Annotated in this window: 170 protein-coding genes, 5 tRNA genes and 3 pseudogenes (1 of these 178 only partly in view); 93 read left to right on the top strand and 85 right to left on the bottom strand. The window is 66.3% G+C overall.

Going from position 1 to position 175,682, the window contains the following annotated elements:
• Nucleotides 1–509: 509 nt before the first annotated feature.
• The 8 genes from HNP46_RS06175 to HNP46_RS06140 form a co-directional block, all read right to left on the bottom strand.
• Nucleotides 510–2,327 carry a long-chain-acyl-CoA synthetase gene (locus HNP46_RS06175; RefSeq protein ID WP_184586840.1) on the bottom strand — a complete coding sequence of 606 codons (1,818 nt, stop codon included), beginning with the start codon at nt 2,325–2,327 and terminating at the stop codon, nt 510–512.
• A 345-nt stretch (nt 2,328–2,672) separates the two neighbouring features.
• Nucleotides 2,673–3,494, bottom strand: coding sequence for an SDR family oxidoreductase (locus HNP46_RS06170; RefSeq protein ID WP_184586838.1), 822 nt, complete (start codon nt 3,492–3,494; stop codon nt 2,673–2,675).
• Between the two features lie 225 nt (nt 3,495–3,719).
• Complete coding sequence (atuF, locus tag HNP46_RS06165) at nt 3,720–5,711, bottom strand: geranyl-CoA carboxylase subunit apha (RefSeq protein WP_184586836.1); 1,992 nt, start codon at nt 5,709–5,711, stop codon at nt 3,720–3,722.
• Nucleotides 5,712–5,779: 68 nt separating this feature from the next.
• Nucleotides 5,780–6,577, bottom strand: a complete 798-nt coding sequence (atuE, locus tag HNP46_RS06160; RefSeq protein WP_184586834.1) for an isohexenylglutaconyl-CoA hydratase — start codon at nt 6,575–6,577, stop codon at nt 5,780–5,782.
• Nucleotides 6,578–6,676: 99 nt separating this feature from the next.
• Nucleotides 6,677–7,837 carry a citronellyl-CoA dehydrogenase gene (gene atuD, locus HNP46_RS06155; RefSeq protein ID WP_184586833.1) on the bottom strand — a complete coding sequence of 387 codons (1,161 nt, stop codon included), beginning with the start codon at nt 7,835–7,837 and terminating at the stop codon, nt 6,677–6,679.
• 104 nt (nt 7,838–7,941) lie between these two features.
• Nucleotides 7,942–9,558 (bottom strand): geranyl-CoA carboxylase subunit beta, encoded by a 1,617-nt coding sequence (gene atuC / locus HNP46_RS06150; protein ID WP_184586831.1) that lies wholly within the window; start codon nt 9,556–9,558, stop codon nt 7,942–7,944.
• A gap of 3 nt (nt 9,559–9,561) precedes the next feature.
• Nucleotides 9,562–10,437, bottom strand: coding sequence for an SDR family oxidoreductase (locus tag HNP46_RS06145; protein WP_184586829.1), 876 nt, complete (start codon nt 10,435–10,437; stop codon nt 9,562–9,564).
• A gap of 185 nt (nt 10,438–10,622) precedes the next feature.
• Complete coding sequence (locus tag HNP46_RS06140; RefSeq protein ID WP_184586827.1) at nt 10,623–12,413, bottom strand: acyclic terpene utilization AtuA family protein; 1,791 nt, start codon at nt 12,411–12,413, stop codon at nt 10,623–10,625.
• Nucleotides 12,414–12,626: 213 nt separating this feature from the next.
• On the opposite strand from HNP46_RS06140, the gene HNP46_RS06135 reads away from it, so the two are divergent.
• Nucleotides 12,627–13,253 (top strand): TetR/AcrR family transcriptional regulator, encoded by a 627-nt coding sequence (locus tag HNP46_RS06135; RefSeq protein WP_184586825.1) that lies wholly within the window; start codon nt 12,627–12,629, stop codon nt 13,251–13,253.
• A gap of 108 nt (nt 13,254–13,361) precedes the next feature.
• Here HNP46_RS06135 and HNP46_RS06130 read toward each other — a convergent pair whose 3' ends face one another.
• Together HNP46_RS06130 and HNP46_RS06125 are read right to left on the bottom strand one after the other, a co-directional pair.
• Nucleotides 13,362–14,126, bottom strand: coding sequence for a CPBP family intramembrane glutamic endopeptidase (locus HNP46_RS06130; protein ID WP_184586823.1), 765 nt, complete (start codon nt 14,124–14,126; stop codon nt 13,362–13,364).
• Nucleotides 14,127–14,225: 99 nt separating this feature from the next.
• Nucleotides 14,226–14,396 carry a DUF2897 family protein gene (locus tag HNP46_RS06125; protein WP_184586821.1) on the bottom strand — a complete coding sequence of 57 codons (171 nt, stop codon included), beginning with the start codon at nt 14,394–14,396 and terminating at the stop codon, nt 14,226–14,228.
• A gap of 290 nt (nt 14,397–14,686) precedes the next feature.
• Between HNP46_RS06125 and HNP46_RS06120 the strand changes: the two genes are divergently transcribed.
• The 3 genes from HNP46_RS06120 to pyrF all read left to right on the top strand — a co-directional run bounded on the left by HNP46_RS06120 (nt 14,687) and on the right by pyrF (nt 17,713).
• Complete coding sequence (locus tag HNP46_RS06120) at nt 14,687–15,988, top strand: sensor histidine kinase (RefSeq protein WP_184586819.1); 1,302 nt, start codon at nt 14,687–14,689, stop codon at nt 15,986–15,988.
• Between the two features lie 2 nt (nt 15,989–15,990).
• Entirely contained in the window at nt 15,991–16,914 is a 924-nt protein-coding gene (locus tag HNP46_RS06115; protein WP_184586810.1) for a response regulator, read from the top strand.
• 100 nt (nt 16,915–17,014) lie between these two features.
• Nucleotides 17,015–17,713, top strand: coding sequence for an orotidine-5'-phosphate decarboxylase (gene pyrF, locus HNP46_RS06110; protein WP_184586808.1), 699 nt, complete (start codon nt 17,015–17,017; stop codon nt 17,711–17,713).
• Nucleotides 17,714–17,931: 218 nt separating this feature from the next.
• Here the strand turns inward: pyrF and HNP46_RS06105 are convergent, their stop codons facing one another.
• Nucleotides 17,932–18,375 (bottom strand): multidrug/biocide efflux PACE transporter, encoded by a 444-nt coding sequence (locus HNP46_RS06105; RefSeq protein ID WP_184586806.1) that lies wholly within the window; start codon nt 18,373–18,375, stop codon nt 17,932–17,934.
• A gap of 131 nt (nt 18,376–18,506) precedes the next feature.
• Between HNP46_RS06105 and HNP46_RS06100 the strand changes: the two genes are divergently transcribed.
• The 6 genes from HNP46_RS06100 (at nt 18,507) to HNP46_RS06075 (ending at nt 25,107) form a co-directional block, all read left to right on the top strand.
• Nucleotides 18,507–19,367 (top strand): LysR family transcriptional regulator, encoded by an 861-nt coding sequence (locus HNP46_RS06100; protein WP_184586804.1) that lies wholly within the window; start codon nt 18,507–18,509, stop codon nt 19,365–19,367.
• Between the two features lie 112 nt (nt 19,368–19,479).
• Nucleotides 19,480–20,397: an AAA family ATPase gene (locus HNP46_RS06095; protein WP_184586802.1), complete on the top strand. Its 918-nt coding sequence runs from the start codon at nt 19,480–19,482 to the stop codon at nt 20,395–20,397.
• On the top strand, nt 20,397–21,359 hold the full coding sequence (locus tag HNP46_RS06090) for a DUF58 domain-containing protein (protein WP_260403097.1): 963 nt from the start codon (nt 20,397–20,399) through the stop codon (nt 21,357–21,359). The genes HNP46_RS06095 and HNP46_RS06090 overlap by 1 nt, the downstream gene beginning before the upstream one ends.
• Nucleotides 21,356–23,359, top strand: a complete 2,004-nt coding sequence (locus HNP46_RS06085) for a transglutaminase TgpA family protein (protein WP_184586800.1) — start codon at nt 21,356–21,358, stop codon at nt 23,357–23,359. Before HNP46_RS06090 ends, HNP46_RS06085 begins: the two co-directional genes overlap by 4 nt.
• A 79-nt stretch (nt 23,360–23,438) precedes the next feature.
• On the top strand, nt 23,439–24,209 hold the full coding sequence (locus tag HNP46_RS06080; protein ID WP_184586798.1) for a CHAD domain-containing protein: 771 nt from the start codon (nt 23,439–23,441) through the stop codon (nt 24,207–24,209).
• 97 nt (nt 24,210–24,306) lie between these two features.
• Nucleotides 24,307–25,107, top strand: coding sequence for an acyl-CoA thioesterase (locus HNP46_RS06075; protein WP_184586796.1), 801 nt, complete (start codon nt 24,307–24,309; stop codon nt 25,105–25,107).
• A 6-nt stretch (nt 25,108–25,113) separates the two neighbouring features.
• Here the strand turns inward: HNP46_RS06075 and HNP46_RS06070 are convergent, their stop codons facing one another.
• On the bottom strand, nt 25,114–26,685 hold the full coding sequence (locus tag HNP46_RS06070) for a GGDEF domain-containing protein (protein ID WP_184586794.1): 1,572 nt from the start codon (nt 26,683–26,685) through the stop codon (nt 25,114–25,116).
• A gap of 5 nt (nt 26,686–26,690) precedes the next feature.
• Complete coding sequence (locus HNP46_RS06065; protein WP_260403096.1) at nt 26,691–26,981, bottom strand: hypothetical protein; 291 nt, start codon at nt 26,979–26,981, stop codon at nt 26,691–26,693.
• On the opposite strand from HNP46_RS06065, the gene HNP46_RS35775 reads away from it, so the two are divergent.
• Nucleotides 26,967–27,218 carry a hypothetical protein gene (locus HNP46_RS35775; RefSeq protein WP_260403095.1) on the top strand — a complete coding sequence of 84 codons (252 nt, stop codon included), beginning with the start codon at nt 26,967–26,969 and terminating at the stop codon, nt 27,216–27,218. The two genes, HNP46_RS06065 and HNP46_RS35775, sit on opposite strands and share 15 nt — an antisense overlap.
• A gap of 92 nt (nt 27,219–27,310) precedes the next feature.
• Here HNP46_RS35775 and HNP46_RS06060 read toward each other — a convergent pair whose 3' ends face one another.
• The 3 genes from HNP46_RS06060 to HNP46_RS06050 form a co-directional block, all read right to left on the bottom strand.
• A complete protein-coding gene (locus HNP46_RS06060; RefSeq protein WP_184586793.1) occupies nt 27,311–27,670 on the bottom strand; it encodes an Mpo1-like protein in 360 nt (119 codons plus the stop codon).
• A 141-nt stretch (nt 27,671–27,811) separates the two neighbouring features.
• Nucleotides 27,812–29,290 carry a methyl-accepting chemotaxis protein gene (locus HNP46_RS06055; RefSeq protein WP_184586791.1) on the bottom strand — a complete coding sequence of 493 codons (1,479 nt, stop codon included), beginning with the start codon at nt 29,288–29,290 and terminating at the stop codon, nt 27,812–27,814.
• Nucleotides 29,291–29,427: 137 nt separating this feature from the next.
• Entirely contained in the window at nt 29,428–30,228 is an 801-nt protein-coding gene (locus tag HNP46_RS06050; protein WP_184586789.1) for a TatD family hydrolase, read from the bottom strand.
• Nucleotides 30,229–30,453: 225 nt separating this feature from the next.
• On the opposite strand from HNP46_RS06050, the gene HNP46_RS06045 reads away from it, so the two are divergent.
• Together HNP46_RS06045 and HNP46_RS06040 are read left to right on the top strand one after the other, a co-directional pair.
• A complete protein-coding gene (locus HNP46_RS06045; RefSeq protein ID WP_184586787.1) occupies nt 30,454–31,878 on the top strand; it encodes a transglycosylase SLT domain-containing protein in 1,425 nt (474 codons plus the stop codon).
• A 130-nt stretch (nt 31,879–32,008) separates the two neighbouring features.
• Complete coding sequence (locus tag HNP46_RS06040) at nt 32,009–32,443, top strand: DoxX family protein (RefSeq protein WP_184586785.1); 435 nt, start codon at nt 32,009–32,011, stop codon at nt 32,441–32,443.
• A 153-nt stretch (nt 32,444–32,596) separates the two neighbouring features.
• On the opposite strand, the gene HNP46_RS06035 is transcribed toward HNP46_RS06040, so the two are convergent.
• A complete protein-coding gene (locus HNP46_RS06035; RefSeq protein WP_184586783.1) occupies nt 32,597–33,625 on the bottom strand; it encodes a YeiH family protein in 1,029 nt (342 codons plus the stop codon).
• Between the two features lie 93 nt (nt 33,626–33,718).
• On the opposite strand from HNP46_RS06035, the gene HNP46_RS06030 reads away from it, so the two are divergent.
• A complete protein-coding gene (locus HNP46_RS06030) occupies nt 33,719–34,618 on the top strand; it encodes a LysR family transcriptional regulator (protein ID WP_184586781.1) in 900 nt (299 codons plus the stop codon).
• On the opposite strand, the gene thpR is transcribed toward HNP46_RS06030, so the two are convergent.
• On the bottom strand, nt 34,604–35,122 hold the full coding sequence (gene thpR / locus HNP46_RS06025; RefSeq protein ID WP_184586779.1) for an RNA 2',3'-cyclic phosphodiesterase: 519 nt from the start codon (nt 35,120–35,122) through the stop codon (nt 34,604–34,606). The genes HNP46_RS06030 and thpR overlap by 15 nt on opposite strands.
• Before the next feature lie 181 nt (nt 35,123–35,303).
• On the opposite strand from thpR, the gene HNP46_RS06020 reads away from it, so the two are divergent.
• Nucleotides 35,304–35,624 (top strand): hypothetical protein, encoded by a 321-nt coding sequence (locus HNP46_RS06020; protein ID WP_184586777.1) that lies wholly within the window; start codon nt 35,304–35,306, stop codon nt 35,622–35,624.
• A 93-nt stretch (nt 35,625–35,717) separates the two neighbouring features.
• On the opposite strand, the gene greB is transcribed toward HNP46_RS06020, so the two are convergent.
• From greB to HNP46_RS06005, 3 genes are read right to left on the bottom strand one after another with little or no spacing between them, the layout of a single operon-like run.
• On the bottom strand, nt 35,718–36,215 hold the full coding sequence (gene greB, locus HNP46_RS06015) for a transcription elongation factor GreB (protein ID WP_017517009.1): 498 nt from the start codon (nt 36,213–36,215) through the stop codon (nt 35,718–35,720).
• A gap of 41 nt (nt 36,216–36,256) precedes the next feature.
• Nucleotides 36,257–38,758 (bottom strand): ABC transporter permease, encoded by a 2,502-nt coding sequence (locus HNP46_RS06010; RefSeq protein WP_184586776.1) that lies wholly within the window; start codon nt 38,756–38,758, stop codon nt 36,257–36,259.
• Between the two features lie 13 nt (nt 38,759–38,771).
• Nucleotides 38,772–39,455, bottom strand: coding sequence for an ABC transporter ATP-binding protein (locus HNP46_RS06005; protein ID WP_184586774.1), 684 nt, complete (start codon nt 39,453–39,455; stop codon nt 38,772–38,774).
• Nucleotides 39,456–39,465: 10 nt separating this feature from the next.
• On the opposite strand from HNP46_RS06005, the gene HNP46_RS06000 reads away from it, so the two are divergent.
• The 3 genes from HNP46_RS06000 (at nt 39,466) to HNP46_RS05990 (ending at nt 41,494) form a co-directional block, all read left to right on the top strand.
• A complete protein-coding gene (locus tag HNP46_RS06000) occupies nt 39,466–40,071 on the top strand; it encodes an arylesterase (RefSeq protein ID WP_184586772.1) in 606 nt (201 codons plus the stop codon).
• 87 nt (nt 40,072–40,158) lie between these two features.
• On the top strand, nt 40,159–40,437 hold the full coding sequence (locus tag HNP46_RS05995) for a hypothetical protein (RefSeq protein WP_184586771.1): 279 nt from the start codon (nt 40,159–40,161) through the stop codon (nt 40,435–40,437).
• 73 nt (nt 40,438–40,510) lie between these two features.
• Nucleotides 40,511–41,494: a L,D-transpeptidase family protein gene (locus HNP46_RS05990; protein WP_184586769.1), complete on the top strand. Its 984-nt coding sequence runs from the start codon at nt 40,511–40,513 to the stop codon at nt 41,492–41,494.
• 130 nt (nt 41,495–41,624) lie between these two features.
• On the opposite strand, the gene oprI is transcribed toward HNP46_RS05990, so the two are convergent.
• Complete coding sequence (gene oprI / locus HNP46_RS05985) at nt 41,625–41,876, bottom strand: outer membrane lipoprotei OprI (protein WP_017517003.1); 252 nt, start codon at nt 41,874–41,876, stop codon at nt 41,625–41,627.
• Nucleotides 41,877–42,289: 413 nt separating this feature from the next.
• Nucleotides 42,290–42,379: transfer RNA gene (locus tag HNP46_RS05980), tRNA-Ser, on the bottom strand.
• Between the two features lie 172 nt (nt 42,380–42,551).
• Here HNP46_RS05980 and earP point away from each other — a divergent pair.
• Together earP and efp are read left to right on the top strand one after the other, a co-directional pair.
• On the top strand, nt 42,552–43,679 hold the full coding sequence (gene earP / locus HNP46_RS05975) for an elongation factor P maturation arginine rhamnosyltransferase EarP (RefSeq protein WP_184586767.1): 1,128 nt from the start codon (nt 42,552–42,554) through the stop codon (nt 43,677–43,679).
• A 42-nt stretch (nt 43,680–43,721) separates the two neighbouring features.
• The gene (gene efp, locus HNP46_RS05970) at nt 43,722–44,288 is read left to right on the top strand and encodes an elongation factor P (RefSeq protein ID WP_138521874.1); all 567 of its coding nucleotides are present in this window, start codon (nt 43,722–43,724) and stop codon (nt 44,286–44,288) included.
• Nucleotides 44,289–44,361: 73 nt separating this feature from the next.
• Here the strand turns inward: efp and HNP46_RS05965 are convergent, their stop codons facing one another.
• The 3 genes from HNP46_RS05965 to HNP46_RS05955 all read right to left on the bottom strand — a co-directional run bounded on the left by HNP46_RS05965 (nt 44,362) and on the right by HNP46_RS05955 (nt 46,428).
• Nucleotides 44,362–44,790, bottom strand: a complete 429-nt coding sequence (locus HNP46_RS05965; RefSeq protein WP_184586766.1) for an organic hydroperoxide resistance protein — start codon at nt 44,788–44,790, stop codon at nt 44,362–44,364.
• A 172-nt stretch (nt 44,791–44,962) separates the two neighbouring features.
• Complete coding sequence (locus tag HNP46_RS05960) at nt 44,963–45,412, bottom strand: MarR family winged helix-turn-helix transcriptional regulator (protein ID WP_184586764.1); 450 nt, start codon at nt 45,410–45,412, stop codon at nt 44,963–44,965.
• 59 nt (nt 45,413–45,471) lie between these two features.
• Nucleotides 45,472–46,428, bottom strand: a complete 957-nt coding sequence (locus HNP46_RS05955; RefSeq protein WP_184586762.1) for a LysR family transcriptional regulator — start codon at nt 46,426–46,428, stop codon at nt 45,472–45,474.
• Between the two features lie 104 nt (nt 46,429–46,532).
• Between HNP46_RS05955 and HNP46_RS05950 the strand changes: the two genes are divergently transcribed.
• Nucleotides 46,533–47,279 (top strand): sulfite exporter TauE/SafE family protein, encoded by a 747-nt coding sequence (locus tag HNP46_RS05950; RefSeq protein WP_184586760.1) that lies wholly within the window; start codon nt 46,533–46,535, stop codon nt 47,277–47,279.
• Between the two features lie 6 nt (nt 47,280–47,285).
• Here HNP46_RS05950 and HNP46_RS05945 read toward each other — a convergent pair whose 3' ends face one another.
• On the bottom strand, nt 47,286–48,137 hold the full coding sequence (locus HNP46_RS05945; protein WP_184586758.1) for a LysR family transcriptional regulator: 852 nt from the start codon (nt 48,135–48,137) through the stop codon (nt 47,286–47,288).
• A 94-nt stretch (nt 48,138–48,231) separates the two neighbouring features.
• Here HNP46_RS05945 and HNP46_RS05940 point away from each other — a divergent pair, with 94 nt between their 5' ends.
• The 3 genes from HNP46_RS05940 (at nt 48,232) to HNP46_RS05930 (ending at nt 50,287) form a co-directional block, all read left to right on the top strand.
• On the top strand, nt 48,232–48,465 hold the full coding sequence (locus tag HNP46_RS05940; protein WP_409372404.1) for a DUF1127 domain-containing protein: 234 nt from the start codon (nt 48,232–48,234) through the stop codon (nt 48,463–48,465).
• A gap of 70 nt (nt 48,466–48,535) precedes the next feature.
• Nucleotides 48,536–49,006, top strand: coding sequence for a DUF3291 domain-containing protein (locus HNP46_RS05935; protein ID WP_184586756.1), 471 nt, complete (start codon nt 48,536–48,538; stop codon nt 49,004–49,006).
• Nucleotides 49,007–49,066: 60 nt separating this feature from the next.
• Nucleotides 49,067–50,287 (top strand): winged helix-turn-helix domain-containing protein, encoded by a 1,221-nt coding sequence (locus HNP46_RS05930; protein WP_184586754.1) that lies wholly within the window; start codon nt 49,067–49,069, stop codon nt 50,285–50,287.
• Nucleotides 50,288–50,322: 35 nt separating this feature from the next.
• Here the strand turns inward: HNP46_RS05930 and HNP46_RS05925 are convergent, their stop codons facing one another.
• Both HNP46_RS05925 and HNP46_RS05920 read right to left on the bottom strand, forming a co-directional pair.
• Entirely contained in the window at nt 50,323–51,084 is a 762-nt protein-coding gene (locus HNP46_RS05925) for a M48 family metalloprotease (RefSeq protein WP_184586752.1), read from the bottom strand.
• A 129-nt stretch (nt 51,085–51,213) separates the two neighbouring features.
• A complete protein-coding gene (locus HNP46_RS05920; RefSeq protein ID WP_184586750.1) occupies nt 51,214–52,560 on the bottom strand; it encodes a class II 3-deoxy-7-phosphoheptulonate synthase in 1,347 nt (448 codons plus the stop codon).
• 399 nt (nt 52,561–52,959) lie between these two features.
• On the opposite strand from HNP46_RS05920, the gene HNP46_RS05915 reads away from it, so the two are divergent.
• Nucleotides 52,960–53,736, top strand: coding sequence for a spermidine synthase (locus tag HNP46_RS05915; RefSeq protein WP_184586748.1), 777 nt, complete (start codon nt 52,960–52,962; stop codon nt 53,734–53,736).
• 6 nt (nt 53,737–53,742) lie between these two features.
• On the opposite strand, the gene HNP46_RS05910 is transcribed toward HNP46_RS05915, so the two are convergent.
• From HNP46_RS05910 to HNP46_RS05900, 3 genes are all read right to left on the bottom strand, one after another.
• Nucleotides 53,743–55,410 (bottom strand): ShlB/FhaC/HecB family hemolysin secretion/activation protein, encoded by a 1,668-nt coding sequence (locus tag HNP46_RS05910; RefSeq protein ID WP_184586746.1) that lies wholly within the window; start codon nt 55,408–55,410, stop codon nt 53,743–53,745.
• An 84-nt stretch (nt 55,411–55,494) separates the two neighbouring features.
• Nucleotides 55,495–57,039, bottom strand: coding sequence for a collagen-like triple helix repeat-containing protein (locus tag HNP46_RS05905; protein ID WP_184586744.1), 1,545 nt, complete (start codon nt 57,037–57,039; stop codon nt 55,495–55,497).
• 257 nt (nt 57,040–57,296) lie between these two features.
• A complete protein-coding gene (locus HNP46_RS05900) occupies nt 57,297–58,088 on the bottom strand; it encodes a crotonase/enoyl-CoA hydratase family protein (protein WP_184586742.1) in 792 nt (263 codons plus the stop codon).
• Nucleotides 58,089–58,389: 301 nt separating this feature from the next.
• Here HNP46_RS05900 and HNP46_RS05895 point away from each other — a divergent pair.
• Nucleotides 58,390–60,122 (top strand): annotated as a pseudogene (locus tag HNP46_RS05895) (DEAD/DEAH box helicase).
• 172 nt (nt 60,123–60,294) lie between these two features.
• Here HNP46_RS05895 and HNP46_RS05890 read toward each other — a convergent pair.
• Nucleotides 60,295–61,065, bottom strand: coding sequence for a DODA-type extradiol aromatic ring-opening family dioxygenase (locus tag HNP46_RS05890; protein ID WP_184586738.1), 771 nt, complete (start codon nt 61,063–61,065; stop codon nt 60,295–60,297).
• A gap of 319 nt (nt 61,066–61,384) precedes the next feature.
• Between HNP46_RS05890 and HNP46_RS05885 the strand changes: the two genes are divergently transcribed.
• Together HNP46_RS05885 and HNP46_RS05880 are read left to right on the top strand one after the other, a co-directional pair.
• Nucleotides 61,385–61,579 (top strand): hypothetical protein, encoded by a 195-nt coding sequence (locus HNP46_RS05885; RefSeq protein ID WP_184586736.1) that lies wholly within the window; start codon nt 61,385–61,387, stop codon nt 61,577–61,579.
• 11 nt (nt 61,580–61,590) lie between these two features.
• The gene (locus tag HNP46_RS05880; protein WP_184586734.1) at nt 61,591–62,247 is read left to right on the top strand and encodes a thiopurine S-methyltransferase; all 657 of its coding nucleotides are present in this window, start codon (nt 61,591–61,593) and stop codon (nt 62,245–62,247) included.
• Between the two features lie 67 nt (nt 62,248–62,314).
• Here the strand turns inward: HNP46_RS05880 and htpX are convergent, their stop codons facing one another.
• The 3 genes from htpX to HNP46_RS05865 form a co-directional block, all read right to left on the bottom strand.
• Entirely contained in the window at nt 62,315–63,190 is an 876-nt protein-coding gene (gene htpX, locus HNP46_RS05875) for a protease HtpX (protein ID WP_184586732.1), read from the bottom strand.
• 172 nt (nt 63,191–63,362) lie between these two features.
• Entirely contained in the window at nt 63,363–63,803 is a 441-nt protein-coding gene (locus HNP46_RS05870; protein ID WP_184586730.1) for a hypothetical protein, read from the bottom strand.
• A 3-nt stretch (nt 63,804–63,806) separates the two neighbouring features.
• Nucleotides 63,807–65,018, bottom strand: a complete 1,212-nt coding sequence (locus HNP46_RS05865) for a pyridoxal phosphate-dependent aminotransferase (protein ID WP_184586728.1) — start codon at nt 65,016–65,018, stop codon at nt 63,807–63,809.
• 291 nt (nt 65,019–65,309) lie between these two features.
• Here HNP46_RS05865 and msrB point away from each other — a divergent pair, with 291 nt between their 5' ends.
• From msrB to HNP46_RS05850, 3 genes are all read left to right on the top strand, one after another.
• Nucleotides 65,310–65,705, top strand: coding sequence for a peptide-methionine (R)-S-oxide reductase MsrB (gene msrB / locus HNP46_RS05860; RefSeq protein ID WP_045211413.1), 396 nt, complete (start codon nt 65,310–65,312; stop codon nt 65,703–65,705).
• 475 nt (nt 65,706–66,180) lie between these two features.
• Nucleotides 66,181–66,663, top strand: a complete 483-nt coding sequence (locus tag HNP46_RS05855) for a glutathione peroxidase (protein WP_184586726.1) — start codon at nt 66,181–66,183, stop codon at nt 66,661–66,663.
• Complete coding sequence (locus HNP46_RS05850; protein WP_184586724.1) at nt 66,663–67,133, top strand: MarR family winged helix-turn-helix transcriptional regulator; 471 nt, start codon at nt 66,663–66,665, stop codon at nt 67,131–67,133. Before HNP46_RS05855 ends, HNP46_RS05850 begins: the two co-directional genes overlap by 1 nt.
• Nucleotide 67,134: 1 nt before the next feature.
• On the opposite strand, the gene HNP46_RS05845 is transcribed toward HNP46_RS05850, so the two are convergent.
• Nucleotides 67,135–69,516 carry an ATP-binding protein gene (locus tag HNP46_RS05845; protein ID WP_409372403.1) on the bottom strand — a complete coding sequence of 794 codons (2,382 nt, stop codon included), beginning with the start codon at nt 69,514–69,516 and terminating at the stop codon, nt 67,135–67,137.
• A gap of 79 nt (nt 69,517–69,595) precedes the next feature.
• Here HNP46_RS05845 and HNP46_RS05840 point away from each other — a divergent pair, with 79 nt between their 5' ends.
• A complete protein-coding gene (locus HNP46_RS05840; RefSeq protein ID WP_184586720.1) occupies nt 69,596–70,492 on the top strand; it encodes an ATP-binding protein in 897 nt (298 codons plus the stop codon).
• Nucleotides 70,489–70,971, top strand: coding sequence for a GAF domain-containing protein (locus HNP46_RS05835; RefSeq protein ID WP_184586718.1), 483 nt, complete (start codon nt 70,489–70,491; stop codon nt 70,969–70,971). Before HNP46_RS05840 ends, HNP46_RS05835 begins: the two co-directional genes overlap by 4 nt.
• Nucleotides 70,972–71,123: 152 nt before the next feature.
• Here the strand turns inward: HNP46_RS05835 and HNP46_RS05830 are convergent, their stop codons facing one another.
• Both HNP46_RS05830 and HNP46_RS05825 read right to left on the bottom strand, forming a co-directional pair.
• Nucleotides 71,124–71,786 carry a glutathione S-transferase family protein gene (locus HNP46_RS05830; RefSeq protein ID WP_184586716.1) on the bottom strand — a complete coding sequence of 221 codons (663 nt, stop codon included), beginning with the start codon at nt 71,784–71,786 and terminating at the stop codon, nt 71,124–71,126.
• Nucleotides 71,787–71,837: 51 nt separating this feature from the next.
• Nucleotides 71,838–72,608, bottom strand: a complete 771-nt coding sequence (locus tag HNP46_RS05825) for a hypothetical protein (RefSeq protein WP_184586714.1) — start codon at nt 72,606–72,608, stop codon at nt 71,838–71,840.
• A gap of 216 nt (nt 72,609–72,824) precedes the next feature.
• Here HNP46_RS05825 and HNP46_RS05820 point away from each other — a divergent pair.
• The 6 genes from HNP46_RS05820 (at nt 72,825) to HNP46_RS05795 (ending at nt 75,421) form a co-directional block, all read left to right on the top strand.
• Nucleotides 72,825–72,900, top strand: a tRNA-Glu gene (locus tag HNP46_RS05820).
• A gap of 2 nt (nt 72,901–72,902) precedes the next feature.
• Nucleotides 72,903–72,978, top strand: a tRNA-Gly gene (locus tag HNP46_RS05815).
• 84 nt (nt 72,979–73,062) lie between these two features.
• Nucleotides 73,063–73,138 (top strand) — tRNA-Gly (locus HNP46_RS05810).
• 75 nt (nt 73,139–73,213) lie between these two features.
• Nucleotides 73,214–73,289: transfer RNA gene (locus tag HNP46_RS05805), tRNA-Gly, on the top strand.
• Between the two features lie 341 nt (nt 73,290–73,630).
• On the top strand, nt 73,631–74,326 hold the full coding sequence (locus HNP46_RS05800) for an HAD-IB family phosphatase (protein ID WP_184586712.1): 696 nt from the start codon (nt 73,631–73,633) through the stop codon (nt 74,324–74,326).
• Nucleotides 74,327–74,380: 54 nt separating this feature from the next.
• On the top strand, nt 74,381–75,421 hold the full coding sequence (locus HNP46_RS05795) for a TerC/Alx family metal homeostasis membrane protein (RefSeq protein ID WP_184586710.1): 1,041 nt from the start codon (nt 74,381–74,383) through the stop codon (nt 75,419–75,421).
• Between the two features lie 54 nt (nt 75,422–75,475).
• On the opposite strand, the gene HNP46_RS05790 is transcribed toward HNP46_RS05795, so the two are convergent.
• From HNP46_RS05790 to HNP46_RS05775, 4 genes and pseudogenes are all read right to left on the bottom strand, one after another.
• On the bottom strand, nt 75,476–75,997 hold the full coding sequence (locus HNP46_RS05790; RefSeq protein WP_184586701.1) for a DUF3592 domain-containing protein: 522 nt from the start codon (nt 75,995–75,997) through the stop codon (nt 75,476–75,478).
• Nucleotides 75,998–76,142: 145 nt separating this feature from the next.
• On the bottom strand, nt 76,143–76,553 hold the full coding sequence (locus HNP46_RS05785; protein WP_184586699.1) for a PA2817 family protein: 411 nt from the start codon (nt 76,551–76,553) through the stop codon (nt 76,143–76,145).
• Nucleotides 76,554–76,624: 71 nt separating this feature from the next.
• Nucleotides 76,625–77,041, bottom strand: a complete 417-nt coding sequence (locus HNP46_RS05780; protein WP_184586697.1) for a PA2816 family glutamine-rich protein — start codon at nt 77,039–77,041, stop codon at nt 76,625–76,627.
• Between the two features lie 243 nt (nt 77,042–77,284).
• Nucleotides 77,285–79,720: pseudogene (locus tag HNP46_RS05775) on the bottom strand (acyl-CoA dehydrogenase); the annotation flags it as partial.
• A 245-nt stretch (nt 79,721–79,965) separates the two neighbouring features.
• Between HNP46_RS05775 and HNP46_RS05770 the strand changes: the two are divergent.
• From HNP46_RS05770 to HNP46_RS05755, 4 genes are all read left to right on the top strand, one after another.
• On the top strand, nt 79,966–80,655 hold the full coding sequence (locus HNP46_RS05770; RefSeq protein ID WP_184586695.1) for a transglutaminase-like domain-containing protein: 690 nt from the start codon (nt 79,966–79,968) through the stop codon (nt 80,653–80,655).
• A 116-nt stretch (nt 80,656–80,771) separates the two neighbouring features.
• Nucleotides 80,772–81,389: a glutathione S-transferase gene (locus HNP46_RS05765; protein ID WP_184586693.1), complete on the top strand. Its 618-nt coding sequence runs from the start codon at nt 80,772–80,774 to the stop codon at nt 81,387–81,389.
• 106 nt (nt 81,390–81,495) lie between these two features.
• The gene (locus tag HNP46_RS05760; RefSeq protein ID WP_184586691.1) at nt 81,496–82,428 is read left to right on the top strand and encodes an ABC transporter ATP-binding protein; all 933 of its coding nucleotides are present in this window, start codon (nt 81,496–81,498) and stop codon (nt 82,426–82,428) included.
• Nucleotides 82,425–83,198: an ABC transporter permease gene (locus HNP46_RS05755; RefSeq protein ID WP_184586689.1), complete on the top strand. Its 774-nt coding sequence runs from the start codon at nt 82,425–82,427 to the stop codon at nt 83,196–83,198. Before HNP46_RS05760 ends, HNP46_RS05755 begins: the two co-directional genes overlap by 4 nt.
• A gap of 212 nt (nt 83,199–83,410) precedes the next feature.
• Here the strand turns inward: HNP46_RS05755 and HNP46_RS05750 are convergent, their stop codons facing one another.
• Nucleotides 83,411–84,727, bottom strand: coding sequence for a heavy metal sensor histidine kinase (locus tag HNP46_RS05750; RefSeq protein WP_184586687.1), 1,317 nt, complete (start codon nt 84,725–84,727; stop codon nt 83,411–83,413).
• A complete protein-coding gene (locus HNP46_RS05745) occupies nt 84,724–85,404 on the bottom strand; it encodes a heavy metal response regulator transcription factor (protein WP_184586685.1) in 681 nt (226 codons plus the stop codon). Before HNP46_RS05745 ends, HNP46_RS05750 begins: the two co-directional genes overlap by 4 nt.
• 170 nt (nt 85,405–85,574) lie before the next feature.
• Here HNP46_RS05745 and HNP46_RS05740 point away from each other — a divergent pair, with 170 nt between their 5' ends.
• On the top strand, nt 85,575–86,111 hold the full coding sequence (locus tag HNP46_RS05740; protein WP_184586683.1) for a cupredoxin domain-containing protein: 537 nt from the start codon (nt 85,575–85,577) through the stop codon (nt 86,109–86,111).
• 129 nt (nt 86,112–86,240) lie between these two features.
• Nucleotides 86,241–87,071 (top strand): NADPH-dependent 7-cyano-7-deazaguanine reductase QueF, encoded by an 831-nt coding sequence (gene queF / locus HNP46_RS05735; protein ID WP_184586681.1) that lies wholly within the window; start codon nt 86,241–86,243, stop codon nt 87,069–87,071.
• 63 nt (nt 87,072–87,134) lie between these two features.
• Here queF and HNP46_RS05730 read toward each other — a convergent pair whose 3' ends face one another.
• The 3 genes from HNP46_RS05730 to HNP46_RS05720 all read right to left on the bottom strand — a co-directional run bounded on the left by HNP46_RS05730 (nt 87,135) and on the right by HNP46_RS05720 (nt 88,798).
• Complete coding sequence (locus tag HNP46_RS05730; protein WP_184586679.1) at nt 87,135–87,398, bottom strand: DUF4404 family protein; 264 nt, start codon at nt 87,396–87,398, stop codon at nt 87,135–87,137.
• A 78-nt stretch (nt 87,399–87,476) separates the two neighbouring features.
• A complete protein-coding gene (locus tag HNP46_RS05725; RefSeq protein ID WP_184586677.1) occupies nt 87,477–88,058 on the bottom strand; it encodes a phosphonate degradation HD-domain oxygenase in 582 nt (193 codons plus the stop codon).
• Nucleotides 88,055–88,798, bottom strand: a complete 744-nt coding sequence (locus HNP46_RS05720) for an HAD family phosphatase (RefSeq protein WP_184586674.1) — start codon at nt 88,796–88,798, stop codon at nt 88,055–88,057. Before HNP46_RS05720 ends, HNP46_RS05725 begins: the two co-directional genes overlap by 4 nt.
• A gap of 112 nt (nt 88,799–88,910) precedes the next feature.
• Here HNP46_RS05720 and HNP46_RS05715 point away from each other — a divergent pair, with 112 nt between their 5' ends.
• The 4 genes from HNP46_RS05715 (at nt 88,911) to rssC (ending at nt 92,344) form a co-directional block, all read left to right on the top strand.
• Nucleotides 88,911–89,627 carry a UTRA domain-containing protein gene (locus tag HNP46_RS05715; protein ID WP_184586672.1) on the top strand — a complete coding sequence of 239 codons (717 nt, stop codon included), beginning with the start codon at nt 88,911–88,913 and terminating at the stop codon, nt 89,625–89,627.
• A gap of 169 nt (nt 89,628–89,796) precedes the next feature.
• A complete protein-coding gene (locus HNP46_RS05710) occupies nt 89,797–90,501 on the top strand; it encodes an MlaA family lipoprotein (RefSeq protein ID WP_184586671.1) in 705 nt (234 codons plus the stop codon).
• Nucleotides 90,502–90,680: 179 nt separating this feature from the next.
• Nucleotides 90,681–91,865 (top strand): two-component system response regulator RssB, encoded by a 1,185-nt coding sequence (gene rssB, locus HNP46_RS05705; protein ID WP_184586668.1) that lies wholly within the window; start codon nt 90,681–90,683, stop codon nt 91,863–91,865.
• Entirely contained in the window at nt 91,862–92,344 is a 483-nt protein-coding gene (rssC, locus tag HNP46_RS05700; protein WP_138521783.1) for an anti-sigma factor antagonist RssC, read from the top strand. The genes rssB and rssC overlap by 4 nt, the downstream gene beginning before the upstream one ends.
• A 65-nt stretch (nt 92,345–92,409) precedes the next feature.
• Here rssC and tal read toward each other — a convergent pair whose 3' ends face one another.
• Together tal and dusA are read right to left on the bottom strand one after the other, a co-directional pair.
• A complete protein-coding gene (gene tal, locus HNP46_RS05695) occupies nt 92,410–93,330 on the bottom strand; it encodes a transaldolase (protein WP_184586666.1) in 921 nt (306 codons plus the stop codon).
• Between the two features lie 62 nt (nt 93,331–93,392).
• A complete protein-coding gene (gene dusA, locus HNP46_RS05690) occupies nt 93,393–94,385 on the bottom strand; it encodes a tRNA dihydrouridine(20/20a) synthase DusA (protein WP_184586664.1) in 993 nt (330 codons plus the stop codon).
• Between the two features lie 258 nt (nt 94,386–94,643).
• On the opposite strand from dusA, the gene HNP46_RS05685 reads away from it, so the two are divergent.
• The 3 genes from HNP46_RS05685 (at nt 94,644) to HNP46_RS05675 (ending at nt 98,041) form a co-directional block, all read left to right on the top strand.
• Nucleotides 94,644–95,852, top strand: coding sequence for an O-antigen ligase family protein (locus tag HNP46_RS05685; protein ID WP_184586662.1), 1,209 nt, complete (start codon nt 94,644–94,646; stop codon nt 95,850–95,852).
• A gap of 142 nt (nt 95,853–95,994) precedes the next feature.
• Entirely contained in the window at nt 95,995–96,333 is a 339-nt protein-coding gene (locus HNP46_RS05680) for a hypothetical protein (protein ID WP_184586660.1), read from the top strand.
• A gap of 64 nt (nt 96,334–96,397) precedes the next feature.
• Nucleotides 96,398–98,041 (top strand): methyl-accepting chemotaxis protein, encoded by a 1,644-nt coding sequence (locus HNP46_RS05675; protein ID WP_409372401.1) that lies wholly within the window; start codon nt 96,398–96,400, stop codon nt 98,039–98,041.
• A gap of 206 nt (nt 98,042–98,247) precedes the next feature.
• Here the strand turns inward: HNP46_RS05675 and HNP46_RS05670 are convergent, their stop codons facing one another.
• Together HNP46_RS05670 and HNP46_RS05665 are read right to left on the bottom strand one after the other, a co-directional pair.
• Nucleotides 98,248–99,594, bottom strand: coding sequence for a nucleobase:cation symporter-2 family protein (locus HNP46_RS05670; RefSeq protein WP_184586656.1), 1,347 nt, complete (start codon nt 99,592–99,594; stop codon nt 98,248–98,250).
• Between the two features lie 402 nt (nt 99,595–99,996).
• Nucleotides 99,997–100,344: a GFA family protein gene (locus tag HNP46_RS05665; protein WP_184586654.1), complete on the bottom strand. Its 348-nt coding sequence runs from the start codon at nt 100,342–100,344 to the stop codon at nt 99,997–99,999.
• 152 nt (nt 100,345–100,496) lie between these two features.
• Here HNP46_RS05665 and HNP46_RS05660 point away from each other — a divergent pair, with 152 nt between their 5' ends.
• Nucleotides 100,497–100,775: a hypothetical protein gene (locus tag HNP46_RS05660; protein WP_184586652.1), complete on the top strand. Its 279-nt coding sequence runs from the start codon at nt 100,497–100,499 to the stop codon at nt 100,773–100,775.
• 65 nt (nt 100,776–100,840) lie between these two features.
• Entirely contained in the window at nt 100,841–101,449 is a 609-nt protein-coding gene (locus HNP46_RS05655; RefSeq protein ID WP_184586650.1) for a flavin reductase family protein, read from the top strand.
• A gap of 7 nt (nt 101,450–101,456) precedes the next feature.
• On the opposite strand, the gene HNP46_RS05650 is transcribed toward HNP46_RS05655, so the two are convergent.
• Nucleotides 101,457–101,831 carry a hypothetical protein gene (locus tag HNP46_RS05650; RefSeq protein ID WP_184586648.1) on the bottom strand — a complete coding sequence of 125 codons (375 nt, stop codon included), beginning with the start codon at nt 101,829–101,831 and terminating at the stop codon, nt 101,457–101,459.
• A gap of 191 nt (nt 101,832–102,022) precedes the next feature.
• On the opposite strand from HNP46_RS05650, the pseudogene HNP46_RS36150 reads away from it, so the two are divergent.
• Nucleotides 102,023–103,216: pseudogene (locus HNP46_RS36150) on the top strand (HAMP domain-containing protein); the annotation flags it as partial.
• Entirely contained in the window at nt 103,193–104,074 is an 882-nt protein-coding gene (locus tag HNP46_RS36145; RefSeq protein WP_409372406.1) for a methyl-accepting chemotaxis protein, read from the top strand. The pseudogene HNP46_RS36150 and the gene HNP46_RS36145, both read left to right, overlap by 24 nt.
• Here the strand turns inward: HNP46_RS36145 and HNP46_RS05640 are convergent.
• Together HNP46_RS05640 and HNP46_RS05635 are read right to left on the bottom strand one after the other, a co-directional pair.
• The gene (locus HNP46_RS05640; protein WP_184586644.1) at nt 104,042–105,781 is read right to left on the bottom strand and encodes a SulP family inorganic anion transporter; all 1,740 of its coding nucleotides are present in this window, start codon (nt 105,779–105,781) and stop codon (nt 104,042–104,044) included. The two genes, HNP46_RS36145 and HNP46_RS05640, sit on opposite strands and share 33 nt — an antisense overlap.
• A 229-nt stretch (nt 105,782–106,010) precedes the next feature.
• Complete coding sequence (locus tag HNP46_RS05635) at nt 106,011–107,015, bottom strand: NADP-dependent oxidoreductase (RefSeq protein WP_184586642.1); 1,005 nt, start codon at nt 107,013–107,015, stop codon at nt 106,011–106,013.
• 226 nt (nt 107,016–107,241) lie between these two features.
• Between HNP46_RS05635 and HNP46_RS05630 the strand changes: the two genes are divergently transcribed.
• The 6 genes from HNP46_RS05630 to HNP46_RS05605 all read left to right on the top strand — a co-directional run bounded on the left by HNP46_RS05630 (nt 107,242) and on the right by HNP46_RS05605 (nt 115,046).
• The gene (locus HNP46_RS05630; RefSeq protein WP_184586640.1) at nt 107,242–108,003 is read left to right on the top strand and encodes an SDR family oxidoreductase; all 762 of its coding nucleotides are present in this window, start codon (nt 107,242–107,244) and stop codon (nt 108,001–108,003) included.
• 554 nt (nt 108,004–108,557) lie between these two features.
• Nucleotides 108,558–109,445: a bile acid:sodium symporter family protein gene (locus HNP46_RS05625; RefSeq protein WP_184586638.1), complete on the top strand. Its 888-nt coding sequence runs from the start codon at nt 108,558–108,560 to the stop codon at nt 109,443–109,445.
• A 215-nt stretch (nt 109,446–109,660) separates the two neighbouring features.
• Nucleotides 109,661–110,200: a fimbrial protein gene (locus HNP46_RS05620; RefSeq protein ID WP_184586637.1), complete on the top strand. Its 540-nt coding sequence runs from the start codon at nt 109,661–109,663 to the stop codon at nt 110,198–110,200.
• An 85-nt stretch (nt 110,201–110,285) separates the two neighbouring features.
• Complete coding sequence (locus HNP46_RS05615) at nt 110,286–111,035, top strand: fimbrial biogenesis chaperone (RefSeq protein WP_184586635.1); 750 nt, start codon at nt 110,286–110,288, stop codon at nt 111,033–111,035.
• Nucleotides 111,036–111,526: 491 nt separating this feature from the next.
• On the top strand, nt 111,527–114,067 hold the full coding sequence (locus tag HNP46_RS05610) for a fimbria/pilus outer membrane usher protein (RefSeq protein ID WP_184586633.1): 2,541 nt from the start codon (nt 111,527–111,529) through the stop codon (nt 114,065–114,067).
• 19 nt (nt 114,068–114,086) lie between these two features.
• On the top strand, nt 114,087–115,046 hold the full coding sequence (locus HNP46_RS05605) for a fimbrial protein (protein WP_184586631.1): 960 nt from the start codon (nt 114,087–114,089) through the stop codon (nt 115,044–115,046).
• A 278-nt stretch (nt 115,047–115,324) separates the two neighbouring features.
• Here HNP46_RS05605 and HNP46_RS05600 read toward each other — a convergent pair whose 3' ends face one another.
• From HNP46_RS05600 to HNP46_RS05590, 3 genes are read right to left on the bottom strand one after another with little or no spacing between them, the layout of a single operon-like run.
• A complete protein-coding gene (locus HNP46_RS05600; protein ID WP_184586629.1) occupies nt 115,325–116,488 on the bottom strand; it encodes an AAA family ATPase in 1,164 nt (387 codons plus the stop codon).
• A 48-nt stretch (nt 116,489–116,536) separates the two neighbouring features.
• The gene (locus tag HNP46_RS05595; RefSeq protein WP_184586627.1) at nt 116,537–117,736 is read right to left on the bottom strand and encodes a benzoate/H(+) symporter BenE family transporter; all 1,200 of its coding nucleotides are present in this window, start codon (nt 117,734–117,736) and stop codon (nt 116,537–116,539) included.
• Between the two features lie 13 nt (nt 117,737–117,749).
• On the bottom strand, nt 117,750–118,352 hold the full coding sequence (locus HNP46_RS05590) for a LysE family translocator (protein WP_184586625.1): 603 nt from the start codon (nt 118,350–118,352) through the stop codon (nt 117,750–117,752).
• A gap of 414 nt (nt 118,353–118,766) precedes the next feature.
• On the opposite strand from HNP46_RS05590, the gene HNP46_RS05585 reads away from it, so the two are divergent.
• Nucleotides 118,767–119,408 (top strand): hypothetical protein, encoded by a 642-nt coding sequence (locus HNP46_RS05585; protein WP_184586623.1) that lies wholly within the window; start codon nt 118,767–118,769, stop codon nt 119,406–119,408.
• On the opposite strand, the gene HNP46_RS05580 is transcribed toward HNP46_RS05585, so the two are convergent.
• Nucleotides 119,405–119,848: a MarR family winged helix-turn-helix transcriptional regulator gene (locus HNP46_RS05580; protein ID WP_184586621.1), complete on the bottom strand. Its 444-nt coding sequence runs from the start codon at nt 119,846–119,848 to the stop codon at nt 119,405–119,407. The two genes, HNP46_RS05585 and HNP46_RS05580, sit on opposite strands and share 4 nt — an antisense overlap.
• An 82-nt stretch (nt 119,849–119,930) precedes the next feature.
• Here HNP46_RS05580 and HNP46_RS05575 point away from each other — a divergent pair, with 82 nt between their 5' ends.
• The 4 genes from HNP46_RS05575 (at nt 119,931) to HNP46_RS05560 (ending at nt 123,492) form a co-directional block, all read left to right on the top strand.
• Entirely contained in the window at nt 119,931–121,088 is a 1,158-nt protein-coding gene (locus HNP46_RS05575; protein ID WP_184586620.1) for a PLP-dependent aminotransferase family protein, read from the top strand.
• A gap of 10 nt (nt 121,089–121,098) precedes the next feature.
• Nucleotides 121,099–121,701: a glutathione S-transferase family protein gene (locus HNP46_RS05570; RefSeq protein ID WP_184586618.1), complete on the top strand. Its 603-nt coding sequence runs from the start codon at nt 121,099–121,101 to the stop codon at nt 121,699–121,701.
• A gap of 392 nt (nt 121,702–122,093) precedes the next feature.
• On the top strand, nt 122,094–122,555 hold the full coding sequence (locus HNP46_RS05565) for a bacteriohemerythrin (RefSeq protein ID WP_184586616.1): 462 nt from the start codon (nt 122,094–122,096) through the stop codon (nt 122,553–122,555).
• Nucleotides 122,556–122,652: 97 nt separating this feature from the next.
• A complete protein-coding gene (locus HNP46_RS05560; protein WP_184586614.1) occupies nt 122,653–123,492 on the top strand; it encodes a cache domain-containing protein in 840 nt (279 codons plus the stop codon).
• 65 nt (nt 123,493–123,557) lie between these two features.
• On the opposite strand, the gene folE is transcribed toward HNP46_RS05560, so the two are convergent.
• The 4 genes from folE to HNP46_RS05540 all read right to left on the bottom strand — a co-directional run bounded on the left by folE (nt 123,558) and on the right by HNP46_RS05540 (nt 125,938).
• Complete coding sequence (folE, locus tag HNP46_RS05555) at nt 123,558–124,103, bottom strand: GTP cyclohydrolase I FolE (protein WP_024765420.1); 546 nt, start codon at nt 124,101–124,103, stop codon at nt 123,558–123,560.
• Between the two features lie 122 nt (nt 124,104–124,225).
• Nucleotides 124,226–124,783, bottom strand: coding sequence for a Smr/MutS family protein (locus tag HNP46_RS05550; protein ID WP_184586612.1), 558 nt, complete (start codon nt 124,781–124,783; stop codon nt 124,226–124,228).
• 68 nt (nt 124,784–124,851) lie between these two features.
• Nucleotides 124,852–125,172: a hypothetical protein gene (locus HNP46_RS05545; protein WP_184586610.1), complete on the bottom strand. Its 321-nt coding sequence runs from the start codon at nt 125,170–125,172 to the stop codon at nt 124,852–124,854.
• Nucleotides 125,173–125,341: 169 nt separating this feature from the next.
• Nucleotides 125,342–125,938, bottom strand: a complete 597-nt coding sequence (locus HNP46_RS05540; protein WP_184586609.1) for a cysteine hydrolase family protein — start codon at nt 125,936–125,938, stop codon at nt 125,342–125,344.
• Between the two features lie 180 nt (nt 125,939–126,118).
• Between HNP46_RS05540 and prmB the strand changes: the two genes are divergently transcribed.
• The gene (prmB, locus tag HNP46_RS05535; protein WP_184586607.1) at nt 126,119–127,033 is read left to right on the top strand and encodes a 50S ribosomal protein L3 N(5)-glutamine methyltransferase; all 915 of its coding nucleotides are present in this window, start codon (nt 126,119–126,121) and stop codon (nt 127,031–127,033) included.
• Between the two features lie 243 nt (nt 127,034–127,276).
• On the opposite strand, the gene HNP46_RS05530 is transcribed toward prmB, so the two are convergent.
• Nucleotides 127,277–128,062 carry a hypothetical protein gene (locus tag HNP46_RS05530; protein ID WP_184586605.1) on the bottom strand — a complete coding sequence of 262 codons (786 nt, stop codon included), beginning with the start codon at nt 128,060–128,062 and terminating at the stop codon, nt 127,277–127,279.
• A gap of 51 nt (nt 128,063–128,113) precedes the next feature.
• Nucleotides 128,114–129,145, bottom strand: coding sequence for an alpha/beta hydrolase (locus tag HNP46_RS05525; protein ID WP_184586603.1), 1,032 nt, complete (start codon nt 129,143–129,145; stop codon nt 128,114–128,116).
• Nucleotides 129,146–129,268: 123 nt separating this feature from the next.
• Between HNP46_RS05525 and aroC the strand changes: the two genes are divergently transcribed.
• The 6 genes from aroC (at nt 129,269) to HNP46_RS05495 (ending at nt 133,868) form a co-directional block, all read left to right on the top strand.
• Nucleotides 129,269–130,360, top strand: coding sequence for a chorismate synthase (gene aroC / locus HNP46_RS05520; protein ID WP_184586601.1), 1,092 nt, complete (start codon nt 129,269–129,271; stop codon nt 130,358–130,360).
• Between the two features lie 74 nt (nt 130,361–130,434).
• Nucleotides 130,435–131,595: an MFS transporter gene (locus HNP46_RS05515; RefSeq protein WP_184586599.1), complete on the top strand. Its 1,161-nt coding sequence runs from the start codon at nt 130,435–130,437 to the stop codon at nt 131,593–131,595.
• Nucleotides 131,579–132,205, top strand: coding sequence for a methylthioribulose 1-phosphate dehydratase (locus HNP46_RS05510; protein ID WP_184586597.1), 627 nt, complete (start codon nt 131,579–131,581; stop codon nt 132,203–132,205). The genes HNP46_RS05515 and HNP46_RS05510 overlap by 17 nt, the downstream gene beginning before the upstream one ends.
• 35 nt (nt 132,206–132,240) lie before the next feature.
• Entirely contained in the window at nt 132,241–132,786 is a 546-nt protein-coding gene (locus HNP46_RS05505) for a 1,2-dihydroxy-3-keto-5-methylthiopentene dioxygenase (RefSeq protein WP_184586595.1), read from the top strand.
• 134 nt (nt 132,787–132,920) lie between these two features.
• Nucleotides 132,921–133,604 (top strand): acireductone synthase, encoded by a 684-nt coding sequence (gene mtnC, locus HNP46_RS05500; RefSeq protein ID WP_184586593.1) that lies wholly within the window; start codon nt 132,921–132,923, stop codon nt 133,602–133,604.
• A 72-nt stretch (nt 133,605–133,676) separates the two neighbouring features.
• A complete protein-coding gene (locus HNP46_RS05495; RefSeq protein ID WP_184586591.1) occupies nt 133,677–133,868 on the top strand; it encodes a PLDc N-terminal domain-containing protein in 192 nt (63 codons plus the stop codon).
• Between the two features lie 312 nt (nt 133,869–134,180).
• On the opposite strand, the gene HNP46_RS05490 is transcribed toward HNP46_RS05495, so the two are convergent.
• Nucleotides 134,181–134,708, bottom strand: a complete 528-nt coding sequence (locus HNP46_RS05490) for a dihydrofolate reductase family protein (protein WP_184586589.1) — start codon at nt 134,706–134,708, stop codon at nt 134,181–134,183.
• Nucleotides 134,709–134,775: 67 nt separating this feature from the next.
• On the opposite strand from HNP46_RS05490, the gene HNP46_RS05485 reads away from it, so the two are divergent.
• Nucleotides 134,776–135,354, top strand: coding sequence for a helix-turn-helix domain-containing protein (locus HNP46_RS05485; RefSeq protein WP_184586587.1), 579 nt, complete (start codon nt 134,776–134,778; stop codon nt 135,352–135,354).
• A 24-nt stretch (nt 135,355–135,378) separates the two neighbouring features.
• Nucleotides 135,379–135,912 (top strand): methylated-DNA--[protein]-cysteine S-methyltransferase, encoded by a 534-nt coding sequence (locus HNP46_RS05480; protein ID WP_260403094.1) that lies wholly within the window; start codon nt 135,379–135,381, stop codon nt 135,910–135,912.
• 12 nt (nt 135,913–135,924) lie between these two features.
• Here HNP46_RS05480 and HNP46_RS05475 read toward each other — a convergent pair whose 3' ends face one another.
• A complete protein-coding gene (locus HNP46_RS05475) occupies nt 135,925–136,401 on the bottom strand; it encodes a methylated-DNA--[protein]-cysteine S-methyltransferase (protein WP_184586583.1) in 477 nt (158 codons plus the stop codon).
• 2 nt (nt 136,402–136,403) lie between these two features.
• Nucleotides 136,404–137,309, bottom strand: coding sequence for a DNA-3-methyladenine glycosylase family protein (locus HNP46_RS05470; protein WP_184586582.1), 906 nt, complete (start codon nt 137,307–137,309; stop codon nt 136,404–136,406).
• 181 nt (nt 137,310–137,490) lie between these two features.
• Here HNP46_RS05470 and speE point away from each other — a divergent pair, with 181 nt between their 5' ends.
• The 3 genes from speE to HNP46_RS05455 all read left to right on the top strand — a co-directional run bounded on the left by speE (nt 137,491) and on the right by HNP46_RS05455 (nt 141,748).
• Nucleotides 137,491–138,351 (top strand): polyamine aminopropyltransferase, encoded by an 861-nt coding sequence (speE, locus tag HNP46_RS05465; RefSeq protein WP_184586580.1) that lies wholly within the window; start codon nt 137,491–137,493, stop codon nt 138,349–138,351.
• 305 nt (nt 138,352–138,656) lie between these two features.
• Nucleotides 138,657–140,732, top strand: a complete 2,076-nt coding sequence (locus HNP46_RS05460; RefSeq protein WP_184586579.1) for an LTA synthase family protein — start codon at nt 138,657–138,659, stop codon at nt 140,730–140,732.
• A 230-nt stretch (nt 140,733–140,962) separates the two neighbouring features.
• Nucleotides 140,963–141,748, top strand: a complete 786-nt coding sequence (locus HNP46_RS05455) for a sulfite exporter TauE/SafE family protein (RefSeq protein WP_184586577.1) — start codon at nt 140,963–140,965, stop codon at nt 141,746–141,748.
• 19 nt (nt 141,749–141,767) lie between these two features.
• On the opposite strand, the gene HNP46_RS05450 is transcribed toward HNP46_RS05455, so the two are convergent.
• On the bottom strand, nt 141,768–142,784 hold the full coding sequence (locus HNP46_RS05450; protein WP_184586574.1) for an AraC family transcriptional regulator: 1,017 nt from the start codon (nt 142,782–142,784) through the stop codon (nt 141,768–141,770).
• 130 nt (nt 142,785–142,914) lie between these two features.
• On the opposite strand from HNP46_RS05450, the gene HNP46_RS05445 reads away from it, so the two are divergent.
• The 6 genes from HNP46_RS05445 to HNP46_RS05420 all read left to right on the top strand — a co-directional run bounded on the left by HNP46_RS05445 (nt 142,915) and on the right by HNP46_RS05420 (nt 148,312).
• A complete protein-coding gene (locus HNP46_RS05445) occupies nt 142,915–144,390 on the top strand; it encodes a flavin-containing monooxygenase (RefSeq protein ID WP_184586572.1) in 1,476 nt (491 codons plus the stop codon).
• Nucleotides 144,374–145,336, top strand: coding sequence for an alpha/beta hydrolase (locus HNP46_RS05440; RefSeq protein ID WP_184586570.1), 963 nt, complete (start codon nt 144,374–144,376; stop codon nt 145,334–145,336). The genes HNP46_RS05445 and HNP46_RS05440 overlap by 17 nt, the downstream gene beginning before the upstream one ends.
• A complete protein-coding gene (locus HNP46_RS05435) occupies nt 145,333–146,094 on the top strand; it encodes an SDR family oxidoreductase (RefSeq protein WP_184586568.1) in 762 nt (253 codons plus the stop codon). The genes HNP46_RS05440 and HNP46_RS05435 overlap by 4 nt, the downstream gene beginning before the upstream one ends.
• A gap of 33 nt (nt 146,095–146,127) precedes the next feature.
• Nucleotides 146,128–146,811, top strand: a complete 684-nt coding sequence (locus HNP46_RS05430; protein ID WP_184586566.1) for a hypothetical protein — start codon at nt 146,128–146,130, stop codon at nt 146,809–146,811.
• Nucleotides 146,812–147,088: 277 nt separating this feature from the next.
• Nucleotides 147,089–147,427, top strand: a complete 339-nt coding sequence (locus HNP46_RS05425) for a ribonuclease E inhibitor RraB (protein ID WP_184586564.1) — start codon at nt 147,089–147,091, stop codon at nt 147,425–147,427.
• Nucleotides 147,428–147,607: 180 nt separating this feature from the next.
• Nucleotides 147,608–148,312, top strand: a complete 705-nt coding sequence (locus tag HNP46_RS05420; protein WP_184586562.1) for a type 1 glutamine amidotransferase — start codon at nt 147,608–147,610, stop codon at nt 148,310–148,312.
• Nucleotides 148,313–148,477: 165 nt separating this feature from the next.
• On the opposite strand, the gene HNP46_RS05415 is transcribed toward HNP46_RS05420, so the two are convergent.
• The 5 genes from HNP46_RS05415 to ydcS form a co-directional block, all read right to left on the bottom strand.
• On the bottom strand, nt 148,478–149,902 hold the full coding sequence (locus HNP46_RS05415) for a gamma-aminobutyraldehyde dehydrogenase (protein ID WP_184586560.1): 1,425 nt from the start codon (nt 149,900–149,902) through the stop codon (nt 148,478–148,480).
• A 156-nt stretch (nt 149,903–150,058) separates the two neighbouring features.
• Nucleotides 150,059–150,880, bottom strand: a complete 822-nt coding sequence (locus HNP46_RS05410; RefSeq protein WP_184586558.1) for an ABC transporter permease — start codon at nt 150,878–150,880, stop codon at nt 150,059–150,061.
• Nucleotides 150,870–151,772 carry an ABC transporter permease gene (locus HNP46_RS05405; protein WP_184586556.1) on the bottom strand — a complete coding sequence of 301 codons (903 nt, stop codon included), beginning with the start codon at nt 151,770–151,772 and terminating at the stop codon, nt 150,870–150,872. Before HNP46_RS05405 ends, HNP46_RS05410 begins: the two co-directional genes overlap by 11 nt.
• Nucleotides 151,769–152,788, bottom strand: a complete 1,020-nt coding sequence (locus HNP46_RS05400) for an ABC transporter ATP-binding protein (protein ID WP_184586554.1) — start codon at nt 152,786–152,788, stop codon at nt 151,769–151,771. The genes HNP46_RS05405 and HNP46_RS05400 overlap by 4 nt, the downstream gene beginning before the upstream one ends.
• 211 nt (nt 152,789–152,999) lie before the next feature.
• Complete coding sequence (ydcS, locus tag HNP46_RS05395) at nt 153,000–154,148, bottom strand: putative ABC transporter substrate-binding protein YdcS (protein ID WP_184586552.1); 1,149 nt, start codon at nt 154,146–154,148, stop codon at nt 153,000–153,002.
• Nucleotides 154,149–154,509: 361 nt separating this feature from the next.
• Between ydcS and HNP46_RS05390 the strand changes: the two genes are divergently transcribed.
• The 4 genes from HNP46_RS05390 (at nt 154,510) to HNP46_RS05375 (ending at nt 158,485) form a co-directional block, all read left to right on the top strand.
• Nucleotides 154,510–155,922 (top strand): circularly permuted type 2 ATP-grasp protein, encoded by a 1,413-nt coding sequence (locus tag HNP46_RS05390; RefSeq protein WP_184586550.1) that lies wholly within the window; start codon nt 154,510–154,512, stop codon nt 155,920–155,922.
• A gap of 4 nt (nt 155,923–155,926) precedes the next feature.
• A complete protein-coding gene (locus tag HNP46_RS05385) occupies nt 155,927–156,877 on the top strand; it encodes an alpha-E domain-containing protein (RefSeq protein WP_184586548.1) in 951 nt (316 codons plus the stop codon).
• A complete protein-coding gene (locus tag HNP46_RS05380; RefSeq protein WP_184586546.1) occupies nt 156,874–157,683 on the top strand; it encodes a transglutaminase family protein in 810 nt (269 codons plus the stop codon). The genes HNP46_RS05385 and HNP46_RS05380 overlap by 4 nt, the downstream gene beginning before the upstream one ends.
• 67 nt (nt 157,684–157,750) lie before the next feature.
• Nucleotides 157,751–158,485 (top strand): proteasome-type protease, encoded by a 735-nt coding sequence (locus HNP46_RS05375; protein WP_184586544.1) that lies wholly within the window; start codon nt 157,751–157,753, stop codon nt 158,483–158,485.
• A 385-nt stretch (nt 158,486–158,870) separates the two neighbouring features.
• On the opposite strand, the gene HNP46_RS05370 is transcribed toward HNP46_RS05375, so the two are convergent.
• Entirely contained in the window at nt 158,871–159,674 is an 804-nt protein-coding gene (locus HNP46_RS05370) for a cytochrome c (RefSeq protein WP_184586542.1), read from the bottom strand.
• A gap of 697 nt (nt 159,675–160,371) precedes the next feature.
• Here HNP46_RS05370 and HNP46_RS05365 point away from each other — a divergent pair.
• From HNP46_RS05365 to HNP46_RS05350, 4 genes are all read left to right on the top strand, one after another.
• Entirely contained in the window at nt 160,372–161,577 is a 1,206-nt protein-coding gene (locus HNP46_RS05365) for an acetyl-CoA C-acetyltransferase (protein ID WP_184586540.1), read from the top strand.
• Between the two features lie 17 nt (nt 161,578–161,594).
• A complete protein-coding gene (locus tag HNP46_RS05360) occupies nt 161,595–163,739 on the top strand; it encodes a 3-hydroxyacyl-CoA dehydrogenase NAD-binding domain-containing protein (protein ID WP_184586538.1) in 2,145 nt (714 codons plus the stop codon).
• A gap of 309 nt (nt 163,740–164,048) precedes the next feature.
• Nucleotides 164,049–164,603 (top strand): cysteine hydrolase family protein, encoded by a 555-nt coding sequence (locus HNP46_RS05355; RefSeq protein WP_184586536.1) that lies wholly within the window; start codon nt 164,049–164,051, stop codon nt 164,601–164,603.
• Nucleotides 164,604–164,797: 194 nt separating this feature from the next.
• Complete coding sequence (locus HNP46_RS05350; protein ID WP_184586534.1) at nt 164,798–165,550, top strand: amidotransferase; 753 nt, start codon at nt 164,798–164,800, stop codon at nt 165,548–165,550.
• 95 nt (nt 165,551–165,645) lie between these two features.
• On the opposite strand, the gene HNP46_RS05345 is transcribed toward HNP46_RS05350, so the two are convergent.
• The 10 genes from HNP46_RS05345 to ccoP all read right to left on the bottom strand — a co-directional run.
• Nucleotides 165,646–166,476, bottom strand: coding sequence for a metal-dependent hydrolase (locus tag HNP46_RS05345; protein WP_184586532.1), 831 nt, complete (start codon nt 166,474–166,476; stop codon nt 165,646–165,648).
• A gap of 290 nt (nt 166,477–166,766) precedes the next feature.
• Nucleotides 166,767–167,315: an adenine phosphoribosyltransferase gene (locus HNP46_RS05340; protein ID WP_184586530.1), complete on the bottom strand. Its 549-nt coding sequence runs from the start codon at nt 167,313–167,315 to the stop codon at nt 166,767–166,769.
• 116 nt (nt 167,316–167,431) lie between these two features.
• The gene (gene anr / locus HNP46_RS05335; RefSeq protein ID WP_184586528.1) at nt 167,432–168,166 is read right to left on the bottom strand and encodes a transcriptional regulator Anr; all 735 of its coding nucleotides are present in this window, start codon (nt 168,164–168,166) and stop codon (nt 167,432–167,434) included.
• 258 nt (nt 168,167–168,424) lie between these two features.
• Complete coding sequence (hemN, locus tag HNP46_RS05330; RefSeq protein WP_184586526.1) at nt 168,425–169,807, bottom strand: oxygen-independent coproporphyrinogen III oxidase; 1,383 nt, start codon at nt 169,805–169,807, stop codon at nt 168,425–168,427.
• 72 nt (nt 169,808–169,879) lie between these two features.
• Complete coding sequence (locus HNP46_RS05325) at nt 169,880–170,605, bottom strand: sulfite exporter TauE/SafE family protein (RefSeq protein ID WP_184586524.1); 726 nt, start codon at nt 170,603–170,605, stop codon at nt 169,880–169,882.
• Nucleotides 170,598–170,831: a cbb3-type cytochrome oxidase assembly protein CcoS gene (ccoS, locus tag HNP46_RS05320; RefSeq protein WP_184586522.1), complete on the bottom strand. Its 234-nt coding sequence runs from the start codon at nt 170,829–170,831 to the stop codon at nt 170,598–170,600. The genes HNP46_RS05325 and ccoS overlap by 8 nt, the downstream gene beginning before the upstream one ends.
• Nucleotide 170,832: 1 nt before the next feature.
• The gene (locus HNP46_RS05315) at nt 170,833–173,310 is read right to left on the bottom strand and encodes a heavy metal translocating P-type ATPase (RefSeq protein WP_184586520.1); all 2,478 of its coding nucleotides are present in this window, start codon (nt 173,308–173,310) and stop codon (nt 170,833–170,835) included.
• Nucleotides 173,307–173,852 carry a FixH family protein gene (locus HNP46_RS05310; RefSeq protein WP_184586518.1) on the bottom strand — a complete coding sequence of 182 codons (546 nt, stop codon included), beginning with the start codon at nt 173,850–173,852 and terminating at the stop codon, nt 173,307–173,309. Before HNP46_RS05310 ends, HNP46_RS05315 begins: the two co-directional genes overlap by 4 nt.
• 129 nt (nt 173,853–173,981) lie before the next feature.
• Nucleotides 173,982–175,397 (bottom strand): cytochrome c oxidase accessory protein CcoG, encoded by a 1,416-nt coding sequence (ccoG, locus tag HNP46_RS05305; protein WP_184586516.1) that lies wholly within the window; start codon nt 175,395–175,397, stop codon nt 173,982–173,984.
• 210 nt (nt 175,398–175,607) lie between these two features.
• A protein-coding gene (ccoP, locus tag HNP46_RS05300) for a cytochrome-c oxidase, cbb3-type subunit III (RefSeq protein ID WP_184586514.1) crosses the window boundary here: on the bottom strand, nt 175,608–175,682 show its final stretch. The gene runs 891 nt beyond the window's last position; the window shows 75 of its 966 coding nt (coding positions 892–966); the start codon falls outside the window, past its right edge — the gene reads right to left on this strand; its stop codon occupies nt 175,608–175,610.

Raw genomic sequence — 175,682 nt, 5'->3', positions numbered from 1 at the left:
AACCTTCTCCGATCCGGGCTGAATGTCGGCAGAGTGCGGTTCGCGAGCAAGCTCGCTCCTACAGTTGCGTAGGGCGAATAACCCGGGACGGGTTACCCGCCGATGCCGCGACAGCGGATAACGCTGGCGCGTTATGCGCCCTACGAACCTTCTCCGATCCGGGCTGAATGTCGGCAGAGTGCGGTTCGCGAGCAAGCTCGCTCCTACAGTTGCGTAGGGCGAATAACCCGGGACGGGTTATCCGCCGATGCCACGACGGCGGATAACGCTGGCGCGTTGTGCGCCCTACGAACCTTCTCCGATCCGGGCTGAATGTCGGCAGGGTACGGTTCGCGAGCAAGCTCGCTCTTACAGTTGCGTAGGGCGAATAACCAGGGACGGGTTATCCGCCGATGCCGCGACGGCGGATAACGCTGGCGCGTTATGCGCCCTACGAACCTTCTCAGATCCGGGCTGAATGTCGGCAGGGTGCGGTTCGCGAGCAAGCTCGCTCCTACAGTCTGTCGACCCTAGAAACGATGGGTGCCGCCGCGAATCGCTTCGAACAGTGCGCCATCCAGCGCCCGGTAAGCCGCTTCGCCGGGCAGGCGCACATACAGCGCTTCGGTCACCGCCGACGGGTCGTAGGCGTTGCGCTTGAGGTCGGTCTTCTTGTACTTGAAGGTCCCGGTGGTCTCCACCTGGGCCAGCAGGCGCAGGAACAGCGGCACGGCGTAGGCCGGCAGCTCGCGGTCCAGGTGCGCTGCCAGCAGTGCGGCGTCGAGGCTGGCGCCGTCGGCCAGGCGTAGCGCGGCCATGCCGCAGCGGCCGTTGGTGCCGGGAATCTCCACGCCGTAGACCACCGCATCCTCCACGCCGGGGAAGGCGCCCAGGGCGTTTTCCACCTCGGTGGTGGAGACGTTCTCGCCCTTCCAGCGGAAGGTGTCGCCCAGGCGGTCGACGAACTGGGTGTGCTTGAAGCCGATGTCGCGCATCAGGTCGCCGGTGTTGAACCAGGTATCGCCTTCCTTGAACACGTTGCGGTAGATCACTGCCTCGCTCTTGGCTGGGTCGGTGTAGCCGTCGAACGGCCACTTGGCGCTGATCTCGCTGATCAACAGGCCGGCTTCGCCCTTGTCGACCTTTTCCATGAAGCCCTTGGCACCGCGCACCGGCTGGTCGTTTTCCAGGTCGTAACGGACGATCGCGTAGGTTGCCGGCGAGAAGCCCACGGTATTGTCGAAGTTGAACACGTTGGTGAAGCCGATGTTGCCCTCGCTGGAGGCGTAGAACTCGGTGATGCGCTCGATGCCGAAGCGCTCCTTGAACTTGTTCCAGATCGACGGACGCAGACCGTTGCCGATCATGCAGGTCAGCGTGTTGCCGCGCTCCTCGGCGCACTCGGGCTGGTTGAGCAGGTAGCGGCAGAGTTCGCCGATGTAGCCGAAGCAGGTCGCCTGGTAGGTCTGCACGTCCTTCCAGAAGGCGCTGGCGGAGAACCGGCGGCGCAGGGCGATGGCCGCGCCACCGGCCAGCACGGCGCTCCAGCACACGGTCACGGCGTTGTTGTGGTAGCAGGGCAGGGTCAGGTAGAGCACGTCGCTGGTGGTCAGCCCGAGGCCGGAGTGGCCAAAGCCGCCGTAGGCCTTGATCCACTTGCCGTGGCTCATGATCGAAGCCTTGGGCAGGCCGGTGGTGCCGGAGGTGTAGATGTAGAAGCAGGCGTCCTTCAGGCGCACCTGCGCGGTTTCGGCGAGGTTGTTGGAATCCTGTTCCTGGGCCAGGCGCATCAGGCTGTGCCAGCCGGCGGGAGCCTGTGCCGACTCTTCGCCGTCGGCAATCCAGTAGCAACGCCCGCCGCTGTTCTCCAGGGCCGGGCGGACGTCCTCGAAGGCCTCGCGCAGTTCCTCGCCGACCACGAAGTGGCTGGGCTTGACCAGGTTCAGGCTGTGGCTGAGCACCTGGCCGCGCTGGGTGGTGTTGACCAGCGCGCCGATGGCGCCGAGCTTGGCCAGGGCGGCGAGCACCACCATTAGTTCGGCGCGGTTCTCCAGCATCACCGCGACCACGCTGGCGTGGCCCACGCCCTCGGCCTGGAAGGCCCGCGCCAGGCGGTTGGCCCAGCCGTTGAAGAGGGCGTAGGACAGGCGCCGGCGTTCATCGATCAGCGCCGGGCTGTCCGGGTACAAGCGCGCGGCGCGCTCGAGCGCCCAGCCCAGGGAGAGGTTCTTCTCGCGGTTGCGGATGCCGGTATAGTACAGCCCGCGCAGCATGCGCGGCACGCGGCCGAGGGTGGCCGGCAGGTGGGCGAGGAAGCGGGTCGGGGTGATGATATCGGCGTGGCTCATTGACGCGTGCCCTTATTGTCATTGTTGTCTGGCGTGCAGACGCTCAAGCGCGACTCTAGGTGGCCCCCTGGCGGGAGGCTATGGCCCAGGCGCGCGTGCGGCCGGGCAGATCGGCAAACCGGCCGGCGGAGCGCTCATCGCAGTCTAGGGGCGGATGGCCGGGCGGCCAGAAGGGGATTGTGTCGAATGGTAAACGGACTCCCGAGGGTGGGGGCCGTGAGGGGCCCAGCGGTCAGGGCGTAGGGCGAATAACCGCTTGCGGTTATCCGCCGTTGGCCTCGGGTGGTGGGGCCGGCGGATAACGCGTGCCGCGTTATGCGCCCTACGGATGAATCGACTCTGGATTCAATCGAGGAACAGGTCGGGCACCAGGCTGCCGCCGTTGGGATCGAAGCGGTACTGCTCGAAGTCGGATTCTCCCTGCTCGCGGAGGATGTCCTCGTCGATCAGCAGGCGCCCGCTGATGGCGCGCTCGCTGCTGGAGAGGATCGCGTAGGCGGCGTCGGCCATGATCGCCGGAGTACGCGCACGCTTGAAGGCATCGCGGCTGCCCAGCTCGAACTCGATGGCGGCGGTGGCGATCATGGTCTTCGGCCAGAGGGCGTTGACGCTGATGCCGTACTTCTTGAACTCCTCGTGCATCCCCAGGGTGAGCATGCTCATGCCGTACTTGGTGACGGTGTAGGGGCCGTGCTGGGCGAACCATTTGCCGGCCAGGTTGATCGGTGGCGACAGGCTGAGGATGTGGCCTTTGCTTTCCTTGAGGTAGGGCAGCGCGGCCTGGCTGCAGACCATCACGGCGCGGGTGTTGATCTGGTACATCAGGTCGAAGCGCTTGGGCTCCAGGCGCTCCACACCGACCAGCTTGATGGCGCCGGCGTTGTTCACCACCGCGTCGATGCCGCCGAAGTGCTCGGCAGCCTTGGCCATGGCCTCGCGCACGGCGTTCTCGTCGCGCACGTCCAGCTGCAGGGCCAGCGCCTTGCCGCCGGCGGTCTCGACTTCCGCGGCGACGCTGAAGATGGTGCCTTCGAGTTTCGGATGGGGTTCGGCGCTCTTGGCGGCGATGACGATGTTGGCGCCATCGCGCGCGGCGCGCAGGGCGATCTCGCGGCCGATGCCACGGCTGGCGCCGGTGATGAAGAGGGTTTTGCCGTTGAGGGACATGCTTGGGCTCCGTGTTCTTGTTGTCTTTGGCGGATGGCATCGCGGATGAATCCGCTCCTACGATATGTGCTTCCTGATGTCTTCTTGGCTCGGATCTGCCCTCACCCTAACCCTCTCCCAGGGGGAGAGGGGACTGTCTGCGGCAAGGATGAATGCCGTGCTACCCGTCAACGCCGAACGGCCCCCTCTCCTGGGGGAGAGGGCTGGGGTGAGGGGATGAGAGGTTCAGGCGGTCTCCAGCGCCTCGACCTCCACCAGCAACTGCCGGGATTTCACCTGCTCACCCTTGCTCACCTGCACACGGCGGATGATGCCGTCGACGCCGGCCTTGAGCGGGTGTTCCATCTTCATCGCTTCCAGCACCAGCAGCAGTTGACCCTTGCTGACCCGCGTGCCCTCGGCCACCAGCACGTCGACGATGGCGCCATCCATCGGCGCCTTCACCGTGCCGGAGCCTGCGCCAGCGGCGGCGCCAGCCGGTTCGTGAGTGACGTCCTGCAGCTCCAGGTTGCCGTCGGCGCCATACAGCCAGAGGCGCGCGCCATCGCGATGGAACGGCAGGCGGCGGCGGATGCCGTCGGCTTCGAGGATGGCCTCGCCGTTCTCTTCACCGAGCAGGCGCAGTTCGATCTGCGCGTCACCGATGCGCGCCAGCAGCGACGGCTGGGTGCCGTGCTCGCGCACCTGCAGTTCGATGACGAATTTCTCCTCGCCATGCTTGAGCGCGAATCGCCAAGGCGCGCTGCCGGCACTGCGCCAGCCGGACAGGCCGGGCTGGTGTGCGCGGTCGCTGGCCGAGGCCTGGTAGAGCAGGGCGGCGGCGCAGGCCAGTTCCAGCGGCTGCGGCTGGCGCGGGGCCAGGCTCGGGTCAGCGGCGAACTGCTCGCCGATGAACGCGGTGGTGGCCTTGCCGGCGGCGAATTCCGGGTGTTTGAGCAGGTTGGCGAGGAAGCGCTGGTTGCCGGTCACGCCCAGCAGCACGCAGCCCTCCACGGCGCGCACCAGCTTGCGCCGGGCCTCGTCGCGGGTGGCGCCGTAGGCGATGACCTTGGCCAGCATCGGGTCGTAGAACGGCGTCACCGGCTGGCCTTCGCGCAGGCCGTGGTCGATGCGGATGCCGTCCAGCTGCGGCGGCGTCCAGCGCAGCACTTGCCCGGTCTGCGGGAGGAAGCCGTGGCCGGCATCCTCGGCGTACAGGCGCACTTCGATGGCGTGGCCCTTGAGCTGGATCTGCTCCTGGGTCAGCGGTAGCGGATGGCCTTCGGCAACGCGGATCTGCCAGGCCACCAGGTCCTGGCCGGTGACCAGTTCGGTGACCGGGTGCTCCACCTGCAGGCGGGTGTTCATTTCCAGGAAGTAGAAGGCGCCGCTGGCGTCCAGCAGGAACTCCACGGTGCCCGCGCCCAGGTAGTTCACCGAGGCGGCGGCCTTCACCGCGGCGCTGCCCATGGCGGCGCGCAGTTCCTCGGTCAGCACCGGGCAGGGCGCTTCCTCGATGACCTTCTGGTGGCGGCGCTGTACCGAGCAGTCGCGCTCGCCGAGGTAGACGATCTGGCCATGGCTGTCGCCGAACACCTGGATTTCCACATGGCGCGGCTGCACCACGGCTTTCTCCAGGATCAGCTCGCCGCTGCCGAAGGCGTTCTGTGCCTCCGAGCGGGCGGTGCGCAGCTGTTCGGCGAGGTCTTCGCTGCGGGTCACCAGGCGCATGCCGCGCCCGCCGCCACCGGCGCTGGCCTTGATCATCAGCGGGTAGCCGATGCGCTGGGCTTCGCGGGTCAGCGTGGCGTCGTCCTGCTCCGCGCCTTCGTAGCCGGGAATGCAGGGCACACCAGCTTCGAGCATGGCGATCTTCGACAGGCGCTTGCTGCCCATCAGGTGGATGGCTTCCACGCCGGGGCCGATGAAGACGATGCCGGCGGCCTCGCAGGCGCGGGCGAAGTCGGCATTCTCCGAGAGGAAGCCGTAGCCGGGGTGGACCGCGCCGGCGCCGGTGCGCCTGGCGGCGTCCAGGATGGCTTCGGGTTTCAGGTAGGACTGGCCCACGGGCGCCGGGCCTATGCACACGGCTTCGTCGGCCAGCTGCACATGGCGGGCGTTGGCGTCGGCCTCGCTGTACACGGCCACGGTGCGGTAGCCCAGGTCGTGGGCGGTGCGGATCACCCGGCAGGCGATCTCGCCACGGTTGGCAATCAGGATCTTGTCGAAACTGGGCATGGTGGCTGTTTCCCTCTCCCCAGACCTCTCCCTGAAGGGAGAGGGGATTGTTCGGTGCGCGCGTTGGGTCACTGCGCCCAGTTCGGTTTGCGTTTCTGCACGAAGGCCATGGTGCCTTCGGCGCCTTCCGCGCCGGTCACCGCTTCGGCGAACTGGCGCGCGGCGGCGTCCAGCAGCGAGCCGAGGGACTCGGTCTCGTTGGCCAGCAGCAGTGCCTTGGTGGCGGCGTTGGCGCCGGGGGCGCAGCGGCGGACTTGGTCGAGGCTCTCGGCCAGTTGCGCGCCGAGGTATTCAGCGTTGTCCGCGCAGGCGTGCACCAGGCCCAGGCGCAGTGCCTCGCGGCCATCGAAACGGGCGGCGGTGAGGGCCAGCCGGCGCGCCTGGGTCAGGCCGATGCGCTTGACCACAAAGGGCGCGATCTGCGCCGGCAGGATGCCGAGGCTGGTTTCCGGCAGGCCGAACTGTGCGTCCGCCGCCGCCAGGGCAATGTCCGAGACGCAGGCAAGGCCGAAGCCGCCGCCGAGCACCGCGCCTTCCAGCACGGCGACCAGCACCTGCGGCTGCGCCTGGGCTTCCTCCAGCAGGCCACCGAAGGCGCGGTTCAGTGCGGCATAGGCATCGGGCCCGGCGGCGCGGGCGCCGGCCATGTCCTTGATATCGCCGCCGGCACAGAAGTGCCCGCCGGCGCCACGCAGGACGATGGCGCGCACGGCGCGGTCGTCGCGCACGGCGGCAAGCATCGCGCGCAGTTCGCCGACCATCGCCAGGCTCATGGCGTTGCGGCTGTCCGGGCGGTTGAGGGTGACGTGCAGCACGCCGCCGTCACGCTCCAGCAGCAGGGTTTCGCAGTTCGGCAGTTCGCTCATGCCGGGGTCCTCATAAAAGATGCTTCAGGCGGCAGGCTTCAGGCGGCAGGCAAAAGCGGCACTCTTCCTGCCGCCTGAAGCCTGTCGCCTGCAGCCGCTTCACCCCTTCTTCTTGCCCGGCAGGGTGCCCATCAGTTTGCAGATGATGCCCAGCATGATTTCGTCCGCGCCGCCGCCGATGGAGACCAGGCGGGTGTCGCGGTAGGCGCGGGAGATCGGGTTTTCCCACATGAAGCCCTGGCCGCCCCAGTACTGCAGGCAGGCGTCGGTGACCTCGCGTGCCAGGCGGCCGACCTTGAGCTTGGCCATGGACGCCAGGCGGGTGACGTCCTTGCCGCGGATGTACTGCTCGGTGGCCTGGTAGGTGAGGGCGCGCAGGCACTCGATCTCGGTCATCAGCTCGGCCATGCGGAAGTGGATGACCTGGTTGTCGATCAGCGCCTGGCCGAAGGTCTTGCGCTCCTTGCAGTAGTCGATGGTGGCGTTGACGCAGTACTCCAGGCCCTTGATCCCGCTGGCGGCGCCGAACAGGCGCTCTTCCTGGAACTGCAGCATCTGCATCATGAAGCCCGCGCCCTCGGCGCCGATGCGGTTGCGCTGCGGCACGCGCACGTCGTCGAAGAACACCTGGGCGGTCTCCGAACTGCGCATGCCGAGCTTGTCCAGGTGCGGGCTGACGCTGATGCCCTTGGTCTTCATCGGCACCATGATCAGCGACTTGTTGACGTGGGGCTTGTCGTCGGAGGTGTTGGCCAGCAGGCAGATGAAGTCGGCGGATGGCGAGTTGGTGATCCACATCTTGCTGCCGTTGATGACGTAGTCGTCGCCATCCTTGCGCGCGGTGGTCTTCAGGCCTGCCACGTCGGAACCGGCGCCGACTTCGGAGACGCCGATGCAGCCGACCATCTCGCCGGCGATCGCCGGGCGCAGGAACTCCTCGCGCAGCTCATCGGAGCCGAAGCGCGCCAGGGCCGGGGTGCACATGTCGGTCTGCACGCCCAGGGACATCGGCACGCCGCCGCAAAGGATGGTGCCGAACTCCTCGGCAGCCACCACCGAGTAGCTGTAGTCCAGGCCCATGCCGCCGAACTTCTCCGGCTTGGAGATGCCCAGCAGGCCGAGGTCGCCGGCCTTCTTGAAGACTTCATGGATCGGGAAGCGCCCGGCCTTTTCCCACTCGTCGACGTGGGGATTGATCTCGCGCTCGACGAAGTTGCGCACGGTGCGGCGGAGTTCTTCGTGTTCCTGGGTGAAGATCATTTCTTGTTCTCCGTGGGATCTTTCAATTCAGGTAGGGCGAATAAAGCGGAACGCTTTATCCGCCGATCTGGCGGATGACGCCTGAGGCGTCATGCGCCCTACGGTCAAAATCGTGCAACGCCGAAACGGTTGTTCTTCAGCGGCCGCACGGCCGCCTCCGCACAGATGTCCAGCAGGTAGCCGAGCAGCTGACGGGTGTCGCGCGGGTCGATCAGCCCGTCGTCCCACAGGCTCGCCGTGCCGTAGAGCGCGGTGGACTGGGCGTCGAGCTTCTGCGCGGTCATCTGTTCGAGCATGTCGAGCATCTTCGGGTCGGGCTCCTTGCCCTCCTTGGCGTGCTTCTCCTCGGTGACGATGCGCAGCACCTTGCCGGCCTGGGCGCCGCCCATCACCGCGGTGCGGCTGTTGGGCCAGGCGAAGATGAAGCGCGGGTCCAGTCCGCGGCCGCACATGGCGTAGTTGCCGGCACCATATGAGCCACCCACGACGAGAGTCAGCTTGGGCACCGTGGCATTGGCCACCGCCTGGATCATCTTCGAGCCGTGCTTGATCACGCCCAGGCGCTCGGACTCGGTGCCGACCATGAAGCCGGTGGTGTTGTGCAGGAACAGGATCGGCGTGTTGCTCTGCTCGCACAGCTGGATGAACTGCGCCGCCTTGGCCGCGCCCTGCGGGGTGATCGGGCCGTTGTTGCCGATCAGGCCGCAGGCGTGGCCCTCGATGTGCAGGTGGCCGCAGACGGTCTGGCTGTCGAACTCGTTCTTGAAGTCGAGGAAGCGCGAGCCGTCGGCGATGCGCGCGACGATCTCGCGCACGTCATAGGGTTTCTTGGCGTCCGCCGGAACCACGCCGAGCAGCTCCTCGGCCGGGTACAGCGGGGCGTCCCACGTCTGCTTCGGGCGTGCCGGCAGCTGCGCATTCCACGGCAGCGCGGCGAGGATTTCGCGAGCCAGGCGCACGCCGTCGGCGTCGTTCTCCGCCAGGTACTCGGCGGTGCCGGCAACCTGGGCGTGCAGCTCGGCGCCGCCCAGCTCCTCATCGGTGGCGATCTCGCCGGTGGCGGCCTTGAGCAGCGGCGGGCCGGCGAGGAACATCTTGGCCTTGCCGCGCACCACCACCACGTAGTCCGACAGCCCCGGCTGGTAGGCGCCGCCGGCAGTGGACGAGCCATGCACCACGGTGACCTGCGGAATGCCCGCCGCCGACATGCGCGCCTGGTTGGCGAAGCCGCGCGCACCCTCGACGAAGATGTCCGCGGCGTAGTTCAGGTTGGCGCCGCCGCTCTCGGTCAGCGCCACCACCGGCAGCTTGTTCTCGAAGGCGATCTGCTGCAGGCGCAGGGTCTTCTTCAGCCCGGTGGGGGAGATGGTGCCGCCCTTGATCGCGCTGTTGCTGGCGCTCACCAGGCAGCGCACCCCGGCGATGTAGCCGATGCCGGAAATGATGCCGCCGCCGGCCTGGGTGCCGTCCTTGTCGTCATGCAGCTTGTAGCCGGCCAGCGAGGATATTTCGAGGAACGGCGCGCCGGGGTCCAGCAGCAGGTTCAGGCGTTCACGCGGCAGCAACTGGCCGCGCTTGTCGAACTTCGGCTTGGCCTCGGCGGCCTTGTCGAGCACCTTCTGTTCGACCTCGCGGAAGCTCGCCACGGCAGCCAGCATGGCCTCGCGGTTGCGGGCGAAGTCTTCGCCCTGGGGATCGAGTTCGGATGGGATGACGGGCATCGCTTACTCCTGATCCTTCAGTACATCGGGCAGGTAGGCGCGGTGGAAGCCGTTATAGGAACGGCTTTGCCCCGGCTTCACCTTGGACAGCGGGAAGGCGCGGCTGCCCTGGCTGGCGGCGCCGTCGATGCGGATGGTGTTGCCGCTGATGAAGGCCGCGCCGGGGGAGAGCAGGAAGACGATGGCGGCGGCGACTTCCGACTCGGTGCCGATGCGCTTGAGCGGCACGTGCTCGCGCAGGGTCGGGATCACTGCCTTGAACGCGCCTTCGTAGGTGTCCATGCCGCTGGAGGCGACCCAGCCCGGCGCCACGGCGTTGACCCGCACCCCGGCGTGGCCCCACTCGATGGCGGCGGTCTTGGTGAAGTTCTCCATGCCGGCGCGGGCGGCGCCGGAGTGGCCCATGCCGGGCATGCCGCCCCACATGTCGGCAAGCATGTTGACGATGCTGCCGCCGGTCTTGTTGAGGCTCTGGTTGAACACTTCGCGGGCCATCAGGAAGCCGCCGACCAGGTTGGTGCGCACAACGGCCTCGAAGCCCTTCAGGTTGATCGAGGCCAGCGGCGCGGGGTACTGGCCGCCGGCGTTGTTGACCAGGTGATGGATCGGCCCGCGCTCGGCGATGACCTGCGCCACCAGCGCCTTCACCGCTTCCTCGTCACGGATGTCGCAGCTGTGCCAGCTGGCGCTGCCGCCGTCCTCGATGATTTCGCCGGCGGTCTTCTCCAGCTTCTCGGCCTTGCGCCCGACCAGCACCACGTGGGCGCCGAGGGCTGTCAGTTCGTGGGCGGTGCAACGGCCGATACCGCTGCCGCCGCCAGTGACGAGGATGGTCTGGCCGTTGAACAGGCCGGGTTTGAAGATCGAGTCGTAGCTCATTGTTGTTGTCGTCCTGCTCAATCGTTCGTCGTGCGTTTCTTGGAAGTCCTGCGCCCGTGTTTGCCCTCACCCCAGCCCTCTCCCGGAGGGAGAGGGAGCCGATTGTGCCGGCTGATGACACGGCGTCATCCTGCACCGGACAGTCCCCTCTCCCTTTGGGAAAGGGTTAGGGTGAGGGGTTGCTCTTACATCACTTCATCGGCGATGTGCTGCGGCACCGCCACCGGGAATTCCAGCAATTGCTGGGCGAAGGCCTTGCCCTGCGGGTCGATGCGCAGGCTGGCGACGCCGCCGCCGCCCAGGGCGTTTTCCAGCAGGAAGTTCAAACTGTGGCTGCCCGGCAGGTGCCAGCGGCTGACGCGGCCCAACTGCGGGTCGAGCACGTGCTGCATCCACTCGGCGACTGCGCCTTCGCTCAGCGCCTCGGCGATCCACGGCAGGTATTCCGGCTTGCGTGCCATGACGCCGATATTGCTGTGGTTGCCCTTGTCGCCGGAGCGCGCCACGGCCAGTTTCACCAGCGGCACGCTGGCCTGGGCCGGGCCGCTGGCGGCCGGCACCGGGATGTCGTCGGCCAGTGCGGCGGGGTCGAAGGCGTCGAGGACGGGCAGAGTGGCGCTGTGGCGCTCACCGTCGATTTCCACGGCCAGCTCGCAGGCGTCCTTGTCGATCAGGAAGGAGAACAGGCGGATCACCGGGTACACGGTGGGACGGCCGCCGACGATGCCGGTCAGGCCTGGCGCCATGCCGGTGGCGGCCTGGGCGATCTCGCGGGAGAACAGCACCAGGGCCTCCTTGCGGCTGTGGCGCACGGCAAGTTTCACCACGATCTCGCGGTTGTCGCCGCGGCGGCCGTGCGGGCCGTAGGTGGCCTCGCTGCCGAGCAGTTCGACGCTCACCTCACGGTACGGGCCCCAGCCGCGTTCCATGAGGATTTCCTCGGTCTTGGCGATGATCGCCTGGCTGACCCGCTCGGCCTTCTTCACCGCATCGATGCCGGCGATCAGGCAACTGGCGGTGCAGCGGAAACCGTCCGGGTAGGTGGCGCTGACCTTGTATTGCCCGGTCGGCGGCAGGCCTCGCGCGCCGCTGACGGCCACGCGGTTGTCGCCGACCTGGGCGAGCTTGACCTGGGTGAAGTCGCAGACCACATCGGGCAGCAGGTAGGCGCGCGGGTCGCCGATCTCGTAGAGCATCTGTTCGCCCACCGACAGCGGCGAAACCAGCCCGCCGGTGCCTTGCGGCTTGGTCACCACGAAGGCGCCGTCAGACTGCACTTCGACGATGGGGAAACCGATGTGCTCGTAGTCCGGCACGCTTTCCCAGTCGGTGAAGTTGCCGCCGGTGCACTGTGCGCCGCATTCGATGATGTGCCCGGCCAGGGCGGCCTGGGCCAGCTTGTCGTAGTCGTTCCAGGCCCAGCCGAATTCATGCACCAGGGCGGCGCTGACCACCGCGCTGTCCACCACGCGACCGGTGATGACGATATCGGCGCCGGCCTGCAGCGCTTCGACTATTCCGGGAGCGCCGAGGTAGGCGTTGACCGAGACGCACATCGGCGGCAGCGGCGCTTCGCTGAACATCTCACGGATACCGGCCTTGGCCAGTTCGCCCAGGCGCGGCTGCAGGTTGTCGCCGTGCACCACGGCGATCTTCAGCGCCACGCCGGCCTTCTCGCAGGCGGCGGCCAGGGCGTTGGCGCAGCCCGTGGGATTCACCCCGCCGGCGTTGCTGATCACGCGCACTTCTTTGGCGGCGATGTCGCCCAGCAGCGGTGTCATCACCTCGACGAAATCGGTGGCGTAGCCTGCCTCGGGATTCTTCAGCCGCGCGCCGGCCATGATCGACATGGTGATCTCGGCCAGGTAGTCGAACACCAGGTAATCCATTTCCGCGCCGCGCACCAGTTGCGCGGCGGCGGTGGAGGTGTCGCCCCAGAAGGCGGAGGCGCAGCCGATACGTACGGTTCTAGTCATTGTTCTGCCCGTGACGCTGAGTGATGGATCGACATTACCAAGCAAGCGCTTGGTTGAAAAGCCCCGAAAGAGCGACAACCCCAACCATTGGATGGCCAAGCGCTTGCTTGGTTGGCCTTCGCGGGCTTACATTTCGTCAGACAACACAAGCACTTGCGGGGCGTTTCGATGAATCGCCCTGAGCAGATCGGCCGATGATGGGGAGAGAACAGCGTGGATGACCGCAAAGCCCGCGAAGTAATGCTGGAGCTGGTCGGGACCGGGCAGATCACCGACCCGGAGAGCGCTCGCGGCAAGTTGCTGCACACGGCTGCGCACCTGTTCCGCGCCAAGGGCTACGAACGCACCACGGTGCGCGACCTGGCCGGCGCGGTGGGGATCCAGTCCGGCAGCATCTTCCATCACTTCAAGAGCAAGGATGAAATCCTCCGCTCGGTGATGGAGGAAACCATCCTCTACAACACCGCCCTGATGCGCGCCGCCCTGGCCGATGCGACGACCCTGCGCGAACGCCTGCTGGCGCTGATTCGCTGTGAGCTGCAGTCGATCACCGGCGGCACCGGCGAGGCGATGGCGGTGCTGGTCTATGAGTGGCGCTCGCTATCGGAGGAAGGCCAGGCCTATATCCTCAGCCTGCGCGACATCTACGAGCAGATGTGGCTGGAGGTGCTCGAAGAAGCCCGCGTGGCCGGCTTCAGCCAGGGCGACCCGTTCATCCTGCGGCGTTTCCTCACCGGGGCGCTGTCCTGGTCCATCACCTGGTTCCGCCCCGAGGGCAGCCTGACGCTGGACGAGCTGGCGGAGCAGGCGTTGTTGCTGGTGATTCGAGAGCAGCGATAAGCGGCAAGCCTCAAGTTACAAGTAAGAGCGATATCGACACATCCTGTTCGCTTGCAGCTTGCAGCTTGCAGCTTGCAGCTTGCAGCTTGCAGCTTGCAGCTGCTCTTCTCAGATAATCCGCAACGGATAGCTGAACAGCAGCAGATGCAGGCAATTCACCGCCGCATGCAGCAGCACCGCCACCGACAGCCGCCCGCTGAAGTGAAAGGCCAGGCCGTAGCCCAGGCCGGCGATGCCGGCGACCACGGCGAACAGCGGGTTGATCGGCCAGTGCACCAGGCCGAACAGCAGGCTGGCGGCCGTCACCCCGGCGATGGCGCCGAGGCGTCGCACCAGTTCGCTCTGCAGCAGGCCGCGGAAGAAGGCTTCTTCGGTCAGCGAAATCACGCAGACGTTGACCAGCATCCACAGCCAGAAGCCGGGCGGCCATTTCGGGTTCCACACCACCAGGCCGCCGGCCACGGCCACCAGCGGCACGGCGAAGAGGGTGGTGACGATGACGATGGCGGCGAAATCCGGCGAGCGCTTTTCTTCCGGTACCGGCTTGCGGCGCAGCCACCAGGCGAGCAGGGTGGCGCCGACCAGGGCCTTGTCCCAGGACAGGTGCAGGGCATAGACCGGGGCGTCGGGGCTGAGCTGGCGTACCGGCCAGAGCGTCCACGAGGTGGTGCCCGGCAGCAGGTGCGCGGCCAGGGCGATGCTGAGCACCAGGCACACCAGCCACCAGAGCAGGCGTGGCAGGCGATGCTCGCCGAAGAGGGTCCAGGCGACGTAGATCGCGCCGATCAGCAAGCCCACCGGCTGGACGAAACCCAGCGCGAATCCGCAGAGCAGCAGCACGATTGGCAGCAGCGGCAGGAGTTTCCTGAACATTCTTTCCTCCGACAAGGAGGCGCAGTCTAGGCAATTTGGCCTGCCGCTGGCCATCGCTGCGGCCAGTTTTTAACTGAAGAGTCAGTCAGTTAGACCCACTCAGCGTTTTTCTTCGGCTTCCTTGGCATCCATTTCGGCATTGCGCTCGTGGATGCGCTTGAGCTGTTCCTCGGTGAGCGGGAGCTTCTTCGCGGTGTCGCGCAGCATCATCAGCGCGCCGACGATGGAGCCCAGGGCAAGGGCAATGATCAACCAGGCATACCAGGGCATGGTCCCGTCTCCGACAGTGGCAGTTGAATATCACGATACGCTGTGATTGGGACCTTGTCAGGCACGTTGCGGTTCGCTTGGATTACCGACTGTTTTTCCGCACTGCCGCTGGATCGCCCCGTTGCAGACGCGGCCCAGGCCTGCACGGGAGGCGCGTGCCGGTGGCCGGCCTGGCAGATGTTGCAGGCCGATGACCGCGCCGTGAAGCTTCCCGGCGGCGCGACGGCTGTCACAGGATGGCAATCTGCCGCTGCTCTACTGGCGCCCATCCCAGCGACCGGAGATTCGCCATGACCACCCGCGCCCTGCACGAGCTGTTGCGCCAGGTAGCGCCCTTGGCCCCGGCATTGAGCATCAGCGATGTGGCTGAACGCTTCCTCGACGCCGAGCACCGTTCCTTTCTCTCGCTGCCGGTGGTGGATAGCGCTGGCATGCCCCTGGGGCTGGTCAGCCGCAACGGCCTGCAGGACATCTTCATGCAGCGTTTCGGCCGCGACCTCTGGGGCCGCCGCCCGGCCAGCGACGTGATGAACGCGCAGCCGCTGAAGGTGCGCGTCGACCTCAGCCTGGAGGAAGCCTCGCAGCAGGTCACTGCGCAACTCAGCTACCCGATCACCGAAGACTTCGTGCTGGTGGATGAGCAGGGCTGCTACCTCGGCCTGGGCACCGTGCTCGACCTGCTCAAGGCCATGGAACAGCGGGTCGCCCAGCGCAACCGCGTGCTCAACCAGACCCTGCAGGACCTGCGTGAATCCCAGGCGCAGCTGGTGCAGTCGGAGAAGATGGCCTCGCTGGGCCAGATGGTCGCCGGCGTCGCCCACGAGCTGAACACCCCGCTGGGCTACGTGAAGAACAACGTCGCGCTGCTGCGCGAACTGCTGGTGCCGCTGCTCGCCCTGACCGAAGCGCAGGCGCTGCTCACCGAGTGCCTGGACGATGCGGCTTGCGACCCCGAACACCTGGCCCGTGCCCGCGCCGCCTTCGAGCAGGCCCGCGATGACGCCGCGCTGGAACAGCTGGTGGGTGACCTTGACCAGCTGTTTGGCGACACCGATTTCGGCCTCGCGCAGATCGGCGAACTGGTCGGTGGTCTGAAGGACTTCGCCCGCCTGGACCGCGCCCGCAGCGAGGAGGTCGACCTCAACGACTGCGTTCGTAGCGCCCTGCTGATCGCTCGCAACAGCATCAAGGAAAAGGCCGAGGTGGCCACCCAGCTGGGCGCGCTGCCCAAGGTCGCCTGTGCCGCCAGCCAGATCAACCAGGTGCTGCTCAACCTGCTGACCAACGCCGCCCAGGCGATGGAGCGGTTCGGCCTGATCCAGGTGAAATCCTGGGCCGACGAAAGCCACGTGCACCTCTCGGTGCAGGACAACGGCAAGGGCATGACCGAGGAGGTGCGCGCGCGCATCTTCGACCCCTTCTTCACCACCAAGCCGGTGGGGCAGGGCACGGGCCTGGGCCTGTCGATCAGCTACAAGATCGTCCAGGACCACGGCGGCCGCATCCGCGTGGCCTCGGAGCCCGGACGCGGCACACGATTCCTCATCAGCCTGCCGCTCGCGCAGGCCAGCGAACTGAAACGGAGCGCCTGAACATGAGCCAGCAGCCTGTCCGCATCCTCTTCGTCGACGACGAGGAGCGCATCCTGCGCAGCCTCGCGATGCAGTTCCGCCGGCACTACGAAGTGCTGGTGGAGACCGATCCGCACCAGGCCCTGCAGCGCCTGCGCGATGAGCGTATCGACATCCTCGTCAGCGACCAGCGCATGCCGCAGATGACTGGCGCCGAGCTGCTCGCCCAGGCCCAGGAGATCGCCCCGGATACCCTGCGTATCCTCCTCACCGGTTACTCCGACCTTGACGCGGCAGTGGAAGCGCTCAACAGCGGCGGCATCTTCCGCTACCTGACCAAGCCCTGGGACCCGCAGGAAATGGCCTTCACCCTGCGCCAGGCAGCGGAGATCGCCCTGCGCCAGCTGCCGGTCGAGCCGATCGACACCAAGGCCATCAGTCGCGTCGTCGCGCCGCTCAACGTGCTGCTGCTGGACGAGGACGCCGAGACATTGGCCAGCGTCGGCGAGTTCTGCAGCGCCGGCACCCACCAGTTGCACCGTGCGCGCAACCTGGCCGAGGCCATCGTGCGGCTCAACAGCGAGCCCATCGACATCCTGGTCAGCGACCTGAAGCTTGCCGGCGAGGACACCGCGCCGCTGCTCAAGTCCCTGGCCCAGGCCCATCCGCGCCTGCTGAGCATCGTCGTCACGCCGTTCCGCGACACCCAGGACCTGCTGGCGCTGATCAACCAGGCGCAGATCTTCCGCTACCTGCCCAAGCCGATCCGTCGCGGGCTGTTCGAGAAGGGCCTGAAGGCCGCCGCCGAACAGGCGCTGCTGTGGCGCGCGCAGCCCGAGCAGAAGGTCGCACGCAGCGCCGAGGTGCCGCGCGAGGACCGCGAGCGGGAGAAGGTCGGCAGCCTGCTGGGCATGCTCGGCCGCCTGCGCGAACGGCTCAGTGCCTGAGCGCCGCCGCCGACGCAGCATTCCTGCCGGGCGGGCTACGGAAGTCGGCGCGTTTCTGCGACAATGCGCGCCGATTTTTTCGAACGCCGCGAGAGAGCCCATGTCCGCCTGCCAGACCCCGATCATCGTCGCCCTGGATTTCCCCACCCGCGAAGCCGCGCTGGCGCTGGCTGACCAGCTCGATCCGAAACTGTGCCGGGTGAAGGTGGGCAAGGAGTTGTTCACCAGCTGCGCCGCCGGTATCGTCGAGACCCTCAATGGCCGCGGCTTCGAAGTCTTCCTCGACCTGAAATTCCACGACATCCCCAACACCACCGCGATGGCCGTGCGCGCCGCCGCCGAGATGGGCGTGTGGATGGTCAACGTGCACTGCTCCGGCGGCCTGCGCATGATGAGCGCCTGCCGCGAGACCCTGGACGCCTTCAACGGCCCATCGCCGCTGCTGATCGGCGTGACCGTGCTGACCAGCATGGAGCGCGAGGACCTGGCCGGCATCGGCCTGGACGTCGAGCCGCAGGAGCAGGTACTGCGCCTGGCGGCGTTGGCGCAGAAGGCCGGCATGGACGGCCTGGTGTGCTCCGCCCAGGAAGCGCCGGCGCTGAAAGCCGCGCACCCGGCGCTGCAACTGGTCACCCCCGGCATCCGCCCAGCCGGCAGCGCCCAGGACGACCAGCGGCGCATCCTCACCCCGCGCCAGGCGCTGGACAACGGCTCCGACTACCTGGTGATCGGCCGCCCGATCAGCCAGGCCGCCGACCCGGCCAAGGCCCTGGCCGAGATCGCCGCCAGCCTGGCTTGAGCCCTTTCTCTGCATTGAGAAGCTGCCAGAAACGAAAAAGCCCGCATCGTTGCGGGCTTTTTCGTTTCTGGTTTGCTGCATTGCCGTAGGCCCAGTGCTTCATTAAATGCCGAATCTGCTGTAGGGCGCATAACCCGGAACGGGTTATCCGCCGCGATGGCGGATAACGCCGGAGGCGTTATGCGCCCTACATTGAGCATCGGTGCCCTGACGCGAAGTCAGTTTGCTTGCGCTACTGGTTCCCGACCCACCCAGCGCTCGCGCAGCACGTCGTAGACCCAGTTGAACACCAGCGCGTAGGGCAGGAAGAACAGCACCAGGCCGATGTCGAGGATGAACGCCTCCAGCAGGCTCACCGACAGCCACCAGGCGGCCAGCGGCACCAGCAGGATGATCAGGCCCAGCTCGAACAGCGAGGCGTGCAGTACACGCACCGAAAGGGTCCGGGAAAAGCCCATGCGGTTCTGCGCGCGGTCGAAGGCGGCGTTGAACAGCATGTTCCACACGGTGGCGATGGCCGAGAACATCAGGGTCATGGCGCCCATGTGGCCCAGCGGCTTGTCCATCAGCCAGGCCAGGGTCGGTGCGCAGATGACCACCGCCAGCAGTTCGAAAAGGCCGGCGTGGAACATCCGCTCTTTCAGGGTTTTGGTGGGAGTCATGGGGTATCTCCAGGCATGAAACTCTCAATCACGAGAAGGCCGACTCCGTCGGTCCGGCGCCATTATCATCGGTCGACCGGCTGGATCTAAGTTGGATACCATCGGCTTAACCGATGGAAGAGGGTGCCACCATGCAATACTCCCCCGAATCCCTGCAGGCTTTCGCCGAGGCCGCCTGCCTGGGCTCCTTCAGCGCCGCTGCACGCAAGCTGGGCAAGAGCCAGTCCACCGTCAGCGAGGCCATCGCCCGCCTGGAGATCGACCTCGGCCTGACCCTGTTCGACCGCAGCGCGCGCCAGCCGCAACTGACCGAAGCCGGCCATGCGCTGCTCGGGCGGGTGGAAGAGGTGCTGATGGCCAACGACCGTCTCGGCCAGCTCGCCCATCAGCTCGTCGGCGGATTGGAGTCGCGGGTGACCCTGGCGATGTCCGACACCTACCAGTCCGCCGAATTCGAGGCGCGGCTGGCGGAAATCGATGCCCGTTATCCGGACCTGGAGTTCGAATGGCTGATCGCCGAGGACAGCGATGTGCTCGACCTGGTGGTCCAGGGCCGCGCCAGCCTGGGGCTGCTGGCAGCGCAGAAGGATTACCCGCCGGACGTGAGCTCGGCGACGCTGAGCGAACAGGCCGAGTTCGGCCTGTTCGTCAGCCGCGACCATACACTCGCGGGCCGCGCGAGCGTGGAGCGCGAGGACCTGCTCGCCTACCGGGCGCTGCGCCTGAACACCTACCTGGACGATGCGGCGCCGATGCTCGGCGGGCGCTGCTGGAGCGCACCGAACTACCTGCTGTTGCTGGACATGGCGGTGCTGGGGTTCGGCTGGATCGAACTGCCCAGCTGGATGGTGGGACGCTTCGCCAGCGGGCGCATGCAGGAGCTCAAGGTCGCCGGCTGGCCGCGGCGGGTGGCGGTCGACGTGATCTGGTCGCGGCAGCGGCGGCTGGGGCCGGCGGCGAGTTGGTTGGCGGAACGCCTGCTGGGGCGTTGAGGCGCTCTGGATAACCGCTCTGCATCACAGATTGCGGACTAAATGTGTCGAAGCCTTTGATGGTCGGCGTGACACCAGTAGGATCGGAGTTTTCCTAGATTGAGAGGTCAGGATGCGCGCCAAGCTGGAAAATTGTCTGAAGGCAGTAGATGAAGTCCTACTCGGCAAGGACATCCAGGTGCGACTCGCCCTGACCTGCCTGCTCGCCCGTGGCCACCTGCTCATCGAGGACCTGCCCGGCATGGGCAAGACCACCCTCAGCCACGCCCTGGCGCGGGTGCTCGGCCTGAGCTTCCAGCGCATCCAGTTCACCTCCGACCTGTTGCCCGGCGACGTGCTGGGTACCTCGGTGTTCGACAAGGACACCGGGCAGTTCGTCTTCCATCCGGGGCCGATCTTCTCCGAGCTGGTGCTCGCCGACGAGATCAACCGCGCCACGCCCAAGAGCCAGAGCGCTTTGCTGGAAGCCATGGAAGAGGGCCAGGTGACCATCGAGGGCGCGACCCGCCCGCTGCCCGAGCCGTTCTTCGTCATCGCCACGCAGAACCCGGTGACCCAGGGTGGCACCTTCGCGCTGCCCGAGTCGCAGCTCGACCGCTTCCTCATGCGCCTGTCCCTGGGCTATCCCGGCCGTGCGGCGGAGAAGGCCCTGCTGCTGGGCGAGGCGCGCCGCGACCTGCTGCCGCGCCTGGAACCGATGCTCGAACCCAATGAGCTGATGGCATTGCAGGCCGAGGCGCTGCAGGTGCGCGCCAGCGACGCGCTGGTGGACTACGTGCTGCGCCTGGTGGAAGCCACCCGCAGCCAGCCGGCCTTCGCCCTCGGCCTGTCGCCGCGCGGCAGCCTGGCGCTGCTGGCGGCGGCGCGCGCCTGGGCGCTGCTGGCCGGGCGCGACTACGTGATTCCCGAGGACGTGCAGGTGGTGCTGCCATCGGTGGCCGGCCACCGCCTGCGCGACCAGGCCGACCCCGCCGGCCATGGCGGCGGCGCGCTGGTGCAGTGGCTGCTGCGCGAGGTCCCGGCGCTCTGATGGCGGCCCTGCCCGCCTGGGTGCGGCCGCGCTGGCAGGGCTGGATCGCCCGGCGCATCCCGCCTGCGTCCAGCCTGCAGCTCAACCAGCGACGCATCTTCATCATCCCCACGCGGCAGGGCATGGCCTTCGGCGTGGCGCTGCTGCTGATGCTGCTGACCGCAATCAATTACCAGAACAGCCTGGCCTACGGCCTGACCTTCCTGCTGCTGTCGCTGTTCATCGTTGCCATCCTGCACACCTACCGCAATCTCGGTGGCCTGCGCCTGACGGCGCTGGGTGCGCAGCCGGTGTTCGTCGGCGAGCAGGTCGCCTTCCGCGTGCGCCTGGAAGGTGAAGGCCGCCCGCGCCAGGCCATCGCCCTGGGCTGGAGCGCCGAGCGCCTGCAGTTCGCCGATGTCGCCGCCGACCAGGCCGAGGAACTGCTGCTCAGCCTGCCCGCCGAGCGCCGCGGCTGGCTGCGCCCTGGCCGGCTGCGGGTGGAGAGCCGCTTCCCGCTCGGCCTGCTGGTGGCCTGGAGCTGGGTCGACCTGGACCAGGCCGCACTGGTCTATCCCCATCCGCTGCCTGGCGATCTGCCGCTGCAGGCCGGGGTGGCGGACGACGACGAGGAGGGCGCCCGCGCCGTCGGCCGGGGCGTGGATGACTTCCAGGGACTGCGTCCCTACCAGAGCGGCGACTCGCGCCGGCGCCTGCACTGGAAGGCCTACTCCCGTGGCCAGGGTTTGCTGGTGAAGGACTTTTCCGCCCTGGCCGGACGCAACCTCTGGCTGGATTTCAACAGCCTGGGTGGCGATGCCGAAGGGCGCTTGTCGCGCCTGTGCCACTGGGTCCTGCAACTGTCGCTGCGGCAACAACCCTTCGGCCTGAACCTGCCGGATGCACAGGTGCCGGTGGGCCTGGGCGACGGACACCGCGAGGCCTGTCTGCGCGCCCTCGCGCTGCACGGAGTGCGCCCATGAGCGGCGCGACCGCCGTCGCTGCCCAGCCGATCCCGCGGGTCGCGCTGACCTGGCTGCTGGTTGCCCAGGCCGTGGTGATCATTCCCCACCTGGAGCACCTTCCGGTCTGGATCGTCGCCCTCTGGCTGGGCTGCGCGGCCTGGCGCGTGCAGGTGTTCCGCATGCGCGCCGCCTATCCCAGCGGCATCGCCAAGCTCGGGCTGGTGGTCCTGGCCGGCCTGGGCGTGTGGTTCTCCCGCGGCTCGCTGATCGGCCTGGATGCCGGCGTGGTGCTGCTGATCGCCGCCTTCGTGGTCAAGCTGGTGGAGCTGCGCACGCGTCGCGACGCCTGGGTGCTGATCCTGCTGGGCTTCTTCGCGGTGACCACCAGCTACCTGTTCCAGGACGACATCCTCGCCGCCGCTTTCAGCCTGCTGCCGGTGCTGGCGCTGCTGGCGGCGGCGATCGGCCTGCAGCAGAGCGGCTTCGCCGCGCGCCCCTTCACCACCCTGCGCCTGGCCGGCAGCCTGCTGCTGCAGGCGCTGCCGCTGATGCTCCTGCTGTTCGTGCTGTTCCCGCGCATGGGGCCGCTGTGGTCGCTGCCGATGCCGGGCAACCAGGCCGTCACCGGCCTGAGCGACAGCATGGCACCAGGGGACATGGTCTCGCTCAGCCAGTCGCCGGAGCTGGCGTTCCGCGTGAGTTTCGACGGTCAGCCGCCGCCCCACTCGCAGCTGTACTGGCGGGCGCTGACCCTGGAGCGCTTCGACGGCGTACGCTGGAGCGCCGCGTTCCAGCGTGGCGACGTCGCGCCGCAATGGCGCGAGCAGGGCGCTGCCTTGAACTACCAGGTGCTGATGGAGCCCAACGGCCGCCCCTGGCTGTTCGGCCTCGACGTGGCGCAGGCCACCCAGGGCCATGCGCGGCTGATGAGCGACTTCCACCTGGAGCGGCGGACGCCGGTGCGCCAGGCACTGATCTACAACGCCACTTCCTGGCCCGAAGCCCAGCTCGAACCCACTGATGGCGCCCGTGCCCAACGGGTCAACCTGGCGCTGCCCAAGGCCGGCAACCCCAGGGCCCGCGCCTGGGCGCAGGAGTTGCACGAACGCTATCGGCAACCCGCCGACCTGGTGCAGGCGATGCTGCGGCACTTCCGCGAGCAGCCCTTCAGCTACACCCTGCGGCCGCCGGACGCGGGGCAGGAGCGGATCGACGGTTTCCTCTTCGACACCCGTGCCGGTTTCTGCGAGCACTATGCCGGCGCCATGACCTTCGTGCTGCGCGCGGCGGGGATACCGGCGCGGGTCGTCACCGGCTACCAGGGCGGCGAGCTGAGTCCATCTGGCAACTACCTGAGCGTGCGTCAGTTCGACGCCCACGCCTGGGTCGAGTACTGGCAGGACGGCAGCGGCTGGACGCGGGTCGATCCCACCGGCGCGGTGTCGCCGGAGCGCATCGAACAAGGGCTGGAGGCGGCCATGAGCAGCGAGGGCAGTTTCCTCGAACAGGACCCGTTCTCGCCGCTGCGCTATCGCAACATCTCGCTGATCAACGACCTGCGCGCCGCCTGGGACAACCTCAACTATTCCTGGCAGGTTTCGGTGCTGGGCTACCAGGGCGAGCAGCAGGATGGCGTGCTGCGGCGCTGGTTCGGCGACCTCGACCGCAGCTGGATCGGTGCCCTGCTGGTGGGCGGCGGCGGGCTGCTGCTGGGACTGCTGGCGCTGCTGCTGTTCAAGCCCTGGCGGCGCGAGCGCGACCTGCAGTTGCGCAGCTTCCAGCGCTTCGAGCAGTTGCTGGCGCCGCTGGGCGTGCGCCGCGCGGCGGGGGAGGGGCCGCGGGCGTTTTCCCGCCGCGCGAGCCAGGCCCTGCCAGCCCACGCCGAGGCGATCCGCGTCTACGGCGAAGCCTTCGAGGCGCAGCGTTTCGGTGGCGCGCGGCAGGACCCCGGTGCCCTGCGCGCGCACCTCGCGCGGCTGCGCCGCGAACTGCCGTGGAAGCTCTATCGCCGCCAATGAGCGCAACCCTGACCCAGGCCGCTTGCCGGAGTGCCGGCGAGGGCTAACCTGAGATTTCCCCTGCCCAGTGGAGTACGCCGTGACTGCCTTCAGCGATTACCTGGTGAGCCATCTGATCGAACAGGAGGTGGCGCTGTTCTCCGCTTCCTCCCGCCTGCGGGCCGCGTCCGATCCCGAAGCGCTGCACGACCTGCGCATCGCCGTACGGCGCCTGCGCAGCCTGCTGCATCCGGTGCGTGGCATGCCCGGCATCGACGAACTGGAGCAGGCCCTGGGCGACATGGGCCGGCTCAGTGGCCCGCTGCGCGACCTGGAGGTGCTGCTGCCGGTGCTCGAAGCCCAGGGCTATGATCGCGCCGCCGCGCTGCGCCGGCCGGCACTGCTGTCCGGCTACGCCACGCTGCTCGCCAGCCCGCAGTGGGAGCGGCTGATGATGCGCCTGGACGGCTGGCCGCAGTTGTGGCGTACCGCCGAGCGTCACGATGTGCTCAAGGGGTTGCACGCCAGGGTCGAGAAGCGCTTGGCCAAGGAGTGGCAGAAGCTGCGCGCGGCGCTCAAGGACCCGGAGCACGACCGCCATCGCCTGCGCCTGCTGATCAAGCGCGTGCGCTATTCCCTGGAGGCGTACCCGAAGGAATCGGCGGTGCCGCAACGCCTGCTCGCGCCGCTCAAGGATGCGCAATCCGCCCTGGGCGAATGGCATGACTACGAGCAGTGGCTGATCCGCAGCGAGCGCGAGCTGGACCTGATGCCGCTGCAGCCGCACTGGAACGCCCGCCACGACCTGGCCGAGCAACTGGCCGACGAGAGCCTCGAAGCGCTGGAGAAGGCCCTGCATCGAAGCCATTGATGGCGTGGCATTTCCTGCCGGGGACAAGGCTTTGGATGGTTTGCCGCGGCCGCCGGGCGACCTAAGATCGTCGGCAGTCCCCTATGGAAGAGTGCACATGACCTTCACCGAAATGCTCCAGGCGGCCCGTACCGCGCCCTTGTCCCTCGTCATTCCCGCGGCGTGGGCCCAGGGCCGCGCCAGTTTCGGCGGGCTGGTGGCGGCGCTGGCGTACGAAGCGATGGCGGCGGTGGCCGAAGCCGGTCGCCCGGTGCGTTCCCTGGCGCTCACTTTTGTCGGTCCGATCGAGGTCGAGGTGCCGGTGAGCTTCGAGGCCGAGGTGCTGCGCGAGGGCAAGTCGGTCAGCCAGGTTTTCTGCCGCGCCGTACAGAACGGCCAGGTGGTGCTGCTGGCCCAGGGCAGCTTCGGCGTGGCGCGCGAATCCGGCGTGCAGGTCGAAGGCCTGCCGCCGCCGGTTTTCAAGGCCATCGAGGACTGCCAGGAGCTGCCCTACATCCGCAAGCTGATGCCGGCTTTCACACAGAACATCGCCATGCGCTGGGCCGTCGGGCACATGCCGTTTTCCTCCAGCCGCGAGCGCGAGATGGGCGGCTGGATGCGCTTTCGTGGTGACGGCGTGGGTGAGGAGCCGATGGAGATCAGCCACCTGCTGGCGTTGATCGACGCCTGGCCGCCTGCCAATCTGCCGCACCTGAAATCGCCGGCGCCGTCCAGTTCGCTGACCTGGACCGTGGAGTTCGTCCAGCCGCTGCCGGCGATGCCCGCCAACGGCTGGTGCCAGTACCTGGCGGCCATCGAGCATGCCCGTGACGGCTACGGCCACATCGCCGCGCAGACCTGGTCCGCCGACGGCCAGTTGCTGGCGATCGGTCGGCAGACGGTCACCATCTTCGGCTAGCCGCCCTCAGGGGCCGGGCGCCGTTTCCGTGCGGTTGCGCCCGCCCGCCTTGGCCCGGTACAGGGCACGGTCAGCACGGGCCAGCAGGTCTTCCAGGCGCAGTTCGCCGTCGCGCCGTGCGGCCACGCCGATGCTCAGGGTCAGACGCACGCGGCTGCCATCTTCGCTGGTGAAGGACAACGCCTGCACGCTGTTGCGCACCCGCTCGGCCACCTGCCGGGCCTGCTGCAGGTCGGTCTCGGGGAGGATCGCGGCGAACTCCTCGCCGCCCAGGCGGCCCAGCAGGTCGACTTCGCGCAGGCTGTGGCTCAGCTCCCGCGCCACCGCCTGCAGCACCGCATCGCCGAAGGCATGGCCGTGGGTGTCGTTGATCGGCTTGAAAAAATCGATGTCGAGCATCAGCGCCGAGCATTGGCGGTTGTAACGCTGCGCACTCTTGAGCAGGGCCACGCCACGTTTGACGAAGGCGTGGCGGTTCTGCAGGCCGGTCAGCGGGTCGGTGGTGGCCAGCAGGCGCAGCTCCTGCTCCATGGTCTTGCGCTGGTTGATGTCGAAACTCCACACCAGCGAGGCGGGGCGGCCGTCCACTTCCATGCGCCGCGCCCAGACGATCGCCCAGTAGGGCGGGTTGCCCGCCAGGCGGGTCTCCCAGCTGTCCAGCTGGCCGTGTTCGGCCAGGGACAGGCGGAAGCGGGCTTCCTCATCCGGGTCGTCGAACAGCCGGTGCAGGGTGAAGGGCTCGTGCGGGCGGATGCCGGTGCGCCGCAGCAGACGCGGGCTGACGTAGTGGGCGCGGGAGTCCTCGTCGCTGAGCAGGGCCACGTCGCTGGGACTGGTGTCGAGGATGTAGCGCAGCAGCGCCTTGCGTTCGCTCAGCTCATGGGTGCGCTGCTCGACGCGTTGCTCCAGCGAATGGTTGAGGTCGTTCAGGCGCTGGGTCAGCAGCAGCTTGCGCCGCGAGTTGGCGATCACCCGCAGGGCCAGCAGGACGCTGCACAGGCCCAGGCCGGAGAGGACCCAGGCGAGCAGGTTGAAGGCGTGCTGCAGGTCGAGGCGCTCGGCGTCGAGGTAGTTGGTCAGGGCGATGTTGGTGGCCACCACCAGCTCATGGGTGGGTTCGAGCAGCGGCGGCAGCTCGCGTTGCATCTGCTCGGCCAGCACCTTCGCCGCCTGCGGCTGGCCCCAGGGCGCGCGGGCCAGCCAGTCGTCGCTCAGGCGCTGAATCCGTTCCAGGGTGGCCTGGATCTCCGGGCGCGGCATGCCCAGGTAGGCGTAGATGGGCGTCTCGCGCAGCGGCGGCAGCAGGCTGGAGAGGACCTCGACGCGGGTTGCCAGGGCGTCGCTGTCGCTCCTGCCGGCGAGTACCTGGCGTGCGGTGTTCAGCGAACGGTCGAGCTCCGCGCGCAGTTGGTACGCCTGCCATAGCTCGCTGTGGGCATCGGGGTGGGCCAGGTGGCGGACGTGCTGGCGCACCATCAGCAGGGCGGCGCCGGCGCCGACGGTCAGCGCCACGATCAGGGCGCTGAGGACGGTGATGATCAGACGGCGATGGCGCCGGCCGGGACGATGCGGGGGCACGACGCTCACTCCACGGTAATGCGGCTGACCTGCCAGACGGTGCGGTTGAAGTACACCTGGGTGCGCAGCTCCGGGTGATCGACCATCGGGTAGATGATGAACAGCGGGCCGCGCTCGGCGATGCCGATGAGCTGGTCATCGCGGCGGTAGGCGAGGATCGGCTGGAAGCGCTCGAGGTCGCTCATCGGGATCAGCGCGGAGTAGTCGTTCAGCGCCTCGATGCGCAGATATTGCGCGTCATGGCGCGGGGTGCCCACCAGCAGGTCGCTCAGGCGTACGCCATGCCAGGCATGCACCTGCGATTCCTCCGGGAGCATGGAGCGCAGGCGGTGATCGGGCAGGGCCTGCAGCTGCGCCAGGTTGAAACGGCGCGTGAGCTGCGGCTGCCCGGCCACCGCCAGGGTCAGCACAGTGCGCTGGGCAGCCGGCTGCTGCGGGGCGGCAAGGGCGTTTGTGCCAGCAGTGATGCCAATAAACAGGCAGGCAAAAATGCCAATAAAATGACGAAAAGCCGACATCTCAACAGCTCGTGACGAAATCTCGTCAATTATATCGGCGAACCGGCCCTGGACTTGAATGGCCGAAATGCCGCGCTTTGCTGTTAAGCCCGGCTGGGTGCGAAGGACTACGGCCGAGGGTTGCGCCAGGCCCGCCACCAGGCGCCGCTGAGAACGAAGCGCGGGAAGGTGACGAATTGCTCGGCGAGCAAGCGGCCCACGGCGTCCTGGCGATCGCTGAAGGGCTCGGGCGCCTGCTGCTCCAGCTTGTGTCCGCGGCCCTGGATCGCCAGCGAGGCGACCATGCCGATCACGCCCAGCAGGATGGCCGCCAGGCTCAGGCTGAACAGCCCGCTGAGCAACGTCAGCGCGCCGAGGATGAACAGCGGCACGGCGATGATGTGCAGCGCCAGGTTGGTGGGGTGGCGGTGGTTGGCGGCGTAGCCCTGCCATTGCCAGGCGAACAGGTTGGGTTGGCGTTTGCCCATGGCGCGACTCCCTGGGTTTGCAGGCCCGAGACTGAAAAGCCCACCTGGGTGCCGGTGGGCGCAATGCCAGCAGTCTAGGTGCAGCCGCGTCACCCGCGCCAATGGGCGCAGGCTATGCGGGCGATAGGGGCTGTACGGGAGTCAGAGGCGCAGCTGGCGGATGGCGCGGCTGAGTTCGCCGGCAAGATCGGCCAACTGGTGGCTGGTGCCGGCCGAATCCACGGTCTGCTGCACGGTGTGCTCGGTGACGTCGCGGATGCCCACCACCGAACGGGTCATTTCCTCGGCCACCTGGCTCTGCTGCTCGGCGGCCACGGCGATCTGCGTGTTGCTTTCGCGCATCAGCGCCACGGCCGAGGCGATGGCGGCGAGGGCCTCGCCGGCCTCGCGGGCTTCCTCGACGCAGCCGTCGGCCTTGATCGAGCTTTCCTGCATGAACTCCACGGCGTCGCGGGTGCCGGACTGCAGCGCGCCGATCATCTGGGTGATCTCGTCGGTGGAGTCCTGCACGCGCTTGGCCAGGTTGCGCACCTCATCGGCCACCACGGCGAAGCCGCGGCCCATCTCGCCAGCACGGGCGGCCTCGATGGCGGCGTTGAGGGCGAGCAGGTTGGTCTGTTCGGCGATGCCGTGAATGACGCTGACCACGCTGCTGATCTTGTGACTGTCCTGGGCCAGCTGCTGGATCATTTCGGCAGTCTGCTGCACGCCCTGGGACAGCCCGGCGATGGACTGGCCGACGCGGCCGACCACCTGCTGGCCGTTGCCCGCCAGGCGGTCGGCTTCCTGCGACTGGTCGCGGGTGTCGGCGGCGTGCTGGGCGATGTGGTGGACGGTGGTGGACATCTCGTTGATCGCGGTGGCGGCCTGGTCGGTCTCGCTCTGCTGGCCGAGCATGCCCTGGCGTACCTGGCCCATGCTGCTGGCGAGGCTGCGGGCGCCTTCATCGAGGCGCCCGGCGGCCTGGGCGACAGTGCCGACCACGCGTTGATAGCCGGCCTGCATGGCGTTGAACGCAGTAGCCATCTGGCCGACTTCATCGCGGCTTTCCAGCGGCACGCGGGCGGCCAGGTCACCGCTCTTCTCCACGTGCAGCATCACGTCACGCAGGGTCAGCAGGTGGGTGAGGATGAAGCGGATGAGCAACTGCGAGGCGCCCAGCAGGGCCAGCATGAGCACCAGCACGGCGCCGGCGTAGGGCAGGGCGCGGTCCTCGAAGACCGTCCAGAAGTCGCCACCGGGAGCGAGCACGGCGACCCGCTGGCCGTTGCCGAGATCCTGCACGTAGGCACCGGCCAGGGCACCGTTGCGGCTCTGCGCCCCCTGCAGGTCGACCCAGCCGCTGGCGCGTGCCAGCGCGGCGGTGTCGATGCCGGCGATCTGCGGCGCGCTGCCGCTGGCGAAGCTGATGAGGTTCGCCGAAGTCGGCAGCGCCGAGCCGGCCGGCCAGTTCTTCAGCAACTGCGCCTGGGCCTCGGCACCCTGGCGTGCCTGCTGGTTGCGCCCGTCGAGCTCCTGGTGCATGGCGAACAGCACCAGCAGCAGCGTCGTGACGAAGGCGACCGCGTTAACGGCCCAGAATTTGTACTTGAGGGAAATATCGCGGATCCAGGCGGCCATAAATCTCTTCTTGTCGGTCAAATAGTGGCAAGGCGCCATTATTGTCGTGAAAAGGATGAAGGTTGGCCATTGATGCCGATCAAGCCACCTTCTGCCCCCGACTTATCGGCCGACGAGCCGCATTCTTGAGAGCTGGTTCAAATTTCCGGCAGGTCGAAAAACCGCCGCGCGCAGGCCGTGGTGTGGGCGGCGACCTGCTCGGCGCTTTCGCCCCGGTGCAGGGCAACGCAGGCCAGGACTTCCTGCAGGTAGGCCGGCTGGTTGCGCCCGCTCTTGGGCTTCGGACGCAGAGTGCGCGGCAGCAGGTAGGGCGCGTCGCTTTCCAGCATCAGCCGACCTTGGGGAATCTCCTGCACCAGTTCCTGCAGGTGGGTGCCACGGCGCTCGTCGCAGATCCAGCCGGTGATGCCGATGTGCAGGTCGAGGTCGAGGTAGGAATAGAGGGTGCGGCGCTCGCCGGTGAAACAGTGCACCACGGCGGCAGGCAACTGGTCGCGAAAGCCCTTGAGGATCGCCAGCAGGCGCTCGCCGGCATCGCGCTCGTGGATGAACACCGGCAATTGCAGCTCCACGGCCAGGCCCAGCTGTTCTTCGAAGGCCTTCTCCTGCTGCGGGCGCGGCGAGAAGTCGCGATTGAAGTCCAGGCCGCACTCGCCGACCGCCTTCACCCGCTCTTCCGCCAGCAGAGCGCGCAGCGCCCTGGCGCTCTCGCCGTTCCACTGACTTGCCTCATGGGGATGGACGCCAGCGGTGCTGTAGAGTCGCCGCTCGCGGTCGAGCTGGTGGCACAGCTGCAGGGCCTGTTCGCTGTCCTCCAGGCTGGTGCCGGTGAGCACCATCTGCACCACGCCGGCATCCAGTGCGCGGGCGAGCACTGCTTCACGTTCCGGCACGAAGCTCGGGTGGGTGAGGTTGACGCCGATGTCGATCAGTTGCATTTTTCTTCCTTTTGTCCGGAAGCGCAGCATAGCAAATGCCGACTTACGGGCGAAAAATCATATAAAACAGCAGGTTGCGGATTGTTCCGAAAATCTATCGGAAGTTTCGGGTTGGTAATGAGCCCCTCCTGTGAGAATCTTGCGCGCCCTTGGCGGCCGGGAACTTCCGGCTGAAACCGCACTCGAATCGGCCCCGTCGCCGAGTGCGAGACCCCGGAGAGCTGGATGACCCGACTGCTGCTGATACTGCTGTGCCTGGTGGCCCTGACGCCACTGCCGGCGGCCGCGCGTCTGACCACCCAGCCGGAAAGCTGGGAACAGGACAGCAGCGACAGCCACGATCTGGCCGCGATTCGCTCCGGCGGCACCCTGCGGGTGCTGGTCAACCAGAGCCGCAACAGCTCCGGCGAGATCAAGGGCGAACCCATCGGCGTCGAATACCGCCGCCTGCGCGCCTTCGAGCAGTACCTCAACGACAGCGCCGGCGGGCGCAAGCCGCTCACCATCAAGTTCATTCCCAAGGCCAAGGACCAGCTGCTCGGCGCCCTGCAGCGCGGCGAAGGCGATCTGGTCGCGCCCGGGGAAGTCCTGCTGGCCCGCGACGGGCAGAACGTCAGCCCCAGCCTGCCGTGGAAGGCCGACGTGCCGCTGGTGCTGGTAACCAAGCAGGGCAACCGCAAGTTCGTCCGCCTGGAACAGCTCGCCGGGCGCACCATCACCCTGCCGGCCGGCAGCGCCGCGGGCGAGGCGGTGCGCAAGGTCAACGAGCGCCTGGCGCAGAAGCGCATGGCGCCGCTGGTGCTGGAGTGGACCGATACCTCCCTGGCCGTGGAAGACGTGCTGGAGATGGTCCAGGCCGGCATCTTCAATTACACCGTGGTCGAGCAGCCGATTGCCGAGCGCTGGGCCAAGGTCTTCACCAAGCTGCGCGTGGACCGCCATCTGGTGCTGGATAACAGCGAGCCGATGAGCTGGTACGTGCGCCGCGACGCGCCGATGCTGCGCGCCAGCGTCAATCGTTTCCTCAAGGATTACCGCGCGCCGGCCGACCAGGATGCGGCATTCCAGCGTCTCTACCGGCGCGCCTACCAGGTGCGCAACCCGCTGGTGGTGCCTGACCGCAAGCGCCTGGAAGCGGTGCGGCCGACCCTGCAGCATTATGGCGAGCAGGCCAACGTCGACTGGCTGGCCCTGGCCGCCGTGGCGTTCAAGGAATCCAACCTCGATGCCGGCGCGCGCGGCGCCGGCGGTGCCACCGGGCTGATGCAGATCACCCCGGCAGCGGCCCGCGCCGTCGGCGTGGACACCGTGCATCACAAGGAAAGCAACGTGCAGGCCGCCAGCCGCTACATGGCCATGCTGCGCAAGCGTTTCTTCTCCAGCCCGCGCATCAACGAACGCGATCGCATGGCGTTCGTCCTCGCTGCCTACAACGCCGGTCCCGAGCGGGTGCAAAGCCTGCGTGCGGAGGCCAAGCGCCAGGGTCTGAACCCCAACCAGTGGTTCTTCCAGGTCGAACGGGTGGCGGCCGAGCAGTTGGGTATGGGCGTGGTGAACTACGTCAGCAGCGTCAACAAGTACTATCTTGCCTATCAGCGGGAACGTGATGGCCTGGAGCCACGTGAGCGCGTGGCGGTGATCAAGAAGTAATTCAATTATTCGATAGATATAAGCGCGATTTTGCGCTTTTGATATCGGAAAAACTGGATATATTGGTCGCCAAGCAACCGCGGTTGCCATCCACTTCCTACGCAACCCTGTCATCCAACAAGGACGCACCATGAACTCGCTGATCAAATCCATCCTGACCACCAACGCCGGCGCCGGTATCGCTGTCCTGCGCATCACCACCGGTCTGACCTTCATGGCCCACGGCTCGCAGAAACTCTTCGGCGCCTTCGGTGGCCCGGGTCTGCAGGGCATGGCCGGCTGGCTGGAATCCCTCGGCGTGACTCCCGGCTACCTGATGGCCACCCTCGCCGGCAGCGCCGAGTTCTTCGGCGGCCTGGCCCTGGTGCTCGGCCTGCTGGTACGCCTGGCGAGCATCCCGCTGATCGTCGCCATGCTGGTTGCGGTATTCAGCGTGCACCTGGCCAACGGCTTCTTCATCACCGAGAACGGCTTCGAATACGCCTTCACGCTGATCATGATCAGCGTGGCACTGCTGATCAGCGGCGCCGGCCCGTTCTCCCTGGACCGCAAGCTGTCCAGCTGATCGCCGATCTCCAGCCATGAAAAAGCCGGGCAATTGCCCGGCTTTTTTGGGTTTGGCTTTTCGTAGGAGCGAGCTTGCTCGCGAGCAGGGCTCGCCGGGAGCATCGAGGTGGGGAAGGTTCGCGAGCAAGTCCGCTCCTGCCTGCATTCCGCATCAATGGAACAGGTGCTGCACTCCCGCGTTGATCAAGCCGCCACCCACCAGCAGGAAGACGAACAGCCCGGCGCCCAGCAGCAGCGGCCTGGGGCCTTCCTTGCGCAGGTCACCCAGGCGGGTGGCCAGGCCCAGGGCGGCCATGGCCATGCCGAGCATCACGTCGTCCAGTTGCTGCAGCGGCGCCAGCCAGCTTTCCGGTACCCAGCCCAGCGAGCGCAGGCCGGTCACCAGCATGAAGAACACGGCAAAGCCGGGAATGTGCAGCTTGCGGCGGGCGCCTGGTTCGGCGGCTCCGGCACAGCCGACGCGACCGAGGATCAGCAGGGCCGGCGCCAGCAGCAGGACGCGCAGCATCTTGCTGATCAGCGCGGCGTCGGCGGCGGCCGGGTCCATGGCGCGGCCGGCGGCGACGACTTGGGCGACTTCGTGGATGGTCGAGCCGGTGAAAATGCCGAAGGCCTGTTCGCTGCCGAACAGGTTGGGCAGCGCGGCGTAGATCAGCGGGTGCAGCAGCATCGCCAGGGTGCCGAAGAGCACCACGGTAGCAACTGCGACGGCGGTGTGCTCGGCGCGTGCCTTGAGTACCGGGCTGCTCGCCATTACCGCCGCGGCGCCGCAGATGGCGCTGCCGGCGCCGATCAGCAAAGCGCTCTCGCGCGGCAACTTGAGCCAGCGCTCGCCGATCCACCAGGCCACGGTCAGGGTGCTGGCGACCATCAGCACGTCGATGATCAGTGCGGCCGGGCCGAGGGCGGCGATGTCCTGGAAGGTCAGGCGCAGGCCGTAGAGCACCACGCCCAGGCGCAGCAGTTGCTGGCGCGACAGGTCGATGCCGGGGCGGATGCTGCCGAAACGGGCCAGGCCGAGGTTGCCGGCCAGCAGGCCGATGAGGATCGCCAGGGTCAGGCTGCCCAGCCCCAGGTGCTGCAGGGCGGGAATCTCCATGAGCTGGCGGGAGCCGAAGGCGATGGCCAGGCAGAGCAGGGCGCCGGGGAGGTAGTAGGGCAGGCGGCGAAGGGCGTTCATGGAGGGCTCCTTGTGTAAGGTGCAACCATGGTGCCGCTCGCTCGCTTAGTGTAAAAACGGATTGTTCTTATTGGGTTGACCGGTTTTATCGATATGGCCCCGCGCATCACCCTTCGCCAACTGGCGACCTTCACCGCCATCGCCGAACTGGGCAACGTGACCCAGGCGGCGGCGCGTATCGCTCTCTCACAATCCGCCGCCAGCCAGGCGCTGCAGGAGCTGGAGCGTACCCTCGGCACGCGCCTGTTCGACCGCAGCGGCAAGCGTCTGGCGCTGAACGACAACGGCCGTGCTTTCTATCCCAAGGCCAGTGCGTTGCTGGCGCAGAGCGCCGAGCTGGAGAGCCTGTTCGAGTCGGCGCCAGTGCAACTGAGCCTCGGGGCCAGCCGCAGCATCGGCGGCTACCTGCTGCCGCAGGTGATGTCCGGCTTTCTCGCCGAATTGCCTGAGAGCCGCCTGGAACTTCATGTGGCCAATAGTGGCGGGGTGATCGAGGCGCTGGCGGAGTTTCGCCTGGACGTGGCCTTCATCGAGGCGCCGATCCAGCATCCGCAGATCCAGCTCACGCCCTGGATGGCCGATGAGCTGCTGCTGGTGGTGGCGCCGGACCATCCCCTGGCGCTGGCCGAGCGCGTCACCTTGCAAGACCTCGCCGCGGCGCGCTGGGTGCTGCGCGAGTCGGGGTCGGGAACGCGGGTGACGTTCGAGCAGCAGGTCCTGCCGCGCCTGGGCAGCGTCAACGCGCCGCTGGAAGTGAGCAACGCCGAGGCGATCAAGCATCTGGTGGGCAGCGGCTTCGGCATCGGCTGCCTGTCGCAGCGCGTGGTGCAGGCAGAGTTGGCGCGGGGTGAACTGGTGCGCCTGGACAACCCGCTGGGGCCGCTGCGGCGTACCTTCTTCCGCGCGCTGCACATCGACAAGTACCCCACGGCCGGCCTGCGCCGCTTCCTCGATTACGCCCAGGGCTGGGCGGAGCGTTCAGGCGTTCGCTAGCGGCCATTCGCCGATGGCGCGGTAGCGCACGCCGGTGGGGCTGTTCTCCGAGCTGAACAGGGTGACGGCCTGGGCCGGCAGCAGGAAGGAAGCGCTGGCGGTCGGTGTGTGGTGCGCGTGGCGGGCAAGGGTGATGTGCGGATGGAACGGGCGATGTTCCACTTCGAAACCACCCGCACGCAGTGCCTCGCGCAGGGCGTGGACAAGCTCGTGGAGGGCGGCCGGCACGCTGCTGGGCGCCAGGTGCAGGATGCCGTTGCTCCAGCGGGCGATGTGGTCCAGTTCCAGGTTGAAGCCCTGGCGCGGCAGGCTTTCGCCGATGGCGCGCAGTTCCGCCTTGCGCCCGCGCGGCACGGCGCCGAGGAAGGCCAGGGTCAGGTGCAGGTTGGCCTGGGCGACGGGCTGGCCGTCGAGGTGCAGGCCGTCGCGCCAGGTGCAGATTTGCGCCGCCAGTTGCGCCGGGCAGGGCAGGGCGAAGAACAGCCGCAGAGGTGGGGTGGTCATCGACTGAAGTCTCCTTGACAGCGTTGCCGGGGCTTCTCTAGGATGCCGCACAGCGCCGATTTAAGTAGCAACTTGCGGGGCGCGGATGCAGCGATGGCTGACATCGAAATACCGCTAAAGCGCTGGTTCGGTGTGCCTCTCGCCGCGTCCAGCAGGACCCCTGAGGCGGAGACGTGACACCATGACCTGTCCCAACCCGCATGTGCGCCTGGCCCCGATCACCACCGGCCTGGTGCGGCGCAATCCGAAGATTCTCCTGGGCGGCAATCACCAGCCCACCCTCGTCCGTTACCTCGATGGCTGGCCCAAGCGCTGGAACGGCTCGCGCACCTTCCTGATCCAGTTCGCCGAAACCTTCGCCGACCTTGCCCGCTTCCCGTCCGACAGCTTCGATTTCGCCGTGGTGCAGTCGCCGCTGGCCGAGCAGCTGGAGGCCGCCGTTCACGAGCTGACCCGTGTCGCTCGGCAGGGTTTGATCACCCGGCGTCCTCAGCCGCTCTGATCCTGTAGGAGCGAGCTTGCTCGCGAACGGATTCACCGGCAGCTCCGGCGCTGGGCGGGTTCGCGAGCAAGCTCGCTCCTACGCGCATATGCCTCAGGGATACTCGATCTCTACCACGAACCACATCTTCTCTCCCGATGGGCTGCGCACCATCACCTCGGCGTCCAGCTCCTTGCCCACCAGTGCGCGGGCCAGGGGCGAGTCGATGCTGATGTGGTTGTTGCGCAGGTCCAGCTCGTCCGGGCCGACGATGCGGTAGCGGGCCTGTTCGCCGTCCTCGTCCTCCAGGGTGACCCAGGCGCCGAAGTAGACCTTGTTCGGATCGGCCGGACGCTCGCTGACCACCTTGCAGTTCTCCAGGCGCTTGCGCAGGAAGCGCACGCGGCTGTCGATCTCACGCAGCATCTTCTTGCCGTAGGTGTACTCGGCGTTCTCCGAGCGGTCGCCCTGCGCCGCAGCCTCGCTGACCGACTGGGTCACCTGCGGTCGGCGCACGTTCCACAGTTCATGCAGTTCGGCGCGCAGGCGCGCTTCGCCTTCAGGGGTGATCAGTGGAGTTCCGGCGGGGCGGGGCGGGCGATAACGGCTCATGGCGTCCAGTGCGGCGAGAGTGATCGGCGCAGTCTACCCGATCAGCTCTCGCGCAGCAGGCGCAACGGGCTCACGCTGAGCGCGCGGCGCGTGCCCAGCAGGCCGGCGCCGCCCACCAGCAGCGCGCCCAGCAGCGGCAACACCAGCAGCCAGGGGTGCGGGCTCCACGGCAGGTCGAACACCAGCCGGTAGAGCAGGTAGCTGATCAGCTCGCAGCCCAGCGCCGCCAGCAGGCCGCTGACCGCGCCGAGCAGGGCGAACTCGCTGCGTCGTGTGCGCATCAGCAGGCTGCGTTCGGCGCCCAGCGCGCGCAGTAGCGCACCCTGGCGCAGGCGCTCATCAAGGGTTGCCTGCAGGCCGGCGAACAGCACCACGAAGCCGGCGGCGAGGACGAACACCAGCACGTACTCCACCGCCAGGGTCACCTGGTCGAGGATGCTGCGCAACTGCGCCAATAGCGCGTCCACCGGCAGCAACGTGACGGTGGGGTAGGCGCGCGCCAGTTCGATCAGCTGGCGTTCCTGGCTGGCCGGCAGGTAGAAGCTGGTCAGGTAGGTCACCGGCAGATCGGTGAGGGTGCCGGGTTCGAAGACCATGAAGAAGTTCGGCTGGAAGTTGTCCCACTTCACCGAGCGCAGGCTGCGGATCTGCGCCTCGCGGGTCTGCCCGGCGACGGTGAAGCTGAGGTGGTCGCCGACCTTCAGGCCGAGGTTGCCGGCGAGTTTTTCCTCCACCGAGACGCCCGGCAGCTCGCTGTTCTCCCCAGCTTTCCACCAGTCGCCGGCGACTATCTGGTTGCCCGCCGGCAGGCGCGCGGACCACGTCAGGCCGAGGTCGCGATGCAGGGCGCGCTCGCTGCGCACATCTTCCTTCAGTGTCTGCACGGGCTTGCCGTTCACCGCCACCAGGCGGCCAGGAACCATCGGGTAAAGATCTTCGGCGTTGGGCGACAGCGCCTTCACCTTCTGCTCGAAGCCGTCTTTTTCGGCGGGCAGGATATTCAGCGCGAAGTGGTTCGGTGCATTGGCTGGCAACTGCGAATGCCAGGTGTCGAGCAGTTCGCCGCGCAGCAGGGCGATCAGCGCCATGGCCAGCAGGATCAGGCCGAAGGCCAGGCTCTGCCCGGCGGCGGCCAGCGGGTAGCGCAGCAACTGCCCCAGGCCCAGGCGCCACGGCAGGCTGGCGCCCTGCAGCGCGCTGCGCAGGCCGCGCAGGGCGAGCAGCAGGATGAAACCGAGAATCACCGCGGCAATCGCGCCCCCGCCGAGCAGGGCGAGGGTGAGTTTCAGGTCGAGGCTGAGCCGCCACATGATCAGGCCGAGGGCGAGCAGGGCGCAGCCGTAAGCGGCCCAGGTGCGCATCGGCACCGGCAGCAGGTCGCTTCGCAGCACCCGCAGCGGCGGCACGCGACCGAGGGCGGCCAGTGGGGGCAGGGCGAGGCCGGCGAGGGCGACCAGTCCGGTGGCCATGCCGGCCAGCGCAGGGACTATGCCGGCTTCGGGAATCTCCGGTGGCAGCAGGTTGCCCAGCAGGTGCATCAGGCCCAGTTGTGCGAGCCAGCCGAGGAATGCGCCGCAGACGCTGGCGACCAGCCCCAGCACGAACAGTTGGCTGCCATACAGCAGCAGCGCTTCGCGGCGCGACAGACCCAGGCAGCGCAGCAGCGCGCTGGCGTCGAAGCGGCGAGTGGCGAAGCGGTTGGCCGACAGCGCCACCGCCACGCCGGCCAGCAGCACGGCGGCGAGGCTGGCAAGGTTCAGGTAGCGCTCGGCGCGGCCCAGGGCGTCGCCGATCTGCCGGTTGCCGTGGTGCGCATCCTGCAGCTCCTGGTTGGCAGCGAGGTTGCCCTGGGTTGCCTGCCGGTAGGTCTGCAGCGCGTCGTGGGCGCCGCCCCAGAGATCGCGATAACGCACCCGGCTGCCGGGCTGCACCACGCCGGTGGCGTCCAGGTCGTGCAGGCTCATCATCACCCGTGGGGTCAGGCTGTAGAAGTCGCCGGCGCGGTCCGGTTCATAGGTCAGCACGCGGGCGATGCGCAGCGACTTGCGGCCGATATCGACGCTGTCGCCGATCTTCAGGTCCAGGCTCGCCAGCAGCCGCGACTCGACCCAGATATCCCCCGGCGCCGGACGGCCGCCTTCGACTTCCGGCTGCAGGGGCGCGGGTGCGCTCTTGAGTTCGCCGCGCAGGGGATAGCTGTCGCCGACGGCCTTCACGCTGCTCAGCTGGATGCCATTGTCGGTGGCAACCACGCTGGAGAACTCGACACTCTGCGCGTGCTGCAGGCCGAGCTTGAGGCCGCGATCGATCTGTTCCGGCTGCGCCGGTTGGGTACCGGTGAGGACCAGGTCGGCACCGAGGAATTCGGCGGCGCGTACCAGCATGGCGCCGTTGAGTCGCGCGCTGAAATAGCCGATGGCGGAGCTAGCAGCCACCGCCACCAGCAGGGCGAAGAACAGCACCCGCAGTTCGCCGCTGCGACCTTCGCGCCACAGCTGGCGCAGGGACAGGCGGAACAGGTTGGGCAGCGACAGTGGCTTCATCGGCTCTCGTCCGTCAGGGTTCGACGTGGTCGATCAGGTGGCCGCTTTCCAGGCGGATGTGGCGCTGGCAGCGGTGCGCCAGGCGCTCGTCGTGGGTGACCAGGACGAGGGTGGTGCCGCGCTCGCGGTTCAGCTCGAAGAGCAGGTCGCTGATGCGTTCGCCGGTGTGGGTGTCGAGGTTGCCGGTGGGTTCGTCGGCGAACAGCACGTCCGGTTCGGCGGCAAACGCACGGGCGATGGCGACCCGCTGCTGTTCGCCGCCGGAGAGCTGGCGCGGGTAGTGGGTCAGGCGCTGGCCGAGGCCGACCCGCTCGAGCAGCTCGCGGGCGCGCTGCCCGGCGTCCTTGCGGCCATCCAGCTCCAGCGGCAGCATGACGTTCTCCAGCGCATTGAGGCTGTCGAGCAGTTGAAAGGACTGGAAGACGAAGCCGACGTGGGCGGCGCGCACGCGGGCGCGCTGGTCTTCATCGAGGCTGCCCAGGGTGTGGCCGAGCAGGACGATCTCGCCGTCGCTGGGCAGGTCCAGCCCGGCGAGCAGGCCCAGCAGGGTGGACTTGCCCGAGCCGGAACTGCCGACGATGGCGAGGCTGTCGCCGCGGGCGAGGTCCAGGGAGAGGTCGTGGAGGATGGTCAGCTTGCCTTCCGCGCTGGAAACAACCTTGCTAAGGTTCCGCGCGGTGAGAATGCTTTCGCTCATGGAGAATCCGATGCGTGCATGGCTAATGGGCGGCTGCCTGGCGTTGCTTCTGATCACGCAGCAGGCCGCGGCGCAGACGCTGTTGGTCGTCGGCGATAGTATCAGCGCCGGTTTGGGACTGGATACCAGCCAGGGTTGGGTCAGCCTGCTGGACAAGCGTCTGCAGGAGCAGGGTTTCGACTACCGGGTGGTGAATGCGTCGATCTCCGGCGACACCACGGCGGGAGGCCTGGCGCGGCTGCCGGCGCTGCTTTCGGAGCAGAAGCCGAAGCTGGTGGTGATCGAATTGGGCGGCAACGATGGCCTGCGCGGAATGGCGCCGGCGCAATTGCAACAGAATCTTAATGCGATGGCCCAGCAGTCGCAGCAGGCCGGGGCCAGGGTCATCCTGCTGGGCATGCGCCTGCCACCCAATTACGGTCAGCGCTACACCGATGCTTTCGCCAAGGTCTACGGCAGCGTGGCGAGCGAGCAGAAGATCCCGCTGGTACCGTTCTTCCTCGAAGGGGTAGGCGGTGTGCCGGGCATGATGCAGGCCGATGGCATCCATCCGGCGGTCGGGGCTCAGCCCAGGCTGCTCGACAACGTCTGGCCGACGCTCAAGCCGCTGCTTTGATCAGCAGCGACTACGATAATCCACAGAACTTGGGCTTCCCCGCGCACGGCCTTTCCGCTATGTTTGCGCACCCTTCTGGAACCCCCTATGCCGCGCCCCGCCTGGACCCTCTTCGCCTACCAGCTGATCGAGCCTGACGAGCAGCTGGATCTGTTCGCCTGCCGCGAGGTCCGGGTGCATCTGGTCGCGCGCCAGCTGGAGCTGGGTACCCCGGCCGATCGCACGCTGTGCGGCAGCCTGCTGCCGGCGCAGCCGCTGTGGCGCGGGGCGGAAAAGCCGCTGCTGCGCGACCGGCGCATCTGCGCCGCCTGCCTGAAACAACTGGATCAGGAAAAGCACGGCGCACGGAGCTCCTGGCTCGTCTGATATCTCCCAGTGACGGGATTGGCAATGGTAAACTGTTCACCCTTTGCCCATTGCCCTCGTCAAGGATCTCCGGATGTTGTCGCGCGTCATTGCCGCCTGCTCGCTGTCCCTCGCCGCGCTGCTCTCGGCCGGCCCCGTTTCCGCCATTGAATTGCCGCTGCCTGCGCCGGGCGACGATATCGTCGGCCAGGTCCAGGTGATCAAGGCCAAGTACGAAGACACCTTCGCCGACCTGGGCGAGAAGTACGGCCTGGGTTACTCCGAGATGATCGCTGCCAACCCGGGCGTCGATGCCTGGCTGCCGGGCGTGGGCACCGAAGTCATCATCCCGACCCGTTTCGTCCTGCCGGCCGGCCCCCGCGAAGGCGTGGTGATCAACCTCGCCGAGTACCGCCTGTACTACTTCCCCAAGGACAAGAACGTCGTCTACACCTACGCCCTGGGTATCGGTCGCGAAGGCTGGGGCTCGCCGGTGGGCAGCACCAGCGTGATCGCCAAGACCAAGGACCCGGCCTGGTACCCGCCGGCGTCGATCCGCGCCGAGCACGCCGCCGACGGCGACCCGCTGCCCTCCGTGGTGCCGCCGGGTCCGGACAACCCGCTGGGTCCGTACAAGATGAGCCTGGGCTTCCACGGCTACCTGATCCACGGTTCGAACAAGAAGTTCGGCATCGGCACCCGCACCAGCCACGGCTGCTTCCGCATGTACAACTGGGACGTGACCCAGCTGTTCTCGATGATTCCGGTGGGCACCAAGGTGCGCATCATCAACGAGCCCTACAAGTTTGGCCGCAGCGAGGGCAAGATCTACCTCGAGGCCCACGCGCCGATCGACGACAACGGCAACCCGTCGGTGGTCGACAAGCACACCGCCGTGATCAACGCCCTGCTCAAGCGCGAAGACATCGCCAACCAGATGCAGATGGACTGGAACGTGGTGCGTGAAGTGGTGGCTGCCGAAGACGGCCTGCCGGTCGCCATCGCCCAGCCCCAGCAAGTGCCCCAGGGCGGTTCGGTGGCGGCCACCGTCGACCAGGACGCCATGCCGCTGCAGTAAGCTGTAGCCGCAACGCGAAAGCCCGCCGACCGTCACCGGTCGAGCGGGCTTTTTCTTGCCCGCGGCTTTCCTGCGGGCATAAAAAAACCGACCCCGAAGGGTCGGCTTTTTGAACAGATCCGAAGATCTATTACTTGCGGCTGGCTTTGTCCAGCATACGCAGGGCGCGCTCGTTAGCCTCGTCAGCGGTCTGCTGGGCTTTCTGAGCGGCGGCCAGAGCTTCGTCAGCCTTGCGATAGGCTTCATCGGCACGGGCTTGAGCGCGGGCAGCGGCGTCTTCAGTAGCGGTCAGACGTGCTTCGGTTTCTTTCGAGTGGCTGCTGCAACCGGTGGCCAGAACAGCAGCCAGAGCCAGAGCAGAGAATTTCAGAACGTTGTTCATCGTGTTCCCCTTAAGGTGGACATTTCCATTAAAAGCAATCTCCCATCACTGGGAAATTAGCCGGACTACATAGTACCCATTACTTGTAGTAAGTAAACTGACCAAGCGCAAGTACGGCACTTTTTTTTCATGTTAGTGCCACTCTTAGCAGTTGTCCGAGGCCGATTTGGGCAAAAACTGTCCAATCTGGCAAAGCTGTGTGGCCTGCGGGTGTCAGACGGAACCTGCGGCGTATTACAGGCTTCGGAACCAAGCTGTCAGATGACTGTCGTCAATGATCGAACAACTGTTTAATCGCCATTGTGCATTTGTCCAACTGGCAACTTGCAAGAAGGTCGCAACAGGTGAAGAAAGTGTGAACGCAGAAAACGAAAAAGCCCGGCTAATTGCTTAGCCGGGCTTTTTCATGAATCTGGCGGTGAGGGAGGGATTCGAACCCTCGATACGATTTCTCGTATACACACTTTCCAGGCGTGCTCCTTCAACCGCTCGGACACCTCACCAGATTTCTCGACAGCGCTGTGTCTGTCGAGGCGCGCACTTTACTCAAAGGTTTCCTCCTTGGCAAATCTTTTTTGAAAATTTTTTCCAACGGATTCATCGGCTTAAGGATGATGCGTCGGTCGCAGGTAGACTGGCGCCTTCTGAGACACGCTCTGCTAGATAGGGAAGCGCATGGCCAGCTGGGACATCTTCTGCAGCGTAGTCGACAACTATGGGGATATCGGCGTCACCTGGCGGCTGGCTCGCCAGCTGGCGGGCGAGCATCGGCAACCGGTGCGCCTGTGGGTCGACGACCTTGCCGCGTTCGTGCGCATCTGCCCCTCGGCCAATGGCGCGGTGACGTCGCAGCAGCAAGCCGGCGTGGAAGTCCGCCTGTGGCCGAAGCCCTGGCAGCACACCGAGGCGGCGGATGTGGTGATCGAAGCCTTCGCCTGCGAGATGCCGCCTGTCTATATAGAGGCGATGAGTCAGAGGCCGAAGCCTTCCCTGTGGTTGAACCTGGAGTACCTCAGCGCCGAGAGCTGGGTGGAGTCCTGCCACGCCCTGCCGTCGCTGCAGGCCGGCGGTCTGCAGAAATACTTCTATTTCCCCGGCTTCACCGCCGCCACGGGCGGCCTGCTGCGCGAGGGCGATCTGCTGGCCCGGCGCGATGCCTTCCAGGCCGATCCGGCCGCCAGCCTTGGGTTCCTGGAAAGCCTGGGGGTATACCCGCAGCCTCATGAGCGCCGCATCTCCCTGTTCGCTTATGAGAATGCCGCGCTGGGCAACTGGCTGGATGCGCTCTGCGCAAGCAGCACCGCCACTCTGTTGCTGGTGCCGGAAGGCAGGGTGCTGGCCGATGTCGAGCATTGGGCGGGACAGGCGCTGGAGGCAGGGCAGCCCTACCAGAAGGATGCCCTGCGTTTGCAGGTGCTGCCGTTCGTGCGACAGGAGGACTACGACCTGCTGCTCTGGAGTTGCGACTTCAATGCGGTACGCGGCGAGGATTCCTTCGTGCGGGCGCAATGGGCGGGGCGGCCTTTCGTCTGGCACATCTATCAGCAGGACGAGGAGGTCCACCTGGAGAAGCTGGAGGCTTTCCTGGGTCTGTTCAGTGAGGGGATGAACGAATCGCTGCGGGGGGATCTGCTGGCATTCTGGATGGCCTGGAACGGCCGGGGGGACGCGGGCCAAGCCTGGCAGCGACTGGAAAGCCGGTTGCCGGAGTGGGCCGCGTGGATTGGCAATTGGCAGCGGCGCCTGAGCGAACAAACCGATCTTGCCGCGGGGCTGGTGCGTTTTTATACAAATTGGCTATGATATGGCCCCTGATTTTTGTCTCCAATCCAATCGGATAATCGTATGAAAACCGCACAAGAGTTCCGCGCTGGCCAGGTTGCCAACATCAACGGCACCCCCTGGGTAATCCAGAAAGCCGAGTTCAACAAATCCGGCCGTAACTCTGCGGTCGTCAAGATGAAGCTGAAGAACCTGCTGACCGGCGCCGGCACCGAGACCGTGTTCAAGGCCGACGACAAGCTGGAGCCGATCATCCTCGATCGCAAGGAAGTGACCTACTCCTACTTCGCGGACCCGCTGTATGTCTTCATGGACACCGAGTTCAACCAGTACGAGATCGAGAAGGGCGACCTGGAAGGCGTGCTGACCTTCATCGAAGACGGCATGACCGACGTCTGCGAAGCGGTCTTCTACAACGAGAAAGTCATCTCCGTTGAACTGCCGACCACCATCGTTCGCGAAATCGTCTACACCGAGCCGTCTGTCCGTGGCGACACCTCCGGTAAAGTGATGAAGACCGCTCGCCTGAAGAACGGTGCTGAAGTCCAGGTTTCCGCCTTCTGCGAAATCGGCGACTCGATCGAGATCGATACCCGCACCGGCGAGTACAAGTCCCGCGTCAAGGCCTGAGCCTGACCCGCGACAGAAAAAAGCCCGGCTGATGCCGGGCTTTTTCGTTTCTGCCGTTCGGGCACTCAGCGCCTCAGACGCTGACGTTCAGGCGCACCTCGATATTGCCGCGGGTGGCGTTGGAGTAGGGGCAGACCTGGTGGGCCTTGGCGACCAGCTCCTCGGCTTCGGCCTGGTCCAGGCCCGGCAGGTTGATGTTCAGTTCCACTTCCAGGCCGAAGCCGCCGGGGATCTGGCCGATGCCGACCTTGCCGGTGATCGAGGCGTCCGCCGGAATCTGCTTCTTGCTCTGGCTGGCGACGAACTTGATGGCACCGATGAAGCAGGCCGAGTAGCCGGCGGCGAACAGTTGTTCCGGGTTGGTGGCCTCGCCGCCCGCACCGCCCAGTTCGCGCGGGGTGCTCAGTTTCACATCGAGGATGCCGTCGGAGGAGATGGCGCGGCCATCACGGCCTCCGGTGGCGGTAGCGGTGGCGGTGTAGAGGGCTTTGATGGTTTGCATGGCGGTTCTCCAATATCGAGTGGCGGTGTCTGTCGGTAAGCGTTTGGCTGCTTAATATCTTGTGCGCTAAGCAGTTCGTGAGATGAAAGTTAGTTCGATTTAATTTAGTTCGCAAGATAATTATTGGAAGATTTCTGTCTAAAGAACCTGTCGTGTTGGCATAAGCCCCGGATTACGGGGCTTGCAGGTGCTCGCGCAGGTCCACCAGCTCCCCCTGGAGGCGCTGCAGACTGTCCAACGTTAGACCGCTGGTGGCCAGGATGCAGGCCGGAATGCTTTCCGCCTGTCGGCGCAGCTCGCGGCCCTTGTCTGTCAGGCGCAGCTGCACGACGCGCTCGTCGGCCTGGCTGCGGGTGCGGGTGATCAGGCCCTCGGCTTCCAGGCGCTTGAGCAGGGGAGTCAGCGAGCCGGGGTCGGTGAGCATGCGCGAGCTGATCTCGCCCACGGTGATGCCGTCTTCTTCCCACAGCACCAGCATGGCGATGTACTGCGGGTAGGTGAGCCCCAGCTCCTGCAGCAGCGGTTTGTAGACCTTGGTCATCTGCAGGGAGGTGGAGTAGAGGGCGAAGCACAGCTGGTTATCCAGCTTGAGGGCTTCGCAGGGCGCGTCTGGCTTGGCCATGGCGGTCTCCGGGAGTGAGGGCAGCGAAGAGCTGATTGCGCATTAATTTAGCGCGATGGTTAATTCCTGAACAGCGCTTGTTCCAGGGCGGCATCCCAGGGTGGCGGGAAGCCGAAGCGCTGTTGCAGGAAGGCCAGCAAACGTTCGCTGCGTGGATGCGTGCCGCGTTCCAGGCGCAGGGCGTGGATGACCCCGGGCTCCGGCTCCGGCAGGCCGCTCTCGCAGAACAGCGGCAGCAATTGGCCGCTGATCAGGTATTCGCTGCACAGCCAGGTGGGCAGGTGCGCCAGTCCGATGCCTTGCAATGCGCCTTCCACCAGGGTTTCCGCGTTGTTGGCGGTCATCCGCAACCGGCGTGGTCGCAGGTGCTGCAGCTTGCCGTCGATCAGGAAGCGCCACGCCAGCGGCGGCGCCAGGCCCTCCCAGTCGAGGCCGATGTGCTCGGGCAGCTCCAGCGGCGAGGCGGGTTTGCCGTGCTGCTGCAGGTAGGTCGGACTGGCGCAGACGACCCGCCGCATCGGCGCCAGGCGGGTGGCCACCAGGCGGCTATCGGGCAGGGTGCCGATGCGCAGCACCAGATCGACCTGGCCGAGGTTTTCCCCGCGGGTGTCGGTGAAGCTGTCGATCAGCCGCAGTTGCACGTCGAGACCCGGATTGGCGGTGAGGAAATCCGCCAGCGCCGGAGCGAGATGGCGACGGCCGAAGGGCACGGGGGCGTCGATGCGGATCAGGCCTTCCGGCGCCGTGCTCAGGGACACCGCTTCGGCCCGCGCCTGGCGCAGTTCACCAACGATCCGCCGGGCCCGCTCGGCAAAGGCCAGGCCCGCCGGGGTGGCGCGCACGTTGTGGGTACTGCGTACCAGCAGGGTCGAGCCCAGGCTCTGCTCCAATGCATCCATGCGCCGCGCCACGGCGGAGGGCGTGAGCTGACGCAGGCGGGCCGCAGCGGAGAAGCTGCCGTGGTCGAGGACGTCGAGGAACAGGTCGAGCGGGTCTTCGAGGCTGGAAGGGGTCATGATCTGCGTTGGCTTTGCGTAAATAGCATAGCCATTGTGCTGCGCTTTGCGTTTCCCATCCAGCCACGGTTTTCTAGCATGGGCGCTTCGTTGTGGAGGTGCGTATGTGGGATCTGCTCGTGGACTTTCTGCTCGGTGTCGTGCTTGGCAGCCTCGGTGGGCTGTTCGGCATCGGCGGCGGGCTGCTGGCGATTCCGGCGCTGGGCGTGCTGTTCGGCCTGGACCAGCAACTGGCCCAGGGCACCGCGCTGGTGATGGTGGTGCCCAACGTGCTGCTGGCGATCTGGCGTTACCACCAGCGCAACCGCATCGATTTCGCCCAGGCTGGCGTGCTCGCCTTCACCGGCCTGGTCTGCGCCTTCTTCGCTTCGAGCATCGCGGTGAATCTGGATGCGCGCAGCATGCGCACGGCTTTCGTGGTCTTCCTGGTGCTGCTGGCGCTCTACCTGCTGGTACGCCTGTTTCAGCGGATGCCTCAGGGCGGCAGCACGCCGCGTTACGGTCTGCCGTGGATGGGCGTGCTGGGGCTGGGAGCCGGTTCGCTGGGCGGGCTGTTCGGCGTGGGCGGCGGGGTTTTGGCGACGCCCGTGCTGACTTCGGTCTTCGGCCTGACCCAGGTGATCGCCCAGGGCCTCGCGCTGGCCCTGGCGGCGCCCAGCACGGGCGTGGCGCTGGCGACCTATGCGGTGCACGGCCATGTGGACTGGCGCATGGGCAGCGCCCTGGCGCTGGGCGGGCTGGTGAGCATTTCCTGGGGCGTGCGCCTGGCCCATGCGCTGCCCGAGCGCCAGCTGCGCATGGCTTTCAGCGCTTTCCTGATCGTCTGCGCGGCTCTGCTGGCGGTGCGCTGAGGCTGCCTAGGTGCGGAAGCCTTCGACGATGTATTCGGCCAGCTTGTCGGTCACCGGCGTCATCTTCTGCCCGCGCAGCAGCACGATGCTGGCGTTGGGCAGCAGCGGCAGGCCGTCTTCCTCGCCGAGGATGCGCAGGTTGCCGGTGAGCAGGCTGCGCAGTTGCGCGGTCACCGCCAGCCCGGCGTTGGCCACGGCGAACAGCGCCGACAGGCTCGGGCTGCTGTACGCGATGCGGTAGTCCACTTCCATTGCCTCCAGTGCATTGCAGGCCCAGGCGCGGCAGAAGCAGGCGGTGTTGAACATCGCCAGCGGCAACGGACGCTGGTCCTGCGGGCAGAAGCTCTCGGCGGCCATCCAGACGAAGTCTTCCTGGCGCAGCAACTGGCCGATCTCGGTGCCCGGCTCGCGGGTGACGATGGACAGGTCCAGGTCGTTGCGCATCAGCAGCTGCGCGGAGGAGTCGCAATGCACCTCCACCTGCACCAGCGGGTAGGCCTCGGCGAAGCGCGAGAGGATGCTGGGCAGGAAGCGCATCACGTAGTCGTCCGGCGTGCCGATCTTCACCGAGCCGACCATGTGCGGCTGGCGGAAGGTGTTGAACACCTCGCCCTGCAGCCGCAGGATGCGCCGCGCATAGCCCAGCAGGATCTGCCCTTCGGGCGTCAGGCGTACCTGGCGGCCGTCGCGCTCGAACAGGCTGCGCTCGAGCACGTCTTCTTCCAGGCGTTTCATCTGCATGCTCACCGCCGACTGGGTGCGGTTGACCATCTCGGCGGCGCGGGTGAAGCCGCCGTGGTCGGCGATGGCGACGAAGGTGCGCAGCAGTTCGCTGTCGATGCTGGGGAAGCTGCTCATTCATCAATCTCCGAGATGGGTCGCATAAGAATGATTCGTTGGATTGATCTTAGCGCTGGCGAGAGACTGGTTCCAACCCCACAGGGAGGGAAGCATGATGAAAGGTCAATTCGGTTTCGTAGCAGCGTCCTACCATGTCCACAAAGTCCACGGCGAACCGCTGTGGAAGCGTGCCCTGCAACATGTCATGCACTGGCACGAACTGGCCCGCCAGCGCCGTGAGCTGGCGACCATGAGCGACGAGGCGCTCAAGGATATCGGCCTGAGCCGCGCGGATATCCAGCAGGAAGTCGAGCGCCCGTTCTGGGCGGACCTTATCCGCCGTTGAGCCGCCGGGCGGCGCGGACCCTCGCCGTGCCGCCCGCTTTCATAAGAGAAGAAACATGACAAGGAAGCCCATGTCCGTGAATTACCACCTCGCCCAGGTCAATATCGCCAAGGCCCGTGCCCCGCTGGATCACCCGCTGATGAAGGGGTTCGTCGACCAGCTCGATCACATCAACGCCCTCGCCGAGCGCAGCCGCGGCTTCGTCTGGCGCCTGCAGACCGAGGAGGGCGACGCCACCTCCATCCGCGTCTTCGACGACCCGCTGATCATCGTCAACCTGTCGGTGTGGGAGTCGGTGGAGGCGCTCAAGGACTACGTCTACGCCGGCGAACACCTGCAGGTGCTGCGCAGCAAGCGCGACTGGATGGAGCGCCTGCCGTCGCCGAGCCTGGCGCTGTGGTGGCTGCCGGCGGGTGAACTGCCGGACGTGGCCATGGCCCGTGAACGCCTGGAGCGTCTGCGGCTGGACGGCCCGTCGCCGGAGGTCTTCACCTTCGCCCGACCCTTCCCGATGCCCGAACGGCTCGGCGAACCTGCCTGATGCAGTCAGGCGCGGCGATTGGCGTTAGGCTCTAGGGCTCGCCCAGCCCTGGAGGCCACGATGTCGACCGTCGAATCCCTGTCCCTCAAGCAGGCCCGCCGCCTCGCCCTGGCCGCCCAGGGCTTCACCCTGCGCAAGCCGGGTGGCGAGGTGCAGCGCCGGCATGTGCGCAGCCTGCTGGAGCGCCTGGGCGTGCTGCAGATCGACTCGGTGAATGCGCTGGTGCGCTCGCACTACCTGCCGCTGTTCTCGCGCCTGGGCAACTACTCGCCGACCCTGCTGGAGGAGGCTGCCTGGAGCGGCGGTCGGCATCGCCGGCTGTTCGAATACTGGGGCCACGAGGCGTCCCTGCTGCCGCTGCAGCTCTACCCACTGATGCGCTGGCGCATGCGCCGCGCTGCTGAGGGGCGCGGCATCTACCAGCAACTGGCGCGCTTCGGTCGCGAGCAGCAGGTGGTGATCCAGCGCGTGCTGAGTGCTGTGCGTGAACAAGGCGCGCTGGGTGCCGGCAGCCTGACCACCCGCGAAGAGCGCGCCGGCCCCTGGTGGGATTGGAGTGACGAGAAGCATGCGCTGGAATGGCTGTTCGCGGCGGGCGAGGTGACGGTCGCCGGGCGGCGCGGCTTCGAGCGCCTATACGATTTGCCGGAGCGGGTCCTGCCCGCCGACCTGCTGCAGCATCCCGAACTGGACGAAGCCGAGGCACAGCGCCAGTTGCTGCTGCATTCGGCGCAAGCGCTGGGCGTGGCCACCGAGAAGGACCTGCGTGATTACTTCCGCCTGGAGCCCGCTGACAGCAAGGCAAGGCTGGCCGAACTGGTGGAGGCGGGTGAGCTGTTGCCGGTGCAGGTCCAGGGCTGGCAGGCGCCGGCCTATTGCCTGGCGGAGCCGGTGATTCCGCGCAAGGTCCGCGCCAGCGCCTTGCTCTCGCCCTTCGATTCGCTGGTCTGGGAGCGCGCCCGCACCGAGCGGCTGTTCGACTTCCGCTATCGCCTGGAGATCTACACGCCGCAGCACAAGCGCATCTACGGCTACTACGTGCTGCCCTTCCTGTTCGACGAGCGCCTGGCGGCGCGGGTCGACCTGCGTTCGGATCGTGCCTCCGGCAGGCTGGTGGTGCACGCCGTCCACGAAGAGGAAAGGGGCTTGGGCGAGGAGGGACAAGCTGCGCTGGCTCGTCATCTGGGCGAGATGGCGCGCTGGCTGGGCCTGGAGCGGGTGGCGGTGAATTGCCGGCGGCCGTCCGGTGAGCGCTTGCAGGGGCTGTTGGCGCAGGCCTGAAAGAAAACGGGCCTCTGAAGAGGCCCGTTCCGTCGTCACTTGCCGCTGGCGATGCGCTGGCGGATATGCGCCGCGCGATCGGCGGAGCCCGGGTGCGAGTCGAACATGCTGCTCTCTTCGCCACCGCTGAGCTTGGCCAGCTTGTCGAAGGCGCTGGCCAGACCGTCGAGCTGGATACCGCGTTTCTTCAGCAGGTCGAAGGAGTAGTCGTCGGCTGCCGATTCCTGCGACTGGGAGAACTGCGCGTTGATCAGCGCCTCACCGATTTCGCCCAGCTGCGACTGCGACAGCGCGGCGACCGTGCTGTTGCCGGCGGCCGAGGCAGCGGTGCGCGCTGCGGCAGCGGCGTAGGCGGTCTGCGTGGCTTTCTTGATGTGGCCCAGGGCGACGTGGCCGATCTCGTGGCCGAGCACGCCTTCCACCTCGTTGTCGGTCATCAGGTCCATCAGGCCGGAATAAACGCGCACGCAACCGTTGGCCATGGCGAAGGCGTTGATGTCGTCGGTGACGTAGACCTTGTAGTTGACCGTGGTGCCGCTGAGCGGGTTGCCCAGGGCGGCGGCGATCTTGTCCAGGCGCTTGGTGTAGGGGCTGGAAGCCGGAGCGATCTGCGCGGCGGCGTCCTGCTTGGCGCACGCCTCGTCGGCGACCTGCTTGATCTCGGCGTCGCTCAGGGTGGCGGCCTTCATGGCCATCATGCCGGACTGCACGAGGCTGTCGGTGTTCATGTTCTGGCAGCCGGAGAGTGCGGCGCTGGCGCCGATGAGCAGGGCGAGGAGGGAGCGGTGCAGTGACATCGAGTCTTCCTTGGTTGACGGATTTCCATGGCGCGGCGGCTGCCGCGCGGGGCGCCACTCTAGGTAGACACCCCGGCACCGTCAATCAACGGAAGTGGTTTTAGGAATGGCCTGAGACTCGCGTCAGATTCAGCGACGCACCTGTTTCAGCGTTTCCGCAATGAGGAAGGCCAGCTCCAGCGACTGGTCGGCGTTCAGGCGCGGGTCGCAGTGGGTGTGGTAGCGATCGCTCAAGCCATCCTCGGTGATCGGTCGTGCGCCGCCGATGCACTCGGTGACGTTCTGCCCGGTCATCTCGATGTGGATGCCGCCGGCATGGCTGCCCTCGGCCTGGTGCACCTCGAAGAACTGCCGGACCTCGGCGAGGATGCGCGCGAAGTCGCGGGTCTTGTAGCCGCTGGAGGCCTTGATGGTGTTGCCGTGCATGGGGTCGGAACTCCACAGCACCTGCTTGCCTTCGCGCTGCACGGTCTGGATCAGCCGCGGCAGGCCGTCGCCGACCTTGTCCGCGCCCATGCGCACGATGAGGTTGAGGCGGCCGGGGTCGTTGTCCGGGTTGAGGATGTCGATCAGGCGGATCAGTTCCTCGCTGTCCATGCTCGGGCCGACCTTGACGCCGATGGGATTGCCGACGCCGCGCAGCATTTCCACGTGGGCGCCGTCGAGCTGGCGGGTGCGGTCGCCGATCCACAGCATGTGCGCCGAGCAGTCGTACCAGTCGCCGGTGAGGCTGTCGCGGCGGATGAAGGCCTCTTCATAGTTCAGCAGCAGCGCCTCGTGGGCGGTGAAGAAGCTGGTCTCGCGCAACTGCGGCGCCGTGTCCAGGCCGCAGGCACGCATGAAGGCGAGTGTCTCGTCGATACGGTCGGCCAGTTGCTGGTAACGCTCGGACAACGCCGAGTTGGCGATGAAGTCGAGGTTCCACTGGTGCACCTGGTGCAGGTCGGCAAAGCCGCCGCCGGCGAAGGCGCGCAGCAGGTTCAGCGAGGCGGTGGACTGGTGGTAGGCCTGCAGCAGGCGCTCCGGGTCCGGCACGCGGCTCTTCTCGTCGAAGCCGATGCCGTTGACGATGTCGCCGCGATACGCCGGCAGGGTCACGCCGGCGATGGTTTCCTCGCCGGAGGAGCGCGGCTTGGCGAACTGCCCGGCCATGCGTCCGACCTTCACCACCGGGCAGCCGGCGGCGAAGGTCATCACCACGGCCATCTGCAACAGCACCTTGAAGGTGTCGCGGATCTTCGCCGCGGAGAACTCGGCGAAGCTCTCGGCGCAGTCGCCGCCCTGCAGCAGGAAGGCGCGCCCGGCAGTGACCTCGGCGAACTGTCGGCGCAGCTCACGGGCCTCGCCGGCGAACACCAGCGGTGGGAAGCTCGCCAGGGTGCGCTCGACTTCGCTCACGCGGTGGGCGTCGGGGTAGGCGGGCTGTTGCTGGATCGGCTTGCTTCTCCAGCTGTCGGGACTCCAGGGCAGGCTCATCGGCGGCTCTTTGCGGCTAGGGGCGGTAATCGGCCCATGGTATCAGCTCGGCCTTTGCCCCGCGCGGCGCCGGGTGGGGAAGGGGCGGACATCCTTGTCCAGGGGGAACGCTGGGAAACGATCAGCCGCCTGCGCAGCACGCGCGAGCGAACTGATGGCGTAATTGCGCCGGGGTAGGGTGTCGATGGGCTGCATCGTGAGGAGCGTTGCGCTGGTGCATGCTCGGTTGTGCCTCTTGGGCTGTTATTCTTGCGCCTTTGCCGACCTGGCGGTCGTGGCTGGCCGTCTTGATGCGAAGGATTATTGCGTGCGCGAGCCCCTGTATTTCAATGGCAATCCGTGCCGTTCGCCGCTCCCGGCGGAGCGCACGGTCATGGTCGCTGCCGCCCGGAGCCGGTCATGAGCGAGGAACTGCTGAACGAAGAGCCGCTCCACGAAGAGCTGCTGATCGTCGAGGAGCGCGATGACTTCGGGGTGATCCGCGTTGTGGAAAGCGGCGCCTATCGCTACCTGGAATTTGGCGATGAGGTCGAGCAGAGCTGCGTGCTGATGGACGATCCGAGCTGGCTGGAATACGACTATTCCCGCGCCATGCTGGTCGGCGCGCTGTGTCACTCGCGTCCGCGCCGCGCGCTGTTCCTCGGCTTCGGCGCCGGTAGCCTGACCCAGGCCTGCCTGAAGTACCTGCCGCTGGACGAGGTGGAAGCCATCGAGCTGCGCCCGTCGATTCCGCGCCTGGCTCGCGAGCACCTCGGGCTGGTGGCGGATGAGCGCCTCAACCTGCGCATCGGCGACGCGGTGCAGGAGCTGGCCGAGTGCGAGCCGGCGGACCTGATCTTCCTCGACCTCTACACCGATACCGGGCCGGCGCCGGCGCACATCGCCTGGGACTTCCTCGGTACCTGCCGCGAGCGCCTGCGCCCCGGCGGCTGGCTGGTGATCAACCAGTGGAGCACCGACGATGGCCGTCCGCTGGGCGCGGCGCTGCTGCGCGGGCGCTTCCACCGGCACTACTGGGAATGCCCGGTGCCGGAGGGCAACGTGATCGTCTTCGTGCCCGCCAAGCTGGACCAGGAGCTGAACCTGCGCGGCCTGAAGAAGCGCGTCGGTGCGCTGGAGCCGCAGCTGGGCTACTCGCTGAAGACCTACATCGAGTCGCTGCGCCCGGCCCAGTGACCGGCCTCAGGGAAACTGGTAGCTGAACGTGAAGTTCAGCCGCGCGCTACGGTCGTTGTTGTCCAGCGCGCGGTCGCCGAAGGGTTTGGCCACTTCCGCCGACACCAGGTAGTGCTTGCGGTCGGAGAAGCGCACGCCCAGCGCCGCCGAGCCCATCTTCGCTTGCGTCTGGCCGCCCTGGTTGTAGTGGGTGCGGGCGGTGTCGGCGACCACGTAGGGCTGGATCTGGCTGAGCAGCGTGCTCTGCCGCAGGAACGAATAGTTGACCTCGTAGGAGGCGCCCCAACCCTTGTCGCCGGTGGCCTGGTCGTCGGGGTAGCCGCGGCCGAAGTTGGCGCCGCCATAGGTGACCTGTTCGGAGTCCGGCAGCACGTCGTCGCTCCACTGGAAGGCGGCGCTGACCACGCCCTGCCAGTTGGAGCCGAACTGGTCCTGCTGCGCGCCGTAGCCGAGCAGGCGGGTGAAGTCCTTCTTCACCGGCTCCGGAGTCTGCGCGCCCATGCCGTTGAGTCCCTGGTAGACCGCCAGGCTGCCGGCGCGCACGCGCTTCTCGGCGAACTGCTGGACCACGGTTTCCACGCCGACCACCCGCAGCTTGCTCTTCTGTTCGACGCGATAGGGAATGTCCGGGTAGACCAGGTCGTAGCGGCTGGCGTCGTTGACCGTGTAGCCGCGCAGGGTGACGTCCCAGGTCAGGTCGCGGCGCAGCATCAGCGGCAGGCCGAGGCCGGCGCTGACTCGTTCGTTCTGCCGGTGCCGTTCGAACTCCAGGCCGTTGGCCAGGTACAGGTTGTCGCCGGGGCGTGCGTTGTACTTGGAGTAGCCGACCTGCAGCTGCACGCCGTTGTCGCCCAGCAGTTGGCTGTAGTTCCAGGCGCGGTAGTACTCGTGGTCGTCGCCCGGCGGGTAGAGGTAGCTGTACTGCAGTTGCTCGCCCCAGCCGAGCAGCGACATCACCTCGGCGTTGAAGATGCCGCGCTGCTGGTTGCGCCGCGAGTCCAGGTTCATCCCGGTGTCGAAGCGCTTCTGTTTGCCGGCCAGCTCCAGCACCGCGCCGCCATCACTGGTGGTGGGTGGGTTGAGCGCCATCGCCAGCTGCAGGCCCGGCACACGGCTCATCAGCACGCTGAAGCGCTCGAAGCTCTCGCGGGTCAGCGGCTTCTCCGACTTGAGCTTGTCGATCCAGCGATCCACCCGCGCCTGGTGCACGCCCAGCTCGCCGTTGCTGCGCACCTGGGTGATGTGGCCTTCGACCAGGACGATGCGCGCGACGCCGCCGCTGAAGTCCTGGTTCGGTACGTAGGCGAAGGAGATGAAGTAGCCGTCTTCCTGGTAGCGCTGGGTGATGGCCTTGGCCGCTGCCACCAGTTCGCTGACCTGGATGGTGCGCCGGGTCAGCGGTTCCAGCAGGGGCTTCCAGGTGGCCACCGGGTAGTGCTTGCCGCCGGCCAGTTCGATGCGCTTGATGCGGATGTTCTGCTGGAGGATCTGCACCGGCTGGCTGGCCGCTGGCTCCGGGGTGGTGACCTTGGGAGCCTTGGGGCGCAGTTCGCCGTCGGGAAGGTTGGGGCGGGGCAGGGTCTGTTCGATATCGGAACCGGGGAGCTGGATCGGGCGCTCGGCCCAGGCCAGGGGTGCAGCCAACAACAGGGGCAGGACAGCGAGTTTGCGCATCTGGCTCCTCCGTGAGACCGACATCATGAAAAGACCAGGAGCCGTGGGCGGCTCCTGGTCACTACAGTATGGGCGTAATTCGGATTACTGCTTGGGCGTACCGATCGCCAATCCACCACCCAATCCGCCGGTAAGACCACCCAGCGTGCCGCCCACGGCGCCCAGCGTATTGCCCAGCAGGCCTCCCTGGCCGCTGGTGCTGCTGGTCGTGCCGGCTCCGGCGCCTACCGCCACGCCCGAGCCCTGGTTGTTGCTGCCGATTCCCAGCCCTGCGCCGGCGGTCAGACCGCCGCCGCCTGTCAGGCCGCTGGTTACATTGCCCAGGGTACCGGCCACGCCGTTGACCAGGCCGCCGACCGGATTGCTGCCCCCGGCGGCGCCGCCGAGGGAACCGGTCAGACCGCCGACCGCGCCGGTCACACCGCCGACCAGGCCGCCCACCGGATTGCCGCCGCCGGCTGCGCCACCCAGGGCACCGGTCACTCCGCCGACCAGCCCGCCGACCGGATTGCTGCCGCTGGTTGCACCACCCAGTGCACCGGTCACGCCACTGATCAGCCCACCCACCGGATTACTGCCGCCGACTGCACCGCCCAGCGATCCGGTCACGTTGCCGAGCAGCCCACCGCCCGGATTGCTGCCGTTGACCAGACCGCCTGCAGCGCTGACTGCCTGACCCGTATTGCTGACGATGCCGCCGACCGGGGCCAGCGCCGGATTCGGGCTGGCGACCTGGTTGCCTGTCTGGGTCACGACGCCGCCGACGGTGGTCAGCAGGTTGTTCACCGGCGCTGCCAGTCCAGTGGCAGCGCCGATACCGCGGGTGGTTCCTTCGACCTGGCCGACCAGACCGGCGGTGGTGCCGCTCAGCTGAGTGGTCAGCTGGCTCAGCGGGCCGCTGGTGACTGCGCCGCTGAGGGAGTCGCCGAGCATGGTGATCTTGCCGCCGACGCCGTCCACCAGACCGCCGACCTGGCCGGTCACGCCCTTGAGCGGGGTATTGGCCAGTACCGGGGCATCACCGATGGCCGCGACCGTATCGCCCAGGCTGCTGACCGCGCCGCCGGTGTGGCTGACCAGGCCGGTAACGCCGGCTACGGTGGTGCCCACGGCGTTGGGGTTGTTGCCGAGCTGGCCGAGGCCGTCGGTGACGCCGCTGCCGACACTGTCGACGCCTTCGCCGACCTGCTGGATCAGGTTGCCGGCGTTATCGGTCACGCCATCGCCGAGCACCGGTACTTTGACGGTCCGCACCACGGCGGCCAGGGTGTTGACGGTGGCGCCAGCGCTGGAGACGGCCTCGCCGGTTTCGGTCAGCACGTTGCCGGTGGTGCTGGCCGGTGGTGTGGTCGTACCGCCATTGCCATTCCCATCGCCACCACCATTACCGTTGCCGTTGCCACCACTGCCGGAGCCGTCGCCACCGCTCCCGCTGCCATCGCCGCCGGAGCCGGTACCGCCACTGCCACCGCTGCCATCGCCACCGGACCCCGACCCATCGCCCTGGGTACCGCTGGTGCCGCTGTCGCTGGAACGGTGATGACTGCTGCCGCCGTGGCTGCTGCAACCCTGCAGGGACAGAGCGACGACGAGAAGAGAAAGCGCGAACACACGAATAGGGCCTGACATACGAATTCCTCCATGACGAACGTCAGCCAGCTAAGGGGCGGTCGGTATTCCGGCGCGGTGCTGAGCTGCTCTGGAGTCAGTTCTAGAGGATTGTTTTCAGGGGCGAAATTGGAACTTGTATATAGTCGTTTTGTGGATTGCAGGTGTCTGATTCAAAAGGAAAAACTAAAGGATTAGGCGAGCTTTTCAGGGCTTTTTAATACCTTGGATATAGCGCTTTTCGCACGATGGTTCCGGATTGCCCGGCGCGAGGCGCTTCAGCGGCCCTGGAAACGGCCTTCGCGACGTTCCAGCATGGCATTCAGACCCTCCTGCGCATCCTCGGTCGACAGCAGTTCGCTGGCCATGGCTGGCAGCAGTCGCGCCGCCGCTTCCTCGCCCTCGTCAAGGCTGCGTCGAGCGGATGCCAGGGTGGCGCGGATGCCCAGCGGCGCCTGGGCCGCGACCCGTTGTGCCAGCCACAGGGCACGGGGCATCAGTTCTTCCGGTGCGGTGACTTCCTGCACCAGGCCGATGCGGTAGGCCTCGTGGGCATCGAAGGGATCGCCGGTGAGCAGCCAGCGCATGGCGTTGCCCCAGCCGGCCACCTGGTGCATGCGTAGCGTGGCGCCGCCGAAGGGGAAGATGCCGCGCTGCACTTCGAGCTGGGCGAAGCGCGCATTGCTGGCGCACAGGTTGATGTCGGCGGCGAGCATCAGCTCGATGCCCAGGGTGAAGCAGTAGCCCTTGGCGGCCACCAGCAGCGGCTTGGTCAGGCGCTTGCCGCCGAAGGTGCCCCACGGATCGGCCGAGCCTTCGGGCATGCTCCAGCCGGTGCGGAAGGTCTCGCCGATGTTGGCCAGGTCCAGGCCGGCAGTGAAGTGCTCGCCGTGGGCGAACACCAGGGCGCAGCGCAGGTCGTCGTCGCGCTCGTACTCGCCGAACGCCATGACCAGTTGGGTAAGCATGTCCAGGTCGAAGGCGTTGCGCTTGTCGACCCGATTCAGGCCGAGCAGCAGGACGTGGTCATGGCGTTCGACGGTGATGCGCGGCTGGCTGCTGGCGGTCATGGCGGGCTCCGGTCAGGTGGCTTGCAGGGTATAGCCGGCGTGGCAGGGGTTGTCCAAGCAACGACCGTTCGCCGGCCCTGTTCCGAAAAGAAACACATCGGTCAGGATTTTCCGGTATGATACGCGCCGGCCAAACGCTGGCCTCGTTTCGGATCCCGCATTCTCCCGCAGTTTCAGACTCGGGCCATGTGTCCGCAGTGCGGACTTCCTTGACGCATTCTTCCAATCTTCATTTCGCAAATCCCCGCTTCCAGCTGCCTGGGTGACTTCATTGTCGTACAGGGCATGCGCAGCTCGGCTATTGGGTCTTTGCGGATGTACTTAGAGGCAAAACCCATGACCCAGGAAACCGCCGGCTTCGCCGCGCTCGGTCTTCACCCCAATGTTCTCGCTGCCATTGCCGCTGTCGGTTATGAAGAGCCGTCGCCGATCCAGGCCCAGTCGATCCCGGTGATCCTCGAAGGCCACGACATGATCGGCCAGGCCCAGACCGGTACCGGCAAGACCGCTGCCTTCGCACTGCCGATGCTGTCGCAGATCGAGCCGAGCCGCCGCGTTCCGCAGGTGCTGGTACTGGTACCGACCCGCGAGCTGGCCCTGCAGGTTGCTACCGCTTTCGAAACCTATTCCAAGCAGATGCCGGGCGTCGGCGTCATCGCCGTCTACGGCGGCGCGCCCATGGGCCCGCAGCTCAAGGCCCTGCGCCAGGGCGCCCAGGTCGTGGTCGCCACTCCGGGCCGCCTGTGCGACCACCTGCGTCGCGACGAAAACCTGCTGTCCACCGTCAAGAGCCTGGTGCTCGACGAAGCGGACGAGATGCTCAAGCTCGGCTTCATGGATGACCTCGAAGTGATCTTCGAAGCCATGCCGTCCAGCCGCCAGAGCGTGCTGTTCTCCGCGACCCTGCCGGCCTCGATCCGCAGCATCGCCGAACGCCACCTGAAAGAACCCAAGCACGTCCGCATCGCGGCCAAGACCCAGACCGTCGCCCGCATCGAGCAGGTGCACCTGATGGTCCACGCCGACCAGAAGCCGGCCTCGATCCTGCGTCTGCTGGAAGTGGAACAGTTCGACGCGCTGATCGGCTTCGTACGCACCAAGCAGGCCACCCTGGACATCGCCGAGCTGCTCGAGCGCCAGGGCTACCGCGCCGCCGCGCTGAACGGCGACATGCCGCAGGCCCAGCGTGAGCGCGTGATCGAGTCGCTCAAGGACGGCTCGCTGGACATCGTCATCGCCACCGACGTCGCTGCCCGCGGCCTCGACGTGGCGCGCATCACCCACGTGCTGAACGTGGACATGCCCTACGATCCGGAATCCTACGTGCACCGTATCGGCCGTACCGGCCGTGCCGGCCGCGAAGGCCGTGCCCTGCTGCTGGTGACTCCGCGTGAGCGCCGTATGCTGCAGGTGATCGAGCGGGTGACCGGGCAGAAGGTCGGCGAAGTTCGCCTGCCGGACGCCGAAACCGTTCTCGAAGCGCGCCTGAACCGCCTCGCTACCGGCCTGCAACCGCTGCTGGCCAACGCCGTTGCCAGCCGTGGCGCGGTGCGTGACGAGCTGTGCCGCCGCCTGGGTACCGACATGGACACCCTGGCCGCCGTGCTGCTGGCCAAGCTGACCGAAGGCAAGGCGCTGGACCTGGAATCGGTCCGCCGCGAACAGCCGCTGACCCCGGCCGCCCCGCGTGAGCGCAGCGATCGCTATGAGCGTAGTGAGCGTGGTGATCGTCCCGAGCGCGGTGACCGCCCGGAGCGCAGTGGCGCGCCGCGCACCATGGCTCCGCCGTCGGAAGGCAAGGCCCGCTGCCGTACCGCCCTGGGCGCCCGTGACGGCGTACAGGCGAAGAACCTGCTGGGCGCCATCCTCAACGAGGGCGGCCTGTCCCGCGAGGCCATCGGCCGCATCCAGATCCGCGAGACCTTCAGCCTGATCGAGCTGCCGGAGGAGAACCTCGAGCGCCTGCTGACCAAGCTCAAGGACACCCGTGTCGCCGGCAAGGCCCTGCGGCTGCGCCGTTACCGCGAAGACTGATCCGTCAGTCTCCCGCGCATGAAAAAGCCCCGCCTTGGCGGGGCTTTTTCGTTTCCGGGGTTTGCTGCCGGCATCCGACTGCCCTTGTAGGAGCGAGCCTGCTCGCGAACACTTTCCCGGCGACGCCGGAGTCAGGTGGTTCGCGAGCAAGCTCGCTCCTATAGGTTGTGCCTCAACCGAAGCGGTAGATATCCATTCCCAGTGCGCCGAGGGTGAAGCCGGCGTGCTCGACGGTCATCGCCGAGCCACCCGCGCCACGGGCGAAGTACAGCGGCAGCAGGTGCTCGTCGCGCGGGTGGTTGCGCACCGCCTGGGGTGCCTGCCGGCGATAGTCGAGCAGGGCGGCTTCGTCGTCTGCTTCCAGGCGCTCCACCATCCAGTCGCGGAAGGCCTTGGCCCAGGGCGTGATCACTTCGGGGCCGGCCTGCCAGTCCAGCTCACCCAGGTTATGGGTGATGCTGCCGGAGCCGATCAGCAGCACGCCTTCTTCGCGCAGCTTGCGCAGGGCATGGCCGACGCGTTGCTGCATGGGCGCGCCGAGGCGGCTGGGCAGGGACAGCTGCACCACGGGAATGTCGGCCTCCGGGTACATCAGGCTCAGCGGCACCCAGGCGCCGTGGTCCAGTGGGCGCTCGGCGTCCAGGGTCGCCGGCAGGCCGTCGGCCGCCAGCAGTTCGACGACGCGGCGGGCCAGCTCCGGCGAGCCGATGGCCGGGTACTGCACGGCATACAGTTCCGGCGGGAAACCGTAGAAATCGTGCCAGGTGTCCGGATTGGGCGAAGCGGTGACGCGCAGGTCGGGGGTTTCCCAGTGGGCGGAGACCAACAGGATGGCGGTCGGGCGCGGCAGCTCGCGGGCCAGGCGCTTGAGCGGCGCGTCGCTGGCGCCGGGCTCCAGGGCCAGCATGGGGGAGCCGTGGGAGATGAACAGGGCAGGAAGCATGGTGAACCTCGCTACTTGAATGGCTCCATGTTCACCTGACTAATCATCGAAATCCAGTATAGGTTTTTGAATTTAACAATCGATTTTCACGATTACTGGTGGGGTGCCTGGTAGGAGCGAGCTTGCTCGCGAACCGCACAGCTGCACTGCCCAGTCGGAAAACTGTTCGCGAGCAAGCTCGCTCCTACTAGGTGCTCGGAAATTGCCAACTCAGTTGCAGACTGTTGGAGTCTTGGGCCAATCAGCGCTTTCGGCAGCAGGCGTCCGGTCGATACGTTAGAGTTTGCGGAAAATTCCCATGCTGATATCGGATTGAGTCATGCAGCAAAGCGATCAGGTTCTTGTTCTCGACATCGGTGAATGCCTTCGCCTGGAGGATGGCACCGAAATCTGTGTGCAGCGGGTCCGCGGTGAGCAGGTGCGGCTGAAGATACTCGAGGCCGGAGAGCGGCAACGCGAGCGGCGTGGCGCCTGGTGGCGCTGGCTGCTGCCGCGGGTGATACGCCATGTCTGAGTGGGTGACCTATGCAGCATGAGTTCTGGCAGTCGCGCTGGGCGCGCAATGAAATCGGCTTCCATCAGCCTGCAGTGAATCCCGGTCTGCAGCGGCACTGGCCGAGCCTGGAGCTGCCCGAGGAGTCCCAGGTACTGGTGCCCTTGTGCGGCAAGAGTCTGGACATGCTCTGGCTGGCACAGTGGGGTTATCGCGTGCTGGGCGTGGAGCTGGCCGAGCGCGCAGCCATCGACTTCTTCCGTGAACTGGGCGTGGAGCCGCGGATCACCCAGGAAGGCGCGCTGCGCCGCTACAGTTACGAACGCCTGGAAATCCTCCAGGGCGACTTCTTCGCCGTCGGCGCCGAACAGGTGGCCGATTGCGCGGCGCTGTATGACCGGGCGGCCTTGATCGCCCTGCCAGCGGACCTGCGCGCCGACTACGTGGCGCACCTGCAGGGCATCCTGCCGCAGCGGATGCGCGGCTTGCTGGTGACCCTGGAGTACCCCCAGGCGCAGATGGATGGCCCGCCGTTCGCCGTGATGGCCGATGAGGTTCGGCGCCATTTCGCTCGCCAGTGGACGGTGGAGGAGTGCGAGCGTCTGGATGTCCTGGCGGACAACCCGAAATTCCTCAAGCGCGGCGTCAGCCATCTGCAAGAAGTGGTGTTCGCGTTGCGTCGTGGCTGAATCGGCGGCATGAAAAAGGCGACCCGAGGGTCGCCTTTCTTATTGCCTGGAACTATCCCCTGAAAACTCAGCGGCCGGCGGCGCGCAGGGCTTCGATGCGGTCTTCCAGCGGCGGGTGGCTCATGAACAGGCCGGCGAGGCCATGCTTGAGGTTGCCGTTGATGCCGAAGGCCTGCAGTGAGCTCGGCATCTGTACCGGTACGCCCTGTTCGGCGCGCAGGCGTTGCAGGGCGGCGATCATCGCCCCGGTGCTGGCCAGGCGGGCGCCGGCTTCGTCGGCGCGGTATTCGCGTTTGCGCGAGAACCACATGACGATGATGCTGGCGAGGATGCCCAGGACCAGCTCGGCGAAGATGGTCGCGACGAAGTAGCCGATGCCCGGGCCGTCTTCGTTCTTCAGGATGGCCTTGTCGACGAAGTTGCCGAAGATGCGTGCGAAGAACATCACGAAGGTGTTCACCACGCCCTGGATCAGCGCCAGGGTGACCATGTCGCCGTTGGCCACGTGGCCGATCTCGTGGGCCAGCACGGCTTTCACTTCTTCGGGGGAGAAGCGCTCCAGCAGGCCCTGGCTGACGGCGACCAGCGCGTCGTTGCGGTTCCAGCCGGTGGCGAAGGCGTTGGCCTCGTAGGCGGGGAAGATACCCACTTCCGGCATCTTGATACCGGCCTCGCGGGACAGTTCTTCCACGGTCTGCAGCAGCCACTGTTCGTGGCGGGTGCGTGGCTGGCTGATGATCTCGGTGCCGGTGCTCATCTTCGCCATCCACTTGGAGATGAACAGCGAAACCAGGGAGCCGGCGAAGCCGAAGACGGCACAGAAGATCAGAAGGCTACCGTAATTCTGGCCGGTGAAACGGTCCACGCCGAGCAGTTTCAGGGTGATGCTGGCGATCACCAGAACTGCCAGGTTGGTGGCCAGGAACAACAGGATGCGCATCATGGCGTAAAGCTTCTCCTCACGGTGACAGGGGTGAAAACCGCATGGGAACGCGGCTTTCCGGATCGCCGGGCACGGTCATGCACGGGATCGCTGAACAGTATGCGGGGTATATACGGTTGGCCCCGAGGTGATTCAACTCGGGGACTATTTCAACTTGTGTCGCCTGCCCGGATTACGGGCGCCCCAGCTCGCTCTCGAAGAGTAGACGGGTCAGTCGCGCGATGCGTTCCCCGTGGCGGCTGGCCAGTGCTTCGCGCAGCTGGTTGGCCAGCGTGGCCTGGTCGCGGCGCACGCTGGGCGGCAGTTCCTCGCCGTCGCGCACGGCGTGGGGAACGATGCGGGTCAGGCGCAGGAAGGCCTTTTCGCTGAGCACGGCCTGGTCCAGCGCTTCGTAACGAATGGTTGCCTCGAAGCGCAGGTAGCCTTCCTCGGCCAGCCACAACAGCGCGCCCAGGCAACTCTGGTGGCGGGTGCTGGGTAGGCCGAACTCGTCGGGCTCTTCCCGGCCGATCAGGTCCTCGACATAGAGGGCGATCTTGCGCGGGAAGGCCTGGTAGAGCGTCAGCAGGCCGGAAGCGGCGTCCTTGTAGAAGTCGTCGATCTGCAGGTCCATGGATTACTGGCGATAGGTTTTCAGGAAGTTGCCGATACGCCCGATGGCCTGTTCCAGGTCATCGAGTCGGGGCAGGGTAACGACCCGGAAGTGATCCGGCCAGGGCCAGTTGAAAGCGGTGCCCTGAACGATGAGCAACTTCTCGGACAGCAGCAGATCGAGGACGAATTTCTCGTCGTTGTGAATCGGGCAGACCTTCGGGTCGATACGCGGGAAGGCGTAGAGCGCGCCCATGGGTTTGACGCAGCTGACGCCGGGAATGTCATTGAGCAGTTCCCAGGCGCGGTTGCGCTGCTCCAGCAGGCGGCCGCCCGGCAGCACCAGGTCGTTGATGCTCTGGTAGCCGCCCAGGGCGGTCTGGATCGCGTGCTGGCTCGGCACGTTGGCGCACAGGCGCATGTTGGCGAGGATATCCAGGCCCTCGATGTAGCTCTGCGCCTTGTGCTTGGGACCGGAAATGGCGATCCAGCCGGAGCGGAAGCCGGCCACGCGGTAGGACTTGGACAGGCCGTTGAAGGTCAGGCAGAGCACGTCCGGCGCCAGCGACGCGGTGGAGATGTGCTGGGCTTCGTCGTAGAGGATCTTGTCGTAGATCTCGTCGGAGAAGATCACCAGGTTGTGCTGGCGCGCCAGTTCGACGATGTCCATCAGCACTTCGCGCGAGTACACCGCGCCGGTGGGGTTGTTCGGGTTGATCAGCACCAGCGCCTTGGTGTTGCTGGTGATCTTCGCCTTCATGTCGGCGACGTCGGGGAACCAGCCGGCCTGCTCGTCGCACAGGTAGTGCACCGGCTTGCCGCCGGAGAGGGCGACCGAGGCGGTCCACAGCGGATAGTCGGGCGCCGGGATCAGCACCTCGTCACCGTTGTTGAGCAGCGCCTGCAGGGCCATGACGATCAGCTCGGAGACGCCGTTGCCCAGGTAGATGTCCTCGATGCCGACGCCTTCCACCTGCTTCTGCTGGTAGTACTGCATCACCGCCTTGCGCGCGCTGAACAGGCCCTTGGAGTCGCTGTAGCCCTGGGCGGTGGGCAGGTTGCGGATGACGTCCTGGAGGATTTCGTCCGGCGCCTCGAAACCGAACGGCGCCGGGTTGCCGATGTTCAGCTTGAGGATGCGGTGGCCTTCCTCTTCCAGGCGCTTGGCGTGCTTGAGCACGGGCCCGCGAATGTCGTAGCAGACGTTGGCGAGCTTGTTCGATTTGGTGACCTGCATGATCTTGGGATTCCGAAATAGTCCGCGGCCGGCGACTTGGCAGGCTGTAACGCGGGTGACAGACTGGCGTCAAATGATCGGTTCGGAAGTGCTTTTCCCTGCTATCGACCCTGAAAATCGGCAGGAAAACAGTGGATTTCTCGAAAAAGTAGAGTTTTTAAGGCTTTTCTATCGCGAGAATGTCTCTGTGCGGCAGATTCTGAACCTGACGTTAACCCGCGCATCATACGTGCGGCCCGATTCCCGGAAAAGGAGGCATCGGGCATTTTTTCCATTAATGGAGGCAGATCGATGGAAAAGTTGGAAAAGCCCCTGGACTCCTGGCGTGACGAACTCACCGATGAGCAGTTCCACGTCTGCCGCCTGGGCGGCACCGAGCGCGCCTTCACCGGCGAGTACCACGACACCAAGACCCCTGGCATCTATCACTGCGTGTGCTGCGGCACGGCGCTGTTCGACTCCGACGCCAAGTACGACTCGGGCAGTGGCTGGCCGAGCTACTTCCAGCCGGTGAACGGCGAGGTGGTCAAGGAACTGGAGGACTTCAGCCACGGCATGCATCGCATCGAGGTGCGCTGCGGCAAGTGTGACGCGCACCTGGGCCACGTCTTCCCCGACGGCCCGCGACCGACCGGGCTGCGTTACTGCATCAATTCGGCGTCGTTGAAGCTGGTGCCGAAAGCGTGACTCCAAGGCCCGCCATCCGGCGGGCCTTTTCTTTCAAGGCTGTACGGTCTCTACCTGTAGGAGCGGACCTTGTCCGCGATAAGCCGGCTAGGCTGGCGCTGACCAGCGTGCCGCGCCTTGGTGTGCACCTGCAATTCGGGATACGCGCATTGGGGATTTCGCGGACAAGGTCCGCTTCTACGTAAAGTTCTTCGCGGGGACTGCCCTCTCCCTAACCCTCTCCCTGAAGGGAGAGGGGACTGGTTCGGTGCCGGCTGAATCCACGGTGTCAGCCGGCACGGATAGCTCCCTCTCCCTTCAGGGAGAGGGCGGGGGAGAGGGGAAATCCGAGGCACGAACGATCAGAAGAAGACAGTTGCTCCTACGTTCAGGATGATGCTCCGGCATTTTGCGGGCTGATTAGTGATCAATTAAATTGCATGCAATTTAATTGATCACTATTCTTCCGGTTCCCACTTCTCTGGAGCCATGTCCGATGAGCGACGCACTGCTGAATATTCCCGTGACCACCATCAAGGGCGAACAGAAGACCCTCGCCGACTTCGGCGGCAAGGCCCTGCTGGTGGTGAACACTGCCAGCCAGTGCGGCTTCACCCCGCAGTACAAGGGGCTGGAGAAGCTCTGGCGGCAGTACAAGGACCAGGGCCTGGTGGTGCTGGGCTTCCCCTGCAACCAGTTCGGCAAGCAGGAGCCGGGCGGGGAAGGGGAGATCAGCCAGTTCTGCGAGCTGAACTTCGGCGTGAGTTTCCCGCTGTTCAAGAAGATCGACGTCAATGGCGCCGAAGCCCACCCGCTCTACGTGCAGCTGAAGAAGCGCGCTCCGGGCCTGCTGGGCAGCCAGGGCATCAAGTGGAACTTCACCAAGTTCCTCATCGGCCAGGACGGCAAGCTGGTCAAGCGCTTCGCTCCGACCACCAAGCCCGAGCAGCTCTCCGCCGAGATCGAAGCGCTGCTGTGATGACGGACGCTGCATCCCTGCCGGTAGAACTGCAACTGGACAACCAGCTGTGTTTTCGCCTGTACGCCGTGTCGCGGGCGGTGATCCGTGGCTACCGGCCGATGCTCGACGCGCTCGGCCTGACCTACCCGCAGTACCTGGCGATGCTGGTGCTCTGGGAGTGGCAGGCGGAGCCGCCGGAGCAGCCGTCGGTGAAGGCCCTGGGCGAGCGCCTGATGCTCGACTCCGGCACCCTGACGCCATTGCTCAAACGCCTGGAACAGCTCGGCCTGGTGCAGCGCCGTCGTGCGCAGCATGACGAGCGTGAAGTGCACCTGGGCCTGACGGCAGAGGGAATGGCGTTGCGCGAGAAGGTGCTGCCGCTACGCGAGGAGCTGCTCTGCCGCAGCGGCATCGACCTGAGCGTCACCGACGGTCTGCGCGAGCAGCTGGACGGTCTGCTGCGGCAACTGGCGAAGCTGGACGCCTGAATCAGCTGCGCGGCCGCTGCCCGGCCCAGCGTTCGAGGATGGCCGCCAGTTCGTCGCGGTGGAACGGCTTGGCCAGATAGTCGTCCATGCCGGCGGCGCGGCAGCGCTCGCGCTCGTCCGGCAGGGCGTTGGCGGTCAGGGCGATTACCGGCAGGTCCGGCCAGCGGCCGCTGCCGCGGATTTCCCGGGTCGCCTGGTAGCCATCCATCACCGGCATGTTGCAGTCCATCAGTACCAGGTCGAATGCCTCTCCATCGAGCTGGTGCAGTGCTTCCTCGCCATTGTTGGCGATGCTCACCTGGCAGCCCAGCTTCTGCAGCAGCCCGCGGGCTACCAACTGGTTGACCGGGTTGTCCTCCACCAGCAGCACGCGGGCGGAGAACTGCTCCAGCGGGGCGCTGCCGGAAGCTTGCGCCGCCGGCAGCGGCTGATGCTCGAAGGCCTGCTTCAGCGCCTGGTAGAGCACCGCCCGGGACAGCGGCCGGGCCAGCTGGCGCAATGGTGCCAAGCGCTGGGCGAGCTCGGGTTCGAGGAAATTGCCGTAGGCGGTGACCAGCAGCACCGGCCGTGTCACGTTCTGGCGCAGGCCGGTCAGGCAGTCCGGGCAGTCCGAGAGCAGTGCGTCCAGCTCCACGCCGGCCAGGCTCGCGTCGATGTCCAGGCGCTGGTAGTCCACGCCCCATTCCGCCAGCCAGTTCTGCAGCAGGGCCGCCAATCCGCTGCTGGCAGCGCACTGCACGACCAGTCGCCCCTCCAGCCTGGCCAGTGGTTGCGCCGGCTCCAGCGCCGGCAGGGGCAGGGTGACGGCGAATTCGCTGCCCAGGCCCGGCTGGGAGGTGACGCTCAGTTCGCCCTGCATCGCCTCGCAGAGCTTGCGCGTCAGTGCCAGGCCCAGCCCGGTGCCGCCGTATTGGCGGGCGATGCCGGCGTCGGCCTGGGTGAAGGGCTGGAAGATCTTCTGCAGCGCCTCGGGCGCCACGCCGATGCCGGTGTCGCGCACGCTGATCCGCACACCCTGATCGTGGTGGCCGATACCCAGCGGCTCCACGCGCACGTCCACGCGGCCCAGGCGGGTGAACTTGAGGGCGTTGGACAGCAGGTTGCTCACCACCTGGCGCACCCGCGTCGGATCTCCGCAGAACTGCGCCGGCAACTGCGGGCTGATCAGGCAGGTCAGTTCCACGGCCGGTCCGGCGTTCTGCGAGAGCAGGCTGGCGGTGTCTTCCACCAGGGTGCCGAGGTCGAAGGGAATCTGCTCCAGTTCCAGTTGGCCAGCCTCGAACTTGGACAGGTCGAGCACGTCGTTGAGCAGCTCCACCAGCACCTTGCCCGAGTCGTGGGCGATGGACAGCTGCTGGCGCTGCTCGGCGGTCAGCGGACCGTCCAGGGCCAGGCCGAGCATGCCCAGCAGGCCGTTGAGCGGGGTGCGGATCTCGTGGCTCATGTTGGCCAGGAAGCTGCCGCGCGCCTGGGCCATGGCCAGGGCGGTCTGCCGCGCCTGTTCCAGTTCCTGGTTGGACAGGGTCAGGCGCGCGTTGGCCGCCTTCAGTTCGGCGGTGCGCGCGGCGACGATGCTTTCCAGCTCCTCCAGGTACTGGGTCAGGCGGTCCTCGGCCTCGCGGCGCTGCTCCATCTCCACCGAGATACGGTTGAGCTGGCGGTTGGTGACCTCCACCAGCACGCCGATCTCGTCGCGCTCGTGCCCGCGCGGGCAGGGCAGGCGCAGGCGCGACGGCGAGCGCGGGTCGTGACGGGCGAGGGCTTCGATCAGGCTCACCAGCGGCTTGGTCAGCAGCGCATAGAAGAGCACCAGCAGGATCAGCGAGAGCATCAGGCTGCGCACGAAACCGGAGAGGAAGGTCATGCCGGCGCGGCGCAGGAAGTCGTTGCCGAAGACGAAGGTGTCGATCTCCAGGCGCAGTACGCCGAGGGATTCGGCGGGCGCATGGTCGACGAACAGTGGCTCCTCGTAGGTGCGTTGCTGGCCGAAGAGGAAGTCGCTCAGCCCGCGCAGGTGGCTCTCCGCTGGCGGCCGGTCGGCGCTCGCCAGGGGAACGCCGGCGTTGTCGATGATCTCGGCGCGGATCACCGCGGGCGAACGCAGCAGTCCTACGACCAGTTCCTGGGCCAGTTCGGCGTCGATGTTGTAGGCGATGCGCGCGGCGGGATTGTGGCTGACATCCAGCAGGGCGCGTACTTCGCGGTTGATGGAGGCGTCCTGGCTGGCATAATCGACGCCTACCTGGATGAGGCTCAGCAGCGTGCCGAGGATGAACGCCACCAGCACCGTCAGGCTGGCCTGCTTGAACGAGAGGCGATGGGTGAGCGCAATATCCATGGTTGCGGAGTGTCGCCTCGCAGAAGCTGTCCTGCGGCGTAGCATAGCCCATCAGAACCGTCTGTCGGGATAGCCCGCAGGCGAAGAAATTTCCAGGATGTTCCTGGAAAACCTGGAGACTCGAGTGGATTCCCGCCTGAACGATTTTCTCGCCCGCGCCGAGGTGCTGATGGCGCGCCTGGAACCGCTGTTGCCGGCTGTCCGCGAAACCCTGGACTGGCAGCAAAGCCTGGCGGCGCGCTGGCACCGTGATGGCCGCAGCGGCTACCTGCAGCCCTTGCAGGTCAGCCTCGACCTGCGCCTGGACGACCTGCTGGGCGTCGACAAGCAGCGCGAGCAACTGACCCGCAACACCCGCCAGTTCGTCGCCGGCAAGCCCGCCAACCATGCGCTGCTGTGGGGGGCCCGGGGCACCGGCAAATCCTCCCTGGTGCGCGCGCTGCTGGCCGAAATGGCCGGCGAGGGCCTGCGCCTGATCGAGATCGAGCGCGACCATCTGGCTGACCTGCCCCGTGTGGTCGAGCAGATCCAGGGCCTGCCGCAGCGCTTCGTGCTGTTCTGCGACGACCTCTCGTTCGATGCCGGCGAGGGTGATTTCCGCGTCCTCAAGAGCGTGCTCGATGGTTCGCTGGAGCAGGCCCCGGACAACGTGCTGCTCTACGCCACGTCCAACCGCCGCCACCTGGTGTCGGAAAAGCAGAGCGACAACGAGAACTGGAAGATGGTCGACGGCGAGTTGCATCCCAACGAGGCCGTCGAAGACAAGATCGCCCTGTCCGATCGCTTCGGCCTGTGGCTGTCCTTCTATCCCTTCACCCAGGAGCACTTCCTCAGCGTGGTGCGCCACTGGGTCGAAGTGCTCGCGCAGAAGTCCGGGCTCGCCGCCTGGACCTGGGACGAAGCATTGGAGAAGGAAGCCATCCGCTGGGCGCTCGGACGCGGCAACCGTAATGGCCGCTGTGCCTATCAATTCGCCCGCTACTGGGTGGGCCGACAATTGCTGGAAGGAGAAACCCCATGATCGATCTGCAACAGGCCGGCGCCGGCCTGGGTGGCTACGCGCTGCTGGCCGCCCAGGCGGAGTCGCTGTTCGCCGACGAGCGCGATTTCATCGCCAATGCCGCGCAGTTTTCCGCGTTCCTGTTCAACGAGCTGGCGGACCTGAACTGGGCCGGCTTCTACCTGAACCGCAACGAGGAGCTGGTGCTCGGCCCGTTCCAGGGCAAGGTCGCCTGCGTGCGCATTCCCTTCAGCAAAGGTGTTTGCGGCGCCGCGGCGCGTACCCGCGAGACGCAGCGCGTCGAGGACGTGCATGCGTTCCCCGGCCACATCGCCTGCGACAGCGCGTCCAACAGCGAGCTGGTGGTGCCGCTGGTGAAGGAAGGCCGCCTTATTGGTGTGCTGGACCTGGATAGCCCGAAGGTGGGCCGCTTCAGCGCGGAGGATCAGGTGGGTATCGAGCGTCTGGTGGAGATTTTCCTGCGACTGTCCGACTGCTGATCCGAGCCCATGAAAAAGCCCCGCCTAGGCGGGGCTTTTTCCATTCGTAGGAGCGGTCTTTGTCCGCTATGGCTTGCGGTGCGAGGCGAATCTATCGCGGACAAAGTCCGCTCCTACGGAGTCCAAGAGTCATGTGACGGGTTTTACGTCGATCAGCGCTTGGCCATGATCTTGGCGATGATCTGCAGCTCGCCCTGGACGATCTCGGCCAGGGCCGGACGTGCCAGGCAGCGCTCGAAGTGGGCGGCCAGCTTCGGCCAGTGCTGGGCATCGAGTTCCTCGCCGCCGTGGCGCAGGTTGACCAGCTGGCAGGCGATGGCGATGTCGGCGAGGCTGAAACGGTCATCGACGAACCACTGCTGCTCGCCCAGGCATTTCTCCAGGTAGTCGAAGTGCTCCGGCAGCTTCTCCTGCATGGCGCCCTTCACTGCGACTTCATCGCAGACCTTGCCCATCAGCGGCTTGAGCAGGCGGTTGCGGAACACGGTGAAGGTGGTCAGCGGCGCCAGCTCGTAGTCGGCGTACTTCTCCAGCCAGTGGATCCGTGCGCGGGCCTGGGCGCCTTCGCCGCACAGGGCGGCACGCTGCGGGTCGCGGTCTTCCAGGTAGTGGCAGATGACGCTGGAGTCGGCCAGGGTGAAGTCGCCGTCGCGGATCGCCGGCACGCGGCGCAGCGGGTTCAGTTCGCGGTACCAGTCCGGCTGGTTGAACGGATTGACGTTCTCCAGCTGGTAGTCGAGGCCTTTCTCGGCAGCGAACAGGCGGACTTTGCGGACGAAGGGGGACAGCGGGGCGCCGAAGACGACGAGGCTCATGCAGGGCTCCTGGGGCGAAGGTGGCCGATGGGGAGAGATTTCGACGACGGATCAGTCGTAAAGGTTCTTCTTCTTCCAGATATCGTCGTCGTCCAGCGCCTTGAGGCCGTCGCCCAGCTCGCTGGGTTCCTCGGCGGCCGGCTGGGCGGTTTCCAGCACCATGGCGTTGGCGCGTGCCAACTGGTTTTCCAGCTGCTTGAGCTGCGCCTGGTAGCGACCGATCTCCGGTTGCTTCTGCAGGTACTGTACGCCGCGCTCGAAGGCCAGCCGTGCCTGGCGCGGCTGACCCTGCTGCAGCGCCTGCTGGCCGAGGTTGCCGAAGAACTCTATATGGAGGAGGGCGAGCAGGTGGCGGATTTCCTTCACCCACTTCTGCGCCTCGGCGCGCGGCAGCATGTTGTCCTGGGCGCAGCGGGTGAGCTGGGCGTGCAGCGCTTCGAAGAGGAAGCGCACGTCCTTGGCCTTGGCTTCGGTCTGGATCGGCTGCGGCGGGTTCTTCACCGGGATGGCTTCGTCCTTGGCGACCTGGCCGCGCAGTTCCTCGATACGTTCCTTGAGCGAAGTGTTGTGCTTGTCCAGTGCCAGCAGGCGTTGGCTGAGGTTCAGCTCGAAGCCGCTGAGCAGAAGCTTCAGTGCCGGCGACATGAACTGTCCGGGCATCGACTCGGAAACATCGCCGCAGCGCCGGCAGCGGTCGGACAGATCGGCCTTCAGACGGGCCTGCTCCAGCTTGCGGTTTTCCACCAGGTGGTTGATATAGCCGATAGCCACCAGCAGGGCGATACCGACAAGAACCAGGACCGTAATGACGAGTGGCGACACCGTGGAGTGCTCCGGAGGTTTTTCCGCGAGTGTAATGTCTTAGTGATACTGCTGATAGCGGCAGCTCAGTTTTTACTCAGAAGTCTTTGATTTAAAAAATATTTCTACTAAGGGTTGACGGCCTTACAAAGCCTCCCTAGAATGCGCGCCACTTCGACGCGAAACGCAGAAATTGCCGAAACGGCGAAGTCGGAAAGATGTTAAGTTCCGGGCCGCGTCCCCTTCGTCTAGTGGCCTAGGACACCGCCCTTTCACGGCGGTAACAGGGGTTCGAGTCCCCTAGGGGACGCCATTGCGGGAATAGCTCAGTTGGTAGAGCACGACCTTGCCAAGGTCGGGGTCGCGAGTTCGAGTCTCGTTTCCCGCTCCAGATTCTCGATCATCGCCCAGGCGGTGACCGAAAGATGAAATGGCGTTACCCTTCGGCGAAAGCTGAAGGTTGCAACAGGTTGCTGCGGGAATAGCTCAGTTGGTAGAGCACGACCTTGCCAAGGTCGGGGTCGCGAGTTCGAGTCTCGTTTCCCGCTCCAAAAATCGAAACGCCGCCCAGTAGGGCGGCGTTTTCGTTAACCTCCGGCGAAAGCCGCGGGTTACAGCAGGTTGATGCGGGAATAGCTCAGTTGGTAGAGCACGACCTTGCCAAGGTCGGGGTCGCGAGTTCGAGTCTCGTTTCCCGCTCCAGAATCGAAACGCCGTCCGTCAGGACGGCGTTTTCGTTTGTGCGGCGAAAAATCCTGCCTGCCGGGTCTCTCCAGCCCGGTTTCCCCAAGCCGTTCCGCCACGCTCCAAGCCGCAAAGCGTTGTACGAACACCGAGGAATCTTCGTCAGCTACGTGCGAAGTCATTCGCGTACCGGCATTGAAGAGGATTCTGACCCCGCCCTGGGGATATTCCCGTTTGTCGGCCTGCCCTGGCGCACCAGAATGCCTGCGCTCGATCGCCTTGCGGTGGAGCGGGGTCCTTCAGGCCGCCCGCTGGCGACCTGAAGAGACATTCGTGGAGCCAGTGCTGAGGTTGTGCAGATGGCGGAGTTGCCCACTCGCCTTGATTTCGATCGTCTCAAACTCCCATCGAATGGGGAGAAGACCGATGTTCTATCGGTGTTCGACTTCGATGGCACCCTGACCCGCCACGACAGCTTCCTGCCATTCCTCTGGTTCGCCTTCGGCACCTGCGGATTCCTGCGCCGCCTGCCAGCCCTCGCTTTGCCGAGCCTCGCCTTCCTGCTGCACCGGCTGGGACGTGACGAGCTCAAGGCACGGCTGATCGCCGTATTCCTGGCCGGCGTGGATTCGCAATGGCTGTCGAGCAGGGCCGAGGCCTACTGCCAGTTCATCTGGCGTTACCTGATGCGACCCGCCGGGCTGCGGGGCGTGGCCGCCGAGCGCTGGGCCGGAGCGGAGGTCACCCTGTGCTCCGCTTCTCCGGCCCTGGTCCTGCGACCCTTTGCCGAGCGCCTCGGTGTCGGCCTGATCGGCACCGAGCTGGAAGTCCGCGACGGCCGGCTGACCGGGCGCCTGCTGGGCGGCAACTGCCGCGCCGAGAACAAGGTGCTGCGCCTGGAGGCCCGCTATGGCCTTCTCGCCCGCTACCGGCTGCGCGCCTGGGGCGACACCCAGGGCGACCACGCGTTACTGCGTGCCGCCCAGGACCCGCACTGGCGGGTCTTCCATCCCACCTGGCGACGTACACCCGGACCGATCCGACCGGCCGCCTGACCCGACTCATGGCCGGGCAGCCCGGCTGAACCCTACTGACCGAGACTCTTAATCGTGGAATTGACACACCTGGGATTTCCCCCGCTGACCATTGCGGTCTTCGTCGGGCTGGCACTGGCGGCGCTGCTGCTGGACCTGTTCAGCCATCGTGACAACAAACCCATTTCCCTGGGCGGCGCGGTCGCCTGGTCGATCTTCTGGGTCGCCATTTCCCTGGCTTTCGCCGGCTTCCTTTATGTCCAGCACGGTTCCCAGGTCGCCAGCCTGTTCCTCACCGGCTATGCGCTGGAGAAGGTGCTGAGCGTCGACAACCTGTTCGTTTTCATCGCCATCTTCGCCTGGTTCAAGATGCCGGACGGCCTGCGCCACCGCGTGCTGTACTGGGGCATCATCGGTGCCATCGTGTTCCGTGCGATCTTCGTGGCCCTCGGCACCGGCCTGCTGGTGTTCGGCCCCTGGGTGGAGATTCTCTTCGCGGCGATCGTTGCCTGGACCGGCGTGATGATGCTCAAGGGCGGCGGTGACGATGATGAGGAAGAGGACTACTCCCAGCACCTGGCCTATCGCTTCGCCAGCAAGCTGTTCCCGGTCTGGCCGAAGCTCATGGGCGGGCGCTTCTTCGTGGCGCGCCGGCAGCTGGAAACCGAGGTGCGCAAGCCGGAGCACCAGGGCATCAGCCTGGCCGCCAAGGGCGCGCTGTTCGCCACGCCGCTGTTCCTCTGCCTGGTGGTGGTGGAAGTGTCGGACGTGCTGTTCGCCTTCGACTCGGTGCCGGCGGTGATCGCCGTCAGCCGCGAGCCGCTGATCGTCTACTCGGCCATGCTGTTCGCCATCCTCGGCCTGCGCACCCTGTACTTCGTGCTCGAAGCGCTCAAGCGCTACCTGGTCCACCTGGAGAAGGCGGTGGTCGTGCTGCTGTTCTTCATCGCCGCCAAGCTGGGCCTGAACGCCACCAATCACCTGTTCCACCACGGCTACAGCATCGATGCCAATACCAGCCTGATCGTGGTGCTGGTGGTGCTGGCGCTGGGCATCCTGGCCAGCGTGCTGTTCCCGGCGAGGGAAGAGGGCGAGGCGGAAACGCCCCAGCGCTGACCGCCGCGCTCATGAAAAAAGCCCGCGCATGCGGGCTTTTTGCGTGCTGGCGGATCAGGCCGCCACCGGCTCCTCGCGGGGCACGAACAGGCGGCGGGTCGCCAGCAGGTGGATGATGAAGGAGATCAGTGCGGCGCCCAGTACGCCCACGCCCAGGCGGGTGAACACGCCGCCGGTGTCGGCAAAGTTCTGCAGGCGGTCAAGTCGGTCGAAGTGCGCCGGGTCGGCGTTGGAGTAGGCGATCTGCAGCGTACTGCCTTCGGAGTACTGGTCGACGTTGCTGGCAGCCACGTCGAAGCGGCCGATGTAGGGCTGGCCCTTCACTTCGAACTGGTAGGTGAAGTGGTACATCTCCCTGGTGCGTCCGCGCCGGCCGCGCTCCTCGGTGACGTTGTCCAGGGCCAGCGGCGCGCTGACCACCGAGTGGTCGGCGAGGATGCGCTTGGCGTGCAGGTGGTCGCCGATGGCGGTGAGGCACATCACCACCACGAAGCCGATGGCGAAGAGCGTGCAGAGGATGCTGGAGACGCGGCTGACTTTCTGGTGGGCCTGTGGCGAAATCTTGAAGCTGAGCATGACGTTCCCTGCCTTTGTGTTGGAAAAGTAACAAAAGGCTACGGGCGCGGCGGCGGGGTGTCCTTGTCAGTTTGTCAACCGGGCGGGGCAGTGCGCTGGACAGAACGTCCGTGGCGCGGCGGCAGGCGCCGCGCCGGCTGGAGCGTCAGTGCTTGGGGGTGTCGTCCGGCAGGGCCAGCAGGCGCTTCTCGGCGTTCCAGTCGAAGGCTTCGCCGTTTTCCTCGGCCTCGAAGCGGCGCTCGTCGAGCTGCTGGTACATCTGCAGCTCTTCGTCGGGCATGTAGTGCAGGCAGTCGCCGCCGAAGAACCACAGCAGGTCGCGGGGGATCAGGTGGGCGATCTGCGGGTAGCGGTGGAAGATCTGGCTGATCAGGTCCTGGCCCAGGTACTGGGCGCCTTCCGGGTCGCGCGGCAGTTCCACCAGCAGCTCGTCGAAGCGCTCCAGGAACAGGCCGTGGTTGTCCTCGGGAACCTGCTCGGCTTCGCCCAGGGCGCCGAGGATCATGCGCAGGTGGTTGAGCAGGGCAATGTGGTGGTCGAGATAGGCGCTGGCCATGGGGGTTCCTCTGGAGCTGTATGCAAACGGCCGGGGAGTATATCGGGTTGCCGGCCGTGCCGCCGCTGCGATCAGCGCAGCGGTTGCGACAGGGTCTGGCGGCGCTGGTTGTTGATCTGCTGGCGTTGCTGGTCGAGCAGGCGTTGCTGCTGTTGCAACTGCTGTTGCTGCAGGTCGTTCCTCTGCCGCTGGATCAACTGGTCGCTCTGCCGGCGCTGCTCGTTCCAGCGGCGCTGGTTGTCCTGCTCGCGCTGCAGGTTCTGCTGCTGCAGTTGCAGACGCTGGTCCTCGTAATCCAGACGCTGGCGGTCCAGCTCGTTCTGCCGCAGTTGCTGCTGGCGGCGCAGGCCGTCCTGCTGTTGCTGGATCGGGTCGATGATCGGGCTGGGCGCTGGCGCCGGGCGTGGCTGGCTGGGATAGAGCCAGGGATCGGCGTGGGCGCTGCCGGCCAGCAGGGCAAGCAGCATCGGGATCAGGTATCGGCGCATGGTACGGCTCTCCATGACGGTGATGTGCCCAGTGTGCACCCGTTGATCCGTCGCGGCATTGCTGTGCGTCGGAGAAAAAAGGGCGCCCGAAGGCGCCCCGTGCGTGCGAGATGAGGTTCACTCGGACGTGGTGGTGGGTTTGCCGGCTGGCGGTTCATCAGCCTTTGGCTCCTGAGGCGATGGCTTCTGGGGCTGCGGCTTCTGGTCCGATTGCCCTTGAATCGGGTGCTCCCCGGCAGTTCGCTTGCCGGCCGCGGCGGACAGTTCCTCCTTGGAGAAATCGTCCACGTCGATCACCGCGCGGCGCGCGCGTTCGGCGGCGTGCAGAGTTTCCGCCTCGGCGGCCTCCAGCACTCCGGCATCGCGCGCGGCATCGATGGGCGACTGCCCCGGCTTGGGATCGACGCCGTGCTCCTTGAGCGCCTTGTGCAGCTTCTTCTGCAGGGGCGCGGCGGCAGCGAGCTGGTCATAGGCGAAGGTGAGCTTGGCGACCGGATCATCGGGGCCACTGGGTAGATGTGCGCCGGCGAGGATCGCCTGCAGCGCCGGGTCGCTCAGCGGGAGGCCGAGGATGTTGGCGATCTCGGCATCCAGCGCGTCGCTCGGGCCTCGGTGACGACGGCCCAGCGGCAGCACCAGCACGCGCAGCAGGCAGGCGAAGGCACGGTTGGGGAAGTTGTCGATCAGGTCGGCCAGTGCGGCCTCGGCCTTCTCCAGGTTTTCCTCCATCGCCCAATGCAGCAGCGGGTGCAGGTAGTCCGGGTTGTCCAGGTCGTGGTAGCGCTTGAGGGCGGCGGAGCCCAGGTAGAGGTGGCTCAGCGCATCGCCCAGACGGGCGGACAGGCGTTCGCGGCGCTTCAGTTCGCCGCCGAGCATCATCATGCTGAAGTCGGCGAGCAGGGCGAAGGCGGCGGCGAGACGGTTCAGCGCGCGGTAGTAAGGGCGGCTGATGCGGTCGCCCGGCACCTGGTCGAAGCTGCCCAAACCCAGGCCCAGCAGCAGGCTGCTGGCAGCGTTGCTGACGGCGAAACCGATGTGGTTGAGCAGCAGTTCGTCGAACTCGCGCTCGGCCTGGTCCTGATCCTCGCGGCGGGCCAGTTCCATCTCCTTGAGCACGTACGGATGGCAGCGGATAGCGCCCTGGCCGAAGATCATCAGGTTGCGCGAGAGGATGTTGGCGCCCTCGACGGTGATGAAGATCGGCGCAGCCTGCCAGGAGCGGCCCAGGTAGTTGTTCGGGCCCATGATGATGCCCTTGCCGCCGTGGATATCCATGGCGTGGGCGATGCACTCGCGGCCGCGTTCGGTGAGGTGGTACTTGAGGATGGCCGAGAGCACCGAGGGCTTCTCGCCCAGGTCCACCGCGTTGGCAGTGAGGATGCGCGCGCTGTCCATCATCCAGGCGTTGCCGCCGATACGGGCGAGGGCTTCCTGGATGCCTTCGAAGGCCGACAGCGGCACGTTGAACTGCTCGCGCACCTGGGCGTAGCGGCCGCTGACGTAGCTGCCGGCCTTGGCGGCGCTGGTGCCCACCGCCGGCAGGGAGATCGAGCGGCCCACCGACAGGCAGTTCATCAGCATCATCCAGCCTTTGCCGATCATCTCCTGGCCGCCGATGATGTAGTCCAGCGGTACGAAGACATCCTTGCCGGAGTTGGGGCCGTTCATGAAGGCGGCGCCCAGCGGCACGTGGCGGCGACCGATCTGCACGCCGTCGGTGTCGGTGGGGATCAGCGCCAGGGTGATGCCCAGGTCTTCCTGCTCGCCCAGCAGATGGTCCGGGTCATGGCACTTGAAGGCCAGGCCGAGGAGGGTGGCCACCGGGCCGAGGGTGATGTAGCGCTTTTCCCAGGTCAGGCGCAGGCCGATGACTTCCTCACCTTCCCACTGTCCCTTGCAGACCACGCCGACGTCGGTCATGCCGCCGGCATCGGAGCCGGCCCGCGGGCTGGTCAGGGCGAAGCAGGGGATTTCCTGCCCGGTGGCCAGGCGCGGCAGGTAGCGCTGGCGCTGGGCATCGGTGCCGTAGTGCAGCAGCAGTTCGGCCGGGCCGAGGGAGTTGGGCACCATCACGGTGGAGGCGAGGTCGCCGCTGCGGGTGGCGAGCTTCATCACCACCTGGGAATGGGCGAAGGCGGAGAAGCCCTTGCCGCCGAACTCCTTGGGAATGATCAGGCCGAAGAAGCCCTGGTCCTTGATGTAGGCCCAGGCTTCGGGCGGCAGGTCCATGTGCTTGCCGACCTCGTAGTCGTTGATCATCGCGCAGAGCTGCTCGGTGGGGCCGTCGACGAAGGCCTGCTCCTCTTCGGTCAGCTGCGCGCGGGGATAGGCCAACAGGGTGTGCCAGTCCGGGCGGCCGCTGAACAGCTGGCCGTCCCACCAGACAGTACCGGCCTCGATGGCCTCGCGTTCGGTCTCGGACATCGGCGGCAGGGTCTTCTTGAACCAGGCGAACAGCCGCGAGGTGAACAGGCTGCGGCGCAGATCGGTGGCCAGGATGGTCACCGCGACCACGGCCCAGATCAGCCAGAACAGCACCATCCAGCCGTGGGCGTGGCTGAACAGGCTCATGAGCGCGAGGTACACGGCGACTATGCCGAGCGCCTTGAGGGGCGCGGCGCGGCGGTGGGCGAGCCAGGCAACGCCAAGGATCAGGACGAGCAACCAGACGAGCAGCATGCGGATTCCTCCATGACAGCCCGCCCCGGCGACGGCGTGTCGTGGCGGGCCTGGTAACGAAAGTGCGTGAGCACGGCGGCGGGTATTCCCGGTGGGAACCCCGCCACGATGCACCGGAAGCTTAGCTGGGCGAATCGGACCGATGGCCGCATGGCCGGACAGCTTGGCCGGATCGCCGTGTCGGGTCGGCGCCGGCGCTGGTTAGACTGGCTGCCATCAAGGACGAACAGCCCGGAGACAACACCATGCAGCCCTACCTCAAGCCCAGCCGCTTCGTGGATAGTGACCACCCCCAGGTAATCGAGTTCGCTCTAAATCACCGGGGCGAGGGCGGCACGCCGCTGGAGCAGGCGGTGGCGCTGTATTACGCGGTGCGCGACAAGGTGCGCTACAACCCCTACGTGTTCAGCCGCGACCCGCAGACCCTCAAGGCCAGCCACGCGCTGCTGGCCGGGCAGTCCTACTGCGTACCCAAGGCCACGCTGCTCGCAGCCTGCGCCCGGCATTGCGGCATCCCGGCGCGGATCGGCCTGGCCGACGTGAAGAACCACCTGGCCACGCCGCGCCTGCTGGAACTGCTGCGCAGCGAGGTGTTCGCCATGCACGGCTACACCGAGCTGTTCCTCGAAGGCCGCTGGGTCAAGGCCACGCCGGCCTTCGATATCCGCCTGTGCCAGGCCTTCGGCGTGCTGCCGCTGGAGTTCGACGGGCGCAACGACAGCGTCTTCCACCCGTTCAACCGCGACGGCGAGCGGCACATGGAGTACCTGCGCGACCATGGCCAGTTCCCCGACGTGCCCGAGGAATTCTTCTTCGGCTACCTCAAGCAGTGCTATCCGCACCTGTTCACCGGCGAGGATGCGCCGCTGGAAGGGGACCTGCGCAGCGAGGCGGCCCGGCGCGCAGGCAAGCCGCGGCATGAAGGAAATCGATAGTCACCATCAGCACGGGCATCTTTTTTCCGCGCGCCGTTGCCGGTAGGGTGCCGTCATCCGAAATCGTGTCCGTGGGATGCGATGCCATCGAATGACGACAACAAGAGAGGCGCAGCATGCTCAAGATCTGGGGCCGGAAGAATTCCTCCAACGTGCGCAAGGCACTCTGGTGCGCGGAGGAGGCGGGCCTGGCCTATGAGCGGATCGACGCCGGCGGCGCCTTCGGCGTGGTCAACGATGCGCCGTACCGCGAGCTGAACCCCAACGGCGTGGTGCCGACCCTGGACGACGACGGCTTCATCCTCTGGGAATCCAACACCATCGTCCGCTACCTCGCCGCTCGCTATGCCCCGGCCCTGCATCCGCAGGACCTGCAGCGGCGCGCCAGCGCCGAGAAGTGGATGGACTGGACCACCTCGTCCCTCGCCGCGCCGTTCCGCAGCGTGTTCTGGGGTACCCTGCGCACCCCGCCGGAGCAGCGCGACGTGGCTGCGATCCAGGCCGCCATCGATACCTGCGTGGGCCTGCTGGCCATCCCCGAAGCGACTTTGGCGAAGCAGCCGTACCTGAGCGGCGAAGAATTCGGCATCGGCGACATTCCGCTGGGCTGCTTCATCTATGCTTGGTTCGAAATGCCCATCGAGCGCCCGCCGCAGCCGCATCTGCAGGCCTGGTACGAACGCCTGAAGGCGCGCCCGGCCTACCGCGAGGCGGTGATGACCGAGCTGACCTGAATGCCTGTGCGGGCCGCGAAGGTTGCAATCGCCGCGGCATAGCCTTATCAAGCAGGCCCTTTTTCGAAGACATGCGTCTTTCCACCGACTTGCAACGGGAATACCCATGAGTTCCGCGCTGTCCATCCGTCAACTGACGAAGACCTACGGCAACGGCTTCCAGGCCCTCAAGGGCATCGATCTGGACGTCGCCGAAGGTGATTTCTTTGCCTTGCTCGGCCCCAACGGCGCCGGCAAATCCACCACCATCGGCATCCTCTCCACCCTGGTGAACAAAACCGGCGGCACGGTCAACGTGTTCGGCCATGACCTGGACAAGGACCCGTATGGCCTGAAGCGCTGCCTGGGCGTGGTGCCCCAGGAGTTCAACTTCAACCAGTTCGAGAAGGTGTTCGACATCGTCGTCACCCAGGCCGGCTACTACGGCATCCCGATGAGCGTGGCCAAGGGGCGCGCCGAGAAGTACCTGACCCAGCTGGGCCTGTGGGACAAGCGCAACTCCGCCTCCCGCGAACTCTCCGGCGGCATGAAGCGCCGCCTGATGATCGCCCGCGCGCTGGTCCACGAGCCACGCCTGCTGATCCTCGACGAACCCACCGCAGGTGTGGACATCGAACTGCGCCGCTCGATGTGGAACTTCCTCACCGAGCTCAACAACGAAGGCATCAGCATCATCCTCACCACGCACTACCTGGAGGAGGCCGAGCAGCTGTGCCGCAACATCGCGATCATCGACCACGGCACCATCGTGGAGAACACCAGCATGCGCAAGCTGCTGAACAAGCTCCACGTGGAGACCTTCTACCTCGACCTGCAGGGCAACCTGGGCGAGGCGCCGAAGCTCGACGGCTACCCGGCGCGGCTGGTGGATGACCACACCCTGGAAGTGCAGGTGGACAAGTCGCTGGGCATCAACGGCCTGTTCGTCCAGCTCAACGCCCAGGGCGTGCAGGTGCTGAGCCTGCGCAACAAGAGCAACCGGCTGGAGGAGCTGTTCGTGTCGCTGGTGGAGAAGAATCTGTCGAAGGTGGCGGTATGAGTCACGAACTGCGCGCCAACTGGGTCGCCCTCAACACCATCGTCTACCGCGAAGTCCGCCGCTTCCTGCGCATCTGGCCGCAGACCCTGCTGCCGCCGGCGATCACCATGGTTCTGTACTTCGTCATCTTCGGCAACCTGATCGGCCGGCAGATCGGCGACATGGGCGGCTTCACCTACATGCAGTACATCGTGCCGGGGCTGATCATGATGTCGGTGATCACCAACTCCTACGGCAACGTGGTGTCGAGCTTCTTCGGCAGCAAGTTCCAGCGCAACATCGAGGAGCTGCTGGTCTCGCCGGTGTCGCCGCACACCATCCTCCTGGGCTTCGTCTGCGGCGGCGTGCTGCGCGGGCTGGCGGTGGGCGTGATCGTCACCCTGCTGTCGCTGTTCTTCACCGACCTGCAGATCCACCACCTGGGCATCACCGTGCTGGTGGTGGTGCTGACCGCCGGGATCTTCTCCATGGGCGGTTTCGTCAATGCCGTGTTCGCGCGCAACTTCGACGACATCTCCATCGTCCCGACCTTCGTGCTGACGCCGCTGACCTACCTGGGCGGGGTGTTCTACTCGATCACCCTGCTGCCGCCGTTCTGGCAGACGGTGTCGCTGGCCAACCCGATCCTGCACATGGTCAACGCCTTCCGCTACGGCATCCTCGGCGTGTCGGACATCCGCATCGGTGTCGCGGTGGTCTTCATGCTGGTGGCGACTGTGCTGCTCTACCTCTTCTGCGTACGCCTGCTGGTGAGCGGCGCGTTGCGCTGATTCAGAAGAAAAGGCCCCGGTTGGGGCCTTTTCTTTTTTGTGGCATTGGCGACACACCGCTGGAGGGCTCTTGATCTTGTAGGAGCGAGCATCCCGGCCGGCGTAGGAGCGGACTCTGTCCGCGATCGATTCAACGCCACTCCGACCGACCAGATGGCATCAGGCCGACCAGATCGCGGACGGAGTCCGCTCCTACGGGGTGTGAGCGGTCGTTATTGCGGAAATTCGATGACGAACCGCGTCCAGCCCTGCGCCGACTCGCAGCGAATCTCCCCGCCGTGGGCGCGGACGATGGAGCGGCAGATCGCCAACCCCAGCCCGGCATGTTCGCCCTGGCCCTCGCGGCGGGCCGGGTCGGCGCGGTAGAAGCGGTCGAACAGGCGTGGCAGACGTTCGGCGGGAATCTCCCGACCGGGGTTTTCCACGCTCAGCCGGCCCGGCTCCAGGCGTACGCGAACCTGTCCGCCGTTCGGGGTGAAGCGCAGGGCGTTGTCCAGCAGGTTGGCCAGCACCCGGCGCAGCAGGGCGCGGTCGCCCCGGACCGACAGTTCGCCGTCGCGCTCCAGGCGAATCGACTTTTCTTCGGCCAGTGGCCCGTAGAACTCCAGCAGTTCATCCACCTCGCCGGCCAGTGCCAGCGGCTGGCTGTTGGGCGTGAGCAGGCCGTGGTCGGCCTTGGCCAGGAACAGCATGTCGTTGACCATCGCGGTGAGCCGCTCCAGCTCCTCCAGGTTGCCGTGCAGCGCCTCGCGGTAATCCTCCAGGCCGCGCGGGCGCGACAGCACCACCTGGGTCTGGGTCAGCAGTCCGGTCAGCGGCGTGCGCAGTTCGTGGGCGATATCGGCGGAGAACGCCGAGAGACGCTGGAAGGCCTCTTCCAGCCGCGCCAGCATGGCGTTCAGCTCGCCGGCCAGGCCGCGCAGTTCCTGCGGCATCTGCCCGGCGTCGAGGCGGGTGGTCAGCGAGTGCGCGCTGACCTGCGCCGCTACCTCGCCCATGCGCCGCAACGGACGCAGGCTGACGCGAGCGGCCCATGCGCCGAGCAGCGCGGTGGCCAGGGCGGAAAGGCCCATGGTCAGCCAGATCAGTCGTTGCATGCGCTGCAGGAAATGCTGGTGATGGGTGATGTCGAGGATCAGCACGAGCTGTGCGCCCTGCGGCTGGGCGGCATCCAGCGGGGCCTGCAGCTCGCGGTAGGCCGGCGTTTCGCCGCTGCCTGCGGGCATTGTCGGCAGTTGCCAGAACCAGCGCTGGCCATCGGCTCCCTGCAGGCGCAGGCCGAGGTCGGCTTGGCGCCCCAGCTCGCGGCGCAGGTCGGCAAGGCGTGGCGCGAGCTGCTCCGCGCTGCCCACGCCGGCCAGCACGTCGCGGAAGATCGCCAGCCGGCCGGTCAGCAACTGCTGGTCCAGTTCGAGGAAGTGCGCCTGGCTGGCGCGGCTGAAGATGACCCCGGCCAGCAACGACACGGCGGCGGTGCAGGCGGCGAACAGCAGGCTCAGGCGCAGGCCGAGGGACAGGCGCGCAGTCATGCTTCGCGCTCCTCCAGCACGTAGCCCATGCCGCGCACGGTGTGGATCAGGCGTTGCGCAAAGTCGTCGTCGACCTTGGCGCGCAGGCGGCGGATGGCGACCTCGATGACATTGGTGTCGCTGTCGAAATTCATGTCCCACACCTGGGAGGCGATCAGCGACTTGGGCAGCACCTCGCCACGGCGGCGCAGCAGCAGCTCCAGCAGGGCGAACTCCTTGGCGGTCAGGTCGATGCGCTGGCCAGCGCGATGCACGCGGCGGCGCAGCAGGTCCAGTTCCAGGTCGGCCAGTTGCAGGGTGGTTTCCTGCAGTTGCTGGCTGCCGCGGCGCAGCAGCGTGCGCACGCGGGCCAGCAGTTCGACGAAGGCGAAGGGCTTCACCAGGTAGTCGTCGGCGCCCAGTTCCAGGCCGCGTACGCGGTCTTCCACGGCATCGCGGGCGGTGAGGAACAGGACGGGTACGGCGCTGCCGGCCTGGCGCAGCGCCTGGAGGATCTGCCAGCCGTCGCGGCCGGGCAGCATCACGTCGAGGATCAGCAGGTCATACGCCCCGGCCAGGGCCAGCTGCAGGCCCTCGTCGCCGTCGGCGCTCAGGTCGACGGCGAAGCCGGCCTCGCTCAGGCCCTGCTGCAGGTACTGGCCGATGCGCGGTTCGTCTTCGACGATGAGGAGTTTCATGGGGGTGTCCGTTCGGGGCGCGAGGCGCGGCTGGGGATCAGTGTGGCTGGCGGTTTTATACCGCGTCAGCCCGGCGGCGGCTGCAAGCTTACGCATTTGTAATCTTCCCGACAGGCAGGCCTCAGGTGCCGCAGGTCAGCATGGGCGGCATCCATTCGAGGAGATTCGCCATGTTCCTGCGCCACCTGCTGCCAGCCGCCATCCTCTGCTTCGGCGCTGCCAGCAGCCTGCCGGCCCTGGCCGATGCCGGCCACGGCTACGATTTCGGCCAGCCGGCCAAGGCCGCCCAGGCCACTCGCACCGTCGAGATCAGGCTGGGCGAGATGTACTTCGAACCGCGCAGCATCGAAGTGAAACCGGGTGAGACCGTGCGCTTCGTCATCCACAACGACGGCAGCCTGCTGCACGAGTTCAACCTCGGCAGCGCCGCCCTGCACGCAGAGCACCAGAAGGAGATGCAGCAGATGCTGGAAGCCGGGATGCTCACCCCCACCGGTGTGCAGCACGACAGCGGGCAGATGGATCACAGCCAGATGGGGCATGGCGGGACGATGCAGCACGACGATCCCAACAGCGTGCTGGTGGAGCCGGGCCAGAGCGCCGAGCTGACCTGGACCTTCAGCAAGCCCACCCGCCTGGAATTCGCCTGCAATATTCCGGGGCATTACCAGGCGGGCATGGTCGGCCAGTTGACCGTCGCGCCCTGAGAGAGAGGGGCGTGGGGCAGCACGCGTGGAGATGCCGCGTCGTCCGCCGGCTGCTGAAAGGGCCGGCGGATTTGTATACACTCGCCGCCTCGCGCCACCTCCCGCATCGCCGATCCAGCAGGTCTTCCCATGCAGCATCCCGCCGAACACTCGCCCCTGGGCAAATCCAGCGAATACGTCTCCAGCTACGCGCCGCAGCTGCTGTTCCCGATCTCCCGCAGCACCAAGTGGGCGGAGCTGGGCCTGACTGCAGAGACCCTGCCGTACCAGGGCGTGGACCTGTGGAACTGCTACGAGCTGTCCTGGCTGACCGCTTCGGGCAAGCCGGTGGTGGCCATCGGCGAGTTCGCGATCCCGGCGCAGTCGCCGAACATCATCGAGTCCAAATCCTTCAAGCTCTACCTCAACTCGCTGAACCAGACCGCCTTCGATAGCGCCGAAGCGGTGCGTGCAGTCATGGAGCGCGACCTGTCCGCCGCCGCTGGCGCGCCGGTCGGCGTGCGCGTGCGCAGCCTGGACGAAGTGGCGCGCGAGGGTGTGGCGGTGATCGGGGGCACCTGCGTCGACGACCTGGACATCGCCGTGGAAAGCTACGATCACCCACGCCCGGAGCTGCTGCGCTGCGACGATACCCGCCGCGTGGACGAAGTGCTCTACAGCCACCTGCTCAAATCCAACTGCCCGGTCACCGGCCAGCCGGACTGGGGCACGCTGGTGGTGGAATACAGCGGCCCGGCGCTGGATGCCGCGAGCCTGCTGGCCTATGTCGTGTCCTTCCGTCAGCACCAGGACTTCCACGAGCAGTGCGTCGAGCGCATCTACCTCGACCTGCAGCGCCTGCTGCAGCCGACCCGCCTGAGCGTCTACGCCCGCTACGTGCGTCGTGGCGGCCTGGACATCAACCCCTACCGCAGCAGCGAGGCGCTGCAGCCGGACAATCGTCGGCTGGTGCGTCAGTGAGGCGCTGGTAAAACGCCGATACGAAAAACCCGGCCGAGGCCGGGTTTTTTATGCTCAGCGGGCTCAGATGCCCATGTTCGCCAGGCTCTGGACGATGGAGCGCAATGTGCCGGCCAGGGTCGGATGGCTCGCCTCGAAGCGCTCCACGGCCAGGTTGACGTTGTCCATCAGGGTCTCGTCGGCCAGCGCCTCTTCGTTGGCCAGCTGCAGCTCGATGTCCTGGATCAGCGCTTGCAGCGATTCGCGCTCTTCCGCGTTCAGCGGCGGCTGGCGTTCCAGCTGGTCGCGCAGGGCCTGGAGTTCTTCCTGGAGGCGTTGTGTCGGCATGGTGGTGTCCTTCTGCGGTACGTACCCAAAGATGGACCTCGTCCGTTGGGGAAAAGGTCCATCGCCATGCCCTTGAGCTTAACCCGCCGCGCGCACCCTTGCCTGATGCCGGTCAACCCGCAGCAGGCGTTCGAGCAGCGGGAAGAAGTGCTCAAGCTCAGGGGTACGCATGGCCGGGTCCTTGCCCAGGTCGTCCAGCCGGCGCAGGGTCAGCGCGTCCTGGGAGAACGGTGCATTGAGGAAGGCGCTGGCGCCGCGCTGGTCGAACGGCCCGCCCTGCAGCGCCAGGCTCTGCCGCGAGGCCCAGGACAGGCCGGCGTGGTAGGCCGGGTCGATGGCGCAGAGGTAGCGCTTGGCGGCCACGTGCAGGCGGATCGGCTGCCAGACCGATTCGGGCAGCAGCTCGCGCAGCAGGCTGGCGCCGAACTCCTCGTGGCGCAGGTCCTGTTCCTCGATCAGCTGCGGGTCCTCGTAGAGGTGACCGATGTCGTGGAGCAGGGCGGCGATCACCAGGCTGTCGGAGCAACCGGCGCGCTCGGCCAGGGTGGCACACTGCAAGGCATGCTCGGCCTGGCTCACGGCTTCGCCGTAAGGCTCGGCGCCGTGGCTGGCGAAGCGTTCGGCCAGTTCGTCGAGGAAGCGGTGGCGCTCGTGCTTCATGGCTTTTCTCCTTTCAGGCGGCGGCCGGCGATGTCCTGCAGGCAGGAATCCAGCTCGCCCAGGTGATCGATGACCGAGTGCACGCCCAGGCGATACAGGCCCAGCGTCGCCTGCGCGCGCAGGCGATCGCGGTCGAGGTTGCCCAGGGCGTCCCAGTCGCCCGGCGCATGGCCGCACAAAGGGCCGCTGGCGGCCAGTCCGATGGTCCACAGGCCGGCGTTGAGGCCCGCCTGGAGCAGGCGCGGCTGGCCGCTGACCAGCACGCAGCCGTCCAGGTGCGGGCTGTCCAGGTGCATCAGCGCCTGCCAGCAGGAGTCCGGCGCGGGCAGTGGGCGACCGGCGACTTCCAGGCCAGTAGCCAGACGATCGACGAGTCCGGTGGACAGGTGCTGGGCCGTGGCAGTGGGCAGCTCATCGAGCCAGGCGCAGGGCACGCCATGCCCCTGCAGCGCCTGGAGCGCTTGCAGGGCGCCGGGGGTGGCCTCGGCGTGGGCCTGGGCGGCGGCTTCCAGGGCGCCCTGAAAGCGCTCGCGCTCCGGGCCGTCGGCGCTGCGGCCCAGCACGTGGTCCAGGGCCTCCTGCGGGGGCAGGGCGGCGGCTTCGAGCAGGCGCTCGGGTGGACAGTCGGGGCAAGTGCGTTGCAGGGCTACCGGCAGCGTCCTTGCGCCGAAGTCCACCAGATCGCCGGAAAGTCCGAACAGCAGGGTCGTGAAGCGCGGAAGGTCGGCGGTCGCAGGCATGGTGGGCTTTTCTGATGATTGGTCTAGGCCAGATTAGCGGGGCAATGTGACGGTCCGATGAAGTCTGCGGCGCTGCCGTTATAATCGCCGCGCCTTTCCCTGGAAGATGCCCATGCCGGTCGATCCCGTGCCCCACTACCTGCGCATCCGTGACCAGCTGGCGCGGGACATCGCCAGCGCCGCGCTGAGCCAGCGCCTGCCTGCCGAGCGCGAGCTGGCCGAACGCTTCGGCTGCACCCGAGTGACCCTGCGCGAAGCCCTGCAACAACTGGAAACAGAAGGCGTGCTGTACCGCGAGAATCGCCGCGGCTGGTTCGTCTCGCCGCCGCGCATCCGCTACAACCCCACTCGCTCCACCGGCTTCATGGACTATGTGCATGCCCAGGGCCGGCTGCCGCGCACCGAAGTGCTGTCGGCCGAACGGCGTGCCGCTGGGCCTTTGCTGGCGCGGCGCATGGGGTTGACCGAGGAGGCCGAGGTCTTCCATATCCTGCGCCGCCGCTGGGTCGACGAGCGCCCGGTGATGCTGGAACAGCTGACTCTGGACGCCAGCTGGTGCCCGGACCTGCTCGCGCATGGCCTGGATACTTCGCTTACCCGCGTGCTGCGCGAGGAACTGGGTTTGAGCCTGTCTCGTTCCGAACTGGCCATGCACTCCACGGCGCTGGTGGAGGCGCAAGCCGCACCGCTGCAGCTGACGCCTGGCTCACCTGGCCTGTACGTGGAGCGCGCCAGCTATATCGAGGATGGCCGGCTGGTGGAGTGGGACCAGGAGTTCTGGCGCTCCGATGCGCTGGAAATCGTCATCGACGCACGGTATCCGGACTGAACTGGCACTATGCTTTCAATCGACAGCAAGCGAAACGGCAGCCCCTGAGCCCGAATCGAAATCCTGCGAGAGCGGTCCGGGTCTGCAAAACCGTTGCGCCTCTATATAATCTGCCCGCCTAGCGGGGCCGCCATGGCTGGCCCGAAAGACATTCACTGGAGAACTCCCGATGCGCCAACCAGGCGTCCACTGGACGAAACGCTGCTTCAGCCTGATCGCCGCCACCGGCCTCGCCACGCTCCCGTTCCTGGCCCAGGCTGCCAGCGAGGACGACCCGTGGGAGAGCGTCAACCGTCCGATCTTCACCTTCAACGACACCCTGGACACCTACGCGCTCAAGCCGCTGGCCCAGGGTTACCAGTACGTCACCCCGAACCTCGTGCAGGATGGCGTGAGCAACTTCTTCGACAACATCGGTGACGTGAAGAACCTGGTCAACGACCTGCTGCAGCTGAAGTTGCACAATGCCGGCGTCGACACCAGCCGCCTGCTGTTCAACACCACCTTCGGCCTCGCCGGCTTCATCGACGTGGCCAGCCACATGGGCCTGCAACGCAACGACGAAGACTTCGGCCAGACCCTCGGCCACTGGGGCGTGGGCAGCGGCCCCTACGTGATGCTGCCGCTACTGGGCCCGAGCACCCTGCGGGACGCCCCCGCGCTGATCCCGGACGCCTACACCGGCATGTACCCGTACATCGACAATGTGCCCGTGCGCAACAGCCTGCGCGCCGTCGACGTGGTGGACACGCGCGCCAACCTGCTGCAGTCCGAGAAGCTGATCAGCGGCGACAAGTACACCTTCATCCGCAACGCCTACCTGCAGAACCGCGAGTTCAAGGTCAAGGACGGCGAGGTCGAAGACGACTTCTGATCGACCTTGCGCAGGCCTTTCCTGTCCCCCGGCCCGCGCCATTCGTGGCGCGGGCGGCGCCTGCTTGAACCCTTGAGCGGATGGGAGTAGTGTCTGCGCCTTGTCGCGACCGACCCGCGCCGCTGTTCCCTAGAATGAGCGCCAAACCACAACCCCGGCGCCGTTTGCCTGGATGACCCATGCACAAAGCCAGTGCCTCGCTGCTGATTATCGATGACGACGACGTCGTCCGCGAAAGCCTCGCCGCCTACCTGGAAGACAGCGGATTCAAGGTCACACAGGCCACCAACGGCCTGGAAGGCCTGAAAGTCTTCGAGCACGAACTCCCCGACCTGGTGATCTGCGATCTGCGCATGCCGCAGATGGACGGCCTCGAGCTGATCCGTCGCGTCAGCGAGATGGCGGTGGAAACCCCGGTGATCGTGCTGTCCGGCGCCGGCGTCATGAGTGACGCCGTCGAAGCCCTGCGCCTGGGCGCCGCCGACTACCTGATCAAGCCGCTGGAAGACCTCGCCGTTCTCGAACACTCGGTACGCCGTGCCCTGGATCGCGCCTTCCTGCGCTCGGAAAACCGCCGCTACCGCGAGAAGCTGGAAACCGCCAACCGCGAGCTGCAGGCCAGCCTGAACCTGCTTCAGGAAGACCAGAACGCCGGTCGCCAGGTGCAGATGAACATGCTTCCGGAGACTCCCTGGGAGTCCGAAGGCCTGGCGTTTTCCCACCAGATCATCCCGTCGCTGTACCTGTCGGGTGACTTCGTCGACTACTTCCGCGTAGACGCCCGCCGCATCGGCTTCTACCTGGCCGACGTTTCCGGCCACGGCGCCTCGTCCGCCTTCGTCACCGTGCTGCTGAAGTTCATGACCACGCGGCTGCTGTACGAATCCAAGCGCAACGACCTGTTGCCGGAGTTCAAGCCGTCGGACGTGCTCGGCCACATCAACCGCGGGCTGATCAACTGCAACCTGGGCAAGCACGTGACCATGCTCGGCGGCGTGATTGACCTGGAAACCGATCGCCTGACTTACAGCATCGGCGGTCACCTGCCGTTGCCGGTGCTCTACGTCGACGGCGAAGCCCGCTACCTGGAAGGCCGTGGCCTGCCGGTGGGGCTGTTCGACGAAGCGACTTACGAGGATCATGTCCTCGATCTACCCAAGTCCTTCAGTCTTTCCCTGTTCTCGGACGGCATTCTCGATGTGCTTCCGGGAGCTACGCTGAAGGAAAAGGAGACGGCCCTGCCCGAGCAGGTCGTCGCCGCCGGCGGAACCCTGGATGGCCTGCGCCAAGTCTTCGGACTGGCCAAGTTGTCCGAGATGCCGGATGATATTGCCTTGCTGGTGTTGAGCAGGAACCTTGCATGAGTACCGGTAAAATCCAGTTCGCCGAGCAGGATGGCTCATTCGTCCTGAAGTTCGTGGGCGAAGTCCGTCTGACCCTGTGTTCGGCGCTGGATGCCACCATTGAAAAAATCTTCGCCGCGTTGAATTTCTCGGCGATCATCATCGATCTCACGGAAACCCAGAGCATCGACAGCACCACGCTGGGCCTCCTGGCGAAGCTGTCGATTCTCTCGCGGCAGAAGGTCGGGCTGTTGCCCACGCTGGTCACCACCAACGCGGACATCACCCGGCTGCTGCAGTCGATGGGCTTCGATCAGGTGTTCAACATCGTCGATCGCCCGGTTCCGTGTTCGGATTGCCTGACCGATCTGCCTCCTCAGGACCAGTCCGAGGAGGTGGTGCGCGGCAAGGTGCTCGAAGCCCACCGTATCCTGATGGGCCTGAACGAGACCAACCGCGAGGCGTTCCACGACCTGGTGAGCGCTCTAGAGCGTCACTGATTCGATGAGCCCAAATGCAAACCGGCGCCCTGGGGCGCCGGTTTGCGTTGGCTCGTCCGCCGTTTTCAGCGACCGGCGAGCAGAGCCTCGAGCTTCTCCTGGTCGCGGGCGAACAGGCGGATGCCTTCGGCCAGCTTCTCGGTGCCCATGGCGTCTTCGTTCATCTGCCAGCGGAAGGCGCTTTCGTCCAGAACCTGGCGCGCCTCGCCGCCGCCGGGTTGCAGCGCGCGTGGCAGTTCGCCCTGGGCGTCGGCCAGCTGTTGCAGCAGGTCCGGGCTGATGGTCAGGCGGTCGCAGCCGGCGAGTTGTTCGATCTGGCCCAGGTTGCGGAAGCTGGCGCCCATCACCACCGTCTCGTAGCCGTTAGCCTTGTAGTAGCGGTAGATGCGCGCGACGGACTGCACGCCCGGATCTTCCGCGCCCACGTAATCGCGGTTGTTGGCCTTCTTGTACCAGTCGTAGATGCGCCCGACGAAGGGCGAGATCAGGAACACGCCGGCGTCGGCGCAGGCGGCGGCCTGGGCGAAGGAGAACAGCAGGGTCAGGTTGGTCTGGATGCCCTCGCGCTCCAGTTGCTCGGCGGCGCGGATGCCTTCCCAGGTGGAGGCAATCTTGATCAGCACGCGGTCGCGGCCGATGCCGTGCTGGTCGTACAGCTCGATCAGGCGCTGGGCGCGTTGCAGCGTGGCCTCGGTGTCGAAGGACAGGCGGGCGTCCACCTCGGTGGAGATGCGCCCCGGAATCACGCCGAGGATGTCCTTGCCGACGGCCACGGCAAAGCGGTCGCAGGCCAGGCCAGCATCCCCCTGGGCGCCTTCGGTGGCGCGGGCCAGGTGCTCGGTGTAGCGGGGCAGGGCGGCGGCCTTGAGCAGCAGCGACGGGTTGGTGGTGGCATCCACCGGCTTCAGGCGGGCAATGGCGTCGAAGTCGCCGGTATCGGCGACGACCGTGGTGTACTGTTTGAGTTGTTCCAGCTTGGAGGTCATGGCGCGTCTTCCATAGAGAGTGCATCGACCTTACCCGAGGCCGATGCGCCACTCAACGGGACTCAATGACCAGCGAGAAGTTCTCCGGCCTGATCCAGCAGGCCGAGGGAATCCTGGGTCTTGTGCACGTCCACCGAAAGCAGCTGGCGGAAGCGTCGCGCCCCTGGGAAGCCCTGGGCCAGACCGAGTACGTGGCGGGTCACGTGGTGCATGGCACCGCCCTCGGCGATGTGCCGTTCGATATACGGGCGCATGCGGGCCAGGGCCTCGGCGCGGGTGATGGCCGGCTTGTCCGAGTCATACAGCGCGGCGTCCACCTGGGCCAGCAGGTAGGGGTTGTGGTACGCCTCGCGGCCGAGCATCACGCCGTCGAACACCTGCAGGTGCTCGCGGCATTCCTCCAGGGTCTTGATGCCGCCGTTGAGGACGATCTCCAGCTCGGCGAAGTCGCGCTTGAGCTGCGCGGCGATGTCGTAGCGCAGCGGTGGGATCTCGCGGTTCTCCTTGGGCGACAGGCCTTCGAGGATGGCGATGCGCGCATGTACGGTGAAGCTGCGGCAGCCGGCGTCGCGCACCTGGCCGACGAAGTCGCAGAGCTCCTCATAGCTGTCGCGGCCGTTGATGCCGATGCGGTGCTTGACCGTTACGGGGATCGACACCGCATCGCGCATGGCCTTGACGCAGTCCGCCACCAGCGCCGGATGGCCCATCAGGCAGGCGCCGATCATGTTGTTCTGCACGCGGTCGCTGGGGCAGCCGACGTTCAGGTTCACCTCGTCGTAGCCAGCCGCTTCGGCCAGCTTCGCCGCCGCAGCCAGGTCAGTCGGGTTGCTGCCGCCCAGTTGCAGTGCCAGCGGGTGTTCGCACTCGTCGTGGCGCAGGAAGCGCGCGGTGTCGCCGTGCAGAACGGCGCCGGTGGTGACCATTTCCGTATAGAGGAGGGCGTGACTGGATAACTGGCGCAGGAAAAATCGGCAGTGTCTGTCAGTCCAATCCATCATCGGCGCCACGGAGAAGCGGCGGGAGGGCTCGGGGCGCTGGAGCGGAATAGTCATGTCTTCATCAATGTGGCGGCGGACGCCCAGGGTTTTCGGGGCGCCGGAGAGGATTCGAGAGTCAAGGGCAGCATTTTACCCATCGTCGGCGCACATTGCATGTTGCGCATTGCAAGCACATTGCTTGCCAGCCCGCTGGGCAGAAGCGCTGGGCAGTTGTTTCAGCTCATTACAGCTCCCGTGTATAGTGCCGCGTCAGTCTGATCGAGCGTTGTAAGAGTGATGCAGATTCAACGAATTGCGCGGGTCCTGACGGTCATGAGTATCGCCCTCGCGGGCATTACCCTGGTCAGCCTGCTGGTGGGACGTTTCTGGTGGCCGACGGATTCGGGGAACTGGGAAAAGACGCTGCGTCTGCTGACCTGCCTGTCCGTGCTTTGCGCAGTGCCCCAGCTGGTTCGGGAACGGGCGCGCTGGATGTCGGCGACGTTCATCCTGTTCGCCCTGTTCTGGGCGGGGCTGCTGGCCAACGCGCTGGTTGCCGAGTCTTCCAGTTCGGTGCGGCAGTTGCTGATGATCCTGTTCTTCAGCCTGGTGATAATCGCCGTGGGCGTCTCGGACGGCCGCTTCTGGCGCCTTGTGCTGGGCATCGGCGCCCTGGCGGGCGCAGGTTTCGCGGCATTCTCACTGCTGCACAAGGTTCAGCTGGGCGAGTTCACCTTCGCCTACCGCACGTTGAATATCCATGACTCCGGGGTGCCGGGCGTTGCGGAGTTCGGTATCACCATCGAAGCGGGCATGAACTACGCGTTCAGCTTCATCGTCGCGCTCTGGCTGGCTTTGCGCAGCCGGCGCTGGACGGGGCTCGCGATCTGGTCGCTGTGCGCTCTGACCCAGGGGGTCTACGTCTACTTCACCTTCTCCCGGGCGGCCTGGATGGCCGCCCTGATCGGCGCCGTCGTGCTGGTGCTGGTCGGCTCGCAAGGGCGCATGCGCCAGGCTGCCCTGGGGCTGCTGGGCCTGGGTGGCGCTGCCGTGGCCATTGGCGGCTACCGGCAACTGGCCTACGAATTCGGTTCGCGTGGCCTGACCCACCGGGATGAAGTCTGGCGGACGGTGATCGAGCGAGTGGGCGAGCGTTGGTGGTTCGGCCACGGCGCCCACACCGACCTGGGGGACGTGGTGCTGAGCACCGGGCAGGTGGTGCACAACCCCCACAGTCTCTACCTGGAAGTGCTCTACCAGTTCGGCGGGGTGGGGCTGGCGTCCCTGCTGGTCATGCTGGCGGTCTGCCTGTGGACGCTGTGGCACAGCCGCTCGCCTCTGGCGCCGCTGTGGTTCGCCGTGCTGGCGGCATCGTCCGTGGTGTTCATGGTGGAAATGCACTTCTTCGTCGCGGCGCCGAATGTGGTCTGGATGTGGCTCTGGCTGCCGATGGCCGGGGCGCTGGCGTCCGCTTCCAGCCAGTACCGGGCCTCTTCGCAGCGGCCCGTATCACCACCCTTCAGTTCTCCCCACCCGGCCTGAGCAGGCGCGCGGCGAAGGCTGCGCCGGTTGCCAGCCCGAGCCTGGCAGACCGCCTGCCCACCCAGGCTTCGCTCCCTGGGGGAGCCCTGCGCTGGCAGCGCCGAGTGCTAACCTCAGGGACTCATTCCACGGGGATTGGTCGATGAAGCTGCTGGTGATGATGCTCCTTGTATTGATGGCGGGCTGCTCCTCGCCGGGTCGCCTGAAGGAAGAGGCGCCCGTGCTGCGCCTGGAGAGCGGCAAGTCGCCTTCGGTCTATATGACCTGCTTGCTGCCGCAATGGCAGGGGCTGCGTCCCGCGGCAACGGTGCGTGAGATCCGTTTCGGCTACCGGCTGCTGCTGCCGGCCGCCTCGGCTGACTACACCGAGGCATTGCTGGAAACCACGGCGGCGGACAAGGGCAGTGACGTGGTGCTCTACCGCCGCAATGCGCCGAGTCCGGACGATGCAATCACCCTGGCCGCGCGTAGCTGCCTGTAGCGACTCAAGCAGCGCTGCGTCTACCACTAAGGAACGATAGCCGCCGCGCCAGGCAGGCGGCCTAATGGCTCTGACAAGAATAATCGGGCTCCCCGGCAGCGTTCGTGCGCTGTGCAGCGGTCGGGCCCGCCAGAAGAGAGCTGCCGCCATGGATATCGCGCGTCCGCGTATCGTCCTCATCCTTACCCTGCAGACTTGTGGCCTGGTGCTGCTGTTCATCGCCCAGGCGCTGGGCGACTGGCCGCTGTCGCTGTGCCTGCTGCTGGCCGCCGTGCTGCTGTGGGGGCCGTGGTTCATCCCCGAGCGTGCCGCGCCGGCCAGCGCGCTGGCCGTGCTGCCGGACGTCGCCGAGCTGACCCGTGAGCTGTCCCAGGGCACCAGCCGCAATGCGCTGTCCGCCGCCGGGGTGTCGTTCTCGGTGCAGCGCCTGGTGGAGAAGCTGGAGTCCCAGGTGGTGGCCGCCGAGCAGATCGTCGGCAGCGCCGAGGTGATGATCCACACCGAGCGCGCCACCTCGAACCTGGCCCGCCAGGCCAAGGAGGCCGCGACCCTGGCGCGCGCCGGCAGCGATAGCGGCCGCAGCGAGCTGCAGGCCGCCATCGACTGCATGCGCCAACTGAGCCAGCGCGCCAGCGCCAGCCGCGCGCTGATCGAGTCGCTGAGTGCGCGTAGCGAGGACATCCAGCGCGTCACCCAGGTGATCCAGTCCATCGCCAGCCAGACCAACCTGCTAGCCCTCAATGCGGCCATCGAAGCGGCGCGGGCGGGCGAGCACGGTCGTGGTTTCGCCGTGGTCGCCGAGGAAGTGCGCGGCCTTGCCGGACGCACCGCCGAGGCCACCGACGAAGTCGGGCAGATGATTGAGGATATCCAGCGCCAGACCGGCGAAGTGGTGGAGCAGATCCGCCAGCTCACTGACGACCTGGGCCTGGGCGTCAGTCAGGTGGAAAGCACCGGGCGGCAATTGCAGGACATCGCTGGCCTGGCCGCCAGCGTGGAAACCCAGATCAGCGAGATCGCCGAGGGCGCCGAGATCAACCGCAACCAGCTGGACAGCCTGTTCAGCGCGGTAGAGCAGGTACGCGGCGACCTGCGTGCCAGCGACGAGCAGACCCATCGCCTGGCCGACGCGGCCATCCAGCTGGAAACCCAGGCGGAGATGATCAGCGAGCGTCTTGCCGAAGTGGCGCTGGACGATTATCACCAGCGCATCTACGACCTGGCCCGCGCGGGCGCCCAGGCCATCGGCGCGAAGTTCGAGACGGACGTGGAGAATGGCCGGGTCGACTTCGACGCCCTGTTCGACCGCGACTACCAGCCGATGCCGGGCACCCATCCGCAGAAGTTCCGCACGCGCTTCGACCGCTACACCGACGAGGTACTGCCGCGCATCCAGGAAGACCTGCTGCAGCGCCACGAAGGGCTGGTGTTCGCCATCGCCTGCACCGCCGAGGGCTACGTGCCGACGCACAACCAGGCGTTCAGCCATCCGCCGTCCGGCGATGCCCAGGTGGACATGCTCAAGAGCCGCAGCAAGCGCCTGTTCAACGACCGCACCGGCGTGCGCTGCGGCAGCCATAACCAGCCGATGCTGCTGCAGACCTACTGCCGCGATACCGGCGAGCTGATGCACGACCTTTCGGTGCCGATCTACGTACGCGGCCGCCAGTGGGGTGGCCTGCGCCTGGGCTACCGGCCGGAGACCTGATAGCCCAGAGGCAGGCAAAAACAGGTCCGCACCAACGATACCCTGTAGGAGCGAGCTTGCTCGCGAACAGGGCGCGCACCCACTCTGGCACCAGTATCAGAGACCTCATCGCGAGCAGGCTCGCTCTGAATCACAGGCGAAAAAAAGCCGCGAAGGAGTAGGACGCGGCTGGGTGCGGGCGTCCGGGAGACGCCCGCGAAAGGGACTCAGTGATGCCCGCAGAGGGCGTCGCGGCCCTGCTCACCGAGGATGTTGAAGAGGATATTCAGCACCACGGCCCAGATTGCGGTCATGGCGATGCCGCTGTGGGTGATCGGCTCCATCCACTGGGGCAGGGCAGCGAAGAAGTCCGGGCGCACCACCGGCACCATCCCCATACCGATGCTCACCGCCACCAGCAGCTGGTTGCGGCGGTCGACGATGTCCGCCTCGTGGAGGATGCGGATACCGCTGGCGGCGACCATGCCGAACATGGCTATGCCGGCGCCGCCGAGCACGGCTGGCGGAATCGAGGCGACCAGGAAGGCGGCCTTGGGCAGCAGCGACAGGGCGATCAGGAACAGCGCGGCGGCGGCGGTGACGTAGCGGCTGCGCACACCGGTCATCTGCACCAGGCCGATGTTCTGGGCGAACGAGGAATGGGTGAAGGTGTTCATGAAGCCGGCGACGAACGAGGCGCTGGCGTCGCACAGCAGGCCACGGCGCAGGCGGTTGGGGCAGATCTCGGTCTCGGTGATCTTGCCCAGGGCGAGGAACATGCCGGTGGATTCGACGAAGATGATCACCACCACCAGGCACATGGACAGTACCGGCGCGAGGTGGAATTCCGGCGCGCCGAAGTGCAGCGGGGTGACCACGTCGAACCACGGGCGCTGCTCGATGCCGTCCAGGCTGACCATGCCCATGCTGGCGCCGATGATATAGCCCAGCAGCATGCCGATCAGTACCGAGACGTTGACCCAGAAGCCTTTCATGAAGCGGTTGATCAGCAGGATCACCGCCAGCACGAAGGACGACAGGGCGAGGTATTCGATGGCGCCGAAGTTGGCCGCGGCCTTGCCGCCACCGGCCCAGTTGATCGCCACCGGGAACAGGCACATGCCGATGGAGGTGATCACGGTACCGGTCACCAGCGGCGGGAAGAAGCGCACGATGCGGCTCATGAAGGGCGCAATGAGCATGCCGAAGAAGCCGGCGGCGATGGTCGCGCCGAAGATGCCAGTCATTCCCACGCCGGGCATCCCGGCCATGGCGACCATGCTGCCGACGGCGGCGAAGCTGGCTCCCATCATCACCGGCATGCGGATGCCCACCGGGCCGATACCCAGCGATTGCACGAGCGTGGCGATGCCGGCAACCAGCAGGTCGGCGTTGATCAGGAAGGCGATTTCTTCGCGGGAGAGGCCAGCGGCCTGGCCGACGATCAGCGGCACGGCGACGGCGCCGCCATACATCAGGAGAACGTGCTGGAAGCCGACCAGCAGCAGCTGCAGCAAGGGCAAACGCTGGTCGACGGGCGAGCCGGTAGTGGAGCGCTCAGTTACCACGGACATGCAACACCTCGGTTTTTATTGTTGTCAGTCGCTGGTTGCCGGACGGGCACGACAACCGGGAAGTACTGGCCGATCTCACCCCCGGGGCCGAGCGGGTGAAGCGGTGCGGGACTTTATAAACGCGATGTGTATTACGTTCAATCGATTTTTGTATACAACTCTCTGGTCACGATTTGTCTTCGTGGTTCTGCGAGGCTCTAGGCCGCGTGTTCCGTGGTTTCGGTGTTTTTGTAGCCATTGGTCGAGTGAACTACATTTTTAGCGGCGCTCATGCACTGGACTCTCTGCCCCGACCTGCGCCGGGGTGTCGAAAAAGCCCTTTCATGGCGGCGGAAGAGCAGCCTGGGCTGGCGCCGCGCCGATGCGCAGAGCATCGGCAATGCATTGCGCTGAGGGTGGCTTTCAGCGGCTCTTGCCGTCGTATTCCTTCACCGTCAGATCGCCCAGCTCCACGGCCGGCAGGCAGCGCACATTGATCGCCGCCATCGGCGTGCCGTCCGGCGCTGTGGCGAAGGCCAGCGGTGCGCAGCCGCAGGTGGGGCAGAAGCGGTGCTCGATGCGGTGGGTATTGAACGTATAGGTGCTCATCGCACTCTCAGCAGTGGTCAGCTTCAGCTTGCCGCGCGGCACGAACCACAGCAGCGAGCCCTTGCGCCGGCAGATCGAGCAGTTGCATGACACGACTTCACCGACATCCCCTTCCACTTCGAACGCGATCTGCCCGCAATGGCAGCTGCCCTGGTGCACCATGGTCTTTCTCCTTCTCGGGATATCCCGTGGCAAAACAGTGTAGTAGTCGCTTGAATGCCGTCGGTCCGATGGCATACTTCGGCGCCGTCCGGCAGGCCTCTGCGCCGCGTTCTAAGCTGGATTCACCCGCGAACACATCCAGGAGTTCCGTCATGCCGCGCATCCCCCTGATCATCGCCGTGCTGCTGGCTGTCGCCGGCTGCTCGGGCAAGACCGTCAACCGCGACAGCTGCGCCAACGAGCTGAATGCCGCGTGGCACGAGCTGGACCTGGCCAAGGCCGAGGGCTTCGCCGGTACCGTCAGCTACTCCAAGGCCGTTGGCCTGCTGACCGCCGCCAAGACCCAGCAGCAGGTCGAGGCCTATGACGGCTGCGCCGACAAGGCCAGCCGTGCGCGCTTCTATATCAAGGAATCCCGCGCCGGCCGCTGAGCTGCGCATTTGCGGGCCGCCTGCCGCGGCCCGTGTCTTCCCACCGCATTGCCCCGGATGTCCCCATGCAACTCGACTTCACCCAGCTGCCCAAGGCCGATGCCTACCGCTGGCTGGCCTCCACCGTCACGCCGCGCCCCATCGCCTGGGTCTCGACGTTGTCGGCGGAGGGCCAGAGCAATCTCGCGCCGTTCAGTTTCTTCCAGGTCATCAGTGACTCGCCGCCGACCCTGCTGGTGAACACCAGCGTGCGCGAGGACGGCAGCGTCAAGGACACTCTGCGCAACGTGCGCGAGACCGGCGAGCTGGTGATCCACCTGGTCAGCGCTGCCCAGGCCGAGACCATGAACGCCACTGCTGCCTGGCTGCCCCACGGCGTCAGCGAGATCGAGCACACCGGCATCGCTACCGTGCCCAGCGAACGTGTGGCGCCGCCGCGCATAGTCGGCGCGCCGGTGGCCTTCGAATGCCAGCTGGAACAGATCATGCCGTACCCGGCGGAGAATCCTTCCAGCCTGCTGATCTTCGCCCGTGTGCTGCTGGCACACATCGACGACGCAGTGATGCTGGACGAGCGCCACGTCGACCCGGCGAAGCTCGATCTGGTGGGGCGCCTGGGCGGCACCCAGTACAGCTACACCCGCGACACCTTCGGCATGATCCGTCCTAAGTAAACGCTCCTCAGGCGAACTCCAGCTCCAGGCCCAGTTGCCAGTGGATGCCGCCCAGGCGCGCGTCGTCCAGCCGTTCACCGAGGGCGAAGAGTTCCGACAGCAGCTCGTCGCGCTGCTCCAGTTCCAGCCCGCTGTCGTGGACCAGCTCGACGATGCCATGGACCAGGCGCAAGCCGGTCCGGGCATCGAACCAGCAATCCAGCCATTCGCCCTTGACCTCGTCGCAGGCCAGCGGGCAGACGAAGCGGCGGATCGGCAGCAGCCCACGCGCCAGCAGCAGGGGATCGAGGCGCTGCTGCTGGCGGTACAGCTGCGGCAGCTGCAGTTCGTGGGGATAACCGGCGAGGCGACGCTGCAGGACCAGTTGGTAGAAGGCGTTCATCCGACAACCCGAGAGCAAGGGACAGGTGTCGGAATCTGAAGGCTCGGGCCTGTGTATAGCTGTCGGTGATTTCCCTGTTCGCGTCAGGAAAGTCCTGTTCAGTATTCTGGATACGACCTCCGCATGCCTCTGCGCACCATCAATGTGCCATCAACGCCGCCACCTCTATCCCGCGCCCGACGTCGCTCCTAATGTTCCGCCCACTAGCACCGATAACGATCAGGAGACCTTCAAGGATTTCCTGCACGCCATTGCGCAAGGGGGGAGATGCCATGGTTGCATTCGTGCAGCGTCGTCTGGCCGATATGGGTACGGCGAAAAAGCTGGCCATCGGCTTCGGCCTGGTGCTGTTGCTCACCGCGCTGGTGGCGGTGATCGGTGTCACCTCGCTACGGGCGATTGCCCAGCGCTTCGACCTGCTGGGCGACATGTCGACCATCAACCGCGAACTGCTGGAGATGCGCCAGAGCGAGAAGGACTTCGTCATCGACGCCAGCGACGCTTCCGCCAAGCGCCTGCGCGAGCACGCCGGCAACCTGAATGAGGCGGTGGCGCGGCTCAAGGCCCAACCCGACCAGGCCGCTGCCATGGCCCAGGTGGAGCAGGGCGTCGCCGACTACCTGTCTGCGTTCGATAAATTCGAGAAATCCAGCAAGAGCCGGCGCCTGTCGCTGGATGCCGCCACCTGGTCGGTGAACGGCGCTTCCAACAGCCTGGACATCCTGCAATCGAGTCTCGCCGACGACGGTGCCTACGAACTCAAGGAGTCCCAGGGCCAGAAAGGCGAGGAACTGCTGCAGCAGGCTGCCCAGGTCAGCCAGCTCTATCGCCTGGTGCTGCAGGGCCTGAACGAGGCGCGCTCGCAGATGGAGGCCGCCGGTGAGGGGGCTGACAGTGCCGAGAAAGCCGCGGGCGGTCGCATCAAGTCCGCCGCCGAGGCGCTGGAGCTGTCCGCCAAGATGCAGGAGGCCATCACCGACCCGACCTATGTCTCGGTGCTCAAGGACGTCATCACCAACATCAACGCCTTCGTCGAGAAGCTCGACGAGTACACCGCCAGCCTCGATCAGGAAAAACAGGTCCACGCGCAGATGAACCAGCGCGCGGCCCAGGTCATGCAGCAGGTCGACGATGCCTACGCCGCCCAGCGCGCGGCCATGCAATCGCAACTGCGCACCAACAGCGTGATGATCATCGCTTCGGCGGTGCTGGCACTGCTGGTGGGCGCACTGGCTTCGCTGCTGATCACCTGGATGATCGTGCGCCCGCTGCGCCAGGTGATCGGCATGGCCCGGCGCATCGCCGAGGGCGACCTGAGCGTCAGCATCGAGGCGCGGCGCAAGGATGAAGTCGGCCAGTTGATGGGCGCGGTGGGCAGCATGGCCGACAGCCTGCGCGGCATCGTCAGCCGGCTCAGCGAGGGCGTAGGGCAGATCACCGCTTCGGCGCAGGCGTTGTCCAGCGTCACCGAACGCACCCAGCACGGGGTGAACAGCCAGAAGGCCGAAACCGACCAGGTAGCCACGGCAATGAACCAGATGGCTGCCACCGTCCACGACGTGGCACGCAACGCCGAGGAGGCCGCCAGTTCCGCCGAGCAGGCCGACGGCAAGGTTGCCAGCGGCCAGGACGTGGTGCGCCAGACCCTGGGCCGTATCGAGCAACTGGCCGAGGCCGTGCGTGCGGCCACCCAGAGCATCGAGCAGCTCGGCCGTGAGAGCCAGAGCATCGGCAGCGTGCTGGACGTGATCAAGAACGTCGCCGAGCAGACCAACCTGCTGGCGCTCAATGCTGCCATCGAAGCGGCGAGGGCCGGCGAACAGGGCAGGGGCTTTGCCGTGGTGGCGGACGAAGTGCGGGCGCTGGCCAAGCGCACCCAGCAGTCCACGGCCGAGATCGAAACGCTGATCGCCGCCCTGCAAAGCGGCGCCAGTACCTCGGTACAGCGCATGCAGCGCAGTCACGCGCTGGTGGAGATGACCGTGGGCGACGCGGTGCAGACCGAGGCCGCACTGGGCACCATCGCCTCGGCGGTGGCGGTGATCCACCAGATGAACCAGCAGATCGCCGCTGCTTCCGAACAGCAGAGCGCGGTGGCCGAGGAGATCAGCCGCAGCGTCAGCAGCATCCGTGGCATTGCCGACGAATCGGCCCAGGCCATGGAGTCCACCGCGTCTTCCAGCGTCGAGCTGGCGCAGCTCAGCCGCGAGCTACAGGGGCTGGTCGGGCAGTTCCGCCTGTAGTGCCTGGGCGCTGGTCGCCAGCTCGCGCTTGCGCTGCTGGTGCCAGCGGCGGTAGGCGTTGACGCCTGCGCGCACCGAGCTGAACACCAGCGGCGGCTTCACCTCGCCCAGGGCGCCGGAGCGCTTGAGCATCGCCAGGGCCTCGCCGGTCACCCGCGCCAGCGACAGGTGCACGCCCTGGGCGTCGAGCGTCTGCTGCACTTCGCGCAAGGTGGTCAGGCCGCTGATATCCAGGTTGAGAATGCCCTCGGCATTGAGCAGCACTGCGCGCGCGTTCGGCGCCGCGGCCACCACTTCCAGCAGGCGCTGTTTGAAGTAGTCGGCGTTGAAGAACAGGATCGGCGCATCGAAGCGGTAGATCACCAGCCCCGGCAGGGTGTGGGCGTTGGGGTACTGCTCCAGCTCCACCTGGCCGTCGATGCCGTGCACCCAGCCCATCACCGCGTCGTGGGGGCGATAGGTGAGGTAGAGCAGACGCAGCAGGGCGAGCATGATCGCGACGAAGATGCCCGGCAGCACACCGACGCTGAGCACACCCACCGTGGTCAGCACGCACAGACCGAACTCGAACCGGCTCAGCGCCCAGAAGCCGCGCAGCGCGCGAAAATCGATCAGCCCCCAGCCGGCCATCAGCAGCACCGCGCCCAGCGCCGGCATCGGCACCCAGCCCAGCGGCTTGCTGAACAGCAGCAGAACCAGCCCGATCACCAGCGCGGCGACCACGCCGACCAGCTGGCTCTTGCCGCCGACCATGTCGTTCACCGCGGTGCGCGAGTCGGCGCCGCTGATGACGAAGCCCTGGGAAATCCCCGCACCGATATTGGCCATGCCCAGCGCCATGAATTCGTGGTTGGCGTCGACCGCATAGCCGTGGCGGGCGGCGAAGCTGCGCGCGGTGAGCATGGCGCTGCAGAAACTGACGATGGTGATGCCCATGGCGTCGCGGAACAGGCTGCCCAGTTCCTCGACGCTGGTCTTCGGCCAACTCAGGTGCGGCAGGCCCTGCGGCACCTCGCCGAGCAGCTTGATGCCGTACTGGTCCAGGCCGAACAGGGCGGCGAGCAGCGAGGCGAACAGCACGCCCACCAGCGCGCCGGGAATCTTCGGGTAGCGGCGCGGCAGCAGGATCATCAGCGCCAGGGTGCCGATGCCCAGCGCCAGGGTTGGGAAATGGGTGTCGGCGAGGTTGCGCACCAGGGCGATCAGCCCGCGGACGAAGCCGCTGGTTTCGCTGTGGTAGCCGAGGATCTTGCCCAATTGCCCGGCGATCAGGCTCAGGCCGATGCCGTTCAGGTAGCCCACCAGCGTCGGCCGCGACAGGAAGCTGGCGACGAAGCCGGCGCGAGCGGCCCCGGCGGCGATGGACAGCACACCCACCAGCACCGCGACGATCATCGACAGCTGCAGCAGGCGTTCCGGATTGCCCGCCGCCAGCGGCGTGATGGCCGCCGCGACCATGGCGGCGGTGGCGGCGTCCGGGCCGACCATCAGTTGCCGCGAACTACCGACGATGGCGTAGATCAGCATCGGCAGGATGCAGGCGTAGAGCCCGACCTGGGGCGGAAAGCCGATGATCTGCGAATAGGCGATGGCGGTGGGAATCTGCACCGCGGCCACCGACAGGCCGGCCTGGATATCGCGCGGCAGCCAGTCGACACGGTAGTGCAGCAGGCTGTCCAGACCGGGCAGCCAACGGGCGAGGGACATCGAGGGGATCTTCCTTGGAATCGACCAAGGGGAAATCCTAGCTGGAAAGCCTCAGCAGAGCTTGTCGGAAATCATCGAGATAGAGCGCGAAATGCAGAACCTCGGCAAGATCGTGCCGGTGTGGGGAGACTCGTAGGAGCGGACTTCGTCCGCGATGGCTTGCGGCGCGATGCGGGCCTATCGCGGACGGAGTCCGCTCCTACGAATTACGCCAGCAATGGCAGCGGCGTCAGACCTTCAGCACCAGCTTGCCGAAGTTCTCCCCGCTGAACAGCTTGGCCTGGGTTTCGGGGAAGGTTTCCAGGCCTTCGACGATGTCTTCCTTCGACTTCAGCTTGCCCTCGGCGATCCAGCTCGCCATGTCCTTGAAGCCTTCCTGGAAGCGGTGGGCGTAGTCCATCACCACCATGCCTTCCATGCGCGCGCGGTTGACCAGCAGCGAGAGATAATTGGCCGGGCCGCGCACGGCTTCCTTGTTGTTGTACTGGCTGATCGCGCCGCAGATCACTACCCGCGCCTTGGGCGCCAGGCGGGCCAGCACGGCGTCGAGGATGTCGCCGCCGACGTTGTCGAAGAACACGTTCACGCCCTTGGGGCATTCGCGCTTGAGGCCGGCATTGACGTCCTCGGCCTTGTAGTCGATGGCGCCGTCGAAGCCCAGTTCATCGATCAGGTAGCGGCACTTGTCGGCGCCACCGGCGATGCCCACCACGCGGCAGCCTTTGATTTTCGCGATCTGCCCGACCACGCTGCCCACCGCGCCGGCGGCGCCGGAAACGACCACGGTGTCACCGGCCTGGGGCAGGCCGACGTCGAGGAAGCCGAAGTAGGCGGTCATGCCGGTCATGCCCAGTGCCGACAGGTACAGCGGCAGCGGCGCGCGCTGGCTGTCGACCTTGTAGAAGCCCTTGGGCTCGCCGAGGAAATAGTCCTGCACGCCGAGGGCGCCGTTCACTTCGTCGCCGACCTTGAAGTCCGGGTGCTGCGAGGCGACCACCTTGCCCACGCCGAGGGCGCGCATGACGTCGCCGATGGCCACCGGGGCGATGTAGGACTTGGCATCGTTCATCCAGCCGCGCATGGCCGGGTCCAGCGACAGGTACTGGTTCTTCACCAGGATCTGCCCGGGGCCGGGCTCGCCGACCGGGGTTTCCACGTAGGCGAAGGTGTCGCGGGTGGCGGCGCCGACCGGGCGCTGGGCGAGCTGGAACTGGCGGTTGATCTGGGCGGACATGGCAGTGGACTCGGTCAGGGGAAAGCCTAGGTGATAGTCCGCGCGGCGCTCGACGGCAAGTTCCGTCCGCCGGGGGAATGTCCACCCATCGGTTCCAGTGATCCGGCTTTGCGGGAATCATCATTGCCATGGATGCAGCGACGTCGCTCCGCCTGATAGTGCTTCGCGCCCGCGACACGCTGGCTAGACTGCGACGGTTATTTCCACTCCGCTTCGAGGATCACCCATGAGTCAGCTGCTTTCCGGCCAGGTCGCCCTGGTCACCGGCGCCGGTAATGGCATCGGTCGCGCCACCGCCCAGGCCTTCGCCCAGCAGGGCGTGAAGGTCGTGGTTTCCGATGTCGACGCCAAGGGCGGCGAAGCCACCGTCGAGCTGATCCGCGCGGCCGGCGGCGAAGCCACCTTCATCCGCTGCGACGTGACCCGCGACGCCGAGGTCAAGGCGCTGGTGGACGGCACCGTGGCTGCCTACGGCCGCCTGGACTACGCCTTCAACAACGCCGGCATCGAGATCGAGAAGGGCAAGCTGGCCGACGGCGAGGAGAGCGAGTTCGACGCCATCATGGGCGTCAACGTCAAGGGCGTGTGGCTGTGCATGAAGCACCAGATTCCAGTGATGCTGGAGCAGGGCGGCGGCGCCATCGTCAACACCGCCTCCGTCGCAGGCCTGGGCGCCGCGCCGAAAATGAGCATCTACGCGGCCTCCAAGCACGCGGTGCTGGGCCTGACCAAATCCGCTGCCATCGAGTACGCGAAAAAGAAAATCCGCGTCAACGCCGTGTGCCCGGCGGTGATCGACACCGATATGTTCCGCCGCGCCTACGAGGCTGACCCGAAGAAGGCCGAGTTTGCCGCCGCCATGCACCCGGTGGGCCGCGTCGGCCGCGTCGAGGAAATCGCCGCCGCGGTGCTCTACCTGTGCAGCGACAACGCCGGCTTCACCACCGGTATCGCGCTGCCGGTGGATGGCGGCGCGACGGCGATCTGATCCTGCGCCATCGCTTGATGTTCCTGTAGGGCGGATAACGCGCCAGCGTTATCCGCCGCTGATCCGGTGGCGGATAACCTGTTCCAGGTTATGCGCCCTACGCGGCTGAGCGTGTCGGGCAGATCGGCGTGAGTTGAGCCGTCCGGTTTTCCCGGCGAGCGCAGAACTTGCTGCCACAGCGGACGGCCCCCTCTCCTTGGGGAGAGGGCTGGGGTGAGGGGACAAGCCCAACACCAACCGCTATACGGAGCACCTGTAGGAGCGAGCTTGCTCGCGAACGGGTTCCCATGCCGCAGCGGCGCTGGGCGGTTCGCGAGCAAGCTCGCTCCTACAGTTCTGCTAGTACTTCGATGCAGGACGGGTGGGGCACCCAGCCCATCTCCGCGATCGCTCGTAAAGCGCGGTCCTACCCAGTGGCCGCCACAAGATCCCACCCCATTCGCTACAAACTTTCGCACTCTGTTACACGATGAAGTGGTTTTGGCCTGCAAGGCCAGTTACAAGCCCCTCAGAGGCCGAAACAATCGGCCCACCCCAGTTGGAGAATAATGACAATGACCAACGATCCCTTGCTGACGCTCTTCATGCCCATCGCCCTGGGCATCATCATGCTGGGCCTCGGCCTGTCCCTGACCGTTGCCGACTTTGCCCGTGTCGTCCGTTATCCCAAACCCGTACTGATCGGTCTGGTCTGTCAGATCATCCTGTTGCCCCTGGCGTGCTTCCTCATCACCGTCGGCTTCGCTCTCGAAGCGGCGCTGGCGGTGGGCATGATGCTGCTGGCCGCCTCCCCCGGTGGCACCACGGCGAACCTCTACAGCCACCTGGCCCACGGTGACGTGGCGCTGAACATCACGTTGACCGCGGTGAACTCGGTGATCGCCATCCTCACCATGCCGCTGATCGTCAATATGTCGCTGCTGTACTTCATGAACGACGGCCAGACCATCCCGTTGCAGTTCGGCAAGGTGCTGCAGGTGTTCGTCATCGTGCTCGGGCCGGTGGCCATCGGCATGCTCGTGCGGCGCCTGCTGCCAAGCGTGGCGGCGGCGCTGCAGAAACCGGTGAAGATTCTCTCCGCGCTGCTGCTGGCGGTGATCATCGGCGTGGCCGTGACCAAGGACTGGCAGACCTTCCTGACCTATGCGCCCATCGTCGGCGCCGCGGCCCTGAGCTTCAACCTGCTCAGCCTTGCCGTAGGCTATTGCGTGCCGCGCCTGCTGAAACTGTCGAAGCCGCAATCCATTGCCATCGGCATGGAGATCGGCATCCACAACGGCACCCTGGCCATCGCCCTGGCGCTCAGCCCCATGCTGCTGAACAACAGCACCATGGCCATTCCGGCGGCCATCTACGGCGTGCTGATGTTCTTCACTGCTGGCCTGTTCGGCTGGTGGGTCAGCCGTGGCGCGAAGACCGAGGTCAGGGAAGCGACCGTCTGATAGCGGCACTGGAGGGTGGGTGCCGGCCCGTTTGTCAGGTGGCCTGGTCGGAATTTATCGAAAGATAAATCTCTGATTTGGAATTTTTAGAGATTATTCCTACGAGTCGATAGGGGTTATACGGCAGGGCGGTCCGGCGAGTGATTCCAGAATCTGTGTGTCTCCTCCATTGAAGCTGATGGAGGAGCACTCACTCACAGACTAGGAATGCCGAAATGAAAAAAGCCCTGATCTCCTTCACCACCCTGGCCGCCCTGATTGCCGCTGCGCATCAGGCCGAGGCCGCCGACGGTACCCTCACCTTCAATGGCAAGGTTCAGGACGTCACCTGCACCATCAAGATCAACGGCGCTGGCACCGGTGACGGCACCGTTACCCTGCCCACCGTTTCCAAGACTTCCCTGGCAGGCGTTGGCACCACCGGCGGCGACACCAATTTCACCATCGACCTTTCCGGTTGCACCGGCAGCGAAGCTAGCGGCAACCCAGGCGTGGCCGTCTTCTTCGAACCAGGCGCCAACGTGACGTCCCAGGGCCGCCTGAAGAACACCGGCAGTGGCGCTCAAGAAGTCGATCTGGCCATCTTCCGCGATGGCACTTCCCTGCAGCTTGGGACTGCGCCGGCCTCGGCGTTCACCAATCTCTCGGGGACCGGCGCCAGCATGCCCTTCACCGTGAAGTACTACTCGAACTCGGCTACCCCGAGTGCAGGCGAAGTGAATTCCAGCGTGACCTACTCGATTGTGTATCCGTAAATCGAGCGCAATACCTCGCACGGGCCATCGACAATGATCGGCTCATGCGAGGCCTGGATCGTTCGCTTTCAACCCGAGGTTTACCATGAAACGTACGTTGCTCTGTGGTCGAGCATGGGGCTTGCTGGTAGCTGCCTGCTTGATGATCGCTCAGGCGCAAGCCTCCATTGTGATTACCGGAACTCGCGTGGTGTATGACGCGTCCCAGCGCGAAGTGACGGTTAAACTGAGCAATGACGGCCAGTCGCCGATGTTGGTGCAATCCTGGATAGACGAAGGCAATGTCCAGGCGACGCCGGATACGTCCGCCGCACCCTTCGTCCTCACTCCTCCCATCGCTCGAATCGATCCGAGCAAGGGGCAGGCGTTGCGCATCCGCTACACCGGGCAAAAGGTCCTGCCGCAAGATAGTGAGTCGCTGTTCTGGCTCAACGTGCTTGAAGTGCCACCCTCTTCGGCAGAAGGTCAGAACAGACTGAAGATCGCCTTCCGCAGCCGCGTCAAACTCTTCTACCGTCCGGCGGGCTTGCCGGGCAACGTCACAGCCGCTGCCGAGCAACTGCAGTGGCGTCTGCGGCGCAATGGCCCCGACTGGGCCCTGGAGTGCCGCAACGACAGCCCGTACTACGTCACTCTCGGTAAGGTAAGCGTCAGCAGCAACGGGCAGACCGCCAGCCCGACCCTGGACATCAACTCCAGCATGCTTGCCCCTGGCGAACAGAAGATGATGCCGCTGAAAAACTCTGCCGTTCTCGGCTCGGGCGGCAAGGTGGACTACACGAGCATCAGTGACCTGGGCGCAACGATCGAGCATTCCCAATCCTTGAAGCCCTGATCTTCAATCCAGCCCTCCGTGGCGCCTGCCTTAGTGCCAGCGAGTTCGGCTCCGCGCCGCCTCATCCCACTGCCTGCCAATGAGCTCGCCCTTGTCGGGGCGGGGCGAAGCTTCGCTCAAATAGATAGCCAGCTACTCATTAGGAAAAACCCTACAGGGGTGCAGGGAAATTACGGTAGGGCGAGTTCCATGCGAGGCGGAGACTTGTCCCATCGCTCCCGCACTTGCTGAAAAGGCGGAGATCACTCGAACAGAAGGACTCATGCCATGACCCCGTTGCTGAATACCACCCCTGAGGAGACTTCCCGCCCCGGCACGGTCCATCGCGGCAACACCGTGTGCATCTGGCTTCCTCCGACCTGAACCGAGCGGGGCGACCCGCTTAAACCACCTCCGATAACGCTCCTTCTGGACACCCGCCACTGCGCCGGGAGGGAGTTTGGCATGCCCAAAACACGGGGCCGTCTACAGGACACTGGCGAGGCTTGATCATGAACAGCACAGGTCACTTTCTGTTTTCCAAACGCTTGGCGTTCCAGCTCAAACCCCTGGTGCTGGCTGTCGGCATGCTGAGTGGTCTTTGCTGTGGCCCGGTGCTGGCGGGGCCTCACGAGGAAGACGCGACCAGCTTCGAAAGTGACATGCTCTGGGGGCAGGGGGCACGCTCCATGAGCCTGGCGCGCTTCAGTCAAAGCAACCTGGTCGAGCCGGGCGTCTACAACCTCGAAGTGCTGCTCAATGGCACCCCGATGGGACAGCAGGACATTCGCTTCATCGCCGGCGCGCAGCCCGGCCATGCCGAGGCGTGCTTCTCGCGCGCTCAACTGGAGCAGTTTGGCGCCAGGCTCGATCAATTGCCGCAAGACAAACTGACCGGTGATTGCCTTGAGCTGTCGACCCTCATCGAAAGCGCCGGCGCCAGTGTCGATGTCGGCGAACAACGCCTGGATGTAAGCATTCCGCAGGCCATGTTGCGCCGCAATCCGCGCGGCTATGTCAGCCCGGATCGCTGGAACCGTGGTGTCAACGCGGCTTTCCTCGACTACAACGTCAACGGCTATCGCAGCCAGAATCAGGGGCTGGACAGCCAGAACGCCTACGCCAGCCTGAACACTGGGCTCAACCTGGGCGACTGGCACCTGCGCCAGCGTTCCGCATTGAATTGGGACAACGAGCAGGGCAATGACTATCAGGCGCTGGACACCTACGCCCAGCGCGATATCGACAGCCTGCGCTCACAACTGACACTGGGCGATGCCTTCAGTGATGGCGACCTGTTCGACTCGGTCTCCTTGCGTGGTGTACGCCTGCTCAGCGATGACCGCATGCTGCCGGACTCCCAGCGCGGTTTCGCGCCGGTGGTGCGTGGTGTGGCCGCCACCAACGCGCGGGTGACGATCCGCCAGAACGGCTACATCATCCTGGAAACCACCGTCGCCCCCGGCGCTTTTGAAATCGACGACCTCAATCCCACCAGTGACAACGGCGACCTCGAAGTCATCGTCACCGAGGCCGACGGCAAGGAAAGCCACTTCACCGTGCCATTCTCCTCGTTGGCGCGCTCGCTGCGCCCCGGCGTATCGCGCTATGCCACCAGCGTCGGTCAGGTACGCAACCTGACCTATGGCTTCAAACCCATGCTTGGCCAGATCACCTTTCAGCGCGGCCTGACCAACAGCATCACCGGCTATACCGGTGCAACCGTCTTCGATGGCTACGGCGCTGCCCTGCTCGGCGGCGTGCTCAACACCGGATATGGTGCGTTCGGTCTCGACGTAACCAGATCTCGCACCGATCTGGATGACCGGAGCTTCAGTGGCCAATCGGCGCGCATCAGCTACAACAAGGTGCTGCAATCCACTGGCACGCAATTCACCGGCGCCGCCTATCGTTACTCCACCGACGGTTATTTCGGTATCAATGACGCCCTCAACGCACGTGATCAACTGGATGAGTTCGGCGACAGCGAAGGCGGCGTCGATGCCATCCGCCGCGCTCGCAGCCGTGCGGAAGTCAATGTCAGCCAGACCCTTGGCCGTGGCTACCTGTACCTCAATGGCTCGCGTCAGAACTACTGGAATGATACCGGCTACGACACCCAGTTCCAGGCCGGCTACACCCACAGCTGGAGTTGGGGCAGCACCTCCGTCAGCGCCGCCCGTACCCAGGATGCCTTCGGCGAGGCGGACAACCAACTCACTCTCAGCCTGTCCTTGCCCATCGGCGGCGTGGGCAGCAACCGGCCTTACCTGAGCAGCAGCTACAGCCGCTCAGGCGACGGCACCAGCAGCCTGCAGAACACCCTCAGCGGCACCACCGGCAAGGATGGCCAGATCATCTATGGCCTTTCCGCCACCCAGGATCGCCCAGGCAAGGAGGGTGTCAGCAACAGCGTAGGTGGCAACGGTCAGTACCGAGCGTCCTATGGCACTCTCAACGCCTCGCTCAGTCAGGGCAGCGATTATCAGCAGGCCTCCGCCGGCATCAGTGGCTCCATCGTCGCCCACCCGGCCGGCGTCACCTTCGGCCAGACCCTGGGTGACAGCATCGCCATCATCGACGCGCCCGGCGCGGCCGGCGCCCAGGTTGGCAATGCAAGCAATGTCAAGCTGGACGGCAAGGGCCAGGCGGTCGTGCCGTACCTCTCGCCGTACCGGATCAACACCCTGGAACTGGACCCCAAGGGTCTCTCCGACGACATCGAGCTCAAGAGCACCATCCAGGACGTGGTCCCGCGCAGCGGCGCCGTCGTGCTGGTCAATTTCGACACCGTAAGCGGCCACGCCGTGCTGATCCAGAGTCGACAGGCCGATGGCAGTCCGTTGCCGTTCGGCGCCAGCGTCCTCAACGAGAAAGGCGAGGAAGTCGGCGTGGTGGGGCAGGGTGGCAGGATATTCGCGCGGGTCGAGGGGGATCACGGCCAACTGAGCGTGGCGTTGAGCGATGAGCAAAGCTGCCGCATCACGTATAGCACCCAGTTCGCTCAAATGGCCGCCGGGCTTGAAACCTTGGAAGCGCCTTGCGCGCTGTGAATGTAGCGAGGAATTACCCATGAAAACCGCCAACCGGCACTGCAACTCAGTAATCCTGTTCGCTCTGGTGCTTTTGCTGTCCTCGTTACTGTTCGCTTCGCAATCCCAAGCCGATTGCCGTCGCGCAAACACGGGCAGCAGCACTCACCCGACGGTCGACTTCGGCAATATGAGCGAGCCTCGCGATACATCGGTCGGTACCGTGCTGTCCACGCAAATGGTAGACATCGACGATGCCAACTGCGATGTCCTGGCAGGGCAGTCTTTCAACTATGTGATGCTCGGAACCGCCACGGGGCAAGCCAATGTCTATGCCACTAATGTTGGGGGGGTGGGGGTTCGGGTGACGCCGGCAGCCGACAACGGCAACTCGTCCTATGCCCCCTTCGTCACGAAGACGCTCGCCAAGGGCAATCTATTCCTTCAGCGAAAGCTCAAGGTCGAGCTGATTAAGACTGGCACTATCGAAGCGGGCAAGGCCCTTTCCGGGCTGTTCTATACTGGTCGCGCTTCGGCTAAAGGTTTCGGCTCCGATGCTGGATTCAGCGGCGGCGTTTTCCAGAATGTCTCGTGCTCCACAGCCGATGTGCCTGTCACCCTGCCAACCATTTCGGTGGGGGCATTCCGGACTGGCTCCATAGCGGGGTCGACCAACTTTGCTATTTCCATCGACTGTTCCGGCGCGAGCATGGCGACCCTCAACAGTCTCGACTACACACTGAGCAATCGAACGAGCATTGTTGACGTGGCCAACGGCGCTGTTGCTCTTTTGCCAAGCTCTACCAGCAAGGGCATCGCGATTCGAGTCAGTGACGTGAACGATGTACCAGTCCGCTATAACGTCGCCACTGACCTGAGCAGCTTCAATCGTTCGCAGACCCGCTTCAGCATTCCCTTGAAGGCTGCCTACCTGAAAACTGGCACCCCGGTACCTGGAACCGTTGAAACCATTGTAGATTTCACCATTTCCTACCGCTGATCCAGAGCAGTCCTGGGGCCGGTGTTGTACCGGGCTGTCCGATGAGGGTGTCATCAATTCGCCTGAACGAGACCGCCTGGATGAACTCTGCAGAGGATGGGTATCACAAGTCTCGCCCAGCCGACGCGGACCGGTCGGAGCAGCGTTTCCATGTCGGAGCCGGCCCGCCCGCGATTCGCTGGCAGCTTGGCGTTGGGTGGGTTGCGAGCACGCTCCTTCCTGCGCAAGGAGCCAATTCGCCCTGGATGGGTGACCGCTGGGGATACGGAGTCGAGCGATCAGTCGGCCCAATGCCACGCTGGCGCGTCGAACATGCCCTGGTCGCGAATGCGCGTCTGGCCCAGCTCCTTGTCCAGGTGCAGGCAGTTGCACTCGGGGTGTTCTTCCAGCGTGGCGATCAGCCGGCTGGCGTGGGACACGACCCAGACCTGGGTGTGCTTTGACGCCGCGATGATCAGGCGGCCCAGCGCCGGCAGCAGGTCCGGGTGCAGGCTGGTTTCCGGTTCGTTGAGCACCATCAGCGACGGCGGGCGCGGGGTGAGCAGGGCGGCGACCAGCAGCAGGTAGCGCAGGGTGCCGTCGGACAGCTCCGCCGCACTCAGCGGACGCAGCAGGCCGTACTGTTTCAGCGCCACGGCGAAGCGCCCGCCGGGCTGGCAGTCGATCTGCAGTTCGGCGCCGGGGAAGGCGTCGCCGATGGCAGTTTCCAGCGCGGCTGCGTCGCCGATTTCACGGATGGTTTGCAATGCAGCGGCCAGGTCGCGACCGTCGTGGTGCAGCACCGGCGTGCGGGTGCCCAGCTGCGGCTGCCGCGCGGGAGCGTCGGCGTCGGTGCGGAAGTGGTCGTAGAAGCGCCAGCCGCGGATCTGCTCGCGCAGCAGCAGGGCTTCGGGGCAATCCGAGCCGCTGCCGATCTGGGTGAACAGGCTGTCGAAAGTCGGGATGTGCTGCTCCAGCACCTGCCAGCTGCGGCCTTCGCGGGCGCGCAGCAGGGGGCCGTTGCGCTCTACCAGCAGCGAGGCGGGGCGGTACCAGGGGCCGGCCCAGATGCTTTCGTGCTTGATCTCCGGGTCCAGGCCGAAGGCGCTGACCACCGGCGGTGGCGGCAGGCCGAGGGCAATGGCGTAGCCGAAATCTTCACCGGCAAAACCCAGGCGCAGGCGCTTCACTTCGTTGCGCGGGCCGCCCTGGACTTCGACCTCTCCCGAGCGCATGCGCCGCGAATGGGTTTCCGGCCCGGCCCAGAAGGTGGATTCCAGTCCGCCCTCGCGCGCCAGTGCGTTCACCACGCCGCCTTGTGCGGTTTCGGCAAGCAGGCGCAGGGCGCGATAGAGGTTGGACTTGCCGCTGCCGTTGGCGCCGGTGATCAGGTTCAGCCGGCCCAGGGGCAGCACCAGCGAGTTGATCGAGCGGTAGTTGGCGACGGCCAGGGTGTGCAGCATGCGGGGCGATCCGGTTCGGGCAATCGCCCGCATGCTAGCAGAAGGGCTTCAACCGGCGCGGCGCCAGTTCAGCACCAGTTGGGTCAGCAGGCCGGCCACCAGGCCCCAGAAGGCCGAGCCGACGGAGAACAGAGTGAAGCCCGAGGCGGTGACCAGGAAGGTGACCATCGCCGCTTCGCGCTGGCGCGCGTCGGCCATGGCGTTGGTCAGGCCGTTGGTGATCGAGCCGAGCAGGGCCAGGGCGGCGATGGACAGCACCAGCGCCTTGGGCAACGCGGCGAACAGCGCGGCGAGGGTGGCGCCGAAGATGCCGGCGATGCCGTAGAACAGCCCGCACCAGAGTGCGGCGGTGTAGCGCTTGTGCGGGTTCTCGTGGGCTTCCGGGCCGGTGCAGATGGCCGCGCTGATGGCCGCCAGGTTGATGCCGTGGGAGCCGAACGGCGCCAGCAGCAGCGAGGCGATGCCGGTGGTGGAGATCAGCGGCGAGGCGGGCACCTGGTAGCCGTCGGCGCGCAGCACGGCGAGGCCGGGCATGTTCTGCGAGGCCATGGCGACGATGAACAGCGGAATGGCGATGCTGATGGTGGCGGCCAGGGAGAAGCTCGGCGTGGTCCATACCGGCCTGGCGATTTCCAACTGGAAGTGGCTGAAGTTGAGCAGGCCGAGGAAGCCAGCGAGGGCGACGCCCACCAGCAGCGCAGCAAACACCGCGTAGCGCGGCGACAGGCGCTTGGCGACCAGATAGCTGACGAACATCGTCACCACCAGCGCCGTCTGCTGCTGCGCGGCGTTGCAGATTTCGATGCAGATGCGGAACAGCACGCCGGCCAGCAGCGCCGAGGCCAGCGAGCCGGGTACCTGGCGCATCAGGCGCTCGAAGCTGCCGGTGACGCCGCAGAGGGTGATCAGCGCGGCGCAGACGATGAACGCGCCGATGGCCTCGCCATAGGGCACGCCGGGCAGGCTGCTGATCAGCAGCGCGGCGCCGGGGGTGGACCAGGCGATGACGATGGGCGTGCGGTAGCGCAGGGTCAGGCCGATGGTGGTCAGGGCCATGCCGATGGACAGCGCCCAGATCCACGAGGAAATCTGCGCGGTGCTCAGCCCCGCCGCCTGGCCGGCCTGGAACATCAGCACCAGCGAGCTGGTATAGCCGGTGAGCATGGCGACGAACCCGGCGACGATGGCGGCGGGGGAGGAGTCGGCCAGCGGGCGCAGCGGCGCGGAGGCGGGGGTGGTGTCAGTCATGCACGAACTTCCATCAGGTGCGGGTGAACAGAGGGTAGAGCGAAGCGACCAGCAGCGCCGCCATGCCGAAGTTGAACAGGCGCAGCCGCAGCGGGTCTTCCAGCCAGCGCCGCAGCAGGCTGCCGAGCACCGTCCAGACGCCGACGCTGGGCAGGTTGACCACGGCGAACAGGGTGGCGATCAGCACCACGTTGCCGATCCAGCTGTTGGCCGGCAGGTAGGTGGCGATGGCGCCCACGGCCATCACCCAGGCCTTGGGGTTGACCCACTGGAAGGCAGCGGCCTGGAGAAAGGTCATGGGTTTGGCGCTGTGCTCGCCTTTTGCCTCGGGAGCGCCGGAGCGGGCGATCTTCCACGCCAGGTACAGCAGGTAGGCTCCGCCGGCGTAGCGCAGTGTTGTGTAGCTGGCCGGGAAGCGCTCGAACAGCTGGTGCAGGCCCAGGCCCACGGCGACCACCAGCAGCAGGAAGCCGATGCTGATGCCAAGCATGTGCGGGATGGTGCGGCGCACGCCGAAGTTCACGCCCGAGGCCAGCAGCATCATGTTGTTGGGGCCGGGGGTGATGGAGGTGACGAAGGCGAACAGCACGAAGGCGCCGAGGAGTTCGAGGGGCATGGCGGCATACCGGTATTGTTGTAGGTCCAGCGGGCTTCTTTGGAAGCGCTGTGCCGGGGTTCCCTCTCCCTAACCCTCTCCCTTAAGGGAGAGGGGACTGTACGGCGCGGGCTTGAACCATAGCGTCAGCCGGTGCGGACAGTCCTCTCTCCTTGTCAGGAGAGGGGCCGTTTGTGCAGGTTGAATCCGAAGTATCAGTCGGCACTAACAGCTCCCTCTCCCTTCAGGGAGAGGGCGGGGGAGAGGGCAGCCCCGCAGAGGATTTCAATGGGAACCAGCCTAATCCCGCCAACGCGGAACTGTCCCATAACAGCCAGCCGCCGAGTGGCCCGTACAGTGCGAGCGGCAGTGGCGCGTGCGCAGATGCGCCGGTAGGGTGCGGGAAAGCCGTACAACCGTTGGAGGATTGCCACCATGGAAGAGAATCCCTACGCCGCCCCCAAGGTCGAACTGGTGGATCAGAGCGCTCCGGGGGCATTTCTCGGCGGGCGCTGGAGTCCCGGTCACCTGCGCCTGCTCGCGGGCCTGAGCCTGGCCCTGCTGCTGTGCAACGTCGTGCTCTTCGTCCTGTCCTTCGCTGCGGCGCTGCACGAGTCGACTACCTGGCAACGCTACGAACTCTGGGTCGGCGTGCTCAGCACCGTGCTCGGCTGCTTCCTGCTCTGGCGCGCCCGCCGCTTCCTCGAGGATCGTTTCAATGCCCGTGGGCTGGCCTGGCCCGTCGGGCTGTCGATTGCCATCGCGCTGGTCATGCAGGTCTACAGCCTGATTTTCGACGAGCAGCTCAGCGGTGAATTCAACGGCGCGCTGATGGGCTTCATGGCGCTGTTCGTGCCGACCGGCATCGTCACCCTGTGGTACGGCGTCCGCCTGCTGAAGATCGAGCTGCCGTATCCGTCGGTGAAGATCATGGGCTGGCTGGAAGTCAGCTCCGGCGTGTGCCTGCTCAGCGTGCTGCTGTTCCTGCCCGGCACCGCGCTGGCGATGGCCAGCCTGCTGCCGCTGGCGCTGATGTTCCTGCGCGCGGCCCGCGAGCTGGAAAGCGCTGTGCGCTAGTCCTCGTCCTGCGACCAGGCGATGGCCTGGTTCACCGCCAGCCAGCCGCGTACCGCGTCCTCCCCGGCCTCGTCGAAGGCCAGTTGCAGCAGCCGGCCCTGCTCCAGGCGCAGGGCCTTTTCCAGCTTGCCGCCTTCGGCGGTCAGTGCCAGCAGGCGCTTGCGCTTGTCGTTGTCGCAGGCTTCGCTGCTGATCAGTTCGCGCTCCAGCAGCTGGCGCAGCGGTACGTTCAGCGCCTGCTTGGTCACCCCCAGGGCGCCCAGCAACTGGCTGACGCTCAACCCGGGATTGCGTGCGATGAAGAACAGGATGCGGTGGTGCACCCTGCCCAGGCCGCGTTGTTCGAGCATCTCGTCGGGTTTCGCGGTGAAGGCCCGGTAGCTGTAGAAGAAGGCTTCCATGGCCTGCAGCTGCAGGGCGTTTTTTATTAGGTCAGGCATATTGACGTTTCCAGCGCCGGCGTCGTAGCTTCGGTCAAGCAGTTTGACTCATTCTTCCGTGCTCCCGCTACCGGTGACCCCCATGGCCTTCTCCGAACGCATCGCCCGACTGAAAAGCTCCCTGATCCGTGAAATCCTCGCCGCGGCGCAGCGCCCGGAGGTGATGTCCTTCGCTGGCGGCCTGCCTGCCGAGCCGATGTTGCCGAAGGTGAACTGGGACGCGATGCCGGCGAGCATGGGCCAGTACGGCATGAGCGAAGGCGAGCCGGCTCTGCGCGAAGCCATCGCCGCCGAGGCGCGCGCCCTGGGCGTGCCCTGCGAGGCGAGCCAGGTGCTGATCGTCAGCGGCTCGCAGCAGACGCTGGACCTGGCCAGCAAGCTGTTCATCGATCCGGGCACCGAGGTGCTGCTCGAAGCGCCGACCTACCTTGCCGCGCTGCAGGCCTTCCAGCTGTTCGGCGCGAACTGCCTGACCGTGCCGCTGGGCGCCGAAGGCCCCGACGTTGCCGCGCTGCGCCAGCGCCTGCAGACCAGCAAGCCGGCCTTCGCCTACCTGATTCCAACCTTCCAGAATCCGTCCGGCGTGCGCTACAGCGAGCAGCGTCGCGATGAAGTGGCCGCGGTGCTCGACGAGTTCGGCGTGACGCTGATCGAGGACGAACCCTACCGCGAACTGGTGTTCGACGCGGGCGCCGCGACCCCGCTGGTCAGCCGCCTGAAGAAATCCAGCTGGATCTACACCGGCACCGTCTCCAAGACGCTGCTGCCGGGCCTGCGCGTGGGCTTTTTGATCGCCACCCCCGACCTGTTCCCGCACCTGCTGCGTCTGAAGCAGTCCGCCGACCTGCACACCAACCGCGTCGGCCAGTGGCAGGCGCTGCAATGGTTCGGCAGCGAGGCTTATCGCGGCCACCTGGCCGAGCTGCGCGACTTCTACCGCATCCGCCGCGATGCGATGCAGGCGCAGCTCGAAGAGCACTTCGCCGAGCTGGCGCAGTGGAACGTGCCCCAGGGTGGGCTGTTCTTCTGGCTCAAGCTCCGGCAACCGCTGGATACCCGCACGCTGCTGGATGCGGCGCTGGCGCAGAACGTGGCCTTCATGCCGGGCGAGCCTTTCTTCACCGACCCGGATGCCAATCCCGGCTATTTGCGGCTTAACTTCAGCCACGTGGCGCCGGAACGTGCCGGCGAAGGCTTGCGTCGCCTGGCCGCGGTGATCCGCGACGCCCAGGCCCAGTGAGGAGATGAGCATGTACACCGTCTACGGCGATCAACTGTCCGGCAACTGCTACAAGGTCAAGCTGGCCCTGCACCTGCTCGACCTGCCCTACCAGTGGCGCGACATCGACATTCTCAAGGGCGAGACGCAGACCCCGGAATTCCTGGCCATGAACCCCAATGGCAAGGTGCCGGTGCTGAAGCTGGAGGACGGCACCTGCCTGTGGGAGTCCAACGCCATCCTCAACTTCCTTGCCGATGGCAGCGACCTGCTGCCCAGCGAGCCGCGCCTGCGCACCCAGGTGCTGCAGTGGCAGTTCTTCGAGCAGTACAGCCATGAGCCCTATGTGGCGGTGGCGCGTTTCATCGAGTTCTACCTCGGCCTGCCCGAAGAGCGTCGCGAGGAATACGCCCGTTGCCAGAAGGGCGGCTACAAGGCCTTCCGGGTGATGGAGAAGCAGCTGGAGCAGACGCCCTACCTGGTGGGTGACCGCTACTCCATTGCCGATATCACGCTCTACGCCTACACCCATGTGGCTCACCAGGGTGGCTTCGACCTGTCGACCTTCCCGGCGATCAACGCCTGGCTGGCGAGGGTGGCCGATCATCCGCGGCATGTGGGGATGCAGGACTGATCCTGGCGACCTGCCGCTGAAGACGCCGCTCCCTGGGAGCGGCGTTTTTCGTTGTGGGCGTCAGGGGCGGCCCATGGCTTTCCTCGGGCGTAGGAGCGGACTCTGTCCGCGATGCTTTCCGGCGCGATGCGGACCTATCGCGGACGGAGTCCGCTCCTACGAAACGTCTGGCTCTGTGCTTCGAGAAAAGCTGCAATCCGATATCAGACACTTCCGAAAAGACAGCTCTAAATCGCGGATTCAGACCAGTCCGGCTTGACCGGCATCATGGCGGCGATTTGTCGCCCTCCCTAATCTGGACGCGCTGCCATGCGGGATTTCCCGATGTGTGTACCGATGTGGCCGGGCGCGAGCGGCAGGCAGTGTCGTTGCCCGGCATGGGGAGGGAAAAGATGGCCTATCTGGTCTGGCAGGCAGATCTCGATACCGGGATCGGAGTGATCGACGCACAGCACAAGCGCATCGTCGAAATGATCAACCAGCTGCACGAGGCCCAGTCCCATCATGACCGGGCCCTGCTGGGCAACGTGATCGAGGAACTGGTGGACTACACCATCTCGCACTTCGCCTTCGAGGAAACCCTGCTGGAAGACTCCGGCTACCAGTTCACCCGCGCGCACAAGAAGGTGCACGAGCTGTTCATCAAGCGCGTTTCCGACTACCGCGCGCGCTTCGACGCCGGCGAGGACGTCGCCGAGGAACTCAAGGGCCTGCTCGGCCGCTGGCTGTTCAACCACATCCGCAATGACGACGCCAACTACGTGGACGCGGTGAAGGCCACCATGCACGAGCTGACCCGCGACCAGGGGCACGGCGGCTGGCTGTCGCGCTCGATGAAACGATTCTTCGGCTGAATTGCGCGCCAGATCCCTGGTGAATGCCGACGCGAATCCCTTCTGGCTGGCTATGCTCTGTGCACAACTAAAAGCACCGCCACGGGGGTATTCGCGCATGAAGATGCTGTTGAAGTCATTGCTGCTGCTTTCATTCCTGTCGTCCCTGCCACTGTTCGCCGCCACCGGGCACAGCGAAGACCAGCGCGCCAAGGCACTGCTGACCAAGGCGGTCACGGCCTACCAGCAGGACGGCGACCAGGCCTTCGCCGCGTTCAGCCGCCAGGGCGAGTTCGTCGATGGCGATCTCTACGTCTTCGTGGTCGACAGCAAGGGCACCATGCTCGCCAGCGGCGGGCCGTCGGTGGTACTGATCGGCCGCGATGTGTCCTCCACGCTCGATCCATCGCTGCAGAAGCAGTTTTCCATGGCGCTGAACTCGCCCGAGACCGGCAAGGTGCAGCAGGCCGATTACCGCTGGAAGAACTGGGCGGACGGCAAGGTCGAGCGCAAGCACGTCTACTACCAGCGCGTGGGCGACCGCTTCCTTGCCGTGGGCTACTACATCCCGCGCGCCTCCGCCGAGCAGGCACAAGCCATGCTGGACAAGGCGGTGAAGGCCGTCGAGGCAGAGCCCGAGGGCACCTTCAAACAGATCACGGCGCGTGATCCGGCCTATATCCAGGACGACCTGTATGTCTTCGTGGTGGACCTGGACACGGCGAAGTTCGTCGCCCATGGCTTCAACACGCGGATGGTCGGCACCGACTTCGAATCGCTCAAGGACCCGGGCGGCAACCCCATCGGCCACGCCATGCTGGAGCTGGTCAAATCCAAGGGCGACGCAGAGTTCGAATACCAGTGGCGCAACCCGGTGACCAGCAAGGTGGAGAACAAGCACGCCTTCCTGCGCAAGGCCGGGCACTACCTGGTGGCGGTGGGGTACTACACCCGCTGAGACCTTTTCCGCAGATACAAAAAAACCGGCCCGAGGGCCGGTTTTTTCATGGCGGCGGTTCGCAATCAGCGGATCAGGCTGAGGAACTCGCTGCGGGTGGCGGCGTTCTCGCGGAACTCACCGAGCATCACCGAGGTGACCATGGAGGAATTCTGCTTCTCCACGCCGCGCATCATCATGCACATGTGCTTGGCTTCGATCACCACGGCTACGCCCAGCGCGCCGGTGACCTGCTGCACGGCCTCGGCGATCTGCCGCGACATGTTTTCCTGGATCTGCAGGCGGCGGGCGTACATGTCGACGATGCGCGCGACCTTGGACAGGCCCAGCACTTTGCCGTTGGGAATGTAGGCGACGTGGGCCTTGCCGATGAAGGGCAGCAGGTGGTGCTCGCACAGCGAGTAGAGCTCGATGTCCTTGACCAGCACCATCTCGCTGTTGTCGGAGCTGAACAGGGCGCCGTTGACGATCTCCTCCAGCGTCTGCTGGTAGCCGCGGCAGAGGTACTGCATGGCTTTGGCGGCACGCTTGGGCGTGTCGACCAGGCCTTCGCGGGTGACGTCCTCACCGAGCTGGCTGAGGATCGCGGAGTAGTTTTGTTCCAGGGACATGATCTACCTGTGGCAATGACAAAAATAAAAACCGTGGCGCAGGGTAGGGCGCGCAGCCTTGGCTGGCAAGGCCCGCGCGCCGGTTGGCGCGTTATGGCTGGCAGATTGTCGTGGCGTGGAATCTACTCGTCGCGGCCTTCGAGCATGTTGCGCCGCAGCATCACGTAGATGGCGCCCGTGCCGCCGTGGCGCGGCAGACAGGAGGCGAAGCCGAGCACCTGCGGGTGCTGGCGCAACCAGGTGTTCACGTGGCTTTTCACCATCGGGCTGCGGCCGTCGATGCGCGCGGCCTTGCCGTGGGTGACGCGGATGCAGCGGACCTCGAAACGGGTGGCTTCGGCGATGAAATCCCAGAGGGTTTCGCGGGCGGTTTCGATCTTCATGCCGTGCAGGTCGAGGCTGCCGTCGAAGCCGATCTGCCCGGCCTTGAGCTTGCGCATCTGGCCTTCCTGGACGCCGTCGCGGGCCCAGTAGAGTTCGTCCTCCGGGCCGACGTCGATGACGAACTGGTCGGAGAGTCCGTCCACGCGGATGTTCTCGGTGCGCACGGTCGCGTTCTGCCGCAGCTCCTTGAGCTGTTTGCGGTCGGCCTTGGGCTTGCCGGTATCGGCCTGGTCCACGGTGATGCGCTTGACGCCGCGCATCTCGCGGGCAAATTGGGAAAAGTCGTCGTCTTGCATGCGCACCTCCTCGAAGAGCCGCGCAGTCTAACGGATCGTGCCGGCCCTGCGGAAACTCGCCGAGGAATTCAGCTACGCCGTTTCAGCAGGCGCGGCGACAGGCTCAGGCCATCGCGGCCACGGGCACGGCGGCGGGCGGCGCGCCAGAAGGTGACGCCCAGCCACAGGCAGAGCAGGCCGATCACCAGCAATACGGCGCCGGCGCCCGGTTCGATGTGCAGCACTCCCACCGCCGGTTGGCGGCGCAGCAGGGCGGCCACGCCGGCCATGCTGGAGAGGATGCCGAAGGTGGCGATCACTGCGGCGATCGCGGCGGCGAAGCGCCAGCGCCAACGCCCCGGACGTTTCGGGCGCAGGCTGGGTGGATCGAATTTCTCGGTCATCTTCATCCCGACTTCCTCATCTGTTGAACGAGGCTATGACCGGTGGGGAGGGGTGGGGTTCCCCAGGGTCGGGAAGCGCGGCGAACCCGCTGGGTGAGCGGGTTCGCGGGCTATCGCGCCTAAGCTGAGCCTAACCCCGGGCGCTTGTCGTTGCCGCCCGTCGGGACGAGTGGCTTCAGACCAGCGCCTGGGCCTGGGCCACCACGGCGGCGAAGTTGTCGCCCAGGGCGGCGATTTCCGCGCGATGCAGGTCACGGGCGGCGAGCACGCCACCTTCGGGGGTGGGTATGTCGCGGGTGGCGCAGGCGGCGTCCACCAGGGTGCAGCGGTAGCCGTAGTCCTTGGCGGCGCGGACGGTGGTGCTGATGCTGGAGTGGGTCATGAACCCGCAGACGATCAGGTCCAGGCGGCCGCTGGCCTGCAGGCGGTCATGCAGGTCGGTGCCGGCGAAGGCGTTGGGCAGGCGCTTGTCCACGACTACCTCGCCCGGCAGCGGCGCCAGTTCGGGCAGGAAGCGGCCGCGCGGGCCCTGGGGGTCGAGCAGGCCGCCGACCACGCCCAGGTGGTGCACGTGGACAATCGGGGTGCCCATGTTGCGTGCCGTCTCCAGCAGCAGGCGAATCTGCGCCACCGCGGCGTCCAGGTCGGGCAAGGCCAGCACGCCGCTGCGGTACTCCTCCTGGGCATCGATGATCAACAGAGTGCTCTGGCGCAGGGCGGCCGGCGGATATCCGCGTCCACTGATCTGCAGCATACTGAGCGGCTGGGACATGTCACGACTCCTGTAAATGCATGTTCACTCATTGTGGGCCGTAACGCGTCTGCTGTGAATCTTTGCGAACTCGCGCCAAAGTGGTATTGGCATTCTTCAGCGGAAGTGGCTGACCGGCCCCAAGATCGCCCGGGTTCCGCTAGAATGCGCCCCTTTTTGCGAGCTGCGAGGACTGCTGCCGTGACCCAATCCCGTTTGCTGACCCTGCGTGACCACATCCGCTGGGCCGTCAGCCGCTTCCACGCCGAGGAACTGTTCTTCGGCCACGGCACCGACAACGCCTGGGACGAGGCCCGCCAGCTGGTGCTCGGCGCGCTGCACCTGCCCTGGGAAATGGCTGATGCCTACCTGGATTGCCGCCTCGAAGACGAGGAGCGCGACTACCTGATGCACCTGCTGCGCCGGCGTATCGAGGAGCGCGTGCCGACCGCCTACCTGCTGGGCGAGGCCTGGTTCTGCGGCATGCCCTTCGTGGTCGACGAGCGCGTGCTGGTGCCACGCTCGCCCATCGCCGAGCTGATCGAGCGCCGCTTCGAGCCCTGGCTGGCGGCGGACCCGGCACGCATCCTCGACCTGTGCACCGGCTCGGGCTGCATAGGCATCGCCTGTGCCAGCGCCTTCCCGGAGTCCGAGGTGGTACTGGGTGACCTGTCCTTCGATGCCCTGGAAGTGGCCAATATCAATATCGAGCGCCATGAGCTGGGCGAACGCGTCTACACCGTGCAGGGCGATGGCTTCGAAGGCCTGCCGGGTCAGCGCTTCGACCTGATCGTGTCGAACCCGCCCTATGTCGACGCCGAGGATTTCGCCGACATGCCCGCCGAGTATCACCACGAGTCGGAACTGGGCCTGGCCTGCGGCAACGATGGCCTGGACCTGGTGCGGCGCATGCTGGCCGAGGCCGGGGATCATCTGACCGAGCGCGGCACGTTGGTGGTGGAAGTGGGCAACAGCCAGGTGCACGTGGCGGCGCTCTACCCGGAAGTGGACTTCACCTGGCTCGACTTCGAGTACGGCGGCCACGGTGTGTTCCTGCTCTCGGCGCAGCAGTGCCGCGAGCATCAGGAGCTGTTCCGCTCCCGCGTCAAAGCCTGAGGGTACCTGCAGGAGCGAGCTTGCTCGCGAAGGGGGGCGCTGGCGGATCCACAGCTGGGCGGTTCGTGAGCAAGCTCGCTCCTACATGAAACGTTCTGGCGGGGCTTTAGCGCGTGGCTCAGCCAATCGCGGACGAAGTCCGCTCCTACGCGGCCGGTTGGTTTGGCGTAGGAGCGGACTCTGTCCGCGATCGCTCGACGCCGCTTCCGATGCAGGCAGGGGCGTCATTGCCATCCACACGCCTCAGTGCGTGGCAATCCAGATCAGCAACCCGGCCTGGAACACCGCGAACACCGTCAGGCAGGCGATGGTGAAGCGCAGGCTGGAGTCGTCGCGACGGAAGGTCTCGATGCGCTGCTCCAGGCGGCGGATCTCGTTGGACTGGCTGGCGAGGTTGTGGTCGGCCTGCTCCAGCATGGAACCGGCTTCCAGCAGCGGGACTATCTGCACCTTGTCCTTGTGCCAGTCGTCATACAGCTCGCTGACCCGGCCGACGCGGTAGCGCGCCTTGAGCAGCCGGGTGTCCTCGTAGACCACGTCGAAGCCCTGGGCGCGCAGGAAGTGGTCGCGGCGCTGGCGCGATTCCTCGTTGGGCGTGTCCTTGAACGCCAGCGCGCCGCCTTCGACGCGATAGTGCGAGAACTTCTTCTTTGCCCAGGCCACTCCCTGGGCCAGCAGGAACCGGCCGAGGCCGCGGTTCAGCGGTTCAGTGGCGAAGCCCGAGTCGGCGCCGAAACGTACTTCCTTGCTGCGGTGGTCCGCCCAGACCTCCAGCAGGTTCACTTCCTTGCGCAGCACCTGGCCGGGCACCTGCACGGTCAGGCGCAGCACGCTCTGCTCGGCGTTGTGGCGCTCCACGCGGCCCAGTTGCACGAAGCGCAGCGGCCGTGCGCCCGTGGTGCGGTCGGTGGGCAGTGGCGCCAGGCGCAGCAGGCGATAGTGTTCCGGCGCCAGTTCCGACCAGGGATGCACGCGCGGGGCGGCGTTCTCCTCGGGAGCGGCGGCTGCGGACTGTTCGGCTTCGGTCATGGGGAAATCCACCTCGGGGCCTGGCGGGCGTGGCCAGGGCTCTCCCGTGGTTTATCGACGCACCGGCGGATTTCTTGAGACGTTCGCTCCAGAAGCGCCGTCGGTCCCGGCCAGGGTACTGCCGGGCAGGCTTTGCGCGTGCCGGATGAAAGTCGTGAGGCGCTGCACCAGCTCGCGGGCCAGCGGCAGGTTGGGGTTGTTGTAGGAGGCCAACTGCTGCGGCCCGCTGGTCGGGACGATGCGCAGGATGTGGTTCATCCCGGAAATCACGAACAGCTCGCTGTCGGGCTTGGCGCGCTTGAGCGCCTCGGCGTCCTCGACGCCGACCTGGATGTCATTGCTGCCCTGCAGGATCAGGGTCGGCAGCTTGAGGTCGGCGAAGGCGCGGGCCGGGTCCTGGCGGAACAGCGAGATCAGGTAAGGCTGCACGCTGGGACGGAACAGCACCTTGAGCGGCTCCGGCACGCGGGGTTGCAGTTGCCCGGCCTGCAGACCTTCGATCAGTTGGTCGGCCTGCGCCAGCAGGGGCGGCGGCAGGCGGCCCTGCAGCTGTTCGCGCAGCACCTCGCCGATCGGCCGGGCGCTGCCGGCCAGGGCCACCAGCGCCTCGGCGTGGGTTCGCGGGGCGGCGAGGCTGGCGATCAGCGCGCCTTCGCTGTGGCCGATGAGGATCTGCCGGCCGAAGCGCGGGTCCTGGGCCAGCTTGTCGCTCCAGGCCACCACGTCGTTGACGTAGGCGTCGACGCTGAGCTCTTCCTCGTGCGGCGCCGCCGGCAGGCTGCGGGCCACGCCGCGCTTGTCGTAGCGCACGCTGGCGATGCCGTTTTCCGCCAGGGTCTCGGCCAGCTTGCGCAGGTAGGCGTTCTGCCCGCCCTCGGGGTTGTTGCCGTCGCGGTCGGTGGGGCCGGAACCGGCGATCAGCAGGGCCACCGGCGGTGGGCTCTGCGTCTGCGGCAGCAGCATCGTGCCGCGCAGCACGCCGTGACCGGTGTCCAGATCATAGGGGCGCTGCAGGATGCTGGTGGGGGCGGCCTGGGCGAGAGAGGTGAGGAATACGAGGCAGAGCAGGGCAAGACGGCGCATCGATGACTTCACGATGGGGCTGATGGCGCTTTGATCCTCGCGGGCGGCGAAGGTTCGCAGGGCGGATTGACGCAGGTATACTGCTCGGCCTTTTCGAATCCCAGTCTTTTCGCGGAGCCTCGCATGTCCGGCAACACCTACGGCAAGCTGTTCACCGTCACCACCGCTGGCGAAAGCCACGGCCCGGCGCTGGTCGCCATCGTCGACGGCTGCCCGCCCGGCCTTGCGATTTCCCTGGAAGACCTGCAGCGCGACCTGGACCGCCGCAAGCCCGGCACCAGCCGCCATACCACCCAGCGCCAGGAAGCCGACGAGGTGGAAATCCTCTCCGGCGTGTTCGAGGGCAAGACCACCGGCACCCCGATCGGCCTGCTGATCCGCAACACCGACCAGAAGTCCAAGGACTACTCGGCGATCAAGGACCTGTTCCGCCCGGCCCACGCCGATTACACCTACCACCACAAGTACGGTGTTCGCGACTACCGCGGCGGCGGCCGTTCCTCGGCGCGCGAGACCGCCATGCGCGTGGCCGCCGGCGCCATCGCCAAGAAGGTCCTGGCGGGCATGGGCATCACCGTGCGCGGCTACATGAGCCAGCTCGGCCCGATCGAAATCCCCTTCAAGACCTGGGAGAGCGTCGAAGACAACGCCTTCTTCAGCCCCGACCCGGACAAGGTGCCGGAGCTGGAGGCCTACATGGACCAGCTGCGCCGTGACCAGGACTCGGTCGGCGCGAAGATCACCGTGGTCGCCGAAGGCGTGCCGCCAGGCCTGGGTGAGCCGATCTTCGACCGCCTGGACGCCGAACTGGCCCACGCGCTGATGAGCATCAACGCGGTGAAGGGTGTGGAAATCGGCGCCGGCTTCGCCAGCGTCGCCCAGCACGGCACCGAGCATCGTGACGAGCTGACTCCGGAAGGCTTCCTGTCGAACAACGCTGGCGGCATCCTCGGTGGCATCTCCTCCGGCCAGCCGATCATCGCCCACCTGGCGCTCAAACCGACCTCCAGCATCACCACCCCCGGCCGCTCCATCGACGTCGACGGCAACCCGGTGGACGTGATCACCAAGGGCCGCCACGACCCGTGCGTGGGCATTCGCGCCACGCCCATCGCCGAGGCGATGATGGCCATCGTGCTGCTCGACCACCTGCTGCGTAATCGCGCGCAGAATGCCGATGTGAAAGTCGGCACCCCGGTGCTCGGCCAGCTGTGAATGGCGGCTGCAGGCCACAGGCGGCAAGCTGCAGGTTAAAGCGGCTCTCGCCTGAAGCCTGCCGCCTGTAGCCTGTGGCTGCTGTCCCTTACTGGCGCCTGTCCAGTTTCTACTTCTTCTACTTCTGCCTGCTGGGCGGGACGGCGCCGTTCCTCGCGCTGTATTTCCATCACCTGGGATTCCCGGCGGCGCGCATCGGCGAGCTGGTCGCCATCCCCATGCTGATGCGCTGTGTGGCGCCGAACCTGTGGGGGTGGCTGGGCGACCGCAGCGGCCAGCGCCTGGCCATCGTGCGTTTCGGCGCGGTGTGCACGGCGGTGTGCTTCGCCGGCATCTTCCTCGGCCACAGCTATGCCTGGCTGGCGCTGATCATGGCCGGGCATGCGTTCTTCTGGCATGCCGTGCTGCCGCAGTTCGAGGTGATCACCCTGGCCCACCTGAGCGGGCGTACCGAGAGCTACAGCCGCATCCGGCTGTGGGGCTCCATCGGCTTCATCTGCACCGTGGTCGGCCTGGGCTGGTTGTTCGAGTTTGCCAGCCTGGATGCCTACCCGCTGGCGCTGCTGGCGATCATGCTCGGCATCGTCGGCGCCAGCTGGTGGGTGCCCAACGCCCAGCCGCCGGCGCGGCAGGATGAAGCCGATGCCGGTGGCTTCCTCAAGCAGCTGCGCAGCCCAGGCGTGCTCGCCTTCTATTTGTGCGTGTGCCTGATGCAGCTGTCCCACGGCCCGTACTACACCTTCCTGACCCTGCACCTGGAATCCCTCGGCTACGCCCGTGGGCTGATCGGCCAGCTCTGGGCGCTGGGCGTGGTCGCCGAGGTGCTGCTGTTCCTGATCATGCCGCGCCTGCTCAAGCGCTTCTCCCTGCGCCAGGTACTGGCGGCGAGCTTCCTGCTGGCGGCGTTGCGCTGGCTGCTGCTGGGGACGCTGGCCGGGCACCTGGCGGTGCTACTTTGCGCCCAGCTGTTGCACGCGGCGACCTTCGGCAGCTTCCACGCCGCGGCCATCCATTTCGTCCAGCGCAGCTTCCAGGCGCGCCAGCAGGGGCAGGGCCAGGCGCTCTACGCCGCGCTTGCCGGTACCGGTGGCGCGCTCGGCGCGCTTTACTCCGGCTACAGCTGGGGTAGTCTTGGCCCGGCCTGGACTTTCGCCATCGCCAGCGTGGCCGCGCTGGCGGCCGCCCTGATCATCTGGACCCGTCTGAACGAGGACCCGCATGCACGCCACCCGTGAACACCTGACCCAGCAGATCATCGAGGCCGGGCGCTTCCTCTATGGCCGCGGCTGGTCGCCGGCCACCAGCAGCAACTACTCGGCGCGCCTGGCCGCTGACCGCGCGCTGCTCACCGTGTCCGGCAAGCACAAGGGCCAGTTGGGCGTGGACGACGTGCTGGAAACCGACCTCTCCGGCAACAGCCTGGAGCCGGGCAAGAAGCCCTCGGCAGAAACCCTGCTGCACACCCAGCTCTACGCCTGGCGCCCGGAGATCGGCGCGGTGCTGCACACCCACTCGGTGAACGCCACCGTGCTGTCGCGCCTCACCGCTGGCGACCGCCTGGAGCTGCAGGACTACGAGCTGCAGAAGGCTTTTGCCGGCGTCACCACCCACGAAGGTCACATCACCGTGCCGATCTTCGACAACGACCAGGACATCGCCCGCCTGGCCGCCCAGGTGCAGCCCTGGCTGGAGGCGCACCCGGACTGCCCCGGTTACCTGATCCGCGGCCACGGCCTGTACACTTGGGGCCCACGCATGGCCGATGCCCTGCGCCAGATCGAAGCCTTCGAATTCCTCTTCGAATGTGAACTGAAAGTATTGAGCCTTCGCGGCGGCACACGCTGAGCGAATCCGGCGATAGCTGAAGAAGGATAACGCCCATGAGCAGCCTGACCGTCTACCACGAATCCAATCCCGAGCAGCCGCTGAAGCTGCTGACCCACGCCGAGGACATCGCCGCCACCCTGGCCGAGCTGGGCATCCGCTTCCAGCGCTGGGCGGCCAACGCACCCATCGTCCCCGGCGCCAGCCAGGAAGCGGTGATCGCCGCCTACCAGCACGAGATTCGCCGCCTGCAGGACGAGGAGGGCTACGTCACCGTCGACGTGGTCAGCCTGAGCGCCGACCATCCGCAGAAGGATGAGCTGCGCGCCAAGTTCCTCGACGAGCATCGCCACGGCGAGGACGAGGTGCGCTTCTTCGTTGCCGGCCGCGGTTTGTTCACTCTGCACATCGAGGATCACGTCTACGCCGTGCTGTGCGAGAAGAACGACCTGATCTCGGTGCCCGCCGGGACCCGCCACTGGTTCGACATGGGCGAGCGGCCGCACTTCGTCGCCATTCGCCTGTTCAACAATGCCGAAGGCTGGGTCGCGAAGTTCACCGGCGACGGGATCGCCAAGCGCTTTCCGTTGCTGGAAGACTGACAGCATTGAGCGACCGCGCTCGTGTTCAGCGACGGTCTTTAACCTGAACCACCCTCTCCCTAGCCCTCTCCCTGAAGGGAGAGGGCGGGGGAGAGGGGCTCCTGCACGAGCCGGTCAGTTCTCCTGGAGTTCCCATGCCCATCAAAGCCATCCTCACCGACATCGAAGGCACCACCAGCGCGGTCAGCTTCGTCTTCGACGTGCTCTTTCCCTATGCCGCCGCGCACCTGCCGGACTACGTGCGCGAGCATGCCGCCGAACCGGCGGTGGCCGAACAACTGGCAGCCGTGCGTGCTGAAAGCGGCGAGGCGAGCGCCGATACCGAACGCTGCATCGACATCCTCCTCGGCTGGATTGCCGAAGACCGCAAGGCCACGCCGCTCAAGGCGCTGCAGGGCATGGTCTGGGAGCAGGGCTACCGCGCCGGCCAGCTCAAGGGCCACGTCTACCCGGACGCCGTCGACGCGTTGCGCCACTGGCACGCCGAAGGCTATCGGCTGTACGTCTATTCCTCCGGCTCGATCCAGGCGCAGAAGCTGATCTTCGGCTGCTCCGAGGCAGGCGACCTGTCGCCGCTGTTCTCCGGCTACTTCGACACCACCAGCGGGCCCAAGCGCGAGGCCGAGTCCTACCGTCGCATCGCCGCCGCCATCGGCCTGCCCGGCGAGGACATCCTCTTCCTCTCCGACGTGGTGCAGGAGCTGGACGCCGCGCAGCAGGCCGGGATGCAGACCGTCGGCCTGGCCCGCGAAGGCGGCGCACTGGAAGGCCACGAGACGGTGGCGAGCTTCGCGCTGATCGATCCGGCGCGGGTCTGAGCCGCGTCCATCGCCTTGCCGCGCGGGCGGCTATGCTGAACGGTACAACCGACTCCCATAAGGACCTTCAGCATGGGCTCTACCCTGAGTGGCTTGATCAGCCTGATCATCTTCGCCCTGGATATCTGGGCCATCATCAGCGTATTGAAAAGCGGTGCGGAGATGCCGATCAAGATCATCTGGATCCTGGTGATCGTCATCCTGCCGTTGCTGGGCCTGTTGATCTGGGCGATTGCCGGGCCCAAGGGGAATGTGAAGATCTGAGTGGCGAGCCCGGCTCCGCTCTCCGGTTCCCCGGTGGGAGCGGAGCTTGTCCGCGAATCGCCAATCGGCGATCGTCGACTGCATATGCCTATGGCTACCGCTTCCGCCGCGATGGATTTCGCGGACAAGGTCCGCTCCTACGGGAGTGATTCTGCGGGACTCTCGTAGGGCGAATAACACGCCAGCGTTATCCGCCGTCATGGTATCGGCAGATAACCCGTGCCGGGTTATGCGCCCTACGAAGGGGTACCGGTGTAGGGCTGGGCTGTAGGAGCGAGCTTGCTCGCGAACCGCCCCGCGCCGGGGCTCCCGTCAATCGAACCGATAATGCATCCGCACACAGCCCGGCTCGATGACCCTGGCCGATAGCAACGTCGGCGATGCCCGCAAACCAGTCGCGGGAAACAGCGGAAAGCCGCCGCCGATGATTTCCGGCATCACGTAGATTTCCAGCTCATCCAGCGCCCCGCGCTGCAGGAAGGCCATCTGCAGCTGGCCGCCGCCGAGCATCCAGACATCACCGTCGTCCAGCGCACGCAGCTCCGCGATCAGCGCGTCGATATCGCTGCGGGTCTGCAGCGGGCCCTTCGGGGTGTCGATAGGGCGCGAGGTCACCACCAGCACCCGTTGTTCCGCATAGGGCCACGGGCCGGGATCGGCGGCGAGGAAGTCGTAGGTCGCGCGGCCCATGACCACGGTGCGAATACGCCGGAGAAACAGGTTGTAGTCATGTTCGCCCAGTTGCAGCTGGTCATGCTTGAACAGCCAGTCCAGCCCGTGCTGCGGGGTGGCGATGAAGCCGTCGAGGCTGCTGGCGATGTAGCCGAGAATCCTGGCCATGCGGGGTCTCCTTGGGTAAGCTCTGCACCAATATATAAATGAATGTTCATTTATAAAAGAGGGTGGCATGGCTCGAACCAAATCGGTCAGCGACGAAGCGATACTCGATGCCGCCATGGCGCTGATGGTGCGCCAAGGGCCGGAGGCGGTGACCTTCGCTGCCGTGGGGCGCGAGGTGGGTTTGTCCGCCGCGACGCTGGTGCAGCGGCATGCGACCAAGGCGGAATTCCTCCGCGCCGTGCTGCTGCGCGCCTGGGACCGGCTGGACGAGCAGACCGCGCAGCTCGACGCGAGCGCCGAGCTGAGTCCGGAGGGCGCGGTGCAGATGCTGGTGGCGATGTTCCCGGTGGGCGAGGGCGAGACGGATTACGCCGAGGGCCTGCTGATCCTGCGCGAGGACATGCGCGATGCGCAGCTGCGCGAGCGTGGTGCGCAATGGGGCGCGGCCTTGGCCGGAGCCCTGGGCAGGCGACTGAGCGATGACCCGCAACGGCAACCCATACTCGGTCGGCTGATGGCCAGCCAGTGGCAGGGTGCGCAACTGTGGTGGGCCTTCGAGCGCCAGGGCGATCCGGCCAGTGCCATCGGCGCCGAGTTGCGGCGCTGGTGCGACGTCGTGCTGAAGGCGGAGAGGCTTGCGGGATAAGGCTCAGGCATGGAAACTCTTTCGATGCATTACTGCCTGATCGAAACAGACCTCGGCTGGTTCGGGCTCGCCTGGAGCCCGCAGGGGATCACGCGCGCCTACCTGCCGGGGGATTCGGTGCACAGCGTGCGCGAGCGCTTCGACAAGCTGGGCAGCGAGACCGCCCAGTGGCCGGCCTTCATCGACGAAGCGCGCCAGCTGATCCTGGGCTATGCGCGGGGCGAGGCGGTGTCCTTCGACAACCTGCCGCTGGACCTGTCGGCGGTCAGCGATTTCCACCGACGTGTCTACGACGACATTCTCCAGCTCGGCCGCGGCGAAACCACGACCTACGGCGAGATCGCCCGGCGCCTGGGCGATGTCGGCCTGTCCCGCGCGGTGGGCCAGGCGATGGGCTCCAATCCGGTCCCGCTGATCATTCCCTGCCACCGCGTGCTCGCCAGTGGCGGCAGGACCGGTGGCTTCTCCGCGCCGGGCGGCAGCACTTCGAAGATGCGCATGCTGGCCTTGGAGGGCTATGTGGACCCGCAGGCGGCGCAGGGCGCTTTCGACTTCTAGGCCGGATTTCCCCTAACTCGACTCCAGCGCACCCTCCAGGCGCAAGAGCAGCTCCTTGCGCGGCAGACCGCCGGCGTAGCCGGTGAGGCTGCCGTTGCTGCCGATCACCCGGTGGCACGGCACGATGATGCTGATCGGGTTGGCGCCGTTGGCCGTGCCCACCGCGCGGATCGCCCTGGGCCGGCCGATGCGCCGCGCCAGTTCGGCATAGACGGTGGTGTAGCCGTAGGGAATCTCCAGCAGCGCCTGCCAGACCTGGCGCTGGAACTCGGTGCCGCCGGTATTCAGCTTCACGTCGAAGCGCTGGCGCTTGCCGGCGAAGTACTCGTCCAGCTGCCGCGCCACGTCGTCCAGCAACGGGCTGCCCTGTTGCCAGTCCGGCTCGGGGTAGTGGCGGGTTTCCAGGTCCATGTAGAGCATGCGCAGGCCGGCTTCGTCGCCGGCCAGCAGCAGGCGGCCGGTGGGGCTGTCGTGGTAGCGGTAGTGCATGGTCATCCTCCGGTGCGGCCGGCCTGGGAATAGGCGTGCCACAGGTAGACGGCGGCGTACGCGCGCCAGGGCCGCCAGGCTTCGGCGCGGCGTTGCAGTTCGCGGGCAGTGATGCCTTCGCTGCCCCAGACCGGCGACTTGAGCAGGCCCAGGTCGGCGGCGGGGAAGGCGTCCGGATCGCCGAAGGCGCGCAGGGCGACGTATTCGGCCGTCCACGGGCCGATGCCGGGGAGGGCGCAGAGGCGCTGCACCAGGTCCTCGGCGCCGTCGTCCACGTGTAGCGCCAGTGCGCCGCTGGCGCAGGCGGCGGAGAAGCGCTGCAGCGTCTCCACACGCTTGCCGGGCATGCCGATGCCGGCCAGGTCCGCTTCGGCCAGGGCTTGTGGAGTGGGAAACAGTCGCGTCGGTTGACCTTCAGCCTCATCGGATAAGGAAGGGCCAGGCAAGGCTTCACCCAGGCGCTGCACCAGCCGTCCGACGATGGTCACGGCGGCTTTCACCGTGACCTGCTGGCCGACGATGGCGCGCACCGCCTGCTCGAACGGATCGAACGCGGTGGGCAGGCGCAGGCCGGGGGCTTGCCGCAGCAGCGGGCCGAGCACGGGGTCGTCGCCCAGGTGTGCGGCGATGTGCGCGGGGTTGCTGTCCAGGTCGAACATCTTGCGCACCCGCGCGGTGAGTGTCTCGGTATGGGCGGCGGGGAGGTGCAGCTGCAGTTCCAGTTCGGCGGATTCCTCCAGCGGCGTCACGCTGAACCAGCCGCTGTCCGCGCCCAGCCGCACGCTGCGGGCGTAGCGTCGCGGCGACAGGCATTCGACGCCGGCCAGGCTGCGCAGGGCGAAGTGCTCGTGGAACTGCTGCCAGTTCCAGGGGGCGTGGTAGGGCAGGTGGATGAGTGTGCTGTTCATGGCGGCGACATTACCTGTTGCGCGGCGGGCTGTCGTCCCGTGGCTGACTTTCAAATTGCCCTGCATCGCGCCGCCGACAGCAGGGTTCGACCTGTCATCCCCGGCCACGTAGAATGCGCGCCTCTTTCGGGGCGGCGCGTCCGCTCCCTCCTATTGTCTTGTCCCGACGGGAGCCCACTGCATGCACGATTACCAGGAAACCCTCTACGACGGCTATGGCCAGCGTTTCAGCGTCGACAGGATGCTCCACGAGGTGCGCACCGAGCACCAGCACCTGGTGATCTTCGAGAACGCCCGCATGGGCCGGGTGATGGCGCTGGACGGCGTGATCCAGACCACCGAGGCCGACGAGTTCATCTACCACGAGATGCTCACCCATGTGCCGATCCTCGCCCATGGTGCGGCCAAGCGCGTGCTGATCATCGGCGGCGGCGACGGCGGCATGCTGCGCGAGGTGTCCAAGCACGCCAGCGTTGAGCACATCACCATGGTCGAGATCGATGGCACCGTGGTCGACATGTGCAAGGAATTCCTGCCCAACCACTCCCAGGGCGCCTTCGACGATGCACGGCTGAACCTGGTGATCGACGACGGTATGCGCTTCGTTGCCACCACCACCGAGAAGTTCGACGTGATCATCTCCGACTCCACCGACCCGATCGGTCCGGGCGAGGTGCTGTTCTCGGAGAACTTCTACCAGGCCTGCCACCGCTGCCTGAACGACGGCGGCGTGCTGGTGACGCAGAACGGCACGCCGTTCATGCAGCTGGACACCGTACGCAACACCGCCGGCCGGATGAACGGCCTGTTCGCCGACTGGCACTTCTACCAGGCGGCGGTGCCGACCTACATCGGCGGCTCGATGACCTTCGCCTGGGGCTCGACCAACCCGGCGCTGCGCCAGGTCGACGTGGCCACCCTGGCCCAGCGCTTCGCCGCCAGCGGCATCCAGACCCGCTACTACAACCCGGCCATCCACCAGGGTGCTTTCGCCCTGCCGCAGTACGTGCTGCAGGCCATCGGCAAGCCGGCCAACGACTGATCACCCGGCAAGGCGCTGCAGCCTGCCTGCAGCGCGGCCGAGTCCCTCGCCGCGACATTTTCTTCACAGCCCGTCCGGCAGCCTGTCCGCCTTCTGGCGGCTGCGCTCGGCGACGGTCTTCGTTCGTATCATCGCGAAACGATTCCCCGGCCAGGCTTAAGGTCCGCTTAAGCGGCACACAATAGAATGCGTCGCCGCTGCTTTTGCGGTGTAATGCCGCAGCCTTTCGCGCTCGCGCGGGCACTCCTTGCTGCCCGCCATGGCGATGCGCCCTCGAACCCGAACGTTCACAACGGAACCAAGAAATGGGCCAATCAGAAGTCCTGAACAACCGCCAGACCGGTGCGAGCCTCACGCGGCCCACCGTGTCCAGCCACCTGGCGTTCACCGCGCTCAGCGTCGTCGCGCTGATGGTGATGTATTCCCTGCTGCGCCTGGCGCTGTTCATCTATAACCGCGAGCTGATCGGCACCACGCCGGCCTCCACCTTCGTCGAAGCCTTCCTTACCGGCATGCGCTTCGACATCCGCGCCGTGGTCTACATCGTCGCGCCGCTGGTGTTCGCCATTGCCAGCGTGCGTGCCATGGGCTGGCGCTGGCTGTGGAAGGCCTGGCTGACCCTCGCGGCCAGTCTGACGCTGTTCCTCGGCGTGCTGGAGATGGACTTCTACCGGGAATTCCACCAGCGCCTGAACAGCCTGGTGTTCCAGTACATGTCCGAAGACCCGAAGACGGTCATGAGCATGATCTGGTACGGCTACCCGGTGGTTCGCTACCTGCTGGCGTGGGCATTCGCCACCTGGCTGCTGTACCTGGTGTTCCGCGGCATCGACCGCGCCACCCGCCCGGCCGCCAGCGGCCAGGCGGCGGCCGCCTGGTATGTGCGTGTGGCCGTGCTGCTGGTGATGATCGTGCTGTGCGTCGTCGCTGCCCGCGGCACCCTGCGCCAGGGCCCGCCGCTGCGCTGGGGCGATGCCTTCACCACGGATTCGCAGTTCGCCAACCAGCTGGGTCTGAACGGCACCCTGAGCCTGATCAAGGCCGCCGAGAGCCGCTTCTCCGAAGACCGCGACAATATCTGGAAGTCGACCCTGCCCAAGGACCAGGCCCTGGCCACCGTGCGCAAGATGCTGGTGATGCCCGACGACAAGCTGGTCGACGCCGACGACGCGCCGATCCGCCGCGACTACACGCCGCCGGCCGATGGCACCCTGCCGGTGAAGAACGTCGTGGTGATCCTGATGGAAAGCTTCGCCGGCCACTATGTCGGCGCCCTGGGCGCTCCGGGCAACATCACGCCGAACTTCGACAAACTGTCCAAGGAAGGGCTGCTGTTCACCCAGTACTTCTCCAACGGCACCCACACCCACCAGGGCATGTTCGCCACCATGGCGTGCTTCCCCAACCTGCCGGGCTTCGAATACCTGATGCAGACGCCCGAGGGTGGCCACAAGTTCTCCGGCCTGCCGCAGCTGCTGTCGGCGCGCCAGTTCGAGGACGTCTACGTCTACAACGGCGACTTCGCCTGGGATAACCAGTCCGGCTTCTTCGCCAACCAGAGCATGACCACCTTCATCGGCCGCAACGACTTCGTCAATCCGGTGTTCTCCGACCCGACCTGGGGCGTGTCCGACCAGGACATGTTCGCCCGCGGCAACGAAGAACTGGACAAGCTCGAAGCCACCGGCAAGCCGTTCTATGCCCTGCTGCAGACCCTGTCCAACCACGTGCCCTACGCACTGCCCAAGGATCTGCCGGTCGACAAGGTCACCGGTTACGGCAGCCTGGACGAGCACCTGACCGCGATGCGCTACTCCGACTGGTCGCTGGGGCAGTTCTTCGAGAAGGCCAAGAAATCGCCGTACTACAAGGACACCATCTTCGTGGTCGTCGGCGATCATGGCTTCGGTACCCCCGAGCAGCTGACCGAGATGGACCTGTTCCGCTTCAACGTGCCGCTGCTGGTCATCGCGCCCGGCATCCAGGAGAAGTTCGGTGCAACCCGCGATACCGTCGGCACCCAGATCGACATCGTGCCGACCATCATGGGTCGCCTGGGCGGCGAAGCGCGCCACCAGTGCTGGGGTCGCGACCTGCTGAACCTGCCCGAAGGCGACAAGGGCTTCGGCATGATCAAGCCCTCGGGCAGCGGCCAGGACGTGGCGCTGGTCTACGGCAATCGCATCCTGATCAAGCCCAAGGAAGGCGATATCCGTGTCTACGACTACAAGCTGGGCAAGGACTTCGGCGTGACCCGCATCGACAACACGCCTGAGCAGGCGGAGATGAAGGGCCGTCTGGAATCCTTCATCCAGACCGCAACCCAGGCGCTGCTGGACAACAAGACCGGTGTGGTCGACGGCAAGCCTGATGTGAAGTGATCGCGTGATCAGCGAAAAGGGGCCTTCGGGCCCCTTTTTCGTTATGCCGGAAGGACTTGAGACCTGTACCGACCTGCGCCAAGGGAGGATTCGGATCAATATTCCGCGGGCGGCGAGCTGTAGAATGCAGTTATAAATTAAGACCATATCGGTCTAATGGATTATAAGAAAACTGGTTATCCTCGCCGCCACACCACGAGGTGATCAGTTTCGCCAGTCAGGACGCGTAGATGGATGTTGGCAATATCGGTTTCGTAATCGCGGGTCTTGTCGTTGGCTTTATCGTGGGAATGACCGGTGTCGGCGGCGGTTCGCTGATGACGCCGATCCTGCTCTGGTTCGGCATCAACCCCGCTGCCGCGGTGGGGACCGACCTGCTCTATGCCGCCATCACCAAGTCCGGCGGCGTCCTGGTTCACCGCAAGAACGACAACATCGACTGGCGCATCACCGGCTGGCTGGCCCTGGGCAGTGTCCCGGCCGCAGCGCTGACGCTGCTGTTCCTGCACAGCCTGCACACCGACACCGCGGCCATGAATGCCGTGATCAAGAATGCCCTGGGCGTCGTCCTGCTGCTCACCGCGCTGGCCGTGCTGTTCAAGAAGCAGGTGCTGGCCTTCGCCCAGCGCCATGCCGGCGACAGCTTCCACTTCAGCGGCTCGAAGCTGAACACCCTGACCGTCATCACCGGCGCCATCCTCGGCGGCATGGTCGCGCTGACCTCCATCGGCGCCGGCGCGCTGGGTACCGTGGCGCTGTTCATCCTCTATCCGTTCCTCGCCACCCGCCGTCTGGTGGGCACCGAGATCGCCCACGCCGTGCCCCTGACCCTGGTCGCCGGTCTCGGCCACGCCAGCATGGGTAACATGGACTGGGGCCTGCTGGGCTACCTGCTGATCGGCTCGCTGCCGGGCATCTACGTCGGCAGCCACCTGGCCGGGCGCATCCCGGATGGCATCCTGCGGCCGTGTCTGGCGGTGATGCTGGCGATGATCGGCTACAAGCTGGTGTTCTGAACGCTCACTTCCAGAACGCTCAACCGCGGCGGAAACGCCCCGGCGAGACGCCTTTCCAGCGGCGGAAGGCGTGGATGAAGTTCGACACCTCGCCATAACCGAGCCGCTCGGCAATCTCCTCCAGACGGATCGCCCCGGTGGCCAGCAGTTCCTCGGCCAGCGCCTGGCGTACCTCGTCCAGCAAGGTGCGATAGCTGCTGCCTTCGCTCTCCAGCCGGCGCCGTAGTGTGCGCGAAGTCATGTGCAGTTCGTCCGCCAGTTGCTCCATGTCCGGCAGGCGTCCCGGCGTGCCCAGCAGGCGGTCGCGAATCTGCCCGGACAGCCCGGTGCGCACCTGTCGCCGGGCGAGCAGGGCGCGGCATTGTTCCTCGCAACGCCTCGCCACCTCCGGGTTGGCGCCCGGCAGCGGCAGTTCGAGGATACGGCTGTCGAAAATGATGCGGTTCTCCACCTGGCCGTACAGCGGCTTCACCCCCAGTTCATCGATGTAGGGCTGCAGGTCGGCGGGCGCTTCGCGGCGGAACAGCGCCTGGCGGATCGGCGGTGGCTGGTTGGTGAGATCGCGCTGGATGCGCAGCACGCCGCCACCGTCACGGTCGATGAGCAAGTCACGCAGGTCTTCGGGCACCGCCGAGTCGTCCAGCAGCAGGTGCGCCTCGCCGTCGTGCTCCTCCAGCGTCATGCGGTGGAAGGCGTAGGTCAGGTCCAGATAGCGCAGGCCCAGGTGTGCGGCGCTGAGGAAGGTCGAGCTGCTGAGCAGGGCGAAACCCCAGATGCCATAGGTGTTGAGGTGGTAGCGCAGCCCGGCCTTGAGGCCGATGCCGGGACGCTGGCCGATGTGCCGGTTGATGTTGCGCAGCAGCTCCAGCTCCTGGGCGGCCTCGACCTCCGCGCCAGGGTCGGCGAGTACGCCGATGTCCAGCCCGGTGCCGTCCAGGCACTGCTCCAGGGTCATGCCGTGGTCGAGGGCGAACTGGGTCATGAGCTGCACGCTGATGGCGCTGCGCCGGGATGACCAGGGCGGGGTGGCGGGCATCGGAATCTCGCAAGGCAGGGTGACCGAAAGTCACAATTTTATGTCCGACTATGCCATAACCCGCAGGAGAAAGTCGCACTAGGATGGTGTCATCCGCCGCTGTGCGGACTACGAAACCGGGAGCACAACAATGACAACACCTTCCCGTCGACCGGCCGCCCCGCGCGTGCTGATCATCGGTGCCGGCTTTGCCGGCCTGGGTCTGGCGATCCGCCTGCAGCAGGTCGGCATCCACGATTTCCTGATCCTCGAAAAGGCCGCCGAGGTCGGCGGCTGCTGGCGCGAGAACGTCTATCCGGGCGCCGCCTGCGACGTGCCTTCGCACCTGTATTCCTTCTCCTTCGAACCCAAGGCCGACTGGTCGCGCAAGTTCGCGCCGCAGACGGAAATCCTCGACTACGCCCGCCATTGCGCAGACAAGTACCGCCTGCGCGAACGCATCCGCTTCAACTGCGAAGTGCGTGAGGCGAATTTCGACGAAGCGGTCGGTGAGTGGCGGGTGACCTGCGCCGACGGCGAGGAGCTGCGCGCCCAGTCGCTGGTCTGCGCGCTGGGACAACTCAGCCGCCCGCTGATCCCCAAGCTGCCGGGCATCGAACGCTTCCAGGGCAAGGCCTTCCACTCCGCGCAGTGGGACCACGCCACGCCGCTGGACGGCAAGCGCGTGGCGGTGGTCGGCACGGGCGCCAGCGCCATCCAGTTCGTCCCGCAGATTGCCCCGAAAGTGGCCGAGCTGCTGCTGTTCCAGCGCAGCGCCGCCTACGTGATTCCCAAGCCGGATCGCCCCTACGCCGACTGGGAGCGTCGTATCAAGGCCAGCCTGCCCTGGTTGCAGCGCCTGGACCGTGGGTTGAAGTACATCCAGCACGAGGCCCGCGCACTGGCCTTCACCGTGTTCCCGCCGATGATGAAATTCATGCGGATCAGCTTCCACCTGCACATGCGCAAAAGCATCAGCGACCCGCAGCTGCGTGCTCGCTTGCAGCCGGACTATCCCATGGGCTGCAAGCGCATCCTCATCAGCAACGACTACTACCCGGCGCTGGCGCGCAGCAACGTGAAGCTGGTGGACAGCGGTATAAGCGAGGTGACCGAGGACGCCATCGTCACCCGCGACGGCGTGCGTCATCCGGTAGACGCCATCATCTATGGCACCGGTTTCGCCGCCACCGAATTCCTCGCGCCGATGCGCATCACCGGCCTCGCCGGGCGCGAGCTGAACCAGGCCTGGAGCGACGGCGCCGAGGCCTACAAGGGCATCAGCGTCAGCGGCTTCCCCAACTTCTTCATCCTCTACGGGCCGAACACCAACCTGGGGCACAACTCCATCATCTACATGCTGGAGAGCCAGTTCCCCTACGTGCTCGGCTGCCTGCAGCGGATCCAGCGCGAAGGTCTTAAATACCTGGACCTCAAGCCGCAGGTGCAGCAGGGCTTCAACCGCCAGCTGCAGCACGACTTGCAGCACACTATCTGGGAGCGCGGCTGCAGCAGCTGGTACAAGACCGCCAGTGGCCGCAACACCGTGAACTGGCCGGGCTTCACCTTCCGTTACCGCCAACAGACCCGTCAGCCGGAGTTCGCCGACTATGACTGCATCCGTTGAACCCGTGGTACCGCTGTCGACCCAGCAAAAAGTGCTCACCGCCACCCTGCGCGGCGTGCTCAACCTGCTGTTCCGTGGGCTGATGGGCCCGCAGTTGCCGGTGAAGGCCCAGCGCGCGCTGCTGCGCGGCCTGACCGCCGCCACGCTGACGCCCCGTGGCGTGCACCGCGAGCAGACGACCCTGGGAGGCGTGCCTGCCGAAGTCTGGCGACCGCAAGGCGGGGGCGAGGGCAGGGTGATCCTCTACCTGCACGGCGGCGCCTACCTGATCGGCTCGCCGGCCACGCACCGGGCGATCACCGCCAACCTGGCGCGGCTCTGCCAGGCCGAGGTCTGGGTGATCGACTATCGATTGGCGCCCGAGCATCGCTTTCCAGCCCAGCGTGAGGACGCCGTGGCGGCTTACCGTGCTCTGCTGGACAAGGGCATCCCCGCACACGCCATCGCCGTGGCCGGGGATTCCGCCGGTGGCCACCTGACCCTGCAGCTGGCGCTGGAGGCCAGGGCGCAAGGCCTGCCCGCGCCGGGCGCGCTAGTGACCTTCTCACCGGTGACCGATCTATCCGCTGAGTATCTGCACGCACCGGCAGCCGGCGATCCACTGATCACCCGCGCCTGGATGGACAGCGCCATGCAGATGTTCTGCCCGCCCGACCTGCCGCGTGCGGACGCCCGGCTGTCGCCGCTCTACGCCGATCTGGACGAACTGCCGCCGCTGCTGATCCAGGTCGGCGAAGACGAGGTGCTACGCAACGACAGCCTGCGCTTCGCCGATGCGGCGCGGCGTTCTGGCAACGTCGTCCAGTTGCAGCGTTTCCCGGGTTGCTGGCATGTGTTCCAGGCCCATGCCGGGCTGCTGGACGTGGCCGACCGCGCGCTGCAGGACGTCGCCGATTTCCTCGCCAAGCACCTGCAATCCGCTTCGACGCAAGGAGCGCATCGATGAACACCATCCTGATCAGCGGGGCGGCCTCCGGCATCGGCGCCGCCACCGCGAAACTGTTCCACCGCAACGGCTGGCGCGTCGGTCTGATCGACCTCAATCCCGAGCCGCTGGCGGCGCTCTCCACCGAACTGGATGGCGCCTGGCAGCGCGCGCTGGACGTCACCGACGGCGAGGCGGTGGCCGCGGCGGTGAGCGAGTTCGCCCAGGCCCACGATGGCCACCTGCGCCTGCTGTTCAATTGCGCCGGCATCCTGCGCTTCGGTCACTTCGAGGACATCAGCCTGGCCGAGCACAACCGCATCATCGCCATCAACGTGCAGGGCGTGCTCAATTGCTGCTATGCCGCGTTGCCCTACCTCAAGCGCACGCCCGGCGCGCAGGTGCTGAACATGGGCTCGGCTTCCGGCCTCTATGGCGTGCCGCAGATGGCCAGCTACTCGGCGTCGAAGTTCGCCGTGCGCGGGCTGACCGAGGCGCTGGAACTGGAATGGCGCGCCCACGGCATCCGTGTGGCCGACCTGATGCCGCCCTTCGTGCGCACGCCGATGGTCGCCAGCCAGACCTTCGAGCCGCCGGTGCTGCGCCGCCTGGGCGTCACCCTGGTCGCCGAGGACATCGCCCGCGCGGCCTGGCGCCAGGCCCGCAGCGGCGGTGTGCACCGGCCGATCGGCGCGCTGTTCCGCGCCATGTACTGGTCCGGCCAGCTGTCGCCGCCGGCGATCAACCGCTGGGTGATGGCCTGGCTCAGCCGCGCCTGAGTAGACTGCAGGGGCGGCAGAGGAGGCCGTCCCATGCAGCCAATCCCGGAACCCCAGCCATCGTCCTGGCAGCGCATGCTGCAGGACATCACTTCGCCCTTCGATCGCATCAGCGAGATGACCTACGGGGTGATCATGACCCTGACCATCATCTCGGTGATCTCCGCTGCCAGCACCGGGGCGACCCGGCAGGACCTGATCGTCGCCGCGCTGGGCTGCAACCTGGCGTGGGGCCTGGTGGACGCGTTGATGCTGCTGGTGCGCCTGCGGGTCGAGCGGGTGCACCAGCACGGTCGCCTGCGTGCCCTGCGGCGGACTTCCAGCGACACGGATTTCCGCGACGGCCTGGAGGAATTCCTGCCGCCGCGCCTGGTGGCCGTGCTGGAGCCGGAGGAGGTCTGGCGGCTGCGTCAGCGCCTGATGGGTTCCGAGCTGGGCTGCGGAGAACTGCGCCATGGCGGCGCGGAAATCTGGCTGGCGGCGCTGTTGATCGTGCTGCTGGTCACCGGTATCACCCTGCCGCTGATCCTGCCGCTGTGGCTGGTGCCCGACGACCTGCTGGCGCTGCGCCTGGCCCAGGGCATCGGCGTGACCATGCTGTTCGGCCTGGGCTGGCTGCTCAGCCGCTGGGCCGGCGATTCGCCCTGGCCGGGTGCGCTGGGTTTCATGGCGCTGGGCGTGGCCATGACCGGCCTGTGCATCGCGCTGGGCGGCTAGCGGCGCGGGGTTGCGCGTCTCTGCCGCCTGTCGCCGCCGAGCGGCACATGGCATCAAAGGAGCGGCAAGGCGCTTGCGCAGACGCTACGCTGGAAGATGTGGCCGGGGAATTCCGCTGCGCCGCTCGGCGCGTTCGGCGGAGTTGGCCACCATTTCGGGGGACGTTGCGGCATTTGACGTTTCCCGGCGGCACACTGAAGTGCCCGGAACGCGCCCGCCCAGGGTGCGTTCGTTGGCGGGGAATACACTCTGAACGTCTCGACAGGAGGTGCGTACCATGGAAAAGCCCCTCTCGGAGGATATCAGCGTCAACGTGTTGCGCCGGATGAAGGAAGGTGGCTTCGATTTCGCTCGCATTCATCCCATCGATTTTTTCGCCATCTTTTCCGATGAACAGAACGCCCGCAAAGCTGCCCGGCAGTTTCGCGGCGAATCGCTGAGAACCCAGGTCGAAGCCCGCGATGACGGCGGCTGGAGCCTGCAGATCAGCAAGGTGATGTTCGCCACCCACGCCGCCATCGGCGATTTCGAGCACGATCTTGAGGAAGTCGTGCTGCCACTGGGCGGTATTCTCGATGGCTGGGGCGTGACCCAGGAGGTCACTTCCCTGCGTTGATCGCAGCACGTCGTTGAGCCGCTCGACGGGCGGCCGATCTTCTACCCGCAAAATCCATTGCGCGCCGTTGCCTCGGGTGACGGCGCGCTTTGTCGTGGGCGGGTCTGCAAGCACACCCTTGCGGGTACGCCAGGTTCCCCCGCCGGCTGCGATGGGGCAGACTGCCGCGCGGAGGTGACCATGACCGATATCCTGATCCTGACCCACGTCGATTTCTGCCCGCCCGGCCATCTGGGGGCGCTGCTCGACCGTCTGCAACTGCCGTTCGAGGTGCGCCGCGCCGACCTGGGCGAGCTGCAAGGCTACGACCTGGAGCGGCCCAAGGCCGTCGCCATCATGGGCGGGCCGATGAGCGTGAACGACGACCTGCCGTGGCTGCGTGACGAAATCGCCGCGATCCGCCGCTTCATCGCGCGCGACGTGCCGATGATCGGCCACTGCCTGGGCGGCCAGCTGCTGGCCAAGGCGCTGGGCGCCGATATCCATCGTCTGCCGTACACCGAGCTGGGCTGGCAGCCGATGCGCCGCGAGGAAGGGCAGAGCCCATGGCTGGCGCACCTGCCGGAAGAATTCCCGATCTACCAGTGGCATGGCGATACCTTCGACATCCCCGCAGGTGCCACCCGCCTGTTGTCCAGCCCCTGGTGCGAGAACCAGGCATTCAGCTTCGGTGAGCGCATCCTCGGCCTGCAGGGGCACCCGGAAATGACCGAAGAGCTGGTCAGCGACTGGGTCAACGGCTTCCCGGAATACCTCGACCCCAGCCAGCCGAGCCAGGAAAGCGCCGAAGTTATGCTGGCCGACCTGCCGCAGCGCGTGGCAGCGATGAACCGAGTGGCGGAGGGGTTCTACCAGCACTGGCTGAAGCTGGCCGGGTTGGTCTGATCGGCGCCTCGCTTCGCACTCATGGTGCACTTCGTAGGATGGCGTGGAGCGTAGCGATACCCATCGATTCCCGGGCGTCGACAGCATGGGTATCGCTTAGGCTCCACCCATCCTACGGGATCTGCTCCTGGGCTGGGCATGGTGCTCTCCTGTAGGAGCGCCCGCTCAATGCTTGAACATGATATGCCGCGCCACGGTGTAGTCCTCCAGGCCGTACATGGACAGGTCCTTGCCGTAGCCGGACTGCTTGAAGCCGCCGTGGGGCATCTCGCTGCACAGCATGAAGTGGGTGTTCACCCAGGTGCAGCCGTACTGCAGGCGCGCGGCCACCCGTGAGGCGCGGCCGACGTCCCTGGTCCACACCGACGAGGCCAGCCCGTAGTCGGAGTCGTTGGCCCAACGCACTGCCTCGTCCGCATCGCTGAACGGCGTCACCGACACCACCGGGCCGAACACTTCGCGGCGGACGATCTCGTCGTCCTGCTGGGCGTTGGCCACCACCGTCGGTTCGTAGAAGAAGCCGTTGCCGCTGACCATTCTGCCGCCCGTGGCGATCTGGATGTGCGGGCTGGCCTTGGCGCGCTCGACGAAGCCGGACACGCGGTCGCGCTGGGCGGCGGTGATCAGCGGGCCGAGCTCGGTATCCGGGTCGTTCTGCAGCCCGGTCTTGAGGCTCGATACCGCGCTGGCCAGGTCGGCGACGAAGTTGTCGTAGACCTTCTTGCCGGCGTAGATGCGGCAGGCGGCGGTACAGTCCTGGCCGGCGTTGTAGAAGCCGAAGGTGCGGATGCCGGCGATCACATCTTCCAGGTCGGCATCGTCGAAGACGATCACCGGGGCCTTGCCGCCAAGCTCCATGTGCAGGCGTTTCACGCTGTCGGCGGCGCTCTTGATGATGGCCTTGCCGGTGCCCACCGAGCCGGTCAGCGAGACCATGCGCACCAGGTCGTGGCTGACCAGCGGCGCGCCCACGCTGGGGCCGCGGCCGAACACCAGGTTGACCACGCCGGCGGGGAACAGCTCGGCGATGAATTCGGCTACCCGCAGGGCGGTCAGCGGCGTCTGCTCGGAGGGCTTGAGCACCACGCAGTTGCCGGCGGCCAGGGCCGGGCCGAGCTTCCACGCGGCCATCATCAGTGGGTAGTTCCACGGCGCAATGGAGGCGACCACGCCCACCGGGTCGCGGCGGATCATCGAGGTGAAGCCGGGCAGGTATTCCCCGGCGGCGGAGCCGGGCAGCACGCGGCAGGCGCCAGCGAAGAAGCGGAACACGTCGGCGATGGCCGGGATCTCGTCGTTCAACGCGGCGGCATAGGGCTTGCCGCAATTGTCCGATTCCAGCCTGGCCAGTTCCTCGGCGTGTTCCTCGATGCGGTCGGCCAGGCGCAGCAGGAGCATGGCGCGGTCTTTCGGCGCGGTCTGCGACCAGCCGTCGAAAGCGGCGTTGGCGGCGCGCACGGCGGCGTCCACCTGGGCTTCGCTGGCTTCGGCGATCTGGCCGATCACGCCGCCGGTGGCCGGGTTGAGGATATCCAGCGGCGCGCCTTCGCCGGCGACGAACTGGCCGTTGATCAGGAGTTTGGTTTGCATGGGGGCTCCTCCGTCAGTGGGTTTCCCTCTCCCCAACCCTCTCCCTGAAGGGAGAGGGAGCTGTTCGTGCCGGCTGAAACCTGGGTTTCCTCCTGCGCCGATCCAGTCCCCTCTCCCTTCAGGGGGAGGGCTAGGGAGGGGGCGCTTGGCACAGAGTCATTTGCCACTCCCCGCCACATCGCTGGTGCCACGCGTCAGGTAGTACGCGCCGAGGATCGGCAGCATGGTGGCGAGCATCACCAGCATGGCCACCACGTTGGTGATCGGCACGTCGCGCGGGCGGGTCAGCTGGTTGAGCAACCACAGCGGCAGGGTGCGCTCGTGGCCGGCGGTGAAGGTGGTGACGATGATCTCGTCGAACGACAGGGCGAAGGCCAGCATGCCGCCGGCCAGCAGCGCCGTGGCGATGTTCGGCAGGATGATGTAGCGGAAGGTCTGCCAGCCGTCGGCGCCCAGGTCCATGCTCGCCTCGATCAGGCTGAAGGAGGTGCGGCGGAAGCGGGCGATCACGTTGTTGTAGACGATCACCACGCAGAAGGTCGCGTGGCCGATGACGATGGTCAGGAAGCCTGGTTCGATGCCCAGTGTCTTGAACGCCGAAAGCAGGGCGATACCGGTGATGATGCCGGGCAGGGCGATGGGCAGGATCAGCATCAGCGAGATGCTCTCCTTGCCGAAGAAGTCGCGGCGGTACAGCGCGCCGGCGGCCAGGGTGCCGAGGAGCATGGCGATCAGCGTGGCGACGCAGGCGATCTTCACCGACAGCCAGATCGAATCGAGCACGTCGCCGCGCTGGAAGGCGATGCTGAACCACTTCAGGGTGAAGCCCTGCAACGGGAAGCTGTAGGCCGACTCCTCGGTGTTGAAGGCGTAGAGCAGGATCACCAGGATCGGGAAGTGCAGGAACACCAGCCCGCCCCAGGCCGCCAGGCGCAGAAACCAGGAGGGACGGTCGGTGGAATGGGCATCAGAGCGCATCGAAAGCCCCCAGCCGCTTGGCGATGGACAGGTAGACGGCGATCAGCACGATGGGCACCAGGGTGAAGGCCGCCGCCAGCGGCATGTTGCCCACCGCGCCCTGCTGCACGTAGACCATGGTGCCGATGAACAGCCCGCTGGGGCCCACCAGTTGCGGGATGATGAAGTCGCCCAGGGTCAGGCTGAAGGTGAAGATCGAGCCGGCCACCACGCCGGGGAAGGCCAGCGGCAGGATCACCTGGAAGAAGGTCTGCCGCGGATGCGCGCCGAGGTCCGCCGAGGCTTGCAGCAGCGTCGGCGGCAGGCGTTCGAGGGCGGCCTGGATCGGCAGGATCATGAACGGCAGCCAGATGTAGGTGAACACCCAGAAGCGCCCGATATGCGAGGTGGACAGGGTGTTGCCGCCCACGCCGGGCACTTCCAGCAGCAGGTCGAGCACACCGAGCAGGTGCAGGTGCTCGATGACCCAGTAGAGGATGCCGCCCTTGGCCAGGATCACCGTCCAGGCGTAGGCCTTGACGATGTAGCTGGCCCACATCGGCAGCATCACCGCGATGTAGAAGAAGGCCTTCTCCTTCGGCCCGGCGTAGCGCGCCATGTAGTAGGCGACGGGGAAGGCGAGGACGGCGCTGGCTACCGACACGGCAATCGCCATGCTGAAGGTGCGCAGGACGATGTCATAGTTGGCCGGGTTGAACAGGGCCTGGTAGTTGGCCAGGGTCAGGTCCGGGGTCACCGCCATGGTGAAGTCGTCGAAGGTGTAGAAGCTCTGCCAGAGCAGGGCGAACAGCGAGCCGATGTAGATCACCCCGAACCACAGCAGCGGCGGGATCAGCAGCATCAGCAGGTAGAGCGTGCTGCGCCGGTAGAGGAAACTGGAGATCGCCCTCATGACGGCGGCTCTTCCAGCAGTGGCACCAGCGCGCTGCGTGCCCAGAAGGCAGTCACCGAATCGCCTGGTTTGGGCCGCTGCTCCTCGCGCTCGCCGTTGGGCAGGGCGGCCACCAGGCGCACGCCGTTTTCCAGTTCGATCTCGTAGCGGCTGCTGGCGCCCATGTACTGCACGTCGAACAGGGTGCCGCTGACTTCCAGCTCGCCTTCGCCGGCGCGGCCGAAGCGCACGTGCTCGGGGCGCAGCGAGTGTGGGCGCGCTTCGCCCAGCAGGCGCTGGGCGAGGTCGCCGCGCAGCACGTTGGCGGTGCCGACGAACTCGGCGACGAAGCGCGTGGCGGGGCGGCGGTACAGATTGGCCGGGGTATCGACCTGCTCGATGCGGCCCTTGTTGAACACCGCCACGCGGTCGGACATGGACAGCGCTTCGCCCTGGTCATGGGTGACGAAGATGAAGGTGATGCCCAATTGGCGTTGCAGCTTCTTCAACTCCACCTGCATCTGCTCGCGCAGCTTCAGGTCCAGCGCGCCGAGGGGTTCGTCCAGCAGCAGCACGCGCGGACGATTGACCAGCGCGCGAGCCAGGGCCACGCGCTGGCGCTGGCCGCCGGAGAGCTGTGCCGGCTTGCGCTTGCCGTAGCCGGCCAGGGCGACCATCCCCAGGGCTTCTTCGGCGCGGTGGTAGCGCTCGGCCTTGGCCACGCCTTTGACCTTCAGGCCGTAGGCGACGTTATCCAGTACGTTCATGTGTGGGAACAGCGCGTAGTCCTGGAACACCGTGTTGACGTCGCGCTCGTAGGGCGGCAAACCGGCCGCTTCCGCGCCATGGATGCGGATGGAACCGGAGGTGGGTTGCTCGAAGCCGGCGATCAGCCGCAGGCAGGTGGTCTTGCCCGAGCCGGAAGGGCCGAGCATGGAGAAGAACTCGCCGTCGCGGATCTCGATGGACACCGCATCGACGGCGCGCACCTCGCCGTAGTGACGGCTGACGTCGGTGAACTGGACGGCTGTGGTCATGCTGCGGGCTACCTGAATGGCGGGGGTGCATCAGAAAAGGTAGCGCATGGCGGGAAGGGCGCTTGGGAAGGGCGCTTCTCTGCCGGGTACGGAAAGGTGCTCAATGTAGGAGCGGACCTTGTCCGCGAAACCTGAACCAACGCAACGCGGTTCGAGGATTTCGCGGACAAGGTCCGCTCCTACGGGATCAACGGGGCCTCATCGTGGGGATCTATCTGCCTCCCATGATCGCAATGTAATCCTGCGTCCACCGGCTGTACGGCACACACTGCCCCTGGGAGCACTTGGCCTGCGGGGTCTTCCAGAAGGCGATGCGCTCGAACTGGTCGTAGCCGTTGGTGGCGCAACCCTGGGCGCCGAGCAGCTGGCTGCCGGTGCAGCCGCCGGGGGAGGCGGGCACCGAGCCGAACCAGGCGGCGACGTCGCCCTGCACCTTGGGCTCCAGCGACCAGTTCAGCCACTTGTAGGCGCACACCGGGTGCTTGGCGTCCACGTGCAGCATGGTGGTGTCGGCCCAGCCGGTGACGCCCTCGGTGGGGATGGTCGAGCCGATGGGCTGTTTCTCGCCTTCCAGCGCGTTCACCTGGTAGGGCCAGGAGCCGGAGGCGGCCACGCCTTCGTTCTTGAAGTCGCTCATCTGCACCGTCGCGTCGTGCCAGTAGCGGTGGATCAGCTTCTGCTGCCCGCGCAGCAGCTTGAGGGCGGCGGCGTACTGTTCCTCGTTGAGTTCGTACGGGTCCTGGATGCCCAGCTTGGGCTCGGCGGTCTTCAGGTAGAGCGCCGCGTCGGCGATGTAGATCGGCCCGTCATAGGCCTGCACGCGACCCTTGTTGCTCTTGCCGTCGGGCAGCTTCTGCTCGGTGAACACCACGCTCCAGCTGTCCGGCGCCTTGGGGAAGACCTTGGTGTTGTACATCAGCACGTTCGGCCCCCACTGGTAGGGCGTGCCGTAGTGCTTGCCGTCCACCGTGTGCCAGGGCGCGTCCTGCAGGCGCTTGTCGACGTTCTTCCAGTTGGGCACCAGGGCGATGTTGATTGGCTGCACGCGCTTGCCGTAGACCAGCCGCAGCGAGGCGTCGCCGGAGGCGGTGACCAGGTCGTAGCCGCCCTTGGCCATCAGGCTGACCATCTCGTCGGAGGTGGCGGCGGTCTTCACGTTGACCTTGCAGCCGGTGTCCTTCTCGAACTGGCTGACCCAGTCGTAGTTCTTGTCGCTCTCGCCGCGCTCGATGTAGCCGGGCCAGGCAATGATATCGAGTGCGCCCTCGGGCTGGCCGAGCTGCTTGAGCTCCTCGGCGGCCTGCAGGCTGGCGCTGGAAAGCAGGCTGACGCCGGCGAAGGCCAGCGTCGCGACTTTCATTAAAGACACAGATGACATGGACGGACTCCTGTTGTTCTTCGTTGTGGGAGCCACTGCGGAACCAGCGCGCAGAAAATTGGCACCTCCGTTGACCGCTGCGGGTCCATAGCGGAATGGACGCGCTCTTGCAGCGTAGTTCTGGCCCCATGGGCTGACAAGCGAGTGCCGGCGCGGCCCGTGGCCCCAAACGGGGCGTACTGCGCGCGGCCCGTGGCGGATTCGCACCATGGCAGTGCGAGCCCCGTGAGCAGCCTCTGCAAGCCATTGAATGGACAGGCAATCGACCTCTGGCACGGGCCTTGCGATGGCCCTCCTGCCAAGTAAGAGCATGCCGAGGAAGCGCGGCAACAAGGAGTGGAAGATGGCTCGGGTGTTCTATGACGAAATGCATGACGCCGCTGGCGCCTGCCGACCGCACTACACGGAATTCGCCCGCTGGCTGGCGGACATGCCCGGCGAACAGCTGCAGCAGCGCCGCCGCGAGGCCGACCTGCTGTTCTATCGCGCGGGGATCACCTTCACCCTCTATGGCGACGACCAGGGCACCGAACGCCTGATTCCCTTCGACACCATCCCGCGCAGCATCCCCGCCAGCGAATGGAAGATCATCGAGGCCGGCTGCATCCAGCGCGTGCAGGCGCTCAACCTGTTCCTCGCCGACCTCTACCACGACCAGCGCATCCTCAAGGAAGGCCTGATCCCGCCCGAGCAGGTCCTGGCCAACGACCAGTACCAACTGGCCATGCAGGGCCTGGACGTGCCCGGCAACGTCTATGCGCACATCGCCGGCATCGACCTGGTGCGCGACGGCAACGGCGCCTACTACGTGCTCGAGGACAACCTGCGTACCCCCAGCGGCGTCTCCTACATGCTGGAGAACCGCAAGATGATGATGCGCCTGTTCCCCGAGCTGTTCGCCGCCCAGCGCATCGCCCCCATCGACCATTACCCGAACCTGCTGCTGGACACCCTGCGCAACTCCAGCCCGCTGGATAACCCCAGCGTGGTGGTGCTGACCCCCGGCCGCTTCAACAGCGCCTACTTCGAGCACGCCTTCCTCGCCCGCGAGATGGGCGTGGAGCTGGTGGAAGGCGCCGACCTGTTCGTCCGCGACGAGCGCGTCTACATGCGCACCACCGCCGGCCCGCAGCCGGTGGACGTGATCTACCGACGCATCGACGACGACTTCCTCGACCCGCTGGCCTTCAACCCCGACTCGGTGCTCGGCGTGCCCGGCCTGCTGGCCGCCTATCGCGCGGGCAACGTGGTACTGGCCAACGCCATCGGCACCGGCGTCGCCGACGACAAGTCGGTCTACCCCTACGTGCCGGAGATGATCCGCTTCTACCTGGACCAGGAGCCGATCCTGCACAACGTGCCGACCTGGCAGTGCCGCCGCCCGCAGGACCTGTCCCACGTGCTGGCGCACCTGCCCGAGCTGGTGGTGAAGGAAGCCCAGGGCTCCGGTGGCTACGGCATGCTGGTCGGCCCGGCGGCGACCACGGCCGAGATCGAAGCCTTCCGCGCCCGCCTCATGGCGCGCCCGGAGGCCTACATCGCACAGCCGACCCTGAGCCTGTCGACCTGCCCGACCTTCGTCGAGAACGGCATCGCGCCGCGCCACATCGACCTGCGGCCCTTCGTGCTGTCCGCCCCGGACAACGTGCGCCTGGTGCCCGGCGGGCTGACCCGCGTGGCGCTGCGCGAAGGCTCGCTGGTCGTCAATTCGTCACAGGGTGGCGGTACCAAGGACACCTGGGTCGTAGAGGACTGAAACCATGCTCAGCAGAACCGCTTCCGACCTGTACTGGATGTCCCGCTACCTGGAGCGCGCCGAGAACCTCGCGCGCATGCTCGACGTGTCCTACTCGCTGTCGCTGATGCCCCAGGACGGCCGGGGCGATGGCCTGCAGGAGCTGGCCATGCCGCTGCTGATCACCAGCACCCTGGACGCCTACCTGGCGCGCCACGGCGAGCTGCACGCCGAGCGCCTGCTGAACTTCTTCGCCCTGGATGCGCAGAACCCCGCCAGCATCTACTGCTGCCTGGGCGCCGCCCGCGCCAGCGCCCATGCGGTGCGTGGACGAATCACCACCGACATGTGGGAGAACATCAACGCCACCTGGCTGGAGATGCGCGACATCGCCCACCAGGGCCTGCTGCGCTACGGCATCAGCCATTTCTGCGAATGGGTGAAGGACCGCTCGCACCTGTTCCGCGGCGCCACCTTCGGCACCAGCATGCGCAACGACGCCTTCCACTTCATCCGCCTGGGCACCTACATCGAGCGCGCCGACAACACCCTGCGCCTGCTCGATGCGCGCCACCAGGTGCTGGGCGAGCACAACGCCGGCCCGGCCGAAGGCACCGCGCGTGGCTACTACCAGTGGACTGCCCTGCTGCGCGCGCTGTCGGCCTTCGAGGGCTACACCGAGCTGTACCGCGACGCCCTCAACGCGCGGAACATCGCCGAACTCCTGCTGCTGCGCGAAGACGTGCCGCGCTCGCTGCTGGCCTGCGCCGAGGAGCTGCGCCAGATCCTCGCCAGCCTGCCCGGCATCAATGGCCGCCCGGCCCAGCGCCTGGCCGCCGAGCTGGAAGCGCGGGTGCGCTACACCGGTATCGACGAAGTGCTGGGCAACGGCCTGCACCCCTGGATCACCGATCACATCGGGCTGGTACGCCAGCTCGCCAACGCCATTCACAGCTCGTACCTGGAGGCCGCATGAAACTCTCCATCCGCCATGACACCACCTACCGCTACGAAGACCAGGTGCGCGCGAGCATCCAGTACCTGCGCCTGACCCCGCAGGAGAGCGAGCGCCAGCACGTGCTCGACTGGCAACTGCACCTGCCGCGCCCGGCGCACCCGCAGCGCGACGCCTACGGCAACATCCTCCACGTGCTGACCCTGGACGAGCCCCACGAGGCCATCGTCATCGCCGCCCACGGCCAGGTGGAGATCGACGTGGAGAACGAGCGCGAGCACGATCACCTGTCGCCGTTGCCGTTCCTGCGCAGCACCCGCCTGACCCAGGCCGATGGCGCGCTGCAGGAGTTCGCCCGCGCCCAGTGCGCCGAGCGCCGCGACCGCCAGGCGATGATCCGGCTGATGCAGGCGCTGAACGAACGCATCGCCTACGTGCCCGGTTCGACCCAGGTCGACAGCACCGCCGCCGAAGCCTTCGCGGCCGGGCAGGGCGTCTGCCAGGACCACGCCCACGCCTTCCTCGCCTGCCTGCGCTACCTCGGCGTGCCGGCGCGCTATGTCTCCGGCTACCTCTACACCGACAGCGACGAGCACCTGGCCAGCCACGCCTGGGCCGAGGCCTGGCTGGACGACGCCTGGTACAGCTTCGACGTGACCAACGTGCTGGATCGCCCCGAGCGTCACCTGAAACTGGCGGTGGGCCTGGACTACCTCGACGCCTGCCCGGTGCGTGGCATGCGCCGGGGCGGTGGCGGCGAGCAGATGCACGCCCGCGTCACCGTGGCGCCGGGGCACCTGCAGCAGATGCAGCAGGCACAGCAGTGACCGCGCGTGGCGCCCGCGCCGATCGCGGCTTAAGATCGGGGGCAGTTTCCCTGTCCATGAGACTGCCATGACCTATTGCGTCGCCATGAACCTCGCCCAGGGCCTGGTCTTCGTTTCCGATTCGCGCACCAACGCCGGCGTCGACAACATCGCCGTGTTCCGCAAGCTGCATATCTTCGGCACGCCGGGGGAGCGGCTGATCGTGGTGCAGAGCGCCGGCAACCTGGCCACCTCGCAATCGGTGATCAGCACGCTGCGCCAGCGCATGGGCAGCGACGAACCCAACCTCGGCACGGTGGAGAACCTCTTCGAAGCCGCGCGGCTGGTGGGGGCGACCCTGCGCGAGGTAGTCGACCACGACGAGAACATCGGCCAGAGCCAGGGCGTCGACCTGGGCAGCTCCTTCCTGGTCGGCGGGCAGATCGGCACGGAGGTGCCGCGCCTGTTCAACGTCTACCCCCAGGGCAACTTCATCGAATCCTGCCGCGACACGCCGTATTTCCAGATCGGCGAGAGCAAGTACGGCAAGCCGATCATCGACCGCGCCATGAGCTACGCAACGCCCTTGGAGCAGGCCCTGCGCTGCGCGCTGATCAGCTTCGACTCGACCATCCGCAGCAACCTCTCGGTGGGCATGCCGCTGGACCTGCTGGTGTACCGCGAGGGCAGCCTGGAAGTGCCGGCGGGGTATCGCATCCAGGAGGGCGACCCGTACTTCGAAGGCATCCGCAACCAGTGGGGCGCCGGATTGCGCCAGCTGCTGGGCGAACTGCCGGCGCCGCCGGGGGATTACTGGCACTGATTCCGGCGCCACGGTGGAATGACTTCGTAGGAGCGGACTTCGTCCGCGATGCCGACCGTCAGGTCGGCGCTCTGACCCGACCCCCTGTCCCGGCTGCGCCGGGATTTCGCGGAGAAGCTCCGCTCCTACGAAAGCCATGTTCGCTGGATGCCGGCAAGGAGCGGGCGTGGGGGCGATGATCGGGCGGCGGTCGGACGGGTTCGCGAGCAAGCTCGCTCCTACAGGGTTTCCATCGGAGCGGGCTTTTCGTAGGAGCGAGCTTGCTCGCGAACAATCGCCATGCCGATCTGGCCGTAGGGCGAATAACCTGGAACAGGTTATCCGCCGCCCCCTGTGTGGCGGATAGCGCTGGCGCGTCATGCGCCCTACGCAAGCGCCCGGATGATCAGCCGCCGGCCTTCACCTTCCGCCCCGCCATGTGCTTCAGGTAGGCGACGATCTGCTCCAGCTCCTGGTCGCTGATCACCTCCGCCGCAAAGCCCTTCATCCGCGCCTCGGGCCAGTGCCGCAGGCTCTGCGGATCGCGGATGTACTGCTTCAGGTAGCCCGGCGCGAAGTACTCGGTGGGGTTGTGCGGGATGTTCAGGTCCGGCCCGAACTGCGAGTCGCCGGCGCCATTCAGGCGGTGGCAGGCCAGGCAGTTCTTCTGGAACTGGGCGAAACCGTCCTGCACCTGCCTGGACGCATTCTTCGCTGGCAGCAGCGCCGGGAAGCGTTCGGCCAACGGCTTCAGGTAGCGGATGCTGGCGACCTGGAAGGGCCATTGTTCCGGGCCGATGCCGGCGGCCTCCGGGTCGGTCCACACCAGGTAGAAGGGGCCGGCGGACGGTTTGCCGTTGCCCAGCTTCGGCCAGGGCTTGCCTGGCTCCTCGATGGCCAGCCAGGCGCGTGCGCCTTTACCTTCCAGCAAGGGCGCGGCCGACAGCTCGGCAGCGAAGCCATCCAGCGCCACGGCCTGCAGGTGATCGGCCGGCTTCACGCCGTCCAGCAGCGCCGCCAGGGGCACGGCGCGGTAGCGCATGCTGCGGTTGTAGGAGACATCGGCGGGAATCTCGATGTCCTGCGCCTGGGGGTTGGCCAGCAGTTGCTCGGTGCTGAAGTTGTGCCTGCCGTCGGGCAATTCCAGGGCAAGGGTGGCGGCGAAGGCAGAGGGGCAGAGCAGGAGCAGCGTCAGCAGCAGTGGGCGCATGGTCGCATCCGGGCGAGAAATCGGGCCGCGGAACCATAGCAGAGGCTGGCGGGGTGATGCAGGGGGTGGCTCCTCCCGCGCTGCGTTGACCGTGGCTCGCGGATGGCGGCGCGCGGTGCGCAGCGGCGGGATGGCCGGTTGCTGGCCCTAGCCGACCAGACGACTCAGATTGGGAATGATCAGTACGACAGTGGTTGCGAAGACGATCAGGCTTGCCTGACGCCATTTTCTCGATTGTTTATCCATGATGTCCTTCCGCCTTTCTTGTTCTTGGCGCGGCGCTCCAACGGCCTGTTGTAGAGCAGCGCACGCCTTGGCTTCTGGTTTGTCGAACCGCTCCGGCAAAACCCGGCAACGGTACTTTCTGCATCATCTGCATCTGCACGTTTTCACTAACGGCACAATGGAGTCTAAGCCTAGTGCCGCGCGGGCTTAGACCATCTCGCAGCAAATGATGCAGCTTCAGGCATATTCCCTCTATATGACCGGGTCGTGACAGCTCTGTTCAGCTTTTCGACCGTTCGTCCAGCGGCGCCGACATCCCCTTTCCAGAGCCTTCGGCCCATTCGCCACCGGTCGGTGGCTGAGCGTGGCGGTCAATTGCGCTGAGCGCTGCGGTCATTGCCCCTGGCGGACAGGTCGCTAAGGTAGGCCGACACGCCACGCCTGCGTGACGACAACTCTAAGAGAGATCGCCATGACCGAAGCATTCATTTACGACGCCGTGCGCACTCCCCGCGGCAAGGGCAAGAAGGACGGCGCGCTGCACAGCGTCAAGCCGGTGAACCTGATGGCCGGGGTGCTGCGCGCGCTGCAACAGCGCAACCAGCTCGATACCGCCCAGGTCGACGACATCGTCCTGGGTTGCGTGACCCCGGTGGGCGACCAGGGCTCGGACATCGCCAAGACCGCCGCGCTGGTGGCCGACTGGGACGAGCAGGTCGCCGGCGTGCAGATCAACCGCTTCTGCGCCTCGGGCCTGGAAGCGGTCAACCTGGGCGCCATGAAGGTGCGTTCGGGCTTCGAGGATCTGGTGGTGGTCGGCGGCGTGGAGTCCATGTCCCGCGTGCCCATGGGCTCCGACGGCGGCGCCTGGGCGCTGGACCCGGAAACCAACCTGCACACCAGCTTCGTGCCGCAGGGCATCGGCGCCGACCTGATCGCCACCCTGGAAGGCTTCAGCCGCGCCGACGTCGACGCCTTCGCCCTGCGCTCCCAGCAGAAGGCCGCCAAGGCCCGCGCCGAAGGCCTGTTCGCCAGGTCGCTGGTGCCGGTGACCGACCAGAACGGCATCGTCCTGCTCGACCATGACGAATTCATCCGCGCCGACTCCACCCTCGAAGGCCTCGGCGCGCTCAAGCCCAGCTTCGAGATGATGGGGCAGATGGGCTTCGACGCCAGCGCGCTGCGCAAATACAGCTTCGTCGAGCGCATCGAGCACGTGCACACGCCGGGCAACAGCTCCGGCATCGTCGACGGCGCCACCGCCATGCTCATCGGCTCCGAGGCCAAGGGCCGCGAGCTGGGCCTGAAGGCCCGCGGGCGTATCGTCGCCACCGCGGTGACCAGCACCGACCCGACCATCATGCTCACCGGCCCCGCGCCAGCCACCCGCAAGGCGCTGGCCAAGGCCGGGCTGAAGGCCGAGGACATCGACCTCTACGAGGTCAACGAGGCCTTCGCCTCGGTGGTGATGAAGTTCATGAAGGACATGGGCGTGCCGGAGAGCAAGGTCAACGTCAACGGCGGCTCCATCGCCATGGGCCACCCGTTGGGCGCCACCGGCTGCATGATCCTCGGCACCCTGCTGGACGAACTGGAGCGGCGCAACCTGCGCTACGGCCTGGCCACCCTTTGCGTGGGCGGCGGCATGGGCATCGCCACCATCATCGAACGCGTCTGAGGCCGGAGAACAACAACATGACTGACGCCATCCGTTACGACAAAGGCCAGGACAATATCGTCGTCCTGACCATGGACATGCCCGGCCAGAGCGCCAACACCATGAACGGTGTCTACCGCGAGGCCATGGCCGCCACCGTGGCGCGCCTGGAAGCCGAAAAGGAGTCGATCGCCGGGGTGGTGATCACCTCCGCGAAGAAGACCTTCTTCGCCGGCGGCGACCTCAATGAACTGATCAAGGTGACCAAGGCCGACGCCCAGGCCTTCTACGCAGGCATCCTGGTGCTCAAGGGCCAGCTGCGCCGCCTGGAGACCCTCGGCAAGCCGGTGGTCGCCGCCATCAACGGCGCGGCCCTGGGCGGCGGCTGGGAAATCTGCCTGGCCTGCCACCACCGTATCGCCCTGGACGAAAGCCACGTCCAGCTCGGCCTGCCGGAAGTCACCCTGGGCCTGCTGCCCGGCGGTGGCGGCGTGGTGCGCATGGTGCGCCTGCTGGGCCTGGAAAAGGCCCTGCCGTACCTGGCCGAAGGCAAGAAAGTGCGCCCCGAACAGGCGCTCAAGGCCGGCCTGATCCACCAGCTGGCTTCCAGCCGCGAAGAGCTGCTGGCCAAGGCCCGCGAGTGGATTGCCGCCAACCCGGCCGCCAAGCAGCCATGGGACAGCGCCGGCTACAAGATTCCCGGCGGCACGCCGTCGAGCCCGGCCGTGGCGCAGATGCTGGCTATCGCCCCATCCGTGCTGCGCGACAAGACCAAGGGCTGCTTCCCGGCGCCGGAGAAGATCATGTGCGCCGCCGTGGAAGGCGCGCAGGTGGACTTCGACACCGCGCAGCTGATCGAGGCGCGCTACTTCACCGAGCTGACCACCGGCCAGGTGGCGAAGAACATGATCGGCACCTTCTGGTTCCAGCTCAACGAGATCAACGCCGGCAAGTCCCGTCCGCAGGGCATCCCGCCGCAGCAGACGAAGAAGGTCGGGGTGGTCGGCGCCGGCATGATGGGTGCGGGCATCGCTTACGTCTCGGCCGCCGCCGGCATCGACGTGGTGCTCAAGGACGTGTCCATCGAAGCCGCCGAGAAGGGCAAGGCCTATTCCGCCGGCCTGCTGGACAAGAAGGTCGGCAAGGGCCAGATGAGCGCCGAGAAGCGCGACGCTTTCCTCGCGCGGATCAAACCGACCGCCAGCGACGCTGACTTCGAGGGCTGCGACCTGATCATCGAAGCGGTGTTCGAGGACCGTGGCCTGAAGGCCAAGGTCACCGCTGCTGCCGAATCCGCTGCGCTTCCCGATGCGGTGATCGCGTCCAACACCTCGACCCTGCCGATCACCGGCCTGGCCGAAGCGGTGGCGCAGCCGCAGAAATTCATCGGCCTGCATTTCTTCAGCCCGGTGGACAAGATGCCGCTGGTGGAGATCATCCGCGGCGAGAAGACCGACGACGCCACCCTGGCCCGCGCCTTCGACTACGTCCTGCAGATCAAGAAGACCCCGATCGTCGTCCACGACAGCCGCGGCTTCTTCACCTCCCGCGTGTTCGGCACCTTCACCAACGAAGGCCTGGCCATGCTCGGCGAGGGCGTGTCGGCGGCGATGATCGAGAACCAGGCGCGCCAGGCCGGCATGCCGGTGGGCCCGCTGGCGATCAGCGATGAAGTCTCCATGAGCCTGATGACCCACATCCGCGAGCAGACCCGCAAGGACCTGGAGGCCGAAGGCAAGCAGTTGCCCAAGCACCCGGCCTTCGCCGTGGTGGACCTGATGGTCAATGAGTACAAGCGCCCGGGCAAAGCGGCCGGCGCCGGTTTCTACGACTATCCCGCCAATGGCAAGAAGCATCTGTGGCCGGAATTGAAGCAGCGCTTCGAGAAGGCTGATGCGCAGATATCCGCCGAGGACGTGCGCGACCGCATCCTCTTCGTGCAGGCCATCGAGACGGTGCGCTGCGTGGAGGAGGGCGTGTTGACCTCCACCGCCGATGCCAATATCGGCTCGATCTTCGGCATCGGCTTCGCCGCCTGGAGCGGCGGCGCGCTGCAGTTCATCAACCAGTACGGCCTGAAGGACTTCGTCGCCCGCGCCCAGTACCTGGCCGAACAGTACGGCGAGCGCTTCCTGCCGCCAGCGTTGTTGCTGGAGAAGGCGGCGCGCAACGAACCGTTCTGACCGGCTCTTTGTAGGAGCGAACTTGTTCGCGAACCCGGCCCCGCAGCGGGGGCTGTTCGCGAGCAAGCTCGCTCTTACAGGAAAAGCTCCTCCTTCCTGAACGAGGTGAGGGAAGGGAGTGGCCGGGGGAAACCAAAGTGCCCGCACGAACTGCCCCCTCTCCCGCTTGCGGGAGAGGGCTGGGGAGAGGGCGACCGTCCGCTCGGACTTCCAGGCGCACTCCTGAATAGCGAAACCGGCCCATGGCCGGTTTTTTCTTGCCCGCACACACCTTAGGATGACGCCTCTCACCCGCGCAGGACCGCCCCGATGACTCCTCCCGCCCTGTTGATCATCGACCAGCAGAAAGGCATGCAGGCCAGCCCCGAGCCGCGCAACAACCCGCAGGCCGAGCAGCGTATCGGCGAGCTGCTCGCAGCATGGCGCGGAAAAGGGTGGCCGCTGGTGCATGTCCGCCACCTCTCGCGCACCCCGGGCTCACCGTTCTGGCCGGGACAGCCAGGTGCGGAGTTCCAGGACGCGCTGGCGCCGCTGGAGCATGAACACGTGGTGGAGAAGAACGTCCCCGACGCCTTCATCCACAGCGGCCTGGAGCGCTGGCTGCGTGTGCGCGGCATCGAGGCCGTGGTGATCTGTGGTGTCAGCACCAACAACTCGGTAGAGGCCACGACGCGCTCGGCGGGTAACCTGGGCTTCCAGACACGGGTGGTGGCGGATGCCTGCTTTGCCTTCGCCAAGCCCGATTTCAACGGCCTGCAGCGCAGCGCTGAAGAGGTTCACGCCATGTCCCTGGCCAACCTGCAAGGCGAATACGCGCAGGTGCTGGACGCGAACTCGCTGCTGCGCGAATGGTCACTGAACTGAATCCTTGCCAACCGGCCGTCACTCCTGTGCGCCCGTGCAATTGAAGGAAATCGCTTTTTCCGGTATTTCCCCTGCAATTCCTGCGCAAGAATCCGCTTCGGCATCTTGTGTGGTGAAAAAATAGGGCGTAATTTTCACGCGCGTTTCATTCGTACCAGGAACCCATTCTCTTATCCCCCAGGAATCACCACTGCATGTCGCTGCGTATCTGCATTCTGGAAACCGACATCCTCCGCCCCGAACTCATCGATCAGTACAAGGGTTATGGCTGGATGTTCCAGCAACTGTTCGCCAAACAACCCGTTCCGGCCCAGTTCACGGTCTACAACGTGGTGGAAGGGCATTACCCGCCCGACGATGAGACGTTCGACGCGTACCTGGTGACCGGCAGCAAGGCGGACTCCTTCGGCACCGATCCCTGGATCCAGACCCTCAAGGACTACGTGCTCAAGCTCTACGAGCGCGGCGACAAGCTGCTGGGCGTGTGCTTCGGCCACCAGCTGCTGGCACTGGTGCTGGGCGGCAGGACCGAGCGCGCCAGCCAGGGTTGGGGCGTGGGCATCCACGATTACCGCATCGAGGAGCAGCCGCAGTGGATGACCCCATCGCTGGGCGATGGCCTGACCCTGCTGGTCAGCCACCAGGACCAGGTCACCGAGCTGCCCCACGGCGCCCGTCGCATCGCTTCCAGCGACTTCTGCCCGAATGCCGCCTACGCCATCGGCGACCAGGTGCTGTGCTTCCAGGGCCATCCGGAATTCCAGGCCGACTACTCCCAGGCGATCCTCGAACTGCGCAAGCCGATCTTCAGCGAGCCGGTCTGGCAGGCTGGCATCGACAGCCTCGCGCGCCCGCACCAGGGCACGGCGGTGGCGGAGTGGATGATGCGCTTCGTCCAGCAGGGCCGCGACGAGAAGAACAAGGCCGAGAAGAAAAGCGCCGCCTGATAGCGGATGCGCTGAATGAAAACGCCGCTCGATCGAGCGGCGTTTTCTTTTGCAGGGCCGTTGGCGGGCGCCTTCGGCGCTGCTGGATGCGCCGATCAGCCGGCGAAGTCCAGGGTTTCCTTCCAGCGGGTTTCCAGCGCCTTGGTGTCGTGGTCGAAGGGGTGGAAGCCGGGGCGGAAGTAGTCCAGCCACGGGCGGATCAGGTTGACGAAGTAGCCGCGGCGCGGGTGCAGCAGTACGCCCAGGCCGTGCTTCCAGCTGCGCCAGTTGAACAGCTGGCCGTCACGGCGCAGCAGGTTGATCTGGAAGCCGGCGATCACGCCGAGGAAGATCACGGTGGTCAGCAGCATCACCGCGGTACGGGTGAAGTAGCCACCGTAGACCTGCTGGTAGACGTCGTAGGCCACCGCCTTGTGCTCGTTTTCCTCGACGGCGTGCCACATCCACAGCTTGTACATCTTGTCCGACTTCATCTGGCTGCTCAGGTCTTCGCGCTTGAGCAGCTGTTCGGCCATGGTCGCGGTGAAGTGTTCCAGGGCGCAGGTGATCGCCAGCTGGTGCTTCCTGGTGGTGACCTTGCTGATGGATTCGAGCAGCACCTTGATGCGCAGCTCCAGAGTTTCCAGGTCGATGCCGTGCTCGTCGGCGTACTCGTTGTAGGCCGCGTGCTCCTTGGAGTGCATGGCTTCCTGGCCGATGAAGGCGCTGACGTCCTTCTGCAGCTGCGGGTCCTGGATGCGCTCGCGCACGGCGCGCACGCTGTCGACGAAGAACTTCTCGCCGTAGGGGAACAGCGAGGACAGGTTGTTCATGAAGTGGGTCATGAACGGCTGCCCGTCCCACCAGTATTTCGGCGTTTCACTGAAGGTGAAATCCATGCGGCGGACCGGGAAGTTGGCGCGGATCGGCGTGGTATTGGCGTTCATGACTAACTCCTTGTTGTTTTGCGGGCGCCTGGCGGACGGGAGTGCGGCACGTGGCAGGTGCGGCAATCCGGGCGAGCCCTGTCGTTAGTTCGCGATGCCACCTTCGAATGTGTCATCGGTTGATGTCATGTTCGGAGTCTTGTCGGACAATCGCCAGGTCATATCTGGCCGCGCCGGGGTCGAATCAGGCCAAGCGGGGTACGACCAGCCATTGGATGGGGCAGGTCCAACGCGAATGGCGGAAACGAAAACGGGCGCCGAAGCGCCCGTTGCCTGTCACCGCTGGTCTGTCACTGCTCGTCTAGGGCGAAGGCAGTCAGGCTGTAGGTGGGGATCTGCGCGTCGTTGAGCTTGGTCGAACCGCCCAGCTCCGGCAGGTCGATGATCGCAGCGGCTTCGTACACGCTGGCGCCCATGCGGCGTACCAGCTGAGCGGCGGCCAGCAGGGTGCCGCCGGTGGCGATCAGGTCATCGAAGATCAGCACGCTGTCGCCTTCGCACAGGCTGTCGGCATGGACTTCCAGCAGGGCTTCGCCGTACTCGGTCTCGTAGGCCTGGGCCAGTACGTCGGCCGGCAGCTTGCCGCGCTTGCGGAACAGCACCAGGGGCTTGTTCAGCTCGTAGGCGATGATCGAACCGATCAGGAAGCCGCGCGCATCCATGGCGCCGATGTGGGTGAAGTCGGCCTCGACATAGCGCTGGATGAAGCTGTCGGCGACGAAGCGCAGGGCTCGCGGCGACTGGAACAGCGGGGTGATGTCACGGAACATGACGCCGGGCTTGGGAAAGTCGGGAACGGCGCGGATCACGGACTTCAGGTCGAGTGGGTTGAGGATCATGCTGGATGTGCACCTGATGCGGGTTTTTGCAGAGGCCAAAGTATAACGGGCCCGCCAGTCGGCGAGCCCGTTTTCGATGACCGGAAAGTCATCCAGTCAGTCAGCTTTGCCCTGGATCAGCTTTCCAGTTGGCCACCGGCGAGGGCGCACAGCTCGATGGAGTCGAGGATGTGCACTTCCTTGCCTTCGGCGGCGATCAGGCCGTTCTGCTGGAAGCGGGTGAACACGCGGGACACGGTTTCCACCGCCAGGCCCAGGTAGTTGCCGATCTCGTTGCGCGACATGGCCAGACGGAACTGCTGGGCCGAGAAGCCGCGGGCGCGGAAGCGTGCGGAGAGGTTCACCAGGAAGGTGGCGATGCGCTCGTCGGCGGTCTTCTTCGACAGCAGCATCATCATCTGCTGGTCATCACGGATTTCGCGGCTCATCACCCGCAGCAACTGGCGGCGCAGTTGCGGCAGTTGCTCGGAGAGTTCGTCCAGACGCTCGAAGGGAATTTCGCAGACCGAAGTGGTTTCCAGCGCCTGGGCCGAGACCGGGTAGCTCTCGGTGTCCATGCCGGACAGGCCGACCAGCTCGCTGGGCAGGTGGAAGCCGGTGATCTGCTCTTCGCCGCCATCGGTGATGCTGAAGGTCTTCAGGGCGCCGGAGCGCACGGCGAAGACGGAGCCGAAGGCATCGCCCTGGCGGAACAGGAACTCGCCCTTCTTCAACGGCCGGCCGCGTTTGACGATCTCGTCGAGGGAATCCATGTCAGTGGCGTTCAGCGACAGGGGCAGGCAGAGGGGCGCCAGGCTGCAGTCCTTGCAGTGCGCCTGGGGGAGGGCGCGCACTTTGATGGTTTCGGCCATGAGTGTTCCTTGAATGGGATGGCACACAAAAACCAAGGGTACCGCAGACGGCAAGTCGCGCGCCAGTTGGCGACCTGTCTGAATCGCAGGTTTCAGCCGCGCAAATGAGGGTTTGCGAGGGCCGTGTCGGGTCTCGAATTCTTTCGAAAAGTGCCGCGGCAGGGCTGTTCCCTCACCACGAAATTGCAGACATATCCTGTTGCAATGGGTGCGACAGTTGGCCCCGTACCGTCGGTCGCGCGAGGAGGAACCCGCGGGTCAGATGACCCGCGAGAAGCGCTGCAGGTTCTGCATCGGCAGGTAGCGGTCGAACAGCATGCACAGCGAACGCACCAGTAGCCGGCCCGAGGCGCTGACGTCGATGCCGCGCGGACCCAGGTGGATCAGTCCGTCCTCGGCGAAGCGTTCCAGCTCGGGCCAGATTTCGCCGAAGTAGCCGCGGAAATCGATGTTGTAGAGCTCCTCGATCTCCTCGAAGTCCAGCTGGAAGTGACAGATCAGCTGCTGGATCACCGCGCGGCGGATGATGTCGTCCTTGTTGCAGTGCAGGCCGCGGCGGGTGGCGAGCTGGCCCTGGTCGAGGGTGCTCTGGTAGTCGGCGATGTCGTTGCTGTTCTGGCTGTAGAGGTCGCCGATCTGGCTGATCGCCGAGACGCCCAGGCCCACCAGGTCGCAATGGCCGTGGGTGGTGTAGCCCTGGAAGTTGCGCTGCAGGGTGCCGTCTTCCTGGGCCATGGCCAGCTCGTCGTCCGGCAGAGCGAAATGGTCCATGCCGATGTAGCGATAACCGGCGGCTTCCAGCTGCTCGGTGGTGCGCTGCAGCATTTCCAGTTTCTGGCCGGGGGAGGGCAGGTCTTCGGCATTGATCCGCCGCTGCGGCGGGAAGCGCTCGGGGAGGTGCGCGTAGTTGAACACCGACAGCCGGTTGGGCTGCAGGGCGATGACCTGTTCCACGGTGTGGGCGAAGGTATCCGGGGTCTGCCTGGGCAGGCCGTAGATCAGGTCGATGTTGATCGAGCGGAATTGCAGGGTGCGCGCCGCATCGATGATGGCGCGGGTCTCGTCGAGGCTCTGCAGGCGGTTGATGGCCTGCTGCACCTCCAGGTTGAAGTCCTGCACACCGATGCTGGCGCGGTTGAAGCCCAGTTCGCGGAGCAGGCCCATGGTCGACCAGTCGGCCTCGCGCGGGTCGATCTCGATGCCGTAGTCGCCGAAGTCGCCCTCGACGAAGTGGAAGTGCGTGCGCAGTTGCGCCATCAGCTCGCGCAGCTGGCCGGGGCTCAGGAAGGTCGGGGTACCTCCGCCGAAATGCAGCTGCTCGACTTGCTGCTGGCGACCCAGGTGGCGGCTGACGATCTCGATTTCGCGGATGAGGCGGGCGAGGTAGGGGGCGCTGCGGCCACGATCCTTGGTGATGACCTTGTTGCAGGCGCAGTAGTAGCAGATGTTCGCGCAGAACGGCACGTGCACGTAGAGCGAGAGTGGCCGTTGCGCTTTCTGGCTATCACGCAGGCCATGCAGCAGGTCGAAGGGTCCGACTCCTTCGTGGAACTGCACGGCGGTGGGATAGGAGGTATAGCGCGGGCCGGCCAGATCGTAGCGGCGTATCAGATCTGCGTCCCAGCGAATATTGTCGAGCATGCCGATGTTCCCCGGTGGCGAGCTTGTCCTGCGCAGTCTAGGGAGTGTCCGACAGAGGCCTGTTGACCTGTATCAAGCGGCTTTATGGTGGGCAATGCCGGCGCTGGCGTGCATTTCGTGGCCCATGATCCAGGCCTGGTGCGGGCCGGGCAGGGTCCACAGGCCGAAGAGGATCACCAGGATGCCGCCGGCCATGCGCACGCTGCGCTTGCGCAGCAGCGCAGTGATGCGCTCGGCAGCCAGCCCTGTGGCCAGCAGCACCGGCCAGGTGCCCAGGCCGAAGGCGAGCATCAGCAGCGCGCTGTCCACCGCCGAGCCCTGGCTGGTGGCCCACAGCAGGGTGCTGTAGACCAGCCCGCACGGCAGCCAGCCCCAGAGCGCGCCCAGCAGCAGCGCGCGCGGCACGGTGGCCACCGGCAGCAGGCGGCTGGCGAAGGGCTGGATGTGCTTCCAGAGGCCACGGCCGAGGGCTTCGATGCGGGTCAGGCCACTCCACCAGCCGGCCAGGTACAGACCCATGGCGATCAGCAGCAGGCCGGCGATCACCCGCAGCGCCGAGGCGAACGGCGTGCGCGCCACGGCCCAGCCGGCGAGGCCGAGCAGCAGCCCGGCGCAGGCGTAGCTGAGGATACGACCAAGATTGTAGGCCAGCAGCAGACGCAGGCGACGGCCGCGCTGCTCCGGCGGGATGGCCATGGTCAGCGCGCCCATCAGGCCGCCGCACATGCCCAGGCAGTGACCGCCGCCGAGCAGGCCGAGGATCAGTGCGGACGCCAGCAGCGGCGCCAGTTCAGGCATCGCGACGGTCCTGCTGCTGGCCCTGCTGCTGGCCTGAGTGCGAGTCGCTGCCCTCGGCTTCGTCGATACCGGCCTGGTGCTTGGGGTCTTCGTCGTCGAACAGGATGCTGTGGGCCGGGCCGTCCATGTCGTCGTACTGGCCGCTGTTCACCGCCCAGAAGAAGATCGCGATGCAGATGCCGACGATGACCACGGCGACCGGAATCATGATGTAGAGAGCGGGCATTTCAACTCCGTGGCAGCGCCTGCGCCGCCGCTGGGGCGACTGGCAGGTTGGTGGTCGCAGGCGTGGCGCCGACGCCCTTGGGCAGCCGGGTCAGGCGCAGGGCGTTGAGCACCACGGTCAGCGAGCTGATCGACATGCCCACCGCGGCCCATACGGGGGTGATCCAGCCGAGGGCGGCGAAGGGCAACATCAGGCCATTGTACAACCCCGCCCAGACCAGGTTCTCGATGATCACCCGGCGCGTGCGGCGGGCCAGGGCGAAGGCCTGCACCACGCTGTCCAGGCGGTTGGACAGCAGCACCGCGTCGGCGCTGGTCTTGGCCAGGTCGGTGGCCGTGCCCATGGCGACGCTGATATCGGCGGCGGCCAGCACCGGCACGTCGTTGACGCCGTCGCCGAGCATCAGCACGCGATGGCCTTGCTGGTGCAGCTGGCGCAGCACTTCCAGCTTGTCGTCCGGGCGCAGGCCGCCGCGGCAATCATCGATGCCCAGCTCGGCGGCGACGCGGCCGACCATGGGCGAGCTGTCGCCGGACAGCAGCAGGGTCTTCCAGCCGCGGGCGCGGCAGGCGTCGAGCAGGTCGGCGGCGTCTTCGCGGATACGGTCGTCCAGTACCAGCCAGGCCAGCGCCTGGCTCTCATCGCCCAGCAGCAGCCACTGGCCGGGTTCCTGCGGATGCTGCGGCGCTTCGCGGCCGCTCAGGGCGCAGACGAAGGACGGCTCGCCGATGCGCAGGCGGCGTTCGCCGACCCGGCCTTCCAGGCCCAGGCCGGGATGGCTCTCGACGCTCTCGGCGGGCTGCGGCGCGCGGCCGAAGGCGCGGGCGATGGGGTGTTCGGAGCGGTTCTCCAGCGCGGCGGCCAGGGCCAGGCAGGCGTCGCTGTCCAGCGCGCCCAGCGGGCGGACCGCACGCAGGGTCAGGCGGCCTTCGGTGAGGGTGCCGGTCTTGTCGAAGATCACCGTGTCGATGTGGTTCAGGCCTTCCAGCACGTGGCCGCGGGTCACCAGCAGGCCGAGCTTGTGCAGGCTGCCGGTGGCGGCGGTGAGCGCAGTGGGCGTGGCCAGGGACAGCGCACACGGGCAGGTCGCTACCAGCATCGCCAGGACCACCCAGAAGGCACGGGAGGCATCGTGCTGCCACCAGAACAGGCCGACCACGGCGGCGAGTACCAGCAGGGCGATGAGGAACCATTGCGCGGCCTTGTCGGCCAGCTCGGCGAGACGCGGTTTGTCCGACTGGGCGCGTTCGAGCAGGCGGACGATGGCGGACAGCCGGCTGTCGCCGCCCAGCGCCTTGACCTGCACGGTCAGCGGGCCTTCGACGTTGAGCGTGCCGCCGGTAACGCTGTCGCCGCTCTGCCGTGCCTGCGGCAGGTATTCGCCGGTGAGCAGGGATTCGTCGACGCTGGACTGGCCGTCGAGGATCAGGCCGTCGGCCGGGATCACCGCGCCGGGCTGCACCAGCACGCGGTCGCCGACATTCAGTTCGCTGAGCAGCACGCGGCTGCTCTGGCCGCTGGCGTCCAGGCGCAGGCAGGAGGCGGGCAGCAGGTTGACCAGTTGCGCAGTGGCGGCGGCGGTGCGCTCGCGGGCGCGGCGTTCGAGGTAGCGGCCGGCGAGCAGGAACAGGGCGAACATGCCGACGGCGTCGAAGTACAGGTCGCCATGACCGGTGACGGCGGTCCAGATACCGGCCAGGTAGGCGCCGCCGATGGCCAGGGACACCGAGACGTCCATGGTCAGGTGGCGCGTGCGCAGGTCACGCACGGCGCCGCGGAAGAACGGCTGGCAGGAGTAGAAGACGATGGGCGTGGTGAGGAACATCGCCACCCAGCGCAGGATTTCGTGCAGCTCGGGGCTCAGGTCGATGTTGAATTCCGGCCAGGTGGCCATGGTCGCCATCATCGCCTGGAACCACAGCAGGCCGGCGACGCCGAGCTGGCGCAGGGACTTGCGGTTCTCCTGATGCAGCTGCTCGGCAGCGCGGTCGGGCTGGAAGGGATGGGCGGCGTAGCCGATCCTGCGCAGCTCGGCGAGCAGTTCACTCAGGGGCAGATCGCTGTCGGACCAGCGCACGTGCAGGCGGTGGTTGGACAGGTTGAGCCCGGCCTCGGCGACGGCTGGCAGGGTCTTGAGGTGCTTTTCGATCAGCCAGCCGCAGGCGGCGCAGCTGATGCCTTCCATGATCAGGGTGGTCTCGGCCAGTTCGCCCTGGTGCTGGACGAAGGGCTGCTGCACGTCGGGGCGGTCGAACAGCTTCAGCTCGTCGGCGAGCTGCTCGGGGAGGGCGTCAGGGTTGGGCGCGGCTTCGGTACGGTGCCGGTAATAGCCTTCCAGGCCGCCGGCGACGATGGCCTCGGCCACGGCCTGGCAGCCCGGGCAGCAGAATTCGCGGGTCTCGCCGAGTACGGGGGCGGTGAAGCGGCTGCCGGGCGGTACCGGCAGCGCGCAATGGAAACAGAGCAGCGCGGCGCTCATGGGCGCTCGGCTTCGTCTCCGCTGAGGGGCTCGTCGCCGAGGACAAAGGAGCCGCCGGGGGCGACCTTCTCTTCCTCGAACAGACGCCAGGTCTTGCCATTTTCCTCGCCGAGCAGCTCGACGAAGCGGCGACCCTTGACGGCGGCATCCAGGCTGGCGGTGTAGCGACCCGGCTCGGCGGGGGCTGCGCGCAGCTCCAGGTGCTTGTCCTGGGACTCCAGGGTGGGGGAGAGCAGGTTCAGGGTGAGGGTGGCCGGACGGCTGTCGCCGGTCAGGCGCAGGTCCACTTCGCCGGTCAGCTCGTCGAAGCTGAGCTTGGCCTGCATCTTCAGTTCCTGGGCGAGGTGCTCGCGGTCCAGGGAACGGTTGATGCCCTTGCCGGCTTCGTAATAGTTGTCGCTGACCAGGGAATCCTGGTTGTTCACGGCGATGTTGACCATCGTCAGGCTGAGGGCAACCGAGGTGGCCAGCATGGCGATGATGATCCACGGCCAGAGGTGCTTGTACCAGGGTTCCACGGGCGTTTTCAGGGCCGATTGCATGGTCTTGTTCTCTCGCTGGCAGTGCCGCGCAGGGCGCTGCCCGGTGAAGGGGCGGGCGAAATTCTACGTGCTTCGTGCGGTACTGGCACCCCATGCGCAACATGGGGTGCCAATTGGTTCAGCTGGCGTTCAACGAAGCCGTGGGCCGATGAAGCGGCTGCTGGATTCCTTGCTGATGGACGGATCGTCCACCGACTGGATGGTGAAGCTGACCTCGTTGGTGGTGGAGGGCAGTTTCTCCGGGTCGATGGACAGTTCCACCGGCATGGTGAAGATGTCCCCCGCGGCAACCGTGATTTCCTTCTTGCCTTCCAGGATCAGGCCGTCCAGGCCCTTGGCGCTGAGGACGTAGGTATGGTCCTTCTGGTCCTTGTTCATCACCTTCAGGCTGTACACGTTCTCGATCCGGCCTTCGGCGTTCTCGCGGTAGAGCACGCGGTCCTTGCTGACGTCGAAGCCCACCAGCGGGCGGATGACCACGGCGGTGATCAGCAGGCCGATCATGACGCACAGGGCGATGGCGTAGCCGATCAGGCGCGGGCGCACCAGATGGGTCTTCTGCCCGGACAGGTTGTGTTCGGTGGTGTAGCTGATCAGGCCGCGCGGGTAGTTCATCTTGTCCATGATGCTGTCGCAGGCGTCGATGCACGCGGCGCAGCCGATGCACTCGATCTGCAGACCGTCGCGGATGTCGATGCCGGTCGGGCAGACCTGTACGCACATGGTGCAGTCGATGCAGTCGCCCAGGCCCTGGGCCTTGTAGTCGACAGTCTTCTTGCGCGGGCCGCGCTTCTCGCCGCGCCGCGGGTCGTAGGAGACGATCAGGGTGTCCTTGTCGAACATCACGCTCTGGAAGCGGGCGTAGGGGCACATGTAGATGCACACCTGTTCGCGCAGCCAGCCGGCGTTGCCGTAGGTGGCGAGGGTGAAGAAGCCGACCCAGAAGTAGGCCCAGCCGTCGGCCTGGCCGGTGACCAGGTCGCTGAGCAGCTCGCGCATCGGCGCGAAGTAGCCGACGAAGGTCAGGCCGGTCACCAGGCCGATCAGCAGCCAGAGGCTGTGCTTGGCGATCTTGCGCAGCAGCTTGTTGCCGCTGAAGCCGGCCTTGTCGAGCTTCATGCGCTGGTTGCGGTCACCCTCGGTGACTTTCTCGCACCACATGAAGATCCAGGTCCAGACGCTCTGCGGGCAGGTGTAGCCGCACCAGACGCGGCCGGCGAATACGGTGATGAAGAACAGGCCGAAGGCGCTGATGATCAGCAGGCCCGAGAGCAGGATGAAGTCCTGCGGCCAGAAGGTCGCGCCGAAGATGTAGAACTTGCGCTCGGGCAGGTCCCAGAGGACCGCCTGGCGACCGTTCCAGGTCAGCCACACGGTACCGAAGTAGAGGAGGAAGAGGAGGGCGCCCCCGGCCATGCGGAGGTTGCGGAAGAACCCGGTAAAGGCTCGGGTGTAGATCTTTTCCCGGGAGGCATAAAGGTCGACGCTTTCACCCTTGCCCTTTTGGGGCGGAGTGACGTCCTGGACCGGAATCTGTTTGCTCATCAGTGCATTCCACGGCAGCGGGAGGGCGCCCTGTCGATACATGCCGAGAGGGTCAGAAATATGCTTGCACGCCTAACAATGATACGGCGTGGTGGGTGTTGCAACCGTGCGACAGTTGGTCGCGCAAGGAATTATGGACCCAGAAATAGAGCGGCGCCGGTGTAGAAACCGGCGCCGCTGGGTGTCGCTATGGGTGTAGGAAAGAGAGGCTTATTCGGCGCTCTTCTCACCTTCGCCATGGGACAGGCTGTACACGTAGGCAGCGAGCAGGTGCACCTGGTCTTT

It is taken from the genome of Pseudomonas nitroreducens (genome assembly GCF_014204515.1).
Classification (GTDB): Bacteria; Pseudomonadota; Gammaproteobacteria; order Pseudomonadales; family Pseudomonadaceae; genus Pseudomonas; species Pseudomonas nitritireducens_A.
The sequence above is the reverse complement of the archived record's forward strand: the minus strand, read 5'-3'. Positions and strand labels throughout refer to the sequence as shown.

Excerpts from the sequence above, each read along its gene's own strand:
- HNP46_RS06010 (WP_184586776.1), bottom strand. The coding sequence starts at position 38,758 with ATGAAGCCACTGTCGCTGCCCAACCTGTTCCGCCTGTCCCTGCGCCAG.
- HNP46_RS05650 (WP_184586648.1), bottom strand. The coding sequence starts at position 101,831 with ATGAACGCCTTCTACCAACTGGTCCTGCAGCGTCGCCTCGCCGGTTAT.
- tal (WP_184586666.1), bottom strand. The coding sequence starts at position 93,330 with ATGACCTCCAAGCTGGAACAACTCAAACAGTACACCACGGTCGTCGCC.
- HNP46_RS06045 (WP_184586787.1), top strand. The coding sequence starts at position 30,454 with ATGACCCGACTGCTGCTGATACTGCTGTGCCTGGTGGCCCTGACGCCA.
- atuF (WP_184586836.1), bottom strand. The coding sequence starts at position 5,711 with ATGCCCAGTTTCGACAAGATCCTGATTGCCAACCGTGGCGAGATCGCC.
- HNP46_RS05345 (WP_184586532.1), bottom strand. The coding sequence starts at position 166,476 with ATGAACGCCAATACCACGCCGATCCGCGCCAACTTCCCGGTCCGCCGC.
- HNP46_RS05490 (WP_184586589.1), bottom strand. The coding sequence starts at position 134,708 with ATGGCCAGGATTCTCGGCTACATCGCCAGCAGCCTCGACGGCTTCATC.
- HNP46_RS05430 (WP_184586566.1), top strand. The coding sequence starts at position 146,128 with ATGCAGCCAATCCCGGAACCCCAGCCATCGTCCTGGCAGCGCATGCTG.
- HNP46_RS05625 (WP_184586638.1), top strand. The coding sequence starts at position 108,558 with ATGACCAACGATCCCTTGCTGACGCTCTTCATGCCCATCGCCCTGGGC.
- HNP46_RS05750 (WP_184586687.1), bottom strand. The coding sequence starts at position 84,727 with ATGACTGCGCGCCTGTCCCTCGGCCTGCGCCTGAGCCTGCTGTTCGCC.
- thpR (WP_184586779.1), bottom strand. The coding sequence starts at position 35,122 with ATGACCACCCCACCTCTGCGGCTGTTCTTCGCCCTGCCCTGCCCGGCG.
- HNP46_RS05510 (WP_184586597.1), top strand. The coding sequence starts at position 131,579 with ATGCACGCCACCCGTGAACACCTGACCCAGCAGATCATCGAGGCCGGG.
- HNP46_RS05620 (WP_184586637.1), top strand. The coding sequence starts at position 109,661 with ATGAAAAAAGCCCTGATCTCCTTCACCACCCTGGCCGCCCTGATTGCC.
- HNP46_RS05755 (WP_184586689.1), top strand. The coding sequence starts at position 82,425 with ATGAGTCACGAACTGCGCGCCAACTGGGTCGCCCTCAACACCATCGTC.
- HNP46_RS05830 (WP_184586716.1), bottom strand. The coding sequence starts at position 71,786 with ATGAGCCTCGTCGTCTTCGGCGCCCCGCTGTCCCCCTTCGTCCGCAAA.
- HNP46_RS05475 (WP_184586583.1), bottom strand. The coding sequence starts at position 136,401 with ATGCACTACCGCTACCACGACAGCCCCACCGGCCGCCTGCTGCTGGCC.
- HNP46_RS05655 (WP_184586650.1), top strand. The coding sequence starts at position 100,841 with ATGCAACTCGACTTCACCCAGCTGCCCAAGGCCGATGCCTACCGCTGG.
- HNP46_RS05400 (WP_184586554.1), bottom strand. The coding sequence starts at position 152,788 with ATGACCACAGCCGTCCAGTTCACCGACGTCAGCCGTCACTACGGCGAG.
- HNP46_RS06140 (WP_184586827.1), bottom strand. The coding sequence starts at position 12,413 with ATGACTAGAACCGTACGTATCGGCTGCGCCTCCGCCTTCTGGGGCGAC.
- HNP46_RS05850 (WP_184586724.1), top strand. The coding sequence starts at position 66,663 with ATGACGGACGCTGCATCCCTGCCGGTAGAACTGCAACTGGACAACCAG.
- HNP46_RS05370 (WP_184586542.1), bottom strand. The coding sequence starts at position 159,674 with ATGCGCCCACTGCTGCTGACGCTGCTCCTGCTCTGCCCCTCTGCCTTC.
- HNP46_RS05415 (WP_184586560.1), bottom strand. The coding sequence starts at position 149,902 with ATGCAAACCAAACTCCTGATCAACGGCCAGTTCGTCGCCGGCGAAGGC.
- HNP46_RS05610 (WP_184586633.1), top strand. The coding sequence starts at position 111,527 with ATGAACAGCACAGGTCACTTTCTGTTTTCCAAACGCTTGGCGTTCCAG.
- HNP46_RS05375 (WP_184586544.1), top strand. The coding sequence starts at position 157,751 with ATGACCTATTGCGTCGCCATGAACCTCGCCCAGGGCCTGGTCTTCGTT.
- HNP46_RS05435 (WP_184586568.1), top strand. The coding sequence starts at position 145,333 with ATGAACACCATCCTGATCAGCGGGGCGGCCTCCGGCATCGGCGCCGCC.
- HNP46_RS05575 (WP_184586620.1), top strand. The coding sequence starts at position 119,931 with ATGGCCTTCTCCGAACGCATCGCCCGACTGAAAAGCTCCCTGATCCGT.
- HNP46_RS05835 (WP_184586718.1), top strand. The coding sequence starts at position 70,489 with ATGATCGATCTGCAACAGGCCGGCGCCGGCCTGGGTGGCTACGCGCTG.
- atuC (WP_184586831.1), bottom strand. The coding sequence starts at position 9,558 with ATGCCCGTCATCCCATCCGAACTCGATCCCCAGGGCGAAGACTTCGCC.
- HNP46_RS05615 (WP_184586635.1), top strand. The coding sequence starts at position 110,286 with ATGAAACGTACGTTGCTCTGTGGTCGAGCATGGGGCTTGCTGGTAGCT.
- HNP46_RS05855 (WP_184586726.1), top strand. The coding sequence starts at position 66,181 with ATGAGCGACGCACTGCTGAATATTCCCGTGACCACCATCAAGGGCGAA.
- rssB (WP_184586668.1), top strand. The coding sequence starts at position 90,681 with ATGCACAAAGCCAGTGCCTCGCTGCTGATTATCGATGACGACGACGTC.
- HNP46_RS05460 (WP_184586579.1), top strand. The coding sequence starts at position 138,657 with ATGGGCCAATCAGAAGTCCTGAACAACCGCCAGACCGGTGCGAGCCTC.
- HNP46_RS05355 (WP_184586536.1), top strand. The coding sequence starts at position 164,049 with ATGACTCCTCCCGCCCTGTTGATCATCGACCAGCAGAAAGGCATGCAG.
- HNP46_RS05350 (WP_184586534.1), top strand. The coding sequence starts at position 164,798 with ATGTCGCTGCGTATCTGCATTCTGGAAACCGACATCCTCCGCCCCGAA.
- HNP46_RS06005 (WP_184586774.1), bottom strand. The coding sequence starts at position 39,455 with ATGAGCGAAAGCATTCTCACCGCGCGGAACCTTAGCAAGGTTGTTTCC.
- oprI (WP_017517003.1), bottom strand. The coding sequence starts at position 41,876 with ATGAACAACGTTCTGAAATTCTCTGCTCTGGCTCTGGCTGCTGTTCTG.
- HNP46_RS05925 (WP_184586752.1), bottom strand. The coding sequence starts at position 51,084 with ATGTCACTGCACCGCTCCCTCCTCGCCCTGCTCATCGGCGCCAGCGCC.
- HNP46_RS05570 (WP_184586618.1), top strand. The coding sequence starts at position 121,099 with ATGTACACCGTCTACGGCGATCAACTGTCCGGCAACTGCTACAAGGTC.
- HNP46_RS05440 (WP_184586570.1), top strand. The coding sequence starts at position 144,374 with ATGACTGCATCCGTTGAACCCGTGGTACCGCTGTCGACCCAGCAAAAA.
- efp (WP_138521874.1), top strand. The coding sequence starts at position 43,722 with ATGAAAACCGCACAAGAGTTCCGCGCTGGCCAGGTTGCCAACATCAAC.
- HNP46_RS05390 (WP_184586550.1), top strand. The coding sequence starts at position 154,510 with ATGGCTCGGGTGTTCTATGACGAAATGCATGACGCCGCTGGCGCCTGC.
- HNP46_RS05905 (WP_184586744.1), bottom strand. The coding sequence starts at position 57,039 with ATGTCAGGCCCTATTCGTGTGTTCGCGCTTTCTCTTCTCGTCGTCGCT.
- HNP46_RS05685 (WP_184586662.1), top strand. The coding sequence starts at position 94,644 with ATGAGTATCGCCCTCGCGGGCATTACCCTGGTCAGCCTGCTGGTGGGA.
- HNP46_RS05910 (WP_184586746.1), bottom strand. The coding sequence starts at position 55,410 with ATGCGCAAACTCGCTGTCCTGCCCCTGTTGTTGGCTGCACCCCTGGCC.
- HNP46_RS05530 (WP_184586605.1), bottom strand. The coding sequence starts at position 128,062 with ATGACCGAAGCCGAACAGTCCGCAGCCGCCGCTCCCGAGGAGAACGCC.
- HNP46_RS05920 (WP_184586750.1), bottom strand. The coding sequence starts at position 52,560 with ATGAGCCTGCCCTGGAGTCCCGACAGCTGGAGAAGCAAGCCGATCCAG.
- greB (WP_017517009.1), bottom strand. The coding sequence starts at position 36,215 with ATGAGCCGTTATCGCCCGCCCCGCCCCGCCGGAACTCCACTGATCACC.
- HNP46_RS05420 (WP_184586562.1), top strand. The coding sequence starts at position 147,608 with ATGACCGATATCCTGATCCTGACCCACGTCGATTTCTGCCCGCCCGGC.
- HNP46_RS06060 (WP_184586793.1), bottom strand. The coding sequence starts at position 27,670 with ATGGGCAAACGCCAACCCAACCTGTTCGCCTGGCAATGGCAGGGCTAC.
- atuE (WP_184586834.1), bottom strand. The coding sequence starts at position 6,577 with ATGAGCGAACTGCCGAACTGCGAAACCCTGCTGCTGGAGCGTGACGGC.
- HNP46_RS05585 (WP_184586623.1), top strand. The coding sequence starts at position 118,767 with ATGGAAGAGAATCCCTACGCCGCCCCCAAGGTCGAACTGGTGGATCAG.
- HNP46_RS05665 (WP_184586654.1), bottom strand. The coding sequence starts at position 100,344 with ATGGTGCACCAGGGCAGCTGCCATTGCGGGCAGATCGCGTTCGAAGTG.
- HNP46_RS05965 (WP_184586766.1), bottom strand. The coding sequence starts at position 44,790 with ATGCAAACCATCAAAGCCCTCTACACCGCCACCGCTACCGCCACCGGA.
- msrB (WP_045211413.1), top strand. The coding sequence starts at position 65,310 with ATGGAAAAGTTGGAAAAGCCCCTGGACTCCTGGCGTGACGAACTCACC.
- HNP46_RS05955 (WP_184586762.1), bottom strand. The coding sequence starts at position 46,428 with ATGACCCCTTCCAGCCTCGAAGACCCGCTCGACCTGTTCCTCGACGTC.
- speE (WP_184586580.1), top strand. The coding sequence starts at position 137,491 with ATGCACGATTACCAGGAAACCCTCTACGACGGCTATGGCCAGCGTTTC.
- HNP46_RS06175 (WP_184586840.1), bottom strand. The coding sequence starts at position 2,327 with ATGAGCCACGCCGATATCATCACCCCGACCCGCTTCCTCGCCCACCTG.
- HNP46_RS05660 (WP_184586652.1), top strand. The coding sequence starts at position 100,497 with ATGCCGCGCATCCCCCTGATCATCGCCGTGCTGCTGGCTGTCGCCGGC.
- HNP46_RS05640 (WP_184586644.1), bottom strand. The coding sequence starts at position 105,781 with ATGTCCCTCGCCCGTTGGCTGCCCGGTCTGGACAGCCTGCTGCACTAC.
- HNP46_RS06000 (WP_184586772.1), top strand. The coding sequence starts at position 39,466 with ATGCGTGCATGGCTAATGGGCGGCTGCCTGGCGTTGCTTCTGATCACG.
- HNP46_RS05930 (WP_184586754.1), top strand. The coding sequence starts at position 49,067 with ATGTCGACCGTCGAATCCCTGTCCCTCAAGCAGGCCCGCCGCCTCGCC.
- HNP46_RS05870 (WP_184586730.1), bottom strand. The coding sequence starts at position 63,803 with ATGGACCTGCAGATCGACGACTTCTACAAGGACGCCGCTTCCGGCCTG.
- HNP46_RS05800 (WP_184586712.1), top strand. The coding sequence starts at position 73,631 with ATGGCGGAGTTGCCCACTCGCCTTGATTTCGATCGTCTCAAACTCCCA.
- HNP46_RS05760 (WP_184586691.1), top strand. The coding sequence starts at position 81,496 with ATGAGTTCCGCGCTGTCCATCCGTCAACTGACGAAGACCTACGGCAAC.
- HNP46_RS05580 (WP_184586621.1), bottom strand. The coding sequence starts at position 119,848 with ATGCCTGACCTAATAAAAAACGCCCTGCAGCTGCAGGCCATGGAAGCC.
- HNP46_RS36145 (WP_409372406.1), top strand. The coding sequence starts at position 103,193 with ATGGGCGCGGTGGGCAGCATGGCCGACAGCCTGCGCGGCATCGTCAGC.
- HNP46_RS05470 (WP_184586582.1), bottom strand. The coding sequence starts at position 137,309 with ATGAACAGCACACTCATCCACCTGCCCTACCACGCCCCCTGGAACTGG.
- HNP46_RS05310 (WP_184586518.1), bottom strand. The coding sequence starts at position 173,852 with ATGCAATCGGCCCTGAAAACGCCCGTGGAACCCTGGTACAAGCACCTC.
- atuD (WP_184586833.1), bottom strand. The coding sequence starts at position 7,837 with ATGATCTTCACCCAGGAACACGAAGAACTCCGCCGCACCGTGCGCAAC.
- HNP46_RS05765 (WP_184586693.1), top strand. The coding sequence starts at position 80,772 with ATGCTCAAGATCTGGGGCCGGAAGAATTCCTCCAACGTGCGCAAGGCA.
- HNP46_RS05385 (WP_184586548.1), top strand. The coding sequence starts at position 155,927 with ATGCTCAGCAGAACCGCTTCCGACCTGTACTGGATGTCCCGCTACCTG.
- HNP46_RS05360 (WP_184586538.1), top strand. The coding sequence starts at position 161,595 with ATGACTGACGCCATCCGTTACGACAAAGGCCAGGACAATATCGTCGTC.
- HNP46_RS05365 (WP_184586540.1), top strand. The coding sequence starts at position 160,372 with ATGACCGAAGCATTCATTTACGACGCCGTGCGCACTCCCCGCGGCAAG.
- folE (WP_024765420.1), bottom strand. The coding sequence starts at position 124,103 with ATGTCCCTGGAACAAAACTACTCCGCGATCCTCAGCCAGCTCGGTGAG.
- HNP46_RS05990 (WP_184586769.1), top strand. The coding sequence starts at position 40,511 with ATGTTGTCGCGCGTCATTGCCGCCTGCTCGCTGTCCCTCGCCGCGCTG.
- HNP46_RS05770 (WP_184586695.1), top strand. The coding sequence starts at position 79,966 with ATGCAGCCCTACCTCAAGCCCAGCCGCTTCGTGGATAGTGACCACCCC.
- HNP46_RS05745 (WP_184586685.1), bottom strand. The coding sequence starts at position 85,404 with ATGAAACTCCTCATCGTCGAAGACGAACCGCGCATCGGCCAGTACCTG.
- HNP46_RS05900 (WP_184586742.1), bottom strand. The coding sequence starts at position 58,088 with ATGACCGCCAGCAGCCAGCCGCGCATCACCGTCGAACGCCATGACCAC.
- HNP46_RS06035 (WP_184586783.1), bottom strand. The coding sequence starts at position 33,625 with ATGAACGCCCTTCGCCGCCTGCCCTACTACCTCCCCGGCGCCCTGCTC.
- HNP46_RS05340 (WP_184586530.1), bottom strand. The coding sequence starts at position 167,315 with ATGATCCTCAACCCACTCGACCTGAAGTCCGTGATCCGCGCCGTTCCC.
- HNP46_RS05550 (WP_184586612.1), bottom strand. The coding sequence starts at position 124,783 with ATGCAAGACGACGACTTTTCCCAATTTGCCCGCGAGATGCGCGGCGTC.
- HNP46_RS05945 (WP_184586758.1), bottom strand. The coding sequence starts at position 48,137 with ATGAGCAGCTTCCCCAGCATCGACAGCGAACTGCTGCGCACCTTCGTC.
- HNP46_RS05595 (WP_184586627.1), bottom strand. The coding sequence starts at position 117,736 with ATGACTGACACCACCCCCGCCTCCGCGCCGCTGCGCCCGCTGGCCGAC.
- HNP46_RS05890 (WP_184586738.1), bottom strand. The coding sequence starts at position 61,065 with ATGCTTCCTGCCCTGTTCATCTCCCACGGCTCCCCCATGCTGGCCCTG.
- hemN (WP_184586526.1), bottom strand. The coding sequence starts at position 169,807 with ATGCTCGACAATATTCGCTGGGACGCAGATCTGATACGCCGCTACGAT.
- HNP46_RS06020 (WP_184586777.1), top strand. The coding sequence starts at position 35,304 with ATGACCTGTCCCAACCCGCATGTGCGCCTGGCCCCGATCACCACCGGC.
- HNP46_RS05740 (WP_184586683.1), top strand. The coding sequence starts at position 85,575 with ATGTTCCTGCGCCACCTGCTGCCAGCCGCCATCCTCTGCTTCGGCGCT.
- HNP46_RS05670 (WP_184586656.1), bottom strand. The coding sequence starts at position 99,594 with ATGTCCGTGGTAACTGAGCGCTCCACTACCGGCTCGCCCGTCGACCAG.
- HNP46_RS06030 (WP_184586781.1), top strand. The coding sequence starts at position 33,719 with ATGGCCCCGCGCATCACCCTTCGCCAACTGGCGACCTTCACCGCCATC.
- HNP46_RS05605 (WP_184586631.1), top strand. The coding sequence starts at position 114,087 with ATGAAAACCGCCAACCGGCACTGCAACTCAGTAATCCTGTTCGCTCTG.
- HNP46_RS05960 (WP_184586764.1), bottom strand. The coding sequence starts at position 45,412 with ATGGCCAAGCCAGACGCGCCCTGCGAAGCCCTCAAGCTGGATAACCAG.
- HNP46_RS05525 (WP_184586603.1), bottom strand. The coding sequence starts at position 129,145 with ATGCGCCGTCTTGCCCTGCTCTGCCTCGTATTCCTCACCTCTCTCGCC.
- HNP46_RS35775 (WP_260403095.1), top strand. The coding sequence starts at position 26,967 with ATGCCAGGCATGCACCTGCGATTCCTCCGGGAGCATGGAGCGCAGGCG.
- HNP46_RS05885 (WP_184586736.1), top strand. The coding sequence starts at position 61,385 with ATGCAGCAAAGCGATCAGGTTCTTGTTCTCGACATCGGTGAATGCCTT.
- HNP46_RS05315 (WP_184586520.1), bottom strand. The coding sequence starts at position 173,310 with ATGAGCGCCGCGCTGCTCTGTTTCCATTGCGCGCTGCCGGTACCGCCC.
- HNP46_RS05880 (WP_184586734.1), top strand. The coding sequence starts at position 61,591 with ATGCAGCATGAGTTCTGGCAGTCGCGCTGGGCGCGCAATGAAATCGGC.
- htpX (WP_184586732.1), bottom strand. The coding sequence starts at position 63,190 with ATGATGCGCATCCTGTTGTTCCTGGCCACCAACCTGGCAGTTCTGGTG.
- HNP46_RS05630 (WP_184586640.1), top strand. The coding sequence starts at position 107,242 with ATGAGTCAGCTGCTTTCCGGCCAGGTCGCCCTGGTCACCGGCGCCGGT.
- HNP46_RS05560 (WP_184586614.1), top strand. The coding sequence starts at position 122,653 with ATGAAGATGCTGTTGAAGTCATTGCTGCTGCTTTCATTCCTGTCGTCC.
- HNP46_RS06040 (WP_184586785.1), top strand. The coding sequence starts at position 32,009 with ATGAACTCGCTGATCAAATCCATCCTGACCACCAACGCCGGCGCCGGT.
- HNP46_RS06050 (WP_184586789.1), bottom strand. The coding sequence starts at position 30,228 with ATGCAACTGATCGACATCGGCGTCAACCTCACCCACCCGAGCTTCGTG.
- HNP46_RS06055 (WP_184586791.1), bottom strand. The coding sequence starts at position 29,290 with ATGGCCGCCTGGATCCGCGATATTTCCCTCAAGTACAAATTCTGGGCC.
- HNP46_RS05445 (WP_184586572.1), top strand. The coding sequence starts at position 142,915 with ATGACAACACCTTCCCGTCGACCGGCCGCCCCGCGCGTGCTGATCATC.
- HNP46_RS05325 (WP_184586524.1), bottom strand. The coding sequence starts at position 170,605 with ATGCCTGAACTGGCGCCGCTGCTGGCGTCCGCACTGATCCTCGGCCTG.
- HNP46_RS05405 (WP_184586556.1), bottom strand. The coding sequence starts at position 151,772 with ATGAGGGCGATCTCCAGTTTCCTCTACCGGCGCAGCACGCTCTACCTG.
- HNP46_RS05785 (WP_184586699.1), bottom strand. The coding sequence starts at position 76,553 with ATGGCCAGCGCCTATCTCGACCACCACATTGCCCTGCTCAACCACCTG.
- HNP46_RS06115 (WP_184586810.1), top strand. The coding sequence starts at position 15,991 with ATGAGCCAGCAGCCTGTCCGCATCCTCTTCGTCGACGACGAGGAGCGC.
- HNP46_RS06130 (WP_184586823.1), bottom strand. The coding sequence starts at position 14,126 with ATGTTCAGGAAACTCCTGCCGCTGCTGCCAATCGTGCTGCTGCTCTGC.
- anr (WP_184586528.1), bottom strand. The coding sequence starts at position 168,166 with ATGGCCGAAACCATCAAAGTGCGCGCCCTCCCCCAGGCGCACTGCAAG.
- HNP46_RS05940 (WP_409372404.1), top strand. The coding sequence starts at position 48,232 with ATGATGAAAGGTCAATTCGGTTTCGTAGCAGCGTCCTACCATGTCCAC.
- HNP46_RS05845 (WP_409372403.1), bottom strand. The coding sequence starts at position 69,516 with ATGCTACGCCGCAGGACAGCTTCTGCGAGGCGACACTCCGCAACCATG.
- HNP46_RS05495 (WP_184586591.1), top strand. The coding sequence starts at position 133,677 with ATGGGCTCTACCCTGAGTGGCTTGATCAGCCTGATCATCTTCGCCCTG.
- ydcS (WP_184586552.1), bottom strand. The coding sequence starts at position 154,148 with ATGAAAGTCGCGACGCTGGCCTTCGCCGGCGTCAGCCTGCTTTCCAGC.
- HNP46_RS05565 (WP_184586616.1), top strand. The coding sequence starts at position 122,094 with ATGGCCTATCTGGTCTGGCAGGCAGATCTCGATACCGGGATCGGAGTG.
- HNP46_RS05675 (WP_409372401.1), top strand. The coding sequence starts at position 96,398 with ATGGCTCTGACAAGAATAATCGGGCTCCCCGGCAGCGTTCGTGCGCTG.
- HNP46_RS05950 (WP_184586760.1), top strand. The coding sequence starts at position 46,533 with ATGTGGGATCTGCTCGTGGACTTTCTGCTCGGTGTCGTGCTTGGCAGC.
- HNP46_RS06090 (WP_260403097.1), top strand. The coding sequence starts at position 20,397 with ATGGCGGCCCTGCCCGCCTGGGTGCGGCCGCGCTGGCAGGGCTGGATC.
- HNP46_RS05410 (WP_184586558.1), bottom strand. The coding sequence starts at position 150,880 with ATGCGCTCTGATGCCCATTCCACCGACCGTCCCTCCTGGTTTCTGCGC.
- HNP46_RS05450 (WP_184586574.1), bottom strand. The coding sequence starts at position 142,784 with ATGCCCGCCACCCCGCCCTGGTCATCCCGGCGCAGCGCCATCAGCGTG.
- HNP46_RS05600 (WP_184586629.1), bottom strand. The coding sequence starts at position 116,488 with ATGCTGCACACCCTGGCCGTCGCCAACTACCGCTCGATCAACTCGCTG.
- HNP46_RS05505 (WP_184586595.1), top strand. The coding sequence starts at position 132,241 with ATGAGCAGCCTGACCGTCTACCACGAATCCAATCCCGAGCAGCCGCTG.
- HNP46_RS05680 (WP_184586660.1), top strand. The coding sequence starts at position 95,995 with ATGAAGCTGCTGGTGATGATGCTCCTTGTATTGATGGCGGGCTGCTCC.
- HNP46_RS05590 (WP_184586625.1), bottom strand. The coding sequence starts at position 118,352 with ATGCCCCTCGAACTCCTCGGCGCCTTCGTGCTGTTCGCCTTCGTCACC.
- HNP46_RS05730 (WP_184586679.1), bottom strand. The coding sequence starts at position 87,398 with ATGCCGACACAACGCCTCCAGGAAGAACTCCAGGCCCTGCGCGACCAG.
- HNP46_RS05790 (WP_184586701.1), bottom strand. The coding sequence starts at position 75,997 with ATGCTCAGCTTCAAGATTTCGCCACAGGCCCACCAGAAAGTCAGCCGC.
- ccoS (WP_184586522.1), bottom strand. The coding sequence starts at position 170,831 with ATGCCCGCTCTCTACATCATGATTCCGGTCGCCGTGGTCATCGTCGGC.
- HNP46_RS05715 (WP_184586672.1), top strand. The coding sequence starts at position 88,911 with ATGCCGGTCGATCCCGTGCCCCACTACCTGCGCATCCGTGACCAGCTG.
- HNP46_RS05865 (WP_184586728.1), bottom strand. The coding sequence starts at position 65,018 with ATGCAGGTCACCAAATCGAACAAGCTCGCCAACGTCTGCTACGACATT.
- HNP46_RS05485 (WP_184586587.1), top strand. The coding sequence starts at position 134,776 with ATGGCTCGAACCAAATCGGTCAGCGACGAAGCGATACTCGATGCCGCC.
- HNP46_RS05380 (WP_184586546.1), top strand. The coding sequence starts at position 156,874 with ATGAAACTCTCCATCCGCCATGACACCACCTACCGCTACGAAGACCAG.
- HNP46_RS05455 (WP_184586577.1), top strand. The coding sequence starts at position 140,963 with ATGGATGTTGGCAATATCGGTTTCGTAATCGCGGGTCTTGTCGTTGGC.
- HNP46_RS06125 (WP_184586821.1), bottom strand. The coding sequence starts at position 14,396 with ATGCCCTGGTATGCCTGGTTGATCATTGCCCTTGCCCTGGGCTCCATC.
- dusA (WP_184586664.1), bottom strand. The coding sequence starts at position 94,385 with ATGACTATTCCGCTCCAGCGCCCCGAGCCCTCCCGCCGCTTCTCCGTG.
- HNP46_RS05720 (WP_184586674.1), bottom strand. The coding sequence starts at position 88,798 with ATGCCTGCGACCGCCGACCTTCCGCGCTTCACGACCCTGCTGTTCGGA.
- HNP46_RS05540 (WP_184586609.1), bottom strand. The coding sequence starts at position 125,938 with ATGTCCCAGCCGCTCAGTATGCTGCAGATCAGTGGACGCGGATATCCG.
- HNP46_RS05995 (WP_184586771.1), top strand. The coding sequence starts at position 40,159 with ATGCCGCGCCCCGCCTGGACCCTCTTCGCCTACCAGCTGATCGAGCCT.
- queF (WP_184586681.1), top strand. The coding sequence starts at position 86,241 with ATGCAGCATCCCGCCGAACACTCGCCCCTGGGCAAATCCAGCGAATAC.
- HNP46_RS05545 (WP_184586610.1), bottom strand. The coding sequence starts at position 125,172 with ATGAAGATGACCGAGAAATTCGATCCACCCAGCCTGCGCCCGAAACGT.
- HNP46_RS05710 (WP_184586671.1), top strand. The coding sequence starts at position 89,797 with ATGCGCCAACCAGGCGTCCACTGGACGAAACGCTGCTTCAGCCTGATC.
- HNP46_RS05480 (WP_260403094.1), top strand. The coding sequence starts at position 135,379 with ATGCATTACTGCCTGATCGAAACAGACCTCGGCTGGTTCGGGCTCGCC.
- HNP46_RS06075 (WP_184586796.1), top strand. The coding sequence starts at position 24,307 with ATGACCTTCACCGAAATGCTCCAGGCGGCCCGTACCGCGCCCTTGTCC.
- ccoG (WP_184586516.1), bottom strand. The coding sequence starts at position 175,397 with ATGAGCAAACAGATTCCGGTCCAGGACGTCACTCCGCCCCAAAAGGGC.
- HNP46_RS06170 (WP_184586838.1), bottom strand. The coding sequence starts at position 3,494 with ATGTCCCTCAACGGCAAAACCCTCTTCATCACCGGCGCCAGCCGTGGC.
- earP (WP_184586767.1), top strand. The coding sequence starts at position 42,552 with ATGGCCAGCTGGGACATCTTCTGCAGCGTAGTCGACAACTATGGGGAT.
- HNP46_RS05725 (WP_184586677.1), bottom strand. The coding sequence starts at position 88,058 with ATGAAGCACGAGCGCCACCGCTTCCTCGACGAACTGGCCGAACGCTTC.
- HNP46_RS05425 (WP_184586564.1), top strand. The coding sequence starts at position 147,089 with ATGGAAAAGCCCCTCTCGGAGGATATCAGCGTCAACGTGTTGCGCCGG.
- mtnC (WP_184586593.1), top strand. The coding sequence starts at position 132,921 with ATGCCCATCAAAGCCATCCTCACCGACATCGAAGGCACCACCAGCGCG.
- HNP46_RS05935 (WP_184586756.1), top strand. The coding sequence starts at position 48,536 with ATGTCCGTGAATTACCACCTCGCCCAGGTCAATATCGCCAAGGCCCGT.
- HNP46_RS06100 (WP_184586804.1), top strand. The coding sequence starts at position 18,507 with ATGCAATACTCCCCCGAATCCCTGCAGGCTTTCGCCGAGGCCGCCTGC.
- HNP46_RS06105 (WP_184586806.1), bottom strand. The coding sequence starts at position 18,375 with ATGACTCCCACCAAAACCCTGAAAGAGCGGATGTTCCACGCCGGCCTT.
- HNP46_RS05915 (WP_184586748.1), top strand. The coding sequence starts at position 52,960 with ATGAGCGAGGAACTGCTGAACGAAGAGCCGCTCCACGAAGAGCTGCTG.
- HNP46_RS06120 (WP_184586819.1), top strand. The coding sequence starts at position 14,687 with ATGACCACCCGCGCCCTGCACGAGCTGTTGCGCCAGGTAGCGCCCTTG.
- HNP46_RS06085 (WP_184586800.1), top strand. The coding sequence starts at position 21,356 with ATGAGCGGCGCGACCGCCGTCGCTGCCCAGCCGATCCCGCGGGTCGCG.
- pyrF (WP_184586808.1), top strand. The coding sequence starts at position 17,015 with ATGTCCGCCTGCCAGACCCCGATCATCGTCGCCCTGGATTTCCCCACC.
- rssC (WP_138521783.1), top strand. The coding sequence starts at position 91,862 with ATGAGTACCGGTAAAATCCAGTTCGCCGAGCAGGATGGCTCATTCGTC.
- HNP46_RS05780 (WP_184586697.1), bottom strand. The coding sequence starts at position 77,041 with ATGCGCCGATACCTGATCCCGATGCTGCTTGCCCTGCTGGCCGGCAGC.
- aroC (WP_184586601.1), top strand. The coding sequence starts at position 129,269 with ATGTCCGGCAACACCTACGGCAAGCTGTTCACCGTCACCACCGCTGGC.
- HNP46_RS06145 (WP_184586829.1), bottom strand. The coding sequence starts at position 10,437 with ATGAGCTACGACTCGATCTTCAAACCCGGCCTGTTCAACGGCCAGACC.
- HNP46_RS06095 (WP_184586802.1), top strand. The coding sequence starts at position 19,480 with ATGCGCGCCAAGCTGGAAAATTGTCTGAAGGCAGTAGATGAAGTCCTA.
- HNP46_RS05635 (WP_184586642.1), bottom strand. The coding sequence starts at position 107,015 with ATGTCCGCCCAGATCAACCGCCAGTTCCAGCTCGCCCAGCGCCCGGTC.